Origin of the sequence: Streptomyces sp. NPDC059224, assembly GCF_042754285.1 — a bacterium.
GTDB lineage: Bacteria > Actinomycetota > Actinomycetes > Streptomycetales > Streptomycetaceae > Streptomyces.
This window is the reverse complement of record NZ_JBHZAN010000001.1, coordinates 283,299-461,322: the sequence shown is the minus strand read 5'-3', so window position 1 is coordinate 461,322 and position 178,024 is coordinate 283,299. Positions and strand designations below refer to the sequence as shown.

Here is a 178,024-nt window from a genome sequence, read left to right as displayed (position 1 = left end):
GCCCACCGGCCTTCCGGCCCACCGGCCTTCCGGCCCACCGGCCTTCCGGCCCACCGGCCTTCCGGCCCACCGGCCTTCCGGCCCACCGGCCTTCCGGCCCACCGGCCTTCCGGGCCACCGGCCTCCCGGGCCTTCGGGCCTCCGGGCCACCGGCCTCCCGGGCCTTCGGGCCACCGGGCCTCCGGGCCTTCCGGGCCACCGGCCTTCCGGGCCTCCGGGCCTTCCGGGCCACCGGCCTTCCGGGCCACCGGCCTTCGGGCCTCCGGCCCACCGGCCCACCGTCCTCTCGACCTGTTGATCCTGATTGTTGGAGCCTCTTCGTGAACACCACTGTCTCGGCCGCAGGCCTTACCGTGCGGTACGGCGGCACCCGGGTCCTGGACCGCGTCTCGCTGTGTCTGACCGATGGCGTGACGGGTCTGCTGGGCCCGAACGGCGCCGGAAAGACGACCCTGCTGAGGGTCCTGGCCACGGCGGTACCGCCGGACGACGGCGGCTTCACGGTCCGCGGCGAGGACCCGTCGGCCCCGGCCGCCCGGCTCGCCGTCCGCCGCACGCTCGGCTACCTCCCGCAGACCCCCGGTTTCCACCCGGACTTCACGGCCTTCGAGTTCGTCGACTACGTGGCCGTCCTCAAGGAGCTGACCGGCCGGGCCGAACGCCATCGCGAGGTGCGGCGCGTCCTGGACCAGGTCGGGCTCGCCGACGTACGCGGCCACCGCATCAAGCGGCTGTCCGGCGGGATGCGGCAACGGGTCGCCCTGGCCGCGGCCCTCGTCGGCGACCCCGCCTTCCTGGTCCTGGACGAACCGACCGTCCACCTCGACCCCGAACAGCGGATGCGGTTCAGGGAGTTGGTCGCGGAGGCGGGGGAGGGCCGCACGGTGCTGCTCTCCACCCACCAGACCGAGGACGTGGCCATGCTCTGCCACCACGTGATCGTCCTGGCGGGCGGCCGGGTGCGCTTCGACGGCACCCCCGCCGGGCTGACGGCGCGGGCGGCGGGCCGGGTGTGGAGCAGCGCGGAACGCGCCGCCGGCGCCCGGGCGGCCTGGCGCACCGGCACCGGCACCTACCGCAACGTGGGTGACCCCCCGGCCGGCGCGGACCTGCTCGAACCGACCCTGGAGGACGGTTACCTGCTGGTCCTCGACGACGAGTCCACGGAGGTGGCGGCGGCATGACGACGACCCAGCTGGAGGCGGCCGTGCCGGAAGCGCGCGCGACCGGCCGCCGGACCGCGTCCGTACTGTCCCTCGCGGTCTTCGAGGCCCGTCAACTGGCCCTGCAGATACCGGTGGTGGTGCTCGGACTGGTGTACCTCGTCTACGTCGGCCACCAGTTGCTCGGCCGCGACGAGGGCATGGACGCGTACCCGGTCCTGCACGACGCCGACCGCGCCACCCAGGGCGGTCCGATGCTGCTCTGCGTCGCCCTGCTGGCGTGCGTGCACCGGGCCGTCCTGCTGGACCGGCGGCGCGGGCTGGAGGAGCAGCTCTCGGTACTGGTCATGTCGCCGCCGCGGCGCACGCTGGCGCACGCCCTGTCGGTGGTGCCGTTCGCCGCCGGCGTGGGCCTGGTGGTGGGCGTCCAGTTCGGCTGGGCGGCACTGCGGCCGGGCGCGGCCGGCCACGGCTCGCTCGCCGAACTCGCCGTCGCCCCGCTGACGGTCCTGCTCTCCGGGGCGGTCGGCGTCCTGCTGGCCCGGGTGCTGCCGTACGCGGCGACCCCGGTGCTGTTCGTGTTCACCCTGGCGGTCGTCCTCACCCTCGTCGGCGGCGTCACCGGCGGTGTGCACGGCGTGCAGTGGCTCTGGCCGACGGTGGGGGAGAGCGGCGCCACCCCGGTCCCGGGCGAGCTGCTCGGCCGCCCCGCGGGCTGGCACGCGGTGTACCTCGCGGGGCTGACGGTGCTGGCGGCCGGCGTCGCGGCACTCGTCGCGGGCGGCCGGGCCCGGGTGCTCCAGGTGGTGACGGCCGCGGCCCTGGCCGCGACGGTCCTCGGCGTGAACGGCCAGACGCCGGGCCCGTCCGCCTCGCTCCAGGCCACCCGCAAGGCGGAGGCGGAGCACCCGGCGAAGTACCAGACCTGCGTGCGGCGCGAGATGTCCCGGTACTGCGCCTACCCGGACTGGGCCGGCTGGACGGCCGACTGGGCGAGGGTGGAGCGCCGGGTGCGGGCCGAGGCGGGCGGCGCGGCGGCCACGGCCCGGCTCACCGTCCGCCAGCGCATCCAGGAGATCACCGACCTGACCACGGACGGCGCCCTGACGACCGGTTCGGCCCGGGACACGGTCACCGTCGGCACCCAGTGGGGCGGCAACCGGGTCCCCGAGTTCGCCGTCGGTGTCGCCCGGGTCCTGGTGACGGGCGACGAGGCGGCGGCCCTCGACCTGTGCGACGCCCGCGGGGTCACGACGATGTGGCTGGCCCTCGCCGCCGACGCCACCCCGGAGGCCACCTTCCGCCGGCTCCGCATCGACGACAGTCTTACCGGCCCGGCGGCGGTCCTCACCCCGGACGGCGGCAGCATGGGCGTCTCGGCGCAGGTCACCGAGGTCGTACGGAGCCTGTTCCGCGACCCGCACGACACGATCGCGGCCCGGGTGAAGGCCCACTGGGCCGAGCTGACCTCGTCACGGACGACCGCGGCGGAGGCGGCCCGGCTGCTGGGCGTGCCGGTCCCGCAGGGCGAGGACGACTGCGGGAACGGCTGACGGCGGAGCCACGACGGCGGCGATCCCTCCCCACCGGCCGACGGTCCTCACGTCTCCGTGCGGTACATCAGGTCCGTCTCGTGGGTGGTGAAGCCGAGGCGTTCGTACACCGCCACCGCGGCCGTGTTGTCGGCGTCGACGTAGAGCATCGCCGTCGGCAGGCCCCGGTCCGCGAGGTGGCGCAGGCCGATCGTGGTGAGGGACTTGCCGAGTCCGCCGCCCTGCGCGGTGGGCGAGACGCCGAGGACGTAGACCTCGCCCAGGAGTTCCCGGTCGTGGACCTTCGTCCAGTGGAAGCCGAGCAGCTCGCCGTCCCGCTCCGCCAGGAAGAAGCCCGCCGGGTCGAACCAGGGCTGGGACCTGCGGTCGTCCAGGTCGCGCTGGGTGAGTGAGCCCTGTTCGGGGTGGTGGGCGAAGGCGGCCGCGTTCAGGGCGAGCCAGGCGCTGTCGTCCTGGCCGGGCACGAACGTCCGGACCGTCACGCCCTCGGGGAGCTTCGGGTCGGGCAGGTCAAGGCCGGTCAGCGGGCGTCGCATCTGACGCAGTTCGCGGAACAGGGTGAGGCCGAGCACCTGGGCGAGATGGCGGGCCGCCGAGTGGCCGCCGTGGGCCCACACGCGCAGCCGCTTGCCGGAGGCCGCGAGGAGGGCGGAGCCGAGCGCGCGGCCGTGGCCGTGGCCCCGGTGGGCGGGATGGACGACGAGTTCCGCGGCCGGCGCCTCCACCGGGTCGGTGTCCTCCAGTTGGGCGTAGCCGACGAGTTCGCCGCCGACGGTCAGCAGCAGATGGGAGACGCCCTCGCGGGCGCCGCCGCGGATCTGGATACGGCCCTGCTCGGACACCGGCTGCTGGCCGTCGGACCGGGCCGCCTCCGCCAGCAGCCCCAGCACGGCCTCGGCCTGGTCCGGGGTGAGCGCGGAGTAGGTGTCGATGGAACGGGAGTGCATGGGCGGCCGTGCGGTGTCGTCGCTGGTCATGCGTACGAGGGTACGGGGCCGGACCGGCAAAGTGGCGACACCGGGGAGGGTAAAGGGCAGGGCAACCGGCAATCAAGATGTAACCATGAACCCCCTGTTGTGCTACGCGCGTTGACCCTAGGCTGCGCCGGACCGGGCCACTTCTCAGCAGACCCACAGGGGGGTTCCATGCAAGCGAAGTCCAGACCGTCCAGAGGGCGTACGTACGCGCTGCTCGCGTCGGCCGCCGGGCTCGCCACCGTCGCAGCCCTGGCGAGCGCGCTGCCCGCCGACGCGCACTCCGGCAAGGGACACGGGCACCACGGCCCCAGCCGCTACCAGGACGTCCAACTGCTCTCCTTCAACGACCTGCACGGCAACCTGGAACCGCCGTCGGGTTCGTCGGGCCGGGTGACCGAGACCCAGGCCGACGGGACGACGAAGACGATCGACGCGGGCGGTGTGGAGTACCTCGCCACGCACCTGCGCGAGGCCCGCAAGGGCAACCCGTACTCGGTCACGGCCGCCGGCGGCGACATGGTCGGCGCCTCCCCGCTGATCTCCGGGCTCTTCCACGACGAGCCCACCATCGAGGCGCTCAACAAGCTCGACCTGGACGTGACGACGGTCGGCAACCACGAGTTCGACGAGGGCGCCAGGGAACTCGCGCGGCTGCAGAACGGCGGCTGCCACCCCACCGACGGCTGCTACACGGACAAGAGGTTCAAGGGCGCCGACTTCCCCTATCTGGCCGCCAACGTCCTCGACGACAGGACGGACAAGCCGATCCTGAAGCCGTACTGGGTCTGGAAGAAGAAGGACGTCAGGATCGGCTTCATCGGCGTCACCCTGGAGGGCACGCCGGGCATCGTCTCCGCCGACGGTGTCAAGGGGCTGGCCTTCAAGGACGAGGTCGAGACGATCAACAAGTACGCCAAGGTGCTCCAGCGCCAGGGCGTCCAGTCGATCGTGGCACTGGTGCACGAGGGCGGTTTCCCGGCTTCGTCCAGCTACAACTACGACTGTGACGCGCCGGGCGCCGGCAGCGGCATCTCCGGCCCGATCGTCGACATCGCGAAGAACGTGTCGCCGGCCGTGGACGCGCTGGTCACCGGCCACACCCACACCGCGTACGTCTGTACGGTCGACGACCCGGCGGGCAACCCCCGCATGGTCACGTCCGCCGCCTCCTTCGGGCGCCTCTACACCGACACCACGCTGACCTACGACCGCCGTACCGGCGACATCGCGCGCACGGCCGTGAAGTCGGCCAACCACGTGGTCACCCGGGACGTCGCCAAGGCGCCCGACATGACCGCGCTGATCGGGAAGTGGAACACCCTCGCCGCCCCGATCGGCAACCGCGCCATCGGCTACATCTCCGCCGACGTCAACAGCACCGGCACCGAGTCCCCGATGGGCGACCTGATCGCCGACGCGCAACTGGCGTACGGCAGGAAGCTGGACCCGGAGACGGATCTGGCGCTGATGAACCCGGGCGGGGTGCGGGCCGGACTGACCTACGCGGCCAAGGGGACCGAGGGCGACGGCGTGGTGACCTACGCCGAGGGCTTCACGGTCCAGCCGTTCGCCAACACCGTCAACCTCCAGGACTTCACCGGGGCGCAGGTCATCCAGGTGCTCAAGGAGCAGGTGAGCGGCGGCAACGCGGCCGCGCCGAAGATCCTGCTGCCGTCGAAGGGCCTCACCTACACCCTGGACCTGACGAAGACGGGCGCGGACCGTGTGGTCACCGGCTCCGTGAAGCTGAACGGCACCGCCATCGACCCGGCGGCCACCTACCGCGTCGCCACCAACTCCTTCCTCGCGGGCGGCGGCGACGGCTTCACCACCCTCGGCCAGGGAACCGGCGACGTCGTCGGCACCGACGACCTGTCGGCCCTGGCGGACTACCTGACGGCCGGCTCCTCGGCCGCGGCTCCGCTCGCGCCGCCGGCCACGGACCGGATCACGATCGTGCAGTAACCCCCCGGCATCCCTACGGGCCCGGTGTGCGCACCCCGCGCACACCGGGCCCGTTCTGTTCGGTAAAACCTGTGTGAGACGGTGTTTGGTTCCACATTGCTGCTGAAAATTAATCTCAGCCGTAATTCATTGAGGTCTAAGTGAAAATGGCTTTCTTCGGCCCGCGAGGCACGTAATCTTTTCCATGTCGAAAGCGAACGGCGCAGACGGCACAACGAAGGAGAACACCATGAGCTTCCACAGGATCGCCCCCGTCAAGAAGCACCACAAGCCCGCTCCGGCCCCGAAGGAGCTCGCGCCGAAGAGGCCGGAACCGAAGCGTCGCCCCGTCGGCGACAATCGCTGACAAAGAATTTACAGGCGTAATTAAAAGCAATTCACAGGCCTGCGGCGAGGCGGGGTCACCGGTTGAGCACGGTCGTGCCGGAGGCCCCGCCTCGGCCATGTCCGGGCCCGGACGGATGACAGAAGGGAGTCGTCGACCATGAGAGAAGCCCGGGTGGCCTTCCGCCGCTTCTGGCCGCTGACCCGCGGTGACCGCGGGTGGCTCGGCGCGATCATCGCCTGCGTGGTGGTGGCCGCGCTCGCCGAGACCGCCGCGATCCTGCTCTTCGCCGACCTCACCGACAACGCCCTGGCGGCCGGTTCACTGTCCGCCTTCTGGGGACCGGCCGGCGCCTGGCTCGGCGTCGCCGCACTCGGCGCGTTCGTCGGCTACCTCGGCAACTCGCTGGCCACCTGGACCGCCGGGAGATTCGTCCTGCGGCTGCGCGCCAAGGTCTTCCGGCACCTCCAGGGCCTGCCCCCGCACTTCTTCCAGGAGCACCGCCGGGGCGACCTGGTGGAGCGCCTCACCGGTGACGTCGAGGCCATCGAGCAGATGGTCGTGTCCGGGGCCGTCGGCACCGTCGCCGCCGCGTTCTCCGCCGTCTTCTACGCGGCCGCCGCCTGCTGGCTGCGCTGGGACCTGGCCCTGGTCACCTTCGTCCTCGCGCCCCTGTTCCTGCTCGCGGCCCGCCGCTTCTCCGGCCGGATGGGGAAGGCCGCCAAGGACGAGCGGACCGCCGACGGCGCGATCACCTCCGTGGTCGAGGAGTCCCTCGGCAACATCGTCCTCACCCAGGCGTACAACCGGCACCGGGACGAGGAGAAGCGCCTGGACGCCGAGGCCCGCGCCTGGATGCGGGCGAGCGTGCGCGGCGCCCGGCTCAGCGAGATGTACGCGCAGTCCGTCGAGGTCGTCGAGACCCTGTGCGTCCTCGCCGTCATCGGGCTGGGCGTCTGGGAGATCTCCGCCGGCCGTATGACCCTCGGCCGATTGCTGGCCTTCGCCGCCTTCCTCGGCTACCTCTACCCGCCGGTCCGCAGCCTCGGCCGGCTCGGCCTCACCCTCACCGCGGCCACCGCGGGCGCGGAACGCATCGGCGAGATCCTGGACGCCGAGCCCGCCGTCACCGACCCCGTCCGTCCGGCCGGCCCCTGGCCGGTGCGCGGCTGGGGCAGCTTCCGCGGCGTCTCCTTTTGCTACCCGGGCGCCCGCCGCGCCTCCCTTCGCGACATCGACCTCGCGGCCGGACCCGGCGAACTGGTCCTGGTCACCGGCAGGAGCGGCGCCGGCAAGTCCACCCTCTCCAAGCTCCTCACCCGTTTCTACGACCCCTCGGCCGGCGTGATCCGCCTGGACGGCGTCCCGCTTGCGGAGATACCCCTGGCGTTCCTCCGCGAGAACGTGGCCCTGCTCCCGCAGCAGACCCTGATCCTCAACGGCACCGTCCGCGAGAACATCGGGTGCGGCCGCCCCGGCGCCACGGACGGGGAGATCGAGCAGGCGGCCCGCGCCGCCGCCGCCCACGACTTCGTCGCCGCCCTCCCCGAGGGCTACGACACCCGCATCGCCCCCGGCACGGCCGCCCTCTCCGGCGGCCAGCTCCAGCGGATCGCCATCGCCCGCGCGATGCTGCGCGCCGCCCCGGTCCTCGTCCTCGACGAGCCGACGGCCGGCCTGGACGCGATCGCCGCCCGCCAGGTGGTGGCCCCGCTGCGCAGGCTGATGGCGGGCCGTACGGCCATCGTGATCACGCACGACCTCACCCTCGCCCCCGACGCCGACCGCGTCCTGGTCGTCGACGCCGGCCGCCTGGTGGAGGCGGGCACGCACGCCGAACTCCTCGCCCGGGGCGGCGCCTACGCCGCCCTGGCCCGTCCCCTCCCGGAGACGACCGCGGCGGCACCCGGCGCCGGTGCCCGACGAGACGCTGATCCTCAGGTGGTAGCGGCGCGCGGTGGTTCAGAGGGTGACGACGGCGACGACGGCCACCACGATCGCCACCGCCACCGCCAGGCCCACCACCACCGACCACGTCTTGCGCCGGGCGATCCGCCGCACGATCTGCTCCTCGACGGCCGGACGCAGCTCCCAGTCGAAGCCGCGGTAGGGGACCGCGGTCAGGCAGATGTCGGTGATCTCGGCGTACGGGTCGTCCAGCTGCCAGTTGTTGAGCTGCGGCAGCGGGAACCGGCGGCCGTCGAAGTCGTACAGGAAGACGACCCAGTCCGGATACGTCACCCCGGAGCCGCCGCCCGGGACGCGCTCGACCCGGATGCCGTACACCTCCCGCCACGCCCAGGTCCGCGCGCGCAGGGCCCACTGCGCGGTGACGCCCTGGGCCGTGATCCGGGTGTGTGCCCGGTACTGGTTCAGCGGGACCATGACGAGGATCACCAGGAACAGCAGCCCGAACCCGAGCGTGCCCCATCTGCGCAGCCCGGTGTCGTCCGTGTAGAGCCGTAGGAACGCTCCCCCCATCACCGCGCCCACCACCAGGAAGTACCGCCCCGGCAGCCTGCGGCGTCTCCGGTACACGCGCTCCACGCCTGTCGCCTCCCCCATCGAGGCCCCCCTCATCCGGGCCCGCACCGAACTGGTGCGCGGCTGAGGAGAGGATAAGACCATGCACTGTGACGTCAGTTGCGCGGTCGGACGGTCCAGTACCACTGGAGTACGGCGCTCAGCGCGACGCCCGAGACCACCGGCACGCACACGATCAGCAGGAAGGGGTGGTCGGCCCGGTCCGCGAACACCAGCGCCAGGCTGACCACGAACATCACCACCATCATGGCGACGGCTCCGTACCCGCCCCACAGCCGTGCCCTGCGGCGCAGGGCCCCGCGCCGGATCCGCTCCTCGACGTCCGGGCGCCGTCCCCAGCTGAGGCTGCGCTCCGGGTCCGCCGTCAGGCACAGCTCCGAGACCTCGGCGTAGGGGTCGGGCAGTTGCCAGTCGTCGAGGTGCGGGAGCAGGAAGCGGCGTCCGTCGAAGTCGTACAGGTAGGTGAACCACTGGGGACCCTGCCGGCCGGAGCCCCGCGGGAGTGGCTCGACCCGGATGTCGTACACCTCGGACCAGGCCCAGGTGCGGGTCCGCAGGGGCCGCCGCGCGGTGATCCCGGCGCTGGTGACCCTGGTGTACGCCCGGTACTGCTCCAGCAGGACCCGCACCAGGGTCGCGATGATCAGCACGATCATGACCGGCGGCCCCCACCGGTACCCGCCCTCGCCATAGGGACGGCCGGCCTGGAAGAGCGCGTTGAGCAGCACCACCCCGAGCAGGAGCAGATACGCCCCCGGCGGTCTTCGCCGCTTGCGGTACTCCCGCTCGAATTCACCCTCGCCCACGCCCGAACCCCTCCCCGCACGCACCGGACGGGTGCGCGACTGGGGAGAGGATAGGCCGTCTCGATGCGGCGTCTTCAGGCAGGTCAGGAGGCGGCTACGCGGTCTCGGGCGGAGGCGTGGACGCTCCCGGCAGCCGTACGGTCGCCACCGTGCCGCCGCCGGACGCGTGGGCCAGGGTGACCTCGCCGCCGGCCTGCTGGACCGTGCGGGCCACGATGGACAGGCCGAGGCCGGAGCCCGGCAGGGCGCGTGCGCTCGGGCTGCGCCAGAAGCGGTCGAAGACGTGGGGGAGTTCGTCCGCGGGGATGCCCGGGCCGTGGTCGCGGACCGTGAGGACGCCGTGGTCGAGGACGACGTCGATCGTGCCGCCCTCGGGGCTGAACTTCACGGCGTTGTCGAGGATGTTGACGATCGCCCGCTCCAGCGCGGAGGGTTCGGCGCGCACGAACCACGGCCGGACGTCCGCCGTGATCTTCAGTTCCGGGCCGCGCAGACGGGCGCGGCGCAGGGCCGCCTCGATCGTGTCCTGGAGGGCGACCACCTGCACGCGTTCGCCGCGCTGGCCCTCCGCGCGGGACAGCTCCTGGAGATCGCCGATCAGCGACGCCAGCTCCGTCATCTGCGCCTTCACCGAGGACAGCAGCGCCCTGCGGTCCGCCGGGGGGATCGGGCGGCCCGTCTCCTCGCTGCGGGTGAGGAGCTCTATGTTCGTGCGGAGGGAGGTCAGGGGGGTGCGCAGTTCGTGGCCGGCGTCGGCGATGAGCTGCCGCTGGAGTTCGCGGGAGCTCGCCAGGGAGGTGGTCATGCTGTTGAACGACCGGGACAGCCGGGCGATCTCGTCGTCCGACTCCTCCTCCACCGGGATGCGGATGCTCAGGTCCTCGGTACGGGCGACGTGTTCGACGGCCTCGGTGAGTTCGTCGACGGGGCGTAGACCGGCGCGGGCGACAGCCAGGCCCGCGGCTCCGGCACCGACGACCCCGATACCGGAGACGAGAAGGAGGATCAGGGCGAGGTCCTTGAGGGTGTCCTGGGTGCTCTTCAGGGGAACGGCGGCGATCAGTCCGACGTAGGACCCGGTATCGGTGGGGAACACCTGCGTCATCACGCGTACGGCGTTTCCGGCCCCGTCGGTGCCGTTGCGGAAGTAGAGCGTGTTGGTGTCCCCGGACTTGATGATGTCCTTGTCGCCCTGGGTGACCTCGACCGCGCCCGTCGAGCCGGTCAGCAGACAGACCTTGCCACTCGTCGTGACCGCCTGGCCGTAGTTGGTGCGGAAGCTGTTCGTGTCCTGGGGGGTGGGGGAGCAGTCGGCGAGGGCGTGGCTGAGGATGTCGAACACCACAGGTCCGCGCTGCTGCTTCTGCAGATCGCTCTCCAACTGCTCGTACAGCTTGCCCTGCACGATGAACCAGCAGGTCACCGACACCGCCGCCACCGCGAACGCCACCGCCGCCGCGACCAGCATCGACAGGCGGGCGCGGATCGGGAGGTTGCGGAAGCGGCGGGCGAGGCCGGTCACTCGGCGCCACCCTGGCGCAGGACGTATCCGACGCCGCGCACGGTGTGGACGAGGCGGGGCTCGCCGCCGGCCTCGGTCTTGCGGCGGAGGTACATGACGTAGACGTCGAGGGAGTTGGAGGAGGGCTCGAAGTCGAAGCCCCAGACGGCCTTGAGGATCTGCTCGCGGGTGAGGACCTGGCGTGGGTGGGCCATGAACATCTCCAGGAGCGTGAACTCCGTGCGGGTCAGCTCCACCTGCCGTCCGGCCCGGGTGACCTCGCGAGTCGCCAGGTCCATGCGCAGGTCGGCGAAGGTGAGCGCCTCGTCCTCCTGGCCGCCTTCGGCGACCGTGCCCGCGTAGGAGCTGCGGCGCAGGAGAGCACGGATACGGGCGAAGAGTTCGTCGAGTTCGAAGGGCTTGACCAGGTAGTCGTCCGCCCCGGCGTCGAGGCCGGTGACCCGGTCGCCGACCGTGTCGCGGGCCGTCAGCATCAGGATCGGGGTCCTGTCGCCGGCCCCGCGGATGCGGCGGGCGGCGGTCATGCCGTCCATCCGCGGCATCTGGATGTCGAGGACGATCAGGTCCGGCTTGCAGGCCGTGGCCTTGTCCAGCGCGTCCGCTCCGTCGACGGCGACCTCGGTCTCGTACCCCTCGAAGGCGAGGCTGCGCTGGAGTGCCTCGCGTACGGCCGGCTCGTCGTCGACGATCAGGATGCGCTGGGGGTCACGGTCGCCTTCGGCGGGGCTCATCGCTCGCGGTTCCTCGGGGTGTGGTGGTTCCGGGTGGGGTGGGGCGCCTCTCAGCCTCGCATGTTTCCGGGCTGTCGGGTATGCACGCCGGTGGGGCGATACGCCCCTAACCGCGCACCAGGGTCATCCGGCTCAGCGGCACCTTCCGCTGGTGCGGGCGGTCCGCGGACGTGCGCAGGCCCATCAGCTGCGGGGCCGGCACGACCTCCGGGGCGCGCGGCGCCATGGTCACCGCCGCGGCCCTGGCCGGTGCGTTGAGTTCGTACGCCACCTCGAGGGCGAGGTCGAAGCCGGCCGGGTCGTCACCGCTCGTGAGGTGCATAATCTGCTTGATCATGACGTACTCCCTTGCGCTCGGTCTGCTCGTGGTGCCGTGCTTCAGCTGGTGGAGCCCGCCCGCAGCTTGGCCAGGTCGGACTTGACGGTGTTGATCGGGATGGCGAAGCCGAGGCCGACGCTGCCCGCGTCCGAGGAGGACGACGAGGAGTCCGAACTGGCCGAGTACATCGCCGAGTTGATGCCGATGATGTTGCCGCCGGCGTCGATCAGCGCGCCGCCGGAGTTGCCGGGGTTCAGCGAGGCGTCGGTCTGGATCGCCTTGTAGGTCGTCGTGGACGAGCCCGTGTCGCCGTTGAACTGCCGGCCGCCGAAGGAGAACGGCCACTGGCCGTCGCCGCCGCCCTGGCTCTGCTGGCCCTGGCCCTCGTCGGTGGCGACGGTCACGTCCCGGTCGAGCGCGGAGACGATGCCGCTGGTGACGGTGTTGCTGAGGCCCTCGGGGGAGCCGATCGCGACGACCGTGTCGCCGACCTGGACGCCGTCGGAGTTGCCGAGGGCGGCGGTCTTGAGCCCGGAAGCGCCCTGGAGCTTGACGAGGGCGATGTCCTTGGCGCTGTCGGTGCCGACGACCTCGGCGGTGTAGGACTTGCCGGTGCTGGTCGTCGCCTTGATCGACTGGGCGCCGGAGATCACGTGGTTGTTGGTGACGATCTCGCCGTTGCTGCTGATGACGACGCCGGAACCGGTGGAGGTGCCGTTGCTGAGGGTGGCGGTGATCTCGACGACGCTCGGGCTGACGGCGGCGGCGATGGTGGCGACGTCACCCTTCTTGCTGGAGGGCACCACGTTGGTGGAGGCGCTGGAGGAGACGGTGTCGTTCTTGCCGGTCAGCTCCTGGAAGGCGTACGCCGTGCCGCCGCCGACGGCCGCCGCGACGATCGCGACCGCGGCGAGGAGGGCTATCGGGCCCCGGGTGCGCTTCTGCCCGGCGTGGACCGAGTGCTCCGGGTGCTCCGCCGTGTACTCCGGGAACCGCGCGGTCTGCGGCTCGGGGGCGGCCTGCGGGGCCGGCTGGTGGGCCGGCGGGGGCGGCCACTCCGGGTTCACGGGGGCGGAGGCGTGCTGCTGCCGGGGGTACGCGCCCTGGTAGGCGTCACCCTGGGGACCCTGGGGGTTCTCGTACTCGCCACTGCGGCGGAGGCTCTCGGTCATGACATTTAGCTTGTCCCGCGACCATGAGAGCCGGCTGAGGGCCCGCTGAGAACGCCGCGAGAAGCGCGTTTGCCCGATATAAGGAACCTTCTCGCGGGTCGGGCGAGTCTCTCAGAGAGCGTTCATGTGGGTCCTCCTTCGGGTGCGGCCCGGCGGAGGCTTGCCGTGCTGGTTCCCCGCGCCCCTGCAGGGGCGCTCACCGCAGCGCCCCGCTTCCAGGGGCGCGGGGAACTGCGCGGGCGGGGAACTGCGCGCGCAACCCTCACCCAGCCGCAGCCCAAGAACTACCCGCAGCCGCAGGACCCCCGCACCACCAGCCGCGAGGGAAACGTCTTCAACCGCTCCCGGCGCGACCCCGCGACCCGCAGCCCGTCGTCGAGGACGAGGTCCACCGCCGCCCGAGCCATCGCCGGACGGTCCGATGCGATCGTTGTCAGCGGCGGATCCGCGAGCCCCGCCTCCTTGATGTCGTCGAAGCCGGCCACCGCCAGCTCCCCCGGCACCTCGATGCGCAGCTCTCGGGCCGCCCGCAGCACGCCGATCGCCTGGTCGTCGGTGGAGCAGAAGATGGCCGGCGGCCGGTCGGGGCCGGCCAGCGTCTCCAGGGCCACCCGGTACGCGTCGTACCTGTTGTACGGCGCCTCGAACAGCCGGCCCTCCGTGGTCAGGCCCGCCTCCGCCATGGCCCGCTTCCAGCCCTCGACGTGGTCGGAGACCGGGTCGCCGACGGCGGGGGTCTCGGCGGTGCCGCCCATGCAGGCCACGTACTCGTAGCCGTGCTCCAGCAGGTGCCGGACGGCGAGCTGGGCGCCGCCCAGGTCGTCCGTCACCACCGCCACGTCGTCGATCGCCTCCGGCCGCTCGTGCAGCAGCACCACCCGGGCGTCCCAGGCGTCTATCTCCGCGGCGGCCAGATCGTTCAGCGCGTGCGAGACGAGGATGAGGCCCGAGACCCGCATCCCGAGGAACGCGCGCAGATAGTGCACCTCGCGCTCGGCGACGTAGTCGGTGTTGCCGACCAGGACCATTTTTCCGCGCTCGGACGCGGCCTGCTCCACCGCGTGCGCCATCTCGCCGAAGAAGGGCTGCCGGGCGTCCGGGATGATCAGACCTATGAGGTCCGTGCGCCGGGACGCCATCGCCTGGGCGACCCGGTCGGGCCGGTACCCCAGCTCCTTGATCGCGGCGAGGACACGCTCGCGCGTGGCCGGTGCGACCGGCCGGGGTCCGTTGTTGATGACATAACTGACAACGGCGGTGGACGTACCCGCCAGCCGCGCCACATCATCCCGAGTCACCTTGGCCACGCGCGGAGTCTACGCGGATGGACCCGCTCTGGGCAGGGCGTATCGAAGCTTGGCTTGCGGGAGCAATGCCCTGTCCGGAAGGCGGCCGAGCCGCCCCCGGACGGCCACTACGCCTCCGCCGGTACCTCGGCCGTGTCCAGGGCCGCCGAAGCGTCCGCATCCTCCGGCTTTGGACCCTCCGCCCGTGCCCTGGCCTCGTCGCCGACCCGCTCGCCCCGGTCACCCTTCTCCGGGGTAACGAATCGATAACCGACGTTCCGGACGGTCCCGATCAAGGACTCGTGCTCCACGCCGAGCTTGGCGCGCAGCCGTCGTACGTGTACGTCGACGGTCCGGGTGCCGCCGAAGTAGTCGTACCCCCAGACCTCCTGGAGCAGCTGTGCACGAGTGAACACCCGGCCGGGGTGCTGGGCGAGGTACTTGAGCAGCTCGAACTCCTTGAAGGTGAGGTCGAGGACCCGTCCCTTGAGCTTGGCGCTGTACGTCGCCTCGTCCACCGAGAGGTCGCCGTTGCGGATCTCCATGGGGGAGTCGTCGTTGACGATCTGCTGGCGGCCCATGGCGAGGCGCAGCCGGGCCTCGACCTCGGCCGGGCCGGCGGTGTCGAGGAGCACGTCGTCGATGCCCCAGTCGGCGGTGACGGCGGCGAGCCCGCCCTCGGTGACGACCAGGATCAGCGGACAGCCGGGGCCGGTCGACCGCAGCAGCTGACAGAGGCTGCGGACCTGGGGGAGGTCGCGGCGGCCGTCGATGAGGATGACGTCGGCACCGGGGGTGTCGACGAGGGCGGGGCCTTCGGCCGGAGCCACCCGCACGTTGTGCAGGAGCAGCCCGAGGGCCGGCAACACCTCTGTAGACGGCTGGAGGGCGTTGGTCAGGAGCAGCAGAGAACTCATAAGACTGGTTCCTCCTCGGTCCCTGCGAGGACTGTGTGCAAGGGCACTGCGCTGCGCTCCCGAGCCCCGTACGTCCGCGGTCACCTGGAGTTTCCCGCTTCGTATACAGAGGTTCCGAAAGCACAAAAGGACCCGGTGGCGGCGCTGCCCGAGTCCTCTGCACAGCAGAATAGCCCACATGAGCAATGGTCCGGCAGGTCATGTGGCACGTTCCGCCGTTCGTCCGAACTGTGAGACGAGCAGAAGCACTCCTATCCGGACGTTTCTGCGCACGGACGACGGGATTTCCATTGATTCCGTATACGATCCCGCCTCGGTCGTATACGACGGCTCCCGGCCACCCTCCCGTGACCTGGTGTTCGTCCTGGCCCACGGCTTCACCGGCGACGTGGACCGGCCGCATGTACGACGGGTGGTGACCGCCCTGACGGATTACGCCCCGGTGGTCAGCTTCTCCTTCCGGGGCCACGGCCGCTCCGGCGGCCGCACCACGGTCGGCGACCGCGAGGTCCTCGACCTGGCGGCGGCGGTGCGCTGGGCGCGGGGCTTCGGGGCCGCCCGGGTGGTGACCGTCGGCTTCTCGATGGGCGGCTCGGTGGTGCTGCGGCACGCGGCGCTGCATCCTGGCGTGGACGCCGTGGTCTCGGTGTCGTCGCCCGCCCGCTGGTACTACCGGGGCACCGCCCCCATGCGCCGCGTCCACTGGCTGGTCACCAGACCGGCGGGCCGGCTGGTCGGCCGCTACGGCTTCCGTACCCGTATCCACCACCGGGACTGGAACCCGGTGCCGCTGTCACCGGTGGAGGCGGTGCCCAGGATCGCCCCCACCCCGCTGCTGATCGTGCACGGCGACAGCGACGGCTACTTCCCGGTCGACCACCCCCGGATGCTCGCGGACGCCGCCGGTGACACGGCCGACCTGTGGCTGGAGCCCGGCATGGGCCACGCCGAGCACGCGGCCGACGACCGGCTGCTGGCCAGGATCGGCGACTGGGCGGCCTCCCGGGCGGGCTAGCCTGAGCCCGTACACAGCCGATCGATCGAGTCTCTTGAGGAAGCTGATGCCCAAGGTCACGGTGCGCTACTGGGCGGCCGCGAAGGCCGCGGCCGGCATCGCCGAGGAGCCGTACGACGCGGACACCCTCGCCGAGGCGCTGGACGCGGTGCGTGCGCGACACCCCGGTGAACTCGCGCGGGTCCTGCGGCGATGCTCCTTCCTCATCGACGGTGACCCCGTGGGGACACGGGGGCATGAGACGGTACGGCTGGCCGAGGGCGGCACGGTCGAGGTGCTCCCGCCGTTCGCAGGAGGGTGAGCGAGACCGATGAGCAACCAGCCGTACGAGGGCTACGACCCGTACCAGCAGCAGCCCCCCGCCCAGCCCCAGTGGGGGTACGAGGAGCAGCAGTACGCCACGCAGCAGTGGCAGGGGCAGACCTGGGAGACCCAGACGCACCCGCCGGTGCAGGCGGCACAGCCGCAGGTGCCGGCGGCGGAGACGGCGTACATGCCCCCGCAGACGTACGCACCGGCCCAGCAGCAGCCGCAGGCGGCGGCCCAGCAACCGCAGGCACCGGCGCAGCAGCCGACGCACACCCCGCCCCCGGCTCCCGGCCCCGCCGGACCGGGGACCGGCTACGGTCCGGCCACCCTGGCCGGCAACGCGCGCGTCACCGACGCGCAGCGGGCCCGCCTGGAGGGCCGCTCGCCGATCATCGAGCCGGGGATGCAGCCGGCCCTGCTGACGGGCCTGCTGGGCCTGCTCCTCGCGGTGGCCGCCCCGCTCTCCTCGTACGCCCTGGTGGTCCCGCTGGTGATCCTCCAGGCGCTGACGGCGGCGGGCTGGTTCCGGCTGAACGGCATGTGGCCGGCCCGGCAGGGCATCGCCCTCGCCTTCCTGGGCGCGCTGGCGGCGGACGGCGCGCTCCTGGTGGCGGGCCGGGACCAGGCCCCGGCGGCGATCCTCGGCCCGCTGGGCATCTGGGTCCTGCTCTCCCTCGTCCTCCAGCTGCGCTCGCACGCCGACCCCGACACCCGTATGTACGGCCTGATGGCCACGGTGGCCTCCTCCGCGCTGGCGATCATCGCGACGGGCTTCCTGGGCGCGGACCCGGACGCGGCGGCGGTGGGCGCGGCGGCGGTCGCGGTGGCCGTGGTGGCGCGGGCGCTGCCGCTGCCGACGGTGGCCTCGGTGGTCGTCTCGGTGCTGGCCGCGACCGGAGCGGGCATCGCGGTGGGCGACATGACCGGGCTGGGCACCAAGGGCGCGCTGATCGGCGCGGGTGCCGCGGCGTGCGCGCTGGCCGGTCACCGTGTGGCGAGCTACGACTACCCGTCGAAGTTCGTCCACTTCACCGCGGGTGTGGCGCTGCCGCTGGCCGCCGCGGCACCTGTGGTGTGGCTGCTGGGCCGGTAGTCCCGGCCGGCTCACCGGCGCCCCCGGGCATCCTGATGTTCAAACCTGTCACAGGTGTTCGACAAATTCCCGGCTGTCGCCCGGGTCAGGGTTAGCGTGAACCCGCCGTTACCGAACGCCGACCCGGGGGACCCCACCACCATGCGAGCCCTGCGTATCTTTTTGATCGTCGTCGTCATCCTCGGCGTGCTCTTCGTGGTCGTCGACCGCGTCGCCGTGCACTTCGCCGAGGGGGAGGCCGCAGGCAAGCTGAAGACGACGGAGAACCTAGCGAGCGACCCCGACGTCTCCATCAAGGGTTTCCCGTTCCTCACCCAGGTCGCCGGCGGCACGCTGGAGGACGTGGAGGTCGGGATCAAGGACTACGACGCCACCACCGGCACCGCGGGCAAGACGATCCGTATCGAGGATCTGAAGGCCGACATGAAGGGCGTCACCTTCACCGGCGACTACAGCTCCGCCACCGCGCGGACCGCGACCGGTACCGCGCTCATCTCCTACGCCGAGCTGCTGAAGAACGTGGACACCCAGCCCACCGACCTCGGCCTCGGCTTCACCGGCAAGGTCGTCGGTCTCGCCGACGGCGGCAACGGCAAGATCAAGGTCACCCTCGACGTCACCGTCCCCGGGGTGGGCGCCCACCAGAAGGTCAACGTCCTCAGCACGGTCGCCGTCAAGGACGACACCGTGCAGGTGCACGCCGACAACCTGCCCAAGCTCGCCGGGGTCAGCCTCGTCGAGGACCGGTTCCGGCAGGCCTCCGACTTCCAGCAGGCGATCAGTCAGCTCCCCGGCGGCATCCAGCTGGACAGGGTGCAGGCGGCGCCGGACGGTGTGGAGATCGGGGTGAAGGGTTCGAACGTCCGGCTCGCCGGGTAGAAGGCGGCACGGCGGCCGCCGGTCCGGCGGCCGGGGACCGTCCATCTGTCGAGACAGGGGCGTCCGTACCGCAGATGTGGTGAAGGGCGCGGCGGGGCGGCCGCGGTCCCGGCATGCCGCCGAGCCGGATCTCGTCCCACAATCCGGACGATCGCGTCTCATCATGCGACATGCCGGTGACATGCCCGGTCATCCGTCCCTACGATCGAGCCCATGAAGCGTCAGGCGGATCTCACGAAGCGGCGGGCAGTCGACCTGTGCCGCGTCGCCGCCATGCTCTGTCGCCCCTTCTGACGGTGGAGGCCGCTGCCTCCGCATCCCCCCTGCCCTCCCGCTGAGGGCATCCGTGCGCGCCCACGCGCACCCCCCGCACTCGCACGCACCGCCGCACCTGCCCCGGAGGAGAAAGAGCATGAGCCGCAGCGACGTCCTGGTCGACGCCGACTGGGTCCAGGACAACCTGGACAACGCCGACATCGCGATCGTGGAGGTGGACGAGGACACGTCCGCCTACGAGAAGAACCACATCCGCGGCGCGATCCGCATCGACTGGACCAAGGACCTGCAGGACCCGGTCCGCCGCGACTTCATCGACCAGGAGGGCTTCGAGAAGCTCCTGTCGGCGAAGGGCATCGGCAACGACACGCTGGTGATCCTGTACGGCGGCAACAACAACTGGTTCGCGTCCTACGCCTACTGGTACTTCAAGCTCTACGGCCACGAGAACGTCAAGCTCCTCGACGGCGGCCGCAAGAAGTGGGAGCTGGACGCCCGCGAGCTGGTCGAGGAGGTCCCGGAGCGCACCGAGACCACCTACACGGCCAAGCCGCAGAACACCGCGATCCGCGCCTTCCGCGACGACGTCGTGGCGGCCATCGGCACGCAGAACCTCGTCGACGTCCGTTCCCCCGACGAGTTCTCCGGCAAGCTGCTCGCCCCGGCCCACCTGCCGCAGGAGCAGTCCCAGCGTCCGGGCCACGTCCCGTCCGCCCGGAACATCCCGTGGTCGAAGAACGCCAACGACGACGGCACCTTCAAGTCGGACGACGAGCTCAAGGAGCTCTACGCCCAGGAGCAGGTGGACCTCGCCAAGGACACCATCGCCTACTGCCGTATCGGTGAGCGCTCCGCGCTGACCTGGTTCGTCCTGCACGAGCTGCTCGGTGTCGAGAACGTCAAGAACTACGACGGCTCCTGGACCGAGTACGGCAGCCTCGTCGGCGTTCCGATCGAGCTCGGCGCCGGCAAGTAAGCCCCGACCTTTCAAGACCTCTGGAGTTTCCGTATGTGTGGAGCGAAGGCCGGCGGCCCGGGCGCCTCGACGATCAAGCCCGGTGAGACCACGATCCAGGGGCAGGTGACGAAGGACGGCGAGCCCGTGGTCGGCTACGTCCGCCTGCTCGACTCGACCGGCGAGTTCACCGCGGAGGTTCCCACCTCCGCCACCGGACAGTTCCGCTTCTACGCGGCGGAGGGCACCTGGACCGTCCGCGCCCTCGTCCCCGGCGCCACCGCCGACCGCACGGTCGTCGCCCAGCAGGGTGGCCTGGCCGAGGTCGCGATCGCGGTCTGACCAGCTGGACGCAGGGGCCGCACCTCCGGGGTCGAAGACCCGGGTGCGGCCCCTGCGCCGTGTCCGCCCACCCGACCTACCCTGGATGCATGCTCGCCCGGCGACGTCGCGTCTACTTCGTCATGATGGGGATCTGCATAGGTCTCTTCGTCCTGGCCTGGGGAGTCGTGCGCATCTGGTCCGTTCCCGCCGCCGTGGGGATGTGCGTGGTGGCCATGGTCATCCCGCCCGTCGCCGCGATGGTCGCGAATCGCCGGGGACCCGACGACCGCTGGTGGGACGATCCCTCCGGCGATCCCAAGTCCGACGAGTGGTGGGACGAGCTGGACGGGAAGAAACGCCCCCGGCCCTGAGGCCCGGCACGCCGCCCGGCCTAGCGGAACGCCTCGGCGTTGCGCTGGGCCCACGTGGCGAAGGTCCTGGGCGGCCGGCCGAGCACCCCCTCGACGTCCGGGCTGAGCCGCAGCTCGCCCGCGTTGGGCTCGCCGAGGACCGCCAGCGTCGTCTCCACCACCGGCTCCGGCATGAACGCCGTCATCCGCGCGTAGGCCGCCGCCCGGGTCAGCTCGACGAACCGGACCGGCTCGCCGAGCGCCGCACCGATGGCCTCGGCCTGCTGCCGGGGCGTGACGGCCGCCGGTCCGTTCAACTCGTAGATCCGGCCAGTGTGTTCGTCCTTGCGCAGCGCCACCGCGGCGACTTCCGCGATGTCCGCGGGGTCCACCACCGGGAGCCCGACGTCACCGAACGGCGCCGCCACGGTCCGCTCGGCGCGCACCGACTCCGCCCAGGCGTAGGCGTTGGACGCGAAGCCGCCGGCCCGCAGGATCGTCCAGGCCGGGCCCGACTCGCGCACCGCGTCCTCCAGCGCCCGCATCGCCCCGCCGTGCGAAGGGGAGTCCGGCCTGGTCACCACGCCCTGGGAGGAGAGCAGCACCACCCGCGCCACCCCCGCGTCCCGGGCCTCCGCCAGCACGGCCCGTGCGTCGAACCCGTGTCCGCCCGTGCCGCCGTCGTGCAGGAACAGCGCCTCGGCACCCTCCAACGCGGGCCGCAGACTCTCCGGTTCGGCCAGGTCGGCCCGTATCCGCACGACCCCGCCCGGCAGGCGCGCGGGAGCGATCCCCCGGGACACCGCCGTCACCCGTTCCCCGGCCCGCGCCAGGGCCGCCACCAGCGACCGGCCCACGTTCCCGGTCGCACCCGTCACCACGATCATGTCCAGCTCCCGTATTTTCCGGTGGTCTTCCGCGACGACGGCGACGCTAACAGCGCCGGTATAGTAGGTACCTAGAGGAAAGTGACTACCTCAGAGGGGTGCGGCTCATGACGACCGAGACCCGACGGGCGGCACCCGACGCCCTGTCCGACCCCGAGCTGGCGTGCCCGGTCTCCCCGGTCGTGGACATCGTGTTCAGCCGGTGGACCACGCCGATCCTGTGGTCCCTGCACACCTTCGGCCGTCAGCGGTTCGTCCAGCTGGAGCGCCGTATCAAGGGCATCACGCCGAAGGTGCTCACCCAGCGGCTGCGCCGGCTGGAGCGCGACGGTCTGGTCGTGCGCACCTACCACCCCGAGGTGCCGCCACGTGTCGAGTACGAGATCAGCGAGCTCGGCGCCACCCTCGCTCCGCTCTTCGCCCACCTCGTCGACTGGTCCGCCGGCCACCTCGACCACGTCGAGGCGGCCCGCCGGCGGTACGACGACGCGGGCTCGCCGCGCCCCTGAGGCGCGGTCCCGGGGCCTGCCCTAGTAGACGAGCGCCTGCGTCCCCTCCGCCATCGCCTCCTGCACGAAGACCTGCGCACCCGCGATCCGTACGCCCTCGATGACGTCCTTCTCCGTGATGTCCCGGCGGGCCGCGCACTGCGTACAGAGCGTGAGCGTGCCGCCGGCCAGGATCGAGTCGACCAGGTCGGGCAGCGGAGCGGCATGCGGCAGTTCGAACTCGGCGGCCCGCCCCGGCAGCGCGAACCACGCGGACTCCCCGGTCAGCCACATCGACACCTCGACGCCACTGGCGACGGCCACCGCCGCCACCGTGAACGCCTGCGAGCACCGCTCCGGGGCGTCCGCCCCGGCCGTCACCTTGATCACGAGCTTCTTCGCCATACGTGCAGCGTAATCGGGCGGCGTCAAGGCTGGTGTTCCGCGCGCTGGTGCTGCCGGAGCAGCACGTTCGCGTCGGTGGCCGCGCTGTGGTCGTACACGACCAGCGCGGTCTCCCGGCTGCCGACGAGATCCGCGCACTCGGCGCAGCCGGGGACGGGCCGGGGCGGCCGGCTCAGGTCGTCCGGGCTCGACGGCACGCACCACGTACTGCGGTCGTTCGCCGCGCGCACGCCGGCACTGAGCCGCTCCCTGTCGGTGGCCGGTCGCAGCACCGCCGGATCGGCCTGCCACTCCCTGCCGCCGCCGACGGGACGCAGCATCGCGTACGGCCCCAACTGGTCCCGGTACTCGCCTACCTGGTCGGTGGCGGTGTCATAGAACAGGGTTCCGGGCTCCATGGCATTTGCTCCTTTCGTCCAACATCTATACGAAATGCGTCAGTTGGACTACTCTGGGTATCGAGGCTGCTACGAGCATGGCCCGGAGGTGGCGTCGGCACGCCGATGGCGAGCGGTTCTTCCCCGTCTGGCGGCGCTAATTCCACAAATTCCATGGCGTACCAGGGAGGGGTGCGGTGCCGCAGAGGCGGGTGGTGACGGGGCGTAGTCAGGAGCCCAGGCAACGGTTCGCGGAGGAGTTGCGGCACCTGAGGGCCGAGCGGGCAGTGAGCCTGAGGGAGCTGGCCGGGGAACTGGGCTGGGACGCCTCCAACTTCGGCAAGATGGAGAGCGGCCGGAGCCTGGGAAGCCCGGAGATCGTCGAGGCGCTGGACCAGTACTACGGGGCGCCGGGGCTGTTGCTGGCCCTGTGGGAACTGGCGGTCGGGGATCCTTCGCAGTTCAAGGAGCAGTACCGGCGGTACATGGTGCTGGAGGCCGAGGCGGTCGGTTTGTGGCAGTACTCCGTGAGCATGCCGCCCGGGTTGCTTCAAACGCCAGGGTGCGTCCGGGAGGCGCTCATGGCCGGTGGTCTGAAAGACGAGGACCTTGAGCAACAGGTTGGCGCACGCATTGGGCGGCAGAGCGTGCTGGAGGGGGACGACCCTCCGCCGTTCCGAGTCATCCTCGCCGAGGCGGTGCTGCGTAACTCGCTTCGCGACCGGCAGGGTTGGCGGGAGCAGTTGGAGCATCTGGTGGAGGTGGCCGAGCGGCCCAACATCACCCTTCACGTGCTGCCGTTCGGTACCGGACTGCACGGCCTGGTGAACACCGACGCGATGTTTCTGCGTCTTGCCGACGGCCGCACCGTCGTCTATGCCGAAAACGACGTACGGGGCGAACTGGTCGAAGAAACAAGCAGGGTTGAACGCCTGCATCGCACCTATGATGCGGTACGTGACCTGGCGCTGAGCCCGGCCGAGTCACGGACCTTCATATTGCGGATGTTGGAGGAACTGCCGTGCGAGTCATCGACTTGAGCAGCGTGACATGGCGCAAGAGCAGCTACAGCAACACCGACGGCGGCAACTGCCTCGAAGTCGCCGCCGGTCACCCCTCCCTCGTCTCCCTCGTCCCCGTCCGTGACAGCAAGGCCCCCGAGCGCGGTGCGCTGGTCTTCGGGGCCCGTGCCTGGTCGGCCTTCGTCGGCGGAGTCACCCGCACAGCGCGTGGTCGATGAGGGCGCTCGCCGCGTTCTCCTGGGCCAGGATGTGGTCCGGGGGGTCGCCGCGGGCCTCGGACATGGAGACCACCGCGCTGCGCCTGCCGTCGCCGGTGACGCCGTTGAGGGTGATGTAGCCGCCGTCCCCGCCCTCGTGGCTCCAGTAGCTTCCGCCGCAGCTCAGCGGCCGTTCGACCAGGCCGAGTCCGTATCGGCCGCCGGGCCACAGCTGCTGGACCTCCGCGCTCACGGGAACCGTCCGCTTCATCTCGGCCAGCTGGCGCGCCGGGAGCAGGCGGCTCGCGAGCAGCGCGCGGAGGAGACGGTTCTCGTCACGGGTGGTCGTGACCCAGGAGAGGTTCTCGGGGTCCACCGGGATCTGGTCGGTGACGTCCACCCGGGAGCCGGGGCCGAAGTACTGGTAGGCCTGGGCGTGCGGCCGGGGAAGCGCCGGCGAGGTGCCCAGCCACCGGGTCCGGTCGAGGCCGAGCGGGCGTAGGACGCGGTCCTCGATCTGCTGGTGGGCGGGGTGGCCGGTGGCCTCCTGGACGATCAGGGCGAGCAGGACGTACCCGGTGTTGGAGTACGCCCAGCCCTCGCCGGGCGGGAAGTCCGGCGCGTGGGCCACGGCACGGGCGACGAGCTGGCGGAGGCCGTGGACGTCGTGGCGCTGCTGGTAGTACTCCTCCGGCGTGGTGTATCCGGGCAGGTCGTCATGGATGCCGCTGGTGTGCTGGAGCAGTTGCCGGACGGTGATCCGGCGGCCGTCGTTCCCGTTCTCCCGGACGACGTGCGGCAGCCAGTGGTCGACCGTGTCGTCCAGGGACAGCCTGCCCTCGGCCTCCAGCTGGAGGACCACGGTGGCGACCAGCGTCTTGGCCGTGCTGGCCATGCGGAAGTAGCCGTCGGCGGGGACGGGGCGTCCGGTGTCCAGATCGGCGGTGCCGCTGGTGGCGACCGACTGCCGGCCGTCGGGCGCGGTCACGCGGGCCTGCACACCGCTGACGCCGAGGGCGTGGATCGCCTCGGTGTCCCGCTGCAAGGAGTCCCTGGGGGATGAGGCGGCGGCCACCCCGGAGGAGAGCAGGGCGGCGGCACCGAGGGCCAGGGCGAGGAGCCTTCGCGGAGTCGGCATCATGGCCGAACGCTATTTTCGCCCCGGCCGGGGCGCGATCCGGTCCACCCCAGGATCCGGGCGGGGGATATCCCCCAGGTCGTGGTCGCGGTAGGCGTCGATCGCCACCTGAACGAACGGCCGTAGCAGAGGATTGGCGTCTCCCGCGACCCATGCCACCACCACCCGGCTCGGCCGCATGTCCACGACAGGCACTGTCACCAGCCCGGCGCCCGGCTCGTGACCCGTCGTCGTCATGCCCACCGTGCCGTTCCACAGCACCGCCTGCCGGCACTCCTGGATCGCCCGCACCACCGGCCCCTCCCGCACCACCCCGCCGTTCCAGTACGACTGCCAGCGGCCGTCCGTGCCCTCCGGGAACCGGAACCACTGCCGTTCGGCGAGGTCGGCCAGCGTCAGGCTCTCCCGGCGGGCCAGCGGATCGTCGGCGCGGAGCAGCGCGCCCACCGGGTCGGCCCGCAGCTCCCGCACCACCAGGCCCGTCTCGTCGAAGGGGCCGCGGGTGAGGGCGATGTCCACGAGTCCGGCGTGCAGTCCGCAGGTGGGGTCGGTGAGGTCGGTCTCGCGGATGCGGATCCCGACGCCGGGGTGGCGGTCGCGGTAGGCGCGGGCGAGCCGGTGTACCCCGGGATCCGTGCTGTCGCCGAGGAGGCCGACGGTGAGCGTGGCGGCACCCGTCGCGGTGGCGACCCGCACCCGCAGCCTGTCTGCCTGGTCGAGGAGCGCGCGGGCCTCGTCGAGGAGCACGGCTCCGACGGGCGTGAGACTGACACCGGCCGGGGACCGCTCGAAGAGGGCCGCGCCGACCTCGCCCTCCAGCCCCTTGATCGCACGGCTCAGCGGGGGCTGGCTCATATGGAGCCGTGCGGCGGCCCGGCCGAAGTGGAGTTCCTCCGCGACGGCCACGAAATAGCGCAGGGTCCGTAGCTCGATCCGCTCCATGCAGCCACGATACCGATCGGGTATCGCGGGGGCGGAACAGGTCTTGGACAGCCGTACGGTCCCGGCCGTCGAATCGGGGCATGACGATTCACGACCACCGCGATGATCCCGCCGTGTCCGTCGTCGGCCCGGACGACGGCGAGGTGCTCGTCCTAGGCACCACACGGATGCGGGTGCTGGAGGACGGCCGTACCACCGGCCACCGGCTCGGCGTCGCCGAGTCCGTGCTCGCGCCGCACACCCCCGGGCCGCCGCAGCACCGGCATGCCGGGCACGACGAGGGCTTCTACGTCGTCTCCGGTTCCGTGCGGTTCACGGTCGGGGAGGACGAGCACGACGCCACCGCGGGCACCCTGGTGATGGTGCCGGCCGGAGCCCCGCACACCTTCGCCAAGGTCACCGACGCACCGGCGGTCATGCTCAGTACGTTCACCCCCGACCTGTACGTGGGGTACTTCCGGGAGCTGCGGGACCTGTACGCGTCCGGAGAGCCGATGACCCCGGGGGCGAACGCCGAGGTGATGAGCCGTTACGCCACCGAGCCCGCCTCATGAGCGCCGCCTACTGGACGGTCGCCGGACTGCTCGCCCTCTTCTACCTCTACGCGGGCGGGCTGAAGGCCGTCCGGAGCCGGGAGCGGCTGCGGCCGCTGATGGCGTGGGTGGACGGCATCCCGATGCCGGCCGTGCGGGCGCTCGGGGCCGTGGAGCTGCTCGGCGCGCTGGGCCTTGTGCTCCCGCGGCTGACCGGCGTCGCCCCCTGGACGGCCGTGGCCGCCGCGATCGGGTTCGTCGTTCTGCAAGTCGGCGCGATCCGGGTGCACCTGCGGATGGGAGACCGTCAGGTCGCCCTCAACGGCACGCTGCTGCTCATGGCGGCGGCTGCCGCCTGGCTCGCGGCGGTGTCCTGATCGTGATTCATCGTTGTACAACTCAGTGAGTGGGCCACGGGTCTCCTGTGACGCGCGGATCAAGGAATCCGCGCTCCCGTCTCCCCAGGGGGTCCGTTGGACGCGCCAGACACACCACCCGAAAGACCGCGAGGGCGCCGTCGTACCGGCGCACTGATCGCCACCGCCGCCGTGCTCGGAGTCGTGGCCGGCACCTGCGTCGGCTACCTGGTCCAGGCCGGCCGCGAGCCCACCGCCCTGCCGCCGCTCTCCCAGCCGTCCGTCGCGCAGGCCGAGGGCGCGGGCCCCGAGCCGCTGTCGGCGGCCCAGGACCGGAAGGTCAAGGTCGACGGCGACCTGCGCAAGCTGCTGCTGAGCAGGCCGAACGGGGCCCGCGCGTGGCAGGACCCGTCGGGCAGCGACGGGTGGATGGACGCGGGTGAGTTTGCGGAGACGTACGAATACCCGGCCGAAGCCTTCCGCAACCTGGTCGGCACGAGGGAGTTCCGCCGGGCGGCCGTCACCGACTGGCGGGAGAACGGCGACCTCGACGTCGAGATCCGGCTGGCCCAGTACCGCCAGGAGGAGACGGGTACGGAGGCCGCCGACGCGGCGGACGACGCGTACTACTTCGCCGACCAGGCCGATGAGACCGACAGCTGGCCGATCCCCGGCACGGGTGACGGCAGGGCATACGTCCACGGGAAGCCCGACGTCTTCCACGGCGTGAGCCAGTACTCCGCCGAGGCGTACGCGTGGCGCGGGGACATCGCCATGGAGATCTGGATCTACGACACGAAGCCGATCCCGAGGACGAAGGTGCTGGATCTGGCGAAGCGGCAGATGGAGCGATTGTGACCGAGAACCCGGAATCACCCGAACTCCCCGCCCTCACAGCCGCCCCGGCGCCGGGTGCCACGGACGTGGGTGCCGCGGAGCCGAGTGCCGTCGACGCGGCGGTTGCCGAGCCGGGTGTCGTCGGTGCGGGCGTCGCCGATGATGTGGTGCCCGCGGGTGCGGAGACGCGGACGCGTGGCCGGCGCCGTATCGCCCAAGTGGTCGGCGCCGGTGTCCTGGCCGCCGCGGTGCTGGCCGGGATCGCCGGCACCGTCGTCACCGTCCGGGGCGCCGACCGTGACCCCGGTGCTCCCCTGTGGAGCATGCCGAAGGCCGTCAAGGACAGCAAGGCGGCCGGCCCCGGCGGCCTTCAGGGGATGCTGCTGCCGTACGACACCGACACCTACCAGCGGGGTCCGGACACGGCCGAGTTCGGGTCGGACGTCGCACTGTCCGGCAGGCAGGCGACCCTGCTGCGCGAGCAGTCGATCAAGGACCTGCCGCGTTCGCAGCGGCAGGCGCTGGAGCGGCAGCTCGACCGGAACCCGGTCAAGGGCATGGCGATGCGCAGCTACGTGAACACGGCCGGGACGTCCGGCCACCAGTACACGATGGAGATCGTGCTGGCCCGGATGGGGAACCAGCGGACGGTCCGGTCCATGGCGACCGTCCAGCAGGAGCTCCTCGACGCGCTCAAGGTGTTCCGGAAGGGCCCGGAGGTCAAGGGGTACAAGGACTCGACCTCCTGCTTCCTGCCGCCGACGGACTCGGACGAGAAGCTCGACTCGATGTTCTGCACCGGCTACGTGGGCGACATCCTGGTCACCGCCACGGCGACCGGGGGCAAGCCGCTGGACAAGGAGAGCGCGGCCGGCATGCTCCGCGCACAGCTCGACCGCATCAAGGAGCCGGGGGCGACGGTATGACCACGGACACGAACCGGCCGGAGGTCCCCGAAGACCTCGAAGACCTCCAGGGCCCCGGCGAGGTCCCGCCCCCGCCCCCGAAGAAGGACCGGCGCGTGCTGCGGGCCACGCTCCGCTGGGTCTGTGCCGTCGCCGCCTTCGCGGTCGTCGGGGCCGGGACGGCCTACGGCGTCACGAAGGCCGACCGGACCGATGTGCCCGGGCTCGGCAGCCACTCCGACGGGCGCTGGACGTACCCCACCCTGGTACGGCCGCCGCTCCCGCCCGGGAAGCCGGGGCCGAACGACGACGTCCGTAACCCGGCCGGGAGCCACTTCGCCGACCTGCGGAAACTGGTCCTCCCGGCGCCGGCCGGCGCCACCGCCGACACGGCGCTCAAGGGGGCCGACGGCTGGCTGCCGACCAGCACGTTCCTCGCGGAGTTCACCGCGGCCGACCGCGTCGGACTGCGCCAGAAGCTCGTCGACCACGGCCTGCGGCACATCACCGCACGCGGCTGGACCACCACCGACGGCACGCACACCCGGATCTACCTCCTCCAGTTCGACACGGCCGCCGTCGCGGAGGATCTGCTCAACCACCAGTTCATGAGCTACTCGTCGCCCGCCTACGCACTGCGCGACGGCGACCAGTACGAACTCGACCAGAAGTTCCCCGGCAAGGCCCGCAGCGACGACGTCCTGATGGTCCCGTACACGGAACTGAAGCCGTACGGCGCCGCGCAGGTCCGGCAGGCCTACCTGGCCACCGGCGACACCGTCGGTGTGATCGTCCAGTCCCGGAAGGGCGGCGCGCTCGCCGTCCCCTTCGAGCAGACGGTCACCCTGCAGAGCGAGCTGCTGTCCTGAGCCCGGGGGGTGTACCTCGCCAGGAGTCCTGGGCCCCGGCCGCGTAAGCTGGGGCCCGGCTCTTGTACGTATGCCCACCCTCGCTCAAGGAGCACCTGTGGAGATCTTCTTCGAAACCCTGTTGGTCCTGGTCTGCGTCGGCGTCATCGCCTTCGCCGGACTGACCGTGAAGAAGCTGTACCAGGGCCAGCGCTGATCCCCACCGCCTAGGAACCGCCGTCATGATCGAGATTCCGTCCGACCTGCACAAGGACCTGGTACCGCTCGCCTTCCTGCTGGGCAAGTGGGCCGGTGCGGGCGTCCACGACTTCCCGGGTTCGGAGAAGTGCAACTTCGGCCAGGAGGCCACCTTCAGCCACGACGGGCGTGACTTCCTGGAGTACCACTCCCAGACCTGGGTGCTGGACAACGACGGGAACAAGGTGCGCTCGCTGGAGACCGAGCACGGCTTCTGGCGCATCGACGCCAACCGCAGGGTCGAGGTCACCATGACCCGCGACGACGGTGTGATCGAGATCTGGTACGGCGAGATGGCCGACAAGAAGCCCCAGATCGACCTGGTCACGGACGCCGTGGCCCGCACCGCCGCCTCCGCTCCGTACAGCGGTGGCAAGCGTCTGTACGGCTACGTCAAGAGCGACCTGATGTGGGTGGGCGAGAAGCAGACCCCCGAGGTCGAGCTGCGCCCGTACATGTCCGCGCACCTGAAGAAGGTCGTCACGCCCGAGGAAGTCGAGCGCTGGGCCAAGGCCCTCCCCAGCGACATGCCGGACGACGGCATCGCCTTCTTCAAGTAGTCGCCAAGTGGTCACGGCCGAGTGGTCCTAGACTTTCGGTGTGGTGAGCACCGACTGGAAGAGCGACCTAAGGCAGCGCGGCTACCGGCTGACGCCGCAGCGGCAACTCGTGCTCGAAGCCGTGGACACCCTTGAGCACGCGACCCCCGACGCGATCCTCGGTGAGGTGAGGAGAACCGCGTCGGGGGTCAACATCTCCACGGTCTACCGGACCCTGGAGCTCCTGGAGGAGCTGGGGCTGGTCAGCCATGCCCACCTCGGGCACGGGGCGCCGACGTACCACCTCGCCGACCGGCACCATCACATCCACCTCGTCTGCCGCGACTGCGAGAACGTGATCGAGGCGGACGTGACGGTCGCCGCGGAGTTCACCGCCAAGCTGCGGCGGGATTTCGGCTTCGAGACCGACATGAAGCACTTCGCGATCTTCGGCCGCTGCCAGGACTGCGCCCGCAAGAGAGCCAAGGCCGCAACCGTCCAGACTTCAATTACCGAGTCGTAGGCTTACTCCCATGAAGAGCCCCCTGCTGACCCTGCCCGGCGCCGTGCCCGCCGAGGGCGTGGACGAAGGCGTCGCCGCCCACTACGGCGACCTGTTCCGCGAGCAGCGCGCCCTCGCCGACGGCGCCGGTTTCGTCGACCTCTCCCATCGGGGAGTGGTGGCCGTCACCGGTGCGGACCGGCTGAGCTGGCTGCACCTCCTGCTCACCCAGCACGTCAGTGAGCTGCCCGTCGGCGAGGCCACCGAGGCGCTGGTCCTCTCCGCGCACGGCCACATCGAACACGCGCTGTACCTGGTCGACGACGGCACCACGGTCTGGGCCCACGTGGAGCCCGGCACCGCGGAGGCGCTGATCGCCTACCTGGAGTCGATGAAGTTCTTCTACCGGGTGGAAGTCGCCGACCGGACCGCCGAGTTCGCCGTGGTGCACCTCCCGGCCGGCTCGATCGCCGAGCCCCCGGAGGGAGCCGTCGTCCGCGAGACGGCGTACGGCCGTGATCTCTTCCTGCCCCGCGCGGACCTGGAGTCGTACGCGGCGACGGCGGGCCCGGCGGCCGGCCTCCTCGCCTACGAGGCCTTCCGGGTGGAGAACCACCGTCCCCGCCTCGGTTTCGAGACCGACCACCGCACCATCCCGCACGAGCTGGGCTGGATCGGTACCGCGGTTCATCTGCAGAAGGGCTGCTACCGGGGCCAGGAGACCGTGGCCCGGGTGCAGAACCTCGGCAAGCCGCCGCGCCGCCTGGTCTTCCTGCACCTGGACGGCAGCGATGTGCACCTGCCGCCGCACGGCACGGAGATCCGGCTGGCGGACGACGGCGAGGACGGCCGCAGAATCGGCTTCGTGACCACGTCCGCACGCCACCACGAACTGGGTCCGGTGGCCCTGGCACTCGTCAAGCGCAACGTCCCGGTGGACGCCCGGCTGGTCGCGGGGGACACGGCGGCCGCGCAGGAAGTGATCGTCGAACCGTAGGCCCGCTGCGGGGACCGGTCCACCAGCGGTGAATCTCCGCACGTACGCTTCGAGACGTGCCGTTGACGCCCCCTGACGGGCAACGGGCGGCGACCAGGTGGATACGGTGTGCACGCGTTCGCCCCGACGAGCGGCGTGCCCTCGGCGGCGCGGCGCCGGTGGCGAAACCCGAAGAGTCCGCCGAGGCGCTGCGTGCCTGCCGGGAGTGAACGTGGTGGCTGGATTCGCGGAACGCGGATGTGCAGCAGCAGGCCCTGAAGGACTTCGCCAAGGCCAGAGGTTCACCTGCAACGCGGATGAGAACGCGGGCTCCTCGCCGAAAGCTGCGGCGCCGCCCTGCGGACCGGCGGCGGCCTGCTCGCCCTGGCGGCGGCCGCCCGGGCCACCGCCCACGACCTGGCCAGGAGCGCGCTCGGCACGGCGGAGGAACCCGGCATGGCCGGCCCGGCCCGTGACTGCCGGGAACCGCTCACATCTCCAGCAGGACGGTGAACGGCCCGTCGTTCGTCAGCGACACCCGCATCTGCGCCCCGAACCGCCCGGTCGCCACGGTCGCCCCGAGCGCCCGCAACTGCGCGACGACCTCCTCGACCAGCGGTTCGGCCACGTCGCCCGGCGCCGCCGCGTTCCACGTGGGCCGCCGCCCCTTGCGGGCATCGCCGTACAGCGTGAACTGGCTGATCACCAGCAGCGGCGCGTCGATGTCACTGCACGACCGTTCCTCGGCCAGCATCCGGAGCGACCAGAGTTTCCGGGCCAGCTGGGCCGCCTTCTCCTTGGTGTCGTCGTGGGTCACGCCCACCAGCACGCACAGCCCCTCGCCCTCGATCGCGCCGACCGTCTCGCCGTCCACGACCACACTGGCGCCGTCCACCCGCTGAACCACAGCTCGCATGCGGACCATCATGCCCGGTGCCCCGCAGGCCTCCACGGGGGGTCCATTATGGATCCTTAACTTCACATCTACGGCCGTTCGGGGGCACTCGGTCACATTGCGGCCACTTGGGGTGGCACCATGCTTCCACAGACCGGTCGAGGGGACGGTAGAGGCGTATGAGCACACCGAGTACCGGGCGACTGAAGACGCAGGGCACGCAGAGCCTGCCCCGGCCGCCCGCACAACGCGGCGAGGGCATCGCACTGCCCGCGGAGCCGCCGGAGCACGACCTGGCCTGCCTGAGCCTGCCCGAACTGCGCGTCCTGCGCCGGGACGCGCAACGCGACGAGGCGGACCTCAGCTATGTCCGACGGCTGCTCCAGGGCCGTATCGACATCCTGCGGGCGGAACTGGCCCGCCGCTCCCCGGCGGGCGCGGCGGCCGTCGTGGACCGCCTCCCGGAGATCCTGACCGACGCCCCGGCCCGGCACCGCTCCTCGGCCCGGCACGTCACCCTGGGCACCCCGCACAACGAGGAGTACGGCCGGCTGGCCGCCGACATGCTGGCGGAGGTGGAACTCTCCGACCTCCAGGCGCGCACGGACACGGAGTTGACGACGGCGATGGGCCGCCTGGTCCGCTACGAGCAGGAGGTGTCGAGGCGGCGGCAGCGCCTGCAACGAACGGCGGACGACTCGAGCGGCGAGATCGCCAGGCGCTACCGGGAGGGCGAGGCCCAGGTCGACGATCTGCTGACGTAGGGCCCGGCTCCTGGAAATTAGATCGGCAGCACCCCGGCCGAACACCTACCGTGCTGTCATGACCGACGCCGTCGAAGTCCGCCCCGTGACCGAACCCGAGCTGGAGGACTGGCACCGCGCCCTGAACACCGGCTTCCTTCAGCAGCCCACCCTCACGGCCGACCAACTCGAAGCCCGGCGGAAGCAGTTCGTGCCGGGCAGGCTGCTCGGTGCCTTCGACGGCTCCCGCTGCGTGGCCACGTTCCGCTCCTTCGACCAGGAGCTCACCGCCGTCGGCGGAGCTACCGTCCCCGCCGACGCCATCTCCAGCGTCACGGTCTCGCCCACCCACCGCCGCCGCGGCCTGCTCACCCGCATGATGAGCAAGGACCTCGCCGCGGCGAAGGAACGCGGAGACGTGGTCGCGACCCTGATCGCCGCCGAGTACCCGATCTACGGCCGTTACGGCTTCGGTCCGGCGACCACGCTGACGGAGTGGACGGTCGAGGTCGGGCGCACCGGCCTGGACCCCCGCTGGTCGGCCCCCGAGGACGGCGCCCGGATCGACCTCCTCGATGCCGAGGACGTCCGCAAGCTCGGCCCCGAGCTGCACGAACGGGTCCGCCGGGGCACGCCCGGGGCGGTCAGCCGCAGCGAGCTGTGGTGGCAGCTGCGCACCGGCGCGGTCCGCTTCGAAACCGACTGGACCGAGCCGTTCCACGCGGCCTACCGGTCGGCGGACGGTGCTGTCGAGGGGCTGGTGGCGTACACGGCGGACGACACCTGGCACGGCAAGCAGCCGGACGAGACGGCGACGGTGAAATGGCTGCTCGGCGCCACGCCCGCGGCCGAGCGCGCCCTGTGGCACTACCTGTGTTCGATCGACTGGATCACCAGGGTGAAGAGCGGCTGGCGGTCGCCGGACGACCTGCTGCCGCACTACCTCCCCGACCCGCGCGCCGCGCGGATCACCTCGCAGGCGGACTGGCTGTGGGTGCGGATCCTGGACGTCGTACGGGCCCTGGAGGCGCGGACGTACGACGCGGAAGGGGCGCTGGTCCTCGAGGTGGTGGACCGGCAGGGACTGGCCGGCGGCCGGTTCCGGCTGGCGGCGTCGGCCGGCCGGGCGACCTGTGCCCCGACCGCCGAGGACCCGGAGCTCGTCCTCGACGTCGCCGAGTTGGCGGCCGTCTGGCTCGGCGACCAGTCCGTGGCGCGGCTGCACGCCCTCGGCCGGGTCCGGGAAACGCGAGTGGGCGCCGTCCGGAAGGCCGACGCCCTGTTGCGCACGCCCGGGCGGCCTTGGTGCCCGGACATCTTCTGAGACGGTCTCCTTCCGCGCGGTGGCAGTGCCTGAATCACCTTGTTCAGTTGTTCCGATGTGCTCATCCGTAGCGAGCCGTTCGAGCTGTGAAGTTGTGGCTGTGCGGGTCCGGCGGTGTTCGGTTGTCGGTGTTCAGTTGTGACTGTGCTCAGGTGCGGTGCGGTGGTCGTGCGCCTCGGTGGCTGCCCTGGTTGACCGGGCTCCCGGCTCCCCTCCGGAAGGGAACCCTGTTGGCCAACCACCGATGAAGTATGACCATGTTGCTGAAGTTGGCGGCCAACTCCACTTTACTTATCTCCGCTTGGAAGCGACTCATAACCACCTTCCCGTGAACTGCCGAAAGATGGCGGGAAGTTGTACTGTTTGTCCGTGGAGCCGGAACACGCCTCCGCCAATGGGCGGGAGAGGTCACAGCGGCCTCAGGTGTCCCACCATGCGGTGGCCGACGTACTGCGCACCCGGATCAGGTCAGGGGTGCTGCGGCCGGGCCAGCGCATGCCCACACAGGCCAAGCTGGCCGACGAGTTCGGCGTCGAGCGGGGAGCCGTACGGCAGGCGCTGCGCATCCTGCAGTCGGAGCGCCTGCTCACCAACGTGTCGAAGGGCGCACCGGCGACGGTCGCCCCTGATCCGGGCCCTGTCCGGTTGGCCGTCGGCCCGGAGGCGTCGCCGCAGCCCACCATGGTGGCCCTCGCCTCCCGGATAGAGGCGGCCTTCGCGGCCCCCGAGGTGGAGATCGACGCGCTCTGCCTGACCTCGGTCTCCCTCAACCTCGCGCTCGGCGAGCCGCTGCGGCTCATCCACGCGGGGCGCCTGGAACCGGCCAAGATCGACGTGCGGGTGCTGCTGCCGGGCCGGAACATCGACCTCGCGTTCCCGACAGCGCTGGACGCCTCCGCCGAGGACGCGGTGCACAACCGCTGGCTGGCCCAGCGCAACGCCCAGGGCCAGGTGCTGCGGCACAACCTGCTGGCGCTGCGCGCCACGCACGGCATCGACGTCCGGGTCACCTTCCGGGCCCTGCCGTTCACCCCGCCGGTCAAGCTGTACCTGCTCAACGGGGTGGAGGCGCTGTTCGCGTACTACACGCTGGGGCGCCACGAGCGGGAGATCGGCCACGAGCACCTGCAGACGTACGACGCCGAGGGCACCCGGTCGATGCTCTTCGCGTTCGAGCAGGGCGCCGGCCTGCGGGACACCGCGTTCGTGGACCAGTCCACACGCTGGTTCGACGCCCTGTGGGAGACGATCAGCTCGGAGCTGCAGCTGACGGCCTGAGGCCTCTTCTCACAGTGCGGGACCGGTGAGCAGCAGGGCGAGCAGGACCGCGCCGACAGAGCTGACCGCAGGACTCTTGGCCTTGATGCCCACGGTGAGCAACAGCAGACCGATAATGCCAGTGGCACCATACTTCGACTGGACCATCTGTTCGAAGCCGACGACGAAGACGGCGGACAAGAGGGTGAGAGCGGCGGGCATGTCGGTTCCCCCATCGTCGGGAAGCAAAGCTTCCACCAACTTAATCAAGTTGGTAACCAACTCTGATTAAGTTGTTCCCAGTTGGCTATGACTTATAACCAATCTTCAAACAACTCCCGGTAGATGGATCAGAGTTGTAGCGTTTGGTCGTGACCCAGGAGAACGTGGCAGTGAACGCCGGCAGCACACCTCAGGAGATCGCCGACACCCTGCGGGGACGCATCCGCAAGGGGGAGCTCAAGGTCGGTGACCGCCTGCCCACCCAGGCCGAACTCGCCGAGGAGTTCGGCGTGGAGCGCCCTGCCGTACGCCAGGCGTTGCGGGTCCTGCAGGACGACGGTCTCCTCACCAACGTCACCAAGGGCAGCCCGCCGCGCGTCGCCGAGCCGGCTTCCCGGCCGCTCGGCGAGCCCCAGCCGACGATGGTCGGCCTCGGCCCCCGCATGACGCAGGCGTTCGCCGCCCCGCGCGTCCGCATCGACGCCGCCTGCCTCACCGCCCAGAGCCTGCTCCCCGCGCTCGCCGAGCCCCTGCGCCTGATCCACGAGGGCCGGATCCACCCGGAGAGCATCGACGTCCGCGTCCTGCTCCCCGGCCGCGACATCAACCTCGCGTTCCCGGTCCCGGTCGAGGGCGACGACGACGCCGTGCACAACCGCTGGCTGGGCATGCGCAACGCGCAGGGCCAGGTCCTCCAGTACAACCTCCAGTCCCTGCGCTCCACCCACAAGATCGACGTGAACGTCACCTTCCGGGCCCTGCCGTTCACCCCGCCGGCCAAGCTGTATCTGCTCAACGGCGTGGAGGCGCTGTTCGGGTACTACATGGTCACGCGCCGCGAGGAACTCACCGACAGCGGAACGCTGGAGATGTACGACGCCGTCGGTTCCGAGTCCCTGCTCTTCTCCTTCGAGAAGCGGGCAGGTCACCGGGACGCCGCGTTCGTGGAGCAATCGCAGAAGTGGTTCGACGCCCTCTGGGAAACCATCACCACGGACCTGACACTCTCCTAGTGACTTCTGATGCGACGCAGACTGAACTGGTGGCGACCGACAGCGAGAACCAGACCGAAAGGCTCGCGGAACTGATCAGAAGTGCCCGCGTCGTCCTCTGGGACTTCGACGGCCCGATCTGCCGTCTGTTCGCCGGGCACTCGGCGGAGACCGTGGCCGACGGCCTGGTGGAGTGGCTGGCGAGCCGGGGCCTGCGCGGCCTGGTCACGGAGACCGAGCGCGACTCCCTCGACCCGCACCTCGTGCTGCGTGCCGTGGACCGCAGGCATCCCGGCAGCGACCTGGTGACCGAGCTGGAGGAACGTCTCACCAAGGAGGAGCTGCGGGCCACCGCGACGGCGATGCCGACGGCCTACGCGGACGTCCTCATCCAGACCTGGCGCGCGGGCGGCGTCCGGATGGCGGTGACGACCAACAACTCGCCCCGGGTGGTCCGCGCCTACCTCGACGACCGCGGCCTCACCACCTGCTTCGCCCCGCACATCTACGGCCGCACCCAGGACCTGCACCGCCTCAAGCCCGACCCGCACTGCCTCAACCGCGCCCTCAACGCGATGGGCGCCGCCCCCGCCGCGGCCCTGATGATCGGCGACTCCCCCTCCGACCTGGAGGCGGCCCGGAGGGCCGGGGTGCCGTTCCTGGGCTACGCGCGTAACGAACGGAAAGCCAAGCTTTTGACCGCGGCCGGCGCGGACCGGGTCGTCGGCTCGCTGGAGCCGCTGCTGGAGCTGCTGCGGGACTAGCGGGCAGTTCCCGCCCCCACCGTCGGCGCCTGCGCAGCCATGCCGTCAGGGACACCAGTAATCCGGTGACCCAGAAGGCCAGTTGACCGAGGTTGTCGATCTGCAGGTCGACTCCGAACACCCGGACGGTCACGGCTCTTCACCCCCCTTGCCTCACGGCCTTCCGTCAACCTCCCAAGGTGACCAGTTGACTGAGAAGTTGACGACTTGCGGGAAAGATGCCCGGTCAACTAGATCCAGTAACACGAAAGTTGACTGAGGAGTTGCCTGACTGGGGGTTGTTTGCCGGGGGTTGCGGAGCGGTACGTACGGGATGTGACGAAACAGCCGACCAGCGCCGGAGCCTTTCAGCGGGTCTCGGAGGAACTCCGGGTCCGGCTCTCGGACGGCGCCTACCCCATCGACTCCCCCCTGCCGTCGCAGGAGTCACTGGCACGGGAGTTCGGGGTCGCCCGCGACACCGTGCGACGGGCACTGCGCGAACTGAGCAGCGAGGGCTGGATCGAGTCCGGCCGGGGCAAGCGCTCACGGGTCGTGATGCGCCAGCACATACAGTCCTCCGCCCCTCGGGCCAGCCGCTCCCGGCACCACCCGGTGACCCTCGGCCCGCTCATCGGCGAGGCCTTCGAGCAGGACGAGGTCACACTGGACATCTACACGCTGACCTCGGAGAGCATGGACGCCCACATCCGCATCCAGGCGGAGCGGATCCGGACCGGCGACATCTCACCCCGGCGGATCGCCCTGCGGATGATCCTGCCGGCCGCGCAGCACCCCATGCCGTACCCCCGGGCCAGGGACGACAAGGACGATCCGCGGCTGCCGGAGCGGCTGCGCGCCATCACCAAGGTCCACACCGACTCCCTGCTCGCCGTCCTCGAACAGCTGCACGCCGACGAACTGGTGCCGGAGGTCGAGGTGGAGGTGCGCCGGGCCGAGCTCACCCCGACGTTCAAGCTCTACGTCATCAACCACGACGAGGTCCTGCACGGCTTCTACGAGCCCATTCTGCGCAAGATCACCCTCGGTGACGGCACGGAGGTCGAGTCCGTGGACGTCCTGGGTTTCGGCGCCTCCCTCACCCACCACGTCCGCGACGCGAACCCGACCTCACCAGGCTCGACCTTCGTCGCCAACACCACCAGATGGTTCGAGGCGGTCTGGAATCTCCTCGCCGGGTGAACTCCGTCCGAAGATGATCCGGAGGAGGACTCCGCTGCGCTACTCTGCCGCAGTCGACTGAGCAACCGCTCGGGTTCGTGCGTAATGGGGAAGGTGACAGAACCGACCCCGGGCGACCGTACCGACCGGCGACCGTACAGCTGAGTGCCCACCACCCGTCAGGGTCACTTCGCGGCGCCCCGGCTCGTGGTACGTGTCACCCGGCAATACCGTTTCCCCTACTCGATCCCCGCGGACCACGCGCGAACCACCCCGGAGCGACCAGTGGGTGCACCACCCGTCCCCCCTGTCGTGACCGGGAGAGACGCCGGCAGACCCCTCTTCGACGACGAGTACGAGGCGTTCCGGGGGCATGCGGCGGAGCGGGGGCTGGCGAGCAGCGGTTTCCACAACCAGAACTACGTCCTTCCGCTGAACGAGCCGGTGGCCCGGCTGCTGCGCCGGGCGCCCGGGACCGCGGTGATCGTCCGGGTCCGCAGACCCGACGCCCTGTCCGTGGTGATCCGGACGTGGGCGAACGAGGCCCGGATCCTGGGTGCGCTGCAGGGCGTGCTGCCCAATGTTCCCGAGTGCCTCTTCGAGGGGAATCGCTTCACCATCCACAGCTATGTGGAGGGAGTTCCGCTCTCCAGCATCTGCGCCAACGGCAAGCCGGTGGACACCGTGCTGCTGAAGGCCCTGGCCCGGCTGATGGCCGGGACGACCCAGGTGCGCGGTGCCGCGCTGCCGCCGCTGCCGTCGATGTGGCCCCGGAACCACTCGGACAGCCAGGCCTTCCTGCGGACCCTGGCCCGGATGGCGGACCTCCAGATCCGCCAGGCCAACGGCCCGGCGTTCGGCTGGCTGTTCGCCGCGCTGGGCATCCCGGAGGACGCCCTGCTCCGGTTCGCCGACCGGGTGCCCTGGATGACCCGGCGTCCGTACAGCCTCCTCCACGCCGACCTCCACCGGGACAACCTGATCGTGTCCGAGTCCGGCGACGCGTCCCCCACCTGCGTCGACTGGGAGCTGGCCACCTTCGGTGACCCCCTGCACGACCTCGCCACCCATCTGGTCCGCATGCAGTACCCGGCCCAGCAGTGGGACGAGGTCGTCGACACGTGGACGGAGGCCATGCGGGCGGTGCGGCCTGCCGCCACCCAGGGGGCGGCCAAGGACCTGCGGCACTACGTGGACTTCGAGCGCGCCCAGTCCGTCTACCCGGACGTGATGCGGGCCGCGCGGTCCCTCGGAGGGTCCTTCGACCAGAACAGCCTGGACGCCGCGACCGCGGCGGTCCGGCAGGCGCTGGAGACGGCCGCCGAGCCACTGCGGCTGCGTACGGTCCCGGGCGACCAGGAGATCGAGCGGATCCTGTTCCGCTGGGCGGCGTCCACGCCCGCCGAGGGCCCCGCCCCGCGCGGCCGGATCACCGACGTCATCGAGTGGAAGCAGGACCGGCGGGTCCCCGAGCGCCCCGACTTCCCGCACTCCGCGGTGCGGGCCGCGCTCTTCCTGGAGGGCGCGACACCGGCCGGCCAGGTCTTCAAGGGCACCGCGCACCTCAACTCGGTGATCCGGGTGCCCCACATCGACTTCCCGGTGGTGGTCCGCCGCAAGGTGCCGCACTTCCGCCGCCTGGAGCGCAGCTACCTCAGTGAGCACGCCGTACTGCGGGCGATCGAGCGCTCCGGGGTCGCGGTGGCGGCCCCCCGTGTGCTGGCCCTGGGGGAGACCCGGGCGCGCTACCTGTGCGCCTACTCCCGGGACCGCTTCGCCATCCACACCTACGAGGGACCGGGCGACCTCGGCCGCAGACCAGACCACCCCGTGCACGGCCTGCGTCCGCACGAGGCGGACGGGCTCGTCGACCAGCTCGCCGCGCTCACCGGGGTCGACTACACGCAGGTCGACCCGGTCGCCGACGAAATGGGCGTCTTCTACGGCTGGCTGTGCGACCAACTCGTCGCCCTGGTCGCCAGCCTTCCCAGGGAGTCCCAGCAACTGGCCCGCTTCCTCGGGCTTCCGGATGCCTCCCGGCTGCGTGAGATCCTCGCCCGGCACCGGGTGAGCGACCGTGACCCGGCCCTGCTCCACGGCGACCTGAACCCCTGGAACCTGGTCCGCCGTGACGACGCGCTCGCCCTGACCGTCATCGACTGGGAGATGGCCCTGGTCGGCGACCCGCTCTACGACCTGGTCCGGCACATGCACCTGACCCCGACCCGGCCGGAGATCCGGGACCGGATGCTCCGCCGCTGGGAACGAGTGCTGGAGCCGAGGTTCACCCGCGACTGGGAGCGGGACTGGCGGGTCTACCGCTGGATCGAGATCGTCCGCTCGGCCTACGTCGACCTGGACCGCCTGGTCACCGGGGCCGGCCTGGACGCCCCGAACGTACGGCGCGCGGTGGACTCGTACGCCATGACCCTGGCGGCCGCGACCGGTTCCCTGGGCCTGCCGGGCCGGCGCCCGGAAGACCTCGCCCGCGCCCTCGCCTGACCGCCGCTGCGTAGGCTCGACCCATGGGTGAGACGGGCCTGCGTGAGCGCAAGAAGCGGCGGATGTACGAGGACGTGTCGGACATCGCCGTACGGCTGTTCCTGGCGAAGGGGTTCGACGCGGTGCCGGTCGCCGAGGTGGCGGCCGCGGCCGGTATCTCCAAGCCGACGCTGTTCCGGTACTTCCCCGTCAAGGAGGACCTGGTCCTGCACCGGATCGCCGACCACGAGACCGAGGCCGCTCGGCTGGTCGCGGGGGCCGGGTCCCCGGTCGGCGCGCTGCGGGCCCGCTTCCTGGACGGACTCCGGCGCAACGACCCCGTCACCGGGCTCAACGACCACCCCCAGGTCCTCGCCTTCCACACCCTCCTCAACAGCACCGCCACCCTCGTCGCCCGCCAGCACATCTATCTGGAGCGGTCCGAGGCCGCGCTCGCCGAGGCCCTCGGCGGCACCCTGGACGCCCGGCTGGCCGCCGGCCAGATCATCGCCGTACAGCGGATCCTCGCGCAGGACAACTGGCGGCGGATCGTGGCCGGGGAGCGGGTCGAGGAGGTGCGGGAGGACGCGGTGCTGGCGGCGGAGCGGGCCTTCGGACGGCTGGAGAGGGCCTTGGGGGATCTCCAGGGGGCTCAGGAACAGCCGGGGACTCCGGATCTCCCCGGTTAAAAATTTAACCGGGTTGCATTTTCTCGCTTACGCTGTCCTCCATGCAGCAGGAACCCGCCCAGCAGGAACTCGACCGCGAACGCTCCTACCACGACACCTGCCGAGCCGCCCTCGCCCGCATGGTCGAAGGCGCCGCCGAGCACGTCGTCACCGGTGAGGACGTCTCCGCCTCCGGTGCCGACGCCGAAGTCCTCGGGTACCGGCTGCGCAGCCGGGCCAAGGAGATGCGCGAGCTGCCCCAGGGCCCGCTGTTCTTCGGCAAGCTGCGCTTCGACTCCGGCGAGCACGCCGGCCAGAGCTACCGCATCGGCCGGCTGCGGATCAGCGCGGAGCCGGCCGCCCCGCCCCTGGTCGTCGACTGGCGGGCGCCCGTCTCCCGGGCCTTCTACCAGGCCGGCCCCGACGCACCCCAGGGCGTCGCGGTACGGCGCCGGTTCGGCTGGGCCCCGGGCAGCCGCGGCGACTCCGCCGACCTCACCGGATGGGAGGACGAGCGGCTGGCCACGGGCGAGTCCGCCCCCGGCACCCTCCTGGCCCGGGAGATCGAACGGCCTCGTGTCGGCCCCATGCGGGACATCGCCGCCACCATCCAGCCCGACCAGGACGACCTGGTGCGCGCCGGCCTCACCGACTCCGTCTGCGTCCAGGGCGCCCCGGGCACCGGCAAGACCGCCGTCGGCCTGCACCGCGCCGCCTACCTCCTGTACACCCACCCCCAGCGCATCCGCCGCTCCGGCCTGCTGATCCTCGGCCCCAACCGCACCTTTCTGTCGTACATCTCCGAGGTGCTGCCGGCCCTGGGCGAGACCGGCGTACGGCAGGCCACCCTGCACGAGGAGATCGCCCGCCATCCGGCCACCGGCGCCGACTCCGCCCGCGCCGCCGCGCTCAAGCACGACCCCCGGATGGCCGAGGTCCTGCGCCGCGCCCTGTACGCCCACGTGTCCACGGAGGCCGTCCACCCCCTCTCCCTCTCCGACGGCACCTACACCTGGCGGGTGTCCGCCGCCGCGCTGACCGGGATCGTCGCCGCGGTACGGCGCGAGGAACCGCCCTACGCCGTCGGGCGGGAGCGGGTGCGCGGACGGGCGATGCGGGCCGTACAGCTCCAGGCCGAACGGCGGGCCGGACCGCAGCCGGCCGCCTGGACCCGCCGCCTGGAACGGTCACGGGCGATGAGCGCCTGCCTGGACACCGTCTGGCCGAAGGTGCGCCCGGAGGAGGTGCTGGCCGGACTCCTCACGGACGGCGAGGTGCTGGCGCGGGCGGCCGACGGCCTCCTCGACCCCGCCGAACAACAGGCCCTGCGCTGGCCCCGCCCACCGCGCTCGTACAAGTCCGCCCGCTGGTCAGCCGCCGACCTGGTCCTCCTCGACGAGATCGCCGGACTCGTCGAACACCCCGAGGGCTACGGCCACATCGTCGTCGACGAGGCCCAGGACCTGTCCCCCATGGAGTGCCGGGCGATCGCCCGCCGCGCCGTCTTCGGCTCGCTCACCGTCCTCGGTGACCTGGCGCAGGCCACCACGCCCTGGTCCGCAAGGAGTTGGGACACCGTACTGGGCCACCTGGGCAAACCGGACGCGGCGGTCGTGCCGCTCACCACCGGGTTCCGGGTTCCGGCGGCGGTGGTGGACCTGACGAACCGGCTGCTGGCACGCCTGGACACGGACGTGCCCCCGGCCCGTTCCCACCGCGCGGACGGGGAACTGACCATCCGTCCGACGCGGGACGTGCCGGCCGCCACGGTCGCCGCGGTGCGGGAGGCTCTGGCCCGCGAGGGATCGGTGGGCGTCGTGGCGGCGGACGCGCAGGTCGCCGACGTACGTGCCGCGCTCACCGCCGGGGGCATCGAACCGGCCGAGGCGGACCAGCTCGGCGCCAGGGTGGCCGTGGTCCCGGCGAGCCTGGTCAAGGGCCTGGAGTACGACCATGTGGTGGCGGTCGAACCGGCGGCGGTGGCGGAGGGCGAGGAACGCGGGCTGCACCGGCTGTACGTCGTCCTGACCCGTGCGGTGACCAGGCTGGACGTGGTGCACGCGAGGCCGCTGCCGTTTTGAGGGAACGTGTCCCCGATGCTTATCTTCCTGGACATCGACGGCACCCTCATCCCCTTCGGCGCCCCCGAGGGGCACCGGTACCCGGCCTACGAGACCGCCCACGCGCCCTTGAACCCGCTGGTCACCCGTATCGATCCGGCGCTGGGCCCGCGGCTGTCCGCACTCGGCTGCCAGCTCGTCTGGGCCACCACCTGGATGGACGACGCGAACGCCTGCGTCGCCCCGTGGCTGGGACTGCCCCCACTGCCCGTCGTGGAGTGGCCGGACGAGGACGAGCCGCCCACCCTGCTGCACTGGAAGACGCGGCCGCTGGTGGAGTGGGCGGGCGAGCGGCCGTTCATCTGGATCGATGACGAGATCACCGAGGCCGACCGCGCCTGGGTGGCCACCCACCACCGCGGCCCGGCCCTGCTCCACCGCGTGGACCACGAGTTCGGCCTGACACCGGTGGACCTGGACGCCCTGAAGTCCTGGCTGAGAGAGCACAGTTGAGGGCGCGCGGTTGAGAACGCCCTGTTGAGGACGCGTGGTTGACGTCGGGCGGGGAACGGTCAAGGATCCCGATCGTGTCCGACGTGCCTGTGCCTGTGCCTGTGCCTGCGTCTGTGCCCGTGCCCGACCCCGTCGCCGCGAGCCGGGCCGCCGTCGTCCTCCTGCGGGACCTCGGGGCCGCCGGGACCGCCCATCCCGGCGGGACTCTGCTCGCGCATCTGCGACGCGTCGAGGAGCAGCTCGCCGCATGGGGTGCCCGTCCCGCACTCCGGCTCGCGGGCCTGTGCCACGCCTTCTACGGGACCGACGGCTTCCCCATGGCGCTGTTGCCCGTCGGCCGTCGTGCCGAACTCGCCGCGGTGATCGGCACGGAGGCCGAAGCCCTCGTGTACCTCTACGGCTCCTGCGACCGGAAAGCCACGTACCCGGCGTTCCCGGACGCCGACGCTCCGGTCCACGACCGGTTCACCGGCCGCACCCGTGTTCCGGATCCGGGGCCCCGCCGGGACTTCGCCGAGCTGACGGCCGCCAACGAACTCGACCTCGCCGGCGTGGACCCGTCCTTCCGCGAGACGTGGGGTCCGGATCTCCTCGCCCTGTTCACCCGTTTCCGCCCCCTGCTGAGCCGGCCTGCCTGGGCGTCCTGCCAGAGCGTGCTCGGGGGAGGAACCGGGGGCGGCGGTGAGAGCGGCACGGCTCAGTAGCCCTGGGTGATCGCCTTCTCGCGCATCAGCTTCTCCAGTTCCGTGTCCGACAGCGGATGCAGGGTGTCCAGGACGTGCCGCAGGCCGGCCTCGTCGACGGACTGGCTGCTGATCTCGACCTCGGTGTCGCCGTGCCGGCGGGTGAGGGTGACGGCGCGGACCCCGCCGGTGATGCGCTCGACCGTGCGCATCTCGCCGTGCGCGTCCACGGTGCAGGTCACGGCCTTCCGCGCGGGCTCGGGGCACCGGGGTGCCGGGGAGCGCGCCGGCCGCACGGTGAGCCCCGCGTAGGAGAGGTCGTACCCCTCCCGTACGGCGCGGTACGCGACAGTGAAGTAGGCGGCCCCGACCCGGGCGTCGGCCACCCGCATTCCGGGCGGCGGAGCGCCCAGATACAGCAGCTCCGCATGCTCCCGGTAGCGCGCGGTCTCCGCCGTCTGCCGGTGCCGCTCCGCCTGCGCCGGGCCGACGAAGCCCCCGTAGCCGACACCGGCCGCCAGCACGGCCACCGCGCCCAGCCGCACCCACCACCGGCCCGGCACGAGGAGCGCGGCGGCGACGGCGTACGGCACCCCCGTCAGCGCGACCCGGGCCCCGGCACTCCCCAGCCCGACGTCCCCGCTGTAGGCGGCGACACCCGCCAGCACGCCCAGGGTGCCGAGGGTGAAGACCAGGGCCGCCCAGCCGAGCCGCCCGCCCACCGAGCCGCACAGCGGCACCAGGGTCCTGGCCGAGGTGCCCACGAGGGCCAGCAGGCCCACCAGCAGCGGCGCGCCCAGCGCGAGAACCAGCAGGGCCGCCCCGGTGCCGCCGCCCCAGCCCGTCAGCACCAGCGCGAAGCCGAGCGTCGGCACCGTGGCCGTCATCGCCGCCCAGACCTGGAAGAGATGCAGCGCCGTCAGCGTCCCTCGGCCCCTCGTCATGAAACGGAGCCTGTCAGCCGGCTCCACGGCCCGCATGAGCTCTGCTACTCAGACGACGGGGGTCCCGTCTCCGTCGAGGTGAACCATGACGAGGTATTGACCGGCAGTGGTTCGTCCTGAGTGGGACGCGGTTCCGCGCGGCGTCTCACCCCACCCGAGGTCTGTGAGTCCTGCGCTGCCGCGCGCTCGGCAGCGAACTCCTCGACGAGCTCGAACAGGACCTTGATCGCGTGCTGTTCGTCCTCGGGCGGAAGATTCCAGAAGTCGTCCCAGCCGTTCGGGAGGGCGATGTGGAAGACCTGGCCAGGCCAGGCGTGGTTGCAGCCGCGGCCGCGACGGGCCGCGAGCCACTCGTGCCAGCCCGTGAGCCCGGGTCCACCGTGCCGGAGAGCGTGCTGGTCATAACCGGTCAGGAACGCGGTCAGCATGTGGAAGGAGGTCTCGCCGACGAACATGCCGGGACGTCGGCCGACGCCGGCGAAGTACTCGCGGTCGGTCATATCCGGCAGGGGCCTCATGCGTACAGGCCCCACCAGCCACCCCCACTCGCGCTGACCAGGTACGACGACCGTAGGGACCGGGCACGGCGGTGGCCGGAAAGAGCGAGACGGATCGGTAGAGGGCCCAGGTCGACCGGGACGCAGGACCAGACGACTCGGACAGACCGAGACTGGCCCGCCTTCAGCGGGACAGGTCGACGGGCAGGTCCTCTCGCCCCGGGACCGGCGGGGCGACACGCGGCACACTTTTGCAAGCGGGTGCTTGCAATTGTTAGCGAGGATGAGGCAGGGTGGGGGTATGGCATCGCTCAACGTCGGCAATCTCGGTGAGTATCTGCGTGAACAGCGGCGCAACGCGCAGCTGTCGCTCAGGCAGCTCGCCGACGCCGCCGGGGTGTCCAATCCGTACCTGAGCCAGATCGAGCGCGGGCTGCGCAAGCCGAGCGCGGAGGTGCTCCAGCAGGTCGCGAAAGCCCTGCGGATCTCCGCCGAGACGCTGTACGTCCGCGCCGGCATCCTCGACGCCGAGCGGGATCTGAACGAGGTGGAGACCCGTGCGGTCATCCTCGCCGACCCCACTCTCGACGAGCGGCAGAAGCAGGTGCTGCTCCAGATCTACGAGTCGTTCCGCAAGGAGAACGGCTTCGGGTCGGGCGAGGAGAGCGCGAGTGCCGCCGGCAGTGAGGCCGGCGGTGGGCGGGGCGACGGCAGCGAGGCCGGCAGTGACACAGGCAGTGACATAGGCAGTGACGCCGACAGCGGTACCGGCAGTGACGCCGGCAGCGAGATCGGTCCGGGGCGGACGGCCGGATGAGCCGGCCAAGCGCGCCGACCGCCACGCCGCGGACCACAAAACCCTCAGCCGAACCTGAATCCGGGAGGACCATCACCATGGCCATCACCGACGATCTGCGCAAGACCCTCAGTGACCCGACCCCGTTCTACTTCGCCGCCGGCACCGCCGACCTCGCCCTTCAGCAGGCCAGGAAGGTCCCCGGCCTGGTCGAGCAGCTGCGCGCCGAGGCCCCGGCCCGCATCGAGGCCGTCCGCAACGCCGACCCGAAGGCCGTGCAGGAGAAGGCCGCCTCCCGTGCCAAGGAGGCCGGTGCCAAGGCCAGGGAGGCGCAGGCCAGCCTCCAGGCCCGGGTCAACGACTTCATCGTCTCCCTCGACGGCGACCTCAAGAAGCTCGGCGAGTCCGCCCAGGACTTCGCCCTGCGCCAGGTAGGCGTGGCCGCCGAGTACGCAGTCAAGGCCCGCGAGACCTACGAGAAGGTCGCCGAGCACGGCGAGCAGGCCGTGAAGACCTGGCGCGGCGACGCGGCCGAGGAGATCGAGGACCTGGCCATCGCCGTCGAGGGCAAGCCCGAGCCGGTCGCGGTCAAGGCCGACGAGAAGAAGGCGGAGCGGCCGAAGGCCGCCGAGGCCAAGCCGGTCGCGGTCAGGAAGGCCCCGACCGCCGGCGCCGGCGCCAACGCCGGCGGCAAGAAGGCCCCGGCGCCCCGCAAGGCGACCCCGGTCAAGAAGACCACCCCGCCGGCCAAGTAACCGGCGGGGCGGGGAACCGCACGGGCCGGGCACTCCTCGGATGTCCGGCCCGTTATCGGGGTAGCGGGATCGGCCCAGCGGGTACGGTGGCCGCGTAGGAACAAGCCGAAACGGGTGGTGGACGTTGTGCTGATGCAGGGCTTCTCAAGCTTTCTGGGGCTGCTCTACCTCGCCATGCTGGTCCTCGCCGTGGTGGCGCTGGTGATGGCCGCGCTCTTCCGGGACGACGCGTACCGGGCCGCGGACAAGCAGAACAAGGGCTTCTGGCTGATCATCCTCGGCATCGCGGTCGCGGTGAACCTGCTGGTGCCCATGCTCTTCCTCCAGCTGGCGGGCCTGGTGGCCACGATCGTCTTCTTCGTCGACGTGCGCCCCGCCCTCAGGCAGGTCTCCGGCGGGGGCTTCGGCCGCCGCCGAGGTGGCGGCAGCAGCAGCGACGGCCCCTACGGCCCGTACAACGGCGGCCGCTGACCCCGGCCCCTACCGAGCGCGCGTCCGGCACCGCGTCCCCGAAGGGGCGCGGTGCCGGCTCGCTCCGCGGCTCAGGCCTGCCGATCCAGTAGCACCAGGGCGATGTCGTCGGTCAGCTCGCCCCCGTTCAGCTCCCGCACCTCGTTCACGGCCGCCCGCAGCAGTGCCTCCCCGCTGAGCCCCTCGCCCAGTTGCCGGCGCACCATCTCGAGCATCCCTTCCTGACCGAGTCGCTCCCCGCCCGAACCGACGCGGCCCTCGATCAGGCCGTCGGTGTAGAGCATCAGGCTCCACTCGGCGCCCAGTTCCACCTGCATCCGCGGCCACCGGGCGCCCTCCAGCAGCCCCAGCGCCGGGCCGTTGTTCTCGTACGGCAGCAGTTCCGCGGGCCGTCCGGGCCGGGCGACCAGCGGCGCGGGGTGCCCGGCCAGGCACAGCCCGGCCCGGCGGCCGTCCGGTGCTATGTCGACCGTGCAGAGCGTCGCGAAGATCTCCTCGTCGGAGCGCTCGTGCTCCAGCACCTCCTGCAGCGTGCCCAGCAGCTCGTCGCCGCACAGCCCCGCCAGGGTCAGCGCCCGCCAGGCGATCCGCAGCTCCACGCCGAGCGCGGCCTCGTCGGGGCCGTGCCCGCAGACGTCACCGATCATGGCGTGCACGGTCCCGTCGGGTGTGCGCACGGTGTCGTAGAAGTCGCCGCCGAGCAGCGCGCGCGAGCGGCCGGGGCGGTAGCGGGCGGCGAAGCGCAGCGAGGAGCCGTCCAGGAGCGGTGTGGGCAGCAGCCCCCGCTCCAGGCGGCGGTTCTCCTGGGCCCGCATCCGCCCCTCCGCGAGCTTGCGCTCGACCGTGAGGGAACGCTTGCGCTCCACCGCGTACCGGATGGCGCGGCTCAGCAGCCGGCCGTCCAGCTCATCGCGGAAGAGGTAGTCCTGCGCGCCGACGCGCACGGCCTCGGCGCCGCGCTCGGCGTCACCGGAGGCGGTGAGCGCGAGCACGGCGTGCCGGGGCGCGAGCTTGAGCACGTGCTTGAGCACGGCGAGCTCGTCGGCGTCGTCGTCGGCCCGGCCGGGCGCCGGCAGCGCCAGGTCGAGCAGGATGCAGTGGACGTCGTCGGTCAGCAGCCGCTCGGCCTCGGTGAGGTTGCGGGCGGTACGGACACGGATCGAGGTGCCGGAGGCGTCCCGCAACTCGGGCAGGATCGGCGAGCCGGCCGGGTCGTCCTCGATCAGCAGCATGGTGAGAGTGGTGCCGCCGCTGTTCGGCGGGGCGGCTTCCGTGCGGTTGGCCTCTTCCTTGAGGGGGCCGCCGCCCTGTGCGGGCACGGCGACCGGCGCCTGACCACTCTCCACGGCCGGGATCGCTCTCTGCCGCGGTACGGGTACGGGCATCGTGTTGGGTTCCTTCCCTCCCCCCGAGGGCATGGCGGGGCGAGGGACCTCGACCCACCCGACGGGGACCATAGCGGTACTGGCCACCGCAACGGAATGGTGTGAGCCCCGTCGCTCTGTCTCAGGCCTTTGGCATATGCCGCGTGCCGTACCGGAGTTGGACAAGAAGGCCGCCCGGCGGGGATGACGAAGGTCACGTGGTGCCCGGGTTTGCAAGGGGGTTGGCGTGTACTGGGTCACATGGCGCAGCTCACGAAAGGGACATCACACCTAAACTTCCTGGCAGTGCTCAGGCGTCCGGCCGTACCACCCCGAGGATCGGCATCGCCCCGGCGCCGCCGACCGACACCGTCCGCCCCGGGCGCGGGGCCTGGATGATCGCGCCGTCGCCGACGTACATCGCGACATGGCTGGCGTCGTCGAAATAGATGATCAGGTCGCCGGGGCGCATGTCCCTGACGTCGACGTGCTTGAGCTGCTTCCACTGCTCCTGCGAGGTACGCGGGACGGGCCGCCCGGCGCTCGCCCAGGCCTGCGAGGTCAGTCCGGAGCAGTCGTACGAGTCCGGGCCCTCCGCGCCCCACACGTACGGTTTGCCGATCTGGGCGGTGGCGAACGCGACCGCCTTGCGGCCCGCCGCGGACGCCTTGCTGTGGATCTCGTCGAGTATCCCGGTGTCCAGCCAGGCGGTCTGCGCCTTGTAGGCGGCCGCCCGCTCCAGCTCGGCGAGCCGCTCCTTCTGCTGCTTCTCCAGCGTCGACTGGAGCTTCTCGGCGGCGGCGATCCGCTGCTGGATCTTCTTCTTCGCGGCGGCCTTCGCCTTGCGTCCCGCCTCCAGCCTGTCCCACTGGTCGGCCGCGTCTGCCGCGTACTGCTTCAAGTCCTGCTGGGTCAGGGTCAGTTCCCTGATCAGGGCCTTGGTGGCCCGCTCGCCCTGGAGTACCCGGCCGGCCCCGTCCAGGAACTGCGAGGGGTTGTCGCTCAGCAGCAGCTTGGCACTGTCGGGCATCCCGCCGGTGCGGTACTGGGCGGCCGCCGCCCGGCCGGCCCGCGCCTTCAGGCCGTCGAGCCTGCGCTGTCCCTTGACGATCTTCTTGGCCAGGTCGACGATCTCGGCGGACTGCTTGTCGGCTGCCTCTTCGGCGGCGTTGTACGCGTCGGTGGCGACGGCCGCGTCATGGTAGAGATCGTCCAGTTTCTCCCGTACGGCCTCAAGGTCCTTGTCGGGCGCGGGAGTCGCGGAGGCGCTGGCGGAGCCGCTCGGGGAGGGGGTGGGGCTCGGTGCCGCGAACGCCGTGCCGGGCGCCGCCAGTACGGTCACCGCACAGACCACGGTCACGGCCGTCGCCAGGATTCCGCGCCGCCCGCCCGCCCGGACGCCGTGCTTGTCCGGTCCCATGACCGACCCCCAGAACTGATTAACCGTCAGTAACTTCCGATACGTGGGGATCGTGCCATGTCACGCCGCAAACCGACAGGGGTAGTGACCGCTGGGTTCCTCCCCGCTTTTCCCCCGGGCATGACGATCTCCCCGCCTTTGTGACGAACGCCTCACCGAGATCGTTCCCGGCCCGCCGGTGTCAGTCCGAGGGGGCCAATGCCTTCCACGTCACGGTCACTTCCCCCTGCCGCCAGCGCCTCGCCGAGTCCGTCACCGGCCAGTCGCCGGCCAGGTCCCGCACCGCCCGGATCCACCGCTGCCGGGCGCCGTACGACGCGTAGGGCGCGGCGGCCGCCCAGGCGCGGTCGAAGTCCCGCAGGAACGCGTGCACGGGCTCGCCCGGCACGTTGCGGTGGATCAGCGCCTTGGGCAGCCGCTCGGCGAGGTCCGACGGCCGTTCCAGGGAGCCGAGCCGGGTCGCGAAGGTCACCGTCCGGGGCCCCTCGGGCCCGAGCGCGACCCACACATGGCGCCGCCCGATCTCGTCACAGGTCCCCTCGACGAGCAGCCCGTCCGGGGCGAGCCGCGCGCACAGCCGCGCCCAGACGGCGGCGACCTCGCTCTCGTCGTACTGCCGCAGCACGTTGGCCGCGCGGACGAGCAACGGCCGCCCGGCGACCGGGATCTCGAAGCCGCCGTGCCGGAAGACCAGCCCGTCCCGTTCGTACGGCTTCGCGGCGGCGACCCGGTCGGGCTCGATCTCGATCCCGACGACCCGCGTGCGCGGTGCGGCGGTACGCAGCCGCCCGAGCAGCTCGACGGCGGTCCAGGGGGCGGCGCCGTACCCGAGGTCGACGGCGAGGGGGTCGGCGGCGCGACGCAGCGCGGCGCCGTGCGTGACGGCGATCCACCGGTCCATGCGGCGTAGCCGATTGGGGTTCGTGGTCCCGCGCGTCACCGTCCCCACGATGGGGGTTCCCCCGCTCGAGCGAAGCCGAGAGTGGGGGAGGGAGGCGGCGCGGGCGTTCATGCGTACGAGGGTAGAGCGCCCCGGCAGGGCCACGGGGTGCGTCACCCTCGAACGGTTGAGCGATGCCGGGTAATACCCCGGTAAAAACTCAACTCCGTGGAATGGGAATCCACACCTCCGCGTTGCAGTGGGTCGGAGGGTCCCCCACACCCTCCGACAGGCATGCCCGCAACTAGGAGGTCCGCCACGTGAGCCAGTACGTCAGCAGGCTCGGGCGTCGCTCTCCGGCGGCCCCCTCACGGCTTCGGCTGCACCGCAGGCCTCGCCGCGTCGCCATGCTCTCCGTGCACACCTCACCGCTCCACCAGCCGGGTACCGGCGACGCCGGCGGCATGAACGTCTACATCGTCGAGCTGGCGCAGCGCCTCGCCGCGATCAACATCGAAGTCGAGATCTTCACCCGGGCCACCTCGGGCGGCCTCCCGCCGACCGTCGAACTCGCCCCCGGGGTCCTCGTCCGGCATGTCGACGCCGGCCCCTACGAGGGACTCGCCAAGGAGGACCTCCCGGCCCAGCTGTGCGCCTTCACGCACGGCGTGATGCAGGCCTGGGCCGGCCACCGCCCCGGCTACTACGACCTCGTCCACTCGCACTACTGGCTCTCCGGCCACGTCGGCTGGCTCGCCGCCCAGCGGTGGGGCGTTCCCCTGGTGCACGCGATGCACACCATGGCCAAGGTCAAGAACGCCAGCCTGGCCGACGGCGACACGCCCGAGCCCGCCGCCCGCGTGATCGGCGAGACCCAGATCGTGTCCGCGGCCGACCGGCTGATCGCCAACACCTCCGAAGAGGCCGACGAACTGGTACGCCACTACCGCGCCGACCCGGGCAAGGTCGCCGTCGTCCACCCCGGCGTGAACCTCGAACGCTTCCGTCCCGCCGACGGCCGGGCGGCGGCCCGCGCCCGCCTGGGCCTTCCCCAGGACGCGCTGATCCCGCTCTTCGCGGGCCGCATCCAGCCCCTGAAGGCACCCGACGTGCTGCTCAGGGCCGTGGCCGTGCTCCTGGACGAGCGCCCCGAGCTGCGCTCCCGGATCGTCGTGCCGATCGTCGGCGGCCCCAGCGGCAGCGGTCTCGCCAAGCCGGAGGGCCTGCAGAAGCTGGCCGCGCGGCTCGGCATCGCGGACGTCGTCCGGTTCCGCCCGCCGGTCGGACAGGAGCAGCTCGCGGACTGGTTCCGGGCCGCCTCCGTGCTCGTCATGCCGTCCTACAGCGAGTCCTTCGGCCTGGTGGCGATAGAGGCGCAGGCGGCCGGCACCCCCGTCCTCGGCGCCTCGGTCGGCGGTCTGCCCGTGGCCGTACGGGACGGCGAGACCGGCTTCCTGGTGCGCGGTCACGATCCCGCCGACTACGCGCGCGTGCTGCGCCGCTTCGCCGACGACCCGTCCCTGGCGAACCGTTTCGGCGACGCCGCCGCCCAGCACGCCGAGTGCTTCGGCTGGGACACCGCGGCCGTCGCCACCGCCGACGTCTACATGGCCGCGACCCAGTCCCACCGCCGTCGCGTACGCTCGGCGCATGGGTGATGTGGACAGGGCCGCGCAGGTCATCGAGGGGGTCCTGAAGGACGCCGAACTGGAGTGGGAGAGCCCCGGGCCGGGCAACTACGTCGTTCAGCTGCCCGGCACCCGCAAGCTGAGGACGACCGTCTCCCTCCTGGTCGGTCGGCACTCCCTCTCCCTGAACGCCTTCGTCATCCGGCACCCCGACGAGAACGAACCGGCCGTCCACCGCTGGCTCCTGGAGCGCAACCTCAAGCTGTACAGCGTGAGTTACGCCGTCGACCGGCTCGGCGACGTCTACGTCACCGCCCGGCTCCCGCTCGCCTCCGTCACCCCCGACGAGATCGACCGCCTGCTCGGCCAGGTCCTGGAGGCGGCGGACGGAGCCTTCAACACCCTCCTGGAGCTGGGCTTCGCCGCCGCGATCCGCAAGGAGTACGCATGGCGGGTGTCCCGGGGCGAGTCGACGCGGAATCTGGACGCGTTCACACACCTGATCGAACGCCCAGCCGACTGAGTTCAGGTCCAGACCTGGCCTGATCGATCCCTGCACGCCTCTTTCGAGACGGCGGGGTGCCGTGGCATGCTCGCGCCCAACGCAGATATGAACAACGTTCACAACCATGAAAAGCCGCCACGCAAAGCCGCCATGGGAAGGACGTACGCGATGAGCACCGCGCACCACGGCATGACGAGACGGAGCCTCCTCACCGGCGCCACGGCGGTCGCCGCGACCGCCGTGGCGGGCGCCCCCGGCCGGGCCTCGGCCGCCACCGCGGGGGCATCGGGCGGTGAAGTCCCCTCCCTCTGGCGTGAGTTCACCCGCACCCCCTTCACCCACCCGCAGATCCCGTACATCGGCCGGGCCGGAGCGGCCCGGATCCGCCGTCCTCCGGTGGTGGCCGACGTCCGCGCGTACGGTGCGGTGGCCGACGGCGTCACCGACTGCGCTCCCGCGATCAACCGTGCCATCGCCGCTGCCGCCAGGGCCGGCGGTGGCACGGTCACCATTCCGCCCGGCACCTTCCGCATCGACGGCCTGGTCCGTCTCGCCTACGACGACGTGGTGCTGCGCGGCGCCGGCAGCGGCCGTACGACGCTGCACGCGACGAAGAACCTCACCGAGCTGATCGGCCCCTACGGCTCCCGCTACGGCGGCACGAAATCGGCGTGGTCCTGGGCGGGCGGTCTGATCTGGCTGGCGCCCAAGGCCCGTTGGGACTCCCTGACCGCCGCGATCAAGGCGCGGGACTGGCCGTTCGAGGGCTGGACGGGCAACAAACGTGACGCGTGGGAGCAGTTGACCACGGTCTCCCCCGCCCGCCGCGGCGACTGGACGGTCACCGTCGCCGACCCCTCCCGTCTGCGCCAAGGCCGGCTGGTCCTGCTCCGCGTCTCGGACGACACCGCCCACACCCTCCTCCGGCACATGTCGGGCGACGGCCCCGGCCCGGCCGGGTACTCCTGGGAGGACAAGACCAAACTGCTGTCGTACGTCCCCTACGAATGGCCGGTCCGGATCGCGGCCGTGCGCGGACACCGGGTGACGCTGGAGCGCCCGCTCCCGCTGGACCTCCGGCCCGAATGGAACCCCCAACTCACCACCCACGTACGGGAGCTGACCGGATCCGGAGTCGAGGGGCTCACCCTGGACGTGGTCGAGACCCCGCAGTCCCCGCACCTCCTCGACAAGGGCTACAACGGGGTCGTCCTGCAGTGCGCGTACGACTGCTGGGTGGACGACGTCACGGTCCGCAACGTCGACAACGGCTTCGGCCTGGTCGCCGCCTCCGCCTGCACCCTGCGCCGCACCCGGGTCGGCGGCCGGGGCGAGCACCACCCCTACTTCTGCCGTGAGGGCTCGCACGACAACCTCGTCGAGGACTTCACGGTCGAACAGCGCACGGTCCCGGCCCCCTCCGACACCCAGCTGCACGGCATCAACGTCGAGGGCCTGTCGTCGCACAACGTGTGGTCGCGCGGCGAGATGCGGATGGGCACCTTCGACTCCCACCGCGGCCTGCCCTTCGCCAACGTCCGCACCGACATCACGGTGGACAACGACGGCCGCCACGGCGGCGACGCCAACGCGGGACCGCTCTTCGGTGCCCGCTTCACCCACTGGAACGTGCGCGTGACCAACGGCCGTGCGGGCCTGATGCGGCTGGACGGCCTCGCCCCCTGGTCCGCGACGGTCGGCCTGAACGAGGTGACCGAGTTCGACCAGATCGACGTACCGGACTTCACCGGCGACCTGCACTCCCGCCTTGAGCTGTACGGCACCTGGGACGCGGTACGGCCGCGGAACCTGTACGAGGCTCAGCGCGCGCTGTCCCGGTAGCGCCCCGGGGGCACCCCCACCAGCTTCTTGAAGTGCCGGGTGAGATGGGCCTGGTCGTAGAAGCCGGTGGCGGTGGCCGTGTCACCGGGCGGGACGCCGTCGAGCAGCAGCCGGCGGGCACGGCCGACCCGGCGGGACATCAGGTACTGGTGCGGGGCGATGCCGTACGCGGCGCTGAATGCCCTGACCAGGTGGGCCGGGTGGGCGTGCAGCAGCCGTGCGGCCTCCGCCAGGGCGAGCCCCTCGCCGACCCGCTCGTCGAGGAGTTCGCGCAGGGCACCGGCGAGGACCGGATCCGGGGGCCTCGGCGGAGCCGTGAGCCGGGGGCGGAGCAGGTCGCGCAGCCGGTCGCCGATGAGGGTGAGCCGGCTCTCGGCCTCCAGTTCGTCGCCGGGGCGGGCGAGGGAGGCGTGCAGCTGTCCGACGCGCCGCCGCAGCAGCGGGTCGCGCAGGTCGGGTCCGTCGACGGCCGCGCCGATGAGCTCGTCGCCGAGGAGGGTGCCGTCCAGGTACACCACGCGCTTGCGGAAGCCGTCCGCGGTGGCGGGGGAGCCGTTGTGCGGCACATGCGGGGGGAGCAGCGACACGGTGTCGTCGGGGGTGCCGTGCTCATGCCGTTCGAGGTCGTACCGTACGGCGCCGGCGTCCACGATCAGCAGCGTCCAGGCGTCGTGGACGTGCATCGGATACGCGTACTCGGTGAAGTGCGCGTGGAAGACCTCGGTGACGCCCGGCACCCGGGGGCGCCAGGCGGTGACTTCCTGCGTGAGGTGCTGCCGGGCGGCCATGCAAACAACGTACAAGACGAGGCCGCGGGAGGATCGGCAGTCTCGTGCCATGAGCACTGAACCCCTCGCGCCCGCGTCTTTTGATGTTCGTTTCGACACCAAGATCGCCGTGCTGCTCCGGGACGACCTGGAGCCCTGGCAGCGCCTCAATGTCACCGCGTTCCTGGTCAGCGGCCTGGGTGCGACGGTCCCCGAGGTGGTCGGGGAGCCGTACGAGGACGCCGACTCGGTGGCGTACCTGCCGATGTTCCGGCAGCCGGTGCTGGTCTTCGAGGGCACGAAGGAGACGATGAGGGCGGCGCACGAGCGGGCGCTGAGCCGGGCCCTGCCCCGGGCCGTGTTCACCGCCGACCTGTTCACCACGGGCAACGACCGTGACAACCGTGCGGCGGTCCGGGCGGTACCGACGGCGGAGCTGGACCTGGTGGGGCTCGCGGTGTACGGACCGCGGAACGGGGTGGACAAGGTGCTGAAGGGGGCACGGATGCATCCGTGAGGGGTCGGGTGTGCATGACTCCGCCGACCGGAGGAAACATCTGATGCAGGCGGGTGATCCGATGATCACACTTGTCTTGGTTCGTGGCGAACGGCGCATCTGACAGATATGCGACTCATCCGATTCAGCAGCATGGCAGCGGTCGCGGCGGCGGTCGTCACAGGCGTGACCGGCGGGCCGGCGACCGCCGTAGATCTGGGCGGCGGGACGCAGGTTCCCTGCGATGCGGTGATGCTGGCCGCAGCCATCACCACCGCATCGGCAGGAGAGACGCTGTCCCTCCATCGTGACTGCGTCTACCATCTGACCGCCGAGAACTCCCCTGGCGAGGGCCTGCCGACCATCGCCAAGAGCCTCACGATCCGGGGCAACGGCGCGACGATCGTCCGTGACGGACCCACGGCCGGCCTGTTCCGCATCTTCCACGTCACCTCCACCGGCAACCTGCGCCTGGAGGACGTCACCGTCCGCGGCGGCAGCGCCTCCGGGGACGGCGGCGGCATCGAGGTCGACAACGGGGGCAAGCTCACGCTCGAGCACGTCGACGTGCGCGACAACACCGCCACGGGGGACGGCGGCGGTGTGTGGGTGGAGGCGGGCGCCGCCGCGGTCGTCCGGCGCAGTTGGCTGGCCTTCAACAACGCGGAACGCGGTGGCGGGCTGTTCGCGTCGGGGACCCTGGACGTCCAGGACTCCGAGTTCTTCAGGAACCACGCGCGGGTCCTGGGCGGCGGTCTCGCCCAGCTCGGCGGCGACGGCTCCGTCCGCACGACCCTCGTCAGGCGTAACACGGCGACCGAGCTCGGTGGTGGTGTCTACACCCATAACGGCGGGATGAAGATCAGCGGAAGCAAGATCGCAAACAACACGGCCGTCAACCGCGGTGGCGGCGGGATCGTCAACTCGGAGCAGTTGACGCTGGAGAAGACCGAGGTCAACGGCAACGTAGTCGGCGGCCCGGGGGGTCTGGGCGGTGGCATCCTCAACGATGCGTCGGGTGCGGTGCTCGTCCTCAAGGGAAGCAAGGTCACCGGCAACAGCGCGAACGGCAACGGCGCGGCCCAGGGCGGCGGCGTCTACAACACCTCGGGGACGGTCACGCTCGACCACAGCACCGTCAGCGACAACGCCTCCACGACGGCCCCCGGGGGCGTCTACACGGACACCCTGGTCACGGTCATCGACTCGAAGGTCACCCACAACATCCCGACCAACTGCTCACCCGGCCTGGTACCGGGCTGCGTGAACTGACGGAGCCGTGGGAGAGCCCCTGCCCTTCGTCGTACGAGGGCAGGGACTCTCTCCCCGGGTGGTGCTGCCCGGCGCTGCCGGAACCTCAGCCCTTCAGCCCCGTACCCCCGCCTCCGCACTCGCCGAAGCCACGGCCGCCGCCACCGGCCGCTCCACCGGCAGCCGCCGCATCAGCAGCCCGTACCCGAGAGCCGCCGCCGTCCCCACGAGGGCGCACACCCCCCACAGCCACCGCGCCCCGAACCGGTCGATGACGACACCCGACAGCAGCGGCGCGATGAGCGCGGCGGCCGACCAGGACATCGTGTACATCCCCTGGTAGCGCCCCCGCCCGTGCACCGGCGAGAGCCGCACCACCAGCCCCGTCTGGGTGGGCGCGTTGACGATCTCGGCGAGCGTCCACACGCACACGGTGAGCGCGAAGACGCCGACGGACCCGGCGAAGGCGGTGAGCCCGAACCCGTACCCGGCGAGCAGGGACGAGACGACGAGGAGCGACCTCGGGTCCCGGTGCTCGATGACGCGGGTGACCGGAATCTGGAGTACGACGATCAGCGCGCCGTTGACGGCGATGGCCGTGCCGTAGTCGGCCGGCGAGAACCCGGCCTCGCCCATCGCCACCGGCAGTCCGACCGAGCCCTGCTGGAAGATCAGGGCGACGAGGAAGGACAGCCCGACGACGGCCATGTACCGCCGGTCCCGCACCACGGTCCGGAGGCTGACCTCGCCGTCCCTGGCGCTGCTGCCCTTGGCGGCGCGCTCCGGCCGGGACTCGGGCAGCTTGGAGAAGACGACGACGGCGCAGACGGCGGTCATCCCGGCCTCGATCAGGAACCCGGCGCGGTAGCTGACCTCGGCGATGAACCCGGCCCCCATGGACGACACGGCGAACCCGAGGTTGATGGCCCAGTAGTTCAGTGAGAACGCCCGTACCCGGTCCTGCGGCCGCACGATGTCGGCCATCATCGCCTGCACCGCCGGCCGGGAGGCGTTGGAGGCCAGGCCGACGAGGAAGGCGACGGCGGCGATCGCCACGGGGTCCTGCACGAACCCGAGCAGGGCGACGGCCGCCGCGGTGGAGCCCTGGGCGAGCAGCAGGGTCGGCCGCCGCCCCAGCCGGTCGGCCATCACCCCGCCGGCCAGGGAGGAGACGACCCCGCCCAGGCCGTGCAGGGAGGCGACGAGACCGGCGTAGGAGGCGCTGTACCCCCGGTCCAGCGTCAGGTAGAGGGCCATGAACGTGGCGACGAACGCGCCCAGCCGGTTGACGAGGGTGCTGGTCCACAGCCACCAGAACTCACGGGGCAGACCGGCGACGGTCTCCCGGACAGCGCGTCGCAGGGCGACGGACGGCATGGCTCCCCCAGGGCAAGGCGTAAGTGCTGCTAGAGATGATCGGACCTTACTTTCGACCTGCTCAGGTGAGCCACTCAATTAACAAAAGCAGTCAACTGTCCGACGGCTGGGACGGCCTCCGGGCGGCGGCTCTGCGCCCCGAACACGTGGATTACGCTCTGACCCATGGCCGACGCACCGTACAAGCTGATCCTCCTCCGCCACGGCGAGAGCGAGTGGAACGCGAAGAACCTGTTCACCGGCTGGGTGGACGTCAACCTCAACGAGAAGGGCGAGAAGGAGGCGGTCCGCGGTGGCGAACTCCTGAAGGACGCCGACCTCCTCCCCGACGTGGTGCACACGTCGCTCCAGAAGCGCGCCATCCGTACCGCGCAGCTCGCCCTCGAGGCGGCCGACCGCCACTGGATTCCGGTCCACCGCAGCTGGCGCCTGAACGAGCGCCACTACGGCGCCCTCCAGGGCAAGGACAAGGCGCAGACCCTCGCGGAGTTCGGCGAGGAGCAGTTCATGCTCTGGCGCCGCTCGTACGACACCCCGCCCCCGCCGCTGGCCCGCGACGCCGAGTACTCCCAGTTCGACGACGCGCGCTACGCCACGCTGCCGCCGGAGCTGCGCCCGCAGACGGAGTGCCTGAAGGACGTCGTCGTCCGCATGCTCCCGTACTGGTTCGACGGCATCGTCCCCGACCTCCTGACCGGCCGCACGGTCCTGGTCGCCGCCCACGGCAACAGCCTGCGCGCCCTGGTCAAGCACCTCGACGGCATCTCGGACGCCGACATCGCGTCCCTGAACATCCCGACGGGCATCCCCCTCCACTACGACCTCGACACCGACTTCAAGCCGCTCACCCCGGGCGGCCGCTACCTCGACCCGGAGGCGGCGGCAGCAGCGATCGAGGCGGTCAAGAACCAGGGCAAGAAGAAGTAAGCCCGACACGCCAGGCCTCCTACCAGGGATTTCTCCGCTGGCAGGAGGCCTGACGCTGTGTCTGGGCCGTCCGTGGGCCGTGAGGCTAGATGCGCTGTGCCCTCCAGGCGCGGACGCTCACTCGGAACGTAACCAGGAAGGCCCCGCACGCTACGGCGTACAGGGGAGCTCCCGCCCAGATGCCAAGGGAGCCGCCCCCGCTCCCAATCAGTGCGAACGCGAGTTCGCGGGGGGTGATGTCGATGGTTACGCCGAAGCGTGGCACCATGGTGCTCTCCATTTGGTTCGTACTGGTTGAGTCACAATCAATGCACTAGTGGAGATCGAAGGCCACCTATTCCCGTGGGTGGCCTTCTCGCTTCCCCGCTAGTGACCGGGACGATATTGCATAGCTGTCACGCCGCGCAAATCGCTGTACGGTTGCGGAACTAGTGCTTCCGTATGAGTGTCGAGTCAGTCGACATGCTTAAGCTGTCGGCTCCTCTGTTGAACGTTGTTTCCAACGTGCCGTGTTTCCTTAAATCCGGGCGTCTCCGTCGGGCTGTAGAGGCGGTCATACGCCCGGCCTGGCGGCCGCTCGGCCGGGCGGGAGGGCAGGTAGGTGGCCGCCCACCCGGTCGGGCGGGTACCGTCGGCAAATAGTGTGGCTACTTTGCTGGTTGGACCAAAGTTCACGGTTGGTGATTTCAAATGCTGTGGTCGGCTAATTGTGGACGGCTACTTTGCTGACCGGGCCAAAGTTCACGGTTGGTGATTTCAAATGCTGTGGTCGGCTAATTGTGGACGGCTACTTTGCTGACCGGGCCAAAGTTCGCGGACCAAAGTTCACGGGGGAGCATTTGAGGCGCAGTCTTGCGCAGGTCTGGGGAAGATGGCCTCAATCGCCTTGCGTGTGCGCTCTTGACTCGACGGCATGAGGTGCGCGTACACGCGGAGCGTCAGGCCCGGGTCCGAGTGGCCCAGGTACTCGGCGAGGGCCTTGATGTTCTCCCCCGCGTCCAGGAGTACCGAGGCGTAGAAGTGGCGGAGCGCGTGCATGCCGTTCTCGCGGGACTCGGCGTACGGCTCGCCAGGCTTCCGCTCGGGGATCACCCCGGCCGAGGCCAGCGCCCGCTTCCACGCCTCCTCGTTGAGGGACGTCCGCCAGACGTGACCACCGCGCGGCCCAGTGAAGATCAGCCGCTTGGTGATCGGAGGCCCGTCTGCCACCTTCCACGGCAAGGTGATGTCGACCGGCGGGAACCGCTTCATGTGGGCCCGGAGCGCATCGGCGACGGGCCCGGGCAGCGGGACGTCCCGCAGCTTGCCGCCCTTGGGAGGTGCAAACACTGCCTTGCTTCGGCTCAGCTTGAGCTGCTGGACCACGTGCAACGTGTCCGACTCGAAGTCGATCGCGTCGACGGCCACGCCGAGGATCTCACCCTGGCGCAGCCCGCAGCCGCCGCCGAGGTCGACCATGGCCCGGAACCGCTCGGGCATGCCGGCCCGGACGGCGAAGACCCGTTCCGGTGTCCAGGGAGCGACGCGCCTGTCATCGACGGTCGGCGGCCGGACCGATCGAGCCGCACACGGATTCCGGGGAAGGTGCCCGTCATCCACGGCCGCACTGAGGGCGGCACGCACGTTGGAATAGATGGTGCGGGCGTACGAGCCCCGGATGCCGTTCTCGCTCAGCTGCCGCACCCAGTCCCGGATGTGCGCAGGCTGGAAGGAGCCGAGCGGTCGCGATCCGAGGTATGGGAAGGCGTGCAGCCGAAGCTGGGACTCCATCGAAGCCTGGGTGTTCGGGTCAGCCCCCTGGGTGGATACCCATGTCTCGGCGTACTGCTGGAAGGTGATCCGAGCGGCGCGCGGGTCGATGTACTGCCCGCGTGCCATGTCTGCTTCAGTGTGGGCGAGCCACTGATCAGCAAGCCGCTTCTGTCTGTCGGGGAAGCTCTTGGACTTCTCCGTACCGTCCGGGCCGACGTACCGCGCGCGGTAGCGCGCACCCGAGCCATAGCGGTCGCTCTTCACTCTGCGGGTCTTGCCGTCCGGACCGACCTCGGTCTTGTACCAGCGGTCTTGGATGTGTCCGGCCATCAGGCAGCCGCCCGCTCACGCTGAGAGTCCACCCAGGCGCGCACGTCGGCCGGGTCGAAGCGCAGGTGCCGGCCGACGCGGAACCCACGGGGCCCGGTGCGCTTACGTCGCCACTGGTAGACCGTCTCGACGCTGGGCAGCTCGAACATCTCCACCAGGTCGTCAGGGGTCAGGTACCGCGAGGGCAGGGTGCGCGGTTCGGTGGCCACGTCGGCCAGGGCGAGGCGTCGGCTAGCCACGGGTGGGTTCTCCTTCGGTGCCAGGGGCGGGTTCGATGGACGCGGCGAGCCAGGCTTCGGCGTCGGAGAGGCCAGTTCCGGCGAAGGCCCAGTGAGCGAGGACGTACGTTGTGCTCACCACCTCCGGATCTCCGTAGGCGGTCAGGCGGCCCGTAGCAGCTGTGGCCTGCGCGCGTCGCCATTCGGCGCGGGCGTCGCGGAGCGCGCCGAGGGTGGTGGAGTAGCGGCGGGACTTGGTGGAGAAGTGGCCGCGGAAGCCGAGCATGTGGGCCCAGGCACGCAGGCGGAGGTGTTCGAGGTCCTTGCGTGCGCCGAGGGCCCAGGCGGTTCGGATAAGGCGGCGGGCGTGGTCGCTGATGTCGAGCTGGGCGAGTTCGGCGACGAACTTCAGTGGCCGGTCGAGCGCCCCTGTGGCGGTCTCGGCGCCCTTGGTGGCGTACTTGGCGATGTAGGCGGCGACAGCGCGTTCGGTGAGCTCCTGGCCGTCGTTGAAGTCGGCGGATCGGATGGTGCGGATGTCGAGTTGGCGGCCGAAGACGAACGCGTGGGCGCGACCGTCGATGGTCGGGCCGTCGACACGAACCTTGGACGCGGCAGCCCTGATGGCATCGGTCAGCAGCTCGGCGGTGGCCCAGGCCGGAGGAGTCTCGCCGCCGCCGTGGCCGTCGATGCGTATGACCGCGTGAAAGTGGACCGCACCGCGCTTCTGGTATTCGGCAACCTTGGCGAAGGAGACGCGAGCGTGGTCGCGGAGCTCCCGCTGTGACAGGCCCGCACGCTTGGCGACCTCTCGGCGCAGGGGTAGATCGAGAAGCGTCGCCAGAGGGGCCCGGCGTGGGCGTTCCAGAGGACGGCGGCCTCGTAGTCGTAGGTATCCGGCTTGAGCGGGGTGCCGAGAGCTTCGTCCTCCTGGTCGTGGTGGGTGCCGCAGCGGCAGGGGCGTCCGTCGGTGCGGCGGTTGTGGACCGGGCCGAAGCCGGGGGCGGTGAAGGTGGCGAAGACGCGGGGGTGTGTGGCGACGTGTTCGGGGGTGCCTTTGCCGCCGCGCAGTCCGGCGGTGATCAGTTGGAAGGTGTCGCGCCGGTAGACCTCGGAGCAGGCCGGGCAGCGGGTCGTGCGGCGGTTGTTGCAGCGGACGAGGAGTTGGCCGGCCGGGAGGTCGCCCGAGTCGAGGTGGTGGAGGACGCGGCCGATTTCACCGGTGGCTGTGTCGACGTCGTATTCGGTGCGGTGGCCGTCGAGGCGGATCGGGTGGGTGCAGCCGCCGAGGCCCGAGAGCTGGCGGAGGATACCGGGCAGTGTGCCGCCTGCGGCGAGGTTGCTGAGTTCCGGGAGTGGGGGCGGGGTGGCGCGGGCGAAGATGACGGTTCTCCTTCTGACGGGCACTTCGGGAGGGGTGGGCCGCCGGGGCGGCGGGTACGTGGCTGTGTCACGCCGCCCCGGAGGTCTGGCCGCAGGTCAGCGCCGGTGGTGGTCGCGGAGCAGGGAGCGCCACGGCGGCGACGGCGACCGAGATGGCAGTGACGGCGACGGCGGCCAGGAGCGCGGTGAGGACGACTCCGCCGACGAGGAGGGCCGCGACGGTCTTCTGATCGATGGACACCGACGGGAGCGAGCGCCGGACCGGCGCGGCGGCCGAGTCGGTGGGGGTGTGGGTGTGTGCGGGCGGCGGGGTGGGGTTGTTCGGGTACTTGGGCAGGAACACGGCAGTGTGATCTCCCGTCTACTCGTCTAGATGTGTTGGCCGTTTATGACGGTCACGCCGGAGCGCGTGCCGGACTCGATGGCGGGGGCGAGGAAGGTGCGCGAGAGCCAGAAGCCGAAGAGGGTGATCAGGACGACGATCCACACTCGGACGCCGAGGTACTTGATGGCCGCCCAGGCGAAGAAGCCGAGGACGACGACGAGCGGCAGGCTGACGGTCACGGGGTGCGGGGTCCTTTCAGCGGACGGGGCAGCGGTGGGTGCGGGCGGCCAGCTCGGCGGCGGCGCGGCTGTCGTAGTCGGCGGAGAAGTTGCAGCGCGGGGCGGTGCAGGCGGCGGTGTGCTTCTCTCGGCCGCGGTGGTCGTAGGCGGTGCCGACCTGCACGGGGCCAATGCGGGTGACGTTGCGGAAGCGGCGGTTGGCGGTCATCAGAGCTCCCTCAGAGGTGGGTGGCGATGGCTTCGGCCATGGGCGCCGGGACGCCGAGGCGGGCGCGCAGCGTGGTGACATCCATGGGGGTGCCGGTCCGGGTGTGGTGCTCGGCGGCGACCTTGCGGGCGTGGTCGATGAGAGCGGCCGGGACCGGGACGGCCGGGCGGTCCGGCGGGGCCTCGATGGCGGGTGGTGCCGGGGTAGGCGGCTCGGGGGCCGTTTCGGGCTCGTCCTCCTGGTCCTCGCTCAGCTCGACGTCGTCGGTCAACTTGGGGGCGGAGTGGGCGAGGAGGGTTCCGCCGAGGAAGGCGACGGCGGGCCAGCCCGCGACGAGGATGCGCAGCCAGGCCGGGACGTCGCCGAGGTCGAGCAGGCCGGCCGTGGCGACGTTCGCGCCGAGGGATGCGGCGAGCGCGATGACGAACCAGCACCAGGCCGCACCCTTGGCCGAGCCGGAGCGCAGTCGACGCCAGGCGGCGACGAGCAGCAGGTCGACGGAGACGGGATAGGCCCAGGCCTTCCAGCCGTCCTGTCCGGCCGACACGGCGACGTCGTGAATGTGGGCGAAGGACAGCGCGGCGGCGATGAGCGCCTGTACGAGCACCGCGTCGACGCGGGCCAGTTGGGCGCGCATGGTGGCTCCTTCCAGGATCAGACATGGGAGGGGTAGGGACATGGCGTGAGGCGGTCACGCCGACCGGGTGGAGTGGGGTGTCAGTCCGTGACGGGGCGCGGCTGTACGGCGGGGGCCGAGGTCTCGACGGGCCGTACGGGGACGTCGGGCCGGAAGGGCTTCAGCGCGGGCAGCTCGGGCACCAGGTGGGCCGTCTCCCGGCAGACGTCGACGGCGTCGCCGAGGGAGAGGTACGGGGTGCGGATGCGGGACCAGCCGCCGGAGGTGTCGCCCGCGACGGCGAGGCCGGGGCGTTCAGGAGCGATGGCGCAGGCGGCGAGAACGGCTTCCGGCGCGATGTCGCCGAGGGCCATCTTTGCGGAGGCTTCGTCATTGACGCGGTGGCAGACGCGGCCGGTCAACTGGGCCCGGAGCATGGTCGCTCCCTTGCCCAGCTCAGCGCCGAAGCGCTGCCCGCAGACCTCGAGGTAGATGCCGGCCGCGCGGCCGAGCTGGGCGAGGCGGATGAGCTGGGTGACCATCTCGTCGCGCCGTTCCTCGTCCTTGCGGGTGGCGGTCAGAAAGAGCTCGGCCACCTCGTCGACGAACAGGACGATGGGCACGGGCCGTTCGCTCTCAGGCAGACCCCAGATGTCGGAGGTGATCTCTTCGTCTGGGAGATCGGGGGCGATGCCTTGCCTGGCCTTGATCAGGTCGTATCGGTCCTCCATTTCCTTGATCAGGACGGGCAGCAGTTCGGCGGCTTCGTCCGGATCGGTGGCGAGCGCGAGAGTCGCGAGGCGAACGGAGCCAGCTCGACCCCGCGCTTGCAGTCGACGCCGACCAGGGCGACATCCTGACGGGCGAGCCCGGCGACCAGGTGCCGGAGGTACATGGACTTGCCCGACAGCGTTGCGCCGAGGGTGAGTTGGTGGGGCACGGCCCGGTAGTCGCGTACGAAGGGCATGGCGTCCTCCCTCAGCGCGACTGGCACTTTGAGGAAGCCGCCCTCGGCCTTCCGGGGCATCCGCACCTTGCGCAGGACGTCGAAGCCGACGAGCCGCAGTTCGACGACACCCGGCTTGACGGTGGAGACGTACACGGCGTGGACGCCCCAGGCATGCCGCAGCCGTTCGGCCGAGGCGGCGACGTCGGCCGGTTCCTGCCCCGGAGCAAGGCGGAACCGGAGCCGTAAGCCGGTGGTCGTGGGCCGGATGATGCCCCGGCGGGGCGGGACGGGCCGCACCTCGCGGCGGGTGGTGGCTTTGACGGCGAGGATCCGCAGCCGGGAGGGGGCGACGGTCAGGCCGCACGCTTCCATGACCGAGGCGTACGAGCTGAGGAGGCGGACTGTCGATATCGGACCGCCGACCGCCGACCAGTAGAGACTCGGGTGGTTGGCCCGGGTGTAGGCAGCCCCGCCGCCGAGCGCGGCGACAGGACCACCCACCTCCAGGAGCGTTGTCAGGTCGGACATCAGGCCGAGGCCCCCATGGAGGCTGGGAAGGCGGCCGGAGTGACGGCGGCGGCGCGGTACGCGATGCCGTGACGCTGCTGCCCGTTGAACACGGACTCCCACGGCCGGGCGACGAGCCCGGGCAGCGAGACCGGAGCACCGAGATTCAGACCCTCGGAGACACCGCCTTCCGGGACGGTGACCTTGATGAGCGAGGACTCTCCGTCCTCGATGTAGACGACGCCGATGGTCATCAGCGCCTCGCCGCTGACGGCGTCCTTGGCGATCTCGCCGGTCTGCCGGTCCCGAACCTTGGGCTCGGGGGCCTCCGTCAGGAGGACGGTGGCGGCGGAGGTCTCAACACGGATGGTGCGCACAGGAGCGTTCCTATCTACTCGTCTATACAAGATGCGATCCGCGAACCCGATCTCCCGGGCTCACGACGATCACCTTGCCACACAACTTGCCCACTCGTCTATACGAGTAAGCGTGTTGGGGCGTACGAGTTCGGAGAAGTGTCCTGCGTGCACCGCCCGACCCTCCAGCGCGATCACCCGAAGGAACCGTCCTCGCGGAGGGCGAAGGCATCGCAACCGTCATGCTCGAAACGCACGCGCCCGTCGAACGTCGAGCCGGGACCGGTGCAGACTCCCCAGTCCTGCCCGAGTTCGCCGTTCAGCGCGACCCAGAACTGGCAGCCGCCGCACTGTTCGTCGAACCACCCATCCTGGTAGCCGGGCTGATCAGTGCGCCTGTTCTGCACCCGCGACCATCGCTCGTGGCATGCGTCGTTGTGCTCGCGGTCGTTGCCCGTCCATGCCTCTCCGGGTACTGAGCGATCCGCGCTCACGTGGCCGGGAGCTGGTACGCCAGGACGTAGGCGTCAGCCGCCATGACCGTGTCACAGACCTCGACCGGGCGCCCCTCAGTGTCGAAGGCGGTCCGGATCAGATGGATCACGGGGACGCCGGCCGCCAGGTGGAGCGTCTTGACCTCGCCGGGAGAGGGCATCCGGGCGCGGATCTCTTCCTCGAAGTGGTCGAGGCGGTGGCCCAGCTCTTCGAGACGGGCGTAGATGCCGCCGGGCCCGGGGTTGGGTTCGGCGATTTGAGTACCGCGGGCGATGTCGAGTGGCAGGTAGGAGGTGGCGAACTCGACCGGCCGTCCGTCGAGGAGGTACCGGCGCCGACGTGCAAGAACTCGCCGCACGGACCCGAGCCGGGTGGAGATGTCCTGACTGGCTTTCTCCTCCTTCACCTCGAGGCTGTCGACCTTGGGGTGACTGCCGACGGCGTCGGCCTCGACGATGAACGCCGACTTCCCCTGCTCTCGGTGCCGCCGGGCGAACCGGTCGGAGGCGAGACGGCGAACGGGGGGACGGGGCCGGACGAAGACGCCCTTGCCGTGCTCGGCGTGGACGAGGCCTTCCCCCTGGAGGATGGAGAACGAGTTCCTCACCGTCATGCGGGAGACGCCGTAGTGGTCGACGAGCTCAGCTTCCGAGGGCAGCTTCTCGCCCTCCCTGAATCGCCCACGGTCGATGGCCTCACGCAGCTGGTCGGCGATCTGCCGGAAGACCGCACGATCACTCGTGGGGTCGAGATCACCGAGCAGGCCCGAAGAAAGAGGGCTCACGTGTGTACTCCTTTAGGTATCTAGACGAGTGGGCGAGTGCTTGTTGCTACGGTGGAGAGCCTAGCCATCCGAGAGGGCCGAGGAACGTGAGCACAGAACGCCCGCACTCCGTGAGCGTGGCCGGGGTCGTCGTCGACGCCCAGGGCCGGGCCCTCCTGATCCAGCGCCGGGACAACGGCCACTGGGAACCGCCGGGCGGCATCCTCGAACGCGAGGAGACCGTTCCCGAAGCCCTTCAGCGCGAAGTCCTCGAAGAGACCGGCATCAAGATCGCACTTCCCGCGACCCTCACCGGCGTCTACAAGAACATGACGGGCTTGATCGTCTCGCTTGTCTTCCGATGCGAGGCGGCCGACGGCACGCCGACCACCGGCGACGAGACCCGCGCACTGCGCTGGGTGACCCGTGAAGAGGTCTCCGAGCTCGCCGACGAGGCGTACGCGATCCGCGTCATAGACGCACTCGACGCGGCGTCTCCGCCGGCCATCCGCGCCCACGACGGCGTGAAACTCGTCTAGCCCGAATCCGCTGCACATGGCGGCCTACCTGCATAAGGAACTTGTATGCACGAGTATACGAGTACTCCCCGGGTCTGGGGACTGTCTTGCCCAGGTTTCCCGGAAGAGGTCAGCCGGGCCCGCCGCTGGACACGCGACGTCCTGCACGGCTCCCCGTTCGCCGAGGACGCCGAGCTGATCGTGAGCGAACTCAGCGCGAACGCGATCCTCCACACGGCGAGCGGACGCGCGACCGGCAGCTTCCACCTGGCCGTCGCCGCCTCGGCTCAGGTGGTGGCGGTCTCGGTGACGGACGCAGGGGGCACAGGCACGGCCCCGAAGATCGAGCACCAGGACCAGGACGCCGAACACGGCCGCGGACTCGGCATGGTCAGCGCGATCGCCCACCGGGTCGTCGTCCACGCCAGCGAGGCCGGCCACACCATCACGGCGGAGCTCTTCACCGACGCAGGCCGAGGAGGCCACCCGTGCTGAGGACGACGACCCGGCCGGGCTTCTGGTGCGAGTGCTGGACACAACGGCTCGACGGACGACGCCCGCCGGCGCTCTTCGGATCCTTCGACGCGTACTCGGCGGTCGAGGCGAACAACTGGGTGGCGACGATCCTGCGCACCATCTCACCGTTCCTGGACACGGCAGCTTCCCAGGAGGCGTGGACACGACTCCACGACGACCGCATCGACACGAGACGAGCCCTGTTGCGCCGAGAGCCCTGGACGGTGTCCATCACGCACATCGGCACGCGCATCACATGGACGGTCCGACCAGCACTCTTCCTACCCCTGGCACACCGTCAAGGCGTCGAACTACCGGCCTGCACGAACGACTTCAAGCCCCACAGAGCCGACTGAGTTACAACTTTCTCTACTGGTTCAAGGCGGCTCGCTTCGCTCCCCGCGCGCGGCCCGGCCCCCGGCCGAGCCTGCGCTCCTGTCTCCGCCCCGCTCCAGCCCGACCGGCGCCCGAGCCGCGCTCAAAGCAATCAGCCGCTTGAGGTGAGAAGGGGTACGTCGGGGCTGGGATGGTCGGCGCCACGGCTTAGGCGGCCAATTTGGTGCGGGCCTCGAAGATCATGGCCCAAAATCGGGTACTAACGGGCAGGCTCACAAACCTGCCCGGTCCACTGGCTAGCGGAATGGGCCAGTATCACTCGCGCCAAATCAGCCCCAGCCCAAAGCCGCTGTACTGACCTTTTAACCAAGGCTAGCGAACCTCGCCACTAGGGTGGGACATTTGCATTAGACGATAGGTCGTTTTTCTTTCGCCGACCGTCTCATCTATGACAGTAGTGCCAAGAATGAGGACGTCATAATTCTCTTGAGCTGTTGCATGCGAGGCCTGGGGCCAGGCCGCATCATCAATAGCACCCTCGTAGTCGACATCAGCAGATTCATTCCTGAAGCCGAAGGTCCTACGATCAGTGTCAATCTTGAATAGCCGCATCCGCCCACGAACTTCTTCGACTTGCTCTTCAGGCACGAGTCGTTTCAGCGTCTTCGCAAACTCTTCCAACTTTTCAGCAGGAAGTTCGCGAGCGGTATAAGTCAATCGAGTTCCGGCAGCAGCAACGGTCACATCACCGCCAGTCTCAGCGAATCTCTCAACGAGTGACCTGAAGCTCTTGGCAGCCCGGGGTTTGATCTCCGCCAGCTTCTCAGAAAGTGCTGGGTATTCTAGGCTCAAGTCCAAGAGTTCAAGCAACTTCGATGTTGTCCGAGTAAATAGAGAGTCCCCAAGCAGATCATCTAGCTCATTCGAGGCGAGCTCAAGAACAAAGCTCGATGCTGCCGCTCCAACCATCGCTATAGCTGTCTGACCTGTAACCTCGGCGGGAATCTTTCCCTTTGGTGAAGGATTTTCTTCCGTGAGTGCATAGCCGAAGTTGTCATAGACAGACTGTGTTTGCAGCAACAGGCCACCGATCGCACGGGCCGGCGCCTCGCTGCGAGCGAACCTCGGCAAAGCTACACGCAGTCGAAGTCGCGTGCGGCTTTCTTGGTGAGCCTTACTCTCAATGACCTCTTCCGGTTCAGCCACCGGAAGTGTATGAGTCGGCAGATCTAAAGAGAAATCAGACTCGGGAAGCCATTCTTCCGGAATGTCGACCACGCGGATCGGCTTAGCCGCGTCTTGCTCATCCACGTCATGTGGCAAGGACACCTGGAAGACGAAGCCTTCTGGTGACTCAATAGCAGATCGAAGCGCAATGCCTCCAGATCGAACCATATTGAGACGCGCCTGAGAAACAGGAACGTAGAGCCACTCATCACCTTCATCGCCTTCCTCCGCCCAAACAGCTAGATACGTCTGGTCGGTAAGCGACGTGCAACTGAACACGCGGGGACCGTCGTAATAGACATACGGCTCCTGCATCTTCAGCTCACCAAGAATCGTGTTTCTTGGCATCCAATTCACGGCACTACCTCAAATCCCTCCCACGCCGTGTCATCCGCAGTACGCCACCATGTATGGTGAGTGCACTTCGAATGCCTTGGCGTGTGCTTCATCCTTCCTGCCCCTGTTATGTCTCCTACTGCTATCTTCTTCTTTCTCAGTGGTCCGACAGCAGCCCGAGTTTTCTGAGCATCTGCCACATCACCGAACACGCTCAGCCCTGCTGCGATGCAGTCATCCGGCCAAAACCTCGACCTGAGACGTCCCGCCGCGAGCAGCTCATGATGGTTCATGAAGTCTCTCTGCGTCGGCGGATCGGAGTCCACCAACCGGTAGAAGCTACCGGACGCCTCCTCTGCATCGCTTGGAGGACATGCGTCCGGGAAGCTGTCAGGCCACGTCTCCAAGGTCCCCCCTGGCACCTCGTATGTGATTGTTACCTACCCCACTGACAGCGGACCAATAAATGATCTTGACTCTCAGTGAACCCCTGAGTTCATTGTGTCGAACAACTACCCATCGCGCCTAGTCAACGAACAACTTCTGATCCAACAGTGCCGCCCGGCAGCAGGACGAACGAGAGCGCCAGGGATCATCACTCAGACCACCGCACCGTCGTCCGCTGGTAGGACGACGGGTGAGCGTCTAACACCGGCGGACGAACACGGACTCCTGGCTGTCATGGCAGGTGAGAGATCTATCGGCCCATGCCGGCGCCCTCACCCAAGTGCCTCAGGACAAAGAGGTCACCCAAGGCCTGACCGCCACGCCTCCGCCGGCGCAGCTTGCTCTGATCGACGGCATGGCAGCGTGGCTGAGGCCAGTGGGGGTGCAGCGAGGCACACGCGTGCATGGTCGGCCGGCGCGCCCGCCGTCGTGGCTGGCTGTCGTCGGCTGAGGCGCAGACGTCGCACCAAAGAGATGGCCGCCCACCCAGCTAGTGCTCTGACCGGGAAGGTTCGCCGGGTTGGTGGTCGCGGCGGTTGGATGTCCGGTGACGTCCGTTCGTCCGATCGCTGGGGGTGTGGTGGCTGAGCCTGTCCGTGTGCGCAGGTTGACCGATCAGGAGGGGCAGAAGCTGCAGCAGATCGTGCGCCGGGGCAGCACCAGTTCGGTGCGCTACCGGCGGGCGATGATGCTGCTGGCCTCGGCCGGCGGGAACCGGGTGCCGGTGATTGCCCAACTGGTGCAGGCAGACGAGGACACCGTCCGCGATGTGATCCACCGGTTCAACGAGATCGGCCTGGCCTGCCTGGACCCTCAGTGGGCGGGAGGCCGTCCCCGCCTGCTCAGTCCTGACGACGAGGACTTCGTCGTCGCGACGGCCACCACCCGCCCGACCAAGCTCGGCCAGCCCTTCACCCGCTGGTCCGTCCGCAAACTTGCCGCCCACCTGCGACGCGTTCACGGTCGCGTGATCAGGATCGGCCGCGAGGCGTTACGGTGCCTGCTCGCCCGCCGCGGCATCACCTTCCAACGAACCAAGACCTGGAAGGAATCACCCGACCCCGAGCGTGACACCAAGCTCGACCGGATCGAGCACGTCCTGGAGCGGTTCCCGGACCGGGTGTTCGCGTTCGACGAGTTCGGCCCGCTCGGCATCCGCCCCACCGGCGGTTCCGGCTGGGCCCCTGCCGGCCACCCCGAGCGGCACCCCGCGACCTACCACCGCACCCACGGAGTCCGCTACTTCCACGGCTGCTACTCGATCGGCGACGACACCCTGTGGGGCGTCAACCGCAGCAAGAAGGGCGCTGCGAACGCCCTGGCCGCGCTGAGGTCGATCCGCGCGGCCCGCCCGGACGGCGCGCCGATCTACGTCATCTTGGACAACTTGTCCGCCCACAAGGGCGAGACGATCCGGCGCTGGGCCAGGAGGAACCGGGTCGAGCTGTGCTTCACGCCCACCTACGCATCCTGGGCCAACCCGATCGAGGCCCACTTTGGACCACTGCGGCAGTTCACCGTCGCCAACTCCAACCACCGCAGCCACCCCACCCAGACCCGGGCTTTGCACGCCTACCTGCGCTGGCGCAACAAGAACGCCCGGCACCCCGACGTACTGGCCGCCCAGCGCAAGGAGCGTGCCCGGATCCGCAGCGAGAAGGGCATCCGCTGGGGCGGACGCCCACTCAGCACAGCATCCTGACCAACTGGTGGTGCTATCCGGTTGGATCTCTAATCGTCGAACTCGAAGCCCGAAGTCTCCGCCCGGGCGATGATGTCGCGGACTGCCTCGGGGCTCGTGATGACTGATTCAACGGCCGTCTTGAGAAGCGCGAGGTCGCTCGGACTCCCGACCGCGCAGAACATGCCGGCCTCGCTGTCGAAGTCGAGGCGCTCGGCGATGTCTGGCCAGGCAAACCGCACGAGACCTTCCCAGAAATATCCGTTCGGCTCGTGTTCTGCATCGACCACTGCGGCATCAGCAGCCAGGCCACCGACATCCAACGTCAGCGAGTGTTCGCCGTCGAAGTCATGAAGCTTGATGGTCACGGCCACGATCCTCTCACGCCTGGCCCACGGGCCATCCGCTCCCTCCAGAGGCTCATCCGCTCCCGACCCCGGTGAACCTTTCCGGTCACAGCACTAGATCGAGACCGCCCCCACTGCACATCGTTGCCGCCGCGGCAGGGTCCGGGTCTTGCACACGGCACACGCTTGACAACTCAGCTATTAACTGAGTTATCTAATTTCTTATGGACTTCACTGTGATTGCGAACGCGGTAGAGGTGGATCACGGCATCAAGCGCCTCTCGATGCGCTTCATCAAGAAGTACGCCGCACCGGAGAGAGATCGGCTCAGCGCGGCACTGCGCGAGCAGATCAGCAAGGAGCTTGACAGGCACGGCTTGATCACACTGCCGAAGACGCTTCCTCCATCCGAGAACGACTTCGTGTTCGTCATTCAGAAGGACAGCCCCCTCGGGCAGGTCGTGTCTCTGGCTGCCGCGGTGGCAGGCATGGAGAAGCTCGGTATGACGTCGTTCCCGCCGGGCATGTTCGACAGCATCCCTGGGACCTTGAAGGACCTCACGTGACATCCATAGATGACATCAACAGTGACGAGCAACGACAGTCATCCATGACCCTTGATCTGCGCCGCGTGGGCAGCGGGAAGCGGATGACCTTTGGCAAGGTCGGCGAAGCAAAGCTGAGTCAGTGGATGGCGGACAAAGCGCGGGTGTCTTGGATCGAACAGAGCGAACCGTGGGACCTGGGGTCGCGGCTCATCTCCCAACTCGACCTCCCGCTGAACCTCGACCAGAACCGCCACAACGCGTTTCACAGTCGCTTGAAGGAGCTACGCGCCCAAGCACGTCAGCAAGCGCGGGAGTTGCCTGTCAGCTCGTAGGCCCACAGGTGGACAACGGGCCGATGTCTGGGCCGTCCCTGGGCCGTCCGAGGTTGCTCGACAGTGGCCAACAACGACCAACGACGACCACCAGGCGCACGAGCCCACCGCTCCTGAGCAGCGAAAACGCAGGTCACCAAGATCCCCGGCAAGACCCAGGGCAAGAAGAAGTAAGCCTGCACGATCAAGCCCCCTACCTGTGGTTTTGCCGCGAGTAGGGGGCTTGCTGCTGTACTGGGGCTGTTTCTGGGCCGTGAGCTGCCTGACCAGGCCGCCGGGCGACTCGGCAGACAGGACCGACGGAGTGCGATCAGGTCTGCTGCTTCACCTCTGCCTGTGCGCCCACATCGCGGAGCGCCGCGACCGCGATCTCGGCGGCTTCTTCTGGAATACCGTCGAGGATCACAACCGGGGCTTGATCCACCAGGGCCTTGCTACGCCAGAGACTCAGTCCGGCCAGGCGGCGTACGACCTGGGCTGCATCGAGCGGGCTGGAGCCGGGGTCGACGAGGAGCACGTCGTTGGGCACGTCGTCGCAGACCAACGTGAAGTATCCGACCGCCATCCCTGGTCCCCTCCCGTTCTGATGAGGAGCGTAGGTGCCTGAGCCGTCTCAGGCACCGGGTATTGCCTCAAGACGGCAGCCAGGGCCCTGCGGGTGCCATTTCACCCTCCGAGTCCGCGTGGCATAGGAGGGTCGCTGCGATGGCGGCGAAGGCAAGGAGGCGTTCCGGCGTGCCCCGCGGCTACGATCCGCCGTTGAAGAAGCCGGATTTCAGGTCTCCGATGATGGCGTCCAGCGGATGCCCGCTGACGATGAACGGTCCGCTCCAGGGTGCGCTGAGTGCGAAGAGCAACGCCAGGCTCAGTCCGACCACACCCGCGACCCCCACGATGAGCAGCGAGGTTCGCAGACTGCTGCGGAACACCAGCGCGCCGGAGTTCACGATCAGTGCCAGTCCGCTGACCACGAGCGTGACGACGTAGAGCGAGGGAACGTCGCGTGCGGCGGCCGCGACGCGGGCGCGGCGGCTACTGGTGACGGCGTCCAGGGAGCCCACCAGCTCCGTGCCCGTCGGGGTTCCCACACCGGGCCGGGCCGCCTCGGCGCGCACAGTGCGCTCCAGCCGGGCGATCGCACGAGCGGTGGCCGGGTCGTCGCCGGACGCCGCTTCCGCCCCCTTCCACTCATCGGCACGAGTGGTCCGCAGGTAGTCCAGCAGCGCCGCATGGATCGGTTCCGACTGGACCTGCGGACTCGTCGCCGCCCATGCCAGGCGGGAGGTCGCCGCCGCCTCGTCGCTGACCAACCCCTCGGCCGCCCGCAGGTAGCCGGCCTCGCTGGCCAGGGAGAGTGCGGCGAAGATCGCGAAGGCGGCGCCGAGTGTCGGCATCAGGGGCGTCGCGATCTGCGGCACCCGATCCCGTTCGGCGACCGGTACGAGCGCCCGTACGCCGACCCGTGCCCCTGCCGCGACCAGCAAGGCAAGCAGGAGTCCACCCACGACCAGAACCGCCGCCGGCAGCGAGGTCAACCAGTTCACGAACATCACCCACAGCGTGTTCCCGCGAGCGCCCCACGGCGGCGGCACGTCGGGCCCGGCGACCTGAGGCTCCTCGTCGATCACTCCTCATGACGCTTCATGATCACAGGTCGAAGACCTCTGCCCCTCGCGACGCCCGGTACGGCATCGCCTTTCGTCGCCGAACGGGCGGCTGCCCAGAACGCCCACGGAGACGCTGTGTCCGCCGGTGCCGGGCCGGTCGGCCAGGTGGATCAGATCGATGACGCCCCCCATGAGCCGTCAGTCGAGGCAGAACTCGTTGCCCTCGATGTCCTGCATCACGATGCACGAGTCGTTCTCGTCGAGCAGGAGCCGCTCGCGGACGGCGCCGAGCGGGATCAGGCGCGCGCACTCGGCCTCGAGCGCGGCCAGGCGCTCCTCGCCCACGAGCCCGGTGCCGACCCGCACGTCCAGGTGGACCCGGTTCTTGACGACCTTGCCCTCGGGGACGCGCTGGAAGAACAGCCGTGGGCCGGCACCCGAGGGATCGACGCACGCGGACCACGAACCCCGGTCCTCCGGCGGCCGCGAGCGGTCGTAGTCGTCCCATGTGGCAAATCCGCGGGGCGGCGACATCACGTACCCCAGCACCTCGCACCAGAAGCGGGCGACACGCGCGGGGTCGGCGCAGTCGAAGGTGACCTGGAACTGCCTGATCGTTGACATTGGCGCACCATAGCAAGGAGCCCGCGCAGCTCATCTCCCGCTGGGCGCGGGCGGGTTGGCGGCCGGAGGTGGGGATCGTGAAGCCGGGCGCAACCTTCCGTCGGGTTGGCGTGTCTCAGTCACATACCAACGCCTGACACGGAGAACGCATGCGTATTCGCACCACCGCCGCCGTCACCGCCGCCTGCGGCGCCGCCGCGCTGACCCTGGTCGCCGTTCCGGCCGCCACCGCCACCGCCGCCGATGCCCCGGCTTCCGTACGGCCCTGGCAGCTCACCGGCACCTCCGCCGGCGGCACCGGCGGGCGTACCGCCTTCACGGCGACGACGGCGACGACGGCGACCACCGCGACCGCCAAGCAGCCCTACGCCCTGGCCGTCACCTTCTCCAAGGTGAAGGTCGCCGGCGGCAAGACCACGGTGTCCGTCGGCACGGACGCCATCGTGCACGTGTCGTACAGCTTCAACCTCACCGCCACCAACGTGGACGTCTCGGCTCCGGACTTCTACGTCGGTCTCGACCTCTACCGCGGCTCCGCCAGCAAGCCGACGAGCGACCTCTACGGGGACCAGGCGGCGACCTGCGACGTGACCTCCTCGGAGTCGTCGTACGAGAAGGTCGTCACCGGCATGTCCTGCAAGGGGAAGGTCGACATCTACCCCCGCTCGGACCTGCGCAACGCGGACGCCGGAGCGAAGTGGCACGCCGTGGCCTGGGCGGTCGCCTACAACGGCCAGAAGCCGCAGAACCCGGCCGACGTGAGCAAGATCGGCACCGCCGAACTGGCCGGGCAGACCTCTCCCACGGTCCGCCGCCTGTCCAGGCTCACCGTCAACGCCGCGCCCGAGCCGGTCAGGAAGGGCAAGACCCTCACGGTCACCGGCGCCCTCACCCGGGCGAACTGGGAGACCCACAAGTACGCCGGCTACACCGGGCAGAAGGTCAAGCTGCAGTTCCGCAAGAAGGGGACCAGCACCTACAAGACCCTCAAGACCATCACCACGGACAGCCACGGCAACCTCAGGACGACCTGCAAGGCGACGACCGACGGCTACTGGCGCTACTCGTTCGCCGGTACCGCCACCACTCCGGCCGTCTCGGCCACGGGCGACTACGTCGACGTCAAGTAGCGGGTGACCAGCAGCCCTTCGTGACGGCCCGCGGGTTTGCCGGATCGGCAAACGTGTTCGTGGTCCTGGTCCCGGTGCTCGCATGATCCGTGGTGAGGCGACGAGGCCGAGACCGAGGAGGGATCATGGAGGGTACGCATCGGGTTGTCTCCGGTGGCGGACGGCGGATTCATCTTGTCGAGCAGGGTGCCGGGCCCCTCGTCCTGCTGGTGCACGGGTTTCCCGAGAGCTGGTACTCGTGGCGGCATCAGCTGCCGGTGCTCGCCGCGGCGGGATACCGCGCCGTCGCCATCGATGTGCGGGGGTACGGGCGTTCCAGCGCACCGGCCGCGCCGGACGCCTACCGGATGGCCGGACTCGTCGAGGACAACGTCCTCGTGGTGCGTGCGCTCGGCGAGGAGTCGGCCGTGGTCGTCGGCCACGACTGGGGTTCCGCGATCGCCGCGAACTCCGCGCTGCTCAGGCCGGACGTCTTCAGGGCCGTGGGGCTGCTGAGCGTGCCGTACGCCCCGCGCGGCGGCCCCCGGCCCAGTGACGTCTTCGCGCGCATGGGCGGCGAGGAGTTCTACGTCTCGTACTTCCAGGAGGCGGGGCGGGCCGAGGGGGAGATCGAGCCCGATGTACGGGGGTGGCTCGCGGGGTTCTACGCCGCCTTCTCCGGCGACACCATGCCGGGGCCGGGCGCTCCCGACCCCCACTTCGTCGGTGCCGGGGGCCTCCTGAGGGACCGGTTCCCCGTCGGGCCGCTGCCCGGGTGGCTCGGTGAGCGGGACCTCGACGTCTACGCCGGTGAGTTCGAGCGCACCGGACTCACCGGCGCGCTCAACCGGTACCGGAACATGGACCGCGACTGGGAGGACCTCGCCGCGTACGACGGCGCCCCGATCACCCAGCCGTCCCTGTTCGCCGGCGGCGGCCTCGACGCCTCCACGACCTGGCTGGCCGATGCCATCGAGGCGTACCCGGTCACGCTCCCCGGCCTGGTCTCCTCACATGTCCTGGACGGCTGCGGGCACTGGATCCAGCAGGAACGGCCCGACGAGATCAACCGGCTGCTCGTCGACTGGCTCGCCGCCCTGCCCGCCGCCTGACGGCCGAGCCCGCCCCCCCCGCCTGAGGGCGGAGCGCGACCAGGACGAAGGGCCCCCGACCGGAGTCGGGGGCCCTTGGCCGTCGTTCGTCGGACGTGCGCTCAGCCGCACTGGCAGGGGCTGCCCGACTGGCAGCCGCAGCCGCAGCCCGAGCCGCACCCGCACGCACCGATGACGAGAAGGTTCTTGATCTCGCCGGGCTGTTCGGTCTCGCGCTGCTGGGTGGGGTCGGGCGTGGTGCTGGGGGATTCGGCCATGGATCCCTCCTAGAGGTCCCTAGAGGCAGGGCGTGGTGCCCTGCCCATTTCATGCCCGTTTCACTGGGCGCATCAACGGCGCACAGGGGCGCCCGCCCGCCCGGCCCGCACCTCGCGAGCCCCGACCCGCCGGGGGACCCGGCACGGCGACCTCCGGGGGGATCGTCAGGGGATCCGCCAGGCGTTACGCGCCCTCGATGCCCGTCACCGGCTGGATGTCCGGCTGCAGCTCGTCCGCGTGCTCACCCGTGACCAGGAAGACCACGCGCTTGGCGACGGCGACCGCGTGGTCGGCGTACCGCTCGTAGTAGCGGCCGAGCAGCGTCACGTCGACCGCGGTCTCGATGCCGTGCTGCCAGCGGTCGTCCAGCAGGTGCTGGAAGATCGTGCGGTGCAGCAGGTCCATCTCGTCGTCGTCCTGCTCCAGCTGCAGCGCCAGGTCGACGTCCTTGGTGATGATCACCTCGGCGGCCTTGGCCATCAGGCGCTGTGCGAGCTGCCCCATCTCCAGGATGGTCGCGTGCAGGTCGTGGGGGATGGCGTTCCCGGGGTAGCGCAGCCGGGCCAGCTTGGCCACGTGCTGGGCCAGGTCGCCGGAACGCTCCAGGTCGGCGGACATCCGCAGCGAGGTGACGACGATCCGCAGGTCGGTCGCGACCGGCTGCTGGCGGGCCAGCAGGGCTATCGCGCGGGCCTCCAGGTCGTGGTGGAGCTCGTCCACCTTCTGGTCCGCCTCGATGACGCTTTCGGCCAGCTTCAGGTCGCCGTCGAGGATCGCCGTCGTGGCGCGCCCGATCGCCGATCCGACCAGCCTGGCCATGTCGACCAGGCTGTCGCCGATCGAGTCGAGTTCCTCGTGGTACGCGTCCCGCATCAGGGTTCCCTCTCGTACGTGTGTTCTAGGGCTCCGTGGGCCGGGGCCCGTGGCCGAAACCAGCTGCGAACCCCACGCTCCCATGTTCCGATCCCCGCGCGTCCGTTTCTGCCATCGCAAATGAACCAATACTGGCTCCAAGGTGAACTCTGGGCGACGAGTGTTCGAGCTGACACCTCGCGGACTGTGGGGATGTCGTACCCCCTGCTTAACCTGTTTGCATGGACGTGAACGCGGCGGTCGCCGCAGCGGCAGCGATCGCCGGGGTACTCACCGGTGTCATCGCCATGCTGGCGTTCCGCTGGAGCGAACGCGACCAGAAGCGACCGACCAGGACCTCTCTGCACACCGACCCCGTACTGCCCCCGGGCGTGGACACCGTACTGAGCGTGCTGCGGTCCTCCGCGGTGGTCCTCGACGAGGGCGACATCGTGGTCAAGGCGAGTTCGGCGGCGTACGCCCTCGGACTGGTGCGTGGCGGCAAGCTCGCCGTCGAACCGATGCTCCAGATGGCCCGGGACACCCGGCGCGACGGCGAGATACGCCAGGTCGAGCTTGACCTGCCCCGGCGGGGCACCGGACGCGGAGAGGCGCTCGCCGTCTCCGCGCGGGTGGCGCCCCTCGGCTCCCGGCTCGTCCTGCTCCTCGTCGAGGACCTCACCGAGGCCCGTAGGATCGAGGCGGTACGACGCGACTTCGTGGCGAATGTCAGCCACGAGCTGAAGACCCCGGTCGGTGCGCTCTCCCTGCTCTCCGAGGCCGTCATGGACGCCTCGGACGATCCGGAGGCGGTGCAGCGCTTCGCCGGCCGTATGCAGATCGAGGCCACGCGCCTGACCAACCTGGTCCAGGAGCTCATCGATCTGTCGAGAGTGCAGAACGACGATCCGCTGGAGGACGCGGAGCCCGTCCGGGTGGACGAACTCGTCGCCGAGGCGATCGACCGGTGCCGCCACCAGGCCGGTACCAAACAGATCACCATGGCCGCCGGCGGCACCGCCGACCTGCATGTCTGGGGCAACCGCGGCCAGTTGGCCGCCGCCCTCGGCAACCTGGTCGAGAACGCCGTGAACTACTCCCCGGCCCGCACCCGGGTCGGGATAGCCGCTCGCCGGATCGGCGCGCCCGGCGGCGACATGATCGAACTTGCCGTGACCGACCAGGGCATCGGCATCACCGACAAGGACAAGGAGCGCATCTTCGAGCGCTTCTACCGCGTCGACCCGGCCCGCTCACGGGCCACCGGCGGTACCGGTCTCGGTCTCGCCATCGTCAAGCACGTGGTCGCCTCGCACGGCGGGGAGGTCACGGTGTGGAGCGCCGAAGGTCAGGGCTCCACGTTCACCCTCAGGTTGCCGGAGGCGGGCGCGGCTCGTGACCGCGCCTCGCAGCACCCCGACCCCGACCTCGATGACGAGGCCGGTACCACCGAGTCGTCCCCGTTTGAACCGCTTCCTGCCCCGGAGGTCCTTCCGTGACCCGAGTGCTCGTCGTCGAGGACGAGGAGTCCTTCTCCGACGCCCTGTCGTACATGCTCCGCAAAGAGGGCTTCGAGGTCGCAGTGGCGGCCACGGGCCCCGACGGACTCGACGAGTTCGAGCGCAACGGCGCCGACCTCGTCCTCCTCGACCTGATGCTGCCCGGTCTGCCGGGCACCGAGGTCTGCCGCCAGCTGCGCGGCCGGTCCAACGTCCCCGTCATCATGGTGACGGCCAAGGACAGTGAGATCGACAAGGTTGTCGGGCTCGAAATAGGAGCCGACGACTACGTCACCAAGCCCTTCTCCTCCCGCGAGCTGGTGGCCCGTATCCGGGCCGTCCTGCGCCGTCGCGGGGAGCCGGAGGAGGTCACCCCGGCCGCCCTGGAGGCCGGTCCGGTCCGCATGGACGTCGACCGCCACGTGGTGACGGTCTCCGGTTCCAAGGTCGACCTCCCCCTCAAGGAGTTCGACCTGCTGGAGATGCTGCTGCGCAACGCGGGCCGCGTCCTGACCCGTATGCAGCTCATCGACCGGGTCTGGGGTGCCGACTACGTCGGTGACACCAAGACCCTCGACGTCCACGTCAAGCGCCTGCGCGCCAAGATCGAGCCCGACCCGGGCGCGCCGCGCTACCTGGTGACGGTCCGCGGTCTCGGCTACAAGTTCGAGCCGTAAACCGCTGACCTGGTCATCTGACCAACGCGAGAAGGGCGGCACCCTGAGGGGCCGCCCTTCTCGCGCTGGCCGTACGACCGCTCAGCCCGCGTTCGTCGACTCGGACGCCGAGTCGCTCGGGGTGGCGCTCTCGGACGCCTTGTTCTTGCCCTTGGCGCTCTCGCTCGCCGTGGCGCCCGCCGCCGGGGAGCCGGAGGCCGAGGCGGACGAGGACGCGGACGCCGTGGCCGACGGGACGGCGCTCGGGCCCCAGCCCGTGAAGAAGCTCTCGGCCGGCACGACGAACGCGCGCAGGCTCACGTCGCCCGTCTTGCTGAAGGTGAACGTGACCTTCTGCGCGTTGCCGTCCTTGACGGCCTCACGGCTGCTGCCCAGCACCGCGGAGGCGTTGTTCGCGCCGCCCAGGATCAGCCGGCCGCCGGCCGGGATGGTCAGCGGCTGGGACTTGGTGGCGTGCAGTTCGGCGGTCTTGTTGGTACCGGCGACGACGATCGACTGGAGCGTCTCGGGCTCGGTGCCGGTGTTGAAGATGGTCGCGGAGACCACGGCCGGGCCCGTCGACGTGAGGTCGGGCTGGGTGATCACGGTCGCGTTCTGGACCTTGATGTCGCCCACGCTGGTCGCGGCGTTGTCCGGCTTGATCTCCAGCGTCTGGGAGTTGTTGCCGGCACCGCACGCGGAGAGCGCGGCTACGGAGACGGCGATGGCGGAGGCGGCGAGGGCGCCGCGTCGAAGGCTGCTGCTCACGGCGGCGGCAACTCCTTGAACGCACGGGCGGCCCCCTAATAAAGCCGCCCTAAGTGTCTGTCAGCGGCCTTAGGTTACCGAGCCGTTCCCTCGTGGCCGCACCCGACCCTCCCCAAGCCCCTTGCTTCTCTTGAGCGGCTGCACCCTCAGGGCTCCACACGCGACTCCTCGGTCACTTGTGGGGGCGCTCGTCAGGCATTCACATAACTCGTTCGCGACACCGCGCGCAAAATTTCCGTGAAGGAATACGCGGCCGTCGGGGAAATTGATCACGTACCGTCGGCCGGACCCCTGTGATCAATTCCGGAAACGTCTCCGATCCGACATCGGCAGCCGAACGGAGTACCGGAAGTCGTACACTTGGAAGCGGACATATGGGGATGTTCCGCCACTTGGGCGGTCGTCCGGAAGTGTGTGACGCGCACGTTTCTCCTCACCCGGAGAGCCGCTCCGACCTGCGAATACCTGGTTCCGGGCAGCCTCCGCAGCACGTTCCTGTTGCTGTTGTCAAGCCCCGAGATATGCCCTGACCTGCGAAAACGCCATTCAGAACCGCCGGTTTCCGTGTTACCCTGGATAGCCACGGAAGGGGTACCTGTCACATGACGTTCAAGGTTGGCGACACCGTGGTCTATCCCCATCACGGGGCCGCGCTGATCGAGGCTATCGAAACTCGCCAGATCAAAGGCGTGGACAAGACCTACTTGGTGCTGAAGGTCGCCCAGGGTGACCTGACGGTACGTGTGCCAGCGGACAATGCGGAGTTCGTCGGCGTGCGTGATGTGGTCGGTCAGGACGGGCTGGACCGGGTCTTCGAGGTGCTGCGCGCGCCGTACGCCGAGGAGCCCACGAACTGGTCCCGTCGATACAAGGCAAACCTGGAGAAGCTCGCCTCCGGCGACGTCATCAAGGTCGCGGAAGTCGTGCGTGACCTGTGGCGTCGTGAGCGCGAGCGCGGACTCTCCGCCGGTGAGAAGCGCATGCTCGCCAAGGCCCGCCAGATCCTGGTGAGCGAGCTCGCCCTCGCGGAGAACACGAACGAGGACAAGGCCGAGGCCCTGCTCGACGAGGTCCTCGCGTCCTGACGCGATCCAGCTCGACACACCGAAACTCCGCACACTGAATGCCGCGGTGCCCGATGACATATCTGTCGCCGGGCGCTGCGGCATGTCCGTGCCCGGAATTCACATCCACGGAACCCCTGCGCCGGCTCGCGGAACACCCACCCCGGCGAAACCCCGATACTAAGCGTGCCGGGCCCGGGCTGCTGGCTCGACCAGTGTCACGGAAGGGTCCGGTCAAGGCGTCGCGCCCGGCACTTCCCAGGCCATACCCACGCCAGGCCCGCACACAAACCTGACAGGAACCGATGTCTGACGATTCGCGTCCTTCGCGTACGGAACGGGGTACGGAACCGCGTACCGCCGCCGTGATTCCCGCCGCCGGCCGGGGCGTACGGCTCGGTCCGGGCGCTCCCAAGGCGCTACGCGCGCTGAACGGTACGCCCATGCTCATCCACGCGGTCCGCGCGCTGGCCGCATCCCGCGCGGTCTCCCTGGTCGTCGTCGTGGCCCCGTCCGACGGCGCGTCCGAGGTCAAGTCCCTGCTCGACGCGCACGCGCTGCCCGACCGCACCGACTTCCTCGTCGTCCCGGGCGGTGAGTCCCGCCAGGAGTCGGTCAAGCTCGGCCTGGACGCGCTGCCCCCCGACTACGACATCGTCCTCGTGCACGACGCGGCCCGTCCCCTGGTCCCCGTCGACACGGTCGACGCCGTCGTCCAGGCGGTCCGCGACGGCGCCCCCGCGGTCGTCCCGGCCCTCCCGCTCGCCGACACGGTCAAGGAGGTCGAGCCGGCCACCGCCCCCGGCGAGCCGGAGCCGGTGCTCGCCACCCCCGAGCGGGCCCGCCTGCGTGCCGTCCAGACCCCCCAGGGGTTCGACCGCGCGACGCTGGTGCGCGCCCACGAGACGGTCACCGGCAACGTCACCGACGACGCCGGCATGGTCGAGCAGCTCGGCGAACGGGTCGTGGTCGTCCCCGGCCACGAGGAGGCCTTCAAGGTCACCCGCCCCCTCGACCTGGTCCTCGCGGAGGCGGTCCTGGCCCGCAGGAGGCTCAACGATGGCTTCTGAGGTCGTCCTGCCGCGCGTCGGCATCGGCACCGACATCCACGCCTTCGAAGAGGGCCGCGAGCTGTGGTGCGCCGGTCTGAAGTGGGAGGGCGAGGGACCGGGTCTGGCCGGTCACTCGGACGCGGACGTGGTCGCGCACGCCGCGTGCAACGCGTTGTTCTCCGCGGCGGGCCTGGGCGACCTGGGCCGGCACTTCGGCACGGGCCGCCCGCAGTGGTCGGGCGCGTCGGGCGTGACCCTCCTGACGGAGGCCGCCCGGATCGTCCGCGACGCCGGATTCCTGATCGGGAACGTCGCCGTACAGGTCGTAGGGCCGCGTCCGAAGATCGGCAAGCGCAGGGACGAGGCGGAGAAGATCCTTTCGGCGGCGGCCGGGGCACCGGTCTCGGTCTCCGGGGCCACCACGGACGGTCTCGGATTTCCGGGCAGGGAAGAAGGCCTCATGGCCATCGCGACGGCGCTGGTCGTCGAACGGAGCTGACCGGTCCCACCCGGGGGGCGCGAGGAGCCGCAGCGCATCCCGCGCCCGGCCACTGCGCCGCACGGACCGGTCCCACTCACTCCCGCGGGCCCACTACCCTAGGTGCCGTGACTATTCGTCTGTACGACACCAACGCCCGGCAGATCCGTGACTTCGCCCCGCTCACCGCGGGCTGTGTCTCGATCTACCTCTGCGGTGCCACCGTGCAGGCGGCACCGCACATCGGGCACATCCGCTCCGGCCTGAACTTCGACATCATGCGCCGCTGGTTCGCATACCGCGGCTACGCCGTGACGTTCATCCGGAACGTCACGGACATCGACGACAAGATCATCACCAAGTCCGCCGACCAGGGCCGCCCCTGGTGGGCGATCGGCTACGAGAACGAGCGCGCGTTCAACGACGGCTACACCGCGCTCGGCTGCCTCCCGCCGACGTACGAGCCCCGCGCGACCGGGCACGTACCGGAGATGATCGAGATGATGCGCGGGCTGATCGAGCGCGGACACGCCTACGAGGCCGACGGCAACGTCTACTTCGACGTGCACTCCTACCCGGACTACCTCCAGCTCTCCAACCAGGAGCTGGACAACCTCCGTCAGCCGGGGAGCGAGGGCGAGACCGGCAAGCGGGACCAGCGGGACTTCGCGCTGTGGAAGTCCGTGAAGCCGGGCGAGCCCAGCTGGGAGACGCCGTGGGGCCGTGGCCGGCCCGGCTGGCACCTGGAGTGCTCGGCGATGGCCCACAAGTACCTCGGCGAGGCCTTCGACATCCACGGCGGCGGCCTCGACCTGATCTTCCCGCACCACGAGAACGAGATCGCCCAGGCCAAGGCCTACGGCGACGACTTCGCCCAGTACTGGGTGCACAACGCCTGGGTCACCATGAGCGGCGAGAAGATGTCGAAGTCCCTCGGGAACTCGGTCCTCGTCTCCGAGATGGTCAAGACGTGGCGCCCGATCGTGCTCCGCTACTACCTCGGCACCCCGCACTACCGCTCGATGATCGAGTACAGCGAGGAGTCCCTGCGCGAGGCCGAGCAGGCGTTCGCGCGGATCGAGGGGTTCGCGCAGCGCGTGGTGGAGCTGGCCGGGGGAGTGGTGGAGCCCTCGTCCGAGGTCCCGCCGGCCTTCGCCGAGGCGATGGACGACGACCTGGGCGTCCCGCAGGCGCTGGCCGTCGTGCACACCACCGTCCGGCAGGGCAACAGCGCGCTGGCCGCGGACGACAAGGAGGCCGCGGTGGCCCGCCTCGCCGAGGTCCGCGCCATGCTCGGCGTCCTCGGTCTCGACCCGTTCGCCGCGCACTGGACCGGCGCGGCGGAGAAGGGCGAAGACCTGCACGGGGTCGTCGACAGTCTCGTCCGGCTCGTCCTCGACCAGCGTGAGTCGGCCCGGGCCCGCAAGGACTGGGCGACCGCGGACGCCATCCGCGACCAGCTGAGCCAGTCCGGTCTCGCGATCGAGGACAGCCCCCAGGGCCCCCGCTGGACGCTCAGGTCCTGACCACCGGTCAATCAAGATCGACTGTGCCGCCCGGCCCCCCGGGCGGCACACTGCATAACACGTACGTACGAATCGAAGCTTACGGAGACGGGTACCCATGGCAGCCAACAACCGCCGCATGTCCGGCAAGAAGGGCGCGCAGATCGGCAGTGGCGGCCAGCGGCGCCGAGGCCTGGAGGGCAAGGGACCGACCCCGCCCGCCGAGATGCGCAAGGGACACAAGAAGAACCGGATCGCCAACGCCAAGACGAAGCAGACGGTACGCCGTCCCGCGCCGCGCGGCCGGGGCGGCAAGGGCACCTCGGAGCTGGTCGTCGGCCGTAACCCGGTCGTCGAGGCGCTGCGTGAGGGCGTCCCCGCGTCGACGCTCTACGTCCAGCAGTTCATCGACAACGACGAGCGGGTCCGCGAGGCCCTGCAGCTCGCCGCCGAGCGCGGTGGCATCAACCTCATGGAGGCGCCGCGCCCCGAGCTGGACCGGATGACGAACGGCCTGAACCACCAGGGCCTGGTCCTCCAGGTCCCGCCGTACGAGTACGCGCACCCCGAGGACCTGGCGGCGGCCGCGTACGACGACGGCGAGGACCCGCTGATCGTCGCCCTGGACGGGGTGACCGACCCGCGCAACCTCGGCGCGGTCGTCCGCTCCGTCTCCGCCTTCGGCGGCCACGGCGTGGTCGTGCCCGAGCGGCGTGCGGCCGGTATGACGGCGGGCGCCTGGAAGACGTCGGCCGGTACGGCGGCCCGCACGCCGGTGGCCCGGGCCACGAACCTCACCCGGGCGCTGGAGGCGTACAAGAAGGCCGGCATCGTGGTCGTCGGACTGGCCGCCGACGGCGAGCACAAGGTCGGTGACCTGGAGGCGCTCTCCGGCCCCGTGGTCATCGTCGTGGGCAGCGAGGGCAAGGGCCTGTCCCGGCTGGTCGGCGAGACCTGCGACTACCGGGTACGGATCCCGATGCCGGGCGGCGCCGAGTCGCTCAACGCCGGTGTGGCGGCCGGGATCGTGCTCTACGAGGCGGCTCGGCAGCGGGGCTGACGGCGACTGAACAGGCGTTCGCAACCTCGCCTGCACGGGGTAATTCCGACGTCCTGCACATCCTTGACGGGGTCCGGACACTTCGGGGCGGTCAAAGCAGTGTCCTAACTCCACGTCACTCGGTTAGATGAGTGTGGACACCAGAACACCCCGCACTCCCACGCGGGACCGCTCGCCGGGATTCCGCTCCGGATTCGCTTCCGGGCCCGACGACGCTCCCGCGCTGAGCATGGTGAAGGTGCCGAGCGATCCGGCGCAGGTCATCGTCAACCACGCGAGTTTCCGCGTGCAGCTGGGCGTATCGACACGGCGTACCCAGTCTCCCCGGGGCGCACGGAACCTGATCGCCACCGAGGACACCGCGCGCATCCCGGGCGCCGGCACGGCGGGCAGCTCGGGGGCGGCGCCGGGCCGTCGCCGTCCGGTCGTGTGGAGCGGCAGGTCCGCGCCCGACGACACCGGCGCCCACCGGCTGCTCCAGGCCGTGCGCGGCGGTAGCGTCCGGTATGCAGAGGAGGCCGTCGAACCGGCCGGCGCGACCCAGGTCATCCCGCGCGTCGGCGACGGCTACGGCGACCTGGACCAGACCGTCGAGACCCCGGTGGTCGGTCATCCGCGCTCCCCCGCCTCGGGCGAGACCCGACTGCTGCCGCCCATGCGGACGGCCGGCAGCGCCTACGACGAACCGGCTTACGGCGGACCGTCCTACGGTGACCCGGCCTACGACGGCCAGGCCTACGGCGACGACGAGTTCGAGGACTTCGAGGAGCCGTCCGCGACCAGGCGGCACGGCGACGACCCGGCCCGGCACGCCTACTACCCCGGCCGCCGGATGAACCTGGGCGTGGTCCTGCTCCCGCTGCGGATCTTCCTCGGCTTCATCTCCATCTACGCCGGCATGGGCAAGCTGTGCGACCCCGTCTACTTCGACGGCGGCAAGCGCGGCTCCATGGTCACCTGGCTCAACACGCTGCATCCCTGGGACGTCGCCGAGCCGCTGCGCCAGTTCGCCCTCCACCACCCGGTCGGCTCCGGCCTGGTCATCGCCTTCTTCCAGGTGATCGTCGGCGTCCTGACCGTCCTCGGCTGCTGGCAGCGGGTGGCCGCGGTCGTCGGCGCACTGCTCTCCGCCGCGCTCATCGTGACCGTCAGCTGGAAGACCGTCCCCGCGTACGACGCGCCCGACATCATCTACCTCGCCGCCTGGTCCCCGCTGATCATCGCCGGTGCCCCCGTCTACTCCGTCGACGGCCGTCTCGCGGGCAGCGCCTGGCGACGGCTGGGCCCGCACTCCGACATCTGGGACCTGCGCGCCTACGTGCTCCGCCGCGGGGCCCTGATCACGGCCGTCACCATCGGCATCACCCTCCTGGTCGGCTCCCTGCTGGGCGGCGCGGTCCGTGACTCCAGCCGCGTGGTCGTCCCCGGCCCCGGCGAGGCACCCCGCAACAACCTCCCGGGCTCCCCGCTGCCGGGCGAGTCGGCCAAGCACAAGGCGAAGACCCCGTCGGCCTCGACGCCCCCGTCGGGCCGCGTGACCACGAGCCCCTCGCACGCGGCGACGACCCCGGGTGCGACCCGCGGCACGGGCGCGACCACGACCACCCCCAGCCAGACCCAGGGCACCACGGGCCAGGCCCCACCGCAGCACACGGCGCCCGCCCCGACCACGGCAGGCCCCTCCTCGGGCGGCACCGCCACCGGCGGCAGCTCCTCGACGGGCGGCACGGGCACCGGTACGGGCAGTACCGGCGGCGGCTCGACCTCCTCGGGCCAGCCGGGCCTGGTCGGCGGCCTGCTGGGCTAGTGCGACGGCAGCTGGTCCGACGGCGAGGGCCCCGCACCGTGAAAGGTGCGGGGCCCTCGCCGTGGCCCGTGGGAGCGCGGGGCGCGGGGCGCGCGGTACCGGAGGAGCGCGGGGTTACCGCCCCAGCGCGGCCAGCTCCTTCGCCGCCTCCGTCAGGTCCTTCGCCGTGTCGATGGCCCGCCAGTAGGCCCCCTGCGGAATCGGGAACCCGGCCAGCCGGTTGCTCCGGGCGAGGTGCGGGAACGTCGTCCGCTCATGGTCTCCCCGCTCGGGAAGCATCTCGGCGAACTCGGGCGAGAAGACGTACACGCCCGCGTTGATCTCGAACGTCGACGGCGGTGCCTCGATGAAGTCCGTGATGTGCCCGAAGCCGTCCGTCTGCACCGCGCCCCAGGGGATCCGCGGCCGGGCGAGCGCGAGCGTCGCCACCGCGTCCCGCTCCGTGTGGAAGTCGGCCATGTCGCGCAGCGAGAACCGCGTCCAGATGTCGCCGTTCGTGGCGTACCAGGGCCGGTCGGTGTGCGGAAGGTGCTTGGCGGCGTACCTGAGGCCGCCGCCACGGCCCAGCGGCTCGCTCTCCACCACCGTGGTGACGGAGAGCGGCAGGTCGGCCGAGTCGAGCCACGTGCGCAGGACGTCCGCGAGGTGGCCGCAGGAGACCACCACGTCCGTGACGCCCTCTTCGGCGAGCCAGGTCAACTGATGGCCGATGATCGGGGTGCCCGTACCGGGGATCTCGACCATCGGCTTCGGCCGGTCGTCGGTGTACGGACGAAGCCGTGAGCCCTGGCCACCGGCCAGGACCACGGCTTGAGTGGGGCGCGACGCGGCGTTCGGATGGGTCATGCCCCGAACTGTACGACGCGCCCCCGGACGGGTTTCCCGCGGTACGGCGGCAGCGGGAACCCGTTACCTGCCGACCGGCCGCTGTTCAGCTGTGCGCCGCCAGCACGCCGGACGCGAAGGACGTGTCGCACACCGGGCGGGCGTACGACTGGGCGCGCGAGGCGCCGTAGATGCGTACCGCGGCCCGGCCCAGCGCCCGGGCGATGGACGAGCAGTGCTCGGCCAGCGACGGGTGGCCGTTGACCGCCTGCTGGAGGTGGGTGAGGACCTGGCTCGGGTTCTTGTCCTGGAGCTCGGTCATCAACTGGTCGCGCAGAACGTCCTGGGGGGCCCGCGAGACGGCCTTGGAGGAGACGTCGGCGTCGGTCACGTCGGTCGCGGTGAGCACCGAGTTCCGCGGGCTTCCCGTCCAGTTGACGCGGGTGACGGCGAGGGTCCCGGAGAGCACCAGGACGACGGGCAGGACGAGGGCGAGAGTGCGGCCGATCCGGCGGGCAGGGCCGCCCCGGTGGCCGCGTCGCGTCTGAGGGGTGGTGGAGTGCTTCACGCGTGTGAGGGTAGCGTGCGGTAATGATTTGGCGACATTTAGTCACCGGTTCGGGGGATGGAGAAAAGCCTCGTTTTGGGTAGGGGGTTGACGCACGCTGCTCGAAAACAACCCGCTTGCCGGGGTAATTCTGGGCAACGGAAAGGGCCCCGCAGCAGGCCGCGGGGCCCTTTCCGTCAACCTGGGCAAGTTCACCCTGGTCAGAGGTTTCTCTCTTTGATCGCTCAGTCGGAGAGACGCTCGCCCGTGGAGGTCGAGAACACGTGGGTCTCGCCCGGCCGCGGCACGACGTGCAGCGTGGCGCCCTTGTCCGGGACCGCGCGGCCGCTGACGCGGACGACCAGGTCCTTGAGGTCGTCGCCGACCTTGGCGCTGCCGTAGACGTAGCCGTCGGCGCCGAGCTCCTCGACGACGTTCACGGAGACCGCGAGACCCGCCGGGGCGTCCTCGGTGTCCTTGGTGAGGGAGGCCGCGGCCTCGCCGTTGTGCTCGACGATGTCGAAGTGCTCGGGACGGACACCGACGGTCACGGTGCGGTCGCCCTTGTCGGCGGCGGCCTGGAGCGCCTCACGGTTGACCGGGACCACGCTGTTGCCGAACTTCACACCGCCGTCGGTGATCGGGACCTCGACCAGGTTCATGGCGGGGGAGCCGATGAAGCCGGCGACGAAGAGGTTGGCCGGGCGGTCGTACATGTTGCGCGGCGAGTCGACCTGCTGGAGCAGACCGTCCTTGAGGACCGCGACGCGGTCGCCCATCGTCATGGCCTCGACCTGGTCGTGGGTGACGTAGACGGTGGTGATGCCCAGACGGCGCTGGAGGGACGCGATCTGCGTACGGGTCGAGACACGGAGCTTGGCGTCCAGGTTGGACAGCGGCTCGTCCATGAGGAAGACCTGCGGCTCACGCACGATGGCGCGGCCCATCGCGACACGCTGACGCTGACCGCCGGAGAGCGCCTTCGGCTTGCGGTCCAGGTACTCGGTGAGGTCGAGGATCTTCGCGGCCTCCTCGACCTTCTGCCGGATCTCCGCCTTGTTGACGCCGGCGATCTTGAGCGCGAAGCCCATGTTGTCGGCGACCGTCATGTGCGGGTAGAGGGCGTAGTTCTGGAACACCATGGCGATGTCCCGGTCCTTGGGCGGCAGGTGCGTGACGTCGCGGTCACCGATGCGGATGGCGCCGGCGTTGACGTCCTCGAGCCCCGCGAGCATCCGGAGCGAGGTGGACTTGCCGCAACCGGAGGGACCGACCAGGACGAGGAACTCCCCGTCCTCGATCGCGATCTCGAGTCCGTCTACGGCGGGCTTGGTGGAGCCCGGGTAGATCCGGGTCGCCTTGTCGAACGTAACAGTGGCCATGGCTCAGAGGCCCCCTTCTACCGGCAGGAACGTGCCGGACGATCCGTTGTAGGAAGGTGGTTGGTGTAGTCCACGAGAGTGAACTGGGTCAGGACGGTACCTGGCGTTCACCGTGTATGTCAGTACCTGGAGGCGTGTGAACTTCGCGGCAATTTTTCGACGGGCACCGCCGGGGAGCTGGGTACACTGCTCTGGCACGCGAGCGGCACGCCCACGCGCAGGCCTCCTTAGCTCAGCTGGCCAGAGCAACGCACTTGTAATGCGTAGGTCGTCGGTTCGAATCCGACAGGGGGCTCTGTCCCGGCCGGCGGCCCCCGCGATCCGTGATCGCGGGGGCCGCCGGCTGTCGGGGCGGGGTCAGCCGGTGACCGTCTTCGTCGCCTTGCTGGTCGCCGTGCCGTCGCTGTGGCCCGTGCGGTGGGCCGTGACCCGCACGGTGATCTTCTTGCCCTTCTGGGCCGCCTTCAGGGTCAGGGTGGACTTGGTGGCGCCGCCGATCGCCTTGCCGTTCGCGTACCACTGGTACGCGTACGAGGTCGCCGCCGGGCTCCAGGTGCCGTGCGCCGCCGTCAGCTTCCTGCCGGCCTTCGCCGTGCCGCTGATCGTCGGCGCCCTGGTCGCCTTCGGCGCGTCCCCCTTCGCGACCGTCACCGCGGCCGAGGTCGCGGACCCGCTCAGCCAGCCGCTCCTCCCGGCCGTCACGGTCACCGTGAGCTTCTTGCCGAGCAGGGCCGCCGGGACGGTGTACGACGCGGCGGTCGCCCCGGAGATCGCCTTGCCGTCGGCCTTCCACTGGTAGGTGTAGGAGGCCGGGGCCGCCGACCAGCTGCCGGTCGTGGCGGTGACCTTGGCGCCGACCTTGGCGGTGCCGGTGATCTTCGGGGCGGCCGTGCCGGCCAGCCGGGGCTCGGTCACCGTGAAGCCGCCGCTCGGGTACTCGCAGCAGAACGACAACACGCTGACGTTCCAGTCCCCGACGGCCGCGCCGGTCAGGTCCAGGGTGGCCGTCATCGAGCGGTTGTCCGATGCGACCGAGTCGGCCTTCGCGGAGATCGTCCGGCCGGACAGGCTCAGCCGTACCTCGGTGTTCGGGCCGAGCGCGGTGCCGGTGACCGTCACCTTCACCTTCGTGCCGCTCGCTCCGGTGGCCGGGCTGATCCCCGTGACGCTCACCTTGTCGGTGCCGCAGAGGGGGGCGGAGCAGGCCAGCCGGGCGCTGTAGGCGGTGCTGGACGCGGCCTCGGGCAGGCTGAGCAGGAACACGGTCGGGGTGGCCGCCGCGGACGAGCCGAGCGTTGCGCAGTCGTAGCCGTCGCCGTCCGTGTCGATGTAGTGGACGCAGCCGTTGCGCCAGGACGCCGGATTGTACAGCGCCGGTACGGCTGTGGCGGTCGCGCCGGCGGTGTCCTTGATCTCGGCGGAGAACCTGTCGAGACCGGCGGTCGGCAGGACCGCGCAGACGGCACTGTGCGCCTCGTCGAGGGTGCCGGTGACCGGGCCGTACCCGTAGGAGACCGACGGGACCCGGGTGCACTCGGGCGCGGGGCCCTCGGCGGTCGCGATGCGCAGGGCGTCCAGGTGGTACACCGGGGAGGCCTGCCGGCCTGCCGGGGTCTGGACGAGGACCTGGTGGGTGGTGGAGCCGGTGACCGCGCAGGCACTGTTGCGGAAGGAGCACTCGGTCCTGCCGTCGCCGCCGAGCACCGCGAGGCTCGCCGTACCCAGTGCGTCCCGCACGTTGACGTGGACGACGTCGGTGGCGGCGGGGGTGGTGACCTGGACGCAGTCGACGGTGCCGGCGGCGCCGTAACCGCGCTTCACCGAGGGACCGCCGACCTTCGCCGCCACGGTCTTCGCGCAGCCCGCGGAGGTGGCGGAGGCGGTGACGTCCCGGCGGGTCAGCGTGTAAGCGGCCGTCCTGTCCTGACCGGTGACCAGCACGGTGTGGGCCTTGCCCGGGGTGAGCGAGCAGACGGACCAGCCGTCGGTGGTGGCGTAGTGCTCACAGACCTTCTTTCCGGTGGAGTCCAGCACCGAGAACTTCGCGGGTACGTCCCCGGATGTCGTGGTCAGCTGGAACAGCTCGGCGCCCGTGTGGGCACCCGCCGGGATGCCGAGGCACTGCGAGAAGACCCCGTCGCCGGTGGCGAACGCGGCCTTCGCGCCGTCGGCCGCGAAGCTGCCGGCGGGCAGTACGGGGCAGCCCTCGGGAGCGTCGGTGCGGTGCAGGGCGAGGGCGTAGGAGCCGGTCGCGCCCTCGGCCTGGTACTCGCTGTGCAGCAGCACGCGGTAGGGCGCGGTGCCGGTGAGCGCGCAGTCGCCGTCCGAGAGAGCCTGGGCGTCGCACTGGGCGGTGCCGTCGGCGTCGACGACCTCCACGTCGGCGTGGACGCCGGCGGAGACGAGCGGGGTGAGCACGGCGATCCGGGCGTTGTGCGGGGCCGGCAGGGTCAGGCAGTCGTACTGGCCGGGCGTCCGCAGTTCGCCCTGGTGCAGGCCGTACCCGGTGGGCACGCACCCGGTGTCGGAGGCGCGGCCGAGGACGATCACGCCCTGGCGGGCGGTGCCCTCGGGGATCGCGGTGTAGGTGCCGGCCGCGGGCACCCGGCACGGGTCGGTGCCGGAGCGGCACACGGACTTGCCGTCCGTGCCGTAGACCTGGACCGGGCCGGTGCCGCGGTCCTCGTTGACGTAGTGGACGGTGTAGGGGCCGGCCTTGTCGGTGGTGAAGGTGTAGCAGCCGCCGACGGTGAGGTTCTGCGGGTCCAGGGCGCCGTAGGGGCGGACCGGGGCGCTGGTACAGCCCTGCGGGTCGTTGAGGCGACGGGCGGCGACCGTGTACCCGGCCGGGAAGCCGTTCTCCGAGTAGGTGACCTGGGAGATCACCCGGTAGGGGCCGCTGCCGGTCAGCACGCAGCCGTCCTCGCCGTCCTCCGGGAAGTGCGGGCAGACGCGGGCTCCGGTCGTGTCGGTGAGCCATGCGGTGGTGCTGCCGTAGACCGAGGTGGCGGCGGTGAGGCGGATGCGCTCGCCGGGCTGTCCGGTGAAGGGCTGGCAGTCGACCTCGGCCGGGCTGACGCTGGTCCGGGTGGCGAGCGGCTGGTCCCAGCCGGTGCCGGCCGGGTCGAAGCAGCCCGGCGTGGCCGAGCCGAGCGGGACGACGGTGAGCGTCGAGGCGGCGAGGTCCCAGCCGGTGTTGACGACCTTGAGGGTGTAGGCGCCGGCCGCCGGCAGGTCGCACCAGCCCTTGACGCCGTACTCGTTGTCGTAGCAGTCGAGCTGGGTGCCATCGGCGGTGTACAGCTGCGGGTAGAGGTCACTGCTGCCGGCGCCGAGGGAGACCAGGTGCAGGCCGGGTGCCTCGGCGGTGAGGGCGAAGCAGGTACTGCCGTCCGCCGGCACCGACACCTCGGCCTCCGCGTCCCCGGGGTCACCGAAGGGCGCGAGGGCCAGTGGCGCGCACACCGGGTCGTCGGCGCGGGCGGATCCGGCGCCGACGAGAGTGAGCAGCGAGGCGAGCAGGGACACGACGAGGACGGTCACGGCGGTGAGCCGCCCGGGTCTCGCCGTCGGGCCGAAGCCGGTGCCGGGCACGGGGTGCGCCATCGATTCCCCCCTGGAAATACGGATGTTGGGGCGATGGTCGCACACAGGTGTGACACAGGTTCAGCGGCTTTTGGGCGGCGCCCGGGTCCCGCTGTCCCGTGCGGTGCGTCAGTGGCGTCCCGCCACCCGGTCCGCGAGCTTTGCCAGGCGGGACGAGTCGGTGCTCGGGCGGAGGCGTTCGCGCTGGTCGGCGGCGCGGTAGGTGGCGTACATGCCCTGGACGCCCAGCCACCGGAAGGGCTCCGGCTCCCACTTGCGGACCTTGTGGTTCACCCACGGCAGCTCGGTCAGGTCGGTGCGGCCGGCCTGTCCGGAGTCGAGCTGGACGAGGTCGCGCAGGGTCCGGCCCGCGAGGTTGGTGGTGGCGACACCGGAGCCGACGTATCCGCCGGCCCAGCCGAGCCCCGTGGAGCGGTCGAGGGTGACGGTCGCGCACCAGTCGCGCGGGACTCCGAGCACCCCCGACCAGGCGTGCTGCACCGCCAGTCCCGCCAGGGACGGGAAGAACCGCACCAGGATCTCGCGGAGGGCCTCGATCGTCGCCTCCTGTGTCCGGCCGTCGTTGTCCGTCCGCGAACCGAACCGGTACGGCACCCCGCGCCCGCCGAGTGCGATCCGGCCGTCGGCGGTGCGCTGGGCGTACATGTAGGCGTGCGCCATGTCGCCGAGGGTCTCGCGGCCCGCCCAGCCCACCGACTCCCACTGCTCGTCGGTCAGCGGCTCGGTGGCGATCATCGAGGAGTTCATCGGCAGCCAGGTCCGCTTCTGCCCCTTGAGGTTCGCGGTGAAGCCCTCGGTGCAGCGCAGGATGTACGGGGCGCGGACGGTGCCGTAGGGGGTGACGGCGTGCTTCGGGCGGATCTCGGTCACCGGGGTGGACTCGTGGATCCGCACCCCGAGCGCCTCCACGGCCGCCGCCAGCCCCTTCACCAGCTTCACCGGGTGCAGCCGGGCGCCGTGCGGGGTCCAGGTGCCGCCCACCGCGTCGGCGACGCGGATCCGCTCCCGGGTCTCCCCGGCGCCGTACAGTTCGCGGTCCTGCTCGCCGTACGACAGCTCGTGCTCGTGGAAGGCCCTGAGCCGGGCCAGCTGGGCCGGGGTGGTGGCCACCTCCAGTACGCCCCCCTTGTGCAGGTCGGCGTCGATGCCCTCGGTCTCGGCGACCGCGACGACCTCGTCGACGGTCTCGTTCATGGCCTTCTGCAGCCGTACGGCGGCGTCGCGGCCGTGCAGTGCCGCGTACCGGTCGCGGCCGGCGATGCCGTTGTAGAGCCAGCCGCCGTTGCGGCCGGAGGCACCGTAGCCGCAGAACTTCTGCTCCAGGAGGGTGATGCGGAGGAAGGGGGCGGCCTTCTTCAGGTAGTACGCGGTCCACAGGCCGGTGCAGCCACCGCCCACGATCACCACGTCCGCCGACGCGTCCCCGTCGAGCGGCTCCCGTACCGCGGGGAGGCCGTCGTTCGCGTACCAGAAGGAGACGCCACCGTTGACGACACTGCTTGCCGAGCTGCTCATGGCCGGACGTTAGCCCTTGAAGGTGGCCGGTGTCTCCTTCGGATTCCATGCTTTTCCACGGCCTCTGACCAGCGGATAGCAGGCGAGACCGATCAGCGCGGCGACGAAGTGCCCGAGGTCGGTGAAGGTGGGCGACTCGGCCAGCGGCAGCCCGTACACGAGCAGGACGACCGCGAGATACGCGTACCGCCACGGCGTCGCGATCCGGTACGTGAGCACCGCGACCACCCCGGCCAGCGCGTAACTCACCCCGATGTCCAGGGTGTTGACCGCGGAGTGCGGGGCGATGCCGTCATGGATGCCCTTCAGCAGCGCACCCTCGCTGATCAGGGTGGCCAGCACGTGCGCGGCCACGCACACCAGCAGCCAGCGGACCGTACCGAGCCAGCGTTCCGCGGGTGTGTGGAAGACGGTGTAGAGGAAGGCGTACGGCACCCAGTGGCCGCCCCCGATCCACATCGCGCTGGCGACCAGCACCCGCACCGGGTTGTCCGACAGCTCACGGATGTTGGTGGACCGCTGCCGCAGGAACTGCTGCTCGAACTCCGGTGACATGTGGTGCAGCGCGACGGACGTCACGAAGAGAACCGCCAGCCAGACATACGTGCCGGGGGCGCTGCGGACGTACTCCCACGCCTTGCCGCCGAGGCCCCGGAAAATTCGCATGAGGCGATTCATGCACGGTCGCGGCGTCGTACGGGTGAGTGACATTCCGGAGCGGCCGATCTGCGGCCCCCGCCCCCGCCGGTCCCGGGCCCCTCCGTTGTCAGTGGCGGCCTGCAAGATGGGGGCATGGCGAGGACAGCGGCCGGCGGGTCCGGTGGTGGCAAGGTGAAGGGCGCGCGGCGGCCGGAGGTGCGGCTGCCCGAGCTGGAACCCTGGGGCGGCGGCGAGCTGGAACCGGACGGGGACTACGACGGGCTGGATTTCCGGGAGGCGGACTTCGTCGGGCAGGACGGCGCGGGGGCCCGGTTCATGGACTGCGCGCTGACGGGCTGCGCCTTCGACGAGACGGGGCTGCGCCACGCCCGCCTGCTGGACACGGTCCTCACCGGGCCGAGAGGCGTCGGCACCGACCTCGCCGACGCGACCCTCCGCGACGTCGAGCTGGTCGACGCCCGCCTGGGCGGCACCCAGCTGCACGGTGCCGTCCTGGAGCGGGTGGTGGTCCGCGGCGGCAAGATCGACTACCTGAACCTGCGTACGGCCAGGCTCAGGGACGTGGTCTTCGAAGGGTGCGTGCTGGTGGAGCCGGACTTCGGCGACGCCGTCCTGGAGCGGGTGGAGTTCGTCGACTGCGCCCTGAAGGAGGCCGACTTCACCGGGGCGACCATGAAGGACGTCGATCTGCGGGGCGCCGCCTCCCTGGAGATCAGCAGGGGGGTGGAGCGACTGGCCGGGGCGGTCATCAGCATGTCCCAACTGCTGGACCTGGCCCCGGTGCTGGCGGTCCAGCTGGGGATCCGCGTGGAGGGGTGAGCCGGGGCGCACCGGCCGCCCCGGTCAGTCCTGGGGCGTGGCCGCGGCCGTCTTCCGCAGGCCCAGGTGGTCGTCCGGGTCCCGGAGCCGGTCCTGCTGGGTGGCCAGCAGGCGGCGGACCGCCCCTTCGGGCATGCGGACCACCACCGGCCGGGGCAGGGTCAGTTCCCGCACGGCGGTGCCGGTACGGCCGGCCAGCACGCGGTTGTTCACCTTCGCCACCACCCGCACGTCCAGCGTGAACTGCACGAGGACCGACGCGGCCTTGGGCTTGTGCAGCGGCATCGAACCGGACGCGTTCACCGCCGCGTCCGCCGCCCCGCCGCTGCCACCGGCGTTGCCCATCAGCTGGTTGAGGCGGAACTCGTCGGCGTTGAGCAGTCCCGCTCCCGCCAGGCCGCGTGCCGTCCTGCCGTGGTCGGCGGAGCTCAGACCGTCCGTCTGGGTGGGCCGGGGCGCGTCCAGGTGGCTCTGCCCCACCGTCTCGAAGGTCATCTTGTCGCCGACGCCCAGCACCCGCCCGTCCCGCAGCCGCCCGTGCAGGGACGCCCGCAGGTCCTGGCCCGCCGCTCCGGTGGCGTGCACCGGGGGCAGCTCGGCTCCGGCGGAGGTCAGCAGGGGCAGCGCCGCGATCAGCCACTCGGTGGAGACGGCCTCGTGCAGGGTGTACGCGGCGGCCTGCCCCGTGGACCGGAAGCGGTCGCCGCCGCCCGCCTCCCGGACCGCGGAGCCGACCAGCTCCCGGATCTGCGGGGCGCCCTGGAAGCCGTTCACCTGCGCCTCCATCGGCAGCCGCACACCGCCGGAGCGCCAGGCGCCGAGCGCGGCCGGGCCCTCGCCGCGCGGGCCGGGGGCGGGGGCCACCGGCTGGTGGCGCGGCGCGGTCAGCCGGCCGAGGGCGGCCAGGTCCTTGTCCAGGACGCGGTGGGTGACCGCCTGGCGGCCCAGGGAGACCAGCGCCACCCGGCGGTCGCCGCGGTGCAGTTCGAGGGTCGCCTCGATCGGTATCCGCATCTTCGACGACTTCGCGGTCTTGGCCTCCGCGACCGTCTTCATGCCGAGCTGGCCACGGCCCGCCGTGCCGGAGCGCCGGGAGCCGCCCGAACCGACGCCCAGCCCCGCCGCACCGCCCATGCTCTTCAGCTGCCCGACGCCGCCGTCCGGTTTGCCGGAACCGGCGAAGATCCCCTCCACGCCGGTCGACACCCCCTCGTCGTGGGAGGTGGCCTGCTGGGCGACGGCAGCGGTGATGTACTCCAGGTCCCGGCCGTCGTCCGCCGCACCGTCGTGGCTGCCGTCGCCCAGGCGGTTGACCTTGAACACCGCCCAGTAGGGGGTTCTGCGGCCGTCGAACAGCTCGACGGTGACCCCGCCGTCCATGGCGCCGGAGAGCAGGCCGGCGCTGCCGTCGCGGTCCAGGACGCGCAGCAGCCGCTGCACGTTGTCGTTGCGGTCGGCCAGCTGGCGCCGGGGCAGCAGGTCGTCGGCGAGACCCTGCTGCCCGCTCTCCGCGAGGCGGGTACGCAGCCGGGCCAGCAGCGGCACGAAGTTCGGCAGGTTCTCGATCATGCCGAAGCCGAGGGGCAGCGAGCGGTCGAAGGACGGGCCGGTGGCACGCGGCCGCGCGGACGTGGTGGACCCCGTCCGGCCCGCCGTCTCTCCCCGGTCGCCTTCGCGTGCCTCGCGCCCGGCGCCCGCCCGGGAGCTCTCCGCGGCCCGCCGCCCCGGCCGGGACGGCGGCGGCCCCGTCAGCGGTGCCGGTTCACGGTCGAGCCCGAGCTGCCTGCGGATCGGGGCCGGCAGCTGTGCCTCGGTCAGCCACACCGCCGCCTCGGCCGGCAGCGTGCGGGCGGCCGTCGCCACGTAGGGGCCGCCGCCGGTGACCTCGACCTCGGCGACCATGGTGACGAGCAGGTCGCACTGGACCAGGTAGAGCGGCGCCTTCCTGGGGGTGTGCGCGTTGCGCTCGACCGTGCCGGACAGGGCCGCGGACCGGGCGTCGCCCGCGCTGGTGGTGCGGCTCCCGGACAGCCCCTGGCCCAGCCGCCACTCGGGGCCGTTCTCCGAGCCGGTGGCGCCGACCTGCCAGGTGCTGGTGGTGCCCTGCCCCTCCTGGCCGGCCGCCTGGTGGCCGCCGAGCACGAAGGTCTCGGTGCCCGGACCCGCGCCCCGGTGCAGGAACTTCGGGTTGGCCAGCGTGAGGCGGGTGCCCACCGCCCCGTTCAGCGCGGCGAGCCGCCGCGGGAAGCGCAGGTTCTTGACCACCCATCCGGAGGACACGGCCTGCCGCAGGGACGCCGTGATGGCCTGCGGACCGAACCGCTCCTCGATCGCCAGCCGCGGTGCCAGCCCCTCGGTCTGGAGCGCGGGATCCTCCCGGACGCCCTTGTTGCGGGCGGCGGCCCGGGACAGCAGCTGGAAGGCGAGGTCCCGGACGGCCCGGCCGTCGCCGACCGTCTCCACCAGCTGCCAGTCCCGCAGCGCCTGCCCGGCGGACGGCCGGGGCACGAGCGTGGCCAGGTCGCCGATGCCCTCGGCGGTGACGGCGTGGTCGGGTCGCGGGGCCTGCGCCCGGCGCCGGTCGCGCACCGCGTCCTTCCGCTGCCGGCCCTCCTCGTCGAGGGTGAACTCCGTCGGGGTGACCAGCCGTACGTCCTGCTCGTCCAGGTGCAGGCCCGCCAGCGGGGTGGCCTGCGGCGCGTCCCGGCCCGGGGAGCCGGGGGTGAGGGCGCGGCCGAGCTTGCGCTGCCGGGAGGTCATGGTGACGTCGACGTCCAGACGCAGGGCGGCCCCGAAGGTGCTGGCCTTCTCGGAGCCGTTGGTGAGGATGTCGGTACGGGTGGTGGGGCCGGCCTGGTTGCGGCGGGTGCCGGCTCGGTGCCTCTCGTAGCGGGCCGAGCCGGTCAGGATGCCGGGGACGATCCTGGCCTGCGCGAGTACGAGACCGCCGATCGAACGTGAACTGCTGCGTCCGCTCTGCGCGTTGCCGGTGACACCGGAGTGGCTGCGCACCAGCCAGTTGTCGGTGTCGCCGAGGTAGCCGGTCTCGCGGAGCTGCCCCCGGACGCGGAGCTGCACGTCGTGGGCGTGCAGGGTGGTCTTGCGGCGCAGCCGCACCCGGATGCCGGTCGTGGTCAGCTGGTCCTTGTTGACCCGCAGGTTGGTCTCGGAGAGGGCGGCCATCAGCTCGCGGTGGTTGCGCCGCTGGAGCGCGGCCTCCTCCTTGCCGGGCGTCGAGGCCACCGCGTCGGTACCGAAGGCGGGCAGGTAGCCGGCCAGCCGGGGATCGGTCGCGAACAGCTCCTGCACGGCCCGGACCATGGGGCCGGTGTCGAGCTGGCTGAGGGTGACGCTGGAGCCCATGGCGCCGAACGGGAGGTGCCGCTCGACGTCGGTCTCGGCGCCGTTCCCGTCGGTCCGCCTGGGCTTCTCGATGAACTCCTCGGCCTTGGCTCCGGGCGGCAGCGGCAGCCCGAGCGACTGCGCCTCGTCGGCCCGCAGGCTCATCCACACCTGCATCGAGTGCCGGGCGACGCGGGTCCCGGGGCGAAGGATCATCTCGGCGGAGCGCTGCCCGGTGCCCTCCGCGGTGAACTGCACGGTCGCCAGGTAGAGCACCTTGTCGCCGCGCACCTCGGCGCCCTGGCGACTGGACACGGTCTGCTCGGCCACCGTGAACCGCGCCTTGCGGGCCGCCGCGACCGGCATGGCCGTGGCCCGCACGACGGCGGCGTTGCCGGCCGCTCCGACGCCGATGGCCGGCCCCAGACCGCCGGTGACGGCACGCCCCTTGCCGGCGCTCTCGGTGACCGTGTGCTGGGTCTGCTGATGGGTGCGCAGCTGCGTCGCGCCGGTACCCCAGGCGGGCGACATGCCGGTGATGTCGGCTCGCATGCGGTAGCTGCCGAGGCTGCTGCCGTCCTTGGACGCCAGGTCCTCGCCGGTGACGCCGTCGCGCAGCAGCCGGGGCAGGTCCTCCAGGACGGTCGCCGTCGAGGTCGCCTCGTGGAGCCGGGCACGGCCGGGCGCGCCGGGCGCGGTGAGGGAGGGATGCAGGACGCCGGCGACCGCGTCGAAGAGCCCGCCGCCGCCCTGGTGCGGGGCGGCGCCGTCGGTCACCGCGACCGGAGCCATCGAGTCGGCGAGCGTGACGCGCCGGGCGGTGGCCGCCTGGAGGGGCGCCGGAGCGGCGGGCGCCGCGGTGCCCGCCGGGACCAGGTGCTCGGTGGGCACGCGCTGGGTGAGGGTGCCCGAGCCGTGGAAGGTCTGCGCGGGCTGCGTCGCGGCCCGGCCGCCCTGCCGCTTCACCCGTACGCCGTACCGCACCTTGCGTGGTGCCTCCACCGAGCCCTTCTCGCTGCGCAGCACCCGCGGTTCGGCCACGTTGCGCTGGCTGCGGGACTCCCGCGAGGACTGCCAGGGCTGTGCGTTCGCCAGCCCGGCCCCGCCCAGCCACAGCCCCGGTACGACGGGCGCGAGCCCGAAGGCCATGCCGCCCAGGCCCTTGCCGGACCCGCCGCTCGCGGTGGTCGCGACGGTGGCGGCGGTGTTGTGCTGGACGTCGACCTTGGTGTCCTTGCCCTCGGCCTCGTCCAGTGCGGCGAGCGGCGTCCCGTCCTGGTCCGGCAGGGTCCTGGCGAGCAGGTCCTTCGGGTGGAAGGCCGGCGGCCGGTCGTCGGGGGCGCGGGTGATGCCGACGGTGACGTCGTACCAGTCCTTGCCGTCCTTGCCCTGGACCGTGAAGGCGCGGCCCTGTCCGTAGAACGACTCGGGGCGTGCGGCGAGTTCGGCGCCGATGCCGGCGACCTCGCCGTCGCCGTGCCCGACCACCGCGGCCACCGCGTTTCGGACGAACTCGTGCCCGGTCAGCCCGTAGGCCGTGGACAGGCCGGCCGCCTGGAAGTCCATCAGGTAGGACGGGAGCACGAGTCCCGGCTCGGTGCGTTCCTCCTCGATGGGGGACACGGGCAGCACCGGCCGGCCGCGTACCGCCGAGGGCCGGGCGACGCCCTTCCCCTTGGCGTTCCGCAGCGCCTTTGTGGTGGCCGCGTTCCCCGCTTTGCCCTGGAGGGCGAGCATCGCGTTTTCCGCCGGCCCGACGGGCACGGTCGGGCCGAGGGGCTTGGCGGTGACCGGTACCCGGGAGACCCCGTCAGAGGCATCTTTTCCGCTGTCGCCTGGCTGTCGCTGCGTCCGCACGGAGTCAACGTAAAGGCGGCCGGGTCAGGCGGAACGCCTTCCGTCTCACTTGTCACTCCCGCCTGGCTGGGCGGTCAACTTCCGTACATCCAAACGTCGTTCAACCGTCCGGAAGCCTACGAGACCCTCGGGAAACGGGCTTGGAGCGTCCAGATCGCCGGGTTGTCGGCCAGGCCCTCGTGCATGTCGGTCAGGTCGGCGATCAGGTCGTGCAGGAAGTCCCGTGCCTCCCGGCGCAGTTCGGTGTGGGAGAAGGTGAGCGGGGGCTCCTCGGCCGGCATCCAGTCCGCCTCGACGTCAACCCAGCCGAAGCGGCGCTCGAAGAGCATGCGGTCGGTGGACTCGGTGAAGTCGAGTTCCGCGTGCTGCGGCCGGGCGGCCCGGGATCCGGCGGGGTCGCGGTCGATCCGCTCCACGATGTCGCACAGCGCCCACGCGAAGTCGAGCACCGGCACCCATCCCCAGGCTGTGGACAGCTCCCGGTCCGCCTTGGTGTCCGCGAGGTAGACGTCCCCGCAGAACAGGTCGTGACGCAGCGCGTGGACGTCCACCCGCCGGTAGTCGGTCTGGGGCGGGTCCGGGAACCGGTTGGAGAGGGCATAGCCGATGTCGAGCACGTCGTCGATGGTGTCATGTCGTCCTACGATCACGTGCGTGCCCCGATCCGTGCTCGTTCTCCCCGCCGCACTGCTCTGCCTCACACTGGCCGCGTGCGACGGCGGGGTGCGCGGCGCCCCGGGCGGCGCGGGCGTGGGCGACCCCTACTTCCCCAAGGCGGGCAACGGCGGCTACGACGTCGGCCACTACGGCCTCACGCTCGCCTACGACCCCCACAGCGGCCTCCTCACCGGCACCGCCGTGATCACCGCCCGGGCCGGCCGGGACCTGTCCGCCTTCGACCTCGACCTGCGGGGACTCCACGTCGACGGGGTCACCGTCGAGGGCAAGGAGGCCCGCTGGAACCGGGCCGGGCAGGAGCTGACCGTCCGCCCGCACGACGGCCTGGACAAGGGCGAGACCTTCGCCACGACCGTGCGCTACTCGGGCCGCCCGGAGACGATCACCGACCCCGACGGCTCGAAGGAGGGCTGGCTGCGCACCGCGGACGGCGCGCTCGGGCTCGGCGAGCCGGTCGGCGCCATGGCCTGGTTCCCCGGCGGCCACCACCCCTCCGACAAGGCGTCGTACGACATCACGGTCACCGTCCCGGAGGGCCTCCAGGCCGTCTCCGACGGAGAACTGAAGAGCGAGACGACGAGGAACGGCCGTACGACCTTCGTCTGGCACACCGCCGAGCCGATGGCGAGCTACGTCGCCACGGTCGCCGTCGGCCACTACACGGTCACCCGCGCCACCCTCCCCGACGGCCTGCCGGTGTACACCGCCGTCGACCCCACCCAGGCGAGGGCGAGCCGCGCGGTCCTGGCGAGGATCCCCGAGATCATCGCGTGGGAGGCGTACAACTTCGGCCCCTACCCCTTCTCCTCCACCGGCGCGATCGTGGACCGCCCGGCGGACGCCGGGTACGCCCTGGAGACCCAGAACCGGCCCGTCTTCCCCGGCGCCCCGGACACCGCGACCCTCGTCCACGAACTCGCCCACCAGTGGTACGGCGACTCCGTCACCCCGAGGACCTGGCGGGACATGTGGCTCAACGAGGGTTTCGCGACCTACGCCGAGTGGCTCTGGGACGAGGACCACGGCGGCCCGAGCGCCCAGCAGACCTTCGACAAGGTCTATGCCACCCCCACGGACGACTCCACCCTCTGGGGCTTCCCGCCGGCCGACCCCCCGAGCGCCGCGTACATCTCGGAGCGGCCGGTCTACGACCGCGGTGCGATGGTCCTGCAGAAGATCCGCCAGACCGTCGGCGACGACACGTTCTACGACATCGTCCAGGGCTGGGCCGCCACCCACCGCCACGGCAACGCGGACACGGCCCAGTTCACGGCGTACGTGCAGCAGAAGGCGCCGGGCAAGGACTTCTCCGCCGTCTGGAAGACCTGGCTGCACGGCGACGGCAAGCCGCCGAGACCCTAGGAGCCCGGAACCAGTTCCTTGCGCAGCACCGCGCACGGCCGCCCGAGCCGCCGGTCCGGACGGTGCCCGATCACCTCGTACCCGAGGGCCGTCCAGAAGGCCAGCCCCTTCGGGTTGTTCTCCAGCACGGCGAGCCGCACGGCGTCCCGCCCGGCCATCCGGAACCGCTCCTCGACCCCCTCCGCGATCCGCCGCCCGTACCCGCGTGCCCGCGCCGCCGTGTCCACCATCAGCAGCCCGATCCACGGATCGGGATCGGCCGGATCGGGATGCCGGGCCAGCGTGATCACCACCCCCACCAGCCGCCCCTCGGCACGCGCCAGCAACACCTCGACGTCCGGATTCGCCAACTCGTCGGCGAGCGCGCCGGCCACCTGCTCAGGCCGGATGTCGTCCGGATCCGGGAAGTCCCCGCTGAGCGCCTGGAACTCCCGGTCGGAGGCGTACAGCGCGGTCAGCTCGGTGAGAAGGGGGGCCGGGATGTCGTGGTCGGGGGTGAGGGGGAGCGGGGCGAGGATCATGCGGGCAACTTATCCGGCGGACAGCGGGGCAGGCCGTCGCTCGCGACGGTCCAGTCGCCGACTAGGTCCCCTCCGGGAGATCGCTTCGGCAGTCGCGGCAGAGTCCGGGCGCGGGGGAGCGGAAGCCTCTGTCGCAGCCCTCGCAGTTGTGCATCCGGGTGGGCGTGGCCGGCGGGGGATCCGGCGCGCGGAAGGGAGGCGGCGCGGGAAGCCGGTCCGTCAGGCGGTGGGCCACGAAGGCGGCCGGCCGGATCAGGGGTTCCGCCGGCAGGTCGGCGGTCAGGGCGTGGCGTACGGCGGTGGCGGTGACGTCCCGTTCCAGCCAGGCCGCGACCCCGGGTGCCAGGTGTTCGGTGTCGGCGGCCGACAGCAGCAGCCGGGAGTCGTGGCGGCGGAGGTCGGAGAGGATGTCGACGGCCTTCTGGACGAGCGCGGGGGAGGGGCAGGCCGGGCGCGGTACGGGTGGCAGGGCCTTCTTGCGGGCGGGCTTCCGCGGTGTCCCGGGCCGTGCCACGGTTTCGGGTCGGCGGGCGCGGTGGGCGGGCTGGTTGCAGGAGACCGTGCGGGTGATGATCCGGCCGTCGGCGATCCGCTCGCGTTCGCGCCGCAGATAGCCCTCGGCCTCCAGCTCGTTCAACGCGGCGGCGATCCGGTTCCTGCCCTCCGGGAAGCGGATCGCCAGGCTCTTGATGTCGACCTGGGCGCCCTTGGGAAGCGACTGGATGTGCACGCCCAGCCCGATCGCGAGCGCCGAGAGGGTGGAGTGCTGGGCCAGGTGGTTGCCGATCACCACGAAGTGGGAGGTGTGGCGGGAGTTGTCGTGCAGAAGTCCCCCGGACCCCCGGTTCGGGTGCTTCTTGGCGGCAACACGGGACTCGGCGCCCGAGGGCGCGCTAGGGTTTTTCGTATCCATCGGGAAGGTGGTGCTTCCTAGGTGGTCAGGCCCTCGCACTGGGATTGCTCGTCCCGGCGGGGGCCGAAATTTTTCTGCGGTCGTTTCGCTGAGCGTAGGGCAGGCAACCCTCCCCAAAGCCAGTCGAGTTGGGCATATTCACTCGCGGGAGTGACGCTGCGCGACGGGCGGGAGGGGTGGGGCTTGGTGGGGTTCTTTCTCCTCGTTTCGTTCCTTGGTCACTGACGTCCCTCGGGGCCGAAGCCCGCGTTCCCGGGCCCCGGTCGCACGTCGACCTCGGCCCACACCGTCTTGCGGGGCGACAGTCCGGGGGTCACGCCCCACTTGTCGGCGAGTGCCTCCACGAGGACCAGGCCCCGGCCCGACTCGGCGTCCGGCGCGAACGGTTGGGGGTGCGGAGGGCGGTCACCCCGTGTGTCCGTGACCTCGATGCGCAGGGTGTCCCCCACGACGTAGAGCGTGAGGTCGAAGTCGCGTCCCGGTACCCGTCCGTGCGTCGCCGCGTTCGCCGCCAGCTCGGCCACGATCTGCCTCGCCGGGTCCAGGGGAAGCCTCCAGGCGCGCAGTTGCTCGGCGGCCAGCAGCCTGGCCAGGCGGGCGCCCCGGGGCGTGGACGAGAGCCGCAGGCTCATGTTGCGGACGGGGGTGGAGATTTCGTCGTTCACATCACTCAGCGTGGCCGGGCCTGCGTACCGTGAACAGTGACGGAGCCGTTGCGTACGGTGGCTGTCCGGCCCTTGTCCGGTGCTGTCCTGGCTGTCGGGCACGGGCGTACGGCACTAAGGGGAGTGGGATGGGCGAGGTGACCGAGCCGGGCCGGGAGGTCGACCCGGACGACGACCGGGGCGTGGCGGTCGTCGCCACGGTCGGGCGTCAGCTGAAGCTGCGGCGGGAGGCGGCGGGCCGCCGAGTTCGGGGAGGTCGTCGGCTACGGCGAGGACATGGTCCACAGGTCGAGGGCGGGAAGCGGATTCGCCGTCAGGAGTACCTGAACCGGGCGGACGAGGTCCTGGACGCGGGTGGACAGGTTTCCGCGATGTGGGAGGACGTGAAGAAGGTCCGCTACCCGAAGAAGGTACGGGAGCCGGCCAAGTTGGAGGCGCAGGCCGTTGAGATCGGCTTGTACGAGTGCAACATCATCGCCGGGCTGCTTCAGACTCCTGAGTACGCGCGAGCCGTGATCTTCGCCGCGCAACCGCCCTATTCACCGGACGACGTGGAGCGCACGGTGACGGCACGTCTGGCCAGGCAGTCGGTTTTCGAGCGCGATCCGGCTCCGTCCATGCACTTCGTGCTGGAAGAGGCGCCGCTGCGCCGGCAGGTTGGAGGCACAATGGTGTGGCGGCAGCAGCTCGAACGCCTGTTGGAGGCAGACATGATCCGCAACGCCTCCTCCGTGGAGCCCGCCGAACTGGTGTGGTTCAAGAGCAGCTACAGCGGTGGCACCAACGGCGAGTCCTGCCTCGAAACAGCCCCGACCCCCACCGCCATCCACGTCCGCGACTCCAAGTACACGTACACGCATGAGCCCTCCGCCCCCGGCCCCCGGCTCGTCCTGGCCCTATCCGCCTGGGGGCCCTTCGTGGCGTACACGGCGGGGAGCTGAACGCAGGACGGGAGCCCCCGGTGTCGTACCAGGGGCTCCCGTACAGCGCGGCGAGCCGCGACCGTCAGACGTTGACGCCGAAGTCCTGGGCGATTCCGACCAGGCCGGACGCGTAGCCCTGGCCCACCGCGCGGAACTTCCACTCCGCGCCGTTGCGGTACAGCTCGCCGAAGACCATCGCCGTCTCGGTGGCCGCGTCCTCGGAGAGGTCGTAGCGGGCGATCTCGGCGCCGCCGGCCTGGTTGACGATGCGGATGTAGGCGTTGCGCACCTGGCCGAAGTTCTGCGAGCGGGTCTCCGCGTCGTAGATCGAGACCGGGAAGACGATCTTGTCGATGTCGGCCGGGAGGGCCGCCAGGTTGACGTTGATCGCCTCGTCGTCGCCGGCGCCCTCACCCGTGCGGTTGTCGCCCGTGTGGACGATCGTGTTGTCCGGCGTCTGCTTGTTGTTGAAGAAGACGAAGTGGGCGTCGGAGTAGACCTTGCCCTGCGTGTTGACCGCGATCGCCGAGGCGTCGAGGTCGAAGTCCGTGCCGGTGGTCGTGCGGACGTCCCAGCCCAGGCCCACGGTGACGGCGGTCAGGCCCGGAGCCTCCTTGGTGAGCGAGACGTTGCCACCCTTGGACAGGCTTACAGCCATGGTCGGGAGTCCTTTCCCTCGTTTGCGTACGGCCGTGCGGCGTACGGGCTTGAAGCTACAGCTACCCGTATGAACGCCACGAGGGGTACCGAAGGTTCCAGGTCGCTTTACTTTCTTTGCCAAACGGGTGAAGGGCGATATTCGCGTGACGTGTGCCGGTCAGCCGCGCGACCATGGGGGCATGGCCGGTCCGTATCCCATCCGCGGCTCCGTCTCGCTCCCCGAGGCCGAGCTCAACTGGCGTTTCTCGCGGTCGTCCGGGCCGGGCGGGCAGCACGTCAACACCAGTGACTCGCAGGTGGAGCTGCGCTTCGACCTCGCGAACACCGCGGCGCTGCCGCCGGTGTGGAAGGAGCGGGCGCTGGCACGGCTGGCCGGGCGGCTCGTCGACGGCGTGGTCGTCGTGAGGGCGTCCGAGCACCGCTCCCAGTGGCGCAACCGCGAGACCGCCGCCGTACGCCTCGCGGCCCTGCTCGCCGAGGCCACCGCGCCCCCGCCCAAGCCCCGCATGCCGACCCGTATCCCGCGCGGTATCAATGAACGCCGGCTGCGGGAGAAGAAGCAGCGGTCGGACACCAAACGGGGCCGGTCGGGCCGCGACTGGTCGTAGTGGCCGACGGCGGATCCGCCTTGTGGATGCCCTCCGGGATTTTCCGTTCGCGATCGCATCGCACCGCCGAACGGCCTTTCGCCGTGCGGCCGCGGAAAGTGTGCCCGCGGGAATTGAAAAACAGACCGCGCGGTTTCATCCCAGCTGCCGGTATCGGCCCCGGAAATACATCAGCGGTCCGCCCTCCGCGCTCGGCAGTTCGGCGGTCAGGACGCGGCCGATCACCAGGGTGTGGTCCCCGGCCGGCACCCGCTGCTCGGTGCGGCACTCCAGGGTCGCGAGCGCGCCGCCGACCAGGGGCGCGCCCGAGGCCTCGCCTCGCACGTACGGAACGTCCTCGAAGAGCAGGCGGTCGCTGATGCGGCCCTTCATCGCGAAGCGGCCGGCGATGTGGCGCTGGCTCTCGGTGAGCACGGAGACCGCCCAGCGCGGCTGTTCGTCCAGCAGGTCGTCCATGCGGGAGCCCTCACGCAGGCTGACCAGCACCAATGGCGGGTCGAGCGACACCGACATGAACGCGGTGGCGGTCATGCCGACGTCCTCGCCGGTCGGCGCCAGCGGGTCGTCCGGGTCGAGCGGCGGCTCCTGCGCGGTCACCAGGACCACGCCCGCCGCGAGCCGGGCCAGGGCCGCCTTGAACGCTTCGTTGCTCACCCCCACAGCATGCCCGGTGGCTTCTGCGGCGGTGGGGGAGGGAGTCTTCAGCACGCCGGAAACGCTAGTGTCGCCCCCTGTGCAGCCGCATCGGCCATCCGCCCGAGCCGGGTCCTAGGACCAAGGGCGGGGTGGTGAAAGCCCGTAACGTGCATCATGTGCACACACACCCAAAGGCTGTGTTCGGTAAACGCACAGGGAAAACGCAGAAACTCCACGCAATTGCTCATGTTCTGCTGTGACTTGAGTCACAAGGGGCATTAATTGTTGACCCTGTGTACCGAGTGGGCAGCGCGCTGTGATTCAGTGGCGGGGAAAAGTAGCGCCGAAGCAGACCCTTGATTCGCTGCGAGGTCTCGGGGGGAGGGCGAACATGGAGACCGAGTCGGAACCCTACGTCCGTCTTGCGTCCCTGCGACAACTGCACCAGGTCATGGCCGACATGAACACCGCCCGCAGTCTGGCGGACACCCTGCAGACCGTCGCCGACGGCGTGATCACCGCCCTCGGCTTCGAGATGGCGTGCGTGAATCTCGTACGTCCCGACGGCGACCTCGTGGTCGCGGCCCTCTCCGGCAACTCCGCCGCCGAGGCCCTGATCACCGGCCGGGTCGGCTCCCGTGACTCCTGGGACCGGCGGCTGGGCATGGGCGAGAAGTGGGGCGACCTCGTCTTCATACCGCACACCGAGGGCTGGGTCCTCGACGACGACGACGTCCCGCAGTGGTACACCGACGGCCCCGCGCCCCGCTTCGAGGACGAGTGGCATCCCTCGGACCGGCTCTTCGCCCCCATGTACACGCCCGGCATATCGGGCAGCTCCTGCGGCGAACTGCTCGGCGTGATCTCCGTGGACCGCCCGCGCAACGGCCGGCACCCCGGCGCCTGGGGCCGCGAGGCCCTGCAGATGTACGCCTTCCAGGCCGCGATCGCCATCAGCAACGCGCGTCTACGCGCGAACATGCAGCGGGCGCTGGTCAGGCTGGAGCGCGAGCAGCAGGCCCTGAGGGCCAGCGAGGAGTCCTTCCGGCAGGCCTTCGAGTACGCCCCCTCCGGCATGGCGATCGCCGAGATGGGCGGCGACCAGCACGGCCGGATACTGCGCACCAACGACGCCCTGTGCCGCCTGCTGGGCCGCCCCGCCTCCGCGATGCGCCGCTACTCCTTCTCCGACCTGGTCCACCCCGAGGACATCGGCACCCTGCTGCGCACCTCGGCGGAGGGCGGCCGCGCCGAGCTCCGCCTCGGCCGCCGGGACGGCACGTACGTCTGGGTCTCGCTCCGCAACTCCGTGGTCGCCGACGCGGCCGACGGACCCCGCTTCCTGCTCACCCACGTCGAGGACATAGAGGAGCGCAAGCGCCGCGAGCTGCAGCTCGCCCACCGCGCCTCCCACGACTCCCTCACCGGCCTGCCGAACTCCGCGGAGCTGCGGTCCCGGCTCTCCTCCCGGCTCTGCCGGCGCGCCGACACCGACGGCCTGGAGTCCCTGGACGCGGCCTACGGCCACCCCGCCTACGACGTCAACGGCCACGGGTTCGACTTCGCCGCGTCGGTCCAGTCGTACGACGGCTACGACCACCATGTGCACACCGTCGCCCCCGAGGAGGGCCGCGACGATGGCGCCAAGGGGCTCGCGGTGCTCTTCTGCGACCTCGACGGCTTCAAGTCGATCAACGACCGGTTCGGGCACAACGCGGGTGACGCCGTCCTCATCGAGGTCGCCCGCAGGCTCACCCGGGGCGTCCGGGACGGGGACACCGTGGCCCGCCTCGGCGGCGACGAGTTCGTGATCCTCGCCGACGGGCTCGGCAAGGCCGACGCCCAGGACCTGGCGGTACGCCTGCGCAACGAGATCATCCAGCCGATCCGCGCCGAGGGGCGGGCCGTCCGGGTGGGCGCCAGCTTCGGCATCGGGTGGGCGCACTGCGGCATGACGGCGGACGAAGTCCTGAAATCCGCCGACGAGCGGATGTACGTAGAGAAACGATCTCGTCCCAAACAACATCGCCGGGCAGGATGATTCCCAGGTCATCGCGTTGATGCGGTCTGAGTCACCCGTTTGGCTCAGCAGGACCGGGTAGGCTCGACTCTCAATACCCGTACCGCATCCGCCCGCACCTGTTGAGGAGTACCAAGGGATGACGCCCGGCGACAACGGCGCGAGCACGCCCGAGGACGAGGACCCGTTCGGCTACCTGTACGCCGACGGCCAGGCCAGAGGGGCCCAGCCGCCGTCCGGCTCCGGTGGCTATGGCTACCCGAACGCGGTCAGCAGAGTGCGCTCGGTCGGTGAGCGGACCTATGGCGGCCAGCAGCAGGCGCCGCAGGCACCGCCGTACGGCGGTCACACCATTCCGCAGCAGCAGCCGGGTGCCGGCGGCTACGGCCAGCAGCCGTCCGCGGCCTACCAGGCCCCGGAGACGCTCCCGGGCGGCGCGACCACCACCCGCCAGCAGATGCCGTCCTCCGGCCGCGGCCGGGGCCCGAACACCAAGGGCCTCCTCATCGGCGCCATCGCGGTGGTCGCGGCGGTCGTCATAGGCATCAGCGTCGCCATGCTGAACGGCAACGGCGACGACGACAAGGCGAACGGCGGCACGTCCCCGTCCCCGACCCAGCCCGAGACCGCATCCCCGTCCCCCTCCAGCACCAGCTCGGTGTCGGCATCGGGTGAACTACCGACGATCGACGCGAAGGCACTGCGGCTCGGCGGTGGCGCCACGGTCGCTTCGGACGTGAAGGGCGCGAAGGCCGGCGGCGGCATCTACGTCGGGAACTTCAACCAGGCGGGCGCATCCATCACCTGGACCGTGAACGGGATCACCGAGGCCGGTAAGTACACGCTGTTCTCCACGTACGGCGTTCCCGGCAAGGACGCCAGCGCCACGCTCACGATCAACGGCACGGCGCAGAATCGTCCGATAAATCTCGGGAACTTCGCCAAAGCGCCAGCGGGTGACTACGAAAAGGGCTGGACGAACACCTGGGCGGACATCACCCTCAACAAGGGCACCAACACCATCAAGATCTCCTGCGAACAGGGCAACCAGTGCGACGTCAACTTTGACCAGCTCTGGCTGAAGTCGGGCTGGAAGTAGCCCGCGGATTACCGAGTGACGATCCTCCGGAGGGAAAGTACCGCCGCTGTGTTGATGCGGCGGTACTTTCCGCTTCGAGGACAGGTGATGGGCTCAACCAGTCCAATCCGTGCAAGAGTTCAGAAGAGTGTCGCCCTCAAATCTTGCGACCTGTACGCCGACTGTGATCAGACCTCGACTGTCCGAAGCGGTGGAGGTCAATGTGACGGTCTGGCCGGAGCCGTCGGTGTTGCTGTGCCAGGCCCAGTTCTTTCTCGTGTCATCACCTTCTGTGGAAATGAATCGAATCCTGACGTGATGACCATCGGCCAGTGTGTCGGTCAAGCTGAAGTGAATGTTCACGGTTGCGGTGGGGCTTGACCGGTTGGAGACTCTGATTGCCCCTGTTGCGCCAGTAGTCTCGCACCCGCGATAGTCGTCGTCGACTGCGCCGGCTGGGCTTGTAGCGGCGGCAGACAGGAGAATTGTAGTTGCTATGGTCGCTGCTGCCGCCAGTTTCTTCTGCAAGGTGATCGCCCTTTGGTCCTGAGTAGTGTTATCAGGACCCTGAAAAAGGGGTGGCTGGAGATTGTGACGAAATCCGTTTCGTTTTTAATTGGCCCTACGCGGTGTTTCCTCCGCCCGACACCGTGACCCGGGGCAGGAGTTCGGCGTACACGGCCGGGTTGTACTCGCCGGCCGCCGGTGCCGCCACGGTCGCGGCGGACAGGGCGAGGGCCCGGGCCAGGCGGTCCGGCCATGGCAGGTGTTCCATCAGGCCGGAGAGCAGGCCGGCTACTGCTGAGTCGCCTGCGCCGGTCGGGTTGCCGTGTATGGGGGCCGGAGGGGTTGCCTGCCAGTGGCCCTCCGGGGTGCGGGCCAGCAGGCCCCGCGGGCCCAGGGAGGCGACCACCGCGCGGGCGCCCCGGCGGCGGGCGTCCTGGGTCGCGCGCAACGGCTCGTGGGAGCCGGTGAGTTCGGCCAGTTCGACGGCGTTCGGCTTGACCAGGTCCGGGCGGGCGGCCACCCCGCGCCGCAGCGGCTCCCCGCTGGTGTCGAGGAGGACCGGCACACCGGCGGCCCGAGCGGTCTTTATCAGGCCCGCGTACGCGCCGACCGGTACCCCTGGCGGCAGGCTGCCGCACAGTGCCACGGCCGAGGCGTCGGTGAGGAGTTCCTCGTAGTGGTCGAGGAAGGCGCCCCACTCGGCCGGCGCTATCTGCGGGCCTGGCTCGTTCAACTGGGTCGTGTCGCCCGTCCGTTCGTCCACGACGGCGATGGTGCGGCGGGTCGGGCCGACCACCGGGAGCAGGGCGTCCACCACCCCCGCCGACTCCGTGAGACGCTCCCGCACCGCCTGCCCGGTGACGCCCCCGGCGAAGCCGGTCACCGTCGTCCGGTGCCCGAGGGCGGCCAGCACCCGGGCCACGTTCACGCCTTTGCCGCCCGGCCGTTCGGTCACGTCGGAGACGCGGTGCGAGGCGTGCGGGCGCAGCGCGCCGACCCGGTAGGTGATGTCGAGAGCGGTGTTCAGCGTGACCGTGAGGATCACCGGCGACCTCCCCCTCGCGCCGTACGTTTCGGGGTCCCGATCATGCCAAAGAGACGGCGACCGGCCTAGAGCCGGTCAGTCGCCGGACGGTGGCTCGGGTCTGGTGTGGAGGATCTCGCGGGCCTGTTCCGCGGCGCGGGCGATGCTCTCGCTGACGAAGTCGAGGAAACGGGCGATGTTCTCCAGGCGGGTGGCGGCCGGGGTGCCGGGGACGAGGACGCCGACGCCCTGCCGGGCGATCTCGACGATCCGGGCGGTGGACCGGGCGCTGGCCATCATCGACTGGTACCAGATGTCGTCGTCGACGATGTAGCGCTCGCGGCGGCCCTCGCCCTGTTCCCGGCGGGCGAGGCCCTGGCTCTCCAGGAACCCGATCGCCTTGGAGACGGACGCCGGGCTGACCTGCAGGTGCTCGACGAGTTCGGACGCGGTGAGGCTGCCGGAGTCGGCGAGGGTGAGGGAGGCCATCACCCGGGCCGGCATCGCGGTCATGCCCGACGCCACCATGACGCCGGTCAGTGTCTCCTCGTACGCGCGCACGGCCTCGGGATCGCGTCCGTGGGCCGGCGCCGGCGCCTCGGTGCCCTTGGATGCGGCCTGCCTGCTGCGGTGCGCGCGGCGCTCGGTGGCGCGGTGGGCCAGGTCGGCGCGGTAGCCGGTGGGGCCGCCGTTGCGCAGCACCTCGCGGGTGACCGTCGAGGTCGGACGGTCGAGACCTCTGGCGATCTCGGCGTAGGCGAGGCCGTCGGCCAGTCCCAGCGCGATCTGCTGACGTTCCTGCTGGGTCAGCCTGCCTCCCGGCATCGCGGTCTCCTCACGGCCTTCGACGGTTCGTATCGCGCCCAGAATAGCGTTCACTTTCAGTCCATTGCAACGGACGCCTGGCTATCGTTGCATTCACTCCGAACGTCAATGCAACAATGTCGTGGCTTTTGGCTGCAATTACAGGGTTTTTGCTCGACAAGTATGTTGCTCGATCAGTGAACGCAACGTAGCTTTTCGTCTGTCGGAAACAGAAGGCAGTGAGTCTGAGGAGAGCACGATGCAGAAGTTCGACACCCCTGCCCCGGTCACCGCCGTCCTGGAGATCCCCGCCGGACGCGTCCAGCTCATCGCCGCGGACCGTGCCGACACCACCGTCGAGGTGCTGCCCGCCAACCGCGCCAAGAGCCGGGACGTCAAGACCGCCGAACAGACCGCCGTCACCTACGCCGACGGCGTCCTGCGGATCACGGTCGCGGCCTCCGGCAACCAGTTCCTCGGACCGTCCGGAGCCGTGGAGGTCACCGTCCGGCTGCCGGCCGGCTCCCGCGTCGAGGCCACCACCTCCGGCGCCGAACTCCGCGGTGTCGGACGCCTCGGCGACGTCGCGTTCGAGGGCGCGTACCGCCAGATCAAGATCGACGAGGCCGCGAGCGTCCGCCTCACCGCACTCGACGGCGACGTCGAGGTCGGCCGGCTGGGCGGCTCCGCGGAGATCAGCACCACCAGGGGCGACATCCGGATCGCCGAGGCCGGGGCCGGCACGGTCGTGCTCCGCACCCAGGACGGTGACATCTCGGTCGGGGCCGCCGCCGGCGTCCCGGCCGCCCTGGACGCCGGAACCGGCTACGGCCGCGTGAGCAACGCCCTCAAGAACGACGGCACCGCCGAACTCGACATCCGCGCCACCACCTCGCGCGGCGACATCACCGCTCGCAGCCTCTGAGCAACCGCCGCCGCACCCGACACGCTCACACCCACAGGGGGAAGACATGACGCAGGACAGCACTCACCCGGCCGGTTCGCGGTGGACCGGCATGGTGCCGGTCGACGACACGGCCCTGGCCGTCACCGACACCGGCGGCAGCGGAATCCCGGTGGTCTACCTCAACGGCCAGTTCGCCACGCAGGGGTACTGGCGGCGGGTCATCGCCGAACTGGGCGCTGACTTCCGGCACATCACCTACGACGAACGGGCCCGCGGCCGGAAGTCGAAGCTCTCGGCGGACTACTCGTTCGAGGCCGCCGTGCGGGACGTCGACGCCGTCCTCGCGGCCAGAGGAGTGGAGCGGGCGCTGGTGGTGGGCTGGTCCTACGGGGCGGTCGTCGGTGCGCACTGGGCCGCGCGGAATCCGGAACGTGCCCTGGGCGCGGTCCTGGTCGACGGCGCGGCACCGCACGACTGGCTGGACGAGGCCATGGAGGAGCGGATCCGGAAGCTGTTCCGGCGGATGGGCTGGTTCATGCCGCTGCTGCGCCCGACGGGTCTGACCCCGCGGCTGGACCCCGCGCAGATGGCGGAATCCAACATCGAGCTCGGCAGACTCTCCCGCGCCCGCGAACTGGGCCCCGTGCTGGACGGCATCAGCGTGCAGGTGCGGTACGTGCTCGCCTCCGGGTCGTCCCTCGGCAGCAAGGGCGACGAGCAGGAGGAGATCCGCGCCAGTCTCGACCAGGTGTTCGAGCGGAATCCGAACCTGCGGCTGAGCGCGAAGGTCGCCAGCAATCACGGCGCGATCCTGAAGAAGGACTTCCGGGCCGTCGCCGCGGCCGTACGCGAGGTGGCCGCCCTCGACCACGGGCGGCGCTGACGGCACGGCCGGCGGTCCGGCCCGGCCCCGCCACCGTGCCCAGGTGGCGGGGCCGGCCGTTTCAGGGCAGTTCGGGTACGACCACCCAGGCGCCCTGCCGCATCACGCCCTTCAGCGTGAAGTCGGCATCCAGGACGAGCAGGTCGGCGTCCTTGCCGGGCTCCAGCGAGCCGACGCGGTCGTAACGGCCGAGCAGCCGGGCCGGGTTGGCGGACAGGGCGGCCACGGCGTGCTCCACGGGCAGCCCGTCGACCGTCACCGCCCGCCGCAGCGCGCGGTCCAGGGTCAGGGTGGAGCCGGCGATGGAACCGCCCTCCACCAGCCGGGCGACCCCGTCGGTGACCTCGACCTCCAGCGGGCCCAGCAGATAGCGGCCGTCGCCGCGGCCGGCCGCGTCCATGGCGTCCGTGATGAACGCGACCCGCTCGGGGCCCGCGTGGTGGAAGGCCAACTGCAGGGAGGCCGGGTGGAGATGGGTGCCGTCGTTGATCAGCTCGACGGTCACCCGCCCGTCCTCCAGGAGGGCCGCGATCGGGCCCGGCGCACGGTGGCCGAGCTGCGGCATCGCGTTGAAGAGGTGGGTGGCGACCGTGGCGCCCGCGTCGATCGCCTCGACCGTCTGCTCGTAGGTCGCGTCCGTGTGGCCGACGGCGGCGATGACGCCGTGCTCGGCGAGCAGACGTACCGACTCGATACCGCCGGGCAGTTCGGTGGCGAGCGTGACCATCCTGGCGTGGCCGCGCGCCGCGTCGAGCAGCTTGCGGACCTCCGCCGGGTCCGGGTCGCGCAACAGCGCCTCGGAGTGGGCGCCCTTGCGGCACGGGGAGATGAACGGGCCCTCGAAGTGGATGCCGGCGATCTCCCCCTGCTCGGCCAGCTCCGAGAGCAGGCCGGCCTGGCGGGCGAGGACGTCCATGTCGTCGGTCACGGTGGAGGCGACGAGGGTGGTGGTGCCGTGCACGCGGTGCGTGCGGACGCCGGTGAGGACCTCCTCCGCGGTGCCCGAGCTGAAGGAGGCTCCGCCGCCTCCGTGGTTGTGGATGTCGACGAAGCCGGGCAGGAGCCAGTGGCCGGTGACGTCGACGACCTGGGCGTTCTCGGAGGGGGTCGCGGTGATCCGGGTGCCCTCGACGGCGAGTCGGCCGTTCTCGACCACTCCGGTCGGAAGAACCACCCGGGCACCGGAGAGGACCAGACCGTCCGCACCCGGGCGCGGGTGCGTGGGGGCTTGTCGCGCAGTTCCCCGCGCCCCCAGGGGGGCGCTGTGGTGCGGCTCGTTGGCGGCCATCAGGGGATTACCTCCGGAGTTGTCGTCGCTAGTAGGTCCTGGGCGAGAAGCCCCGCCCCCAAACACCCCGCCGTGTCCCCCAGCGCGGCCGGGACGATCGTCGGCAGCTTCTGGAAGGTGACCCGGCTCTGCACGGCCTCCCGCAGCGGCCGGAACAGCACGTCTCCCGCCTCCGCCAGACCGCCGCCGATGATCAGGACGCGTGGGTCGAGCAGCGTGAGGGCGGTGACCAGGCCGTCGGCCAGGGCCGCCACCGCCTCCCCCCACACCCGGACGGCGTTCGGGTCGCCGGACGCGACGGACCTCGCGCACTGCGCGGCGTCCGCGTCCGGATCGCCGGTGGCCTTCGCCCACGCCTCGCTCACCGCGGCCGCCGACGCGTACCGCTCCAGACAGCCGCGCTGCCCGCACGGGCAGGGGTCGCCCTGCGGCCGTACGACGACGTGGCCGATCTCGCCCGCGAAGCCGTGCGCGCCCGGCTCCACCCGGCCGTCCAGGCCGAAGCCGCCCGCGATACCGGTGCCGAGCGCCACGAAGAAGAAGCGGTCCGCGCCCTGGCCCGCGCCGAGCCGGCCCTCGGCCAGGCCGCCGGTGCGCACGTCGTGGCCGAGGGCGACCGGGATGCCGAGCCGGTCGGCGAGCAGCGCGCGCAGGGGAACGTCGCGCCAGCCGAGGTTGGCCGAGAAGACCGCGACGCCGTTCGGCTCGTCGACTATGCCGGGTACGGCGAGGCCGGCCGCGCCCGCGCCCGCGCCGAAGTGCCTCTCGCCGTACGCGTACAGGTCGGCGGCGAAGCCGACGATGGCGGCGACGACGGCGTCGGGGCCGCGCTCGCGGCCGGTCGCCCGGCGGTCCTGGTGGAGCAGCTCGCCGTCCGGGCCGACCAGTGCGGCCTTCATTCCGGTGCCGCCCACGTCCAGGGCGATGACATGTCTCACGGGGACAGTGTGGCCCTCCGACCCGCAAGAGGTCTAGTCCACTTGCGTGGTGTAGACCTTATGGGTCCACATATTGAACAGCTAGACAGTCAGACAGGGGCAGTACACGTGCGGCGGCGTAGGGCAGGAATGATCGCGATGGTGTCCGCAACGGGCATGATCGCGGTCCTCGGTGGCTGTGGGACGACCGGATCCTCGGACGTCACCATCAGACTCGTCGCAGCCGACTACGGGGACTCCGCCGCCAACAGCTCCCAGAAGTACTGGGACCGGCTGGCCAAGGCGTACGAGGCCACGCACTCCGACGTGAAGGTCGACGTCACCGTCTACTCGTGGAACGACGTCGACCGCAAGGTCAAGGACATGGTCGCCGCCGGCAAGGCGCCCGACCTGGCGCAGATCGGCTCGTACGCCGACTACGCGGCCGCCGGCGACCTGTACGAGGCCGGCGACCTGCTCTCCATCCCGGTCCAGGCCGACTTCCCCTCCCAGCTCGCCGAGGCGGGCCAGTGGAACCACGCGCAGTACGGCATACCCTTCGCCGCGTCCACGCGCGTCCTCTTCTACAACAAGACCCTCTTCTCCGAGGCCGGCATCACCACCCCGCCCACCACCTGGAACGAGCTCGCGGCCGACGCGAAGGCGCTCAAGGCGGACGGCGTGAGATACCCGTACGCGCTGCCGCTCGGCTCCGAGGAGGCACAGGCGGAGACCATGCAGTGGCTGCTCAGCGGCGGCGGCGGCTACACCGACGACATCGGCACGTACACGATCGACTCCTCGGAGAACATCGACACCTTCACCTGGCTCAAGGACGAGCTGGTGGGCAAGGGGCTGACCGGGCCGACGGCGCCCGGCAGGCTCAACCGCGCGACCGCGTTCGCCGACTTCGCCGACGGCCAGGTCGGCATGCTCAACGGCCACCCCACGCTCATCAAGCAGGCCGAGAAGAAGGGCGTGAGGTTCGGCGCCGTGCCGATGCCGGCCCGCGCCGGCCAGAGCACCACCACCGCCTCCATGGGCGTCACGGACTGGATGGCGGCGTTCAGGCAGAACGGCCACGCGGACCAGGTCGGCGATTTCCTCGACTACGTCTACAGCGAGAAGAACGTGCTCGACTTCTCCCGCGAGTACGGCCTGCTGCCCGTCACCACGTCCGCGTCCCAGACGATGACCGACTCCTCGCGGACCCAGGACAAGCAGCTCCGCCCCTTCCTCGATCAGCTCCCGACCTCCGAGCTGTACCCGGCCGGCAAGACCTCCTGGGCCGCGATCAGCGCCGACGTCAAGAAGCAGATCGGCGCGGCGGTCACGGCCACGGGCGACCCGAGCGCCGTCCTCACCCGGCTCCAGGCCGAGGCGGCAGCGGCGGACAGCCGTACGAAGTCGGACTGAGCGTTACCGTTCTCCGCATGGACCGGCAAGAACTGGGCGCACGCGAGCAGGCGATCCTCGCCCTGGAACGCCGGGGCTTTCCGAGCCCCGGCGCGAAGGAGCGCGTGATCCGGGAGGAACTGGACCTGGCGCCGGTGCGCTACTACCAGCTCCTCAACGCCCTCCTCGACGACGAGCGGGCACTGGCCCACGACCCGGTGACGGTGAACAGGCTGCGGCGGGTGCGGGAGGCGCGGCGCGGGGAGCGGTGAGGGGCCGGTGCCGCCTGGAGCTGCGGGCCGGTGGGGGCTTGTCGCGCAGTTCCTCCGCCGGCCCTCGAACCGGGGGCACCCCCAGCGCCCTTCAAGCGGAGCTCGGATACTGTCGGTCGCATGGGCACCCACTCCACGGAATCCCTTCCGACGCCACGCACCCCCGCTGGTCGCGAAGGCCTCGAAGCCCTCCTCTCGCAGCCCCGCTCCGCCCTCGTCGGCCTCGACTTCGACGGGACGCTCGCGCCGATCGTCGCCGACCCGGAGCAGGCGCGGGCCCACCCGGACGCCGTACCGGCCCTGGCGGCCCTCGCGCCGAAGGTGGCCGCCGTCGCCGTCATCACCGGCCGCCCCACCGAGATCGCCGTCCGCTACGGCGGCTTCGCCGGCGTCTCCGGTCTGGACCACCTCGTCGTCCTCGGCCACTACGGCGCCGAACGCTGGGACGCGGCGACGGGCGAGATCACCGCGCCCCCACCGCACCCCGGCATCGCGGCCGTCCGCGCCGAACTCCCGGCCGTCATCGCCGGAGTGGGGGCGCAGGGGACCTGGACCGAGGACAAGGGCCACGCCCTGGCCGTCCACACCCGCCGGGCCGACGACCCCCAGGCCGTCTTCGAGTCCCTCCGCGCCCCGCTGACCGACCTGGCCACCCGCCACGCCCTGATCGTCGAACCGGGCCGCCTGGTCCTGGAACTCCGCCCCCCGGGCATGGACAAGGGCGTGGCACTGCGCGAGTACGCGCGCGAGATCGGCGCGGGCGTGATCCTTTACGCCGGCGACGACCTGGGCGACATCCCGGCCTTCGCTGCCGTGGAGAAGCTCCGCACGGAAGGCGTCCCGGGCCTCCTGGTATGCAGCGGCAGCGAGGAGGTCACCGAACTGGCGGACCGATCGGACCTGGTGGTGGACGGCCCGGAGGGTGTCGTACGGCTACTGAGCACCCTGGCCGCCCGGAGCGCCCCGTAGGGGGCGCGAGGAACCGCGCGACAAGCCCCCACCGGCCCGCGGCCGAGGAACTCAGCCCCCCAACGCCGCCAACTGCTCAAGAAACCAAGCCGCCGGCGGCAACGCGGTGGCCGCCGCGGCCAACCGCTTCGTCCGCTCCGCGCGCTCCTCCACCCCCATGGTCAACGCCTCCTGGAGAGCCGCGGCCGTCCCCCCGACGTCGTACGGGTTCACGACCACCGCGTCCTCGCCCAGCTCCTCGTACGCCCCCGCCTCCCGCGAGAGCACCAGCACACACCCCTCGTCCGAGACCACCGGGATCTCCTTGGCGACCAGGTTCATGCCGTCCCGGATCGGGTTCACCAGCGCCACGTCGGCCAGCCGGTAGGCCGCCAGCGACCTCGCGAAGTCGTCCTTCACGTGCAGCACCACCGGCGTCCAACCAGCCGTCCCGTACGTCGAGTTGATGTCGTCCGCGACCCGTTGCACCTCGGCCGTGTAGTCGCGGTACACCGCGAGGTCCTGCCGCGACGGATACGCGAACGCGACATGCACCACCCGCTCCCGCCACTCGGGGTGGTCGTCGAGCAGCTGCCGGTACGCCAGCAGTCCCCGCACGATGTTCTTCGACAGCTCGGTGCGGTCCACCCGGACGATCGTCCTGCGGTCCTCGCCGATCTCCTCACGCAGCGTCCGCATCCGCTCGTCCACGTCCGGCTCGTGCGACCGCTTCCGCAGGAACTCCGCGTCGGCACCCAGCCCGTGCACCCCGATCCGGGTCTCCCCGGCGGCCGGGATTCCGGGGCCGAGGACCGCGTGACAGCAGGCCACGAACGCGTCCGCCCACCGCCGGGTCAGGAACGCCGCGTGATCGGCGCCCAGGATCCCGCTGAGCAGCTCCGCCGCGATGTCGTCGGGGAGCAGCCGGAAGTAGTCCGGCGGCGCCCACGGGGTGTGGGAGAAATGGCCGATACGCAGATCAGGCCGCAGCCGGCGCAGCATCCGCGGGGCCAGCGCCAGGTGGTAGTCCTGGATGACCACCACCGCACCCTGGCCGGCCTCCTGCGCGAGCGCCTCCGCGAACGCCTGGTTGTAGGCCTGGTAGGACGCCCACTGCCGCCGGAACTCCGCGTCGAAGACCGGCTCCAGCGGGGTCTGGTACAGCATGTGGTGGACGAACCAGAGCACCGAGTTCGCGATGCCGTTGTAGGCGTCCGAGAACACGTCCGGCGCGATGTCGAGCATCCGGACCTGCTGCCCGCCGGTGTCCCCGGCCGGCAGCCGGCCGCCCTCGGCCCGCCGTACCGCCTCCCGGTCACCGTCGCTCAGTGCCGCGCACACCCACACCGCGTTCGCGTCCGGCCCGATCGCCGACAGACCCGAGACCAGCCCGCCGCCGCCCCGCTTGGCGTGCAGCGCGCCGTCCGCGTCGTCGGGGCGCACCTCGTACGAAACCGGGCCGCGGTTGGACGCGACCAGCACCTCAGCACCGCTGGTGAAAGCCATACGCCACAACCTAGCCCGGCTCGGAAACGCTCAAACGTACGGCTGCGCCCGACGCGCCACCGTATACGGCCGTACGGTCAAGTCAGGCCACGGTCAGGCCACCCGGCGCTCCGCGTACTCGGTGATCTCCGCCATCGGCGGCCGTTCCTCGGTGTCCACCGAGTAGGTGCGCGGTTCGAAGCCGTCCTCGCCCCGTTCGAACTGGGTCAGGGCGGGCCGGATCAGGTGGCCGCGGGCCAGCCGCAGCTGGGCGGTGCGGTAGATCGCGGCGGACATCCGGCCGAGCGCCTGGCCGTCCTGGTGACGGTGTTTGCGCACCCCCACGTCGACCTGGGCGAGGGCGTCCAGGCCGACCAGGTGCAGGGCGTCGACCAGCATGCCGAGCTCCACGCCGTAGCCGACCGGGAAGGGGAGCTGCTCGAGGAGCGAGCGGCGGGCCGCGTACTCGCCGCCGAGCGGCTGGACGAATCCGGCCAGCTGCGGCCAGTGCATGTTCAGCAGCGGACGGGCCATCAGCTCGGTGACCCGGCCGCCCTGCCCGGCCGAACCGGCGAGCGGGCGGTCGTACATCGCCTTGACCAGGTCCACGTCCGGGTCGGTCAGCAGCGGGCCGACGATCCCGGTGACGAAGTCGGAGGAGAACTCGCGCAGGTCGGCGTCGACGAAGCAGACGATGTCCCCGGTGGTGACCAGGAGGGAGCGCCAGAGCACCTCGCCCTTGCCGGGGACGGCGGGGATGCGCGGCAGGATCGTGTCGCGGTGCTCGACCCGGGCGCCGGCCGCCGCGGCCACCGCCGCCGTCCGGTCGGAGGAACCGGAGTCGACGACCACGATCTCGTCGACGAGCGGCGTCTGCCGCATCAGGTCGTGGCGGATGATCGCGACGATGTCGCCGACGGTCTCCTCCTCGTTGAGCGCCGGCAGCACGACGGAGACGGACTGCCCGCTGCGCTGCTTGGCGGCGAGTATCCGGTGCAGCGGACGGTCGTTCACGGACCAGGAGCGGGTGGCCAGCCAGCGCTCGACTTCTTCCAGCACAGTCAGCGGCTCCTCACTGTCACGATCACACTGCGAGGTGTGATCCATCTCGCGGTTCGGACGGCTCTCTCAACTGTCCTGGCCTTCGGTTACAGTCTTGAACAACGCCGGTGACCATCGCATGTCCTGGGGTCACCCGACGTTGACAACTGCATACCGCTCATCCAGAGGGGCAGAGGGATACGGCCCGATGAAGCCCCGGCAACCCTCCAGTCGGTTACTCGTGGATCGCCGCTCACTGTCGATCACCCGCGGGGCTCCCGGCTAGGGAAGGTGCCAAATCCGTCTCACGGCGAGATGCGTCGTGAGGAAGATGAGGAGAAAGGGCCTCGCCTCACATGGCTGCGCAGACTGTTGCACCCACCACCGACTCCACCGCCGCTTCTGGTTCCGCGCCCGTCGACCTCGGTCCCGCCGCTGCGCTGAGCTGCCGCGAATGCGGCCACCGCGTGCCGCTCGGCCCGGTGTTCGCCTGCGAGGAGTGTTTCGGCCCGCTCGAGATCGCCTACGACTTCTCGGCCTACGACACCGAGGAACTGCGGAAGCGGATCGAAGCGGGTCCCGCCAACATCTGGCGCTACGCGCCGCTGCTGCCCGTCCCCGCCGACGTGGCCACCAAGCCGAACATCAATCCGGGCTGGACCAAGCTCGTCCAGGCCGACAACCTGGCGAAGGAACTGGGCGTCACCGGCGGCCTGTACGTCAAGGACGACTCCGGCAACCCGACGCACTCCTTCAAGGACCGGGTCGTCGCCCAGGCCGTCGAGGCCGCGCGCGCCTTCGGCTACACCACGCTCTCCTGCTCCTCCACCGGCAACCTGGCCGGCGCGGTCGGTGCCGCCGCCGCCCGGGCCGGCTTCCGCTCCTGCGTGTTCATCCCGCACGACCTGGAGCAGGGCAAGATCGTCATGGCCGCGGTCTACGGCGGCGAACTCGTCGGCATCGAGGGCAACTACGACGACGTGAACCGTTTCTGCTCCGAACTGATCGGCGACTCGGCCGGCGAGGGCTGGGGCTTCGTCAACGTCAACCTGCGGCCGTACTACGCGGAGGGGTCCAAGACCCTGGCGTACGAGATCTGCGAGCAGCTCGGCTGGCGGATCCCGGACCAGCTGGTCATTCCGATCGCCTCCGGCTCGCAGCTCACGAAGATCGACAAGGGTCTGCAGGAGCTGATCGGGCTCGGGCTCGTGGAGGACAGGCCGTACAAGATCTTCGGCGCGCAGGCCGAGGGGTGCTCGCCGGTGTCGGTGGCCTACAAGGCGGGCCACGACGTGGTCCGGCCGCAGAAGCCGAACACGATCGCCAAGTCCCTCGCCATCGGCAACCCCGCCGACGGTCCGTACGTCCTCGACATCGCGCGCCGCACCGGCGGCGCGGTGGAGGACGTCACCGACGAAGAGATCGTCGACGCGATCAAGCTGCTCGCGCGGACCGAGGGAATCTTCGCGGAGACCGCCGGCGGTGTGACGGTCGGAGTCACCAGGAAGCTCATCGAGAACGGGCTGATCGATCCGGCGAAGTCGGTCGTTGTACTCAACACGGGTGATGGGCTGAAGACGCTGGACGCCGTGGCGGGGACCGGGCTCACGGCGACCATCCGGCCGACACTCGATTCGTTCCGTGAGGCCGGGCTCGCCTGAGTCAGCCGTAAAAAAACCGGGCGTCGCCCCAACCGGAGGTTTCAACGTGAGCGTCACCGTTCGCATCCCCACCATCCTGCGCACCTACACCGGTGGGCAGGCCGAAGTCAGTGCCGAAGGGGTCACCCTCGGCGAAGTCATCTCCGACCTGGAGAAGAACCACACCGGGATCGCGGCCCGCGTTCTCGACGACGAGGGCAAGCTGCGCCGGTTCGTGAATGTGTACGTCAACGACGACGACGTGCGGTTCGAGCAGGGCCTGGAGACGGCCACCCCGGACGGCGCCGGCGTCTCCATCATCCCGGCCGTGGCCGGCGGCTGACCTGCCGTCCTGCTGACAGGCTGATCGGATGACCGAACATTACCTTCGGTAATGCCGATCACCGAGTGTTCATCGGATTGCCCCCTCCGTGAGAGAAGCGGAGGGGGCAATTCTGTGTGGTTGAGCGCGGTACAGTTGGGGAACGCGGTCCCGATCTCCAGGTCGGAAGCCCCGTATTCGATACCGCCGACCCGCCAAGAAGTAGCCAAAGTGCGCGGGTTGTACGCGGCTTTTGCGGCTTTTATAGGGCCCGACTTGCCCTGAATTCGGCCGAATTCTTGCTACATTCCGGACCCTTCCCGTCCAGAATTCTCGTCCGATTGACCTGTTGCAGACGGCAGTTGGACAGATACATTCAGCCGCGGTCGACGCGTTCCGGCGCACGCCCCCAACCGTTGGGGGGTGAGGTCTGACCCGGATCCGCGAAGTGTGGATCTGTGCAAGGGCCAGTAATAGGGGAGTTAGGCATGGCTCAGGGCACCGTCAAGTGGTTCAACGCGGAGAAGGGGTACGGCTTCATCGCGGTCGACGGTGGTGCGGATGTTTTCGTCCACTACAGCGCGATTCAGATGGACGGCTACCGCACCCTGGAGGAAGGTCAGCGGGTCGATTTCGAGATCTCGCAGGGCCAGAAGGGGCCGCAGGCGGACATGGTCCGGCTCGCGACCAGCTGAAGCACGCGCCGACTGACAGCGTCGTTCTTCTCTCTTTGTCAGAGGGCTCGTATCCCATGGGGAGTCATGGGTTACGAGCCCTTTGGCATGCCCGGGACGAGTTGGCCCTGGCGCGCCCGCCGTGCGGCCCGGCGCGGCCCGGCCCGGTGCCGTGGCGCGGGCCCCGGTCTCCGGGAGGCGCTTGCGTCCGCCCGTCACCCGGCCGCCACCCCTCGACGAGCACTCGCTTCGCGAGCGCGCCTTGCACTCTCGATGGGCGAGTGCTAATCATTGGCGTTAGCACTCTGAAGGTGAGAGTGACAAAAATGGACCGGGTCGGTGAGGCCCGCAGGCCGGGTGGGGCAAGGAACCCACGGGTCGGCGAGCCGTCCGTCGCGGGCGCGGGCGCGGTCCGAAGACTCACCCCCAGTCCTGGAGGGACCACTTCACATGGCCAAGATCATCGCGTTCGACGAGGAGGCGCGGCGCGGCCTTGAGCGCGGTATGAACCAGCTCGCCGACGCCGTCAAGGTCACCCTCGGCCCCAAGGGCCGCAACGTCGTCCTTGAGAAGAAGTGGGGCGCCCCCACGATCACCAACGATGGTGTGTCCATCGCCAAGGAGATCGAGCTGGAGGACCCGTACGAGAAGATCGGCGCCGAGCTGGTCAAGGAAGTCGCCAAGAAGACGGACGACGTCGCCGGTGACGGTACGACCACCGCGACCGTTCTCGCCCAGGCCCTGGTCAAGGAAGGCCTGCGCAACGTCGCGGCCGGTGCCAACCCGATGGCTCTGAAGCGCGGTATCGAGAAGGCCGTCGAGGCCGTCTCCGGTGCCCTCCTGGAGCAGGCGAAGGACGTCGAGACCAAGGAGCAGATCGCCTCCACGGCCTCCATCTCCGCCGCCGACACCCAGATCGGCGAGCTCATCGCCGAGGCCATGGACAAGGTCGGCAAGGAAGGCGTCATCACCGTCGAGGAGTCCCAGACCTTCGGTCTGGAGCTGGAGCTCACCGAGGGTATGCGCTTCGACAAGGGCTACATCTCGGCGTACTTCGCCACCGACATGGAGCGTATGGAGGCGTCCCTCGACGACCCGTACATCCTGATCGCCAACTCGAAGATCGGCTCCGTCAAGGACCTGCTCCCGCTGCTGGAGAAGGTCATGCAGTCGGGCAAGCCGCTGCTGATCATCGCCGAGGACGTCGAGGGCGAGGCCCTGTCGACCCTGGTCGTCAACAAGATCCGCGGCACCTTCAAGTCCGTCGCCGTCAAGGCCCCGGGCTTCGGCGACCGCCGCAAGGCGATGCTGAACGACATCGCCATCCTCACCGGCGGCGAGGTCATCTCCGAGGAGGTCGGTCTCAAGCTGGAGAACACGACCCTCGACCTGCTGGGCCGCGCCCGCAAGGTGGTCATCACCAAGGACGAGACCACCATCGTCGACGGCGCCGGCTCCACCGAGCAGGTCCAGGGCCGGGTCAACCAGATCCGCGCCGAGATCGAGCAGTCCGACTCGGACTACGACCGCGAGAAGCTCCAGGAGCGCCTGGCGAAGCTCGCCGGTGGCGTCGCCGTCATCAAGGCCGGTGCCGCGACCGAGGTCGAGCTCAAGGAGCGCAAGCACCGCATCGAGGACGCCGTTCGCAACGCGAAGGCGGCCGTCGAGGAGGGCATCGTCGCCGGTGGTGGCGTGGCCCTGCTCCAGGCCTCCCAGGTGTTCGAGAAGCTGGAGCTCGAGGGTGACGAGGCGACCGGCGCCAACGCCGTGAAGCTCGCTCTGGAGGCCCCGCTCAAGCAGATCGCCGTCAACGGTGGTCTCGAGGGTGGCGTCGTCGTCGAGAAGGTGCGCAACCTCCAGGTCGGCCACGGCCTGAACGCCGCGACCGGCGAGTACGTCGACATGATCGCCGAGGGCATCATCGACCCGGCGAAGGTGACCCGTTCCGCGCTGCAGAACGCCGCCTCCATCGCCGCGCTGTTCCTGACCACCGAGGCCGTCATCGCCGACAAGCCGGAGAAGGCCGCCGCGGCCGCTCCGGGCGGCATGCCGGGCGGTGACATGGACTTCTGATCGACCCTGTCGATCGCTCGTCCTGACCGAGGGCGGCACCCCCTGTTCCGACAGGGGGTGCCGCCCTCGGGCGTTTCCGCCGTTCGAGGACATGCGTGCATGTGTGCAGTGATGGCACGAACTGCCATGCGGGCAGGGCGTGTCGTCAGAGGACCCCGAGGAAGAGCAGGGCGTCCGGGTCCCGCGCGTGGACTCCGGCGGCGACCGCGACAGCAGGCCCGTCTGCCGGGTGAGCGGCGCCGGTGCCGTGAGTGTCGCACCGTCCGGTCCACCGCCGCGACGAGTTCCGTGTCGTCGGTGCGCGGGACCGGCCGTTCGTGGATCAGGGTGCGCGTCTCTTCGTGCGCGAGGGAGGCCGGGGCGTCCAGGAGGCCGGTGAGGTGCCGGCCGAGCAGGAACGACTCACTCGCGTGCACGCCCCAGCGGTCTTGACGGCCCGGCAGGCTCGAACGTGTCGTTCGCGTCGTGGGCGGATCTCGGTTCGTCGGAGACTCCGAGGAAGGCCGCGTCCTCGGAGTCCGGGTTGGTGTTCCGCATGGCGAAGGCGGATCCGACGGCGGTGGCCGCCCGCAGGGCGGGTGCGCGCGTGTTCCTTGATCGCACTCACCCGGTCCTGCAACTCCCGGTTCCTGCACGGCACTTCCTCCTGCTCCCGGGCCGCGTCGCGACGTTCGAGGGCCTCGGCCGCCTCGGCGACGACGGCGCCCCCGCTGAGGCCGGCGACGAAGAGACGGAGGTCACCGCCCGGGAGCCCCAGCGCGCAGAAGCAGGCCGACGGCCCCCGCCGGTCCGGTCTGTGTCCTGGGTCACACGTCTTTCGGGCGGGGTCGGGAATGGGGACGTCCGGGCGGGTCGTTGTGGACGCATGTGCACTCAATGCGCGTGCACATACCGCCTGGTCTACGACCCAGCCATGAGGAGCCCCCCCACGTGACCGTCACCCCGCCCTCCGTCTCCCGCGCGGCCGAGATCCTCTCCCGTCCCATCGCCCTGAACGGGCTCACGGTCCCCAACCGGATCGTGATGGCGCCGATGACCCGCCAGTTCAGCCCGGGCGGCGTTCCCGGCGAGGACGTGGTCTCGTACTACGCCCGCCGGGCCGCCGCCGGCGTCGGTCTGATCGTCACCGAGGGCACGTACGTCGGTCATGACTCCGCCGGGCAGAGCACCCGCGTCCCGCGGTTCCACGGCGAGGAGCAGCTGGCGGGCTGGGCGAAGGTCGCCGAGGGCGTGCACGCGGCCGGCGGCACCATCGTTCCGCAGCTGTGGCACATCGGCATGGTCCGCAAGCAGGGGCAGCCGCCGGTCGCGGACGCCCCCGCCGTCGGCCCCTCCGGCATCCGCCTGGACGGCACCGAGGGCGAGGGCAGGGCGATGACCTCGCAGGACCTGGACGACGTCGTCCGCGCGTTCGCCGAGGCCGCGGCCGCCGCCGAGCGCATCGGCTTCGACGGGGTCGAGCTGCACGGCGCCCACGGCTACCTCCTCGACCAGTTCCTGTGGGCGGGCACCAACCGCCGCACCGACGCCTACGGCGGTGACCCGGTGGCCCGTACCAGGTTCGCCGCCGAGATCGTGGCCGCCGTACGCGCGTCGGTCTCCCCGGACTTCCCGGTGATCTTCCGCTTCTCGCAGTGGAAGTCGGACAACTACGACGCCCGTCTCGCCGAGACCCCGGAGGAGCTGGAGGCGATCCTCACCCCGCTCGCGGCGGCCGGTGTCGACGTCTTCCACGCCTCCACCCGGCGCTACTGGCTCCCCGAGTTCGACGACTCCGACCTCAACCTGGCCGGCTGGACCAAGAAGCTCACCGGCAGGCCGACCATCACCGTGGGCTCGGTCGGCCTGGACGGCGACTTCATCAAGGGCTTCCAGGGCGAGGGCTCGCCGGTCCGGGGCATCGAGGACCTGCTCGACAGCCTGGAGCGCGAGGAGTACGACATGGTCGCCGTCGGCCGCGCCATCCTCCAGGACCCGCAGTGGGCGGCGAAGGTCCTGGCCGGCCGCACGGACGAGCTGAACTCGTACGACGCGGCGGCGTTGCAGACCCTGAGCTGAACCACACCCCACGCGCCCACGGGCCCACCGGCGACCGGCCGGTGGAACCCGGGGGCGCGTGTGTGTCCGCCGGGGGCGGTGGCCGGTCGCGCCGGTTCGTCCGGGGGCGGGTCGCGACCGCGGTTCGGTCCGGGGCGCGGACGCCGCCGCGGCACGGTGGCGGTGGCCGGGTACGCCGGCTCGGCCTCCTACCGGCCGGCGAGCAGCGAGACGAACCCGTGGGCGGACCCGCACCGCGCGACCGCCGCCTGCGCGGGCCGCGGAGCGTGCGTGGTGGTCGGCTCCGTCCGCGCGGAGAGGGGCGGGGCGGGCGCCCCTCTCCGGCGGTCGGTCATGACGGCCGCCGCATCCGCCTCGGGCGGGCGGATTCCTGACGGTCGCCAGGGGGGCACACCCGTCGCGGCCCCGCCCGTGAGCCCGATGACGATCGCGTTCTCCACCGCCGGCGGCGCCGGGAGCGTCGGCAGGACGGGCCGGTGGTGATCGTACGGCTGTGGGGCGCATCGGCCGGTGCTGAGACGGGAGTTCGCCGGTACCGTCCCGAGCATGCGGATACTCCATCTCTCGGACACCCACCTGGACCGCACCGACGCTCCCAACAGGCACGGCGTCAACGCCACCGCCTCCCTGCGGCTGATGCTCGACGAACTACGCCGCCTCCCCGGCCTCGACGCGGTCGTCGTCACCGGCGATCTGGCCGACGACGGCGCGGTCGAGGCGTACACCGCCCTGCGCACGCTGATCGGCGGGTACGCGCGGGACCGCAACATCCCCGTCCTCTACACCACCGGCAACCACGACGAGCGCGAGGCGTTCGCCAAGGTGCTGGGCAGCGGACACGTGGACGCCGACGGCACCGACCGCGCCGAGCAGGCGTTCGGCGGCGGGGAGCGGGCCGCCGTCAGCACGGTCGGCGGCTGGCGCTTCGTCACCCTCGACTCGCTGGTGCCGGGCAAGGTGTACGGCCGGCTGGGCGCGCCCCAGCTGGAGTGGCTGCGCGAGGTGCTGCGCACCCCGGCCGAACACGGCACGGTCCTCGCCTTCCATCACCCGCCCTTCGCCCTGGACCTCTCGGTGACCCAGCCGGCCTTCGGGCTGCGCGACCCCGGCGAGCTGGCGGCGGCGGTCCGGGACGGCGACGTGCGGATGATCCTCAACGGGCACTACCACCTCCAGCTCTTCGGCCTGCTGGAGTCGGTGCCGGTGTGGGTGACGCCGGGGGTCGTCAACCGGATCGACCTGACCGTGGCACCCGGTGAGCGGGCGGTGCGCGGGGCGTCGGCCTCCCTGGTGGAGCTGGGCGGACCCGTAGGTCCGCTGTGCCACACCTTCCATGCGCGCGATCCCCGGGCCCATGAGACGGTGTACGAGATCGACGAGGCGCAGGCCAGGGCGTTCGTCGCCGAGTACGGCTGACGGGTTCACCCATACGGGTGAGGGGTGTTCGGCACTCGTGCGAAGTGCCGGACGTTCCACGAGTGACCGGCCGTGATCGCGGCAGCGCCCCCACCGAAAGCGAGCGAGCATGACGACAAGTCAGTCTCCGGAGCCGCCTCACGTCGCCGAGGGACCGGTCGTACGCATCACGGCGGGCGCCGTGCGCGGGCTGCGGGAGGACGGGCTCGCGGTCTTCCGGGGCATACCGTTCGCCGAGCCCCCGGTGGGGGAGGGGAGATTCGCGGCGCCCCGGCGGGCACGCGCGTGGGACGGGACGCGCGAGGCGTACGCCTTCGGTCCGCCGCCCCCGCAGGACCTGGGCCTCCAGGGACGCACCGGCGTCCTGGAGGCCCCCGGGGGCGACGACTGGCTGACGGTGAACGTCTGGACACCCGACCCGGACCCGGCCGCCCGCCGCCCGGTGATGGTGTGGATCTACGGCGGCGCCTACAAACTGGGCCACTCCGGCAGCCCCGGCTACGACGCCCAGCACATCGTGCGCGACGGCGACGTGGTCGTGGTCTCGTTCAACTACCGCGTCGGCATGGAGGGTTTCGCCCAGATCGAGGGGGCGCCCGCCAACCGGGGCCTGCTGGACCAGGTGGCGGCGCTGGAGTGGGTGCGGGAGAACATCACGGCCTTCGGCGGCGACCCCGACCAGGTCACGGTCTTCGGGGAGTCGGCGGGCGGCGGCTCGGTGGCCGCGCTGCTGGCGATGCCCGGCGCGCGGGGCCTGTTCCGGCGGGCGATCGCCCAGAGCGTGCCGGGCACGTTCTTCTCGGCCGAACTGGCCGGGGACATCGCGCAGGCGCTCGCCGCGGAGGCCGGCCTGCGGCCCACGATGGCCGAACTGGCCGGGACCGACCCGCGCAGGCTGGTGGACGTGGGGCAGTCGCTGGGCGCCAAGATGCCCCAGTACATGGGGCGTTGGGGGCAGATAGCGCCCACGGTGACACCGTTCTCGCCGGTGGTCGACGGCGAGGTGCTGCCCACCACGCCCTGGCAGGCGCTGGCCTCCGGCCTTGCCCGGGACGTGGACCTCCTCGTCGGTCACAACCGCGACGAGTACCGACTCTTCCTGGTCATGGGCGGGTTGTACGGCAAGATCACGGAGGAGCAGGCGACCGGCGCCCTGCGGCTGTTCGCACCGGGCGGCGAGGCTGGGGTGCAGGCCTACCGCGAGGCCTTCCCCGGGGCGTCGCCGGACGAGCTGTACGAACGGGTGCAGACCGACTGGCTCTTCGGCATGCCGTCACTGCGTCTGGCGGAGGCGCAGACGGCGGCCGGCGGCCGGGCCCACCTCTACGAACTGACCTGGGGCGCCCCGGGCAACGGCGGCCTGCTGGGTGCCTGCCACGGCCTGGACATTCCGCTGCTGTTCGGCACGTTCGAGGCGGACCTCGCCAACCTGCTCTGGGCGGGCACCGGTGTCACCGCCGAGGCCGAGGCCCTGTCCGCCCGCTTCCGCAGGGTATGGACGGCGTTCGCGAGGACGGGAGACCCGGGCTGGCCCGAGTTCGACCTCCAGAGCCGCCTCACCCAGGTACTGGACACGACGCCGACGGTGACGTCGTATCCGCAGGAGCGGAGCCGAAAGCTCTGGGAGGGCCATGAGTTCACTCCTGCCCCCCTGCTCGGCTGACCGGAGCGGGGCCGCAGCGGGACCGGAGGCCAGTGGTCAGAGGTTGCCGAGGGGCTCGATGTCCACGTGGACCGGGTTGCCCCAGACCCGGAGCACCTCGTAGTCGGTGAACTCGTGGACGAGCCGGTAGGCCATGGCCGGCCGCGACCCCCGGCGCTGGGCGTTGATGTACAGCTCGGCCTCGCGCCGGTCGCGGCGGGGGGTGCCGCACAGCTCCCACTCCCGTCCGTTCCACGCCTCCGGCAGCCAGCGCTGCTGCGCCTGCGGCCGGTCGGCCCGCACCCCGTACCGGGACATCGAAGGCCCCGGGGCCGCCTCGCCCTGCACCGGACGGGGGCCGCCCGCGAACTCCGATCGCCGGGCGGCCCGCCGCCGTGTCTCGCAGAGCAGACACAGGTCCGGGGCGCTCTCGTCCACGGGCCCCTGCGGATGCTCGGCACACCGCGTGGTGGGTGGGGCCGCGCTGACGCTCTCCTCCAGCAGGTCGAGAGCGCGCCGGAGGTCGTCCTTGACCTCGTGCAGCTTGGCGTCGGGCGTACCGGCGGTCAGCGCCTCCCCGTGCTCGCCGAGCAGACGAAGGGCCCGACCCAGGGCGGTGAGCTGGGAGTGGTTCATGGGCTCCAGCGTGGCACATGGCACCGACAGCGCTGCCGGCCGCAGGAGCGGCCTTCGGCCGCGGCGGCCCGCTGAGCGCATCGCGTACTGCTGGGACGCCGGCACGGTGCCGACACGGTCCCGGGGACTTCATCACGTGGATGGCGCGGATTTCGGGGCACCGGCCCTGAAACTCACGTACGTGGCGAGGAAGCCGACGGCGTAGCCGGTCAGCAGGCCGCCGGCGTAGACCGCCGCCGCCACGGCCGGGCCCCTGTCCCCCGTCAGCAGGGGGAACAGGGCCCAGCCCGAGGGGCCGATGGCGGTGGCGCCCACCCGGTCCCCGAGTACGGCGAAGAACCCGACGAAGGCCCCGCCGGCCGCGCCGCCCGCGCACGCGGTGAGGAAGGGGCGGCCGAGAGGGAGGGAGACGCCGTAGATCAGGGGTTCGCCGACGCCCAGCAGTCCGGCCGGGAGGGCGGACTTGATGGTCGTACGAAGGGAGGTGTCGTGGCGGAGGCGGACGTAGACCGCGAGGGCCGCTCCGACCTGGCCCGCGCCCGCCATCGCCAGCAGGGGGAGCAGAACCGTGTAGCCCTGCTGCTGGATGAGGGTGGTGTGGATGGGGATCAGGGCCTGGTGGAGGCCCAGCATCACGAGGGGGAGGAAGAGGCCGCCGAGGATCAGACCCGCGAGGGGGCCGGTGGTGGCGAGGAGCCAGTTCGCGGCCGTCCCGATGGCGGAGGAGACGACCCCGGCGGCGTACATCAGGCCGTAGAGGGTGGCCAGTCCGGCGACGAGGACGGTGACGGTGGGGGTGAGGAGGACGTCGAGGGCGTCGGGGACGCGGCCCCGGCACCACCGTTCGACGTGGACGGCGAGCAGGGCGGCGGCCAGCGCGCCGAGCACCCCGCCCTGCCCCGGTGCGAGCGGCACCCCGAAGGCGGTCACCTTCGCGACGCCCGGGTAGACGACGATCGCCGCGACCGCACCGCCGAGGACAGGCGTCCCGCCGAACACCTTCGCCGTGTTGTAGCCGACGAATACGCTGATCAGGGCCATGAAGCCGGAGGCGATGGCGGCGAGCGCGGGGGTGAGCGAGGGCAGCAGGCCGGCGTTGACGAGCAGCCCGTCGAGACCGGCCAGCACCCCGCAGCCGATCAGGGCGGGGATGAGCGGGACGAAGACGTCGGCGATGCGGCGCAGCGCGGTCTTGAGGGGGGTCGCGTTGCGGCGGGCGCGGGCGGCGCGCAGCTCGGCGCCGCGGGCGGCGAGCCGTTCGGCCGCGTCCGCCGCCGGCGTGAGCAGCCGCTGGAACTCGGCGGTCACGGTCACCACCGCTCCTGGCCCGAGGACGACCTGGAGGCCGTCCCCGTCGGTCACCACCCCGAGCACCCCGGGCACCGCCCGCACCGCCTCGTCGTCGACCCGTTCACGGTCGGCGATCCCCAGCCGCAGCCGGGTCATGCAGTGGGCGACGGAGGTGATGTTCCCGGGGCCGCCGACGAGGGGCAGCAGGGCGGCGGCGGTGTCGTACGGCGATCTCTGCACACCCTGAGCGTGCGGGTCAGCCGGCCGCTGTGGCGAGCGCGGCGCGCAGACGGCCGCCGGACTCCTCCAGAAGGCGGGCGGCGGTGGGCCCGTCGACACCTGCCAGGATCACCAGGATGGCGTTCTTCACCTCGCCGCGGGTCGCGACGAGGGCCCGCTCGATCTCCTCGTCCCCGGCGCCGGTCGCGAGGGCCACGATCCGGCTGGACCGGGCGCGCAGCTTCTCGTTCGAGGCCCGGACGTCGACCATCAGGTTCCCGTAGGTCTTGCCGAGCCGGATCATCGTGATCGTCGACAGCATGTTCAGGACGAGCTTCTGGGCCGTGCCGGCCTTCAGGCGGGTGGAGCCGGTGAGCAGTTCGGGACCGACGACCACCTCGATGCCGTGCTCGGCGGCGGCCGCCAGCGCGCTGCCCGCGTTGCAGGAGAGACCGACGGTCAGGGCACCGAGGGCGCGGGCGTGCTCGACGGCGCCGACGGCGTAAGGGGTACGGCCGGAGGCCGAGACACCGACGACGGAGTCGGTGGCGCCGACCCCGAGGGCGTCGAGGTCCTTCCGGGCCAGCTCCGCCGAGTCCTCGGCGCCCTCCACCGACGTGACCATGGCTTCGGGCCCGCCCGCGATGACGCCGACGACCTGCCCGGGGGCGGTGTTGAAGGTGGGCGGGCATTCGGAGGCGTCGAGCACCCCCAGCCGGCCCGCGGTACCGGCACCGGCGTAGACGAGCCGCCCGCCCTGGGCCATCCGGGTGGCCACGGCGTCGATGGCCCCGGCGATCTCCGGCAGCCGCAGCGCCACGGCGGCCGCGACGCCGGCGTCCTCGGCGTTCATGAGCCGCGTGATGTCGAGGGTGGCCAGTGTGTCGATCTCGGCGAGTTCCGGCCGGAACGCCTCGGTGGTGAGCGTTTCGAGTTCGGTGCGCAGAGCACGGTCTTCGGTGGTCATGGGAAACGGCTCTTTCTCAACACGGACGAGTGCATCAACTCAGGGGCGCGGGGAACCGCGCGACAAGGCACGAGGGACGGACGCGTTCCTGCGGAGATCACGTACTGCGGTCTATCGAGGAACGTTCCGGTGCCGATGGGCCAGCGCCTCGTAGGACGCCGCCAACGCCGGAGCCGCCGCCTCGTACGTCCGCTGCGCGACACCCACGAACAGGCAGTCCACCACCAGCAGCTGACTGGTCCGCGAGGACATCGCGGCCGGTCGCAGCTCGCTCTCCCGCGAGGTCGAGGTAGTCAGCACGTGGTCGGCGTACTGCGTCACCGAGGAATCCGGCCGCCCGGTGATGGCGACGGTCGTGGCTCCCCGTTCGAACGCGACCCGCAGGGGCTCTATGACGTCCCCGGTAGCGCCGGAGTGCGTGATGGCGATGGCCACGTCACCCGCCCGCAACTGCACGGCGTTGGTGACCGCCAGATGCGGATCGCTGTGCGCGTGCGCTATCAGCCCTATCCGCAGCAGCTTCTGGGTGAGGTCCTGGGCGACCAGCCCGGACGCCCCGATGCCGTAGACGTCGGTCCGCCGGGCCCCGGCGAGCGCGCTCACCGCGGCCCCCAGCTGCACGGTGTCCAGGCCGGCGGCCGTGTCCGCGAGGGTCTGCTGCTCGTCGTAGGCGAGTTTCGCGACGACGTCGGCGATCGGGTCGTCGACGGCTATGTCGGTGGTGATCGCGGGTGCCCGTCCCGACTGCTGGTGCGCGGCGAGCCCGGCGAGGGCGAGCCGCAGATCGCGGTAGCCGGGGTAACCGAGCAGGCGGGCGGTGCGCACGACGGTCGCCTCGCTCGTGCCGGTGCGTTCCGCGAGCCCGGTGACCGTGAGGGCCGCGCAGCCGGCGGGGTCGCCCGCGACGGCTTCGGCGACGCGCTGCATGGAGCGGGTCATGGAGGGGGCGAGGGTGCGCACCTTGGCCGCGAGGGCGGCCGGAGCCGGCGGCGCGCTCCCCCGCGCCGGGGTCCCGCCCGGGCGGTTGCCGAAAATTTCCTTCACGTTCTCGGTCACCCTTGAAAGATATTTTCGTTTCGGGTGCCCGGTCAAGACCGCGCACAATAGGACCATGGACCCCGTAACCCCTCTGGAACAGGCGCTGCACGCCGCCCGCGCCCTGGTCCTCGCCGACCTGGTCGCGGGCCGGGTGGCCGAGGCGGACGTCGTGTCGCTGGTCGAGGACTCCGTCGTACAGCGCCGCTGGTGGGTGGAGCAGTGGCCGGACGGGGTGGCGTACGTGGCGGGGCTGGTCGCCCAGGACGTCCAGGACGCGCTGCTGGAACGGCACGGCCGCTGGCCGCTGTGCCCGGTGTGCGGCACCGGCGACCCGCACGCCCTGGACGTCGAACCGGAGCTGGGCCCGGACCCGCACTGGGTGTGCCACAAGGCGGGCGTGAAGGTCGCCTCCGTCGGCTCCCTGGGCCCGGCGACGGGCGGCGGGATGGCGTCCTCGTGAGGGCGCTCTCATGACGGTGTACATCGACCCGCCGACCTGGCCGGGCCACGGACGTATGTGGTCCCACCTGGTCAGCGACGTGTCCTACGCCGAACTGCACGACTTCGCCGAGGGGTTGGGCGTACCCCGACGGGCCTTCGAGCGGGACCACTACGACGTTCCGTCGCATCGGTACGCGGACGCGGTCCGGGCGGGCGCGGTGCAGGTCAGCAGCCGCGAGGTGGTGCGGCTGCTGCACGGGGCGGGGCTGCGCAGACGCAAGAGCGACATGCCCCGGTGACCGCCGGCTCCTACCGTGCCGTCCGCAGTTCGAAGGCCGGCCCCTCCCCGTCCTCGCTCACCCTGGTGAAGCCGGCGCGGGTGAGGACCGCCTGGGAGGGGGCGTTGCCGGGCTCGACCGTGGCGAAGAGGGAGGTCACGTCGAGGCGGGACAGGGCCCAGCCGGCGAGCGCGCGCAGCGCCTCCGTCGCGTAGCCGTGGCCGCGGGCGGGCTCCGTCAGGTCGTAGCCGATCTCGACCCGGCCCTCCTCGTCCGGCGCGGCGTGGAAGCCCATGCCGCCGACCGCCCGGCCGTCCTCCCGGCGGACCAGGGCGAAGACGCCGAACTCCGGCCGGTGTACGCCCCCTTCGTAGGCCTTCAGCAGGAAACCGGCGGCGTCCCGGGTGCCCTCGTACGGGCCGCCCTCGGTCCACTCGAACCCGCCGTCGCCGCCGAGGCGCAGGTCACGGGCCTCGGCGGGGCGGATGCCGACGAGGTCGAGACGGTCGGCGGCGATGACGAGGTTGTTGTGCCAGCGCCAGCCGGTGACCGGGGCGCGGCCGGGCAGCTCGCCGCGGCCGGTGGCCCACAACAGGGTCGCCCAGGGCGTCGGACCGGGCTGGACGTGCGGGAAGAGCACCTCCAGGACGGATGCGGCCAGTTCCTCGGAGGGCCGGTAGGCGATGTCGAGGCCCGCCGCCATGTCGTGCGTGTGCAGCAGTACTTCGGCGATGCCCATGGCGGCGAAGCCGGTCCGGTCGGCGCTGCGGAAGGGGTACGGGTGGAAGGCGCGGACCCCGGGCGGGGCGGTCCGGACGGCGGCGGCGAGCAGGGCCCCGGTCGTCTCGATCACGTGCAGCAGGCCGGAGTTGTCGGTGCCGTCGTCGAGCTTGAGCTCGAAGGGCACATACGCGTCCTGGGCGCGCCCGGCCAGATTGGCGGCGTACGCGAGGAGGTCGTCGGCGACGTGGACCGCCGTCTCGTGGCAGTTCCAGTCCAGGCCCCCTGCCCTCACCTCCGCCCAGTCCCGGGCCACCGTCGGCCGCAGCGCCGCGACGCAGCCCGCGACGGCCTCTTCCACCTGATCCCCGCCCGTTTCACGCATGAGCGGCACCCTAGGACGCCGGATCCTGTGCGGTCGACAGCATTTCCAGCTCGGCGGCGAGGTTGTAGCGGGCGGTCGGCTCCCACTCCGTCCTGCCGTACGGGGTCCTGAACAGCCTTGGCAGGTCGAGGAGTTGACGGAGAATCGCGGAACGGCCCGCGCGGAAGGCGTCGTTCGGGACGAAGTGGTACTCCTCGCGCACCTCCGCGGTGTAGGCGGCGTACGCGGCGGGCGGGGCGGCGAGGATCGCGAGGTCGGCGTCGCACAGGACCTCGCCGTTGCGGTCGCCGGGAGCCGGGTCGTGGGTGACGGTGAGCCGGACCAGGCGGGCGACCTCGGCGGTCCCGGCGCCGGAGATCCCGGCCTCGGGCAGGGCGCGTTCGGCGAGGCGGGCCGAGCGCTCCTCGTTCGTCGACCGCTCCGGCAGGTACACCGCGTCGTGGAACCAGGCGGCGAGCCGCACCAGGTCCGGCTCGTCCGCGTACTGCGCCAGTACGTCGATGTGGTCGAGGACCGCGACGAGGTGGGCCAGCGTGTGGTAGCGGCGCTGGGGCTCCTGCCAGCGGCGCAGCAGTTCGTCGGCGTACCGGTACGGGGAGGGAACGCAGGAGTCGTCGTCCCGTGACCTGAGGAAGGCGGTCAGCCAACGGGAGCGCAGGGCGTCGAGATCGGCCATGCGCCCATTCTCCCGCGCGCCACCGACGAGCCCCTAGCGTGGAACGCATGACTGCTGCCGTTGACGAAGTACGTGACCCCTCGCTCCCCGGACGTCTGCTCGCCGTCGAGCGGGACGCGCTGCTCCCGCTCCTGCGCTCCCGGCCGGACGCGGACTTCGCGCTGCCGACCGCCGCGTGTCCGGGGTGGACGGTGCGCGATGTCCTCGCCCACTGTTCGGCCGGGCTGATCCGGGTGGTGGAGAGCCGCTTCGAGAAGGGCGCGTTCTCGCCGGAGTCGAACGAGCGGGACATCGCCGACCGTGCCGGCTGGACGAACGCGCGGGTCCTCGACGAGCTGGAGCGCGGGATGACCGAGGCCGGGGAGGTGATCGCCGGGCGGACCGACGGGGCCTGGGACGGGATCGCCTTCGGGGAGTGGGTGCACGCCGGTGACGTCCGCGCCTGCCTCGGCGAGCCCGGCGCCTACACCGGCGAGGGGCGGCCGTACGCGCTCTCGCTGCTGGCCCGGATCACCCGGGACCGGGGGCGGCTGCGGGTGCACGCCGACCTGGACGAGGTGGACGAGCCGCTGCAGCTGGGCGCGGCGAGCGGGACGCGGACCCCGGCCCGTTTCATCGGGGACTCGGCGACGCTCGTGCGGCTGTACACCGGGCGGGCGCCCGACGGGGCGTCGTACGAGCTGACGGGGGCGACGGCGGAGGAACTGAATCTGTACGGGTGAGAGGGGCCGAATCGCTGCGGGTGAGCGGCCGGGGGCGGTCTCGCGTCCGTATACGGTCCCCCCGTACCCTTGGATTGGACTAGACCTCCTGCGGCCGGCCGGTTCCCGGATCGGCAGGCCGTGCCAGGGGTACACGGGGAACACCACGGAAGGGGCCCTATGAGCACGCGTGCAGTCCTGGAGGTGATCGCGCTCGACACCGAGGACGCGGTCGCCGCCCAGGCCGGAGGCGCGGACCGCCTCGAACTGGTCACCGACATGGCGGCCGACGGGCTGACCCCGAGGCCGGAGACCTTCACCGCGATCCGGGCCGCCGTCGACATCGACCTGCGCGTGATGCTGAGGCTGGCGGACGGGTTCGCGGCGGGGGACGCCGACCGCCTGGCCGGGGTGGCCGGGGAGCTGCGGGCGGCGGGCGCCGACCAGTTCGTGCTCGGCTTCCTCGGTCCGGGCGGCGATGTGGACCTGGCGGCCGTGGAGCGTGTGGTGGCCGAGCTGACGGGCTGCCGCTGGACCTTCCACCGGGCCATCGACCGCGCCGCCGACCGCGACGCGCTGCGCAAGCAGCTCGCCGACCTTCCGGGCCTGGACACCTATCTCACCGCGGGCGCGGCGACGGGCGTGGACGAGGGCCTGCCCACCCTGCTGTCCGAGGCGCGGCGCCGCGGGGAGCCGGGGTACGGACAGAGGCTCCTGGTGGGGGGAGGCCTGCGGCTCGACCATGTGCCCGGCCTGCGGGCGGCGGGGATAGACGCCTTCCACATCGGCGGCGCGGCACGGCCGGGCGGCTGGGACGGACCCGTCTCGGCGCCGGTCGTAAGGGAGTGGCGGCGGGTCCTGGACGAGGGCTGAGCCGGGGCGAGGGGAGCCGCGCCGGGCCGCCGGACCGTGTCCGGCGGCCGGGGACGGGGTGCGTCAGGTCAGCTGGGGCGGGAGCGGGGCCGTGTGCGTCACGATCAGACCGGAGACGGCCCGGGTGAGGGCGACGTAGAGGCGGCGCAGTCCGGTGCGCTCGTCGGGTTCGCCGTCGACCACCGCCTGAGGCTCGTCCAGTACCACGTAGTCGTACTCCAGGCCCTTCGCCAGAGACGCGGGGACCAGGGTGAGGCGGGTCTCGGCCGTCGTCTCCTCGCCGGGGGCGAGGTGTCCGATGCCCGCCGCCGCCAGGGCTTGCGCGAGCTCCGGCACCCGCGCGTCCGCCGCGATCAGGCCCGTCGAACCCTCGTTGCGCAGCAACTCCTCGCAGGCTGCCACCACTTCGCTGGTGTCCTTGATCTGCCGGAGCGCGAAGAAGCCGGGGTTCTCACGGACCGACGCCACCGGGGTCAGGCCGGGGGCGATGTGCGGGAGGAGCCGGGAGGCGTAGGTGATGACGTCCGTCGGGACGCGGAAACCCGCCGTCAGTTCCTCGATCACGCCGTCCGACTTGCCGAGGTGGGACAGGGCCTCGTCCCAGCTCCGGGTCGCCCAGGGCGTGGTGCCCTGCGCCAGGTCGCCGAGGACGGTTGCCGAGCCGGTGGTGCAGCGGCGGCCGACCGCGCGGTACTGCATGGGGGACAGGTCCTGCGCCTCGTCCAGGACCACATGGCCGAGGGAGTGCGTCCGCTGGACGAGGTCCGTCGTCTCGTCGATCAGCACGGCGTCCGCGGCCGACCACCTGGCCGACTTGACGCTGCGCGCCGGCTTCGCCCAGACGATCGTCTTCTGCTCCTCGTCGGTGAGGATCCCCGCCGCGTGCACGGCGAGGAAGTCCGCGTCGCTGAGCAGGCGCAGCACGAGCTTCGCCGGGTCCACCGGCGGCCAGACCTGTTTGACGGTCGCCTTCACCGCCGCGTTGCGGGCCACCGAGTCCTGCACACGGTCGTCGGGCGCTTCTCCCGAACGTTCCATCTGGACCAGCACCGCGTGGGCGATGCGCTGCGGCAGGGCCTCGCGCGCGGCGCCGTACCGGATGCCGCGGTCCAGCAGCTCCCTGACGATGTCCTCCAGCTCGTAGGCCGGGACGCGCCAGCGCCGGGAGCCGCGGACCACCACGACCGGCTCGCTCGGCATCGTCACGTGCGCCTGGACGGCCCTGCGCAGCACCTCCGCCATCCGCGCGTCGCCCTTGATGACCGCGGCGGGGGCGGTGTCGGTGCCGCGCACCTCGATGTCCTTCGCCACCAGGTCGTCCACCGTCGCCTGCTGCACCGTCAGCTCGCCCAGCGCCGGGAGCACCTGCTCGATGTAGTGGAGGAAGGAGCGGTTCGGGCCGATGACCAGGGTGCCGGTGCGGGCGAGGCGCTCCCGGTGCGCGTAGAGCAGATACGCGACCCGGTGCAGACCCACGGCGGTCTTCCCGGTTCCCGGCCCGCCCTGCACGCACACGGTTCCGCCGAGCCCGCTGCGCACGATCTCGTCCTGCTCGGGCTGGATGGTCGCGACGATGTCCCGCATCGGGCCGACGCGCGGACGCTCGATCTCCTGCTGGAGCAGCTTGCTGGTCCGGGCCGCCTCGGCGGGGTCGGACAGGTGCTCGTCCTCGTACGCCGTGATGTCGCCGCGGGTGTAGCCGAAGCGGCGGCGCAGCGCCACGTCCATCGGGTCCTTCTTGGACGCGCGGTAGAACGGCTGCGAGACCGGCGCCCGCCAGTCGATGACCATCGGGTCGCCGTCGTGGTCGTGGACGTGCCGGCGCCCGATGTAGAAGCGCTCGCCGAACGCGCCCTCGGCCTGGTCGGCGCCGGGGGCGTGCAGGTAGTCGAGGCGGCCGAAGAAGAGAGGCGTGTCGCTGAGGTCGGCCAGCGCCTTGATGCGTTCGTCGATCTGGCGGGCGAGCACCTCGGCGTTGACCCAGTTCGCGGTGACGTCGCTGATGTCCAGCGACTCGACGTCCTCGCGCATGGCGCGCAGGGCGGCCCGGGACCCGGCGAGGTGGGCGCGCTCACGGGAGAGGGGGTCGGTGGCGGGTTGTGCGTGCGGGGCCGTGAGGGGGTCGTGGGCGGGCGTGGACAAGGGGGTGCCTCCGAAGCCTGCGGGTGGGTGGCGCCCAGGGGTGAGTGGCGCACAGGTGGCGATCAGCCGACCGGTTTCCGTCCGGGCGGCGGCACTCCGGGAGGGAGGCGGGCAAGAGCGGAGATTCTAATGAGGCGGGAGCGGGGAGGCCAATGGATTTACTCCGGGCGTGCCGACGGGCGGGGCCGGGCGGGGCCGGATCCCCCATGAGGTGTGGTCCTCCCGGGCCGGATCCCCTAGGGGGCGTGTCCCTCGTGGGGTGGGGCGGAGGTGGGGGGCGGGGTCCATCGGCGGGTGGACCGGGGGAGCCCGGAGATTGGACCCGTGGACCGATGCCGTACCCGGGTCCGAAGTTCCACCATGGAGACATGAGCGCAGCAACCATCCATCCAGCCCCCAGCCGTCCGCCGGGCGCCACCGCCCTGGACGGAGTCCCGCACTCCCAGCACCGTCTGGGCGACGCCCTGCGGGCCGTCAAGGTGTTCGTCGGCGCGGCGTTCAGCGTCGTCATACTCGGCGAATACGGCGAGGAAGCAGGAATACACCGCAGGTGACGTCATAGTGTCACCTCCGTGCCGAACCGGACGGTGACGTCATCCCCCCTGCCCTCCCGCGCCCTCCCCGTTTCCTTCCCCGTTGCCCTCTCCTTCTCCCTCCTGGCGGTCTCCCTCTCCTCCTTCGTCGCCCTCTGCGTCCTGCTGCACGCCCCGATGGCCGATCTGCTGGTCTACCGGGCCGAGGGCCAGGCCGTGGTCCACGGCAGTGACCTGTACGGCTTCACGGTCACCGAGTGGCGGCTGCCGGCGACGTACCCGCCCTTCGCGGCGGTCCTGTTCGTCCCGACGGCCTGGCTTCCCGTACCGGCCCTGAAGGCGGCGTTCCTCGCGGGCAACGCACTCCTGCTCGCCTGTCTCGTCGCCCGTTCCGCCCGTCTGGCCGGACGCCCGGCACCCCTGTCCGTGCTGTGCACGGCCACCGCCGTCGCGCTCTGGCTGGAGCCGGTCTTCCAGACCCTGCTCTTCGGCCAGATCAACCTGGCGATCGCCTGCCTGGTCCTGTGGGACCTCACCCGCCCACCCGGTGCCCGCGCCAGGGGCCTGGCCCTGGGCATCGCGGCGGGCGTCAAACTCACCCCGGCCATCTTCATCGCCTATCTGTTCCTCACCGCACGCAGAAAGGAGGCGGGCGTCGCGACGGCGTCCTTCGCCGGTACGGCGCTACTCGGCGCCCTGTTCCTGCCCGGGGCGACCGTGGACTTCTGGACGCGGCGCGTGTTCGAGACCGGCCGGGTCGGCAAGGCCTGGATCGTCGACAACCAGTCGCTCCAGGGCCTGATCGCGAGGGTGACGGGCACGGAGGCACCGGGCCTGTCCTGGGCGCTCCCGACGGCCGTGCTCGCGGCGGCGGGCCTGTGGCTGGCCGCCCGCACCCACCGTGACCCCGTGAGCCCCGTGAGCCCCGTGAGCCCCGTGACTCACGGCGACCGCTGGGGCATCCTGATCACCGCGTTCACGGCACTGCTGATCAGCCCGATCAGCTGGTCCCATCACTGGGTGTGGTGCGTCCCGCTGCTGGCGGTGCTCCGGGCGGAGCGCCGCAGGCTCCTCGCGGCGGGCGCGGCCCTCGTCTTCACCGCCCGCACGATGTGGCTGCTGCCGCACGAGGGCGACCGGGACCTGCACCTTCCGTGGTGGCAGCAGCCGTTCGCGGGGCCGTACCCGCTGCTGGGACTTGCGCTGCTGGCGGGCGCGGCCGTGGCCGTACGACGGCGCGGCCCCGCCGGGCGGGAGACTCAGCCCTCGGTGCCGCCCACGCCCTCCGTGCCCTCCACGAGGAGCTCGTCGGCGTCCATGATGCGGTAGGCGTAGCCCTGCTCCGCCAGGAACCGCTGCCGGTGGGCGGCGAAGTCCTGGTCGATCGTGTCGCGGGCGACGACGGAGTAGAAGTGGGCCTGGTGCCCGTCGGCCTTGGGGCGCAGCACCCGGCCGAGGCGCTGGGCCTCCTCCTGACGGGAGCCGAAGGTGCCGGACACCTGGATGGCGACCGTCGCCTCGGGCAGGTCGATGGAGAAGTTGGCGACCTTCGACACCACCAGCACGCTGATCTCGCCCTCGCGGAAGGCGTCGAAGAGCTTCTCGCGCTGGGCGTTGGAGGTCTCTCCCTTGATGACGGGCGCGTTCAGGTGCTCGCCCAGCTCGTCGAGCTGGTCGATGTACTGGCCGATGACCAGGATCTGCTGCCCCGCGAAACGCTTCACGATCGCCTCCGTGACCTTCCGCTTGGTCGCGGTGGTCGCACAGAAGCGGTACTTCTCCTCGGTCTCGGCGGTGGCGTACGCGAGCCGCTCCGAGTCGGTGAGGTTCACCCGCACCTCGACACAGTCGGCGGGCGCGATGTAGCCCTGCGCCTCGATCTCCTTCCACGGGGCGTCGAAACGCTTGGGCCCGATGAGGGAGAACACGTCCGATTCCCGGCCGTCCTCGCGCACGAGGGTGGCCGTCAGCCCCAGCCGCCGGCGCGCCTGCAGGTCGGCGGTGAACTTGAAGACAGGAGCCGGCAGCAGATGGACCTCGTCGTAGACGATCAGACCCCAGTCACGGGAGTCGAAGAGTTCGAGGTGCGGGTAGACGCCCTTCCGCCGGGTGGTGAGCACCTGGTAGGTGGCGATCGTGACGGGCCGGATCTCCTTCCGCGTCCCGCTGTACTCCCCGATCTCGTCCTCGGTGAGACTGGTCCGCTTCACCAGCTCGTGCTTCCACTGGCGCGCGGAGACGGTGTTGGTGACCAGGATCAGGGTCGTCGACTTGGCCTGTGCCATGGAGCCGGCGCCGACCAGCGTCTTGCCCGCCCCGCAGGGGAGGACGACCACGCCGCTGCCGCCGTGCCAGAAGTTCTCGACGGCCTGCTTCTGGTACGGCCGCAGCGCCCAGCCGTCCTCGGCGAGCTCGATCGGGTGGGCCTCGCCGTCCACGTAGCCGGCCAGGTCCTCGGCGGGCCAGCCCAGCTTCAGCAGCGTCTGCTTGATCTGCCCGCGCTCGGAGGGGTGCACGGCCACGGTGTCGGGGTCGATCCGGGCGCCGACCAGCGGGACGATCCGCTTGGAGCGCAGGATCTCCTCCAGGACCGGCCGGTCGGTGGTGGTGAGCACCAGCCCGTGCGCCGGGTGCTTGGAGAGCGTCAGCCGGCCGTAGCGGTCCATCGTCTCGGCGATGTCGACCAGCAGCGCGTGCGGCACCGGGTAGCGGCTGTACTCCACGAGCGCGTCCACGACCTGCTCGGCGTCGTGCCCGGCCGCCCGCGCGTTCCACAGGCCCAGCGGGGTCACCCGGTAGGTGTGGATGTGCTCCGGAGCCCGCTCCAGCTCGGCGAAGGGCGCGATCGCCCGACGGCATTCGTCGGCCCGCTCATGGTCGACTTCCAGGAGCAGCGTCTTGTCGGACTGGACGATCAACGGACCATTCACGCGCGGCACCCTTTCCCTTTCGGCTCATGCGGCCATCGCCATGGCGGCCATTGTCATGGGCCAAAGTTCCAGTGTGCCTCATGGGCGGACGATCACCTCCGCCGCTCGGCAGATCGTGCCGTCCGGGGGCGCGGGACCCTCCGATGCAACCTCGGGCCCGTCTCGGGGGTCATGTCCCGTGGGGGGCCGTGGAAGGCCGTGGAAGGCCGTGGAAGACGTGGTTCGGTGAGGAGGGGTGGGGTGACGTCCGTACGTATCTGGGGGCCGGGCGCCGGGGCGGTGGCGGTGCTGGTGGTGACGGCGGTGTGGGCGCACCGGTCGGCCGGGGTGGACGCCGGTCTGTGGGCCGAGGTACGCCCGGCGGTCGAGGCCCGGCTGGTGGCGCGGGCCGGGGGCACCGGGGCGGGGGAGGGCGAGGCCGGCCTCGGATCGCGGTGGTTCTGCCGGGCAGAGGTCCTGGACCTGTCGGAGAGCGGGGGTCAGGTGCGGGCCGGGATCAACACCCTGTGCCTGGAGTACGGCGAGCGCGCGGGCACCCTCGTGGAGTGCGGCGGCGCGCAGATACCGCAGGTGGTGCGGCTGGAGCGGGACCCGGCGCACCGTGGCTACCGCGTGGTCTCCGAGGAGGAGCCGGCCGACGACGACGCGGAGTGGACGGCCGCCCACTTCAGCCGGCACGCCGCGTCCCGCCTCGACGAGGAGATGGAGTCCGCCGGGCTGCGGGCCCTGGCCCGTACCCACTTCGCCCTGCCGGCGGACGCGCCCGTGCGGTACTGCTAGGGCCGCTCCCGCGGGGCTACTCCTCCGCGAGTTCCGCCACCCCGGTCACCCGGTGCAGGGGGTAGGTGCGCACCTCGTCGGCCGTGTGGTCGTACGCCGTGACGAAGCCGCCCTCCACGCGGATCGGGGCGATGACGCGCTGGCTGGCGGTGCCCTCGGCGTTGACGTAGCCGATCCACAGGGTGCCGCCGGTGAGGACGGCGGCCTGCATGGTGGCGAGGGTCTCGGCGGCGGTGGTGCGCGGGAGTTCGCCGCCCTGGACGGCGGCGCCGGCCGCCTTGCGCGGGGTGGTGGCGGCCAGGTCGCCGGCGCGGATCGCGCGGATCGCGGCGGTCAGGAGGGTGCTGTCCGGCGGGGGCGGGCCGTCCGGAACCGGCTCGGGGGCCGAGCGCGGCGGGGTGCGGTGGGCGTGGGCGCGGGCGATCAGGACGTCGCCCTCGGCCGACTCGGCGGCGGGCGCGTAGCCCATCGCGCGCAGGCCCTCCAGCAGGGCGGCCGGGTCTGCCTGGGTGGCGAGCACGGTAGGGGCCAGCCGGCGCAGGCGCAGGGCGGCGGCCCGCTTGTCGGCCATGATCTCGTTCAGGACGGTGTCGTCGTCGCAGCGCACGTACGCCGAGGCCGCCCCGACCCGCAGATGGCCGTGCCTGCGGGCCACGTCGTCGATCAGGTAGGCGAGCGGCTGCGGGACCGGGGTGCGGGAGTGGGTGGTGAGGAAGGCGTGCAGGTCGGTGGCGGTGCGGCCGGCGTCCAGGGCGCGGCGGACCGAGGCGGGCGTGAAGCGGTAGACGGTGGCACCGCCCTTGGACTCGACGTCGGCGAGTATGCCCAGCGCGTCGGCGAGCGGGCGTTGCAGCGGGCCGGGGGCGACCGCCGTCAGGTCGGCCTGGAGCAGGACGTGGTCGAGGGGCTCGGGCAGCAGCGGGGCGAGGAGACGGCCCGCGGCCGCGGCGGCGACGGCCTGCTCGGGCGGGGAGAGGGGTTCGAGGACGGCGGCGGGACGGTGGTGGTGCACGGGAAGCTTGTCGCCGGGCCCGGCGGGCTCCTGCGGTTCGGGTTCCTTCCCCGCCTCCACCGCCGGCGCGCCCAGCAGCGCCCTGCCCTGCGCCGACAGCGCCCCGCGTCCCGTCACGCCCAGCAGCTCGGCCTCCGACAGGGTCCAGCGGGCCAGCCGGCCGCGCAGGTCCTCGCCCTGCTGCTGCGGGCCGCGCAGCGGGCGTTCCCAGCGCAGCCGGGCCAGTACCGAGGCCGTGACCGGGGCGGCGCCCTCCGGGAGCCCGGCCAGCAGGGTCAGCACCCGGTGACGTACCTCGGGCGCGGCCGACCGGTCGAGACCGGGGCCGAGCGCCGACAGCGAACGGTCCTTGGCGTCCCGGCCGCCGACCAGGCCGGAGGTGCGGGTCGCGGTGAGCCAGGCCTGGGCGAGCTGGGCCCAGCGTTCGGCCGGGGGGAGGTCCCGCCACTCGTCGTAGCCGGGGGTGGCCGCGTAGCGTTCGTCGGCTTCGCCGTCGGGGGCCAGCAGCCCGGCCGCGTACGCCAGCTCGACCCAGAAGGCGGCGACCGGCTCCGGCAGGTCCAGGGCGACGGCGGTGCGTTTCAGGTCCCGGACGCTCAGGCCGCCGGCCCGCAGCACCGCGGGGCCGCCCTCGTCCCAGTCCTTCAGCAGCTCCTCGACGGTGGCGAGCGCGGTGTAGGCCTGTCCGGCCGCCGTCGTGTCCACAACCTGTGGACGGTGTGTCACGGCCGTCTCGACCACGGGCGGCACCGGCTCCGGCTCGCGGTGCGCCCGGCCCTCACGCAGGTGCAGGGCGACCTCGCGGGGGAGGACGACCGTGCCCGGCGCGGTCGGCAGCAGCAGGCCGCGGTCCAGGAGCCAGCGCAGATGGGCGGCCGGTTCCGGGGTGACCTGCCCGTAGGGCGGCCCCCAGACCAGCCGGGAGAGGACCTCGAGGGACTCGGCGGGCGCGCCGGCGAGCAGCTTCGCCATCTTCTTGCGGTGGCCGAACAGCTTGCCCAGCGCATCCGCCGCGGACACCGAGTCGTGTGTCGAGGGCAGCCCTGCGGTGGCGACGATCTCCTGGATCCGGCCCGGCGACATGCCCGAGGTGGCCTCCCGCACGGTCGGGCCCAGCCCGGTCGGCGAGGGGTACTGAGGGGACGGGGCGAGCACCTCGCGCGCGGTCCGCACCAGCCGCAGCCGGTCGTCGTCGCCCCACACCAGCGCCTGGTCGCGGAGCGTGCCGAGGGCGCGCGGCAGGGCGGCGGTGACCAGCGGGTCCGCGGCGTCGCCGGCCATCAGGCCCAGCAGTTCCGGGTAGGACGCCGGGTCGCCGGCCACCGCCACCGCCTCCGCGGTCTGCAGGGCGAAGCGGTCCAGGCGTTCCAGGGCCCGCAGCACCGAGGCGCGGGTGCCGGCCCGGGTGGCCAGCTGGGTGAGGTCGGTGGGGACGGGGGTGATGAGGTCGGGGCGGGCGCGCAGCAGGACGGCCAGGGAGGCGTCGTCCCTGGCGCGAAGCGCCTCCGCGAGGGAGCGCGGCGGGGTGGCCGGGTTGCTCATCCGACCCACGGTAGCGGGTGCGGGGCGGCGACCGGGATCACCCTGCGGTTCCGGCTCCGCCCACCGTACGCGCGTCGCCCCGGGCGGCGGCCGGCGCTCCGGGAGGCCGGGTACGGCAACCGCCCCCGCCGGGAGACACGTTGCCCGCCGGTGTGCGGGCCGACATAAGCCGTGACCTGCGCTACCGTCGTTGCGACGGGTCATCCAACGCAGCGGCCCCGGAGGGGACTTCGTGGGTATCGAGAGCGATCAGGTCGTCTACGAGTATCTGAGCCGGGTCGGGGACATCGCGCACCGGCGCCAGTTGTCGTCCGCCGAGCGGATGCGGCTGGTGTCGGGTCTGCGCAACGAGATCGACCGGCACCGGGCCAAGGCGACCGTCGACAGTCCCGCCGCCGTGCGGCGCATCCTGGACCGGCTGGGCTCGCCCGACGAGGTCGTCGAGGCGGCGGGGGGGACGACGGAGGCCGCGCCGCCACCGCCGACGGGCCCGGTTCCCGCCCAGCGGGAGGCCGGAGCGCCCGCCGGGAGGGGGGACCTGCGGCGCGTCGTACCGCGTCCGCGGCCCGCCGAGGCGGAGGACGGTCCCGCCGCGCCGCGCGAGTGGTGGCGGGTGGACAGCAGCCCGTTCGGGGACGGCGACAGCGTGCCGGGGTTCGTGGGCGGCGTGGAGATCCCGGAGCTGCTGAGGAAGCCGCGGCCGCGCGGGGACGAGCCGGCGGAGGAGACCCCCAAGGGGCCGGAGAAGGCCGCCGGGCCGGTTCCGGCGGCCGAGGAGGTCGTGCCGCCCGTCCGTCGTCGTCTCCGGGTCGTCCCGCGGCCCGGGGCCGGCTGGAGCAACCCCCTGCTGCTGCTCGCCGCCGCCGCGCTGGTCGTGGGCGCGGTCCTCGGCAACTGGTTCGCGCTGCTCCTCGGCTGGCTCATCGCCTACGGCTCCCGACGGCTCACCCCGGCGGAGACGAAGCTGGCCGTGATGTGGGTACCGGGGCTGTCCGTCACGGCGGGTCTGGTCTGGCTGTGGGGACGGAGCGCGGGCCGGTGGGGCGCCCCGATCGCCGAGGGACACATGAGCGACGCGGTGGGCGAGACGTGGCCGTGGGTGGTCCGGGGGGCGGCGGTGGCGTCGGCGCTGTACCTGGTGTGGCGGTCGCAGCGGACGCGGTGAGGCGGGCGCGGGTTCGCGGGGTGCGGCCGTCGGGCGGCTGCGGGCCGGTGGGGGCCGTTCGCGCAGTTCCCCGCGCCCCTCGAGCCAGGACAGGTGGTCCCACGTCCGGGGGCGCGGGGAACTGCGCGGCAAGCCCCCACCGGGCCGCGGCGAGTCGACGACCGCACCCGGTGCCCCGGCACAATGGCGCATATGACTTCTCGCGCCCTCACCGTCGGCTTCGATCTCGACATGACCCTCATCGACTCCCGGCCCGGGATCCACGCCTGCTACACGGCGCTGGCCGAGCGGACGGGGACCTACATCGACGCCGATCTGGCGGTCACCCGGCTGGGGCCGCCGCTCGCCGACGAATTGGTCAACTGGTTCCCGGCCGAGCGGGTCGCGGAGATGAGCGAGCTGTACCGGGCGATGTATCCGGAGATCGCCATATCCGCGACCCCCGCCATGCCCGGCGCGCGCGAGGCGATCGAGGCGGTGCGCGGCACGGGGGGCAAGGCGGTCGTGGTCACCGCTAAGTACGAGCCCAACGCGAAGCTGCATCTCAGCCATCTCGGCATGGTCCCCGACGCGGTGGTCGGTGACCTCTGGGCCGAGCAGAAGGCCGCCGCGCTGCGCGAGCACGGTGCGGGCGTGTACGTCGGCGACCACGTCGGCGACGTGCGCGGGGCACGCGGCGCCGGAGCGCTGTCCGTCGCCGTGGCCACCGGGCCGTGTGACGCGGACGAGCTGCTCGCGGCGGGCGCCGACGTGGTCCTCGGGGACCTCACCGAACTCCCGGCCTGGCTGTCGGCCTACCGCGCGGACGCCTCCCGCGCCTGACGGCGCCCCGCCGCGATGGACTGGAGCACTCCGGCGCCCGCGACCAGGAAGCCGACGCCCATGAGCATGCTCAACAGGTACATGTAGGTCGGAAATGGCTTCGCGCCGAGGAACAGCGGTATCACGGTGACGAGAGTGGCCACCGTACCGATGAAGAAGAGCACGGCACCGGCACGGATCAGTCGGTCACCGGGCCCGGCGGAATTCGCTTGGGTTTTGTCACGCACTCGACCAGGGTAGTTCCCTGCCCGAAGGAACAACCGGGCGACGTCTTGTCACGCGCCCGAAGACCATTAGCCTTGGTACCGGCGGGTCATGGTCGACCCGCCCGAGTGCTATCAGGGCCCGTTCCAGAGCTGTTGCATTCAGAAGTTTACCGAGCAGTTTCCGACGAGATACGAGGACGAGGACAGACGTGCCTACCGGCAAGGTCAAGTGGTTCAACAGCGAGAAGGGCTTCGGCTTTCTCTCCCGCGACGACGGCGGTGACGTCTTCGTCCATTCCTCGGTTCTCCCCGACGGGGTCGACGTACTCAAGCCCGGGCAGCGCGTGGAGTTCGGCGTCGTCGCCGGTCAACGCGGTGACCAGGCACTGTCGGTGGTCCTGCTCGACCCCACCCCGTCGGTCGCCGCCGCCCAGCGCAAGAAGCCGGACGAACTGGCCTCGATCGTGCAGGACCTGACGACCCTGCTCGAAAACATCACGCCGATGCTGGAGCGCGGCCGATACCCGGACAAGGCCGCCGGCGCGAAGATCGCCGGACTGCTGCGCGCGGTCGCGGACCAGCTTGACGTGTAAGCGCGTGAGAGACAGGCAAGTCGCGTAAGCGTGCACGTCCCGTAAGTGCTTTTACGGGAAATCGAGTGCGTGCGGACCGAGGGGCGGGACGAGTCCCTCGGCCGCCGCCCGGGTGAGCAGTCCGCGTACCGCCGCGTAGCCGTCCTCGCCGAGTTCCGAGGTGAACTCGTTGACGTAGAGCCCGATGTGCTGGTCGGCGACGGCCGGGTCCATCTCCTGGGCGTGCGCCATGACGTAGGGCCGGGAGGCCTCGGGGTTCTCCCAGGCCGCGTGGACGGACGTACGGATCGCCTCGGCGAGGCGCGTGAGCCTCTGCGCGCCCAGGGACCGCTTGGCGATGATCGCGCCGAGCGGGATCGGCAGACCCGTGGTGGTCTCCCAGTGCTCGCCCATGTCGGCGAGCTTGTGCAGCCCGTAGTTCTGGTAGGTGAAGCGTGCCTCGTGGATCACCAGCCCCGCGTCGACCTTGCCGTCCCGCACGGCCGGCATGATCTCGTGGAAGGGCATGACGACGATCTCGCCGACCCCGCCGGGGAGCGTGTCCGCCGCCCAGAGGCGGAACAGCAGGTACGCCGTCGACCGCTCGCTCGGCACGGCGACCGTACGGCCCGTGAGGTCCGTCCCCGCCTCCTGGGTCAGCACCAGCGGCCCGCAGCCCCGGCCCAGCGCGCCCCCGCAGGGGAGCAGCGCGTACTCGTCGAGGACGTACGGCAGGACGGCGTAGGACACCTTCAGCGCGTCGGACTCGCCGCGCTCGGCCATGCCGTTGGTGATGTCGATGTCCGCGAAGGTCACGTCGAGGGCGGGCGCCCCCGGGACCCTGCGGTGGGCGAGGGCGTCGAAGACGAAGGTGTCGTTCGGGCAGGGCGAGTACGCGATGCGCAGATAGTCAGCGGTGGTCATGAGGGTTCCAACTCTCCAGGGCGGGCGCGAGCTTCCCGAAGGCACCGGTCAGGGCGGCCAGGGCGTCCGCGATGCGCCAGGCGGCGCGGTCGCGGGGGCCGACGGGGTTGGAGACCGCGCGTATCTCCAGGACGGGCACGCCGTGCGCGGCGGCCGCCTCGGCCACGCCGAAGCCCTCCATGGCCTCGGCGAGGGCGTGCGGGTGCCGGGCGCACAGGTCGGCGGCGCGGCGGGCCGAGCCGGTCACGGTGGACACGGTGAGTACCGCTCCGGGGCGCGCTCCGGTCGCCTCGGCGATGGCTCGTACGAGTGAATCCGGCGGACGGTGGCTGACAGTCCCGAATCCCAGTTCGGTGACCGGCACGAACCCCTCGGCGGTCTCGGCGCCCAGGTCCGCCGCGATGATCTCGTCGGCGACGACCAGCGAGCCCACCGGCGCGGCCGGCCGGAAACCGCCGGCGATCCCGGCGGAGACGACCAGGGCGTAGGGCCGGCCGTCGAGGGCGGCGGCGGTGAGGGCGGTCGCGGTGAGGGCGGCGGCCCTGGCCGGGCCCACTCCGGCGGCGAGCAGGTCGTACCCTTCGGCGGTGCGCAGCAGCGTCGCGGCCGGCAGCCGTACCTCGGTCGTCCCGTCCGTGAACGCCCCAGCCACCGCGTCCCGTTCGGCCGGGACCGCGGTGGTCACGAGGACGCGTACGGCGGACGTGGTCAGGCGTCCTTCTTGAGCTTGAAGGACCACAGACCCAGGACCGACTTGTCGCCCTCCTTGATGGAGACGAGGGTCGAGTTGCCGGAGGCGCCGTACTGGGCGTTGAAGAACACGCTGCCCGGGATCGTGCGGTAGGTCTTCTTGCTGGAGTCGGTGAGCGGCTGACCGTTCATCAGGATCGTCCAGCCGTTGTCCGCGATCTTCGGGTCGACGCCGAAGCGGACCGTGTCGTCCGGGTCCACCTTGATGGACTTGATCCCGGTGTCCTTGAGGCAGTTCGCGAGGGAGGCCGTGTTCAGGGCCTTGCCGTCGTTGTAACAGGTGGCCTCGGCGCTGACCGAGGACGTACCGACGGTGATCGTCGCGATCGGCGTCGGCTTGTCACAGGCAGACAGGACGAGCAGTCCGGCGGAAACGGCGCCGGCGGCGGCGACGACGCGGCGGCGTCGCGAGCGGGATTGCAGCGTGGTCATGGCCGAAGGCTATCGGGACCTCCCGGCCCGCTCCCCACGTGGGGTACGGCGTGCCCGGTTCGTTACGCCAGGTGCGTTCCTCAGGCCACCCTCGGCCGGGTACGGGGGCCGTGCCGGGCGGAGCTGAGCAGGCCACGCAGGGTGGCCAGCCAGCCGGCAGCAACGATGAGGGCGGCCACCACCAGGCCCAGGGTGCCGTTCAGCGGCATCACGATGCCCACCGCGCCGCCGAACACCCAGGCCATCTGGAGCAGCGTCTCCGACCGGGCGAACGCCGAGGTGCGCACCTGCTCCGGCACGTCCCGCTGGATCAGCGCGTCCAGGCAGAGCTTGGCCAGCGCCTGGGCGAATCCGGCCACCGCGGCCAGTACGGCCACCAGGAAGGCGCCGAAGAACAGGGCGGCGACGATCGCCGTACCCAGCGCCACGGCGACCACCGTCACGATGATGATCTCGGGCGTCCGCGAGCGCAGCCAGGCCCCCACCGCGGTACCGAGCGCGTTGCCGGCACCCGCCGCGACGCCCACTATCCCGAGGGAGACCGCCGCGCTCTCGCCGGTCAGCGGGTGCTCGCGGAGCAGGAACGCCAGGAAGAAGATCAGGAAGCCGGAGAGACAGCGCAGCGCGGCGTTCGCGCCGAGCGCGTGGGTGACGGCGGGCCCCACCGTCCGCAGCCCCGGCCGCTTCGTTTCCTTGCGGTCCGTCCGGTCCGTCCGGTCCTTCCGGAGCGGGCCGTGCAGGTGCTCCTCGTCGGCGGCGAGCAGTGCCACGTCCTCGCCCTTGGCCGAGTCGACCTTGGAAGGGAGGGTGAAGGAGAGGAACGTCCCGGCCACGAAGATCACGAAGGCGCCGTAGAGCGGCCAGGGGTCGCCGATGGCGTGCAGCCCGGCCCCGATGGGGGCGGCCACGCCGGTGGCGAGCAACCCGGCGAGGGTGACGCGTGAGTTGGCCTTCACGAGGGAGAACCCGGGCGGCAGCAGCCGGGGCACGACGGCGCTGCGCACCACGCCGTACGCCTTCGACGCGACCAGCACCCCGAGCGCGGCCGGATACAGCTCCAGGCTGCCGCCGGCCACCGCCCCCGAGATGATCAGTGCGAGCAGCGCCCGGGCGAGCATCGCGCCGGCCATGGCGGCGCGCCGGCCGTGCGGGAGGCGGTCGAGGAGGGGACCGATGACCGGGGCGAGGACGGTGAAGGGCGCCATGGTGATGGCGAGGTAGAGCGCGACCCGCCCCCGGGCCTCGTCGGTCGGCACGGAGAAGAACACGGTGGAGGCCAGCGCGACGGTGATCATGACGTCGCCCGCGCCGTTGACCGCGTGCAGTTCGATCAGCTTGCCGAGACCGGACTCGCCGGCGCCGTGCGCGTGCGTGGCCTTGCGGATGCCCCGTGCGGTACCGGTCACCGGGAGGTGCAGGGCACGCCCGACGGAGCGGACGGCACCGCGCATCCGGCCCGCACCGCTACCGACCCCGACGGTGTGTTGGGGGGATTTCGCGGTTGCCACGTGGTTCATAGTGCCCTGAGACGACAGTTCCTAGTGCACTTTGTGACCGAGCGAGTCGGAGCCGGAGAGGGGCCGCGGCGCACCGCGGGGGCGCGGGGTCATGGCGATTGCCGGCTCCCGCCGCCGCGCAGCCCCCGCGCCGGACTGTCGCCCATGACCGGCGACGGGGTAGCGTGCGTATCTCAGCCATAAAGCACAATGGATGGCAGAGGTGCGCCCGAGCGCGATCGGACGCGGACGTCGATGCGGCCCACAGGTCCGCTCCGTCCGCCCCACCGCCGGAGGCAGCCGCACTCGTGAGACGGCGTAGGAGAGAAGCGATACCTGTGAGCGCAGCGACAACGCGAAGCCGCACCCCCGACCGTCTGTGCGCCGAGGCCGTCGACCTCGCCCGGACCGCCGCCGAGGAGGCCGCTGCACCCGGAGTGGTGGGCGAGCACGCCGGAGTGGTGGCGGAGGGTGACCGCGTCGTCACGCACTACTTCGAGTGCAAGGAACTCGGGTACCGCGGCTGGCGCTGGGCGGTGACGGTGGCCCGCGCCTCCCGCGCCAAACTCGTCACGCTGGACGAGGTCGTCCTGCTGCCCGGCTCCGACGCCCTCCTCGCCCCCGAGTGGGTGCCCTGGAGCGAGCGGCTGCGCCCCGGCGACATGGGTCCCGGCGACCTGCTCCCCACCGAGGCCGAGGACCTCCGCCTGGAGCCCGGCTACACCGGCGAGGACGGACCGGAACCGAACTCCCCGGTCTCGGAGGAGATGGAGGAACTGGCCGAGGCCGAGGACGCCGACGTCACCGCGGGCACCCCCGCGAACCTCCCCACGGTCCCCTCCCGGGGCACGATCGCCGCGGTCGCCGAGGAACTGGGCATGCGCCGCGCCCGCGTCCTGTCCCGCTACGGCCTGCACATCGCCGCCGACCGCTGGGAGGAGGCGTTCGGAGCCACCACCCCCATGGCCCAGGCGGCCCCCGCCACCTGCGTCAGCTGCGGCTTCCTCACCCCTGTGGGCGGCTCCCTGGGCCAGGCCTTCGGTGTCTGCGCCAACGAGTTCTCCCCGGCCGACGGCCGGGTCGTCTCCTTCGCCTACGGCTGCGGCGGCCACTCGGAGGCCGCGGTCATGCCGAAGCCCCCGGTGGTGGCCCCCCCGGTGATCGACGAGACCCGCGTCGATCCCTTCCCGCTCCGCCCCGCGGCCGACTCCGGCTCGGTACCGGCGGCGGAGGACGAGACATCGGCGGAGCTGGGCCACTCCTGACCCGCCACTCCCCGGAGCGGCGATCACCGGCCGGCTTCTCGGGCGGGCCGCCGGCACCACCGCGCCGGCCGCCCCTGCGGGTGGCGGACCCGGCCGCCTGGCCGTCGCGCGTCCGTCGCCAGGCCGGAGCCGCATCCTCGCCGTGACACGGTGCGGCGGGGCACGACACCCGGCACCGGCCGGCGGAGTTCCGGGCGTGCGCCCTCGCCACCGCCCGGGCCGCCCCCCGCGGATCCGGGGCGCCGGGCCCGGCACGCGTGGCGGCCCGCGCCCGTTGGCAGGCCGTTGGGACATCCGCGCCGCGGTGCGTTGCGCGTCCGGGCGGCTGCCGTTCGGTTCCTGGGCGGGTCGCCGTCGTCGCCGTCTCGGCGGGGGCTGCGGTCCGTGGGGCCCGGGTGGTGGGCCCGGTGTGCCTGGTCGGTCCGTGCCCGGTGGCAGGCCAAAGCGGTGTCCGCGTACGGCGTCAGGGTGCGGTCGGTCGCTCGTGGGCGCCGGGCCGGGGAACGGGCGTCCGCTGCTCGGCTGATCGGGGCGGGCGGGCGGCCGGGTGGGTCCCCGGCGCGCGGTACCTTCTCCTCACGTCGACGAGGAGAGTGAACGTGAGCAAGTTCGTGCGGCCCGCCGCCGAGGGCGCCGATCCGTTCGGTACCGCCCGCCTGCGGCGCGGTGTCCTCGACGCCTGGGCCACCAGCCCCGCCCGGTTCCGTGAGGACGCCAACGCCGAGGAGGACCTGGTCCTCGGCGGCTACCGGGACCGGCTCGTCGTGGAGCTCGCCCAGAACGCCGCCGACGCGGCCGCCCGCGCCGGTGTCCCCGGCCGGTTCCGGCTCACCCTCCGCGACGGCGTCCTGTTCGCCGCCAACACCGGTGCCCCGCTGGACGCGGCCGGCGTCGAGTCCCTCTCCACCCTGCGCGCGTCGGCGAAGCGGGAGGACACCGACGGCGCCGTCGGACGGTTCGGGGTCGGCTTCGCCGCCGTGCTCGCGGTGACCGACGAGCCCGCGGTGGTCGGCCGGCACGGCGGGGTGCGGTGGTCGCTGCCCGAGGCCCGGGAACTGGCCGAGGAGACCGCCCGGCAGAGCGGCGGTCTCGGCGACGAGATCCGTCGCCGGGACGGCCATGTGCCGCTGCTGCGGCTCCCGTTCACCGCCGAGGGCACCGCCCCCGACCCCTACGACACGGTCGTGATCCTGCCGCTCCGGGACACCGCGGCCACCGATCTCGCCGAGCGCCTCCTGGCAGCCGTCGACGACGCCCTCCTGCTCGCCCTGCCGGGCCTGGCGGAGGTCGTGATCGAGACCGGCGACACCGTGCGCACGCTGCGCCGCGGCACCGACGGCGCGCTCACCGTCGTGGACGACTCCCAGCAGGGCACCACCCGCTGGCGTACCGTCTCCGCACACGGCCCGCTCACCCCGGAGCTGCTCGCCGGCCGGCCGGTCGAGGAGCGGCTGCGCCCGCACTGGTCGCTGACCTGGGCCGTGCCCACGGACGCCGCGGGCGCCCCGGACCGCCCGCGCACCGCCGCCGTGCTGCACGCCCCCACCCCCAGCGACGAGCCCCTCGGCGTCCCCGCCCTGCTCATCGCGTCCTTCCCCCTCGACACCACCCGCCGGCACGCCGCCCCCGGCCCGCTCACCGACTTCCTGGTGCAGCGCGCGGCCGACGCGTACGCCGAACTCCTCGCCGGCTGGCGGCCGGTGGGGGAGGAGATCATCCATCTGGTGCCCGGCCCGCTCGGCAAGGGCGAGCTGGACGGCGCGCTGCGCCAGGCGATCCTGGAGCGGCTGCCGCGCACCGCGTTCCTGCCGCCCGCCGTCGACGCCGGCGAGGACAGCGAACTGCCCGAGGCGCTGCGCCCCCGGGACGCCGAGATCGTGGAGGGGGCGGGCGCGGACACGGTCCGGGTGCTCGCGGAAGTCCTCCCGACCCTCCTGCCCGCCGGTCTCGAACGCCGGGTGGAACTGCGGACGTTGTCCGTCACCCGGCTGCCGCTCGCCGACGCCGTCGACCGCCTGGCCGGGCTGGAGAAGGACCCGGACTGGTGGTGGCGGCTCTACGACAGCCTCGCGGGCGTCGACCCGGAACGGCTGTCGGGCCTGCCGGTGCCGCTCGCCGACGGGCGTACGACGATCGGGCCCCGGCAGATCCTGCTGCCTGCCCCGGACGCGGTCATCGACCCCGAGGTCCTGGCCCGGCTCGGCCTCAAGGTCGCCCACCAGGACGCCGCCCACCCCCTGCTGGAGAAGCTCGGCGCCCTGCCCGCGACTCCGCGCGCGGTCCTCACCACCCCGCAGGTGCGGGCCGCCGTGGCCGCGTCCCTGGACGACGACGGTGGCCTGAGCTGGGAGGAGGACACCCCGGACGCCGAGGAGCTGGCGGACACCGTCCTCGCCCTGGTCCGGGACGCCGGCCTGGAACCGGGTGACGAGCCCTGGCTGGGCGCCCTCGCCCTGCCCGACGAGGACGGCGAGCTGGCACCCGCCGGTGAACTCGTCCTCCCCGGCAGCCCGTTCGCCCGGGTGATCAGGGCGGACGAACTGGCCGCCGTGGACGCCGAGCTGGCGCAGAAGTGGGGCGAACAGCCACTGGCCGCCTGCGGGGTGCTGGCGGACTTCGCCCTGGTCCGCGCCACCGACGTGGTCCTGGACCCGGACGAACTGGAGCCGCGCGAGGGCGACTTCGCGGAGCCCGACGACGCCGGCCTGCTCGACGCCGTCGACGTCTGGTGCGAGGACGTCCTCGACCGCTTCCCGGACACCCCCGTACCCCCGGTCGCCACCGAGCTGGTCGCCGTCCGCGACCTCGACCTCGTCGACGAGGACCACTGGCCCGAGGCGCTCGCGCTGCTCGCCCGGCCGCCGCTGCGGGACGCCCTCACCCAGCCGGTCCGCATCCTGCTGCCGGACGGCACCCACGAGGTCGTACGGCCGTACACGGCCTGGTGGCTGCGCGGCCACCCGGTGCTCGACGGCCGCCGTCCCGCCGGTCTGCTGGCCTCGGGCGGCGACCCGCTGCTGCGCGGCCTCTACGAGGAGGCCGACGCCACCGGTTTCGAGGACGAGCAGGTGCTGCGGGCGCTGGGGGTACGGACCTCGGTGGCCGCCCTCCTCGACGAGCCGGGTGGTGCCGCCGAACTCCTGGACCGCCTCGCCGACCCGGACCGCTCGGTCACCGGCGCCCAGCTGCACGCCCTGTACGGCGCGTTGGCGGACCTGGACCCCGAGCAGGTGACCCTCCCCGACGAACTGCGGGCGGTGGTCGACGGCCGGGTGGAGGTGGTGGACGCGGCGGACGCGGTGGTCGTCGACTCCCCGGACCTGCTGCCGTTCACGACCGGCGTGCCGCTGCTCCCGGTACGGCCCGCCCGCGCCGCCGAACTGGCCGAACTGTTCCAGGTGCGGCGGCTGAGCGAGTCGGTGACGGGGTCGGTCGACTCGGAGGGCACCGAACACGACGTCCCGGAGTCGGTTCACGTCCTGCTCGGACCGCGGACCCCGGTGACCTACGTCGAGCACGAGGAACTGGTGGTGGACGGCGTCGAGATCGACTGGCGGCTCACCGGCGACGGCGTCCTGCACGCCGCCACCCTGGAGGGCGTCGCCGCGGGCCTCGCCTGGGCGTCCGGCCAGTGGCCACGCCGCTTCGAGGTGGCCGCCCTGCTGGAGGACGCGTCACGCACGGAGGAACTGGCCAGGGACCGCTGGTTCGACTGAGTGGTTCGACCGAGGAGCCGCCCGGGTCGGTCCGCGGCCACTTCCGGGAAGTACGCGAAGCGGTCCGGGTCGAGCGCCCACGGACGAGGGTCGAGCGCCCACGGACGAGACGTCGGTGACCGGCTTCGGGGTCTCCTCGTCCCTGGCGCGGCGGGCCAGGGTCAGGGCGACCGGCGGAGGGAGTCTGGACCCCGGGGGTCAACGCCACGGGCGACTGCGTCGACGTGGAGTAATCCCATGGGAACGTAATCCGGATGCAAAGCAATCAAAATCTGACCGGAATATGTCTCGCACGTACAACCACTCCCGCCCCTCGTGGATCTTCTCACTGAGTCAACAGACTTCCTAGATCACTTGGGCCCCGTGCCCACTGTTCCCACTGGGGAATTCATGCGCATTCGTGCCACTGTGGCCGCCGTCTCCGGCGCCCTGGCCCTCACCGCGTTCGTCGCCCCGGCCGCGCACGCCGCCGGCAGCACCACGCTGAACGTCACCTTCTCCAGCGTGAAGGTCAACGGCGGGAAGGCCGTTGTCGTGCCCGCCACGGGCTCCGTGAAGTTCTCGATCACCTACAAGGTGACCCACGCCGCCAGCCTGAAGAGCAGCGACTTCTTCACCATCCCGGTCATCTACCACGGCTCCGACATCAAGTCGTCCGAGTACGGCGTGGCCCCCTCGGACCTTGCGACCTGCACGGACACCTCCTCGACCGTCCAGAGCTGCAAGGCCACCCTCAGCGCCAGCCACAATGACGTCGTCAACAGCGTCGCCGGCACCTGGCAGGCGGGCGCCATCGCCTTCGACGCGGACGGCAACCCCGCCACCTTCGGGAACAACCTGGGCAAGGTCTCGGTCCAGCGCCTGTCCAAGCTGACGGTCAACGCCGCCCCCGAGCCGGTCAAGAAGGGCAGGACCATCACGGTCACCGGGTCCCTGACGCGCGCCAACTGGGACGCGGCCAAGTACTCCGGCTACGGCACCCAGTCGGTCAAGCTCCAGTTCCGCAAGAAGGGCTCCAGCACCTACACCACGCTGAAGACCATCAAGTCCTCCTCGACGGGCGCCCTGAAGACGACGACCACGGCGACGGTGGACGGCTACTACCGCTACTCCTTCGCGGGCACGTCCACGACCCCGGCGGTCAGCGCCACCGGCGACTACGTCGACGTGCAGTAGCCCCACCGGAACCAAACGTCCGCCCCGCCGGTGCCGCACCGGTGGGGCGGACGTGCTTCGCCGCTCACACCGGGAAGCGCCGCTCCACCCACCGCCACAGGACCTCCAGTACCGCCGAGGCCACCACCGCCACGCCGACCGCGGTCCACGGCATCACGGTGCCCACCAGTTTCAGCGCGAAGAAGCTCTGCAGGGCCGGCACCGCGAGGACGAAGACGAAGGCCACGCCCATCGAGGCCACCAGCACCACCCGCCACCAGGTGTAGGGACGGGCGATGATCGCCAGGACCCACATCGAGATCAGGAACAGGGTCAGGGTCGCCGCGCTGGTCTCCGCGTCCAGGGAGCCGGGGCCCGTGTAGTAGTGCCGGGCGAGCAGGTAGGTCACGAAGGTCGCGACACCGGCCAGCACACCGCCCGGTATCGAGTGGCGCATCACGCGGCGGACGAAGTGCGGTCTGGCCCGTTCCTTGTTGGGGGCGAGGGCCAGGAAGAAGGCCGGGACGCCGATGGTGAGGGTGGACAGCAGGGTCAGGTGCCGGGGCAGGAAGGGGTATTCGACCTGCCAGCACACCACCAGCACCGCGAGCAGCACCGAGTAGACCGTCTTGACCAGGAACAGGGTGGCGACCCGGGTGATGTTGCCGATCACCCGGCGCCCCTCGGCGACCACCGAGGGCAGCGTCGCGAAGCTGTTGTTGAGCAGGACGATCTGCGCGACCGCCCGGGTGGCCTCGGAACCCGAACCCATCGAGACGCCGATGTCCGCGTCCTTCAGGGCGAGAACGTCGTTCACGCCGTCCCCGGTCATCGCGACCGTGTGCCCGTGCGACTGCAACGCCCCCACCATCTCCCGCTTCTGCTGCGGGGTGACCCGTCCGAAGACGGTGCCCTCGTCCAGGGCCTCGGCCATCCTGCCGGGCTCGGTGGGCAGCCTGCGCGCGTCCACCGTGGTCCCGCTCAGCCCGAGCTTCGCGGCCACCGCACCCACCGACACCGCGTTGTCTCCGGAGATCACCTTCGCCCGGACCTCCTGGTCGGCGAAGTAGCGCAGGGTGTCGGCGGCGTCCGGCCGCAGCCGCTGTTCAAGGACCACCAGGGCGGTGGCGCCGGCGCCCTGCGCGACCTTCGGGTCGTCGAGGTCCCGGGTGGCGCGTGCCAGCAGCAGCACCCGCAGACCTTCCTCGTTGAGGCGCACGGTTTCGGCCAGGGCCGGGTCGTCGGCGCCGAGCAGCACGTCCGGCGCCCCCAGCAGCCAGGTGCTCAGCTCCCCGTCGCCCTCGCTGAAGGTCGCCCCGCTGTACTTGCGGGCGGAGGAGAAGGGCAGTGACTCCACGCACCGCCAGTCCTCGCTGTCGGGACAGGCGTCGATGATCGCCTGGAGGGAGGCGTTCGGCCGCGGGTCGGACTCGCCGAGCGAGCCCAGCACCTTGCGCACGTAGGTCTCGTCCACCCCGTTCAGGGCCCGCAGCTCGGTGACGTCCATGCCGCCCTCGGTGAGCGTGCCGGTCTTGTCCAGGCAGACGGTGTCGACGCGGGCCAGGCCCTCGATCGCGGGGAGTTCCTGGACCAGGCACTGCTGGCGGGCCAGCCGGATCACGCCGATCGCGAAGGCGACGGAGGTGAGCAGCACGAGACCCTCGGGGACCATCGGCACGATGCCGCCGACCGTACGGGCGACGGCGTCCTTGAGTCCGTTGTTCTTGACGAGGAGCTGGGTGGCGACCAGGCCGATGGCAGCCGGGACCATCATCCAGGTCACGTACTTGAGGATGGTCGAGATACCGGAGCGCAGCTCGGAGTGGACGAGCGTGAAGCGGGAGGCCTCCTCGGCGAGCTGGGCGGCATAGGCCTCCCGGCCGACCTTCGTGGCCGCGAAGGCGCCGCCGCCGGCCACCACGAAACTGCCCGACATCACCGGGTCGCCACGGCGTTTGACGACCGGGTCGGCCTCGCCGGTGAGCAGCGACTCGTCGATCTCCAGGCTGTCGGCCTCGGCACACACCCCGTCCACCACGATCTTGTCGCCGGGGCCGATCTCTATGAGGTCGTCGAGCACGATCTCGGCCGTGCTCACCTCCACCGCGGCTCCGTCGCGGCGCACGGTCGGCCGCGCCTCGCCGATCACCGCGAGCGAGTCCAGGGTCTTCTTCGCCCGCCACTCCTGCACGATGCCGATGCCCGTGTTGGCCAGGATCACGAAGCCGAAGAGGCTGTCCTGGATGGGCGCCACCACCAGCATGATCACCCACAGCACACCGATGATCGCGTTGAACCGGGTGAAGACGTTCGCCCGCACGATCTCGCCGAACGAGCGGCTGCTGCGTACCGGTACGTCGTTCACCTCGCCGCGCGCGATCCGCTCCGCCACCTGGGCGGCGGTCAGTCCGCCCGTTCGGGCCGGGGGTGGCAGCGGAACCGGATGCACAGGGTCGAGTTCCGCGCCCGCGTCGATGTGCGTCATACGTTCGACGGTACGTGCGGATTTGCGCGTTCACCTGCCGAGTGCCCGGAAGATCCGACCAGCGGAGGAGCCGGGTCGTGCCCTGGTTGTAGAGCGGCCCCGGGGATCGCCCCTACAGGGAGCGGGCGGCCTGCGCCCGCTTGATGGCCGCGTCCCGCTTCTTCACGTACCAGATGCCGATCAGCCCGAGGCCGCCGCCGGCCAGGCAGGTCCACACCCACCAGGTGTGACCGTGGTCGGCGTACCAGCCGTAGAAGGGGAGCTGGACCAGGAAGAGGGCGAACCAGACGATCGTGCCGCCGATGATCGTCGGCACCACGGGTCCCTCCAGGGGTTCCGGTGCCTCGTGCTGGGGAGTCCACTTCGCCATGGTGCTCAGCTTACGCATCCGCAGGGTCTACGCGCGGAGATAGCGATCTGGAACTCATACGTTCATACTGAAACCGTTTGTGTCTGGCTACTTCTGATCGTAGGAACATCCAATGTCGACCCCGGCTCCCACTCAGGCCCCCGCCCCCGAACAGCCGGGTGCGACCCCCGCGTACGGCGCGCTCGACCGATACTTCAAGATCTCCGAGCGGGGCAGCACCCTCGCCCGCGAGGTGCGCGGCGGCTTCGCCACGTTCTTCGCGATGGCGTACATCATCGTGCTGAACCCGATCATCCTCGGCAGCGCGAAGGACATGTACGGCCACCAGCTCGACAACGGTCAGCTGGTCACCGCCACCGTCCTCACCGCCGCCTTCACGACGCTGCTCATGGGTGTCATCGGCAACGTCCCGATCGCGCTCGCCGCCGGTCTCGGCGTGAACTCCGTCGTCGCCCTCCAGCTGGCGCCCCGGATGTCCTGGCCGGACGCCATGGGCATGGTGGTGCTGGCCGGCATCGTCGTGATGCTGCTGGTCGCCAGCGGTCTGCGTGAGCGCGTGATGAACGCCGTGCCCTACAGCCTGCGCAAGGCGATCTCGATCGGCATCGGCCTGTTCATCATGCTGATCGGCCTCGTGGACTCCGGGTTCGTCAGCCGGATCCCGGACGTCGCCCAGACCACCGTCCCGCTCCAGCTCGGTTCCGACGGTCACCTCAACGGCTGGCCGGTCCTGGTCTTCGTGCTCGGCGTGCTGCTGACCCTCGCGCTGATCGTCCGCAAGGTCTCCGGCGCGATCCTGATCTCCATCGTCGCGATGACCGTGCTCGCGCTGATCGTCAACTCCGTCGCCCATGTGACGACCTGGGGCCTGACCGTCCCGAAGTGGCCCGGCAGCCCCGTCTCCACCCCGGACTTCGGCCTGCTCGGCAAGGTCAGCCTCTTCGGCGGTTTCGGCAAGGTCGGCGTGCTGACCGGCATCCTCTTCGTCTTCACCGTCCTGCTGTCCTGCTTCTTCGACGCCATGGGCACGATCATGGGCGTCAGTGACGAGGCCAAGCTGACCGACGCCCAGGGCTACATGCCGGGCATCAACAAGGTCCTCTTCATCGACGGCGTCGCGGTAGCCGCCGGCGGTGCCAGCTCGTCCTCGGCCACCACCTGCTTCGTGGAGTCGACGGCGGGCGTCGGCGAGGGCGCGCGGACCGGCTTCGCCAACGTCGTCACCGGCGCGCTGTTCGCCGTGGCACTGTTCCTGACCCCGGTCGCCACGATGGTCCCCTCCCAGGCCGCCACCCCGGCGCTGCTCGCGGTGGGCTTCCTGATCCTGGCCGGTTCGATCAAGGAGATCGACTGGGCCGACTACACCGTCGCGATCCCGGCCTTCGTGACCATGGTGATGATGCCGTTCACCTACTCGATCACGAACGGCATCGGCATGGGCTTCATCACCTTCGTGGTGCTGCGGCTGACCGCCGGCCGGGCCAGGGAGATACCGGTCGCGATGTACGCGGTCGCGGCCGTGTTCGCCTTCTACTACCTGATGCCGGCCCTGGGTCTCACCTGATTCCGGCCCTGATCGGGCGGGGGGCTCATGTGACCTTGACCTGATCGCCGTAGAACCTCTCCGTCTCCTCGACGGCGGCCGAGAACCGCTCGTCGAAGTCGTTGCGAATGAGCGTCCGGACCACGTAGTCCTGGACGCTCATTCCCCTTTTCGCCGCGTGATGGCGGAGCCGGTCGAGCAGCTCTTTGTCTATCCGCAGGCTGAGCACACTGGTCCCCATGCATATGAGGGCGCCACATCCGGGCGTCCGGTGCGTGACTTTCCGGATTTGACTCACTCGTATGGGTGACGCGATGTTTTCCGGTGGACACCCCGTGACCCCGGACCCCCGGATTCCGTGGCCGAGGTCACGGGCAGAGGGGCGTGTCCCGGGTGGTCCTTAGGTAGGGTAATGAGTTACTCTAAAGAACATGCCGGACTTTACCCATGGCGACGACGTGGCCGCCGTGAACGCCCTCCGCTCCGCCGTGATGCGACTCTCGCGACGGCTGAAGCACCAGCGGGTCGACGAGTCACTGAGCCCCACCGAGATGTCGGTACTGGGCACCCTCTCCAACTGCGGCCAGGCCACCCCCGGTGAGCTGGCCCGCAAGGAGCATGTGCAGCCGCCCTCGATGACCCGCATCGTCGCGCTGCTCGAAGCCAAGGGACTGGTCCGTCTGGAGCCGCACCCCGAGGACCGGCGCCAGAAGGTCGTCACCAGGACCGAGCAGGCCGAGGCGATGCTCGAGGAGAGCCGCCGCAAGCGCAACGCGTTCCTGGCCGGCCTGGTCGACGGCCTCGACGAGGACGAGTGGGCCAAGCTCCGCGCGGCCGCCCCCGTCCTGGAGAAACTCGCGCACCTGTAGGAACCCTTCACCCGCGAGTGAGCCGAAGGGGCTGGAGCGCCCCGCAGGCGAACGAGCCAGAAAAAGAGGAGGCGAACGCACTTTGAGTACGGGATCCGGAGCACCTTCCGCCCCCGCACCGACCGCCCCGACTACCCCCGTCCCTCGCAGGTCCTCGATGTTCGGCTCGCTGAAGGTCAGGAACTACCGCCTGTTCTTCGCGGGCCAGGTCGTCTCGAACATCGGCACCTGGATGCAGCGCATCGCCCAGGACTGGCTGGTCCTCAGCCTCACCGGCTCCGCGACCGCGGTCGGTGTCACCACCGCCCTGCAGTTTCTGCCGATGCTCCTCTTCGGCCTCTACGGCGGAGTCCTCGTCGACCGGCTGAACAAGCGCCGTGCCCTCTTCGTCACCCAGACGTCCATGGCCCTCACCGGCATCGCGCTGGCGCTGCTGACCCTCTCCGGCCATGTGCACGTGTGGCACGTCTACCTCGCCGCGTTCGTCGTCGGCCTCGCCACGGTCGTCGACAACCCGGCTCGCCAGTCCTTCGTCTCCGAGATGGTCGGCCCGGACCAGCTGCAGAACGCGGTCAGCCTCAACTCCGCGAACTTCCAGTCGGCCCGCCTGGTCGGCCCCGCCGTCGCCGGTCTGATGATCACCGGCGTCGGCACCGGCTACGCCTTCCTCTTCAACGGCCTGTCCTTCGTCGCCCCCATCGTCGGCCTGATGCTGATGCGCGCGCGTGACCTGCACGTCGTGCGGCGGGCGCCCAGAGGCAAGGGCCAGCTGCGGGAGGGCCTGCACTACGTGGCAGGCCGCCCCGACCTGATGTGGACGATCATCCTGGTCGGCTTCATCGGCACCTTCGGCTTCAACTTCCCCGTGTACCTGTCCGCCTTCGCGGACGACGTGTTCCACGCGGGCGCCGGCTCCTACAGCCTCTTCAACACCCTGATGGCGGTCGGTTCCCTGGCCGGCGCCCTGCTCGCGGCCAGACGCGGCACGGCCAAGATGCGGGTGATGATCGCGGCGGCCGTGGCCTTCGGCGGCCTGGAGCTGGTGGCGGCGACCGCGCCGTCCCTGTGGCTGTTCTCCCTGCTCATGGTCCCGATCGGCATGTTCGGCATGACGGTCAACGTCACCGCCAACACCACCGTCCAGATGGGCACCGACCCTGCCATGCGCGGCCGGGTGATGGCCCTGTACATGATGGTGTTCATGGGCGGCTCGCCCATCGGCGCCCCCATCGCCGGCTGGATCACCGACGCGTACGGTGTCCGCGCCGGCCTGGCGGTGGGCGGTGCCATCGCCGCCGCGGCGGCCGTGGTGATCGGCCTGGTCCTGGCCCGCGTCGGCAACCTCCGCCTGTCGGTCGGCTGGCACGGCGGACATCCGCGGGTGCGGTTCGTCCCGAGAGAGACCCAGGAACAGCTCGCGCCGGCGGCCTGAGACCGGACGACGCCGGCAGGTGCCGGCCCGGAGGACTGGAGCCTCCGGGCCGGCACCTGTCCCGCCCGGCCGTCCCCCACGGTGTAGGCCTCCGTGCGGACGAAGCGGTCGCCCTCGTAGTAGCGGACCAGCTTGTCGTCGGCGCCCGCCTAGCAGTCCACCCGCAGCAGCGACACCCCGGCCCGCCGGGTCTCCTCGGCCGCGTGCGCCAGCAGGGCGCTGCCCACGCCGTGGCCCTTGAAGCGGCGGTCGGAGGCCAGCCGGTGGATGTACCGCTCGGGCTCACCGGGCGGCGGGAGATGCGACAGGCAGGCGCCGGGCGCGTCGGTGACCGTGAGCGTGGCGGCCGGCACCCCGTCGGCCTCGGCGATGTAGGTCACACCCTTGGTGATAGGCGTCTCCTCGTGATGGCAGGGTGGTCCGCATGAGACTCTTCGCCGCCGTGCTGCCCCCGCCCGAGGTGGCGGTCGAACTCGCCGTCGAGGTCGACCGGTTGAAGCGGCTGCCGGGCGCGGAGGCGCTGCGCTGGACCGGCCGCCCCGGCTGGCACTTCACCCTCGCGTTCTACGGCGAGGTCGAGGAGGGCCTCGTACCGGACCTGTCGGAGCGGCTGGCCCGGGCGGCCCACCGCACCCCGCCGTTCCGGCTGTCCGTCGCGGGCGGCGGCCAGTTCGGCCGTGGCCGGGCCCTGTGGGCGGGCGCCGACGGCGACCTGGGGACCCTCCGGCTGCTCGCCGACCGTGCGGAGGCGGCGGCGCGGAAGGCGGGCGTACCGATGGGGGAGCACCGCCGCTACAAGGCCCACCTGACGGTGGCGCGCAGCCGGGAGGCGGTGGAGACCGGGCCCTACCTCACCCTGCTCGCGGAGTTCACGAGCCGGACCTGGACGGTGGGCGACCTGGCGCTGGTGCGCAGCAACCTGCCGACGTCGGGGGTACCGGGCGAGCAGCCACGGTACGAGCCGGTCGCCCGCTGGGAGCTCGGGGCGGGCGGTTAGGCTCGTCGCGTGGACCCGAAGACCCGGAACCGGATCATGGCCGGTGCGCTTGTGTTGTTGTTCGTGGTGGTTGCGGTGGCCTCTGCCATGCGGTGAGGGCGGGCTGGGGAACTGCGGCCGCCCGATGCCGGCCGCGGGCCGTTCGTGGCCGGTCGCGCAGTTTCTGCCCCCGGCCGAAGGCCGGGGGCACCCCCAGCGCCCCTCACGGGACGCTGCCCCTGACGCCGGCTACCAGGCGAAGGCCTCCGGAGAGGGCCCCGGGCCCGGGAAGATCTCGTCCAGTCCGGCCAGCAGCTTACCGGCGGACGGCCGTCCGCCGTGAACGAGGACGCGCTGGCCGTGGCCCGCGCGAGGAAGGCGAAGGGAGAGAGTGTCAGTGCCATCGCCAAGGCTCTGGGCGTCTCCCGGGCCACGATGTACCGGTATCTCGGAGACGACTCCTGACGGCGGAACCTGATGCCCTTGCCTGGAGCGGACTCGAAGCAGTTGGCTTGTGGCCCATGAAGTACACCCAGCTCGGACGCACCGGACTCAAGGTCAGCCGACTCGTTCTCGGCACGATGAACTTCGGTCCGCAGACAGACGAATCAACCAGCCACGGCATCATGGACGCCGCTCTCGACGCGGGTCTGAACTTTCTGGACACGGCCAACGTCTACGGGTGGGGTGAGAACAAGGGCCGCACCGAGGAGATCATCGGTACTTGGTTCGCCCAGGGTGGCGGGCGGCGCGACAAGGTCGTCCTCGCCACCAAGGTGTACGGGAACATGGCGGGCGACGGGGACGTCTGGCCCAACCACGACAAGCTCTCCGCGGTGAACATCCGACGGGCCGTCGACGCCTCCCTCAAGCGGCTGCAGACCGACTACATCGACATCTACCAGTTCCATCACATCGACCGGTCGACACCGTTCGAGGAGATCTGGCAGGCGATCGACGTCCTGGTCCAGCAGGGCAAGATCCTCTACGCGGGGTCGTCCAACTTCCCCGGCTACAAGATCGCCCAGGCCAACGAGACCGCCGCCCGGCACGGCCGCATGGGCCTGGTCAGCGAGCAGTGCCTCTACAACCTCGCTGAGCGCCGCGCCGAGATGGAGGTCATCCCGGCCGCGCAGGACTACGGCCTCGGGGTCATCCCCTGGTCTCCGCTGCACGGAGGACTGCTCGGCGGCGTCCTCAAGAAGGAGGCCACACAGGGGCGCCGGGCGAGCGGCCGCGCTGCCGACGCGCTCAAGGACACCAAGACACGCGAGCAGATCCAGGCGTACGAGAACCTCCTCGACAAGCACGGCCTGGAGCCCGGTGAAGCGGCGCTCGCCTGGCTGCTGACCCGCCCCGGCGTCACCGGCCCGATCGTCGGCCCTCGCACGCAGGAGCAGCTGGACTCGGCGCTGCGCGCCCTACAGCTGGAGCTGAGCGAGGAACTGCTGACGTCTCTGGACGAGATCTTCCCCGGTCCCGGACCGTCTCCCGAAGCCTTCGCATGGTGAGGTAGCGGGTCTGCGTCGCAGTCGTCGCCTTCTGCTTGCGTTCGAGGCGAGTGGGAGGCGGCGGCTTCGTCGTTTCAACTCGGGGTCCGCAGGAGCGGTGAGCGTCAGCGATGCGCTGCTGCGGAACCTGGCATCAAAATTGCCGGTTGGCAGTGTCGAAGAAGTTGATGCCGGCATCCAGCGCCGCGTCCATGATCGCGTGGCTGTCGGCCTCGTCGGTCTGCGGGCCGAAGTTCATGGTGCCGAGGACGAGTCGGCCGACCTTGAGTCCGGTACGTCCGAGCTGCGTGTACTTCATGGTCACCCAGCCAACGTCGTGGAGTGCGCTCTGGGCAAGCGCTTCGGACCGGCCGGCCCGGAGTTCCTCACAGGAAGACGCGGGCGATGCCGAGCCAGGTGTCCGCGTCCGCGCCGGCCGCCCGGAGACCGGTCTCGGCCCGGGACCTGCGGTGGGTGACCCGGAGGCAGAAGTCGAGGGCGGTGCCCCGCACCCGTTGCGCCGCGTCCTGCGGGCCCCATGCCCAGATCTCGCCGCCGGGACCGGTCAGCTCGACGCGGAACGGCTCGGCCGGGACGGGCAGCCCGGCGGCGTGGAAGGACAGTTCCCGTCCGGTCACGCCCAGCGCGGCCACCTGCCGGAGCCGGTCCGTCGGGCGGCGGGAGACCCCGAGCGCGTCGAAGACGTCCTGGCCGTGGGCCCAGGTCTCCATCAGCCGCAGCGGTGTCATGAGCGCGCTGGTCAGCCGCGAGCCGTACCAGGGGAACCCGTGGTCGCGGGGCACGTCACGGAGCGCCGCCGCCACCTCGGTCCGGCCCTCCCGCCAGCGCTCCAGCAGCGTCGCCCGCGGTTCGGCCGCTCCCGTTGCGGCGTCCAGGTCGGCGTACCGGGCGCCCGCGGCCTCGGCCTGCTTCAGCACGGCGTCGAACGCGTCCGGGGTCCGTACGGCGATGACGACGTTGGCGTCGGCCGAGGCGAGGTGGGCGATCTGGTGGGCGATCGTCCACCCCGCGGCCGGAGTCGGCCTGGTCCAGTCGGGATGCGCCGACACCAGGGCGTCGAGCTCGTCCCCCTCGGCCACCAGGTCGGGGACCGCGGGGCCGCCGTCCAGGGCGGAGAGGTCGAGGCCGTAGTCCAGCATCCGGGACCACCTTCGCGCGCGGTGACGGCAGGCACCGTCGAGCCTAGCCGAAGGAGCCCGCGGGAAAGGCCCAACTCCGTTGCGTGCGAGGCTGATCGGTCGGGAACTCGTCGGTCTTCAGGGTGAGCCCGACGGCGGTCGACGTGAGGTCCGCCTCGTCGCCGAAGCCGGCCTTCGTCCCGGTCGCGCAGTCGTCGCCCCTGGGGTTGGTGCAGACGTGGCAGCGGCGCTGGCAGGGGTCGGCGATCAGGCAGACGGGGGCCTCGGCCTCGGCGTAGGCGGTCTTCTTCAGGCCGTGGTCGTCGGCCGCGGTGCCCCGGGAGATGACCTCGGCGAGGAACTCGACGTCCTGGTAGCGCCAGAGCCCCTTCCCGTTCTCGACCGCCCCCTCGGCCGTCACGCTCACGTCGGACGCGAACCCGTCCAGACGCCCCGGGCGGACCGGGCTTCGGCGGATCCGGTCAGTCGGCTGCCGCCGCGTACTCCTCGCCCAGGTCCCACCCCTGCCACATCGCCTCCGCGAACGCCTCCGCGATGCGGTGTTCGCCGTTCGCGTTGGGGTGGGTGCCGTCGTAGGTGTCGGTGTCGATGTCGTACGACGGCGGGGGCGAGGCCAGCAGCAGCGGGGAGCGGGGCTCGTCAAGGTCGGCGACCGTCTTCGCCAGCAGGACGTTGAAGAGGTCCACCTGCTCCGCGAACTGCGGGTCCGAAGCGGCCCGGATGTTCGGGATCACCGGCAGCACCACCATGCGGATGCGCGGGTTGGCCTCCCGGGCGGCCGCCACGAAGGCCCGAGCGTTGGCCGCCGTCTGCTCCGCGTTCGTGTAGAAGCCCAGGTCGATCAGGCCGAGGGAGACGAGGAGCAC

At 71.2% G+C, this 178,024-nt stretch carries 173 protein-coding genes, 1 tRNA gene, 7 pseudogenes and 1 riboswitch (1 of these 182 running past the window's edge); of the genes and pseudogenes, 98 read left to right on the top strand and 83 right to left on the bottom strand.

From position 1 onward, the window contains the following. Positions 1 to 320: 320 nt before the first annotated feature. Together ACFXI4_RS02175 and ACFXI4_RS02170 are read left to right on the top strand one after the other, a co-directional pair. Positions 321 to 1,184 carry an ABC transporter ATP-binding protein gene (locus ACFXI4_RS02175; RefSeq protein WP_384987330.1) on the top strand — a complete coding sequence of 288 codons (864 nt, stop codon included), beginning with the start codon at positions 321 to 323 and terminating at the stop codon, positions 1,182 to 1,184. Next, a complete protein-coding gene (locus ACFXI4_RS02170; RefSeq protein ID WP_384987328.1) occupies positions 1,181 to 2,716 on the top strand; it encodes an ABC transporter permease in 1,536 nt (511 codons plus the stop codon). The genes ACFXI4_RS02175 and ACFXI4_RS02170 overlap by 4 nt, the downstream gene beginning before the upstream one ends. 47 nt (positions 2,717 to 2,763) lie before the next feature. Here ACFXI4_RS02170 and mshD read toward each other — a convergent pair whose 3' ends face one another. Next, entirely contained in the window at positions 2,764 to 3,693 is a 930-nt protein-coding gene (mshD, locus tag ACFXI4_RS02165) for a mycothiol synthase (RefSeq protein WP_384987326.1), read from the bottom strand. A gap of 168 nt (positions 3,694 to 3,861) precedes the next feature. Here mshD and ACFXI4_RS02160 point away from each other — a divergent pair, with 168 nt between their 5' ends. Beyond that, entirely contained in the window at positions 3,862 to 5,658 is a 1,797-nt protein-coding gene (locus tag ACFXI4_RS02160; protein WP_384987324.1) for a bifunctional metallophosphatase/5'-nucleotidase, read from the top strand. A gap of 484 nt (positions 5,659 to 6,142) precedes the next feature. Then, positions 6,143 to 7,876: pseudogene (locus ACFXI4_RS02155) on the top strand (ABC transporter ATP-binding protein); the annotation flags it as partial. 746 nt (positions 7,877 to 8,622) lie between these two features. Here the strand turns inward: ACFXI4_RS02155 and ACFXI4_RS02150 are convergent. The 7 genes from ACFXI4_RS02150 to ACFXI4_RS02120 form a co-directional block, all read right to left on the bottom strand. Then, the gene (locus tag ACFXI4_RS02150; RefSeq protein ID WP_384987322.1) at positions 8,623 to 9,333 is read right to left on the bottom strand and encodes a PH domain-containing protein; all 711 of its coding nucleotides are present in this window, start codon (positions 9,331 to 9,333) and stop codon (positions 8,623 to 8,625) included. Positions 9,334 to 9,427: 94 nt separating this feature from the next. After that, positions 9,428 to 10,855: a sensor histidine kinase gene (locus ACFXI4_RS02145; RefSeq protein WP_384987320.1), complete on the bottom strand. Its 1,428-nt coding sequence runs from the start codon at positions 10,853 to 10,855 to the stop codon at positions 9,428 to 9,430. Continuing rightward, complete coding sequence (locus ACFXI4_RS02140) at positions 10,852 to 11,586, bottom strand: response regulator transcription factor (protein ID WP_362727279.1); 735 nt, start codon at positions 11,584 to 11,586, stop codon at positions 10,852 to 10,854. The genes ACFXI4_RS02145 and ACFXI4_RS02140 overlap by 4 nt, the downstream gene beginning before the upstream one ends. Positions 11,587 to 11,692: 106 nt before the next feature. Next, entirely contained in the window at positions 11,693 to 11,923 is a 231-nt protein-coding gene (locus tag ACFXI4_RS02135) for a hypothetical protein (protein WP_384987318.1), read from the bottom strand. Positions 11,924 to 11,964: 41 nt separating this feature from the next. Next, positions 11,965 to 13,077, bottom strand: coding sequence for a S1C family serine protease (locus ACFXI4_RS02130; protein ID WP_384987316.1), 1,113 nt, complete (start codon positions 13,075 to 13,077; stop codon positions 11,965 to 11,967). Positions 13,078 to 13,361: 284 nt separating this feature from the next. Then, positions 13,362 to 14,384 (bottom strand): LacI family DNA-binding transcriptional regulator, encoded by a 1,023-nt coding sequence (locus tag ACFXI4_RS02125; RefSeq protein WP_384987314.1) that lies wholly within the window; start codon positions 14,382 to 14,384, stop codon positions 13,362 to 13,364. A 107-nt stretch (positions 14,385 to 14,491) separates the two neighbouring features. Next, the gene (locus ACFXI4_RS02120) at positions 14,492 to 15,280 is read right to left on the bottom strand and encodes a response regulator transcription factor (protein ID WP_362723964.1); all 789 of its coding nucleotides are present in this window, start codon (positions 15,278 to 15,280) and stop codon (positions 14,492 to 14,494) included. A gap of 178 nt (positions 15,281 to 15,458) precedes the next feature. Between ACFXI4_RS02120 and ACFXI4_RS02115 the strand changes: the two genes are divergently transcribed. The 8 genes from ACFXI4_RS02115 (at position 15,459) to ACFXI4_RS02080 (ending at position 20,502) form a co-directional block, all read left to right on the top strand. Next, on the top strand, positions 15,459 to 16,295 hold the full coding sequence (locus ACFXI4_RS02115) for an alpha/beta hydrolase (RefSeq protein ID WP_384987312.1): 837 nt from the start codon (positions 15,459 to 15,461) through the stop codon (positions 16,293 to 16,295). 46 nt (positions 16,296 to 16,341) lie between these two features. Next, the gene (locus ACFXI4_RS02110) at positions 16,342 to 16,596 is read left to right on the top strand and encodes a MoaD/ThiS family protein (protein WP_384987310.1); all 255 of its coding nucleotides are present in this window, start codon (positions 16,342 to 16,344) and stop codon (positions 16,594 to 16,596) included. Positions 16,597 to 16,605: 9 nt separating this feature from the next. Continuing rightward, on the top strand, positions 16,606 to 17,697 hold the full coding sequence (locus ACFXI4_RS02105) for a hypothetical protein (RefSeq protein ID WP_384987308.1): 1,092 nt from the start codon (positions 16,606 to 16,608) through the stop codon (positions 17,695 to 17,697). A gap of 141 nt (positions 17,698 to 17,838) precedes the next feature. Then, the gene (locus tag ACFXI4_RS02100) at positions 17,839 to 18,576 is read left to right on the top strand and encodes a DUF2993 domain-containing protein (RefSeq protein WP_384987306.1); all 738 of its coding nucleotides are present in this window, start codon (positions 17,839 to 17,841) and stop codon (positions 18,574 to 18,576) included. Positions 18,577 to 18,789: 213 nt separating this feature from the next. After that, positions 18,790 to 18,870, top strand: a complete 81-nt coding sequence (locus ACFXI4_RS02095; RefSeq protein WP_350751515.1) for an Ms5788A family Cys-rich leader peptide — start codon at positions 18,790 to 18,792, stop codon at positions 18,868 to 18,870. A gap of 118 nt (positions 18,871 to 18,988) precedes the next feature. Next, positions 18,989 to 19,828 (top strand): sulfurtransferase, encoded by an 840-nt coding sequence (locus ACFXI4_RS02090; RefSeq protein ID WP_362723978.1) that lies wholly within the window; start codon positions 18,989 to 18,991, stop codon positions 19,826 to 19,828. A 33-nt stretch (positions 19,829 to 19,861) separates the two neighbouring features. Next, positions 19,862 to 20,149: a DUF1416 domain-containing protein gene (locus ACFXI4_RS02085; RefSeq protein WP_384987304.1), complete on the top strand. Its 288-nt coding sequence runs from the start codon at positions 19,862 to 19,864 to the stop codon at positions 20,147 to 20,149. 89 nt (positions 20,150 to 20,238) lie between these two features. After that, positions 20,239 to 20,502, top strand: coding sequence for a DUF3099 domain-containing protein (locus ACFXI4_RS02080; protein WP_351708939.1), 264 nt, complete (start codon positions 20,239 to 20,241; stop codon positions 20,500 to 20,502). 20 nt (positions 20,503 to 20,522) lie between these two features. Here ACFXI4_RS02080 and ACFXI4_RS02075 read toward each other — a convergent pair whose 3' ends face one another. Continuing rightward, complete coding sequence (locus ACFXI4_RS02075; protein ID WP_384987302.1) at positions 20,523 to 21,368, bottom strand: NAD(P)H-binding protein; 846 nt, start codon at positions 21,366 to 21,368, stop codon at positions 20,523 to 20,525. 107 nt (positions 21,369 to 21,475) lie between these two features. On the opposite strand from ACFXI4_RS02075, the gene ACFXI4_RS02070 reads away from it, so the two are divergent. Then, positions 21,476 to 21,877 carry a helix-turn-helix domain-containing protein gene (locus ACFXI4_RS02070; RefSeq protein ID WP_362713548.1) on the top strand — a complete coding sequence of 134 codons (402 nt, stop codon included), beginning with the start codon at positions 21,476 to 21,478 and terminating at the stop codon, positions 21,875 to 21,877. Positions 21,878 to 21,898: 21 nt separating this feature from the next. Here ACFXI4_RS02070 and ACFXI4_RS02065 read toward each other — a convergent pair whose 3' ends face one another. Further along, positions 21,899 to 22,261, bottom strand: coding sequence for a DsrE family protein (locus ACFXI4_RS02065; protein WP_046732507.1), 363 nt, complete (start codon positions 22,259 to 22,261; stop codon positions 21,899 to 21,901). A gap of 23 nt (positions 22,262 to 22,284) precedes the next feature. Continuing rightward, positions 22,285 to 22,659, bottom strand: a complete 375-nt coding sequence (locus ACFXI4_RS02060; protein ID WP_362713546.1) for a hypothetical protein — start codon at positions 22,657 to 22,659, stop codon at positions 22,285 to 22,287. A 176-nt stretch (positions 22,660 to 22,835) separates the two neighbouring features. Between ACFXI4_RS02060 and ACFXI4_RS02055 the strand changes: the two genes are divergently transcribed. Both ACFXI4_RS02055 and ACFXI4_RS02050 read left to right on the top strand, forming a co-directional pair. Beyond that, positions 22,836 to 23,678, top strand: coding sequence for a helix-turn-helix transcriptional regulator (locus tag ACFXI4_RS02055; protein WP_362713544.1), 843 nt, complete (start codon positions 22,836 to 22,838; stop codon positions 23,676 to 23,678). Next, positions 23,660 to 23,878 (top strand): DUF397 domain-containing protein, encoded by a 219-nt coding sequence (locus tag ACFXI4_RS02050; protein ID WP_362713542.1) that lies wholly within the window; start codon positions 23,660 to 23,662, stop codon positions 23,876 to 23,878. The genes ACFXI4_RS02055 and ACFXI4_RS02050 overlap by 19 nt, the downstream gene beginning before the upstream one ends. Here ACFXI4_RS02050 and ACFXI4_RS02045 read toward each other — a convergent pair. Beyond that, positions 23,853 to 24,998 (bottom strand): serine hydrolase domain-containing protein, encoded by a 1,146-nt coding sequence (locus tag ACFXI4_RS02045; protein WP_384987299.1) that lies wholly within the window; start codon positions 24,996 to 24,998, stop codon positions 23,853 to 23,855. The two genes, ACFXI4_RS02050 and ACFXI4_RS02045, sit on opposite strands and share 26 nt — an antisense overlap. Before the next feature lie 9 nt (positions 24,999 to 25,007). Further along, positions 25,008 to 25,928: a LysR substrate-binding domain-containing protein gene (locus ACFXI4_RS02040; RefSeq protein WP_384987426.1), complete on the bottom strand. Its 921-nt coding sequence runs from the start codon at positions 25,926 to 25,928 to the stop codon at positions 25,008 to 25,010. 89 nt (positions 25,929 to 26,017) lie between these two features. Here ACFXI4_RS02040 and ACFXI4_RS02035 point away from each other — a divergent pair, with 89 nt between their 5' ends. The 8 genes from ACFXI4_RS02035 (at position 26,018) to ACFXI4_RS02000 (ending at position 31,712) form a co-directional block, all read left to right on the top strand. Then, complete coding sequence (locus ACFXI4_RS02035) at positions 26,018 to 26,491, top strand: cupin domain-containing protein (RefSeq protein WP_384987297.1); 474 nt, start codon at positions 26,018 to 26,020, stop codon at positions 26,489 to 26,491. After that, positions 26,488 to 26,847 carry a DoxX family protein gene (locus ACFXI4_RS02030; RefSeq protein WP_384987296.1) on the top strand — a complete coding sequence of 120 codons (360 nt, stop codon included), beginning with the start codon at positions 26,488 to 26,490 and terminating at the stop codon, positions 26,845 to 26,847. Before ACFXI4_RS02035 ends, ACFXI4_RS02030 begins: the two co-directional genes overlap by 4 nt. Positions 26,848 to 27,030: 183 nt before the next feature. Further along, entirely contained in the window at positions 27,031 to 27,684 is a 654-nt protein-coding gene (locus tag ACFXI4_RS02025; RefSeq protein WP_384987294.1) for a hypothetical protein, read from the top strand. Continuing rightward, on the top strand, positions 27,681 to 28,589 hold the full coding sequence (locus ACFXI4_RS02020; RefSeq protein ID WP_384987292.1) for a hypothetical protein: 909 nt from the start codon (positions 27,681 to 27,683) through the stop codon (positions 28,587 to 28,589). The genes ACFXI4_RS02025 and ACFXI4_RS02020 overlap by 4 nt, the downstream gene beginning before the upstream one ends. Then, a complete protein-coding gene (locus ACFXI4_RS02015) occupies positions 28,586 to 29,437 on the top strand; it encodes a hypothetical protein (RefSeq protein ID WP_384987290.1) in 852 nt (283 codons plus the stop codon). The genes ACFXI4_RS02020 and ACFXI4_RS02015 overlap by 4 nt, the downstream gene beginning before the upstream one ends. Positions 29,438 to 29,658: 221 nt before the next feature. Next, the gene (locus ACFXI4_RS02010; RefSeq protein ID WP_362713528.1) at positions 29,659 to 30,234 is read left to right on the top strand and encodes an FABP family protein; all 576 of its coding nucleotides are present in this window, start codon (positions 29,659 to 29,661) and stop codon (positions 30,232 to 30,234) included. Positions 30,235 to 30,274: 40 nt separating this feature from the next. After that, on the top strand, positions 30,275 to 30,736 hold the full coding sequence (locus ACFXI4_RS02005) for a transcriptional repressor (RefSeq protein WP_362713526.1): 462 nt from the start codon (positions 30,275 to 30,277) through the stop codon (positions 30,734 to 30,736). Positions 30,737 to 30,746: 10 nt separating this feature from the next. Next, positions 30,747 to 31,712: a YgfZ/GcvT domain-containing protein gene (locus tag ACFXI4_RS02000; protein WP_384987287.1), complete on the top strand. Its 966-nt coding sequence runs from the start codon at positions 30,747 to 30,749 to the stop codon at positions 31,710 to 31,712. 469 nt (positions 31,713 to 32,181) lie between these two features. Here ACFXI4_RS02000 and dtd read toward each other — a convergent pair whose 3' ends face one another. Further along, positions 32,182 to 32,607, bottom strand: coding sequence for a D-aminoacyl-tRNA deacylase (gene dtd / locus ACFXI4_RS01995; RefSeq protein ID WP_362713520.1), 426 nt, complete (start codon positions 32,605 to 32,607; stop codon positions 32,182 to 32,184). A gap of 158 nt (positions 32,608 to 32,765) precedes the next feature. Between dtd and ACFXI4_RS01990 the strand changes: the two genes are divergently transcribed. From ACFXI4_RS01990 to ACFXI4_RS01980, 3 genes are all read left to right on the top strand, one after another. Next, a complete protein-coding gene (locus ACFXI4_RS01990) occupies positions 32,766 to 33,350 on the top strand; it encodes an aerial mycelium formation protein (RefSeq protein WP_384987284.1) in 585 nt (194 codons plus the stop codon). Between the two features lie 58 nt (positions 33,351 to 33,408). Continuing rightward, positions 33,409 to 34,653 carry a GNAT family N-acetyltransferase gene (locus tag ACFXI4_RS01985; RefSeq protein ID WP_384987282.1) on the top strand — a complete coding sequence of 415 codons (1,245 nt, stop codon included), beginning with the start codon at positions 33,409 to 33,411 and terminating at the stop codon, positions 34,651 to 34,653. A gap of 363 nt (positions 34,654 to 35,016) precedes the next feature. Continuing rightward, a complete protein-coding gene (locus tag ACFXI4_RS01980; protein WP_384987280.1) occupies positions 35,017 to 35,931 on the top strand; it encodes a winged helix-turn-helix domain-containing protein in 915 nt (304 codons plus the stop codon). A gap of 9 nt (positions 35,932 to 35,940) precedes the next feature. On the opposite strand, the gene ACFXI4_RS01975 is transcribed toward ACFXI4_RS01980, so the two are convergent. Then, positions 35,941 to 36,132, bottom strand: a complete 192-nt coding sequence (locus ACFXI4_RS01975; protein WP_362713512.1) for a hypothetical protein — start codon at positions 36,130 to 36,132, stop codon at positions 35,941 to 35,943. A gap of 143 nt (positions 36,133 to 36,275) precedes the next feature. Between ACFXI4_RS01975 and ACFXI4_RS01970 the strand changes: the two genes are divergently transcribed. The 8 genes from ACFXI4_RS01970 (at position 36,276) to ACFXI4_RS01935 (ending at position 45,475) form a co-directional block, all read left to right on the top strand. Next, positions 36,276 to 37,145: a GntR family transcriptional regulator gene (locus tag ACFXI4_RS01970; protein WP_362713510.1), complete on the top strand. Its 870-nt coding sequence runs from the start codon at positions 36,276 to 36,278 to the stop codon at positions 37,143 to 37,145. A gap of 29 nt (positions 37,146 to 37,174) precedes the next feature. Further along, entirely contained in the window at positions 37,175 to 37,888 is a 714-nt protein-coding gene (locus ACFXI4_RS01965; protein ID WP_384987278.1) for an HAD family hydrolase, read from the top strand. Positions 37,889 to 38,203: 315 nt separating this feature from the next. Then, a complete protein-coding gene (locus tag ACFXI4_RS01960; protein ID WP_362713506.1) occupies positions 38,204 to 39,070 on the top strand; it encodes a winged helix-turn-helix domain-containing protein in 867 nt (288 codons plus the stop codon). A gap of 291 nt (positions 39,071 to 39,361) precedes the next feature. Next, on the top strand, positions 39,362 to 41,551 hold the full coding sequence (locus ACFXI4_RS01955; protein WP_384987276.1) for a phosphotransferase: 2,190 nt from the start codon (positions 39,362 to 39,364) through the stop codon (positions 41,549 to 41,551). A 23-nt stretch (positions 41,552 to 41,574) separates the two neighbouring features. Then, the gene (locus ACFXI4_RS01950) at positions 41,575 to 42,219 is read left to right on the top strand and encodes a TetR/AcrR family transcriptional regulator (protein ID WP_384987274.1); all 645 of its coding nucleotides are present in this window, start codon (positions 41,575 to 41,577) and stop codon (positions 42,217 to 42,219) included. A 41-nt stretch (positions 42,220 to 42,260) separates the two neighbouring features. Then, positions 42,261 to 44,279: a HelD family protein gene (locus ACFXI4_RS01945; RefSeq protein WP_384987272.1), complete on the top strand. Its 2,019-nt coding sequence runs from the start codon at positions 42,261 to 42,263 to the stop codon at positions 44,277 to 44,279. Between the two features lie 15 nt (positions 44,280 to 44,294). Then, the gene (locus ACFXI4_RS01940) at positions 44,295 to 44,771 is read left to right on the top strand and encodes an HAD domain-containing protein (protein WP_362713498.1); all 477 of its coding nucleotides are present in this window, start codon (positions 44,295 to 44,297) and stop codon (positions 44,769 to 44,771) included. A 119-nt stretch (positions 44,772 to 44,890) separates the two neighbouring features. After that, entirely contained in the window at positions 44,891 to 45,475 is a 585-nt protein-coding gene (locus ACFXI4_RS01935; protein WP_384987270.1) for a DUF6817 domain-containing protein, read from the top strand. Here ACFXI4_RS01935 and ACFXI4_RS01930 read toward each other — a convergent pair. Next, entirely contained in the window at positions 45,469 to 46,398 is a 930-nt protein-coding gene (locus ACFXI4_RS01930) for a hypothetical protein (RefSeq protein WP_384987268.1), read from the bottom strand. The two genes, ACFXI4_RS01935 and ACFXI4_RS01930, sit on opposite strands and share 7 nt — an antisense overlap. Positions 46,399 to 46,442: 44 nt before the next feature. Then, on the bottom strand, positions 46,443 to 46,898 hold the full coding sequence (locus ACFXI4_RS01925) for a hypothetical protein (RefSeq protein ID WP_384987266.1): 456 nt from the start codon (positions 46,896 to 46,898) through the stop codon (positions 46,443 to 46,445). A gap of 298 nt (positions 46,899 to 47,196) precedes the next feature. On the opposite strand from ACFXI4_RS01925, the gene ACFXI4_RS01920 reads away from it, so the two are divergent. The 3 genes from ACFXI4_RS01920 to ACFXI4_RS01910 all read left to right on the top strand — a co-directional run bounded on the left by ACFXI4_RS01920 (position 47,197) and on the right by ACFXI4_RS01910 (position 48,917). Continuing rightward, a complete protein-coding gene (locus ACFXI4_RS01920; protein WP_362713490.1) occupies positions 47,197 to 47,712 on the top strand; it encodes a helix-turn-helix domain-containing protein in 516 nt (171 codons plus the stop codon). Between the two features lie 77 nt (positions 47,713 to 47,789). Beyond that, a complete protein-coding gene (locus tag ACFXI4_RS01915; protein WP_384987264.1) occupies positions 47,790 to 48,446 on the top strand; it encodes a hypothetical protein in 657 nt (218 codons plus the stop codon). Between the two features lie 132 nt (positions 48,447 to 48,578). Further along, positions 48,579 to 48,917, top strand: coding sequence for a DUF2516 family protein (locus tag ACFXI4_RS01910; protein ID WP_384987262.1), 339 nt, complete (start codon positions 48,579 to 48,581; stop codon positions 48,915 to 48,917). Positions 48,918 to 48,988: 71 nt separating this feature from the next. Here ACFXI4_RS01910 and ACFXI4_RS01905 read toward each other — a convergent pair whose 3' ends face one another. From ACFXI4_RS01905 to ACFXI4_RS01895, 3 genes are all read right to left on the bottom strand, one after another. After that, positions 48,989 to 50,302 (bottom strand): PP2C family protein-serine/threonine phosphatase, encoded by a 1,314-nt coding sequence (locus ACFXI4_RS01905; RefSeq protein WP_384987260.1) that lies wholly within the window; start codon positions 50,300 to 50,302, stop codon positions 48,989 to 48,991. 289 nt (positions 50,303 to 50,591) lie between these two features. Further along, positions 50,592 to 51,701: an NlpC/P60 family protein gene (locus ACFXI4_RS01900; protein WP_384987258.1), complete on the bottom strand. Its 1,110-nt coding sequence runs from the start codon at positions 51,699 to 51,701 to the stop codon at positions 50,592 to 50,594. 181 nt (positions 51,702 to 51,882) lie between these two features. Continuing rightward, positions 51,883 to 52,650 (bottom strand): class I SAM-dependent methyltransferase, encoded by a 768-nt coding sequence (locus ACFXI4_RS01895; protein ID WP_384987256.1) that lies wholly within the window; start codon positions 52,648 to 52,650, stop codon positions 51,883 to 51,885. A 251-nt stretch (positions 52,651 to 52,901) separates the two neighbouring features. Here ACFXI4_RS01895 and mshA point away from each other — a divergent pair, with 251 nt between their 5' ends. The 3 genes from mshA (at position 52,902) to ACFXI4_RS01880 (ending at position 56,556) form a co-directional block, all read left to right on the top strand. After that, positions 52,902 to 54,239, top strand: a complete 1,338-nt coding sequence (gene mshA / locus ACFXI4_RS01890) for a D-inositol-3-phosphate glycosyltransferase (RefSeq protein WP_384987254.1) — start codon at positions 52,902 to 52,904, stop codon at positions 54,237 to 54,239. Further along, complete coding sequence (locus ACFXI4_RS01885) at positions 54,232 to 54,732, top strand: YbjN domain-containing protein (RefSeq protein WP_384987252.1); 501 nt, start codon at positions 54,232 to 54,234, stop codon at positions 54,730 to 54,732. Before mshA ends, ACFXI4_RS01885 begins: the two co-directional genes overlap by 8 nt. A gap of 150 nt (positions 54,733 to 54,882) precedes the next feature. Next, positions 54,883 to 56,556: a glycosyl hydrolase family 28-related protein gene (locus ACFXI4_RS01880; RefSeq protein WP_384987250.1), complete on the top strand. Its 1,674-nt coding sequence runs from the start codon at positions 54,883 to 54,885 to the stop codon at positions 56,554 to 56,556. Here ACFXI4_RS01880 and ACFXI4_RS01875 read toward each other — a convergent pair. After that, a complete protein-coding gene (locus ACFXI4_RS01875) occupies positions 56,535 to 57,344 on the bottom strand; it encodes an AraC family transcriptional regulator (RefSeq protein ID WP_384987248.1) in 810 nt (269 codons plus the stop codon). The two genes, ACFXI4_RS01880 and ACFXI4_RS01875, sit on opposite strands and share 22 nt — an antisense overlap. Positions 57,345 to 57,393: 49 nt before the next feature. Between ACFXI4_RS01875 and ACFXI4_RS01870 the strand changes: the two genes are divergently transcribed. Together ACFXI4_RS01870 and ACFXI4_RS01865 are read left to right on the top strand one after the other, a co-directional pair. Beyond that, positions 57,394 to 57,840, top strand: a complete 447-nt coding sequence (locus tag ACFXI4_RS01870) for a DUF2000 family protein (protein WP_384987246.1) — start codon at positions 57,394 to 57,396, stop codon at positions 57,838 to 57,840. 132 nt (positions 57,841 to 57,972) lie between these two features. Beyond that, complete coding sequence (locus tag ACFXI4_RS01865; RefSeq protein WP_384987244.1) at positions 57,973 to 59,091, top strand: hypothetical protein; 1,119 nt, start codon at positions 57,973 to 57,975, stop codon at positions 59,089 to 59,091. A gap of 93 nt (positions 59,092 to 59,184) precedes the next feature. On the opposite strand, the gene ACFXI4_RS01860 is transcribed toward ACFXI4_RS01865, so the two are convergent. Next, positions 59,185 to 60,447: an MDR family MFS transporter gene (locus ACFXI4_RS01860; RefSeq protein WP_384987242.1), complete on the bottom strand. Its 1,263-nt coding sequence runs from the start codon at positions 60,445 to 60,447 to the stop codon at positions 59,185 to 59,187. A 165-nt stretch (positions 60,448 to 60,612) separates the two neighbouring features. On the opposite strand from ACFXI4_RS01860, the gene ACFXI4_RS01855 reads away from it, so the two are divergent. Beyond that, entirely contained in the window at positions 60,613 to 61,374 is a 762-nt protein-coding gene (locus ACFXI4_RS01855) for a phosphoglyceromutase (RefSeq protein ID WP_362715699.1), read from the top strand. 825 nt (positions 61,375 to 62,199) lie between these two features. Here ACFXI4_RS01855 and ACFXI4_RS01850 read toward each other — a convergent pair. The 11 genes and pseudogenes from ACFXI4_RS01850 to ACFXI4_RS01800 form a co-directional block, all read right to left on the bottom strand. Next, the gene (locus tag ACFXI4_RS01850; RefSeq protein WP_384987240.1) at positions 62,200 to 63,456 is read right to left on the bottom strand and encodes a tyrosine-type recombinase/integrase; all 1,257 of its coding nucleotides are present in this window, start codon (positions 63,454 to 63,456) and stop codon (positions 62,200 to 62,202) included. Beyond that, positions 63,456 to 63,695, bottom strand: a complete 240-nt coding sequence (locus ACFXI4_RS01845) for a helix-turn-helix transcriptional regulator (RefSeq protein ID WP_384987238.1) — start codon at positions 63,693 to 63,695, stop codon at positions 63,456 to 63,458. Before ACFXI4_RS01845 ends, ACFXI4_RS01850 begins: the two co-directional genes overlap by 1 nt. Beyond that, positions 63,688 to 64,994, bottom strand: a pseudogene (locus ACFXI4_RS01840) (replication initiator). The gene ACFXI4_RS01845 and the pseudogene ACFXI4_RS01840 overlap by 8 nt, the downstream one beginning before the upstream one ends. Positions 64,995 to 65,153: 159 nt before the next feature. Further along, positions 65,154 to 65,400, bottom strand: a pseudogene (locus ACFXI4_RS01835) (SpdD protein). A gap of 26 nt (positions 65,401 to 65,426) precedes the next feature. After that, positions 65,427 to 65,621, bottom strand: a complete 195-nt coding sequence (locus ACFXI4_RS01830) for a hypothetical protein (protein WP_133026736.1) — start codon at positions 65,619 to 65,621, stop codon at positions 65,427 to 65,429. A 16-nt stretch (positions 65,622 to 65,637) separates the two neighbouring features. Further along, positions 65,638 to 65,829 carry a mobile element transfer protein gene (locus tag ACFXI4_RS01825; protein WP_010985414.1) on the bottom strand — a complete coding sequence of 64 codons (192 nt, stop codon included), beginning with the start codon at positions 65,827 to 65,829 and terminating at the stop codon, positions 65,638 to 65,640. A 10-nt stretch (positions 65,830 to 65,839) separates the two neighbouring features. Then, positions 65,840 to 66,466, bottom strand: coding sequence for a DUF2637 domain-containing protein (locus ACFXI4_RS01820; RefSeq protein WP_384987236.1), 627 nt, complete (start codon positions 66,464 to 66,466; stop codon positions 65,840 to 65,842). A gap of 80 nt (positions 66,467 to 66,546) precedes the next feature. After that, positions 66,547 to 67,922: pseudogene (locus ACFXI4_RS01815) on the bottom strand (FtsK/SpoIIIE domain-containing protein). After that, a complete protein-coding gene (locus ACFXI4_RS01810) occupies positions 67,922 to 68,278 on the bottom strand; it encodes a hypothetical protein (protein WP_010985417.1) in 357 nt (118 codons plus the stop codon). Before ACFXI4_RS01810 ends, ACFXI4_RS01815 begins: the two are co-directional and overlap by 1 nt. Positions 68,279 to 68,451: 173 nt before the next feature. Then, positions 68,452 to 68,751 carry a DUF3027 domain-containing protein gene (locus ACFXI4_RS01805; protein WP_384987233.1) on the bottom strand — a complete coding sequence of 100 codons (300 nt, stop codon included), beginning with the start codon at positions 68,749 to 68,751 and terminating at the stop codon, positions 68,452 to 68,454. Next, positions 68,748 to 69,536: a GntR family transcriptional regulator gene (locus ACFXI4_RS01800; protein WP_133026729.1), complete on the bottom strand. Its 789-nt coding sequence runs from the start codon at positions 69,534 to 69,536 to the stop codon at positions 68,748 to 68,750. The genes ACFXI4_RS01805 and ACFXI4_RS01800 overlap by 4 nt, the downstream gene beginning before the upstream one ends. A 110-nt stretch (positions 69,537 to 69,646) precedes the next feature. Between ACFXI4_RS01800 and ACFXI4_RS01795 the strand changes: the two genes are divergently transcribed. From ACFXI4_RS01795 to ACFXI4_RS01785, 3 genes are read left to right on the top strand one after another with little or no spacing between them, the layout of a single operon-like run. Further along, positions 69,647 to 70,054, top strand: a complete 408-nt coding sequence (locus ACFXI4_RS01795) for an NUDIX hydrolase (protein ID WP_059130624.1) — start codon at positions 69,647 to 69,649, stop codon at positions 70,052 to 70,054. Between the two features lie 45 nt (positions 70,055 to 70,099). Then, positions 70,100 to 70,528 carry an ATP-binding protein gene (locus ACFXI4_RS01790; RefSeq protein ID WP_384987231.1) on the top strand — a complete coding sequence of 143 codons (429 nt, stop codon included), beginning with the start codon at positions 70,100 to 70,102 and terminating at the stop codon, positions 70,526 to 70,528. Beyond that, positions 70,522 to 70,905, top strand: a complete 384-nt coding sequence (locus ACFXI4_RS01785) for a hypothetical protein (protein ID WP_384987229.1) — start codon at positions 70,522 to 70,524, stop codon at positions 70,903 to 70,905. Before ACFXI4_RS01790 ends, ACFXI4_RS01785 begins: the two co-directional genes overlap by 7 nt. A gap of 352 nt (positions 70,906 to 71,257) precedes the next feature. Here ACFXI4_RS01785 and ACFXI4_RS01780 read toward each other — a convergent pair whose 3' ends face one another. Continuing rightward, positions 71,258 to 72,460, bottom strand: a complete 1,203-nt coding sequence (locus tag ACFXI4_RS01780; protein WP_384987227.1) for a DUF6575 domain-containing protein — start codon at positions 72,458 to 72,460, stop codon at positions 71,258 to 71,260. 1,015 nt (positions 72,461 to 73,475) lie between these two features. On the opposite strand from ACFXI4_RS01780, the gene ACFXI4_RS01775 reads away from it, so the two are divergent. After that, the gene (locus ACFXI4_RS01775) at positions 73,476 to 74,597 is read left to right on the top strand and encodes an IS630 family transposase (RefSeq protein ID WP_384987225.1); all 1,122 of its coding nucleotides are present in this window, start codon (positions 73,476 to 73,478) and stop codon (positions 74,595 to 74,597) included. Positions 74,598 to 74,626: 29 nt separating this feature from the next. Here ACFXI4_RS01775 and ACFXI4_RS01770 read toward each other — a convergent pair whose 3' ends face one another. After that, positions 74,627 to 74,944, bottom strand: a complete 318-nt coding sequence (locus ACFXI4_RS01770; RefSeq protein WP_062025287.1) for an Imm51 family immunity protein — start codon at positions 74,942 to 74,944, stop codon at positions 74,627 to 74,629. A 203-nt stretch (positions 74,945 to 75,147) separates the two neighbouring features. Between ACFXI4_RS01770 and ACFXI4_RS01765 the strand changes: the two genes are divergently transcribed. Both ACFXI4_RS01765 and ACFXI4_RS01760 read left to right on the top strand, forming a co-directional pair. Beyond that, positions 75,148 to 75,489 (top strand): hypothetical protein, encoded by a 342-nt coding sequence (locus tag ACFXI4_RS01765; protein ID WP_384987223.1) that lies wholly within the window; start codon positions 75,148 to 75,150, stop codon positions 75,487 to 75,489. Next, the gene (locus tag ACFXI4_RS01760) at positions 75,486 to 75,803 is read left to right on the top strand and encodes a GIY-YIG nuclease family protein (RefSeq protein WP_384987221.1); all 318 of its coding nucleotides are present in this window, start codon (positions 75,486 to 75,488) and stop codon (positions 75,801 to 75,803) included. The genes ACFXI4_RS01765 and ACFXI4_RS01760 overlap by 4 nt, the downstream gene beginning before the upstream one ends. A gap of 310 nt (positions 75,804 to 76,113) precedes the next feature. Here the strand turns inward: ACFXI4_RS01760 and ACFXI4_RS01755 are convergent, their stop codons facing one another. The 3 genes from ACFXI4_RS01755 to ACFXI4_RS01745 form a co-directional block, all read right to left on the bottom strand. Next, positions 76,114 to 76,368 carry a ribosomal protein L7/L12 gene (locus ACFXI4_RS01755; RefSeq protein ID WP_384987219.1) on the bottom strand — a complete coding sequence of 85 codons (255 nt, stop codon included), beginning with the start codon at positions 76,366 to 76,368 and terminating at the stop codon, positions 76,114 to 76,116. A gap of 181 nt (positions 76,369 to 76,549) precedes the next feature. Continuing rightward, positions 76,550 to 77,431: a hypothetical protein gene (locus ACFXI4_RS01750; RefSeq protein WP_384987217.1), complete on the bottom strand. Its 882-nt coding sequence runs from the start codon at positions 77,429 to 77,431 to the stop codon at positions 76,550 to 76,552. 177 nt (positions 77,432 to 77,608) lie between these two features. Beyond that, positions 77,609 to 78,034: a VOC family protein gene (locus ACFXI4_RS01745; RefSeq protein ID WP_362715705.1), complete on the bottom strand. Its 426-nt coding sequence runs from the start codon at positions 78,032 to 78,034 to the stop codon at positions 77,609 to 77,611. Between the two features lie 149 nt (positions 78,035 to 78,183). Between ACFXI4_RS01745 and ACFXI4_RS01740 the strand changes: the two genes are divergently transcribed. Together ACFXI4_RS01740 and ACFXI4_RS01735 are read left to right on the top strand one after the other, a co-directional pair. Beyond that, positions 78,184 to 79,164, top strand: a complete 981-nt coding sequence (locus ACFXI4_RS01740; protein WP_384987215.1) for a hypothetical protein — start codon at positions 78,184 to 78,186, stop codon at positions 79,162 to 79,164. 125 nt (positions 79,165 to 79,289) lie between these two features. Further along, entirely contained in the window at positions 79,290 to 80,255 is a 966-nt protein-coding gene (locus tag ACFXI4_RS01735; RefSeq protein ID WP_384987213.1) for an alpha/beta fold hydrolase, read from the top strand. 101 nt (positions 80,256 to 80,356) lie between these two features. Here ACFXI4_RS01735 and ACFXI4_RS01730 read toward each other — a convergent pair whose 3' ends face one another. Further along, the gene (locus tag ACFXI4_RS01730) at positions 80,357 to 80,512 is read right to left on the bottom strand and encodes a hypothetical protein (protein ID WP_362715713.1); all 156 of its coding nucleotides are present in this window, start codon (positions 80,510 to 80,512) and stop codon (positions 80,357 to 80,359) included. Between the two features lie 184 nt (positions 80,513 to 80,696). After that, positions 80,697 to 81,386 (bottom strand): phosphate signaling complex protein PhoU, encoded by a 690-nt coding sequence (gene phoU / locus ACFXI4_RS01725; protein ID WP_362715716.1) that lies wholly within the window; start codon positions 81,384 to 81,386, stop codon positions 80,697 to 80,699. Between the two features lie 221 nt (positions 81,387 to 81,607). Here phoU and ACFXI4_RS01720 point away from each other — a divergent pair, with 221 nt between their 5' ends. Continuing rightward, positions 81,608 to 82,864, top strand: a complete 1,257-nt coding sequence (locus ACFXI4_RS01720) for an ATP-binding protein (RefSeq protein ID WP_362715719.1) — start codon at positions 81,608 to 81,610, stop codon at positions 82,862 to 82,864. Further along, positions 82,861 to 83,541, top strand: coding sequence for a response regulator transcription factor (locus tag ACFXI4_RS01715; RefSeq protein ID WP_010358452.1), 681 nt, complete (start codon positions 82,861 to 82,863; stop codon positions 83,539 to 83,541). Before ACFXI4_RS01720 ends, ACFXI4_RS01715 begins: the two co-directional genes overlap by 4 nt. A gap of 81 nt (positions 83,542 to 83,622) precedes the next feature. On the opposite strand, the gene ACFXI4_RS01710 is transcribed toward ACFXI4_RS01715, so the two are convergent. Then, positions 83,623 to 84,288, bottom strand: coding sequence for a DUF461 domain-containing protein (locus tag ACFXI4_RS01710; RefSeq protein ID WP_384987210.1), 666 nt, complete (start codon positions 84,286 to 84,288; stop codon positions 83,623 to 83,625). A 602-nt stretch (positions 84,289 to 84,890) separates the two neighbouring features. Between ACFXI4_RS01710 and ACFXI4_RS01705 the strand changes: the two genes are divergently transcribed. The 6 genes from ACFXI4_RS01705 to ACFXI4_RS01680 all read left to right on the top strand — a co-directional run bounded on the left by ACFXI4_RS01705 (position 84,891) and on the right by ACFXI4_RS01680 (position 91,254). After that, positions 84,891 to 85,373 carry a CarD family transcriptional regulator gene (locus ACFXI4_RS01705; protein WP_003953493.1) on the top strand — a complete coding sequence of 161 codons (483 nt, stop codon included), beginning with the start codon at positions 84,891 to 84,893 and terminating at the stop codon, positions 85,371 to 85,373. Between the two features lie 284 nt (positions 85,374 to 85,657). Then, the gene (gene ispD / locus ACFXI4_RS01700; protein WP_384987208.1) at positions 85,658 to 86,422 is read left to right on the top strand and encodes a 2-C-methyl-D-erythritol 4-phosphate cytidylyltransferase; all 765 of its coding nucleotides are present in this window, start codon (positions 85,658 to 85,660) and stop codon (positions 86,420 to 86,422) included. Further along, a complete protein-coding gene (gene ispF, locus ACFXI4_RS01695; protein WP_362724819.1) occupies positions 86,412 to 86,903 on the top strand; it encodes a 2-C-methyl-D-erythritol 2,4-cyclodiphosphate synthase in 492 nt (163 codons plus the stop codon). The genes ispD and ispF overlap by 11 nt, the downstream gene beginning before the upstream one ends. Positions 86,904 to 87,010: 107 nt before the next feature. Then, the gene (cysS, locus tag ACFXI4_RS01690; RefSeq protein WP_384987206.1) at positions 87,011 to 88,408 is read left to right on the top strand and encodes a cysteine--tRNA ligase; all 1,398 of its coding nucleotides are present in this window, start codon (positions 87,011 to 87,013) and stop codon (positions 88,406 to 88,408) included. 97 nt (positions 88,409 to 88,505) lie between these two features. Then, complete coding sequence (gene rlmB, locus ACFXI4_RS01685) at positions 88,506 to 89,447, top strand: 23S rRNA (guanosine(2251)-2'-O)-methyltransferase RlmB (RefSeq protein WP_384987204.1); 942 nt, start codon at positions 88,506 to 88,508, stop codon at positions 89,445 to 89,447. A 127-nt stretch (positions 89,448 to 89,574) separates the two neighbouring features. Further along, the gene (locus ACFXI4_RS01680) at positions 89,575 to 91,254 is read left to right on the top strand and encodes a DoxX family protein (RefSeq protein ID WP_384987202.1); all 1,680 of its coding nucleotides are present in this window, start codon (positions 89,575 to 89,577) and stop codon (positions 91,252 to 91,254) included. Between the two features lie 114 nt (positions 91,255 to 91,368). Here the strand turns inward: ACFXI4_RS01680 and ACFXI4_RS01675 are convergent, their stop codons facing one another. From ACFXI4_RS01675 to ACFXI4_RS01665, 3 genes are all read right to left on the bottom strand, one after another. Then, the gene (locus ACFXI4_RS01675) at positions 91,369 to 92,100 is read right to left on the bottom strand and encodes a nucleotidyltransferase family protein (RefSeq protein WP_362714267.1); all 732 of its coding nucleotides are present in this window, start codon (positions 92,098 to 92,100) and stop codon (positions 91,369 to 91,371) included. A gap of 85 nt (positions 92,101 to 92,185) precedes the next feature. After that, a complete protein-coding gene (locus ACFXI4_RS01670; protein ID WP_362714265.1) occupies positions 92,186 to 92,647 on the bottom strand; it encodes a hypothetical protein in 462 nt (153 codons plus the stop codon). 224 nt (positions 92,648 to 92,871) lie between these two features. Next, a complete protein-coding gene (locus ACFXI4_RS01665) occupies positions 92,872 to 94,008 on the bottom strand; it encodes a sn-glycerol-3-phosphate ABC transporter ATP-binding protein UgpC (protein ID WP_362714263.1) in 1,137 nt (378 codons plus the stop codon). 221 nt (positions 94,009 to 94,229) lie between these two features. Between ACFXI4_RS01665 and ACFXI4_RS01660 the strand changes: the two genes are divergently transcribed. Continuing rightward, positions 94,230 to 94,303 (top strand) — tRNA-Thr (locus ACFXI4_RS01660). Positions 94,304 to 94,365: 62 nt separating this feature from the next. On the opposite strand, the gene ACFXI4_RS01655 is transcribed toward ACFXI4_RS01660, so the two are convergent. The 3 genes from ACFXI4_RS01655 to ACFXI4_RS01645 all read right to left on the bottom strand — a co-directional run bounded on the left by ACFXI4_RS01655 (position 94,366) and on the right by ACFXI4_RS01645 (position 99,795). Continuing rightward, positions 94,366 to 97,614 carry a Tat pathway signal protein gene (locus ACFXI4_RS01655; protein WP_384987199.1) on the bottom strand — a complete coding sequence of 1,083 codons (3,249 nt, stop codon included), beginning with the start codon at positions 97,612 to 97,614 and terminating at the stop codon, positions 94,366 to 94,368. A gap of 108 nt (positions 97,615 to 97,722) precedes the next feature. Further along, complete coding sequence (locus ACFXI4_RS01650; protein WP_384987197.1) at positions 97,723 to 99,129, bottom strand: NAD(P)/FAD-dependent oxidoreductase; 1,407 nt, start codon at positions 99,127 to 99,129, stop codon at positions 97,723 to 97,725. 9 nt (positions 99,130 to 99,138) lie between these two features. Beyond that, positions 99,139 to 99,795: a rhomboid-like protein gene (locus ACFXI4_RS01645; RefSeq protein ID WP_384987195.1), complete on the bottom strand. Its 657-nt coding sequence runs from the start codon at positions 99,793 to 99,795 to the stop codon at positions 99,139 to 99,141. 126 nt (positions 99,796 to 99,921) lie between these two features. Between ACFXI4_RS01645 and ACFXI4_RS01640 the strand changes: the two genes are divergently transcribed. Further along, complete coding sequence (locus ACFXI4_RS01640; protein ID WP_384987193.1) at positions 99,922 to 100,608, top strand: pentapeptide repeat-containing protein; 687 nt, start codon at positions 99,922 to 99,924, stop codon at positions 100,606 to 100,608. 24 nt (positions 100,609 to 100,632) lie between these two features. Here ACFXI4_RS01640 and ACFXI4_RS01635 read toward each other — a convergent pair whose 3' ends face one another. Continuing rightward, complete coding sequence (locus ACFXI4_RS01635) at positions 100,633 to 105,807, bottom strand: hypothetical protein (protein WP_384987191.1); 5,175 nt, start codon at positions 105,805 to 105,807, stop codon at positions 100,633 to 100,635. 116 nt (positions 105,808 to 105,923) lie between these two features. Continuing rightward, on the bottom strand, positions 105,924 to 106,424 hold the full coding sequence (locus tag ACFXI4_RS01630; protein WP_384987424.1) for a hypothetical protein: 501 nt from the start codon (positions 106,422 to 106,424) through the stop codon (positions 105,924 to 105,926). A 37-nt stretch (positions 106,425 to 106,461) separates the two neighbouring features. Between ACFXI4_RS01630 and ACFXI4_RS01625 the strand changes: the two genes are divergently transcribed. Further along, positions 106,462 to 107,847, top strand: coding sequence for a M1 family metallopeptidase (locus ACFXI4_RS01625; RefSeq protein ID WP_384987189.1), 1,386 nt, complete (start codon positions 106,462 to 106,464; stop codon positions 107,845 to 107,847). Here the strand turns inward: ACFXI4_RS01625 and ACFXI4_RS01620 are convergent. The 3 genes from ACFXI4_RS01620 to ACFXI4_RS01610 form a co-directional block, all read right to left on the bottom strand. After that, positions 107,844 to 108,368 (bottom strand): GNAT family N-acetyltransferase, encoded by a 525-nt coding sequence (locus ACFXI4_RS01620; protein WP_384987187.1) that lies wholly within the window; start codon positions 108,366 to 108,368, stop codon positions 107,844 to 107,846. The genes ACFXI4_RS01625 and ACFXI4_RS01620 overlap by 4 nt on opposite strands. Before the next feature lie 61 nt (positions 108,369 to 108,429). Continuing rightward, positions 108,430 to 109,281 carry a helix-turn-helix domain-containing protein gene (locus tag ACFXI4_RS01615; protein ID WP_384987185.1) on the bottom strand — a complete coding sequence of 284 codons (852 nt, stop codon included), beginning with the start codon at positions 109,279 to 109,281 and terminating at the stop codon, positions 108,430 to 108,432. A gap of 218 nt (positions 109,282 to 109,499) precedes the next feature. Further along, complete coding sequence (locus ACFXI4_RS01610; protein WP_384987422.1) at positions 109,500 to 109,913, bottom strand: ATP-binding protein; 414 nt, start codon at positions 109,911 to 109,913, stop codon at positions 109,500 to 109,502. Positions 109,914 to 110,074: 161 nt separating this feature from the next. Between ACFXI4_RS01610 and ACFXI4_RS01605 the strand changes: the two are divergent. Both ACFXI4_RS01605 and ACFXI4_RS01600 read left to right on the top strand, forming a co-directional pair. Further along, a pseudogene (locus ACFXI4_RS01605) lies at positions 110,075 to 110,674 on the top strand (DUF5753 domain-containing protein); the annotation flags it as partial. After that, positions 110,657 to 110,887, top strand: coding sequence for a DUF397 domain-containing protein (locus ACFXI4_RS01600; protein ID WP_384987420.1), 231 nt, complete (start codon positions 110,657 to 110,659; stop codon positions 110,885 to 110,887). The pseudogene ACFXI4_RS01605 and the gene ACFXI4_RS01600, both read left to right, overlap by 18 nt. 64 nt (positions 110,888 to 110,951) lie before the next feature. On the opposite strand, the gene ACFXI4_RS01595 is transcribed toward ACFXI4_RS01600, so the two are convergent. Further along, the gene (locus ACFXI4_RS01595) at positions 110,952 to 111,527 is read right to left on the bottom strand and encodes a TerD family protein (protein ID WP_351484356.1); all 576 of its coding nucleotides are present in this window, start codon (positions 111,525 to 111,527) and stop codon (positions 110,952 to 110,954) included. Positions 111,528 to 111,708: 181 nt separating this feature from the next. Here ACFXI4_RS01595 and arfB point away from each other — a divergent pair, with 181 nt between their 5' ends. Then, positions 111,709 to 112,137: an alternative ribosome rescue aminoacyl-tRNA hydrolase ArfB gene (gene arfB / locus ACFXI4_RS01590; protein ID WP_384987183.1), complete on the top strand. Its 429-nt coding sequence runs from the start codon at positions 111,709 to 111,711 to the stop codon at positions 112,135 to 112,137. Between the two features lie 135 nt (positions 112,138 to 112,272). On the opposite strand, the gene ACFXI4_RS01585 is transcribed toward arfB, so the two are convergent. Further along, positions 112,273 to 112,845 carry a flavin reductase family protein gene (locus ACFXI4_RS01585; RefSeq protein ID WP_384987181.1) on the bottom strand — a complete coding sequence of 191 codons (573 nt, stop codon included), beginning with the start codon at positions 112,843 to 112,845 and terminating at the stop codon, positions 112,273 to 112,275. A 319-nt stretch (positions 112,846 to 113,164) separates the two neighbouring features. Here ACFXI4_RS01585 and cdgB point away from each other — a divergent pair, with 319 nt between their 5' ends. Both cdgB and ACFXI4_RS01575 read left to right on the top strand, forming a co-directional pair. Further along, on the top strand, positions 113,165 to 114,814 hold the full coding sequence (gene cdgB, locus ACFXI4_RS01580; RefSeq protein WP_362715772.1) for a diguanylate cyclase CdgB: 1,650 nt from the start codon (positions 113,165 to 113,167) through the stop codon (positions 114,812 to 114,814). Positions 114,815 to 114,932: 118 nt separating this feature from the next. Then, positions 114,933 to 115,892, top strand: a complete 960-nt coding sequence (locus ACFXI4_RS01575) for a carbohydrate-binding protein (protein ID WP_384987179.1) — start codon at positions 114,933 to 114,935, stop codon at positions 115,890 to 115,892. Positions 115,893 to 116,493: 601 nt separating this feature from the next. Here the strand turns inward: ACFXI4_RS01575 and ACFXI4_RS01570 are convergent. Further along, entirely contained in the window at positions 116,494 to 117,423 is a 930-nt protein-coding gene (locus ACFXI4_RS01570) for a 1-phosphofructokinase family hexose kinase (RefSeq protein ID WP_384987177.1), read from the bottom strand. Between the two features lie 75 nt (positions 117,424 to 117,498). Then, complete coding sequence (locus ACFXI4_RS01565) at positions 117,499 to 118,227, bottom strand: helix-turn-helix domain-containing protein (RefSeq protein ID WP_384987175.1); 729 nt, start codon at positions 118,225 to 118,227, stop codon at positions 117,499 to 117,501. Positions 118,228 to 118,465: 238 nt separating this feature from the next. Between ACFXI4_RS01565 and ACFXI4_RS01560 the strand changes: the two genes are divergently transcribed. Both ACFXI4_RS01560 and ACFXI4_RS01555 read left to right on the top strand, forming a co-directional pair. Beyond that, positions 118,466 to 119,131: a DUF4097 family beta strand repeat-containing protein gene (locus ACFXI4_RS01560; protein ID WP_384987173.1), complete on the top strand. Its 666-nt coding sequence runs from the start codon at positions 118,466 to 118,468 to the stop codon at positions 119,129 to 119,131. A gap of 46 nt (positions 119,132 to 119,177) precedes the next feature. Beyond that, complete coding sequence (locus ACFXI4_RS01555) at positions 119,178 to 119,996, top strand: alpha/beta fold hydrolase (protein WP_384987171.1); 819 nt, start codon at positions 119,178 to 119,180, stop codon at positions 119,994 to 119,996. A 61-nt stretch (positions 119,997 to 120,057) separates the two neighbouring features. Here the strand turns inward: ACFXI4_RS01555 and nagA are convergent, their stop codons facing one another. Beyond that, complete coding sequence (nagA, locus tag ACFXI4_RS01550) at positions 120,058 to 121,284, bottom strand: N-acetylglucosamine-6-phosphate deacetylase (RefSeq protein ID WP_384987169.1); 1,227 nt, start codon at positions 121,282 to 121,284, stop codon at positions 120,058 to 120,060. Next, positions 121,284 to 122,222 (bottom strand): ROK family protein, encoded by a 939-nt coding sequence (locus ACFXI4_RS01545; protein ID WP_384987167.1) that lies wholly within the window; start codon positions 122,220 to 122,222, stop codon positions 121,284 to 121,286. Before ACFXI4_RS01545 ends, nagA begins: the two co-directional genes overlap by 1 nt. Before the next feature lie 138 nt (positions 122,223 to 122,360). On the opposite strand from ACFXI4_RS01545, the gene ACFXI4_RS01540 reads away from it, so the two are divergent. The 3 genes from ACFXI4_RS01540 (at position 122,361) to otsB (ending at position 124,837) form a co-directional block, all read left to right on the top strand. Continuing rightward, positions 122,361 to 123,617 (top strand): extracellular solute-binding protein, encoded by a 1,257-nt coding sequence (locus ACFXI4_RS01540; RefSeq protein WP_384987165.1) that lies wholly within the window; start codon positions 122,361 to 122,363, stop codon positions 123,615 to 123,617. Between the two features lie 17 nt (positions 123,618 to 123,634). After that, the gene (locus ACFXI4_RS01535; protein WP_362719953.1) at positions 123,635 to 123,868 is read left to right on the top strand and encodes a DUF3263 domain-containing protein; all 234 of its coding nucleotides are present in this window, start codon (positions 123,635 to 123,637) and stop codon (positions 123,866 to 123,868) included. Between the two features lie 120 nt (positions 123,869 to 123,988). Next, on the top strand, positions 123,989 to 124,837 hold the full coding sequence (otsB, locus tag ACFXI4_RS01530; RefSeq protein WP_384987162.1) for a trehalose-phosphatase: 849 nt from the start codon (positions 123,989 to 123,991) through the stop codon (positions 124,835 to 124,837). Positions 124,838 to 124,888: 51 nt separating this feature from the next. On the opposite strand, the gene ACFXI4_RS01525 is transcribed toward otsB, so the two are convergent. Next, positions 124,889 to 126,322 carry a trehalose-6-phosphate synthase gene (locus ACFXI4_RS01525; RefSeq protein ID WP_384987160.1) on the bottom strand — a complete coding sequence of 478 codons (1,434 nt, stop codon included), beginning with the start codon at positions 126,320 to 126,322 and terminating at the stop codon, positions 124,889 to 124,891. Positions 126,323 to 126,415: 93 nt separating this feature from the next. Then, entirely contained in the window at positions 126,416 to 127,360 is a 945-nt protein-coding gene (locus ACFXI4_RS01520) for a glucosyl-3-phosphoglycerate synthase (RefSeq protein ID WP_384987158.1), read from the bottom strand. Positions 127,361 to 127,517: 157 nt separating this feature from the next. Then, positions 127,518 to 127,680, top strand: a riboswitch (SAM riboswitch). An 18-nt stretch (positions 127,681 to 127,698) separates the two neighbouring features. On the opposite strand from ACFXI4_RS01520, the gene thrC reads away from it, so the two are divergent. The 4 genes from thrC (at position 127,699) to groL (ending at position 132,051) form a co-directional block, all read left to right on the top strand. Continuing rightward, entirely contained in the window at positions 127,699 to 129,003 is a 1,305-nt protein-coding gene (gene thrC / locus ACFXI4_RS01515; RefSeq protein WP_384987156.1) for a threonine synthase, read from the top strand. 46 nt (positions 129,004 to 129,049) lie between these two features. After that, positions 129,050 to 129,325 carry a MoaD/ThiS family protein gene (locus ACFXI4_RS01510; RefSeq protein ID WP_362719938.1) on the top strand — a complete coding sequence of 92 codons (276 nt, stop codon included), beginning with the start codon at positions 129,050 to 129,052 and terminating at the stop codon, positions 129,323 to 129,325. Positions 129,326 to 129,792: 467 nt separating this feature from the next. Continuing rightward, complete coding sequence (locus ACFXI4_RS01505) at positions 129,793 to 129,999, top strand: cold-shock protein (RefSeq protein WP_019057200.1); 207 nt, start codon at positions 129,793 to 129,795, stop codon at positions 129,997 to 129,999. A 429-nt stretch (positions 130,000 to 130,428) separates the two neighbouring features. Further along, complete coding sequence (gene groL, locus ACFXI4_RS01500) at positions 130,429 to 132,051, top strand: chaperonin GroEL (RefSeq protein ID WP_351711336.1); 1,623 nt, start codon at positions 130,429 to 130,431, stop codon at positions 132,049 to 132,051. Between the two features lie 402 nt (positions 132,052 to 132,453). Here the strand turns inward: groL and ACFXI4_RS01495 are convergent, their stop codons facing one another. Further along, entirely contained in the window at positions 132,454 to 132,654 is a 201-nt protein-coding gene (locus tag ACFXI4_RS01495; RefSeq protein WP_384987154.1) for a hypothetical protein, read from the bottom strand. 327 nt (positions 132,655 to 132,981) lie between these two features. Between ACFXI4_RS01495 and ACFXI4_RS01490 the strand changes: the two genes are divergently transcribed. From ACFXI4_RS01490 to ACFXI4_RS01480, 3 genes are all read left to right on the top strand, one after another. Beyond that, positions 132,982 to 134,109 carry an NADH:flavin oxidoreductase gene (locus ACFXI4_RS01490; RefSeq protein ID WP_384987152.1) on the top strand — a complete coding sequence of 376 codons (1,128 nt, stop codon included), beginning with the start codon at positions 132,982 to 132,984 and terminating at the stop codon, positions 134,107 to 134,109. Between the two features lie 546 nt (positions 134,110 to 134,655). After that, entirely contained in the window at positions 134,656 to 135,525 is an 870-nt protein-coding gene (locus ACFXI4_RS01485; protein WP_384987150.1) for a metallophosphoesterase family protein, read from the top strand. Between the two features lie 109 nt (positions 135,526 to 135,634). Further along, entirely contained in the window at positions 135,635 to 137,188 is a 1,554-nt protein-coding gene (locus ACFXI4_RS01480) for a carboxylesterase/lipase family protein (RefSeq protein WP_384987148.1), read from the top strand. A gap of 36 nt (positions 137,189 to 137,224) precedes the next feature. Here the strand turns inward: ACFXI4_RS01480 and ACFXI4_RS01475 are convergent, their stop codons facing one another. The 4 genes from ACFXI4_RS01475 to ACFXI4_RS01460 form a co-directional block, all read right to left on the bottom strand. After that, complete coding sequence (locus tag ACFXI4_RS01475; protein ID WP_384987146.1) at positions 137,225 to 137,803, bottom strand: hypothetical protein; 579 nt, start codon at positions 137,801 to 137,803, stop codon at positions 137,225 to 137,227. Positions 137,804 to 137,935: 132 nt separating this feature from the next. Beyond that, positions 137,936 to 139,333, bottom strand: a complete 1,398-nt coding sequence (locus ACFXI4_RS01470) for a PTS transporter subunit EIIC (protein ID WP_384987144.1) — start codon at positions 139,331 to 139,333, stop codon at positions 137,936 to 137,938. 16 nt (positions 139,334 to 139,349) lie between these two features. Further along, the gene (murQ, locus tag ACFXI4_RS01465) at positions 139,350 to 140,279 is read right to left on the bottom strand and encodes an N-acetylmuramic acid 6-phosphate etherase (RefSeq protein WP_384987142.1); all 930 of its coding nucleotides are present in this window, start codon (positions 140,277 to 140,279) and stop codon (positions 139,350 to 139,352) included. A 111-nt stretch (positions 140,280 to 140,390) separates the two neighbouring features. Continuing rightward, the gene (locus ACFXI4_RS01460) at positions 140,391 to 141,335 is read right to left on the bottom strand and encodes a MurR/RpiR family transcriptional regulator (protein ID WP_384987140.1); all 945 of its coding nucleotides are present in this window, start codon (positions 141,333 to 141,335) and stop codon (positions 140,391 to 140,393) included. A gap of 55 nt (positions 141,336 to 141,390) precedes the next feature. Between ACFXI4_RS01460 and ACFXI4_RS01455 the strand changes: the two genes are divergently transcribed. Further along, the gene (locus ACFXI4_RS01455) at positions 141,391 to 141,777 is read left to right on the top strand and encodes a hypothetical protein (protein ID WP_384987138.1); all 387 of its coding nucleotides are present in this window, start codon (positions 141,391 to 141,393) and stop codon (positions 141,775 to 141,777) included. 10 nt (positions 141,778 to 141,787) lie between these two features. Next, positions 141,788 to 142,057: a DUF4031 domain-containing protein gene (locus ACFXI4_RS01450; RefSeq protein ID WP_384987136.1), complete on the top strand. Its 270-nt coding sequence runs from the start codon at positions 141,788 to 141,790 to the stop codon at positions 142,055 to 142,057. Positions 142,058 to 142,067: 10 nt separating this feature from the next. Here ACFXI4_RS01450 and ACFXI4_RS01445 read toward each other — a convergent pair whose 3' ends face one another. Continuing rightward, positions 142,068 to 143,141 (bottom strand): GNAT family N-acetyltransferase, encoded by a 1,074-nt coding sequence (locus ACFXI4_RS01445; RefSeq protein WP_384987134.1) that lies wholly within the window; start codon positions 143,139 to 143,141, stop codon positions 142,068 to 142,070. A 10-nt stretch (positions 143,142 to 143,151) separates the two neighbouring features. Beyond that, positions 143,152 to 143,817: a hypothetical protein gene (locus ACFXI4_RS01440; RefSeq protein WP_362720857.1), complete on the bottom strand. Its 666-nt coding sequence runs from the start codon at positions 143,815 to 143,817 to the stop codon at positions 143,152 to 143,154. Positions 143,818 to 143,864: 47 nt separating this feature from the next. Here ACFXI4_RS01440 and ACFXI4_RS01435 point away from each other — a divergent pair, with 47 nt between their 5' ends. Both ACFXI4_RS01435 and ACFXI4_RS01430 read left to right on the top strand, forming a co-directional pair. Further along, positions 143,865 to 144,539 carry a maleylpyruvate isomerase family mycothiol-dependent enzyme gene (locus tag ACFXI4_RS01435; RefSeq protein WP_384987132.1) on the top strand — a complete coding sequence of 225 codons (675 nt, stop codon included), beginning with the start codon at positions 143,865 to 143,867 and terminating at the stop codon, positions 144,537 to 144,539. 159 nt (positions 144,540 to 144,698) lie between these two features. Then, a complete protein-coding gene (locus ACFXI4_RS01430; protein WP_384987131.1) occupies positions 144,699 to 145,391 on the top strand; it encodes a copper homeostasis protein CutC in 693 nt (230 codons plus the stop codon). A 63-nt stretch (positions 145,392 to 145,454) separates the two neighbouring features. On the opposite strand, the gene ACFXI4_RS01425 is transcribed toward ACFXI4_RS01430, so the two are convergent. Beyond that, positions 145,455 to 147,533, bottom strand: a complete 2,079-nt coding sequence (locus ACFXI4_RS01425; RefSeq protein ID WP_384987129.1) for a HelD family protein — start codon at positions 147,531 to 147,533, stop codon at positions 145,455 to 145,457. 368 nt (positions 147,534 to 147,901) lie between these two features. Between ACFXI4_RS01425 and ACFXI4_RS01420 the strand changes: the two genes are divergently transcribed. Both ACFXI4_RS01420 and ACFXI4_RS01415 read left to right on the top strand, forming a co-directional pair. Next, the gene (locus tag ACFXI4_RS01420; protein ID WP_362720845.1) at positions 147,902 to 148,087 is read left to right on the top strand and encodes a hypothetical protein; all 186 of its coding nucleotides are present in this window, start codon (positions 147,902 to 147,904) and stop codon (positions 148,085 to 148,087) included. Between the two features lie 156 nt (positions 148,088 to 148,243). Continuing rightward, positions 148,244 to 149,395, top strand: a complete 1,152-nt coding sequence (locus ACFXI4_RS01415; RefSeq protein WP_384987418.1) for a glycosyltransferase 87 family protein — start codon at positions 148,244 to 148,246, stop codon at positions 149,393 to 149,395. Here the strand turns inward: ACFXI4_RS01415 and ACFXI4_RS01410 are convergent. Further along, a complete protein-coding gene (locus tag ACFXI4_RS01410; protein ID WP_362720842.1) occupies positions 149,326 to 150,996 on the bottom strand; it encodes a DNA repair helicase XPB in 1,671 nt (556 codons plus the stop codon). The two genes, ACFXI4_RS01415 and ACFXI4_RS01410, sit on opposite strands and share 70 nt — an antisense overlap. A gap of 240 nt (positions 150,997 to 151,236) precedes the next feature. Between ACFXI4_RS01410 and ACFXI4_RS01405 the strand changes: the two genes are divergently transcribed. Next, on the top strand, positions 151,237 to 151,776 hold the full coding sequence (locus tag ACFXI4_RS01405) for a hypothetical protein (protein ID WP_384987126.1): 540 nt from the start codon (positions 151,237 to 151,239) through the stop codon (positions 151,774 to 151,776). Positions 151,777 to 151,792: 16 nt separating this feature from the next. Here the strand turns inward: ACFXI4_RS01405 and ACFXI4_RS01400 are convergent, their stop codons facing one another. Then, a complete protein-coding gene (locus ACFXI4_RS01400; RefSeq protein ID WP_384987124.1) occupies positions 151,793 to 154,330 on the bottom strand; it encodes a helicase-associated domain-containing protein in 2,538 nt (845 codons plus the stop codon). A 232-nt stretch (positions 154,331 to 154,562) separates the two neighbouring features. On the opposite strand from ACFXI4_RS01400, the gene ACFXI4_RS01395 reads away from it, so the two are divergent. Together ACFXI4_RS01395 and ACFXI4_RS01390 are read left to right on the top strand one after the other, a co-directional pair. After that, positions 154,563 to 155,495: a hypothetical protein gene (locus ACFXI4_RS01395; protein ID WP_384987122.1), complete on the top strand. Its 933-nt coding sequence runs from the start codon at positions 154,563 to 154,565 to the stop codon at positions 155,493 to 155,495. A gap of 183 nt (positions 155,496 to 155,678) precedes the next feature. Beyond that, positions 155,679 to 156,317, top strand: coding sequence for an HAD family hydrolase (locus tag ACFXI4_RS01390; RefSeq protein ID WP_384987120.1), 639 nt, complete (start codon positions 155,679 to 155,681; stop codon positions 156,315 to 156,317). On the opposite strand, the gene ACFXI4_RS01385 is transcribed toward ACFXI4_RS01390, so the two are convergent. After that, complete coding sequence (locus ACFXI4_RS01385) at positions 156,290 to 156,544, bottom strand: hypothetical protein (RefSeq protein ID WP_362730943.1); 255 nt, start codon at positions 156,542 to 156,544, stop codon at positions 156,290 to 156,292. The genes ACFXI4_RS01390 and ACFXI4_RS01385 overlap by 28 nt on opposite strands. A 188-nt stretch (positions 156,545 to 156,732) precedes the next feature. Between ACFXI4_RS01385 and ACFXI4_RS01380 the strand changes: the two genes are divergently transcribed. Next, positions 156,733 to 157,116: a cold-shock protein gene (locus tag ACFXI4_RS01380; protein WP_351711400.1), complete on the top strand. Its 384-nt coding sequence runs from the start codon at positions 156,733 to 156,735 to the stop codon at positions 157,114 to 157,116. Positions 157,117 to 157,167: 51 nt separating this feature from the next. Here the strand turns inward: ACFXI4_RS01380 and ACFXI4_RS01375 are convergent, their stop codons facing one another. From ACFXI4_RS01375 to ACFXI4_RS01360, 4 genes are all read right to left on the bottom strand, one after another. Continuing rightward, complete coding sequence (locus tag ACFXI4_RS01375; protein WP_384987118.1) at positions 157,168 to 158,019, bottom strand: 1,4-dihydroxy-6-naphthoate synthase; 852 nt, start codon at positions 158,017 to 158,019, stop codon at positions 157,168 to 157,170. Next, positions 158,006 to 158,758 carry a futalosine hydrolase gene (locus ACFXI4_RS01370; RefSeq protein ID WP_384987116.1) on the bottom strand — a complete coding sequence of 251 codons (753 nt, stop codon included), beginning with the start codon at positions 158,756 to 158,758 and terminating at the stop codon, positions 158,006 to 158,008. Before ACFXI4_RS01370 ends, ACFXI4_RS01375 begins: the two co-directional genes overlap by 14 nt. Further along, complete coding sequence (locus tag ACFXI4_RS01365; RefSeq protein WP_384987114.1) at positions 158,728 to 159,201, bottom strand: DUF2771 domain-containing protein; 474 nt, start codon at positions 159,199 to 159,201, stop codon at positions 158,728 to 158,730. Before ACFXI4_RS01365 ends, ACFXI4_RS01370 begins: the two co-directional genes overlap by 31 nt. A gap of 80 nt (positions 159,202 to 159,281) precedes the next feature. Continuing rightward, positions 159,282 to 160,652, bottom strand: coding sequence for an MFS transporter (locus ACFXI4_RS01360; RefSeq protein ID WP_384987416.1), 1,371 nt, complete (start codon positions 160,650 to 160,652; stop codon positions 159,282 to 159,284). 383 nt (positions 160,653 to 161,035) lie between these two features. Between ACFXI4_RS01360 and ACFXI4_RS01355 the strand changes: the two genes are divergently transcribed. From ACFXI4_RS01355 to ACFXI4_RS01345, 3 genes are all read left to right on the top strand, one after another. Next, positions 161,036 to 161,962 carry a DUF3027 domain-containing protein gene (locus tag ACFXI4_RS01355; RefSeq protein ID WP_384987112.1) on the top strand — a complete coding sequence of 309 codons (927 nt, stop codon included), beginning with the start codon at positions 161,036 to 161,038 and terminating at the stop codon, positions 161,960 to 161,962. A gap of 599 nt (positions 161,963 to 162,561) precedes the next feature. Continuing rightward, on the top strand, positions 162,562 to 165,678 hold the full coding sequence (locus ACFXI4_RS01350; protein ID WP_384987110.1) for a sacsin N-terminal ATP-binding-like domain-containing protein: 3,117 nt from the start codon (positions 162,562 to 162,564) through the stop codon (positions 165,676 to 165,678). A 390-nt stretch (positions 165,679 to 166,068) separates the two neighbouring features. Beyond that, positions 166,069 to 166,854 (top strand): hypothetical protein, encoded by a 786-nt coding sequence (locus ACFXI4_RS01345; protein WP_384987108.1) that lies wholly within the window; start codon positions 166,069 to 166,071, stop codon positions 166,852 to 166,854. Positions 166,855 to 166,918: 64 nt separating this feature from the next. Here ACFXI4_RS01345 and ACFXI4_RS01340 read toward each other — a convergent pair whose 3' ends face one another. Both ACFXI4_RS01340 and ACFXI4_RS01335 read right to left on the bottom strand, forming a co-directional pair. Further along, positions 166,919 to 169,318, bottom strand: coding sequence for an HAD-IC family P-type ATPase (locus ACFXI4_RS01340; RefSeq protein WP_384987106.1), 2,400 nt, complete (start codon positions 169,316 to 169,318; stop codon positions 166,919 to 166,921). Positions 169,319 to 169,430: 112 nt separating this feature from the next. Continuing rightward, entirely contained in the window at positions 169,431 to 169,688 is a 258-nt protein-coding gene (locus tag ACFXI4_RS01335) for a DUF2530 domain-containing protein (protein ID WP_362720902.1), read from the bottom strand. A 112-nt stretch (positions 169,689 to 169,800) separates the two neighbouring features. Here ACFXI4_RS01335 and ACFXI4_RS01330 point away from each other — a divergent pair, with 112 nt between their 5' ends. Further along, positions 169,801 to 171,252, top strand: coding sequence for an NCS2 family permease (locus tag ACFXI4_RS01330; RefSeq protein ID WP_384987104.1), 1,452 nt, complete (start codon positions 169,801 to 169,803; stop codon positions 171,250 to 171,252). Between the two features lie 25 nt (positions 171,253 to 171,277). Here the strand turns inward: ACFXI4_RS01330 and ACFXI4_RS01325 are convergent, their stop codons facing one another. Further along, positions 171,278 to 171,472: a ribbon-helix-helix protein, CopG family gene (locus ACFXI4_RS01325; protein WP_352223476.1), complete on the bottom strand. Its 195-nt coding sequence runs from the start codon at positions 171,470 to 171,472 to the stop codon at positions 171,278 to 171,280. A 190-nt stretch (positions 171,473 to 171,662) separates the two neighbouring features. On the opposite strand from ACFXI4_RS01325, the gene ACFXI4_RS01320 reads away from it, so the two are divergent. Continuing rightward, positions 171,663 to 172,100, top strand: a complete 438-nt coding sequence (locus ACFXI4_RS01320) for a MarR family winged helix-turn-helix transcriptional regulator (RefSeq protein WP_384987102.1) — start codon at positions 171,663 to 171,665, stop codon at positions 172,098 to 172,100. An 82-nt stretch (positions 172,101 to 172,182) separates the two neighbouring features. Then, positions 172,183 to 173,532, top strand: coding sequence for an MFS transporter (locus ACFXI4_RS01315; RefSeq protein WP_384987100.1), 1,350 nt, complete (start codon positions 172,183 to 172,185; stop codon positions 173,530 to 173,532). A gap of 38 nt (positions 173,533 to 173,570) precedes the next feature. Here the strand turns inward: ACFXI4_RS01315 and ACFXI4_RS01310 are convergent. Next, positions 173,571 to 173,924 (bottom strand): annotated as a pseudogene (locus tag ACFXI4_RS01310) (GNAT family N-acetyltransferase); the annotation flags it as partial. Positions 173,925 to 173,956: 32 nt separating this feature from the next. Here ACFXI4_RS01310 and thpR point away from each other — a divergent pair. The 3 genes from thpR to ACFXI4_RS01295 all read left to right on the top strand — a co-directional run bounded on the left by thpR (position 173,957) and on the right by ACFXI4_RS01295 (position 176,019). After that, positions 173,957 to 174,529 (top strand): RNA 2',3'-cyclic phosphodiesterase, encoded by a 573-nt coding sequence (gene thpR / locus ACFXI4_RS01305; protein ID WP_384987098.1) that lies wholly within the window; start codon positions 173,957 to 173,959, stop codon positions 174,527 to 174,529. 318 nt (positions 174,530 to 174,847) lie between these two features. Further along, positions 174,848 to 174,973 (top strand): helix-turn-helix domain-containing protein, encoded by a 126-nt coding sequence (locus tag ACFXI4_RS01300; protein ID WP_384987096.1) that lies wholly within the window; start codon positions 174,848 to 174,850, stop codon positions 174,971 to 174,973. 56 nt (positions 174,974 to 175,029) lie between these two features. Further along, positions 175,030 to 176,019 (top strand): aldo/keto reductase, encoded by a 990-nt coding sequence (locus ACFXI4_RS01295; RefSeq protein ID WP_093724609.1) that lies wholly within the window; start codon positions 175,030 to 175,032, stop codon positions 176,017 to 176,019. A 145-nt stretch (positions 176,020 to 176,164) separates the two neighbouring features. On the opposite strand, the pseudogene ACFXI4_RS01290 reads toward ACFXI4_RS01295, so the two are convergent. The 4 genes and pseudogenes from ACFXI4_RS01290 to ACFXI4_RS01275 form a co-directional block, all read right to left on the bottom strand. Then, positions 176,165 to 176,317, bottom strand: a pseudogene (locus ACFXI4_RS01290) (aldo/keto reductase); the annotation flags it as partial. A 67-nt stretch (positions 176,318 to 176,384) separates the two neighbouring features. Next, entirely contained in the window at positions 176,385 to 177,158 is a 774-nt protein-coding gene (locus ACFXI4_RS01285) for a TIGR03084 family metal-binding protein (protein ID WP_384987093.1), read from the bottom strand. A gap of 43 nt (positions 177,159 to 177,201) precedes the next feature. After that, positions 177,202 to 177,615, bottom strand: a complete 414-nt coding sequence (locus ACFXI4_RS01280; RefSeq protein ID WP_384987413.1) for a Uma2 family endonuclease — start codon at positions 177,613 to 177,615, stop codon at positions 177,202 to 177,204. 4 nt (positions 177,616 to 177,619) lie between these two features. Beyond that, on the bottom strand, positions 177,620 to 178,024 hold the 3' portion of the coding sequence (locus ACFXI4_RS01275; RefSeq protein WP_362730537.1) for a GDSL-type esterase/lipase family protein. It continues 279 nt past the right edge of the window; the window shows 405 of its 684 coding nt (coding positions 280-684); its start codon lies beyond the right edge, outside the window — the gene reads right to left on this strand; the stop codon is at positions 177,620 to 177,622.

What these genes read in the sequence shown, in the direction of transcription:
- ACFXI4_RS01335 (WP_362720902.1), bottom strand. Translation starts at nt 169,688, where the DNA reads ATGGCGAAGTGGACTCCCCAGCACGAGGCACCGGAACCCCTGGAGGGA.
- ACFXI4_RS01870 (WP_384987246.1), top strand. Translation starts at nt 57,394, where the DNA reads ATGAGCACTGAACCCCTCGCGCCCGCGTCTTTTGATGTTCGTTTCGAC.
- ACFXI4_RS01345 (WP_384987108.1), top strand. Translation starts at nt 166,069, where the DNA reads ATGCGCATTCGTGCCACTGTGGCCGCCGTCTCCGGCGCCCTGGCCCTC.
- ACFXI4_RS01820 (WP_384987236.1), bottom strand. Translation starts at nt 66,466, where the DNA reads ATGCGCGCCCAACTGGCCCGCGTCGACGCGGTGCTCGTACAGGCGCTC.
- ACFXI4_RS01780 (WP_384987227.1), bottom strand. Translation starts at nt 72,460, where the DNA reads ATGCCAAGAAACACGATTCTTGGTGAGCTGAAGATGCAGGAGCCGTAT.
- ACFXI4_RS02080 (WP_351708939.1), top strand. Translation starts at nt 20,239, where the DNA reads ATGCTCGCCCGGCGACGTCGCGTCTACTTCGTCATGATGGGGATCTGC.
- ACFXI4_RS01975 (WP_362713512.1), bottom strand. Translation starts at nt 36,132, where the DNA reads ATGCCCGCCGCTCTCACCCTCTTGTCCGCCGTCTTCGTCGTCGGCTTC.
- arfB (WP_384987183.1), top strand. Translation starts at nt 111,709, where the DNA reads ATGGCCGGTCCGTATCCCATCCGCGGCTCCGTCTCGCTCCCCGAGGCC.
- ACFXI4_RS01915 (WP_384987264.1), top strand. Translation starts at nt 47,790, where the DNA reads ATGGCCATCACCGACGATCTGCGCAAGACCCTCAGTGACCCGACCCCG.
- ACFXI4_RS02035 (WP_384987297.1), top strand. Translation starts at nt 26,018, where the DNA reads ATGACGATTCACGACCACCGCGATGATCCCGCCGTGTCCGTCGTCGGC.
- ACFXI4_RS02110 (WP_384987310.1), top strand. Translation starts at nt 16,342, where the DNA reads ATGCCCAAGGTCACGGTGCGCTACTGGGCGGCCGCGAAGGCCGCGGCC.
- ACFXI4_RS01505 (WP_019057200.1), top strand. Translation starts at nt 129,793, where the DNA reads ATGGCTCAGGGCACCGTCAAGTGGTTCAACGCGGAGAAGGGGTACGGC.
- ACFXI4_RS01650 (WP_384987197.1), bottom strand. Translation starts at nt 99,129, where the DNA reads ATGAGCAGCTCGGCAAGCAGTGTCGTCAACGGTGGCGTCTCCTTCTGG.
- ACFXI4_RS02100 (WP_384987306.1), top strand. Translation starts at nt 17,839, where the DNA reads ATGCGAGCCCTGCGTATCTTTTTGATCGTCGTCGTCATCCTCGGCGTG.
- ACFXI4_RS01415 (WP_384987418.1), top strand. Translation starts at nt 148,244, where the DNA reads ATGGCCGATCTGCTGGTCTACCGGGCCGAGGGCCAGGCCGTGGTCCAC.
- ispD (WP_384987208.1), top strand. Translation starts at nt 85,658, where the DNA reads ATGTCTGACGATTCGCGTCCTTCGCGTACGGAACGGGGTACGGAACCG.
- ACFXI4_RS01565 (WP_384987175.1), bottom strand. Translation starts at nt 118,227, where the DNA reads ATGCCGGGAGGCAGGCTGACCCAGCAGGAACGTCAGCAGATCGCGCTG.
- ACFXI4_RS01325 (WP_352223476.1), bottom strand. Translation starts at nt 171,472, where the DNA reads ATGGGGACCAGTGTGCTCAGCCTGCGGATAGACAAAGAGCTGCTCGAC.
- ACFXI4_RS01480 (WP_384987148.1), top strand. Translation starts at nt 135,635, where the DNA reads ATGACGACAAGTCAGTCTCCGGAGCCGCCTCACGTCGCCGAGGGACCG.
- ACFXI4_RS02120 (WP_362723964.1), bottom strand. Translation starts at nt 15,280, where the DNA reads ATGAGTTCTCTGCTGCTCCTGACCAACGCCCTCCAGCCGTCTACAGAG.
- ACFXI4_RS01655 (WP_384987199.1), bottom strand. Translation starts at nt 97,614, where the DNA reads ATGGCGCACCCCGTGCCCGGCACCGGCTTCGGCCCGACGGCGAGACCC.
- ACFXI4_RS02030 (WP_384987296.1), top strand. Translation starts at nt 26,488, where the DNA reads ATGAGCGCCGCCTACTGGACGGTCGCCGGACTGCTCGCCCTCTTCTAC.
- ACFXI4_RS01340 (WP_384987106.1), bottom strand. Translation starts at nt 169,318, where the DNA reads ATGACGCACATCGACGCGGGCGCGGAACTCGACCCTGTGCATCCGGTT.
- ACFXI4_RS01825 (WP_010985414.1), bottom strand. Translation starts at nt 65,829, where the DNA reads ATGACCGCCAACCGCCGCTTCCGCAACGTCACCCGCATTGGCCCCGTG.
- ACFXI4_RS01430 (WP_384987131.1), top strand. Translation starts at nt 144,699, where the DNA reads ATGAGCACGCGTGCAGTCCTGGAGGTGATCGCGCTCGACACCGAGGAC.
- ACFXI4_RS01740 (WP_384987215.1), top strand. Translation starts at nt 78,184, where the DNA reads ATGCGTATTCGCACCACCGCCGCCGTCACCGCCGCCTGCGGCGCCGCC.
- dtd (WP_362713520.1), bottom strand. Translation starts at nt 32,607, where the DNA reads ATGCGAGCTGTGGTTCAGCGGGTGGACGGCGCCAGTGTGGTCGTGGAC.
- ACFXI4_RS01920 (WP_362713490.1), top strand. Translation starts at nt 47,197, where the DNA reads ATGGCATCGCTCAACGTCGGCAATCTCGGTGAGTATCTGCGTGAACAG.
- ACFXI4_RS01945 (WP_384987272.1), top strand. Translation starts at nt 42,261, where the DNA reads ATGCAGCAGGAACCCGCCCAGCAGGAACTCGACCGCGAACGCTCCTAC.
- ACFXI4_RS01755 (WP_384987219.1), bottom strand. Translation starts at nt 76,368, where the DNA reads ATGGCGGTCGGATACTTCACGTTGGTCTGCGACGACGTGCCCAACGAC.
- ACFXI4_RS01295 (WP_093724609.1), top strand. Translation starts at nt 175,030, where the DNA reads ATGAAGTACACCCAGCTCGGACGCACCGGACTCAAGGTCAGCCGACTC.
- phoU (WP_362715716.1), bottom strand. Translation starts at nt 81,386, where the DNA reads ATGCGGGACGCGTACCACGAGGAACTCGACTCGATCGGCGACAGCCTG.
- ACFXI4_RS02130 (WP_384987316.1), bottom strand. Translation starts at nt 13,077, where the DNA reads ATGACCGAGAGCCTCCGCCGCAGTGGCGAGTACGAGAACCCCCAGGGT.
- ACFXI4_RS01990 (WP_384987284.1), top strand. Translation starts at nt 32,766, where the DNA reads ATGAGCACACCGAGTACCGGGCGACTGAAGACGCAGGGCACGCAGAGC.
- ACFXI4_RS01440 (WP_362720857.1), bottom strand. Translation starts at nt 143,817, where the DNA reads ATGGCCGATCTCGACGCCCTGCGCTCCCGTTGGCTGACCGCCTTCCTC.
- ACFXI4_RS02075 (WP_384987302.1), bottom strand. Translation starts at nt 21,368, where the DNA reads ATGATCGTGGTGACGGGTGCGACCGGGAACGTGGGCCGGTCGCTGGTG.
- ACFXI4_RS01900 (WP_384987258.1), bottom strand. Translation starts at nt 51,701, where the DNA reads ATGGGACCGGACAAGCACGGCGTCCGGGCGGGCGGGCGGCGCGGAATC.
- ACFXI4_RS01860 (WP_384987242.1), bottom strand. Translation starts at nt 60,447, where the DNA reads ATGCCGTCCGTCGCCCTGCGACGCGCTGTCCGGGAGACCGTCGCCGGT.
- ACFXI4_RS01940 (WP_362713498.1), top strand. Translation starts at nt 44,295, where the DNA reads ATGCTTATCTTCCTGGACATCGACGGCACCCTCATCCCCTTCGGCGCC.
- ACFXI4_RS02140 (WP_362727279.1), bottom strand. Translation starts at nt 11,586, where the DNA reads ATGAGCCCCGCCGAAGGCGACCGTGACCCCCAGCGCATCCTGATCGTC.
- ACFXI4_RS02135 (WP_384987318.1), bottom strand. Translation starts at nt 11,923, where the DNA reads ATGATCAAGCAGATTATGCACCTCACGAGCGGTGACGACCCGGCCGGC.
- ACFXI4_RS01850 (WP_384987240.1), bottom strand. Translation starts at nt 63,456, where the DNA reads ATGGCCGGACACATCCAAGACCGCTGGTACAAGACCGAGGTCGGTCCG.
- ACFXI4_RS01535 (WP_362719953.1), top strand. Translation starts at nt 123,635, where the DNA reads ATGGACCGGCAAGAACTGGGCGCACGCGAGCAGGCGATCCTCGCCCTG.
- ACFXI4_RS01910 (WP_384987262.1), top strand. Translation starts at nt 48,579, where the DNA reads ATGCAGGGCTTCTCAAGCTTTCTGGGGCTGCTCTACCTCGCCATGCTG.
- ACFXI4_RS01285 (WP_384987093.1), bottom strand. Translation starts at nt 177,158, where the DNA reads ATGCTGGACTACGGCCTCGACCTCTCCGCCCTGGACGGCGGCCCCGCG.
- ACFXI4_RS01560 (WP_384987173.1), top strand. Translation starts at nt 118,466, where the DNA reads ATGCAGAAGTTCGACACCCCTGCCCCGGTCACCGCCGTCCTGGAGATC.
- ACFXI4_RS01875 (WP_384987248.1), bottom strand. Translation starts at nt 57,344, where the DNA reads ATGGCCGCCCGGCAGCACCTCACGCAGGAAGTCACCGCCTGGCGCCCC.
- ACFXI4_RS01435 (WP_384987132.1), top strand. Translation starts at nt 143,865, where the DNA reads ATGACTGCTGCCGTTGACGAAGTACGTGACCCCTCGCTCCCCGGACGT.
- ACFXI4_RS01615 (WP_384987185.1), bottom strand. Translation starts at nt 109,281, where the DNA reads ATGGATACGAAAAACCCTAGCGCGCCCTCGGGCGCCGAGTCCCGTGTT.
- ACFXI4_RS02160 (WP_384987324.1), top strand. Translation starts at nt 3,862, where the DNA reads ATGCAAGCGAAGTCCAGACCGTCCAGAGGGCGTACGTACGCGCTGCTC.
- ACFXI4_RS02015 (WP_384987290.1), top strand. Translation starts at nt 28,586, where the DNA reads ATGACCACGGACACGAACCGGCCGGAGGTCCCCGAAGACCTCGAAGAC.
- ACFXI4_RS01925 (WP_384987266.1), bottom strand. Translation starts at nt 46,898, where the DNA reads ATGACCGACCGCGAGTACTTCGCCGGCGTCGGCCGACGTCCCGGCATG.
- ACFXI4_RS01865 (WP_384987244.1), top strand. Translation starts at nt 57,973, where the DNA reads ATGGCAGCGGTCGCGGCGGCGGTCGTCACAGGCGTGACCGGCGGGCCG.
- ACFXI4_RS01595 (WP_351484356.1), bottom strand. Translation starts at nt 111,527, where the DNA reads ATGGCTGTAAGCCTGTCCAAGGGTGGCAACGTCTCGCTCACCAAGGAG.
- ACFXI4_RS01880 (WP_384987250.1), top strand. Translation starts at nt 54,883, where the DNA reads ATGAGCACCGCGCACCACGGCATGACGAGACGGAGCCTCCTCACCGGC.
- ACFXI4_RS01765 (WP_384987223.1), top strand. Translation starts at nt 75,148, where the DNA reads ATGGACTTCACTGTGATTGCGAACGCGGTAGAGGTGGATCACGGCATC.
- ACFXI4_RS02000 (WP_384987287.1), top strand. Translation starts at nt 30,747, where the DNA reads ATGAAGAGCCCCCTGCTGACCCTGCCCGGCGCCGTGCCCGCCGAGGGC.
- nagA (WP_384987169.1), bottom strand. Translation starts at nt 121,284, where the DNA reads ATGGCCGCCAACGAGCCGCACCACAGCGCCCCCCTGGGGGCGCGGGGA.
- rlmB (WP_384987204.1), top strand. Translation starts at nt 88,506, where the DNA reads ATGGCAGCCAACAACCGCCGCATGTCCGGCAAGAAGGGCGCGCAGATC.
- ACFXI4_RS02065 (WP_046732507.1), bottom strand. Translation starts at nt 22,261, where the DNA reads ATGGCGAAGAAGCTCGTGATCAAGGTGACGGCCGGGGCGGACGCCCCG.
- ACFXI4_RS01645 (WP_384987195.1), bottom strand. Translation starts at nt 99,795, where the DNA reads ATGCGAATTTTCCGGGGCCTCGGCGGCAAGGCGTGGGAGTACGTCCGC.
- ACFXI4_RS02010 (WP_362713528.1), top strand. Translation starts at nt 29,659, where the DNA reads ATGATCGAGATTCCGTCCGACCTGCACAAGGACCTGGTACCGCTCGCC.
- ACFXI4_RS02070 (WP_362713548.1), top strand. Translation starts at nt 21,476, where the DNA reads ATGACGACCGAGACCCGACGGGCGGCACCCGACGCCCTGTCCGACCCC.
- ACFXI4_RS02095 (WP_350751515.1), top strand. Translation starts at nt 18,790, where the DNA reads ATGAAGCGTCAGGCGGATCTCACGAAGCGGCGGGCAGTCGACCTGTGC.
- ACFXI4_RS01855 (WP_362715699.1), top strand. Translation starts at nt 60,613, where the DNA reads ATGGCCGACGCACCGTACAAGCTGATCCTCCTCCGCCACGGCGAGAGC.
- ACFXI4_RS02085 (WP_384987304.1), top strand. Translation starts at nt 19,862, where the DNA reads ATGTGTGGAGCGAAGGCCGGCGGCCCGGGCGCCTCGACGATCAAGCCC.
- ACFXI4_RS02170 (WP_384987328.1), top strand. Translation starts at nt 1,181, where the DNA reads ATGACGACGACCCAGCTGGAGGCGGCCGTGCCGGAAGCGCGCGCGACC.
- ACFXI4_RS01600 (WP_384987420.1), top strand. Translation starts at nt 110,657, where the DNA reads ATGATCCGCAACGCCTCCTCCGTGGAGCCCGCCGAACTGGTGTGGTTC.
- otsB (WP_384987162.1), top strand. Translation starts at nt 123,989, where the DNA reads ATGGGCACCCACTCCACGGAATCCCTTCCGACGCCACGCACCCCCGCT.
- ACFXI4_RS01485 (WP_384987150.1), top strand. Translation starts at nt 134,656, where the DNA reads ATGCGGATACTCCATCTCTCGGACACCCACCTGGACCGCACCGACGCT.
- ACFXI4_RS01610 (WP_384987422.1), bottom strand. Translation starts at nt 109,913, where the DNA reads ATGAGCCTGCGGCTCTCGTCCACGCCCCGGGGCGCCCGCCTGGCCAGG.
- ACFXI4_RS01705 (WP_003953493.1), top strand. Translation starts at nt 84,891, where the DNA reads ATGACGTTCAAGGTTGGCGACACCGTGGTCTATCCCCATCACGGGGCC.
- ACFXI4_RS01555 (WP_384987171.1), top strand. Translation starts at nt 119,178, where the DNA reads ATGACGCAGGACAGCACTCACCCGGCCGGTTCGCGGTGGACCGGCATG.
- ACFXI4_RS02090 (WP_362723978.1), top strand. Translation starts at nt 18,989, where the DNA reads ATGAGCCGCAGCGACGTCCTGGTCGACGCCGACTGGGTCCAGGACAAC.
- ACFXI4_RS01665 (WP_362714263.1), bottom strand. Translation starts at nt 94,008, where the DNA reads ATGGCCACTGTTACGTTCGACAAGGCGACCCGGATCTACCCGGGCTCC.
- ispF (WP_362724819.1), top strand. Translation starts at nt 86,412, where the DNA reads ATGGCTTCTGAGGTCGTCCTGCCGCGCGTCGGCATCGGCACCGACATC.
- mshD (WP_384987326.1), bottom strand. Translation starts at nt 3,693, where the DNA reads ATGACCAGCGACGACACCGCACGGCCGCCCATGCACTCCCGTTCCATC.
- ACFXI4_RS01525 (WP_384987160.1), bottom strand. Translation starts at nt 126,322, where the DNA reads ATGGCTTTCACCAGCGGTGCTGAGGTGCTGGTCGCGTCCAACCGCGGC.
- ACFXI4_RS01745 (WP_362715705.1), bottom strand. Translation starts at nt 78,034, where the DNA reads ATGTCAACGATCAGGCAGTTCCAGGTCACCTTCGACTGCGCCGACCCC.
- ACFXI4_RS01450 (WP_384987136.1), top strand. Translation starts at nt 141,788, where the DNA reads ATGACGGTGTACATCGACCCGCCGACCTGGCCGGGCCACGGACGTATG.
- ACFXI4_RS01330 (WP_384987104.1), top strand. Translation starts at nt 169,801, where the DNA reads ATGTCGACCCCGGCTCCCACTCAGGCCCCCGCCCCCGAACAGCCGGGT.
- ACFXI4_RS01420 (WP_362720845.1), top strand. Translation starts at nt 147,902, where the DNA reads ATGAGCGCAGCAACCATCCATCCAGCCCCCAGCCGTCCGCCGGGCGCC.
- cdgB (WP_362715772.1), top strand. Translation starts at nt 113,165, where the DNA reads ATGGAGACCGAGTCGGAACCCTACGTCCGTCTTGCGTCCCTGCGACAA.
- ACFXI4_RS02105 (WP_384987308.1), top strand. Translation starts at nt 16,606, where the DNA reads ATGAGCAACCAGCCGTACGAGGGCTACGACCCGTACCAGCAGCAGCCC.
- ACFXI4_RS01620 (WP_384987187.1), bottom strand. Translation starts at nt 108,368, where the DNA reads ATGATCCTCGCCCCGCTCCCCCTCACCCCCGACCACGACATCCCGGCC.
- ACFXI4_RS01930 (WP_384987268.1), bottom strand. Translation starts at nt 46,398, where the DNA reads ATGACGAGGGGCCGAGGGACGCTGACGGCGCTGCATCTCTTCCAGGTC.
- ACFXI4_RS01735 (WP_384987213.1), top strand. Translation starts at nt 79,290, where the DNA reads ATGGAGGGTACGCATCGGGTTGTCTCCGGTGGCGGACGGCGGATTCAT.
- ACFXI4_RS01720 (WP_362715719.1), top strand. Translation starts at nt 81,608, where the DNA reads ATGGACGTGAACGCGGCGGTCGCCGCAGCGGCAGCGATCGCCGGGGTA.
- thrC (WP_384987156.1), top strand. Translation starts at nt 127,699, where the DNA reads ATGGCTGCGCAGACTGTTGCACCCACCACCGACTCCACCGCCGCTTCT.
- ACFXI4_RS02045 (WP_384987299.1), bottom strand. Translation starts at nt 24,998, where the DNA reads ATGATGCCGACTCCGCGAAGGCTCCTCGCCCTGGCCCTCGGTGCCGCC.
- ACFXI4_RS01640 (WP_384987193.1), top strand. Translation starts at nt 99,922, where the DNA reads ATGGCGAGGACAGCGGCCGGCGGGTCCGGTGGTGGCAAGGTGAAGGGC.
- ACFXI4_RS01575 (WP_384987179.1), top strand. Translation starts at nt 114,933, where the DNA reads ATGACGCCCGGCGACAACGGCGCGAGCACGCCCGAGGACGAGGACCCG.
- ACFXI4_RS01675 (WP_362714267.1), bottom strand. Translation starts at nt 92,100, where the DNA reads ATGACCCATCCGAACGCCGCGTCGCGCCCCACTCAAGCCGTGGTCCTG.
- thpR (WP_384987098.1), top strand. Translation starts at nt 173,957, where the DNA reads ATGAGACTCTTCGCCGCCGTGCTGCCCCCGCCCGAGGTGGCGGTCGAA.
- ACFXI4_RS01790 (WP_384987231.1), top strand. Translation starts at nt 70,100, where the DNA reads ATGCACGAGTATACGAGTACTCCCCGGGTCTGGGGACTGTCTTGCCCA.
- ACFXI4_RS01365 (WP_384987114.1), bottom strand. Translation starts at nt 159,201, where the DNA reads ATGACCACGCTGCAATCCCGCTCGCGACGCCGCCGCGTCGTCGCCGCC.
- groL (WP_351711336.1), top strand. Translation starts at nt 130,429, where the DNA reads ATGGCCAAGATCATCGCGTTCGACGAGGAGGCGCGGCGCGGCCTTGAG.
- ACFXI4_RS01400 (WP_384987124.1), bottom strand. Translation starts at nt 154,330, where the DNA reads ATGAGCAACCCGGCCACCCCGCCGCGCTCCCTCGCGGAGGCGCTTCGC.
- ACFXI4_RS01985 (WP_384987282.1), top strand. Translation starts at nt 33,409, where the DNA reads ATGACCGACGCCGTCGAAGTCCGCCCCGTGACCGAACCCGAGCTGGAG.
- ACFXI4_RS01375 (WP_384987118.1), bottom strand. Translation starts at nt 158,019, where the DNA reads ATGACCACCGCTGACTATCTGCGCATCGCGTACTCGCCCTGCCCGAAC.
- ACFXI4_RS02060 (WP_362713546.1), bottom strand. Translation starts at nt 22,659, where the DNA reads ATGGAGCCCGGAACCCTGTTCTATGACACCGCCACCGACCAGGTAGGC.
- ACFXI4_RS01680 (WP_384987202.1), top strand. Translation starts at nt 89,575, where the DNA reads ATGAGTGTGGACACCAGAACACCCCGCACTCCCACGCGGGACCGCTCG.
- ACFXI4_RS01540 (WP_384987165.1), top strand. Translation starts at nt 122,361, where the DNA reads ATGGTGTCCGCAACGGGCATGATCGCGGTCCTCGGTGGCTGTGGGACG.
- ACFXI4_RS01320 (WP_384987102.1), top strand. Translation starts at nt 171,663, where the DNA reads ATGCCGGACTTTACCCATGGCGACGACGTGGCCGCCGTGAACGCCCTC.
- ACFXI4_RS01905 (WP_384987260.1), bottom strand. Translation starts at nt 50,302, where the DNA reads ATGCCCGTACCCGTACCGCGGCAGAGAGCGATCCCGGCCGTGGAGAGT.
- ACFXI4_RS01390 (WP_384987120.1), top strand. Translation starts at nt 155,679, where the DNA reads ATGGCGCATATGACTTCTCGCGCCCTCACCGTCGGCTTCGATCTCGAC.
- ACFXI4_RS01455 (WP_384987138.1), top strand. Translation starts at nt 141,391, where the DNA reads ATGGACCCCGTAACCCCTCTGGAACAGGCGCTGCACGCCGCCCGCGCC.
- ACFXI4_RS01950 (WP_384987274.1), top strand. Translation starts at nt 41,575, where the DNA reads ATGGGTGAGACGGGCCTGCGTGAGCGCAAGAAGCGGCGGATGTACGAG.
- murQ (WP_384987142.1), bottom strand. Translation starts at nt 140,279, where the DNA reads ATGACCACCGAAGACCGTGCTCTGCGCACCGAACTCGAAACGCTCACC.
- ACFXI4_RS02115 (WP_384987312.1), top strand. Translation starts at nt 15,459, where the DNA reads ATGAGCAATGGTCCGGCAGGTCATGTGGCACGTTCCGCCGTTCGTCCG.
- ACFXI4_RS01445 (WP_384987134.1), bottom strand. Translation starts at nt 143,141, where the DNA reads ATGCGTGAAACGGGCGGGGATCAGGTGGAAGAGGCCGTCGCGGGCTGC.
- ACFXI4_RS01730 (WP_362715713.1), bottom strand. Translation starts at nt 80,512, where the DNA reads ATGGCCGAATCCCCCAGCACCACGCCCGACCCCACCCAGCAGCGCGAG.
- ACFXI4_RS01360 (WP_384987416.1), bottom strand. Translation starts at nt 160,652, where the DNA reads ATGCGCGGTGCCGTCCGCTCCGTCGGGCGTGCCCTGCACCTCCCGGTG.
- ACFXI4_RS01885 (WP_384987252.1), top strand. Translation starts at nt 54,232, where the DNA reads ATGGGTGATGTGGACAGGGCCGCGCAGGTCATCGAGGGGGTCCTGAAG.
- ACFXI4_RS01475 (WP_384987146.1), bottom strand. Translation starts at nt 137,803, where the DNA reads ATGAACCACTCCCAGCTCACCGCCCTGGGTCGGGCCCTTCGTCTGCTC.